The 226,379-nt window shown below is 73.7% G+C and carries 197 protein-coding genes and 9 pseudogenes (1 of these 206 running past the window's edge); 77 read left to right on the forward strand and 129 right to left on the reverse strand.

Annotated features, from left to right (window positions below; genetic code table 11):
• Nucleotides 1–253 precede the first annotated feature (253 nt).
• Entirely contained in the window at nt 254–391 is a 138-nt protein-coding gene (locus AB0C76_RS04690) for a hypothetical protein (RefSeq protein ID WP_359959663.1), read from the reverse strand.
• A 153-nt stretch (nt 392–544) separates the two neighbouring features.
• Here AB0C76_RS04690 and AB0C76_RS04695 point away from each other — a divergent pair, with 153 nt between their 5' ends.
• Entirely contained in the window at nt 545–844 is a 300-nt protein-coding gene (locus AB0C76_RS04695) for a hypothetical protein (protein WP_359959666.1), read from the forward strand.
• 10 nt (nt 845–854) lie between these two features.
• Nucleotides 855–1,664 carry a phytanoyl-CoA dioxygenase family protein gene (locus tag AB0C76_RS04700; protein WP_359959669.1) on the forward strand — a complete coding sequence of 270 codons (810 nt, stop codon included), beginning with the start codon at nt 855–857 and terminating at the stop codon, nt 1,662–1,664.
• Nucleotides 1,665–1,773: 109 nt separating this feature from the next.
• Here the strand turns inward: AB0C76_RS04700 and AB0C76_RS04705 are convergent, their stop codons facing one another.
• Genes AB0C76_RS04705 through AB0C76_RS04715 form a run of 3 tightly spaced genes read right to left on the reverse strand, consistent with a single transcriptional unit; the run spans nt 1,774 to nt 3,776 of the window.
• Nucleotides 1,774–1,950: a hypothetical protein gene (locus AB0C76_RS04705; RefSeq protein WP_359959671.1), complete on the reverse strand. Its 177-nt coding sequence runs from the start codon at nt 1,948–1,950 to the stop codon at nt 1,774–1,776.
• Nucleotides 1,951–1,962: 12 nt separating this feature from the next.
• The gene (locus AB0C76_RS04710; RefSeq protein ID WP_359959674.1) at nt 1,963–2,778 is read right to left on the reverse strand and encodes an ABC transporter permease; all 816 of its coding nucleotides are present in this window, start codon (nt 2,776–2,778) and stop codon (nt 1,963–1,965) included.
• Nucleotides 2,775–3,776, reverse strand: coding sequence for an ABC transporter ATP-binding protein (locus tag AB0C76_RS04715; RefSeq protein WP_359959677.1), 1,002 nt, complete (start codon nt 3,774–3,776; stop codon nt 2,775–2,777). The genes AB0C76_RS04710 and AB0C76_RS04715 overlap by 4 nt, the downstream gene beginning before the upstream one ends.
• A 153-nt stretch (nt 3,777–3,929) precedes the next feature.
• Here AB0C76_RS04715 and helR point away from each other — a divergent pair, with 153 nt between their 5' ends.
• Complete coding sequence (helR, locus tag AB0C76_RS04720; protein ID WP_359959680.1) at nt 3,930–6,149, forward strand: RNA polymerase recycling motor ATPase HelR; 2,220 nt, start codon at nt 3,930–3,932, stop codon at nt 6,147–6,149.
• On the opposite strand, the gene AB0C76_RS04725 is transcribed toward helR, so the two are convergent.
• The 3 genes from AB0C76_RS04725 to AB0C76_RS04735 are packed head-to-tail and all read right to left on the reverse strand — an operon-like array spanning nt 6,136 to nt 8,017.
• Nucleotides 6,136–6,840 carry a TetR/AcrR family transcriptional regulator gene (locus AB0C76_RS04725; protein ID WP_359959683.1) on the reverse strand — a complete coding sequence of 235 codons (705 nt, stop codon included), beginning with the start codon at nt 6,838–6,840 and terminating at the stop codon, nt 6,136–6,138. The genes helR and AB0C76_RS04725 overlap by 14 nt on opposite strands.
• Nucleotides 6,841–6,866: 26 nt before the next feature.
• Nucleotides 6,867–7,475 carry a copper resistance CopC family protein gene (locus AB0C76_RS04730; RefSeq protein WP_359959686.1) on the reverse strand — a complete coding sequence of 203 codons (609 nt, stop codon included), beginning with the start codon at nt 7,473–7,475 and terminating at the stop codon, nt 6,867–6,869.
• A complete protein-coding gene (locus AB0C76_RS04735) occupies nt 7,472–8,017 on the reverse strand; it encodes a hypothetical protein (RefSeq protein WP_359959689.1) in 546 nt (181 codons plus the stop codon). The genes AB0C76_RS04730 and AB0C76_RS04735 overlap by 4 nt, the downstream gene beginning before the upstream one ends.
• A 298-nt stretch (nt 8,018–8,315) precedes the next feature.
• Between AB0C76_RS04735 and AB0C76_RS04740 the strand changes: the two genes are divergently transcribed.
• From AB0C76_RS04740 to AB0C76_RS04750, 3 genes are all read left to right on the forward strand, one after another.
• Nucleotides 8,316–9,113: a TIGR03084 family metal-binding protein gene (locus AB0C76_RS04740; RefSeq protein ID WP_359959692.1), complete on the forward strand. Its 798-nt coding sequence runs from the start codon at nt 8,316–8,318 to the stop codon at nt 9,111–9,113.
• A gap of 30 nt (nt 9,114–9,143) precedes the next feature.
• On the forward strand, nt 9,144–9,551 hold the full coding sequence (locus tag AB0C76_RS04745) for an SgcJ/EcaC family oxidoreductase (protein ID WP_359959695.1): 408 nt from the start codon (nt 9,144–9,146) through the stop codon (nt 9,549–9,551).
• Between the two features lie 63 nt (nt 9,552–9,614).
• Nucleotides 9,615–10,448, forward strand: coding sequence for a helix-turn-helix transcriptional regulator (locus tag AB0C76_RS04750; RefSeq protein WP_359959698.1), 834 nt, complete (start codon nt 9,615–9,617; stop codon nt 10,446–10,448).
• 2 nt (nt 10,449–10,450) lie between these two features.
• Here the strand turns inward: AB0C76_RS04750 and AB0C76_RS04755 are convergent, their stop codons facing one another.
• The 19 genes from AB0C76_RS04755 to AB0C76_RS04845 all read right to left on the reverse strand — a co-directional run bounded on the left by AB0C76_RS04755 (nt 10,451) and on the right by AB0C76_RS04845 (nt 39,453).
• Nucleotides 10,451–11,695, reverse strand: coding sequence for an RNA polymerase sigma factor (locus AB0C76_RS04755; RefSeq protein WP_359959700.1), 1,245 nt, complete (start codon nt 11,693–11,695; stop codon nt 10,451–10,453).
• A gap of 2 nt (nt 11,696–11,697) precedes the next feature.
• The gene (locus tag AB0C76_RS04760; RefSeq protein ID WP_359959702.1) at nt 11,698–12,036 is read right to left on the reverse strand and encodes a YciI family protein; all 339 of its coding nucleotides are present in this window, start codon (nt 12,034–12,036) and stop codon (nt 11,698–11,700) included.
• A 158-nt stretch (nt 12,037–12,194) separates the two neighbouring features.
• Complete coding sequence (locus tag AB0C76_RS04765; protein ID WP_359959705.1) at nt 12,195–13,667, reverse strand: M20/M25/M40 family metallo-hydrolase; 1,473 nt, start codon at nt 13,665–13,667, stop codon at nt 12,195–12,197.
• 64 nt (nt 13,668–13,731) lie between these two features.
• Nucleotides 13,732–15,516, reverse strand: coding sequence for an ABC transporter ATP-binding protein (locus tag AB0C76_RS04770; protein WP_359959708.1), 1,785 nt, complete (start codon nt 15,514–15,516; stop codon nt 13,732–13,734).
• Complete coding sequence (locus AB0C76_RS04775) at nt 15,513–17,465, reverse strand: ABC transporter ATP-binding protein (protein ID WP_359959711.1); 1,953 nt, start codon at nt 17,463–17,465, stop codon at nt 15,513–15,515. Before AB0C76_RS04775 ends, AB0C76_RS04770 begins: the two co-directional genes overlap by 4 nt.
• 164 nt (nt 17,466–17,629) lie before the next feature.
• Entirely contained in the window at nt 17,630–18,604 is a 975-nt protein-coding gene (locus tag AB0C76_RS04780) for an NADP-dependent oxidoreductase (RefSeq protein WP_359959714.1), read from the reverse strand.
• A 40-nt stretch (nt 18,605–18,644) separates the two neighbouring features.
• Nucleotides 18,645–20,003 carry a hypothetical protein gene (locus AB0C76_RS04785; protein WP_359959717.1) on the reverse strand — a complete coding sequence of 453 codons (1,359 nt, stop codon included), beginning with the start codon at nt 20,001–20,003 and terminating at the stop codon, nt 18,645–18,647.
• An 82-nt stretch (nt 20,004–20,085) separates the two neighbouring features.
• Nucleotides 20,086–20,484, reverse strand: a complete 399-nt coding sequence (locus AB0C76_RS04790; protein WP_359959719.1) for a VOC family protein — start codon at nt 20,482–20,484, stop codon at nt 20,086–20,088.
• A gap of 97 nt (nt 20,485–20,581) precedes the next feature.
• Nucleotides 20,582–22,897 (reverse strand): lantibiotic dehydratase, encoded by a 2,316-nt coding sequence (locus AB0C76_RS04795; protein ID WP_359959721.1) that lies wholly within the window; start codon nt 22,895–22,897, stop codon nt 20,582–20,584.
• Nucleotides 22,894–27,063 (reverse strand): SDR family NAD(P)-dependent oxidoreductase, encoded by a 4,170-nt coding sequence (locus AB0C76_RS04800; RefSeq protein WP_359959724.1) that lies wholly within the window; start codon nt 27,061–27,063, stop codon nt 22,894–22,896. Before AB0C76_RS04800 ends, AB0C76_RS04795 begins: the two co-directional genes overlap by 4 nt.
• Entirely contained in the window at nt 27,060–31,961 is a 4,902-nt protein-coding gene (locus AB0C76_RS04805; RefSeq protein WP_359959727.1) for an amino acid adenylation domain-containing protein, read from the reverse strand. Before AB0C76_RS04805 ends, AB0C76_RS04800 begins: the two co-directional genes overlap by 4 nt.
• Nucleotides 31,962–32,038: 77 nt before the next feature.
• A complete protein-coding gene (locus tag AB0C76_RS04810) occupies nt 32,039–32,869 on the reverse strand; it encodes a phytanoyl-CoA dioxygenase family protein (protein ID WP_359959730.1) in 831 nt (276 codons plus the stop codon).
• 80 nt (nt 32,870–32,949) lie between these two features.
• A complete protein-coding gene (locus tag AB0C76_RS04815; RefSeq protein ID WP_329927846.1) occupies nt 32,950–33,285 on the reverse strand; it encodes a YciI family protein in 336 nt (111 codons plus the stop codon).
• A gap of 130 nt (nt 33,286–33,415) precedes the next feature.
• Nucleotides 33,416–34,090: a cyclase family protein gene (locus AB0C76_RS04820; RefSeq protein WP_359959734.1), complete on the reverse strand. Its 675-nt coding sequence runs from the start codon at nt 34,088–34,090 to the stop codon at nt 33,416–33,418.
• Nucleotides 34,087–34,713, reverse strand: coding sequence for a pyridoxamine 5'-phosphate oxidase family protein (locus tag AB0C76_RS04825; RefSeq protein WP_359959737.1), 627 nt, complete (start codon nt 34,711–34,713; stop codon nt 34,087–34,089). Before AB0C76_RS04825 ends, AB0C76_RS04820 begins: the two co-directional genes overlap by 4 nt.
• A 10-nt stretch (nt 34,714–34,723) precedes the next feature.
• Entirely contained in the window at nt 34,724–35,737 is a 1,014-nt protein-coding gene (locus tag AB0C76_RS04830) for an iron-containing redox enzyme family protein (protein WP_359959739.1), read from the reverse strand.
• 154 nt (nt 35,738–35,891) lie between these two features.
• Nucleotides 35,892–36,740, reverse strand: coding sequence for a TauD/TfdA family dioxygenase (locus AB0C76_RS04835; protein WP_359959742.1), 849 nt, complete (start codon nt 36,738–36,740; stop codon nt 35,892–35,894).
• Between the two features lie 44 nt (nt 36,741–36,784).
• On the reverse strand, nt 36,785–38,170 hold the full coding sequence (locus AB0C76_RS04840) for a condensation domain-containing protein (RefSeq protein WP_359959744.1): 1,386 nt from the start codon (nt 38,168–38,170) through the stop codon (nt 36,785–36,787).
• 89 nt (nt 38,171–38,259) lie between these two features.
• Entirely contained in the window at nt 38,260–39,453 is a 1,194-nt protein-coding gene (locus AB0C76_RS04845) for an epoxide hydrolase family protein (protein WP_359959747.1), read from the reverse strand.
• 290 nt (nt 39,454–39,743) lie between these two features.
• Between AB0C76_RS04845 and AB0C76_RS04850 the strand changes: the two genes are divergently transcribed.
• The 3 genes from AB0C76_RS04850 to AB0C76_RS04860 all read left to right on the forward strand — a co-directional run bounded on the left by AB0C76_RS04850 (nt 39,744) and on the right by AB0C76_RS04860 (nt 43,609).
• Nucleotides 39,744–41,072: an FAD-dependent monooxygenase gene (locus AB0C76_RS04850; protein WP_359959750.1), complete on the forward strand. Its 1,329-nt coding sequence runs from the start codon at nt 39,744–39,746 to the stop codon at nt 41,070–41,072.
• A gap of 86 nt (nt 41,073–41,158) precedes the next feature.
• Entirely contained in the window at nt 41,159–42,388 is a 1,230-nt protein-coding gene (locus AB0C76_RS04855; protein ID WP_359959753.1) for a cytochrome P450, read from the forward strand.
• 18 nt (nt 42,389–42,406) lie between these two features.
• The gene (locus AB0C76_RS04860) at nt 42,407–43,609 is read left to right on the forward strand and encodes an acyl-CoA dehydrogenase family protein (protein WP_359959756.1); all 1,203 of its coding nucleotides are present in this window, start codon (nt 42,407–42,409) and stop codon (nt 43,607–43,609) included.
• Between the two features lie 54 nt (nt 43,610–43,663).
• On the opposite strand, the gene AB0C76_RS04865 is transcribed toward AB0C76_RS04860, so the two are convergent.
• A complete protein-coding gene (locus AB0C76_RS04865; protein ID WP_359959759.1) occupies nt 43,664–44,236 on the reverse strand; it encodes a 3'-5' exonuclease in 573 nt (190 codons plus the stop codon).
• Between the two features lie 145 nt (nt 44,237–44,381).
• Between AB0C76_RS04865 and AB0C76_RS04870 the strand changes: the two genes are divergently transcribed.
• Genes AB0C76_RS04870 through AB0C76_RS04880 form a run of 3 tightly spaced genes read left to right on the forward strand, consistent with a single transcriptional unit; the run spans nt 44,382 to nt 46,523 of the window.
• Nucleotides 44,382–44,867, forward strand: a complete 486-nt coding sequence (locus AB0C76_RS04870) for a universal stress protein (protein WP_359959762.1) — start codon at nt 44,382–44,384, stop codon at nt 44,865–44,867.
• 52 nt (nt 44,868–44,919) lie between these two features.
• Nucleotides 44,920–45,810: an RNA polymerase sigma-70 factor gene (locus AB0C76_RS04875; protein WP_359959765.1), complete on the forward strand. Its 891-nt coding sequence runs from the start codon at nt 44,920–44,922 to the stop codon at nt 45,808–45,810.
• Nucleotides 45,807–46,523, forward strand: coding sequence for a leucine-rich repeat domain-containing protein (locus AB0C76_RS04880; protein WP_359959767.1), 717 nt, complete (start codon nt 45,807–45,809; stop codon nt 46,521–46,523). The genes AB0C76_RS04875 and AB0C76_RS04880 overlap by 4 nt, the downstream gene beginning before the upstream one ends.
• Nucleotides 46,524–46,593: 70 nt before the next feature.
• Here the strand turns inward: AB0C76_RS04880 and AB0C76_RS04885 are convergent, their stop codons facing one another.
• Nucleotides 46,594–46,980 carry a VOC family protein gene (locus AB0C76_RS04885; RefSeq protein WP_359959770.1) on the reverse strand — a complete coding sequence of 129 codons (387 nt, stop codon included), beginning with the start codon at nt 46,978–46,980 and terminating at the stop codon, nt 46,594–46,596.
• A gap of 152 nt (nt 46,981–47,132) precedes the next feature.
• Here AB0C76_RS04885 and AB0C76_RS04890 point away from each other — a divergent pair, with 152 nt between their 5' ends.
• Nucleotides 47,133–48,035 carry a LysR family transcriptional regulator gene (locus tag AB0C76_RS04890; protein WP_359959773.1) on the forward strand — a complete coding sequence of 301 codons (903 nt, stop codon included), beginning with the start codon at nt 47,133–47,135 and terminating at the stop codon, nt 48,033–48,035.
• A 3-nt stretch (nt 48,036–48,038) separates the two neighbouring features.
• Here the strand turns inward: AB0C76_RS04890 and AB0C76_RS04895 are convergent, their stop codons facing one another.
• Nucleotides 48,039–48,611, reverse strand: a complete 573-nt coding sequence (locus tag AB0C76_RS04895) for a GNAT family N-acetyltransferase (protein WP_359959776.1) — start codon at nt 48,609–48,611, stop codon at nt 48,039–48,041.
• Nucleotides 48,612–48,825: 214 nt separating this feature from the next.
• Between AB0C76_RS04895 and thrS the strand changes: the two genes are divergently transcribed.
• Together thrS and AB0C76_RS04905 are read left to right on the forward strand one after the other, a co-directional pair.
• Entirely contained in the window at nt 48,826–50,133 is a 1,308-nt protein-coding gene (gene thrS, locus AB0C76_RS04900) for a threonine--tRNA ligase (protein WP_359959779.1), read from the forward strand.
• Between the two features lie 126 nt (nt 50,134–50,259).
• The gene (locus tag AB0C76_RS04905; RefSeq protein ID WP_359959782.1) at nt 50,260–50,811 is read left to right on the forward strand and encodes a hypothetical protein; all 552 of its coding nucleotides are present in this window, start codon (nt 50,260–50,262) and stop codon (nt 50,809–50,811) included.
• Between the two features lie 49 nt (nt 50,812–50,860).
• Here AB0C76_RS04905 and AB0C76_RS04910 read toward each other — a convergent pair whose 3' ends face one another.
• Nucleotides 50,861–51,265 carry a VOC family protein gene (locus AB0C76_RS04910; protein WP_359959785.1) on the reverse strand — a complete coding sequence of 135 codons (405 nt, stop codon included), beginning with the start codon at nt 51,263–51,265 and terminating at the stop codon, nt 50,861–50,863.
• Between the two features lie 74 nt (nt 51,266–51,339).
• Here AB0C76_RS04910 and AB0C76_RS04915 point away from each other — a divergent pair, with 74 nt between their 5' ends.
• Nucleotides 51,340–51,816 carry a MarR family winged helix-turn-helix transcriptional regulator gene (locus AB0C76_RS04915; protein WP_359959788.1) on the forward strand — a complete coding sequence of 159 codons (477 nt, stop codon included), beginning with the start codon at nt 51,340–51,342 and terminating at the stop codon, nt 51,814–51,816.
• Nucleotides 51,817–51,820: 4 nt separating this feature from the next.
• Here the strand turns inward: AB0C76_RS04915 and AB0C76_RS04920 are convergent, their stop codons facing one another.
• Entirely contained in the window at nt 51,821–52,453 is a 633-nt protein-coding gene (locus AB0C76_RS04920; protein WP_359959791.1) for an NlpC/P60 family protein, read from the reverse strand.
• Nucleotides 52,454–52,664: 211 nt separating this feature from the next.
• Here AB0C76_RS04920 and AB0C76_RS04925 point away from each other — a divergent pair, with 211 nt between their 5' ends.
• Nucleotides 52,665–53,069, forward strand: coding sequence for a RidA family protein (locus tag AB0C76_RS04925; protein ID WP_359959794.1), 405 nt, complete (start codon nt 52,665–52,667; stop codon nt 53,067–53,069).
• 21 nt (nt 53,070–53,090) lie between these two features.
• Here the strand turns inward: AB0C76_RS04925 and AB0C76_RS04930 are convergent, their stop codons facing one another.
• Complete coding sequence (locus tag AB0C76_RS04930; protein ID WP_359959797.1) at nt 53,091–53,597, reverse strand: nuclear transport factor 2 family protein; 507 nt, start codon at nt 53,595–53,597, stop codon at nt 53,091–53,093.
• Nucleotides 53,598–53,734: 137 nt separating this feature from the next.
• Between AB0C76_RS04930 and AB0C76_RS04935 the strand changes: the two genes are divergently transcribed.
• On the forward strand, nt 53,735–54,631 hold the full coding sequence (locus AB0C76_RS04935) for a LysR family transcriptional regulator (protein WP_359959800.1): 897 nt from the start codon (nt 53,735–53,737) through the stop codon (nt 54,629–54,631).
• On the opposite strand, the gene AB0C76_RS04940 is transcribed toward AB0C76_RS04935, so the two are convergent.
• On the reverse strand, nt 54,628–54,975 hold the full coding sequence (locus AB0C76_RS04940) for a hypothetical protein (RefSeq protein ID WP_359959803.1): 348 nt from the start codon (nt 54,973–54,975) through the stop codon (nt 54,628–54,630). The genes AB0C76_RS04935 and AB0C76_RS04940 overlap by 4 nt on opposite strands.
• A 263-nt stretch (nt 54,976–55,238) precedes the next feature.
• On the opposite strand from AB0C76_RS04940, the gene AB0C76_RS04945 reads away from it, so the two are divergent.
• The 8 genes from AB0C76_RS04945 to AB0C76_RS04980 all read left to right on the forward strand — a co-directional run bounded on the left by AB0C76_RS04945 (nt 55,239) and on the right by AB0C76_RS04980 (nt 61,786).
• The gene (locus AB0C76_RS04945) at nt 55,239–55,928 is read left to right on the forward strand and encodes a response regulator transcription factor (RefSeq protein WP_359959806.1); all 690 of its coding nucleotides are present in this window, start codon (nt 55,239–55,241) and stop codon (nt 55,926–55,928) included.
• The gene (locus AB0C76_RS04950) at nt 55,925–57,280 is read left to right on the forward strand and encodes a HAMP domain-containing sensor histidine kinase (protein ID WP_359959809.1); all 1,356 of its coding nucleotides are present in this window, start codon (nt 55,925–55,927) and stop codon (nt 57,278–57,280) included. Before AB0C76_RS04945 ends, AB0C76_RS04950 begins: the two co-directional genes overlap by 4 nt.
• A gap of 100 nt (nt 57,281–57,380) precedes the next feature.
• A complete protein-coding gene (locus AB0C76_RS04955; protein WP_359959811.1) occupies nt 57,381–57,818 on the forward strand; it encodes a hypothetical protein in 438 nt (145 codons plus the stop codon).
• A complete protein-coding gene (locus AB0C76_RS04960) occupies nt 57,815–58,756 on the forward strand; it encodes an FAD:protein FMN transferase (RefSeq protein ID WP_359959814.1) in 942 nt (313 codons plus the stop codon). Before AB0C76_RS04955 ends, AB0C76_RS04960 begins: the two co-directional genes overlap by 4 nt.
• Nucleotides 58,753–59,442, forward strand: a complete 690-nt coding sequence (locus AB0C76_RS04965; protein ID WP_359959817.1) for a ferric reductase-like transmembrane domain-containing protein — start codon at nt 58,753–58,755, stop codon at nt 59,440–59,442. The genes AB0C76_RS04960 and AB0C76_RS04965 overlap by 4 nt, the downstream gene beginning before the upstream one ends.
• Nucleotides 59,439–60,728, forward strand: a complete 1,290-nt coding sequence (locus AB0C76_RS04970; RefSeq protein WP_359959820.1) for an NADH-ubiquinone oxidoreductase-F iron-sulfur binding region domain-containing protein — start codon at nt 59,439–59,441, stop codon at nt 60,726–60,728. The genes AB0C76_RS04965 and AB0C76_RS04970 overlap by 4 nt, the downstream gene beginning before the upstream one ends.
• Complete coding sequence (locus AB0C76_RS04975) at nt 60,725–60,937, forward strand: ferredoxin (RefSeq protein WP_359959823.1); 213 nt, start codon at nt 60,725–60,727, stop codon at nt 60,935–60,937. The genes AB0C76_RS04970 and AB0C76_RS04975 overlap by 4 nt, the downstream gene beginning before the upstream one ends.
• 135 nt (nt 60,938–61,072) lie before the next feature.
• Nucleotides 61,073–61,786, forward strand: a complete 714-nt coding sequence (locus AB0C76_RS04980; protein WP_359959826.1) for a VIT1/CCC1 transporter family protein — start codon at nt 61,073–61,075, stop codon at nt 61,784–61,786.
• Between the two features lie 177 nt (nt 61,787–61,963).
• On the opposite strand, the pseudogene AB0C76_RS04985 reads toward AB0C76_RS04980, so the two are convergent.
• From AB0C76_RS04985 to AB0C76_RS04995, 3 genes and pseudogenes are all read right to left on the reverse strand, one after another.
• A pseudogene (locus AB0C76_RS04985) lies at nt 61,964–62,236 on the reverse strand (aldo/keto reductase); the annotation flags it as partial.
• A gap of 180 nt (nt 62,237–62,416) precedes the next feature.
• Nucleotides 62,417–62,866: a heme-binding protein gene (locus tag AB0C76_RS04990; protein ID WP_359959829.1), complete on the reverse strand. Its 450-nt coding sequence runs from the start codon at nt 62,864–62,866 to the stop codon at nt 62,417–62,419.
• Nucleotides 62,867–62,874: 8 nt separating this feature from the next.
• Entirely contained in the window at nt 62,875–64,068 is a 1,194-nt protein-coding gene (locus AB0C76_RS04995) for an MFS transporter (RefSeq protein WP_359959832.1), read from the reverse strand.
• 229 nt (nt 64,069–64,297) lie between these two features.
• Here AB0C76_RS04995 and AB0C76_RS05000 point away from each other — a divergent pair, with 229 nt between their 5' ends.
• The gene (locus AB0C76_RS05000; RefSeq protein WP_359959834.1) at nt 64,298–64,771 is read left to right on the forward strand and encodes a MarR family transcriptional regulator; all 474 of its coding nucleotides are present in this window, start codon (nt 64,298–64,300) and stop codon (nt 64,769–64,771) included.
• Nucleotides 64,772–64,841: 70 nt separating this feature from the next.
• Here AB0C76_RS05000 and AB0C76_RS05005 read toward each other — a convergent pair whose 3' ends face one another.
• Both AB0C76_RS05005 and AB0C76_RS05010 read right to left on the reverse strand, forming a co-directional pair.
• Complete coding sequence (locus tag AB0C76_RS05005) at nt 64,842–65,330, reverse strand: SRPBCC family protein (protein WP_359959837.1); 489 nt, start codon at nt 65,328–65,330, stop codon at nt 64,842–64,844.
• A complete protein-coding gene (locus tag AB0C76_RS05010; RefSeq protein ID WP_359959839.1) occupies nt 65,327–65,758 on the reverse strand; it encodes a metalloregulator ArsR/SmtB family transcription factor in 432 nt (143 codons plus the stop codon). Before AB0C76_RS05010 ends, AB0C76_RS05005 begins: the two co-directional genes overlap by 4 nt.
• 368 nt (nt 65,759–66,126) lie before the next feature.
• Here AB0C76_RS05010 and AB0C76_RS05015 point away from each other — a divergent pair, with 368 nt between their 5' ends.
• The 3 genes from AB0C76_RS05015 (at nt 66,127) to AB0C76_RS05025 (ending at nt 68,906) form a co-directional block, all read left to right on the forward strand.
• Nucleotides 66,127–66,864 (forward strand): ScbR family autoregulator-binding transcription factor, encoded by a 738-nt coding sequence (locus tag AB0C76_RS05015; RefSeq protein WP_359959842.1) that lies wholly within the window; start codon nt 66,127–66,129, stop codon nt 66,862–66,864.
• A gap of 355 nt (nt 66,865–67,219) precedes the next feature.
• Entirely contained in the window at nt 67,220–68,086 is an 867-nt protein-coding gene (locus AB0C76_RS05020) for an AfsR/SARP family transcriptional regulator (protein WP_359959845.1), read from the forward strand.
• Between the two features lie 85 nt (nt 68,087–68,171).
• On the forward strand, nt 68,172–68,906 hold the full coding sequence (locus AB0C76_RS05025) for a TetR/AcrR family transcriptional regulator (protein ID WP_359959848.1): 735 nt from the start codon (nt 68,172–68,174) through the stop codon (nt 68,904–68,906).
• 259 nt (nt 68,907–69,165) lie between these two features.
• Here AB0C76_RS05025 and AB0C76_RS05030 read toward each other — a convergent pair whose 3' ends face one another.
• Both AB0C76_RS05030 and AB0C76_RS05035 read right to left on the reverse strand, forming a co-directional pair.
• Complete coding sequence (locus tag AB0C76_RS05030; protein ID WP_359959850.1) at nt 69,166–70,149, reverse strand: hypothetical protein; 984 nt, start codon at nt 70,147–70,149, stop codon at nt 69,166–69,168.
• A 53-nt stretch (nt 70,150–70,202) separates the two neighbouring features.
• Nucleotides 70,203–70,742, reverse strand: a complete 540-nt coding sequence (locus AB0C76_RS05035) for a carboxymuconolactone decarboxylase family protein (RefSeq protein ID WP_359959853.1) — start codon at nt 70,740–70,742, stop codon at nt 70,203–70,205.
• A 145-nt stretch (nt 70,743–70,887) separates the two neighbouring features.
• On the opposite strand from AB0C76_RS05035, the pseudogene AB0C76_RS05040 reads away from it, so the two are divergent.
• Nucleotides 70,888–71,310: pseudogene (locus AB0C76_RS05040) on the forward strand (MerR family transcriptional regulator); the annotation flags it as partial.
• A gap of 222 nt (nt 71,311–71,532) precedes the next feature.
• Here AB0C76_RS05040 and AB0C76_RS05045 read toward each other — a convergent pair.
• Together AB0C76_RS05045 and AB0C76_RS05050 are read right to left on the reverse strand one after the other, a co-directional pair.
• Nucleotides 71,533–72,315 carry a VOC family protein gene (locus AB0C76_RS05045; protein ID WP_359959856.1) on the reverse strand — a complete coding sequence of 261 codons (783 nt, stop codon included), beginning with the start codon at nt 72,313–72,315 and terminating at the stop codon, nt 71,533–71,535.
• A gap of 140 nt (nt 72,316–72,455) precedes the next feature.
• Entirely contained in the window at nt 72,456–73,175 is a 720-nt protein-coding gene (locus AB0C76_RS05050) for an alpha/beta hydrolase (protein WP_359959859.1), read from the reverse strand.
• 257 nt (nt 73,176–73,432) lie between these two features.
• On the opposite strand from AB0C76_RS05050, the gene ligA reads away from it, so the two are divergent.
• Complete coding sequence (gene ligA, locus AB0C76_RS05055) at nt 73,433–75,481, forward strand: NAD-dependent DNA ligase LigA (RefSeq protein WP_359959861.1); 2,049 nt, start codon at nt 73,433–73,435, stop codon at nt 75,479–75,481.
• Nucleotides 75,482–75,751: 270 nt separating this feature from the next.
• Entirely contained in the window at nt 75,752–76,510 is a 759-nt protein-coding gene (locus AB0C76_RS05060) for a putative protein N(5)-glutamine methyltransferase (protein ID WP_359959863.1), read from the forward strand.
• A gap of 49 nt (nt 76,511–76,559) precedes the next feature.
• Here AB0C76_RS05060 and AB0C76_RS05065 read toward each other — a convergent pair whose 3' ends face one another.
• Nucleotides 76,560–77,582 (reverse strand): polyprenyl synthetase family protein, encoded by a 1,023-nt coding sequence (locus AB0C76_RS05065; protein WP_359959865.1) that lies wholly within the window; start codon nt 77,580–77,582, stop codon nt 76,560–76,562.
• A 232-nt stretch (nt 77,583–77,814) separates the two neighbouring features.
• Between AB0C76_RS05065 and AB0C76_RS05070 the strand changes: the two genes are divergently transcribed.
• Nucleotides 77,815–78,237, forward strand: a complete 423-nt coding sequence (locus AB0C76_RS05070; protein WP_359959867.1) for a DUF3592 domain-containing protein — start codon at nt 77,815–77,817, stop codon at nt 78,235–78,237.
• 99 nt (nt 78,238–78,336) lie between these two features.
• Here AB0C76_RS05070 and AB0C76_RS05075 read toward each other — a convergent pair whose 3' ends face one another.
• Nucleotides 78,337–79,872 carry a DEAD/DEAH box helicase gene (locus AB0C76_RS05075; RefSeq protein WP_359959870.1) on the reverse strand — a complete coding sequence of 512 codons (1,536 nt, stop codon included), beginning with the start codon at nt 79,870–79,872 and terminating at the stop codon, nt 78,337–78,339.
• 368 nt (nt 79,873–80,240) lie between these two features.
• Nucleotides 80,241–80,444 carry a cold-shock protein gene (locus AB0C76_RS05080; protein WP_359959873.1) on the reverse strand — a complete coding sequence of 68 codons (204 nt, stop codon included), beginning with the start codon at nt 80,442–80,444 and terminating at the stop codon, nt 80,241–80,243.
• A gap of 287 nt (nt 80,445–80,731) precedes the next feature.
• Between AB0C76_RS05080 and AB0C76_RS05085 the strand changes: the two genes are divergently transcribed.
• On the forward strand, nt 80,732–80,971 hold the full coding sequence (locus AB0C76_RS05085) for a hypothetical protein (protein ID WP_359959876.1): 240 nt from the start codon (nt 80,732–80,734) through the stop codon (nt 80,969–80,971).
• Between the two features lie 37 nt (nt 80,972–81,008).
• Nucleotides 81,009–82,202 (forward strand): SPFH domain-containing protein, encoded by a 1,194-nt coding sequence (locus AB0C76_RS05090; protein WP_359959879.1) that lies wholly within the window; start codon nt 81,009–81,011, stop codon nt 82,200–82,202.
• Nucleotides 82,203–82,271: 69 nt separating this feature from the next.
• Here the strand turns inward: AB0C76_RS05090 and AB0C76_RS05095 are convergent, their stop codons facing one another.
• The 5 genes from AB0C76_RS05095 to AB0C76_RS05115 all read right to left on the reverse strand — a co-directional run bounded on the left by AB0C76_RS05095 (nt 82,272) and on the right by AB0C76_RS05115 (nt 86,062).
• On the reverse strand, nt 82,272–83,054 hold the full coding sequence (locus AB0C76_RS05095) for a zf-HC2 domain-containing protein (RefSeq protein ID WP_359959882.1): 783 nt from the start codon (nt 83,052–83,054) through the stop codon (nt 82,272–82,274).
• On the reverse strand, nt 83,051–83,611 hold the full coding sequence (locus tag AB0C76_RS05100) for a sigma-70 family RNA polymerase sigma factor (RefSeq protein WP_359959885.1): 561 nt from the start codon (nt 83,609–83,611) through the stop codon (nt 83,051–83,053). Before AB0C76_RS05100 ends, AB0C76_RS05095 begins: the two co-directional genes overlap by 4 nt.
• 57 nt (nt 83,612–83,668) lie before the next feature.
• On the reverse strand, nt 83,669–84,682 hold the full coding sequence (locus AB0C76_RS05105; protein ID WP_359959887.1) for a DUF1996 domain-containing protein: 1,014 nt from the start codon (nt 84,680–84,682) through the stop codon (nt 83,669–83,671).
• 76 nt (nt 84,683–84,758) lie between these two features.
• The gene (locus AB0C76_RS05110; protein ID WP_359959890.1) at nt 84,759–85,373 is read right to left on the reverse strand and encodes a hypothetical protein; all 615 of its coding nucleotides are present in this window, start codon (nt 85,371–85,373) and stop codon (nt 84,759–84,761) included.
• A 215-nt stretch (nt 85,374–85,588) separates the two neighbouring features.
• The gene (locus AB0C76_RS05115) at nt 85,589–86,062 is read right to left on the reverse strand and encodes an ArsI/CadI family heavy metal resistance metalloenzyme (RefSeq protein ID WP_359959893.1); all 474 of its coding nucleotides are present in this window, start codon (nt 86,060–86,062) and stop codon (nt 85,589–85,591) included.
• A 152-nt stretch (nt 86,063–86,214) separates the two neighbouring features.
• On the opposite strand from AB0C76_RS05115, the gene AB0C76_RS05120 reads away from it, so the two are divergent.
• From AB0C76_RS05120 to AB0C76_RS05140, 5 genes and pseudogenes are all read left to right on the forward strand, one after another.
• On the forward strand, nt 86,215–86,532 hold the full coding sequence (locus AB0C76_RS05120; protein WP_359960292.1) for a metalloregulator ArsR/SmtB family transcription factor: 318 nt from the start codon (nt 86,215–86,217) through the stop codon (nt 86,530–86,532).
• Nucleotides 86,529–87,275 carry an aquaporin gene (locus AB0C76_RS05125; RefSeq protein WP_359959896.1) on the forward strand — a complete coding sequence of 249 codons (747 nt, stop codon included), beginning with the start codon at nt 86,529–86,531 and terminating at the stop codon, nt 87,273–87,275. Before AB0C76_RS05120 ends, AB0C76_RS05125 begins: the two co-directional genes overlap by 4 nt.
• 44 nt (nt 87,276–87,319) lie before the next feature.
• Complete coding sequence (locus tag AB0C76_RS05130; RefSeq protein ID WP_359959899.1) at nt 87,320–87,745, forward strand: arsenate reductase ArsC; 426 nt, start codon at nt 87,320–87,322, stop codon at nt 87,743–87,745.
• A gap of 55 nt (nt 87,746–87,800) precedes the next feature.
• Nucleotides 87,801–87,960, forward strand: a pseudogene (locus tag AB0C76_RS05135) (DUF2071 domain-containing protein); the annotation flags it as partial.
• 84 nt (nt 87,961–88,044) lie between these two features.
• On the forward strand, nt 88,045–88,503 hold the full coding sequence (locus AB0C76_RS05140) for a hypothetical protein (RefSeq protein WP_359960306.1): 459 nt from the start codon (nt 88,045–88,047) through the stop codon (nt 88,501–88,503).
• A gap of 21 nt (nt 88,504–88,524) precedes the next feature.
• On the opposite strand, the gene AB0C76_RS05145 is transcribed toward AB0C76_RS05140, so the two are convergent.
• The 16 genes from AB0C76_RS05145 to AB0C76_RS05220 all read right to left on the reverse strand — a co-directional run bounded on the left by AB0C76_RS05145 (nt 88,525) and on the right by AB0C76_RS05220 (nt 121,681).
• Complete coding sequence (locus tag AB0C76_RS05145; protein ID WP_359959902.1) at nt 88,525–89,202, reverse strand: hypothetical protein; 678 nt, start codon at nt 89,200–89,202, stop codon at nt 88,525–88,527.
• 147 nt (nt 89,203–89,349) lie between these two features.
• Nucleotides 89,350–94,095, reverse strand: a complete 4,746-nt coding sequence (locus AB0C76_RS05150; RefSeq protein WP_359959904.1) for a hypothetical protein — start codon at nt 94,093–94,095, stop codon at nt 89,350–89,352.
• Nucleotides 94,092–94,457 (reverse strand): hypothetical protein, encoded by a 366-nt coding sequence (locus AB0C76_RS05155; protein WP_359959906.1) that lies wholly within the window; start codon nt 94,455–94,457, stop codon nt 94,092–94,094. The genes AB0C76_RS05150 and AB0C76_RS05155 overlap by 4 nt, the downstream gene beginning before the upstream one ends.
• A gap of 2 nt (nt 94,458–94,459) precedes the next feature.
• On the reverse strand, nt 94,460–94,921 hold the full coding sequence (locus tag AB0C76_RS05160) for a YbaB/EbfC family nucleoid-associated protein (protein WP_359959909.1): 462 nt from the start codon (nt 94,919–94,921) through the stop codon (nt 94,460–94,462).
• Between the two features lie 68 nt (nt 94,922–94,989).
• Entirely contained in the window at nt 94,990–97,854 is a 2,865-nt protein-coding gene (locus AB0C76_RS05165) for a hypothetical protein (protein WP_359959912.1), read from the reverse strand.
• 150 nt (nt 97,855–98,004) lie between these two features.
• A complete protein-coding gene (locus tag AB0C76_RS05170) occupies nt 98,005–98,613 on the reverse strand; it encodes a hypothetical protein (RefSeq protein ID WP_359959915.1) in 609 nt (202 codons plus the stop codon).
• 4 nt (nt 98,614–98,617) lie between these two features.
• Nucleotides 98,618–98,905 carry a hypothetical protein gene (locus AB0C76_RS05175; protein WP_359959918.1) on the reverse strand — a complete coding sequence of 96 codons (288 nt, stop codon included), beginning with the start codon at nt 98,903–98,905 and terminating at the stop codon, nt 98,618–98,620.
• A 71-nt stretch (nt 98,906–98,976) separates the two neighbouring features.
• Nucleotides 98,977–99,318, reverse strand: coding sequence for a WXG100 family type VII secretion target (locus AB0C76_RS05180; protein ID WP_359959921.1), 342 nt, complete (start codon nt 99,316–99,318; stop codon nt 98,977–98,979).
• A gap of 66 nt (nt 99,319–99,384) precedes the next feature.
• The gene (locus AB0C76_RS05185; protein ID WP_359959924.1) at nt 99,385–102,702 is read right to left on the reverse strand and encodes a right-handed parallel beta-helix repeat-containing protein; all 3,318 of its coding nucleotides are present in this window, start codon (nt 102,700–102,702) and stop codon (nt 99,385–99,387) included.
• The gene (locus tag AB0C76_RS05190; protein ID WP_359959927.1) at nt 102,699–105,284 is read right to left on the reverse strand and encodes a hypothetical protein; all 2,586 of its coding nucleotides are present in this window, start codon (nt 105,282–105,284) and stop codon (nt 102,699–102,701) included. Before AB0C76_RS05190 ends, AB0C76_RS05185 begins: the two co-directional genes overlap by 4 nt.
• Nucleotides 105,285–105,286: 2 nt before the next feature.
• The gene (eccB, locus tag AB0C76_RS05195; protein WP_359959930.1) at nt 105,287–106,624 is read right to left on the reverse strand and encodes a type VII secretion protein EccB; all 1,338 of its coding nucleotides are present in this window, start codon (nt 106,622–106,624) and stop codon (nt 105,287–105,289) included.
• Nucleotides 106,625–106,637: 13 nt separating this feature from the next.
• Nucleotides 106,638–108,035, reverse strand: a complete 1,398-nt coding sequence (gene eccD / locus AB0C76_RS05200; RefSeq protein ID WP_359959933.1) for a type VII secretion integral membrane protein EccD — start codon at nt 108,033–108,035, stop codon at nt 106,638–106,640.
• A 65-nt stretch (nt 108,036–108,100) separates the two neighbouring features.
• On the reverse strand, nt 108,101–112,084 hold the full coding sequence (gene eccCa / locus AB0C76_RS05205) for a type VII secretion protein EccCa (protein ID WP_359959936.1): 3,984 nt from the start codon (nt 112,082–112,084) through the stop codon (nt 108,101–108,103).
• A gap of 332 nt (nt 112,085–112,416) precedes the next feature.
• On the reverse strand, nt 112,417–115,404 hold the full coding sequence (locus AB0C76_RS05210) for a BTAD domain-containing putative transcriptional regulator (RefSeq protein ID WP_359959939.1): 2,988 nt from the start codon (nt 115,402–115,404) through the stop codon (nt 112,417–112,419).
• Between the two features lie 323 nt (nt 115,405–115,727).
• Entirely contained in the window at nt 115,728–118,196 is a 2,469-nt protein-coding gene (locus tag AB0C76_RS05215; RefSeq protein WP_359959942.1) for a SpoIIE family protein phosphatase, read from the reverse strand.
• Between the two features lie 41 nt (nt 118,197–118,237).
• Entirely contained in the window at nt 118,238–121,681 is a 3,444-nt protein-coding gene (locus AB0C76_RS05220; protein ID WP_359959945.1) for a HAMP domain-containing protein, read from the reverse strand.
• 526 nt (nt 121,682–122,207) lie between these two features.
• Here AB0C76_RS05220 and AB0C76_RS05225 point away from each other — a divergent pair.
• Nucleotides 122,208–122,603 carry an STAS domain-containing protein gene (locus AB0C76_RS05225; protein WP_359959948.1) on the forward strand — a complete coding sequence of 132 codons (396 nt, stop codon included), beginning with the start codon at nt 122,208–122,210 and terminating at the stop codon, nt 122,601–122,603.
• A 117-nt stretch (nt 122,604–122,720) separates the two neighbouring features.
• The gene (locus AB0C76_RS05230) at nt 122,721–123,200 is read left to right on the forward strand and encodes an ATP-binding protein (RefSeq protein ID WP_359959951.1); all 480 of its coding nucleotides are present in this window, start codon (nt 122,721–122,723) and stop codon (nt 123,198–123,200) included.
• A gap of 144 nt (nt 123,201–123,344) precedes the next feature.
• Here AB0C76_RS05230 and AB0C76_RS05235 read toward each other — a convergent pair whose 3' ends face one another.
• Entirely contained in the window at nt 123,345–123,515 is a 171-nt protein-coding gene (locus AB0C76_RS05235) for a hydrophobic protein (RefSeq protein WP_359959954.1), read from the reverse strand.
• Between the two features lie 236 nt (nt 123,516–123,751).
• Between AB0C76_RS05235 and AB0C76_RS05240 the strand changes: the two genes are divergently transcribed.
• The 3 genes from AB0C76_RS05240 to AB0C76_RS05250 all read left to right on the forward strand — a co-directional run bounded on the left by AB0C76_RS05240 (nt 123,752) and on the right by AB0C76_RS05250 (nt 126,160).
• Nucleotides 123,752–125,377 carry a threonine/serine exporter family protein gene (locus AB0C76_RS05240; protein ID WP_359959957.1) on the forward strand — a complete coding sequence of 542 codons (1,626 nt, stop codon included), beginning with the start codon at nt 123,752–123,754 and terminating at the stop codon, nt 125,375–125,377.
• A 136-nt stretch (nt 125,378–125,513) separates the two neighbouring features.
• Nucleotides 125,514–125,810, forward strand: a complete 297-nt coding sequence (locus AB0C76_RS05245; RefSeq protein WP_359960295.1) for a WhiB family transcriptional regulator — start codon at nt 125,514–125,516, stop codon at nt 125,808–125,810.
• A 194-nt stretch (nt 125,811–126,004) separates the two neighbouring features.
• On the forward strand, nt 126,005–126,160 hold the full coding sequence (locus AB0C76_RS05250; RefSeq protein WP_359959959.1) for a DUF6131 family protein: 156 nt from the start codon (nt 126,005–126,007) through the stop codon (nt 126,158–126,160).
• A 341-nt stretch (nt 126,161–126,501) separates the two neighbouring features.
• Here the strand turns inward: AB0C76_RS05250 and AB0C76_RS05255 are convergent, their stop codons facing one another.
• The 5 genes from AB0C76_RS05255 to AB0C76_RS05275 form a co-directional block, all read right to left on the reverse strand.
• Nucleotides 126,502–126,903 carry an SsgA family sporulation/cell division regulator gene (locus tag AB0C76_RS05255; RefSeq protein ID WP_359959962.1) on the reverse strand — a complete coding sequence of 134 codons (402 nt, stop codon included), beginning with the start codon at nt 126,901–126,903 and terminating at the stop codon, nt 126,502–126,504.
• Nucleotides 126,904–127,056: 153 nt separating this feature from the next.
• Nucleotides 127,057–127,308 carry a hypothetical protein gene (locus tag AB0C76_RS05260; protein WP_359959965.1) on the reverse strand — a complete coding sequence of 84 codons (252 nt, stop codon included), beginning with the start codon at nt 127,306–127,308 and terminating at the stop codon, nt 127,057–127,059.
• Nucleotides 127,309–127,460: 152 nt separating this feature from the next.
• A complete protein-coding gene (locus AB0C76_RS05265) occupies nt 127,461–127,937 on the reverse strand; it encodes a flavin reductase family protein (protein WP_359959968.1) in 477 nt (158 codons plus the stop codon).
• Between the two features lie 3 nt (nt 127,938–127,940).
• Nucleotides 127,941–128,087, reverse strand: coding sequence for a hypothetical protein (locus AB0C76_RS05270; RefSeq protein WP_359959971.1), 147 nt, complete (start codon nt 128,085–128,087; stop codon nt 127,941–127,943).
• Between the two features lie 186 nt (nt 128,088–128,273).
• Entirely contained in the window at nt 128,274–128,822 is a 549-nt protein-coding gene (locus tag AB0C76_RS05275) for a hypothetical protein (RefSeq protein WP_359959974.1), read from the reverse strand.
• Between the two features lie 247 nt (nt 128,823–129,069).
• Between AB0C76_RS05275 and AB0C76_RS05280 the strand changes: the two genes are divergently transcribed.
• Nucleotides 129,070–130,011 carry a helix-turn-helix transcriptional regulator gene (locus AB0C76_RS05280; protein WP_359959977.1) on the forward strand — a complete coding sequence of 314 codons (942 nt, stop codon included), beginning with the start codon at nt 129,070–129,072 and terminating at the stop codon, nt 130,009–130,011.
• Nucleotides 130,012–130,122: 111 nt separating this feature from the next.
• On the forward strand, nt 130,123–130,839 hold the full coding sequence (locus AB0C76_RS05285; protein WP_359959980.1) for a flavodoxin family protein: 717 nt from the start codon (nt 130,123–130,125) through the stop codon (nt 130,837–130,839).
• 82 nt (nt 130,840–130,921) lie between these two features.
• On the opposite strand, the gene AB0C76_RS05290 is transcribed toward AB0C76_RS05285, so the two are convergent.
• Together AB0C76_RS05290 and AB0C76_RS05295 are read right to left on the reverse strand one after the other, a co-directional pair.
• A complete protein-coding gene (locus AB0C76_RS05290; RefSeq protein WP_359959983.1) occupies nt 130,922–131,050 on the reverse strand; it encodes a hypothetical protein in 129 nt (42 codons plus the stop codon).
• A gap of 121 nt (nt 131,051–131,171) precedes the next feature.
• Nucleotides 131,172–131,534, reverse strand: a complete 363-nt coding sequence (locus AB0C76_RS05295; RefSeq protein WP_359959986.1) for a hypothetical protein — start codon at nt 131,532–131,534, stop codon at nt 131,172–131,174.
• Here AB0C76_RS05295 and AB0C76_RS05300 point away from each other — a divergent pair.
• Nucleotides 131,518–131,781, forward strand: coding sequence for a hypothetical protein (locus AB0C76_RS05300; RefSeq protein ID WP_359960309.1), 264 nt, complete (start codon nt 131,518–131,520; stop codon nt 131,779–131,781). The two genes, AB0C76_RS05295 and AB0C76_RS05300, sit on opposite strands and share 17 nt — an antisense overlap.
• A gap of 144 nt (nt 131,782–131,925) precedes the next feature.
• The gene (locus AB0C76_RS05305) at nt 131,926–135,000 is read left to right on the forward strand and encodes a lantibiotic dehydratase (RefSeq protein WP_359959988.1); all 3,075 of its coding nucleotides are present in this window, start codon (nt 131,926–131,928) and stop codon (nt 134,998–135,000) included.
• Nucleotides 135,001–135,015: 15 nt separating this feature from the next.
• Here AB0C76_RS05305 and AB0C76_RS05310 read toward each other — a convergent pair whose 3' ends face one another.
• The 6 genes from AB0C76_RS05310 to AB0C76_RS05335 all read right to left on the reverse strand — a co-directional run bounded on the left by AB0C76_RS05310 (nt 135,016) and on the right by AB0C76_RS05335 (nt 143,650).
• Nucleotides 135,016–137,778, reverse strand: a complete 2,763-nt coding sequence (locus AB0C76_RS05310; protein ID WP_359959991.1) for an NHLP bacteriocin export ABC transporter permease/ATPase subunit — start codon at nt 137,776–137,778, stop codon at nt 135,016–135,018.
• Nucleotide 137,779: 1 nt separating this feature from the next.
• Nucleotides 137,780–139,975, reverse strand: coding sequence for a cysteine peptidase family C39 domain-containing protein (locus AB0C76_RS05315; RefSeq protein ID WP_359959994.1), 2,196 nt, complete (start codon nt 139,973–139,975; stop codon nt 137,780–137,782).
• A complete protein-coding gene (locus tag AB0C76_RS05320; RefSeq protein ID WP_359959997.1) occupies nt 139,975–140,775 on the reverse strand; it encodes an HlyD family efflux transporter periplasmic adaptor subunit in 801 nt (266 codons plus the stop codon). The genes AB0C76_RS05315 and AB0C76_RS05320 overlap by 1 nt, the downstream gene beginning before the upstream one ends.
• 87 nt (nt 140,776–140,862) lie before the next feature.
• Entirely contained in the window at nt 140,863–140,997 is a 135-nt protein-coding gene (locus tag AB0C76_RS05325) for a hypothetical protein (protein ID WP_279383033.1), read from the reverse strand.
• A gap of 44 nt (nt 140,998–141,041) precedes the next feature.
• Nucleotides 141,042–142,352: a cupin domain-containing protein gene (locus AB0C76_RS05330; RefSeq protein ID WP_359960000.1), complete on the reverse strand. Its 1,311-nt coding sequence runs from the start codon at nt 142,350–142,352 to the stop codon at nt 141,042–141,044.
• A 59-nt stretch (nt 142,353–142,411) separates the two neighbouring features.
• The gene (locus AB0C76_RS05335; protein WP_359960002.1) at nt 142,412–143,650 is read right to left on the reverse strand and encodes a cupin domain-containing protein; all 1,239 of its coding nucleotides are present in this window, start codon (nt 143,648–143,650) and stop codon (nt 142,412–142,414) included.
• 331 nt (nt 143,651–143,981) lie between these two features.
• Between AB0C76_RS05335 and AB0C76_RS05340 the strand changes: the two genes are divergently transcribed.
• From AB0C76_RS05340 to AB0C76_RS05350, 3 genes are read left to right on the forward strand one after another with little or no spacing between them, the layout of a single operon-like run.
• Nucleotides 143,982–145,145 carry a hypothetical protein gene (locus AB0C76_RS05340; protein ID WP_359960005.1) on the forward strand — a complete coding sequence of 388 codons (1,164 nt, stop codon included), beginning with the start codon at nt 143,982–143,984 and terminating at the stop codon, nt 145,143–145,145.
• 27 nt (nt 145,146–145,172) lie between these two features.
• The gene (locus AB0C76_RS05345; protein ID WP_359960008.1) at nt 145,173–146,426 is read left to right on the forward strand and encodes a YcaO-like family protein; all 1,254 of its coding nucleotides are present in this window, start codon (nt 145,173–145,175) and stop codon (nt 146,424–146,426) included.
• Between the two features lie 3 nt (nt 146,427–146,429).
• Nucleotides 146,430–147,608, forward strand: a complete 1,179-nt coding sequence (locus AB0C76_RS05350) for a TfuA-like protein (protein ID WP_359960010.1) — start codon at nt 146,430–146,432, stop codon at nt 147,606–147,608.
• Between the two features lie 36 nt (nt 147,609–147,644).
• On the opposite strand, the gene AB0C76_RS05355 is transcribed toward AB0C76_RS05350, so the two are convergent.
• From AB0C76_RS05355 to AB0C76_RS05370, 4 genes are all read right to left on the reverse strand, one after another.
• On the reverse strand, nt 147,645–148,601 hold the full coding sequence (locus AB0C76_RS05355) for a cupin domain-containing protein (protein ID WP_359960013.1): 957 nt from the start codon (nt 148,599–148,601) through the stop codon (nt 147,645–147,647).
• A gap of 6 nt (nt 148,602–148,607) precedes the next feature.
• Nucleotides 148,608–149,435: a DUF6065 family protein gene (locus AB0C76_RS05360; protein ID WP_359960016.1), complete on the reverse strand. Its 828-nt coding sequence runs from the start codon at nt 149,433–149,435 to the stop codon at nt 148,608–148,610.
• Complete coding sequence (locus AB0C76_RS05365) at nt 149,432–151,003, reverse strand: SagB family peptide dehydrogenase (protein WP_359960019.1); 1,572 nt, start codon at nt 151,001–151,003, stop codon at nt 149,432–149,434. Before AB0C76_RS05365 ends, AB0C76_RS05360 begins: the two co-directional genes overlap by 4 nt.
• Nucleotides 151,004–151,131: 128 nt before the next feature.
• Nucleotides 151,132–153,984, reverse strand: coding sequence for an AAA family ATPase (locus tag AB0C76_RS05370; RefSeq protein WP_359960022.1), 2,853 nt, complete (start codon nt 153,982–153,984; stop codon nt 151,132–151,134).
• A 668-nt stretch (nt 153,985–154,652) separates the two neighbouring features.
• Between AB0C76_RS05370 and AB0C76_RS05375 the strand changes: the two are divergent.
• A pseudogene (locus AB0C76_RS05375) lies at nt 154,653–155,437 on the forward strand (IS5 family transposase).
• Between the two features lie 127 nt (nt 155,438–155,564).
• On the opposite strand, the gene AB0C76_RS05380 reads toward AB0C76_RS05375, so the two are convergent.
• Both AB0C76_RS05380 and AB0C76_RS05385 read right to left on the reverse strand, forming a co-directional pair.
• Nucleotides 155,565–156,686 (reverse strand): DUF2252 domain-containing protein, encoded by a 1,122-nt coding sequence (locus AB0C76_RS05380; protein ID WP_359960025.1) that lies wholly within the window; start codon nt 156,684–156,686, stop codon nt 155,565–155,567.
• 213 nt (nt 156,687–156,899) lie between these two features.
• On the reverse strand, nt 156,900–157,409 hold the full coding sequence (locus AB0C76_RS05385) for a DUF1269 domain-containing protein (protein WP_359960028.1): 510 nt from the start codon (nt 157,407–157,409) through the stop codon (nt 156,900–156,902).
• A gap of 414 nt (nt 157,410–157,823) precedes the next feature.
• Between AB0C76_RS05385 and AB0C76_RS05390 the strand changes: the two genes are divergently transcribed.
• Nucleotides 157,824–158,462 (forward strand): potassium channel family protein, encoded by a 639-nt coding sequence (locus AB0C76_RS05390; RefSeq protein ID WP_359960030.1) that lies wholly within the window; start codon nt 157,824–157,826, stop codon nt 158,460–158,462.
• A 295-nt stretch (nt 158,463–158,757) separates the two neighbouring features.
• Here the strand turns inward: AB0C76_RS05390 and AB0C76_RS05395 are convergent, their stop codons facing one another.
• Complete coding sequence (locus AB0C76_RS05395) at nt 158,758–159,189, reverse strand: hypothetical protein (protein ID WP_359960033.1); 432 nt, start codon at nt 159,187–159,189, stop codon at nt 158,758–158,760.
• Nucleotides 159,190–159,432: 243 nt separating this feature from the next.
• Between AB0C76_RS05395 and AB0C76_RS05400 the strand changes: the two are divergent.
• Together AB0C76_RS05400 and AB0C76_RS05405 are read left to right on the forward strand one after the other, a co-directional pair.
• Nucleotides 159,433–159,573: pseudogene (locus tag AB0C76_RS05400) on the forward strand (transposase); the annotation flags it as partial.
• Nucleotides 159,543–160,064 carry an IS3 family transposase gene (locus AB0C76_RS05405; RefSeq protein ID WP_359960298.1) on the forward strand — a complete coding sequence of 174 codons (522 nt, stop codon included), beginning with the start codon at nt 159,543–159,545 and terminating at the stop codon, nt 160,062–160,064. The pseudogene AB0C76_RS05400 and the gene AB0C76_RS05405, both read left to right, overlap by 31 nt.
• 145 nt (nt 160,065–160,209) lie before the next feature.
• Here the strand turns inward: AB0C76_RS05405 and AB0C76_RS05410 are convergent, their stop codons facing one another.
• Nucleotides 160,210–161,595, reverse strand: a complete 1,386-nt coding sequence (locus AB0C76_RS05410; protein ID WP_359960301.1) for a glutamate decarboxylase — start codon at nt 161,593–161,595, stop codon at nt 160,210–160,212.
• A 173-nt stretch (nt 161,596–161,768) separates the two neighbouring features.
• Here AB0C76_RS05410 and AB0C76_RS05415 point away from each other — a divergent pair.
• Nucleotides 161,769–162,036: pseudogene (locus AB0C76_RS05415) on the forward strand (transposase); the annotation flags it as partial.
• A 275-nt stretch (nt 162,037–162,311) separates the two neighbouring features.
• Here the strand turns inward: AB0C76_RS05415 and AB0C76_RS05420 are convergent.
• The 6 genes from AB0C76_RS05420 to AB0C76_RS05445 all read right to left on the reverse strand — a co-directional run bounded on the left by AB0C76_RS05420 (nt 162,312) and on the right by AB0C76_RS05445 (nt 172,590).
• Nucleotides 162,312–166,361 carry an AAA family ATPase gene (locus tag AB0C76_RS05420; RefSeq protein ID WP_359960036.1) on the reverse strand — a complete coding sequence of 1,350 codons (4,050 nt, stop codon included), beginning with the start codon at nt 166,359–166,361 and terminating at the stop codon, nt 162,312–162,314.
• A 384-nt stretch (nt 166,362–166,745) separates the two neighbouring features.
• Nucleotides 166,746–167,135 (reverse strand): D-ribose pyranase, encoded by a 390-nt coding sequence (gene rbsD / locus AB0C76_RS05425; RefSeq protein WP_359960039.1) that lies wholly within the window; start codon nt 167,133–167,135, stop codon nt 166,746–166,748.
• Nucleotides 167,132–168,037, reverse strand: a complete 906-nt coding sequence (locus AB0C76_RS05430) for a ribokinase (protein WP_359960042.1) — start codon at nt 168,035–168,037, stop codon at nt 167,132–167,134. The genes rbsD and AB0C76_RS05430 overlap by 4 nt, the downstream gene beginning before the upstream one ends.
• Nucleotides 168,038–168,120: 83 nt before the next feature.
• Entirely contained in the window at nt 168,121–170,067 is a 1,947-nt protein-coding gene (locus AB0C76_RS05435; protein ID WP_359960045.1) for a substrate-binding domain-containing protein, read from the reverse strand.
• Nucleotides 170,057–171,577 (reverse strand): sugar ABC transporter ATP-binding protein, encoded by a 1,521-nt coding sequence (locus tag AB0C76_RS05440; RefSeq protein WP_359960048.1) that lies wholly within the window; start codon nt 171,575–171,577, stop codon nt 170,057–170,059. Before AB0C76_RS05440 ends, AB0C76_RS05435 begins: the two co-directional genes overlap by 11 nt.
• Nucleotides 171,574–172,590, reverse strand: a complete 1,017-nt coding sequence (locus tag AB0C76_RS05445; protein ID WP_359960051.1) for a LacI family DNA-binding transcriptional regulator — start codon at nt 172,588–172,590, stop codon at nt 171,574–171,576. The genes AB0C76_RS05440 and AB0C76_RS05445 overlap by 4 nt, the downstream gene beginning before the upstream one ends.
• Before the next feature lie 194 nt (nt 172,591–172,784).
• On the opposite strand from AB0C76_RS05445, the gene AB0C76_RS05450 reads away from it, so the two are divergent.
• From AB0C76_RS05450 to AB0C76_RS05460, 3 genes are all read left to right on the forward strand, one after another.
• Nucleotides 172,785–173,753 (forward strand): TIGR03557 family F420-dependent LLM class oxidoreductase, encoded by a 969-nt coding sequence (locus AB0C76_RS05450; protein ID WP_359960054.1) that lies wholly within the window; start codon nt 172,785–172,787, stop codon nt 173,751–173,753.
• Nucleotides 173,754–173,917: 164 nt separating this feature from the next.
• Nucleotides 173,918–174,262 (forward strand): hypothetical protein, encoded by a 345-nt coding sequence (locus tag AB0C76_RS05455; RefSeq protein ID WP_359960057.1) that lies wholly within the window; start codon nt 173,918–173,920, stop codon nt 174,260–174,262.
• A gap of 176 nt (nt 174,263–174,438) precedes the next feature.
• Complete coding sequence (locus AB0C76_RS05460; protein WP_359960060.1) at nt 174,439–174,981, forward strand: DUF6328 family protein; 543 nt, start codon at nt 174,439–174,441, stop codon at nt 174,979–174,981.
• A gap of 117 nt (nt 174,982–175,098) precedes the next feature.
• Here AB0C76_RS05460 and AB0C76_RS05465 read toward each other — a convergent pair whose 3' ends face one another.
• The 10 genes from AB0C76_RS05465 to AB0C76_RS05510 form a co-directional block, all read right to left on the reverse strand.
• Nucleotides 175,099–175,998 (reverse strand): SDR family oxidoreductase, encoded by a 900-nt coding sequence (locus AB0C76_RS05465; RefSeq protein WP_359960062.1) that lies wholly within the window; start codon nt 175,996–175,998, stop codon nt 175,099–175,101.
• A gap of 216 nt (nt 175,999–176,214) precedes the next feature.
• The gene (locus AB0C76_RS05470) at nt 176,215–176,724 is read right to left on the reverse strand and encodes a hypothetical protein (protein ID WP_359960065.1); all 510 of its coding nucleotides are present in this window, start codon (nt 176,722–176,724) and stop codon (nt 176,215–176,217) included.
• A gap of 207 nt (nt 176,725–176,931) precedes the next feature.
• Nucleotides 176,932–177,492 carry a hemerythrin domain-containing protein gene (locus AB0C76_RS05475; protein WP_359960067.1) on the reverse strand — a complete coding sequence of 187 codons (561 nt, stop codon included), beginning with the start codon at nt 177,490–177,492 and terminating at the stop codon, nt 176,932–176,934.
• A 364-nt stretch (nt 177,493–177,856) separates the two neighbouring features.
• Nucleotides 177,857–178,393, reverse strand: coding sequence for a hypothetical protein (locus AB0C76_RS05480; RefSeq protein ID WP_359960069.1), 537 nt, complete (start codon nt 178,391–178,393; stop codon nt 177,857–177,859).
• Nucleotides 178,394–178,792: 399 nt separating this feature from the next.
• Nucleotides 178,793–179,011 carry a CDGSH iron-sulfur domain-containing protein gene (locus tag AB0C76_RS05485; RefSeq protein ID WP_359960072.1) on the reverse strand — a complete coding sequence of 73 codons (219 nt, stop codon included), beginning with the start codon at nt 179,009–179,011 and terminating at the stop codon, nt 178,793–178,795.
• Nucleotides 178,998–179,624: a HemK2/MTQ2 family protein methyltransferase gene (locus AB0C76_RS05490; RefSeq protein ID WP_359960075.1), complete on the reverse strand. Its 627-nt coding sequence runs from the start codon at nt 179,622–179,624 to the stop codon at nt 178,998–179,000. Before AB0C76_RS05490 ends, AB0C76_RS05485 begins: the two co-directional genes overlap by 14 nt.
• Before the next feature lie 66 nt (nt 179,625–179,690).
• Entirely contained in the window at nt 179,691–180,731 is a 1,041-nt protein-coding gene (locus tag AB0C76_RS05495; protein ID WP_359960078.1) for an iron-containing redox enzyme family protein, read from the reverse strand.
• The gene (ddaH, locus tag AB0C76_RS05500; protein WP_359960080.1) at nt 180,728–181,573 is read right to left on the reverse strand and encodes a dimethylargininase; all 846 of its coding nucleotides are present in this window, start codon (nt 181,571–181,573) and stop codon (nt 180,728–180,730) included. The genes AB0C76_RS05495 and ddaH overlap by 4 nt, the downstream gene beginning before the upstream one ends.
• Before the next feature lie 537 nt (nt 181,574–182,110).
• Nucleotides 182,111–182,293, reverse strand: a complete 183-nt coding sequence (locus AB0C76_RS05505) for a hypothetical protein (protein WP_359960083.1) — start codon at nt 182,291–182,293, stop codon at nt 182,111–182,113.
• An 83-nt stretch (nt 182,294–182,376) separates the two neighbouring features.
• On the reverse strand, nt 182,377–182,550 hold the full coding sequence (locus AB0C76_RS05510) for a CsbD family protein (RefSeq protein ID WP_359960085.1): 174 nt from the start codon (nt 182,548–182,550) through the stop codon (nt 182,377–182,379).
• Between the two features lie 554 nt (nt 182,551–183,104).
• Here AB0C76_RS05510 and AB0C76_RS05515 point away from each other — a divergent pair.
• From AB0C76_RS05515 to AB0C76_RS05530, 4 genes are all read left to right on the forward strand, one after another.
• Nucleotides 183,105–184,046 carry a SigB/SigF/SigG family RNA polymerase sigma factor gene (locus tag AB0C76_RS05515; RefSeq protein WP_359960088.1) on the forward strand — a complete coding sequence of 314 codons (942 nt, stop codon included), beginning with the start codon at nt 183,105–183,107 and terminating at the stop codon, nt 184,044–184,046.
• Nucleotides 184,047–184,775: 729 nt separating this feature from the next.
• Nucleotides 184,776–185,147: an STAS domain-containing protein gene (locus AB0C76_RS05520; RefSeq protein ID WP_359960090.1), complete on the forward strand. Its 372-nt coding sequence runs from the start codon at nt 184,776–184,778 to the stop codon at nt 185,145–185,147.
• A gap of 19 nt (nt 185,148–185,166) precedes the next feature.
• Entirely contained in the window at nt 185,167–185,871 is a 705-nt protein-coding gene (locus AB0C76_RS05525; protein WP_359960092.1) for an HAD family hydrolase, read from the forward strand.
• 167 nt (nt 185,872–186,038) lie between these two features.
• Nucleotides 186,039–186,497, forward strand: coding sequence for a hypothetical protein (locus AB0C76_RS05530; protein ID WP_359960095.1), 459 nt, complete (start codon nt 186,039–186,041; stop codon nt 186,495–186,497).
• 381 nt (nt 186,498–186,878) lie between these two features.
• On the opposite strand, the pseudogene AB0C76_RS05535 reads toward AB0C76_RS05530, so the two are convergent.
• Nucleotides 186,879–186,977 (reverse strand): annotated as a pseudogene (locus tag AB0C76_RS05535) (LLM class F420-dependent oxidoreductase); the annotation flags it as partial.
• Between the two features lie 649 nt (nt 186,978–187,626).
• Between AB0C76_RS05535 and AB0C76_RS05540 the strand changes: the two are divergent.
• From AB0C76_RS05540 to AB0C76_RS05550, 3 genes are all read left to right on the forward strand, one after another.
• Entirely contained in the window at nt 187,627–188,841 is a 1,215-nt protein-coding gene (locus tag AB0C76_RS05540; RefSeq protein WP_359960098.1) for a PP2C family protein-serine/threonine phosphatase, read from the forward strand.
• Between the two features lie 512 nt (nt 188,842–189,353).
• The gene (locus AB0C76_RS05545; protein WP_359960101.1) at nt 189,354–189,773 is read left to right on the forward strand and encodes a hypothetical protein; all 420 of its coding nucleotides are present in this window, start codon (nt 189,354–189,356) and stop codon (nt 189,771–189,773) included.
• Between the two features lie 178 nt (nt 189,774–189,951).
• Complete coding sequence (locus tag AB0C76_RS05550) at nt 189,952–190,524, forward strand: DJ-1/PfpI/YhbO family deglycase/protease (protein WP_359960103.1); 573 nt, start codon at nt 189,952–189,954, stop codon at nt 190,522–190,524.
• Between the two features lie 178 nt (nt 190,525–190,702).
• Here the strand turns inward: AB0C76_RS05550 and AB0C76_RS05555 are convergent, their stop codons facing one another.
• The 10 genes and pseudogenes from AB0C76_RS05555 to AB0C76_RS05600 all read right to left on the reverse strand — a co-directional run bounded on the left by AB0C76_RS05555 (nt 190,703) and on the right by AB0C76_RS05600 (nt 199,519).
• A complete protein-coding gene (locus AB0C76_RS05555; protein WP_359960106.1) occupies nt 190,703–191,347 on the reverse strand; it encodes an HAD-IIIA family hydrolase in 645 nt (214 codons plus the stop codon).
• A 52-nt stretch (nt 191,348–191,399) separates the two neighbouring features.
• The gene (locus tag AB0C76_RS05560; protein ID WP_359960109.1) at nt 191,400–191,960 is read right to left on the reverse strand and encodes a hemerythrin domain-containing protein; all 561 of its coding nucleotides are present in this window, start codon (nt 191,958–191,960) and stop codon (nt 191,400–191,402) included.
• 368 nt (nt 191,961–192,328) lie between these two features.
• Complete coding sequence (locus AB0C76_RS05565; RefSeq protein WP_359960112.1) at nt 192,329–192,682, reverse strand: MarR family transcriptional regulator; 354 nt, start codon at nt 192,680–192,682, stop codon at nt 192,329–192,331.
• A gap of 230 nt (nt 192,683–192,912) precedes the next feature.
• Nucleotides 192,913–193,269, reverse strand: a complete 357-nt coding sequence (locus AB0C76_RS05570) for a PRC-barrel domain-containing protein (protein WP_359960114.1) — start codon at nt 193,267–193,269, stop codon at nt 192,913–192,915.
• A 365-nt stretch (nt 193,270–193,634) separates the two neighbouring features.
• Nucleotides 193,635–193,940, reverse strand: a complete 306-nt coding sequence (locus AB0C76_RS05575) for a hypothetical protein (protein WP_359960117.1) — start codon at nt 193,938–193,940, stop codon at nt 193,635–193,637.
• 193 nt (nt 193,941–194,133) lie between these two features.
• Complete coding sequence (locus AB0C76_RS05580; RefSeq protein ID WP_359960120.1) at nt 194,134–194,637, reverse strand: STAS domain-containing protein; 504 nt, start codon at nt 194,635–194,637, stop codon at nt 194,134–194,136.
• Between the two features lie 117 nt (nt 194,638–194,754).
• Nucleotides 194,755–195,123, reverse strand: coding sequence for a helix-turn-helix domain-containing protein (locus AB0C76_RS05585; RefSeq protein WP_359960123.1), 369 nt, complete (start codon nt 195,121–195,123; stop codon nt 194,755–194,757).
• Nucleotides 195,124–195,545: 422 nt separating this feature from the next.
• On the reverse strand, nt 195,546–196,739 hold the full coding sequence (locus AB0C76_RS05590) for a YbdK family carboxylate-amine ligase (protein WP_359960125.1): 1,194 nt from the start codon (nt 196,737–196,739) through the stop codon (nt 195,546–195,548).
• A 346-nt stretch (nt 196,740–197,085) separates the two neighbouring features.
• Nucleotides 197,086–197,433: pseudogene (locus AB0C76_RS05595) on the reverse strand (PHP domain-containing protein); the annotation flags it as partial.
• Between the two features lie 427 nt (nt 197,434–197,860).
• Nucleotides 197,861–199,519: a beta-1,3-glucanase family protein gene (locus AB0C76_RS05600; protein ID WP_359960128.1), complete on the reverse strand. Its 1,659-nt coding sequence runs from the start codon at nt 199,517–199,519 to the stop codon at nt 197,861–197,863.
• A gap of 719 nt (nt 199,520–200,238) precedes the next feature.
• Here AB0C76_RS05600 and AB0C76_RS05605 point away from each other — a divergent pair.
• Both AB0C76_RS05605 and AB0C76_RS05610 read left to right on the forward strand, forming a co-directional pair.
• On the forward strand, nt 200,239–200,682 hold the full coding sequence (locus tag AB0C76_RS05605) for a hypothetical protein (RefSeq protein ID WP_359960131.1): 444 nt from the start codon (nt 200,239–200,241) through the stop codon (nt 200,680–200,682).
• A 321-nt stretch (nt 200,683–201,003) separates the two neighbouring features.
• Complete coding sequence (locus AB0C76_RS05610; RefSeq protein WP_359960134.1) at nt 201,004–202,632, forward strand: sulfatase-like hydrolase/transferase; 1,629 nt, start codon at nt 201,004–201,006, stop codon at nt 202,630–202,632.
• A 100-nt stretch (nt 202,633–202,732) separates the two neighbouring features.
• Here the strand turns inward: AB0C76_RS05610 and AB0C76_RS05615 are convergent, their stop codons facing one another.
• The 3 genes from AB0C76_RS05615 to AB0C76_RS05625 form a co-directional block, all read right to left on the reverse strand.
• Nucleotides 202,733–203,041: an SHOCT domain-containing protein gene (locus AB0C76_RS05615; RefSeq protein WP_359960137.1), complete on the reverse strand. Its 309-nt coding sequence runs from the start codon at nt 203,039–203,041 to the stop codon at nt 202,733–202,735.
• Between the two features lie 80 nt (nt 203,042–203,121).
• A complete protein-coding gene (locus AB0C76_RS05620) occupies nt 203,122–203,544 on the reverse strand; it encodes a DUF6325 family protein (protein WP_359960140.1) in 423 nt (140 codons plus the stop codon).
• A 56-nt stretch (nt 203,545–203,600) separates the two neighbouring features.
• A complete protein-coding gene (locus AB0C76_RS05625; protein ID WP_359960143.1) occupies nt 203,601–204,008 on the reverse strand; it encodes an SHOCT domain-containing protein in 408 nt (135 codons plus the stop codon).
• 175 nt (nt 204,009–204,183) lie between these two features.
• Between AB0C76_RS05625 and AB0C76_RS05630 the strand changes: the two genes are divergently transcribed.
• The 3 genes from AB0C76_RS05630 (at nt 204,184) to AB0C76_RS05640 (ending at nt 210,090) form a co-directional block, all read left to right on the forward strand.
• On the forward strand, nt 204,184–206,892 hold the full coding sequence (locus AB0C76_RS05630; RefSeq protein WP_359960146.1) for a LuxR C-terminal-related transcriptional regulator: 2,709 nt from the start codon (nt 204,184–204,186) through the stop codon (nt 206,890–206,892).
• 109 nt (nt 206,893–207,001) lie between these two features.
• Complete coding sequence (locus tag AB0C76_RS05635; protein ID WP_359960148.1) at nt 207,002–207,223, forward strand: hypothetical protein; 222 nt, start codon at nt 207,002–207,004, stop codon at nt 207,221–207,223.
• A gap of 482 nt (nt 207,224–207,705) precedes the next feature.
• Nucleotides 207,706–210,090 (forward strand): phosphoketolase family protein, encoded by a 2,385-nt coding sequence (locus AB0C76_RS05640; RefSeq protein ID WP_359960304.1) that lies wholly within the window; start codon nt 207,706–207,708, stop codon nt 210,088–210,090.
• 156 nt (nt 210,091–210,246) lie between these two features.
• Here the strand turns inward: AB0C76_RS05640 and AB0C76_RS05645 are convergent.
• From AB0C76_RS05645 to AB0C76_RS05655, 3 genes and pseudogenes are all read right to left on the reverse strand, one after another.
• Nucleotides 210,247–210,645: pseudogene (locus AB0C76_RS05645) on the reverse strand (oleate hydratase); the annotation flags it as partial.
• A gap of 116 nt (nt 210,646–210,761) precedes the next feature.
• Nucleotides 210,762–211,583 carry an ABC transporter permease subunit gene (locus AB0C76_RS05650; RefSeq protein WP_359960151.1) on the reverse strand — a complete coding sequence of 274 codons (822 nt, stop codon included), beginning with the start codon at nt 211,581–211,583 and terminating at the stop codon, nt 210,762–210,764.
• Nucleotides 211,580–212,524 carry an ABC transporter ATP-binding protein gene (locus tag AB0C76_RS05655; RefSeq protein ID WP_359960154.1) on the reverse strand — a complete coding sequence of 315 codons (945 nt, stop codon included), beginning with the start codon at nt 212,522–212,524 and terminating at the stop codon, nt 211,580–211,582. The genes AB0C76_RS05650 and AB0C76_RS05655 overlap by 4 nt, the downstream gene beginning before the upstream one ends.
• 242 nt (nt 212,525–212,766) lie before the next feature.
• Here AB0C76_RS05655 and AB0C76_RS05660 point away from each other — a divergent pair, with 242 nt between their 5' ends.
• From AB0C76_RS05660 to AB0C76_RS05670, 3 genes are all read left to right on the forward strand, one after another.
• Entirely contained in the window at nt 212,767–213,216 is a 450-nt protein-coding gene (locus tag AB0C76_RS05660; protein ID WP_359960157.1) for a universal stress protein, read from the forward strand.
• Between the two features lie 88 nt (nt 213,217–213,304).
• The gene (locus AB0C76_RS05665) at nt 213,305–213,979 is read left to right on the forward strand and encodes a CBS domain-containing protein (protein WP_359960160.1); all 675 of its coding nucleotides are present in this window, start codon (nt 213,305–213,307) and stop codon (nt 213,977–213,979) included.
• Between the two features lie 216 nt (nt 213,980–214,195).
• Nucleotides 214,196–214,585 carry a response regulator transcription factor gene (locus tag AB0C76_RS05670; RefSeq protein ID WP_359960162.1) on the forward strand — a complete coding sequence of 130 codons (390 nt, stop codon included), beginning with the start codon at nt 214,196–214,198 and terminating at the stop codon, nt 214,583–214,585.
• A 99-nt stretch (nt 214,586–214,684) separates the two neighbouring features.
• Here the strand turns inward: AB0C76_RS05670 and pflA are convergent, their stop codons facing one another.
• From pflA to AB0C76_RS05690, 4 genes are all read right to left on the reverse strand, one after another.
• On the reverse strand, nt 214,685–215,419 hold the full coding sequence (pflA, locus tag AB0C76_RS05675) for a pyruvate formate-lyase-activating protein (RefSeq protein WP_359960165.1): 735 nt from the start codon (nt 215,417–215,419) through the stop codon (nt 214,685–214,687).
• A gap of 76 nt (nt 215,420–215,495) precedes the next feature.
• Nucleotides 215,496–217,760 (reverse strand): formate C-acetyltransferase, encoded by a 2,265-nt coding sequence (gene pflB, locus AB0C76_RS05680; protein ID WP_359960168.1) that lies wholly within the window; start codon nt 217,758–217,760, stop codon nt 215,496–215,498.
• Nucleotides 217,761–217,774: 14 nt separating this feature from the next.
• Nucleotides 217,775–220,405 carry a bifunctional acetaldehyde-CoA/alcohol dehydrogenase gene (adhE, locus tag AB0C76_RS05685; protein WP_359960170.1) on the reverse strand — a complete coding sequence of 877 codons (2,631 nt, stop codon included), beginning with the start codon at nt 220,403–220,405 and terminating at the stop codon, nt 217,775–217,777.
• Between the two features lie 187 nt (nt 220,406–220,592).
• Complete coding sequence (locus tag AB0C76_RS05690; protein ID WP_359960173.1) at nt 220,593–221,453, reverse strand: universal stress protein; 861 nt, start codon at nt 221,451–221,453, stop codon at nt 220,593–220,595.
• A gap of 249 nt (nt 221,454–221,702) precedes the next feature.
• Between AB0C76_RS05690 and AB0C76_RS05695 the strand changes: the two genes are divergently transcribed.
• Nucleotides 221,703–223,388 (forward strand): GAF domain-containing sensor histidine kinase, encoded by a 1,686-nt coding sequence (locus AB0C76_RS05695; protein ID WP_359960176.1) that lies wholly within the window; start codon nt 221,703–221,705, stop codon nt 223,386–223,388.
• 16 nt (nt 223,389–223,404) lie between these two features.
• On the opposite strand, the gene AB0C76_RS05700 is transcribed toward AB0C76_RS05695, so the two are convergent.
• The 4 genes from AB0C76_RS05700 to AB0C76_RS05715 form a co-directional block, all read right to left on the reverse strand.
• Nucleotides 223,405–223,812 carry a pyridoxamine 5'-phosphate oxidase family protein gene (locus tag AB0C76_RS05700; RefSeq protein ID WP_359960179.1) on the reverse strand — a complete coding sequence of 136 codons (408 nt, stop codon included), beginning with the start codon at nt 223,810–223,812 and terminating at the stop codon, nt 223,405–223,407.
• 92 nt (nt 223,813–223,904) lie between these two features.
• A complete protein-coding gene (locus AB0C76_RS05705) occupies nt 223,905–224,582 on the reverse strand; it encodes a response regulator transcription factor (protein ID WP_359960182.1) in 678 nt (225 codons plus the stop codon).
• A gap of 116 nt (nt 224,583–224,698) precedes the next feature.
• Nucleotides 224,699–225,697: a hypothetical protein gene (locus AB0C76_RS05710; protein WP_359960185.1), complete on the reverse strand. Its 999-nt coding sequence runs from the start codon at nt 225,695–225,697 to the stop codon at nt 224,699–224,701.
• Nucleotides 225,698–225,759: 62 nt separating this feature from the next.
• Nucleotides 225,760–226,379, reverse strand: the 3' portion of a protein-coding gene (locus tag AB0C76_RS05715; protein ID WP_359960187.1) for a hypothetical protein. Its footprint extends 13 nt past the window's final position; only the last 620 of its 633 coding nucleotides appear in the window; its start codon lies beyond the right edge, outside the window — the gene reads right to left on this strand; its stop codon occupies nt 225,760–225,762.

Raw genomic sequence — 226,379 nt, forward strand, 5'->3', positions numbered from 1 at the left:
CATCTGCATCTCCACCGGGCGAAGATCCTGCAGGGCGACTTCGGGCTGCCCCACACCGGTGGCATGTACCGCATCGCGATCGAGGACGTCAGCAGCTGGACGGTCGGGGACCTCAGTTACTCCGATTCCTGAGCTCTCGCCGTCTTCGGACGTGCTGGCCGGCGGCTCCGGCCTGGCGGTTCCTCGGGGCGCCCGTGCTGGTCGGGAGCGGGAGTCTGTGGTCCTGCGCTCTGCCGGCGGTCGACTTCGAGGTTCACGGCAGGCCGGGGCCGCGCGCCGTCTCCTCGACGAGTTCGTGCGGGACCGAGTGGCGCACCGAGTCGACCGAGACCGTCGAGTCCCCGCCTTCGCGGCAGCGGCTCGCCGCCGTGGAGCGCCCGGCCTGACACATACCCGTTCCGGCCCCTCCGACCCGACCAGAGCTGTCCTCGAAAGGTCGGGTTGACTGTCCGTCGCCTCTCCTAGCGTTGGCCCTGCGGACCTGCGCCGCCCCGGTGTGTCCGAGGCGCGGGTTCGGTTGGACCAGCCACCCAAGGAGGAAGAGATGACAGCGGGCGACAATGCCGTCGCAGGGTCTGGTGCCGGCCTGCCGCCCCCCGACAGCGCAACGGCCGGTTTCGTCGAGGCCGCCGCGACCAGGTTCGGGATTCCCGGTGTCGCCGTCGGGGTGTGGGCGAACGGTCGGGAGACCTTCGCGTGCTTGGCAGGACGGGTGATCGAGAAGGTCGGCGGGATGCCCTACGAGCGTGCCGTCGTCCGATTCGCGCCGGAGCGCTACCCGGGCCTGGTCGAGGGTGACCCCGAGGAGCCGAAAGCCCCGGCTCCGTCCACCGACTGCGATTGAAAGGACCGACATGCGAGATGTCTTGACACCGAGTCGGATCGACCGATTCATCGCCGACGGCTTCATCCACCTCGAAGAGGCGTTCTCCCGGTCGCTGGCCGATGAGTGCCGGGCGTTCCTGTGGCGCGAGACCGGTCTCGACCCAGACGATCCCGCCACCTGGACCCAGCCGGTCGTCAGGCTGTGGGGCTACGCGGAGGCGCCGTTCCAGCGCGCCGCGACCACCGAGCGCCTGCACGGCGCCTTCGACCAACTGGTGGGGCCGGGAAACTGGTTGCCGCGCACCGGCCTGGGCACGTTTCCGATCCGATTTCCGCATCCCGACGACCCGGGCGACACCGGGTGGCACATGGATGCCAGTTACACGCCAGAGGGGGAGGCCGGCTACTGGCTCAACCTCCGTTCCCGTGAGCGGGCGTTGCTGATGCTGTTCCTGTTCTCGGACGTCGATGCCGACCACGGCCCGACCCAGATCAAGGTCGGTTCGCACCTGGACGTTCCCGCCTTCCTGGAGCCGGCGGGCGAACGCGGTGTCGACGGGATGGAGCTCTGCCGGACCATGGACACCGCGGGCAGGCTCGACGCCCCTGACCGCCCGCTGGCGCTTGCCACCGGGCGGGCCGGAGACGTCTACCTCTGCCACCCGTTCCTGATCCACGCCGCCCAGCCCAACCGCGGCACCCGGCCGAGGTTCCTCGCCCAGCCTCCGCTGCTGTCGTCCGCCCCGCTCGACCTCGATCGCGCCGACGGCGCGTACACGCCGGTCGAGCGCGCGGTCCGACTCGGACTGACCCGGGCCGGCGGCCCAACGGCTCAGTAGGAGCAACCGACACGATGCCCGGACGCGCGGTTCCTCTTGGCGGGCATCGTGGCAACGGGCGCGAGAGGCCGGGGCGACCGCCGTCGCGGGGCACGGTGACGTACGGCGACTACGGCACCTGGACGGTGGTGCCGCACTCGGGGCAGCGGAACGGGTGGCGTTCGGCGAGGGTGCGGCGGATCCAGTTGACGACCCACGGGAAGGTGATCCTGGGCAGGTCCCTGGTGGCCTCCACCGTTCCGTGGGTCGGGCAACGGCCCCTCCGGGTCTGGGTTTCGGTCGGCATGGGCGGTACTCCTCACGCGCCGCGCGGCAGCCAGCTGAATCGGCGCAGCGCCACTACGAGGCCGGCGGCTCCCCACGCGGCGACGATCAGCAGGTCGGTGCCGGCGAAGCCCGCGCCGGTGGTGTGCGGGTTGTAGGCGGTGAGCAGTGCCTCGACGAGGTGGCGGACGGGGAAGACGTCGCCGACGACGGTCAGCCAGTGGGGGAGGATCGAGGTCGCGATGAAGACGCCGGAGATGAAGTACAGCGGCAGCATGATGGCCTGGGTGATGGGCTGGGCGGCGTCCTCGTTGCGGATGACGGACGTCAGCGCGTAGCCGAGGCAGCAGAACGAGACGGTGCCGACGATGACGGCCACCGCGAGGGCGGGCGCGGTGCGGGCGGGCACGTGGGCGCCGTACGCGGCCCAGCCGATCACCAGCAGCAGGACGGTGATGCCGATCGACACGACGACGGCGGTGAGCGTGCGGCCGGCGATGACGGCGGCGGCCGGGACGGGCGTGGCGCGGCGGCGTTTGAGGACGCCCGACTCGCGTTGGGCGGTCACCGAGATGACCAGGTTGACGAAGGACGCGGCGATGATCCCGAGGGTGATGATGCCCGGGACGTAGTACACGGAGGTGTCGATGGTGCCGCCGGAGACCTTGACGGTGTTGTTCTGGTGGCCGAACACCGACGCGAAGATGATCAGGAAGAGCACCGGGAGCGCGAGCGTGAAGAACCGCGACTGCGGGTTGCGGAGGAACGCGCGCAGGTCGTAGGGGAATTGGTGCAGGGCGAGGCATAAGACGTCGCGCGCCGAGCTGCGGGCGTGGGTGGCAGTCATCATGCGGCCTCCGGATGCCGTGGCGCCTCCGGGGGCTCCAGGGGCGGCGCGTCCGCTCCCGGCTCGGTGAGCGCCAGGTAGACGTCTTCGAGGCTCGGGCGGCGGACCTCCAGGTCCGGCAGGTCGTGGCCGGCGTCCTCGGCCCAGGCGATGAGCGGCCCGAGGACGGCGAGCGGTCGGGCGGAGCGCAGCAGCACGTGGTCGGTGCCGTTGGTGCCGGCCGTGCCGTACGAGACGGCGTCCCGCACGGGGCCCGGCAGCGCGGCCAGCGAGGCCCCCGGCGGCAGGGTGAAGGTGATCTCGGCGGCGGCCCGCTGGCGTCCGCCGAGGGTGCCGGGCGGGCCCGCGGCGACGATCCGGCCCTCGGAGATCACCATGACGTGGTCGGCGAGGTGCTCGGCCTCGTCCATGAAGTGGGTGGTGAGGAAGACGGTCACGCCCAGTGAGCGGAGTCCGGCGATCATGTCCCAGGCGGCGCGGCGGGCGGACGGGTCGAAGCCGGTGGTGGGCTCGTCCAGGAACAGCAGTTCCGGGTCGCCGATGAGCGAGAGCGCCACGTCCAGTCGGCGTCGCTGGCCGCCGGACAGGCGGGTGGCGGTGGCGTCGGCCTGGCCGACGAGGCCGACCAACTCCATCGTCTCGTCGATCCCGCGCGGCGACGGGTAGTAGCCGGCGTAGAGCCGGAGGCACTCGGCGACGGTGAGGTCCCGTTCGGGGCGCGACTCCTGGAGGACGACGCCGATCCTCGCGCGCCACGACGGCCCGGCGTGCGCCGGGTCCTCGCCGAGGACGGTGACGTCGCCGGCGGTGCGGCGGCGGTAGCCTTCGAGGATCTCGACGGTCGTGGTCTTCCCGGCGCCGTTCGGGCCGAGGAACGCGAACACCTCGCCGCGTCGGACCTCAAGGTCGATGCCACGCACGGCCTCGAAGGAGTCGTCGTAGCGCATGCGGAGCCCGGAGACGGTGATGACGGACTCGCCGGTGCCGGTCGGAGTACCCATGCTCAACCAAAGCGGTTACGGGCGGGCGGGCAGAACACCCACCTCTTGCCACTCTCAACGTATAGCGCAAGGGGGGCCTTGCGGCAAGGCCCCCCTCGTCCCGCAGACTTACCGCCTCAACGCCGAGAACTGCGGAAACGGGAGATTCACGACGTGCGTGAGCGTTTGTCCTCCACCGATGCCACCTACCCCCTGTCCGGCGGCGTTTTCGACCTTCCCGAGCGTCTCGCCGCCAAGGCCGACCCGGCGCTGATCGCCCGCGACGAGGCGCACTTCGCCGCCGTCGCGGAGAGCCTGGAACAGACGGTCGCCGAGCTCTCCGAGCGCCTCGAAACCGTGCGCCGTGCGCCCGGCGGCCTCGGCCGGGGCGCGCTGGACCGGGACACCGAGGTGCACCGGCTCACCGGCCGGCTCCGCGCCCTGCGCCGCTTCGGCGCGGACCTGTGCCTCGGGCACGTCGTCGGCGCCGACGACGGCGAGCCCGTGTACATCGGGCGCCTCGGCCTGACCGACAACACCGGCCGCCGCCTGTTGCTGGACTGGCGCGCCCCGGCGGCCGAACCGTTCTTCGCGGCCACCCACGCCAACCCGATGGGCCTCGCCAGCCGCCGCCGCTACCGCTGGACGCGCGGGCGGATCGGCGACTACTGGGACGAGGTGTTCACCGCGGACGGCCTCGAAGGACGCGCCGCACTGGACGACCAGTCCGCCTTCATCGCGAGCCTCGCCACCAACCGCTCGGAACGCATGCGCGACGTCCTCGCCACCATCCAGGCCGACCAGGACGCCATCATCCGCGCCGGATCGCGCGGCGCCCTCGTCGTCGACGGCGGTCCGGGCACCGGCAAGACCGTCGTCGCCCTGCACCGCTCCGCCTACCTGCTGTACTCGGACCCGCGCCTCGGGCACCGGCGCGGCGGCGTGCTGTTCGTCGGCCCGCACCAGCCGTACCTGGCGTACGTCTCCGACGTGCTCCCGAGCCTCGGCGAGGAGGGCGTGCGGACGTGCACCCTGCGCGACCTCGTGCCCGAGGGCGCCGCGGCCGGGACCGAGCCGGACCCGGAGGTCGCCCGCCTCAAGTCCTCGGCGGACCTGGTCAGGTCCGTCGAGAAGGCCGTCGCGATCTACGAGGAGCCGCCCACCGAGGGCATGACGGTCGAGACCTACTGGGACGACCTCTGGCTGAGCGCCGACGACTGGGCCGAGGCCTTCGCCGCGCCCGAGCCCGGAACCCCGCACAACGAGGCGCGCGAGCAGGTCTGGGAGGAGCTCGTGACGATCCTCCTCGACAAGATGGACGCGACGGGCGAGGACGACGAGGACGACGACGAGGGCTACGGCGGCTTCTCCCCGGCGGTTTTCCGCCGCTCGCTGCGCCAGAACAAGGAACTGGTCACCGCCCTCAACCGGGCGTGGCCCATGCTCGACGCCACCGACGTCGTCGGCGACCTCTGGACCGTCCCCGCCTACCTGCGCCTGTGCGCACCCTGGCTCGCCCCGGAGGACGTGAAGCGGCTCCAGCGCGCCGACGCCCAGGCCTGGACGGTCTCCGACCTCCCGCTCCTCGACGCCGCCCGCCGGCGCCTCGGCGACCGCGAGGCCGCCGGCCGCAAGCGCCGTCACGAGGCCGCGCTCGCCGCCGAACGTGCGCGCATGGCCGACGTCATCGACCACATCCTCGAAGCCGACGAGGACGGCGAGGGCGCCGTCACCATGCTGCGCGGGCAGGACCTGCGCGACAGCCTCGTCGACGTCGACGCGGCCGGGCCCGTCGCCGACCCGGAGCCCTACGCCGGCCCGTTCGCGCACATCGTCGTCGACGAGGCGCAGGAACTCACCGACGCCGAGTGGCAGATGCTGCTCCTGCGCTGCCCGTCCCGCAGCTTCACCGTCGTCGGCGACCGGGCCCAGGCACGGCACGGCTTCACCGAGCCGTGGCGCGAGCGGCTGGAGCGCGCCGGGCTCGACCGGGTCGAGGTGGCCTCGCTCGGAGTCAACTACCGGACGCCGGAGGAGGTCATGGCCGAGGCCGAGCCGGTGATCCGGGCGGTGCTGCCGGACGCCAACGTGCCGACGTCCATCCGCAGCAGCGGGATTCCCGTCGTGCACGGGGGAGTCGGGGAGCTGGAGTCCGTCCTGGACGGCTGGCTGGCCGAGCACGCCGAGGGCGTCGCGTGCGTCATCGGGGATCCGTCGTTCGAGGAGCGGCCGCGGGTGCGGTCGTTGACGCCGGAGCTGTCGAAGGGGCTGGAATTCGACCTGGTCGTCCTCGTCGACCCGCAGGCCTTCGGGGACGGGATCGAGGGCGCCGTCGACCGCTACGTCGCGATGACGCGGGCCACCCAGCGGCTGGTGGTGCTCACGAGCTCCTGAGGTCGGCCGGATCGGCCGTGGGCCGGTTGTCGTCGTGCGCCGCGACCTCGGTCGGCATCCGCAGGAGCGCGGAGGCCATCGAGGCCGCGGCGTCCGACGGGCTGTCGCCGACGCCGACCATCAGCGCCGTCAGCTGGGCGAGCAGGCAGCTCTCGGCGTTCCACGGGGAGAGGAGGTAGCCGCCCAGTTCGAGGGTGACCAGGCCGTGCACGGCGGACCACATCTGGTGGGCGACGAGCCCGGGGTCCGTCGCCCGGAAGCGGCCCGCCTCGATGCAGCGGGCGGCGCTCTCCACCACGCCCGTCAGCGTGTAGCGGCCGTGCCGGCGGTCCTCCTCGCCGACCGAGAAGCCCCCCAGCAGCGCCCCGCCGAACATCACCCCGTACAGGTGCGGGTTGTCGAGTGCGTTGCAGCGGTAGGCGAAGCCGAGGACGGCGAGGTCGGCGACCGGGTCCGCCGTGCGGTGGACCCGGTCGAAGTGCCGCTGCAGCCGGGCGAACCCCTCGTGGACGGTCGCGCGCACCAGGCCGTTCATCCCGCCGAAGTGCGTGTAGAGGGCCATCGTCGAGCTCCCCGCCTCGGCGGCGATCCGGCGGGCCGACAGCGCCTTCGGACCCTCCTCGGTGAGGAGCCGGGCGGCGATGTCGAGCAGGGCCGGGCGGGCGGCGGGATCGCGGCGGCGGGGGCTCATCGGCGTGTGGTCTCCAGGGGTCGTCCTCAGGGCTCTGAGGTGGGGTCCGGGCGGGCGCGGCGGCGCACCCGGGGCCGGCGGATCATCAGCAGGACGGCGGCCGGCAGCAGCACGGCGTCGACGACGAGCAGCGCGGCGTTCCCGATGCCGTCGATGTCGTGCGAGTGGCCGGACGCGGTCCCGGTGTCGCCCTGCGGCCCGGCGGCGGGGGCGCCGACGGAGAAGCCGGTGACTCCCGAGGTCTCCTTGCCCGTGGTCAGGGCGAGCCGGTAGGTGACGACGTAGGCGCCCGGCCGGGAGATCGTGACGGGCGTGACCACTCGATGCCCGTCCAGCCTCGGCGTGCCGCTGTCGACGGCGGTGCCGTCGGCGCCGGTCACCCTCACGAAGACGGACCTCGTGCGGAGCTCGTCGCTGAACGCCAGCACCACCTCGGCGGGCGGGGAGTCCACGGTGCCGCCGTCGGCGGGCGTGGCCTCGGTGAGTCGGAACGGCTTCGAGGAGCTCAGCCAGGCGACGGCCAGGAGCAGCAGCACCAGGACGGCGAGGCCGGCCGCCATCCGCCGCTGGAACGCGCGGGTGGCGGGCGGCTTGCGCGGCTCGGCCGTCTTCCGCAGGGGGTGGGCGAGCGTCATGCGCCCGTCGCGGCCAGCGGCCGGTGCTCGACGGCGTGGCAGCTGCACGTCATCTCGTGCGCCTCTTCCGGGCTGGGCCGAAGGTGGAGGTACATCGCCACGACCATCGGGATGAACACGATCGTGTTGTAGAAGAGGTGCAACTCGACGCGGGGGAAGACGAGTTGCAGGATGCTCGTCGGTGCGGCGCGGCCGAAGAGGAAGTGGCCGGTCTGGGCCTGGAGCAGCAGGAGCAGGTGCTCGATGTGGTGCCAGAACTGGATGCCCAGGGAGATGTTCCACCACGTCCGCGCCCGCCCGACGAACCCGGGACGCAGCACGAACAGGCCGATCAGCATGACGATCGCGTAGCCGTAGTGCAGCCACTCCGAGGTGATCAGCCACGGGTAGAACTCCCCGAGGACCCCTCGGGCCTTCGGGACGGGCCGGCCGAGGCCCCAGATCTGGTAGGCCTGGACGAGGTGTTCCATCCAGTGGCCGATGACGACGACCAGGAAGAGGTTGAGCAAGGCCCGGTGGTGTTGGACGACTTTGTCCCTCATGGGGTCCTCCTGGTGGGGCGGATGCGTAGGGGCGGGGTCTCCGGCGCAGGCGGGGCCTGCGCCACGCTGGGGGCACCACCCTGCCAAATGCCGGGATTCACGACCGTCTTCGAGCTTGCGCACTTGGCGCGCGGGGGCTCCCCGGGGCGCGCCCGGGGCACCGCACGATCGGAGAAGGCGGGGCAACTCGGTGGGGACATACTGAAGTTCGTTGATCGCACGGTCGGTGCGGCGCGGCTCCGGCGGTTCGTCGGATGGCCGGCGCCCCGGTGACGAGACCAGGACGGACGGACACAGGATGGCGGACCCGCAGGACGTGATCGCGGCGCTGGGCGCCGAGGGCGGCGAGATCGACCGACTCGTCGCGGACCTGGACGAGGAGCAGTGGGGGCTGCCGACGCCGGCGCCCGGGTGGACGATCGCCCACCAGGTGGCCCACCTGGCGGCGACCTTCAAGATGGCCGGGACCGCGGCCGCGGCGCCGGACGCGTTCCGGGCGATCGTGTCGCGGATCGGCGGGGACTTCGACGGGGCCGTGCAGACCGCGCTGCTGCCCTACCTGGCGGAGCCGCCGGAGCGGCTGTTCGCGCTGTGGCAGGCCGAACGGGCGGCGGCGGAGAAGGCGTTGGCGGAGGTTCCGGCCGGGGAACTGGTGCCGTGGCTGGTGCGGCCGATCCCGGCTCCGGTGCTGGCGGCGGCGGGGATGATGGAGCTGTTCGGGCACGGGCAGGACATCGCGGACGCGCTCGGGGTGGACCGGCCGCGCACGGACCGGCTCCGGCCGCTGGTCGAATTCGCCGTCCGGGTATGGGACTTCGGTTACCAGGCGCGGAAGCTGCCGACGCCGGAGAAGGAGTTCCGCTTCGAGATCACGGCGCCCTCCGGCGCGCTCTGGGCGTACGGCCCGGTCGACGCGACGGACCGGGTGAGCGGGCCCGCCGAGGACTTCTGCCTGCTGGTCACCCGCCGCCGGCACCCCGACGACCTGGCGGTGACCGCCACCGGCGCCGACGCGCAGGCGTGGCTGGAGATCGCGCAGGCCTACCGCGGCCCGGCCGGGGCCGGCCGCACCCCCGGGCAGTTCGCCAAGCGGTAGCGCCCCACACTCACGACGAGGAGAACCGACATGCCCGAACTCACCTCCGACCAGGCCGCCGCCGTCGAGGTCCCGCAGCGCATCGTCTCCGCGTGGGCCGGACACGACCACGACGCCTTCGCCGACCTCTTCACCGAGGACGCCCACCTGATCCTCGCGGGGGACGTCTTCCTGCAGGGCCGCGAGGCCATCCGCACGTTCATGGCCCAGGCCTACGCCGGCCCGTTCAAGGGCACCCGGGTGACCGGTGACCCGCTGGCCGCCAAGTTCCACGGACCCGACTTCGCCCTCGTCGTCACCCAGGGCGGCGTCCTCGCGCCGGGTGAGACCGAGGTCGCCCGCGAGCGCGCGATCCGCGCGACCTGGATGCTGTCCCGCCGGCCCGGGGGCGAGTGGCGCATCGCCGGGTACCAGAACACCCCGATCCACGTGGGATAGCGCCCATCGGCACACCCGGGACGGTCCGTCGGCTTCTCGTCGGCGGGCCGTCCTGCGTCGGCGGTGAGGACGGCAAGGGGCCTGCTCCACCATCGCGGTGGCGATGCGACGGATCATCTCGCGGCGCTGCTCGCGGCCGGCCACGTCGACGACCGTGCGCCTTGTTGCTCCGCGCCACCGGGGTCGAGGCGGAGGCCGAACTGCCGTACGCGGGACTGCACCAGCTGCTCTACCCGCTGCGTCCCGACCCGGGGCGGCCGAACGGCGCACGGCCGGAGGACCCTGCTCGACCTCGTCGAGGCGGCCCTGCACACCGGGCGCGCCGAGCAGGCCCGCGACCACGCCCTCGCCGCGCGTGACGCCGGGCTGCCCGGGATCTCGCCGCGCCTGGCGCTGATCACCTACGGCGCCCTGGCGATGACGGCCGACGACGACGGGGAGGCGGCCGCGATGTACGCGCGCGCCGCCGCCCACCCGGCCGCCGACCGGTTCCCGTTCGAGCTGGCCCGGATCCGGCTGGCCCACGGGATCCGGGTGCGCCGCGCCCAGGGCGGCGCGGCGGCCCGCGAGTTCCTCGCTCCGGCGGCCGACGTGCTCGACCGCCTCGGTGCCGCCGGCTGGGCCGCGCGGGCCCAGGCCGAGCTGCGGGCGGCCGGGCTCGTCCCCCGGACGCCGACCGCGCCCGCCACGACGGTGGCGCTCACCTGGCAGGAGCGCCGGGTCGCGGACCTGGCCGCCGGGGGTCTGACGAACAAGGAGATCGGCGAGCAGATGCGGCTGTCACCCCGCACCGTCAGTGCCCACCTCTACGGTGTGTTCCCCAAGCTGGGCATCACCACGAGGGCGGCGCTGCGCGACGCGCCGACCAGGCTGGACGGTCACCTCGCCGCACCGTGACGTCAGCCCGCGCAGGCGGCGACCTCCTCGATCCGGCGGGCCAGGTACTTGCGTTCGGTGTCGGTGGTGGCCAGGTCGAGGGCGAGGCGGTAGGCGTGGGCGGCCTCGTCCCAGCGTTCGAGGCGGCGCAGGAGGTCGGCGCGGACGGCCGGCAGGAGGTGGTAGCCGCTGAGCTCGCGGCCGGCGGCGAGCTCGTCGACCAGGGCCAGGCCGACCGCCGGGCCCTCGGCCATCGCGACGGCCACCGCGCGGTTGAGCTCGACGACGGGGGACGCGGCGAGGCCCGCGAGGCGGGCGTAGAGGTGGGCGATCGCGGACCAGTCGGTGTCCGCCTCGGAGGGGGCGGTGGCGTGGCAGGCGGCGATGGTGGCCTGGAGCTGGTAGTGGCCGACCTCGCCGAGGTCCAGGGCCGACTCCAGCAGGGCGACGCCCTCGTCGATCTCCTCGCGGTGCCAGCGCGAGCGGTCCTGGTCGGCGAGGGGCACGAGTTCGCCGTCGGGGTTCACCCGGGCGTCCCGGCGGGCGTGGTGGAGCAGCATGAGGGCGCCCAGGCCGAGCACCTCGGGCTGGGCGGGCATCAGGCGGGCGAGGAGGCGGACGAGCCGGATCGCCTCGCCGCACAGGTCGGGGCGCAGCAGGTCGGCGCCGGTGGAGGCGGCGTAGCCCTCGTTGAAGAGCAGGTAGAGCACGGCGAGGACGCCGGGCAGCCGCTGCGGGAGGAGCTCCTTGCCGGGCACCTGGTAGGGGATGCCGGAGTGGCGGATCTTCTCCTTGCCGCGTACGAGGCGCTTGGCCATGGTCTGTTCGGAGACCAGGCAGGCGCGGGCGATCTCGGCGGTGGTGAGGCCGGCGAGGGTGCGCAGGGTGAGGGCGACGCGGGAGACGAGCGGCAGCGCCGGGTGGCAGCAGGTGAACATGAGCCGCAGGCGGTCGTCGGTGATGTCGTCGGGTTCGGTGGGGGCCCGTTCCTCGTCGTGGCGCAGGTCGACGGCGATCTGCTGGAGCTTGACGGCCTCGACCTTGCGGCGGCGCAGGCGGTCGATGGCGCGGTTGCGCGCGGTGGTGACGATCCAGGCGCCGGGCCGGGCCGGCACGCCGTCCTGCGGCCAGCGGGCGAGCGCCTGGGCGAAGGCCTCCTGGGCGCACTCCTCCGCGAGGTCCCAGTCGCCGGTGGTGCGGATCAGTGTCGCGACCACCCGGGCCCATTCGGCCCGGAAGGTGGCCGCGACGGCGGACTCGACGTTCACGCTCAGCCGCGGAAGGGGCGGATCTCGATCACGCCGTACTCGGCCACGGGATGGCGGGCGGCGATCTTGACGGCCTCTTCGAGGTCGGCGCAGTCGATGATGTCGTAGCCCGCGATGACCTCCTTGGTCTCCGCGAACGGGCCGTCGCCGAGCACGACCTCGCCGCCGCGCAGGCGGACGGTGGTGGCGGCGTGGTAGGGGCTCAGCTCGTCGCCGTGCAGGCGGATGCCGGCCGCGTCGAGCTCGTCGGCCCAGGGCATCGGCTCGTCAGGTTCGACCGGCTTCTGCGGCTCGCCCTCGTAGGCGGCCTTGTCGACGCAGACGAAGAGCATGAACTTCATGGCTCCAACTCCCAGTTGACGGATGCGCGGCAAACCGATTCTAGGGTGGAACCGGCACCGGCCGCCCGGTGATCGCACCGGGCGGCCGGAACGGACCGTCCGTCACCGCACTCCCACGACGAACAGGGAGCACGGTTCTGGACGGTGCGGGAGGCCGGTCAGCTCAGGCCCTCGGTGGCGAGCCGGCGCACCACCGTCCAGGCGGCGGCGCCGAAGTCGCCGACCGCGGTGCGGTTGACGTTCTTGATCGTGTCGCAGGCCTGGTGGAAACACGGGTCGTTCTCCTGGCCCGCGGTGCCGCCGTACTTCTTGGCCTGGTCCGGGGTCTTGACCTCGGCCGCGCCGCCGAACAGGCCGCTGGTCGGGACGCCCGCGTTCATCAGCGGCCCGTAGTCGGAGTCGCCGTCGAACGTGGTGGGCGGGTGCGGATCGGTGGCCATGCCGCGCGCGGCGAACGCGTCGGTGAACAGCTTCGTGATCTTGTCCGACCCGGCCGGGCCGCTGCCGTCGAAGACGTAGCGGGTGTAGTTGGGCGAGCCGATCGAGTCCAGGTGGACGGCGGCGAAGATCTTGGCCACCCCGGCCGGGCCGATCGTGTCGACGTAGTGGAGCGAGCCCTGGAGCCCGACCGCGCCGGTGGCGTCGCGGAAGGCGCGGGTCTCCTCGGCGCCGAAGAACGCGAAGCGGACCTTGTAGTGCGGCGGCACGTGCAGGCGCGCGAGCTGCCGCGCGATCTCCAGGGCCGTCGCCACGCCGGTGCCGTTCTCGTTGATCCCGGGGCCGCTGGGCAGGGCGTCGAGCTCGGCGTGCACGAGCACGACCTGGTTCGGGTCGCCGCCGCGCGTCTCCGCGATGATGTTGCGGGTCTGCGCGTCGGGGTTCTGCTCGGTCCTGGTGACGAGGTGGACGGTCGCGCCGGTGCTCGACGTGGCCGCCTGGTAGAGGGCGAGGCCGTCGGCGTAGTCGAGGCCCACCACCGGGATGCCCGTGGGCCCGCCGATCGTTCCGGTGAGCGCTCCGTCACGGCCCGGCTGGCCCTCGTTGAACATCATCACGGCCTTGTACCCGGCCGCCTGCGCGTTGGCCGTCTTCGGTGCGAAGCCGCAGCCGCCGCGCTGGATCAGCGCGATCCGGACGGCCCCGGCCGGCACCGGGGGGAAGTCCCCGGGGGCGCAGCCGGAGGCCGAACTCGGCTGGGGCGTCGGCGGGACGACCACGTTGTTCGTCGGCACCACGGTGCCCGTCACGTCCGCGCTGCCCGAGTAGACGAACGTGTCGGCCTTGATGGTGACGGCGTGGGGGGAGACCTCGGTGAGTGCGGCGGGGCCCACTTCCCGGTAGTACGGGATGGTGAACTGCTGCTCCTGGACGTCGTAGCCGGAGTGGCGCAGGGTGCGCTCCACGTAGTCGGCCGCGGCGTCGTACCCGTCGGTGCCGGAGGCACGCAGGCCGTCGTTGTGGTCGGCGATGCGCTGGAGGGCACGGACGTGGGCCATGATGCCGTTCGTCGTGACGCCCCTCGTGAGGGCGAGGTCGGGAGAGTTGTCGTCGTCGGCGCTCGCGGGCGTGGCCGCGCCCGCGAGCGCCATCGCCGTCAACAGGGTGGTGAGCAGGGCGGTCCATCTTCGCAAGGGGTTCCTCCTGGGAACGGGTGTGTGGGAGAGGCGCCAGGCGCGCCGGCTCGTTCGCGATCGGCTACTTGTAGGCGAGCGCCTGGAGTTCGAAGAGCTCCGCGTACAGGCCGTCGGCCTTCATGAGGGTGGCGTGGTCGCCGGTCTCGACGACGCGGCCGTCGCGGACGACGATGATCAGGTCCGCCATGCGCACGGTGGAGAACCGGTGCGAGACGAGCAGCGTGATCGCGCCGGTGGACGCGCCGAGGGTGCGGGCCTGCGTCGCGTAGCGCTCGAAGAGGTGGTGCTCGGCCTCGGGGTCGAGCGCGGAGGTGGGTTCGTCCAGGACGAGGAGCAGCGGGGCCTCGCGCATCAGGGCCCGGCCGAGGGCGAGCTTCTGCCACTGGCCGCCGGAGAGTTCGGCCCCCTCGGTCCAGCTGGTGCCGAGCTGGGTGTCGAGGCCGTCGGACAGCTGGCCGACGACGTCGGTGGCGTGGGCCTTTTCGAGGGCCGCGCGGACGGCCGCGTCGTCGTCGAGCCGGGGCAGGTCGCCGACGCCGACGGTGTGGCGGGCGGGCAGCTCGAAGCGGACGAAGTCCTGGAAGCCGGCGGCGATCCGCTCGCGCCACTCCTCGGTGGGCAGTTCGCGCAGGTCGGTGCCGTCGAGCAGGATGCGGCCGCGGGTGGGGCGGTAGAGGCCGCACAGGAGCTTGACGAGGGTGCTCTTGCCGGCGCCGTTCTCGCCGATGACGGCGACGGTGGAGCCGGCCGGCAGGGCGAGCGAGACGCCGGACAGGGCCGGGGCGTCCGTGCCGGGGTAGGCGAAGCCGACGTCGTCCAGCCGGATGCCGCGGGTGAAGCGCTCCGGGGGAGTCTGCCGTGCGGCGGGGACGTCGGCCCGGGCGACGACGTCGCGCATGGTGTCCATGCGGCGCAGCGTGCCGGTCATCCGCTGGAGGTCGCCGAGGAGGTTGACGGCCGAGGCGACCTGCCGGTTGACCTGGGTGGCGAGCGAGATGACGAGGACGACGTCGCCGACGCCGTGGCGCCCGGAGATCGCCTCGCGGATCACCAGGATCATGGCGCCCATGTAGGCGAGGCCGAAGACGGTCTGCCCGCCGGCGCGGACGGCGGCGGCGCGGGTGTTGGCGCGCCACAGGCCGCGGCTGGTGGTGTCCCACAGTTCGGCGTGGCGGCGGCGCAGTTCGTCGCTCATCCGGAAGACCCGCAGCTCGCCGGCGAAGCGGGCGTTGGCGGAGAGCCGGAAGAGGTTGAGCGCGATGCGGGTGGGCTCGGCGGTGGCGGTCCTGGCGCGGTCGGTGACGGCCTCGGCCTTGCGGCCGGCGATCAGCGGCGGGACGGCGGCCAGCGGCAGCAGCAGGAGCAGCGGGTTGAGCCGGGCGAGCAGGACGGCGGTGAAGACCACGGCGAGGATCAGCCCGAACAGGCTGAACAGGGCCTGGAAGGCGTTCGGGAAGCGTCGGCTCTCGGGCTGGAGGACGGTCACGAGGTCGGCGTAGTCGGAGCGTTCGTGGTGCTCGATGCCCTCGGAGCCGTTGGAGAGGGTGATCAGGTCCTCGACGAAGTGCTGTTCGGCGAGTTCGGCGAGTTCGAAGTAGGCGACGTGGGCGAAGTTGCCGAAGGACAGCGTGACGACGGCGAGGACCGCGACGACGATCCCGTAGCCGCCCGCGGCGCCGCCGTGGCCGTCGACGACGGCGTCGGTCATGAGGCCGAGGAAGGCGGCGAGCAGGGGCGCGGCGACGGCGCCGGCCGTCATCAGCACGGCCGCGGTGACGGTCTTGCGCCAGTCGACCTTCCAGGCGATCGAGAGCAGCCGCCAGGTGCCGGACAGGGTCTCCTTCATCGTGCGCTCCCGGCTGCCTCGGTGGTGTCGGTGTTCTCGGTGTTCTCGGTGGTGTCGGCGGTGTCGGCGGTGTCGTCGGTGGCGCCGTCGTCCGTGAAGCGGTCGGCCTGGAGGCGGAAGAGGCGGGCGTAGCGGCCCTCGGCGGCGAGGAGTTCGTCGTGGCTTCCCTGCTCGGCGACCCGGCCGCCCTCCAGTACGACGATGTGATCGGCCTGGCGGACAGTGGAGAAGCGGTGCGAGATCAGCAGCGTGGTGGCCCCGCGAGAGAGTTCGGTGAACTCCCGGAAGAACCCGGCCTCGGCGCGGACGTCCAGGCTCGCGGTGGGCTCGTCGAGGACGAGGACCGGCGAGCCGTGCCGCAGCGCGAACAGGGCGCGGGCGAGGGCGACGCGCTGCCACTGCCCGCCGGAGAGGTCGCCGCCGCCGTCGAGGTGGCGGGCGAGCGGGGTGTCGAGGCCGCGCGGCAGCCCGTCGAGGGCCTCGCGCAGGCCGACGGCCTCGATGACGGCCTCCACACCGGCGCGGTCGTCGCGGTGCGCGACGGACCCGAAGGCGACGTTGTCGGCGGCGGAGACCTCGTAGCGCGCGAAGTCCTGGAAGATGACGCCGAGTTTGGCCCGCCAGGCCTCGACGGGGTAGCTGCGGATGTCGACGCCGTCCAGCCTGATGGTGCCGGACGTGGGCTCGTAGAGCCGGGCGAGGAGCTTGACCAGCGTCGTCTTGCCGGCACCGTTCAGGCCGACGAGCGCGGTGCACCGCCCGACGGTGAGCGTGAGGTCCAGGCCGTCGAGGATCACCCGGTCCTCGCCGGGGTAGTGGAAGGAGACGTTCTCGAAGGTGATGGTGTGCGCGGGCTCCGGCACCTCGACGGCCGCGGCCCGGGCGGGCTCCTCCGCGGCGAGGCGGCCCAGGAAGCTCTTGGTGGCACCGTAGGCGTGCATGCCGACGGCCGTCGGCAGGTCGGACTCGCGGTAGAACTCGCCGAGGTTGAGCGCGCTGAGCGCCGCCGTGACGACCAGGGCGAAGTCGGTGAGGGTGAGGTCGGCGCCGGGACCGGCCGCGCCGCGCCCCACGAGGGCCATCACGGTCGCGGTCACCGCCATGCCCCAGGCGGTGAACCACACGAACGGCCACAGGTAGATGCGGCGCCGGGCCGCCCACAGCGGCACCAGCCACTCCCGGTAGGAGGAGCCCCAGAAGCCGCGCAGCCAGCCGTTCAGGCCGAAGACGCGGATCTCCTTGGCGGCGCCCGAGGCGATCGCGAGCTCGCGCAGGTAGTCGTTCTTCAGCTCGGCGCCGTCGAGTTCGAAGCGGACGTCGGCGTACTTGCGCAGCCCGCCGCGCAGCCCGTAGCGGAACAGCAGCACGGCGACGACCAGCCCGGCCGCGGCGAGCCAGGAGAAGACGGCGCCCACCACCCCGGCGTAGCCCGCGAGTTGGGTGTAGCGGCCGATCAGCGCGAGCTGGCCGGCGCAGGCCTGGCCCGGGCTCTGCACCCAGGTCTCCAGCTCGCGGGCGGCGGTGCGCAGGTCCTCCACGACCTGCGGGTCCTCCAGCGGGCCCACGCTCGTCGTGCCGGTGGCGGCGGCGATCACGTCGTCGATCACCTCGCCGTCGATCCGCCGGGCCACCAACTCGCCGACCGACTCGCGGACGGGCGCGACGACCTGCTGCCCGATGAAGGCCGCCGCGGCCACGAAGAACGCGCCGAGCAGCGAGTCCCACGCGGGGGAGTCCAGGCCGCCGGCCATCGCCGCGGGCACCTTGCCGAGCAGCACCGCCGTCGCGACCACGAACACCACCGGCAGCGCGCCCAGCAGCACGTTGACGAGCACGTCGAGGGCGATCAGCCCGGCGCCCGCTCGGCGGGTCAGCGCCGAGATCTCCAGCCGCTCGCGCACCAGGCGGGCCGCCGTGCTCTCCGTGCCCCCCGGCTGCGCGGCGCTCACCGCGCACGCTCCCCGGCGCCGCGTTCCAGAACCTTCGCCATCGCTCCTCCGTGTCTCCGGTGGGGTGTCTCGGCCGCCACCCCCTGGCCGTTGCTGCCACTGCGACGAACCGGGCCCCGCCGGATGGACAGACCGCGTCCGTCCGGCGGGGCCCGCCCGTCCCGTCAGATGCGGAGCACGACCTTCCCGACGTACGCGCCGTGCATCAGGTTGACGGCGGCGCCCACGCCGTTCTCCAGGCCGTCCACGATCGTCTCGGCGACGACGATCTCCCCCGAGCGCACCCACTTCGGGAACCGCTCGTCGAAGACCGGGAACAGCTCGGGGTGGTCGAAGGTGTAGTAGCCGAGGAGTTCGAGCCGCTTGCCGATCACGGCCATCATGTTGCGTGGGCCCTCGGCGGATCCGGTGCGGATCTCCTCGTTGCGCCCGCCCATGACGATCCGCCCGCGCGGGCGCATCGCGTCGATCGCCGCCTCCAGGTGGGCGCCGCCGACGTTGTCGTAGTACACGTCCAGCTCCGGCAGCCGCGGCCGCACCCCCTCGTGGTAGTCGAAGGCGTCGTCGAAGCCGAGGCTCTCCCTGAGGTAGCGGACCTTCTCCGGCGTTCCCGCCGAGCCGATCACCCGGGTCGCCCCCCGCAGGCGGGCCAGTTGGCCCGCCATGCTGCCCACCGCGCCGGCCGCGCTGGACACGAAGAACGTGTCGCCCGGCCGGATCTGCGCCACCTCGGTGCCGACGTAGGCCGTCAGCCCGAAGCACAGGTGGTGGGTGAGCGAGGGGTACGCGTCCGGGTCGACCCGGCGGAACTCGCCGGCCTCCGCGACGGCGTAGTCGCGGAAGCCGAACCGGTGCCAGACGATGTCCCCGGGGCTCAGCCGTTCGTCGGCGGTGTCGACGACCTCACCGATCGCGTCGCTCCACATCGGCGCCCCGACCGCGAAGTCGGGGATGTCGAGCTTGCTCAGGTCGTTCATCCGCAGGACCAGCCCGGGATCGATCGACATGAACAGGTTGCGGACGACGACCTGGCCGGGGCCCGGTTCGGGGACCGGGACCTCGACCACCCTGGTGTCCCCCGCCTGCGGGAACCGGCCCGAGGGCCGGGACACCAGGTGCACCTCACGACCGAGCCTCACGAGATCCTCCCCCTGTACGGCGGGCGACCCGCCCGCGGTCTCACGCTCTGCCCGGCCCGTAGGCGGAGTCGGCGGCGGCGGTCAGGCCGGCCGCGGCCGTCCGCGCGTCGATCCCCTCCTTGATCCCGGCGACGATCGCCCGGGCCTCCGCGGCCGTCGGCGCCGCCGCGATGACCGCGACGATCGGGTCCGGCCAGGGCAGCGCGCGCACGCTCGTCGGGTACGCCCGCACCCCGTCCGCCCAGAGCTTCTCGAACACCGGCCGGATGTGCTCCTCGTAGGTCGTGCCCTCGGCGACCTGCAGCATGAAGTGCGCGGAGAGCGTCAGCTCCTTCTCCGCGCCCCACAGCCGCAGCAGGCCGCCCGCGTGCAGGGAGCCGCTGCGCCGCGCGTTGATCTCGGTGATGTACAGCCGGTCGTCGTCCCCGGCCACGCAGTCGATGCACATCCAGCCGCGGTAGCCCAGCTTGTGCGCCGCCGCGCCGACCTCGTGCGCGGCCTGCGTGAGCCGCTCGCCCCACTCCGGCGGCAGCGCGCCGACGCCGACGTCCACGCTGCGGAAGGAGTAGCCGTGCTCGACGGTCAGCGCGCACCACACGACGTCCTCGACGCCGTCCTCGCCGATCAGGATGTCCGCGGCCGGGCAGCCGACGCCCTCGGCGTGCTCCTGGAAACGCTGGATCAGGATCGGGAACGCGAAGAACGAGTCCCGGCCCGCGTTGTCCAGGAACTCGTCGACGGCGCCCGGCTCGTCGCGGACGACGCCCGAGCCGTCGCCGGCCACACCGAAGAGCGTCCGGGCGATCACCTTGCCGTAACGGGCCGTCATCGCCTTCAGGCCGCCGCGCAGCTCCACCCAGTTGCCCGCGACCATGCCCGGGGCGACGTTGATGCCGGGCAGCTCGCGGGCCAGGTCCAGCGGGCTGATCTTGGAGTCCAGGTAGAGGCTCGCCCAGTAGGCGTCCTCGTCGACGTGGTCCAGCTCCACCGCCTTCCCCCAGCCGCGCACCAGCGCCGCCAGCAGGTACGTCTCGTCGGTCGGACCGACGATCTGGAGCTTCACCACCCCGTACGGCTCCAGCAGTTCGCGCAGCCGCGCCTGCGCGTCGCCGTCCTTGAGGAAGTCCTCCACCAGCAGGCCGGTGCGCCGGGCCGGCGACACCACCGGCGCCGGGTCCAGGCCCAGCGTCCGGTGGATGTCGTCGAACCACTGCCGGTTCCAGCCGAGCGGGAGCACCAGGACCCGGGGGTTGGGGCTCCAGAACACCGAGTGTTCGCACTCGTAGGTGCCGCTGAACCGCACCACCCGCTCGCGCTCCTCACCGGTGAGGTTCAGGGCGGGGTTTCGCAGGTGGTACTCGGCACTGTTGGGGACGATGAGCTCGACGACTTGCGACATCTGCGGGGTCCTCTCTGGGAATCTGAGAAGTCGGCTGCTGGAGACCGGCGTCGGGGGCTGATCGGGGGGCTGCCGTGCCGGTTTACGACTCGGTCAGCTCCTGGGCGATCTCCCAGACGTTCCCGGCCGGGTCGGCGAAGGTCGCCGTCCGCCGGCCCCACGGCTGGTCCACCGGCCCGTTGAGGAGGTCCACGCCGTGCTCGGCCAGCTCGGCGCAGACGGCTCCGGCGTCGGCGACGTTGATCGTGAGCAGCGCGCGGGCGCCGGTCTCCGGGCCGCCGACCGGGGCCGGCGCGACCAGGCCGTGCGCCTCGCCGACCTCCAGCAGGTTGATCATCAGGTTGCGCATCTTCAGGGCGGCGGACTCGCCGTCCTCGTAGACCACCTCCAGGCCGAAGACGTCGAGGTAGAACTTCTTCGTGGCGGCGAGGTCCTCCACGAAGAGGGTGATGACCTCGATCTCGTTCAGGGCCTTGATCATGTGGTGCTCCTCAGGTCTCTCGTGCGTGGTACGGGTGCCCGTCCGGGCGGGCCACCCCCACGACGAACGGGGGCGGCCCGGATGGACACCCCGCCGGTCACCGATCGCGCGCGGATCCGTCGACGGCGAGGATGCGGAACTCCGAGGTGTACCTCGCCCCCTCCGCGTCCTGGAGCCACAGCCCGTCCGCGTCCGGCAGCATCTCGGTGAGCGTGACGGAGCCGTTCTCCTCCTCCACGGACCGGCGCACCGCCTTGGCCAGGATGTTGACCAGCACCAGGCTGGTGAAGTCGACGAACGCGGGCTTGTCCTCCACCGGGACCTTGTAGAACGCCCGCTCGGGCAGACCCTGTTCGAGCCGCCAGCGGCGGGCGGCCCGGAAGCGTTCGGGCTCGGACTTCACCGCGGCCCAGGTGAGTTCGCGCGCCGGGAAGCTCCACGACTCGCGGGCCACCACCAGGCGGTCGACGGTGATGCGCGGGTTGTGGCGGGCCCTGGCGACCGGCTTGAACGCGTTGATCGCCGCCGCGGCGAGCGGCTCGCCCACCACGTGCGCCAGCGGCGCCGCGAACGACCCGGCGCGCGAGCGGACGATCAGCCGCTCGCCCTCCCGGCGCACGAACAGCGCGGCGGCCGGCATGATCGGGCCCGGCGGGGTCACGGCCTCGGGGTGCATCGTCCAGTACGTGTACTCGGGCGACAGCAGCGCCGACGGCGGCGACACCCGCGAACTCACGCCCGGCACGTCCCGGTTCATGATCCCGTAGATCCGGCTCCCGCGCATGTCCGCCTCGGCCGCCGCCAGCATCGACGGCGGGTCGTCGTGCTGCTCGACGAAGACCCGGCTCTCCATCGTGTTGAACGACAGGTGCAGTTCGCCGAGCACGAGCAGGAACTCCCCGCGCCCGACCGCCTCCTCGTCCGCCGCGGCGAGCATGAAGTCCGGAGAGTGGTGCACCGCCGTCGGCCACGGCAGCGGGCGTGCGGGGAACAGCTCGGCCACCCGCCCGGCGATGTCCTCGCTGCGCAGGTCGACGCGCTGGGCGTCCGGGGGCAGCCGCAGCACGTCCGCCCAGCGGCGCTGGAACTCGTCGACCGCGCGGCGGGCCGGCTTCGACAGGCCGCGGATGTTGAAGTACAGCTGCGGCGTCGCGAGGCTCAGGATCGCCGCCAGCGGCACCTCCGGATCGCCGTGCTGCGCGACCCTGCGCTCGTAGATGTCGCTCAGGTAGCGGTCGAACTCCTGGCCCACCTCCGCGACCAGCCACCGCCCGCTGTCCAGGAGCAGCGCGAGCGGCCCGGCGAGGGCGTCGCGCAGGGCCGGGCCGAGGTCGACCCGGACGTCGCGGACGGTGTCCTCGTAGACGAGTGTCCGCCCGGCGTACGTCTGGCCCGCGCGGCGCTCGCCGGCGACGCCCGTGATCTCCTCGAAGCACGCGCCGAGGGCGGCCATCGCGGCCTCCAGCGCGGTGTCGTCGCCCGCCGCGGCCGAGACCGCGTCCCGGGCGGCGGTGAACCGGGCCGCGACGCCCAGCGCGTACGCCCTGGCAGCCGGGTCGGCGATCCGCTCCAGGCGGGCGACGAGCGAGCGCTCGGGGTGGGCCTCGATCGTGCCGACGACGTCGTGGCGGATCAGCTGGCGGGCGACGAGGTCCTCGACGACGGCCAGGAGGGCGGCCGGATCGCCGAGTTCGGGGAACTCGGACCACGCGAGCTCCTCCGCGAGCTCGGGAAGCGAGCGGACCCCGTCGACGAGTGCGAGCAACTCCGCCTCGGCGTCCGTGAGTTGCACGGGCGGACGGCCGGGCGCGAGCAGCGTCGAGCCCGCGAGGTGGTGCGCGGCGAACCGGCGCGGCGCCAGCCACGGGCGCACGCGTGGGTCGTCCGAGAGGGCCCGGGCGACGGCGTCGACCGCCCAGATCTCGAAGTAGACCGTGCGCCGGGACAGGAAGTCCGGGCCGACGCGCGACGCGAGCGGCGCGCCGTCGTCCGTCCACCGGCCCCAGCCGACCGGGCCGACGAAGCCGATGGTGTCGTTCTTCAGCGCGTACCGCTGGAGGTAGCCCGCCACCGCCAGCTCGTGGTTGCGCCCCCGGACGTTGCGCGGCTCGCCGGCCGCGAGCTTGTCCAGGCACAGCTTCAGCAGCTTCGGGTTCTGCCAGGCGACGGCCTCCCGGAAGCGCGGCGTCGTCGACGCCCCGCGCACGGCGGCGGACAGCCGATCGGAGGCCAGCGCGTACTCGGCGCGGTAGGCGTCCGCGTCGTCGGCGTCCGCCGCGGCCGCGAGCGCCGGGTCCGTGAGCGGCAGTACGGTGTCGGCCGGGAATCCGGTGCTGCGCAGGACGACGTCGCGCCACACGGACCATCCGGTGGCTCTCAGCGGGACGAGGTGGTGCCCGTCGGATCCGGTCATGACGCCTTCTTCCGCTCGATCTGGGCCGCGAGGGCGTCCAGGGTGGGGTAGTCGAAGAGGGCGGCGATGCCGAGGTCCACGCCGAACTCGTCGTGGATGTGGGAGACCAGCTCGACCGCGGTGAGGGAGTTGCCGCCGATGTCGAAGAAGTCCGCGCCGTCGGCGATCTCGGGCCAGCCCAGCAGGCCCGTCCACAGCGCGCGCAGACGGGCGGTGGTGGCGTCCCGTTCGGTCGGGGAGACCACGGGGGGTGCGGGGGCCTGCTCGGCTTCCTGGTCCATCGCGTGACGGATCGTCACCTGAGCCGGAGTGTGCGCCCGCAGCAGCTCCAGCAGGAGGGTGGTGTCCATGGGCCTGGGCGTGGAGACGACGAGCGTGCGGGCCGCGGGCGGGGCGCCGGCGGCCGCGAGGGCGGTGAGGACGGCGTCGGCGGCGTCGGGGCGGCTCCGCGTGACGGTCGCGAACAGGTCGAGCGCCGGGCGGCCGGCGAAGGCGCGGGCGAGGGCCGCGAGGCCGAACGCCCGGGGGCCGAAGGCGTCCGCCTCGGCCGTGTCGGGGGCCGGGCCGGCCAGGTGGAGGACGCCGTGGACGGGACCGTGGCGGCCGGTGACGTCGTCGAGGAGGGCGGTGAGCGCCGCGTGGTCGGTGACGTCGCACGCGGCCGACTCGACGGTCGCGCCCAGGGACCCCAACTCCGCTACCAGATCCGGCCGTTCGGTGGCCTTAAGGCCGACGAGGACGAGCGTCGGGCGCAGTCCGGTCGCGGCCAGCCCGCGTGCCACCCGGACGCCGAGGCGGCCGGTGCCGCCGGTGATCAGATAGGTGCCGGCGGGCCGGAGGGCCGGCCCCTCGGCCGGGGCGACGGCGAGCGGGAGCTCGGTGGGGACCCAGCGGCGGGTGCCGCGGAGTGCCACCACGCCTTCGCCGCCCGTGCGGAGTTCGGCGGCGACGTCCCGGTCGGGGACGGACCCGCCGAGGTCGATCAGGCGGACCCCGGTCTCCCCGGCGAGCGCGGTGAGCGCGGCGTGGCCCGGGCGCAGCCGGTCGTGGCCGCTGACGTCCACGGCGTGTTCGGTGAGGACGACGAGTCCGGGCGCCCCGCCCTCGGCGGCCTGGCGCAACAGTTCGGTGGCGGCGGTGTGTCCGGCCGCCAACTGCTCGGTCAAATCGGAGCCTTCGGGCCGTCCGAGGCTTCCGGCATGGACCAGCAGGCCGGTTGTCACGCCGCGCTCGCGCAGGGTGCGGAAGGCGCGGGCGAGGTCCTGGGGTTCGCCCTCACGGATGACGAAGCCGACTTCGCGGTCCTCGTACGCGGTGCCCGGTGTGAGCGGGACGACCCGCATCCCGGCCTCGCGCAGTGCGGCGGCGACCCGGCGGGCCGCCGCCTCGTCCTCGGGGAGGGCGGCGACCACCGTGCGGGCGACCGGCTCGAGCCGGTGTGCGGGGCGGGGCTGCTCGCGCCAACTGGGCAGCGTGAAGGGGGAGTCGGCCGAAGTCTGCTGAGCTTCGTCCTCGCCCGCCACGTCGGCCCAGTACCGCTGCCGTTCGTACGGGTACCCGGGCACGGGCACGCGGCCCGCGTCCGAAAGGTCCTCGACGGCCGTCCAGTCGATCGCGTGCCCCTCCGTCCACACGGCGGCGACCGCGGTGAGCGCCGACTGCAGGTCGGCGAGCGGCTCGGTCCTGCGCTGGGCGAGGGTCGGCAGCACCCGGTGGCGCGCGGCGTCCACGGCGGGGTGCTGGCGCAGGGCCGAGGTGAGCGCGCGGCCGGGGCCGCACTCGATCAGCAGCTGCCGCCCGTCGGTGCCGGCGAGCGCCGCCACCGCGTCCGCGAACCGCACCGGCCGCACCAACTGCCCGGCCCAGAAGGCGGGATCGGTGGCCTCGGCGTCGCTCACGAGCCCGCCGGTCGCCGAGGAGTACAGGTCGAGGGCAGGCGCGGAGAACCGCAGCCCCCGCAGGGACTCCTCGAAGGCCTTCGCCGCGGGGGCCGCCAGCGGTACGTGCGAGGCGCGGCTGAACGGGACCGGGCGGACGTTCAGCCCGGCCCCCCGCAGCTCGGCGCCCGCCTGCGCCACGGCGTCCGCCGGGCCGGCGACCACCACCATGCGCGGGCTGTTGACGACCGCCACGTGGACGTCGTCCGGCAGCAGCCGCGCGACGTCGGCCTCCCCCGCGGCGACGGCGAGCATGGCGCCGGGTGGCGTGGCGGCGAGCGCCCGCGAGCGCGCGACGACGGCCCGCACGGCGTCCTCGGCGGTCAGCACCCCGGCGGCCGCGGCCGCCGCGAGTTCGCCGAGGCTGTGCCCCAGGACGGCGCCTGGCCGCACACCCCACGCGTGCCAGGCCTGCGCCAGCGCGTGCTCGACGGCGAACAGCAGCGGCTGGGCGACGTCCGGATCGGCGATCCGCCCGGCGTCGGCGTCCCGCCACAGGCCGCGCAGCGGCACGCCCTGGGCCTCGAAGAGGTCCAGGCAGGCGTCGAAGGCGCGGGCGTAGGCGGGGGAGCGGCCGTGGAGGTCGAGGGCCATGCCCGGGTGCTGGGTGCCCATGCCCGGGAAGAGCAGCGCGATGCGGCTGCCCGAGGGGCCGGCGGCGGGGCCGCTCGCCGCCATCAGCAGGTCGGCCGCCTCGCGCGCGTCCGTGGCGACCACCGCGCCGCGGTACGGGTGCGTCGTGCGGCCCTGCTGGAGGGTCGCGACGCTCGCGGCGAAGTCCGGTGCGGCGGAGGTGAAATGACCGGCGAGCCGGGTCCGGTAGCGCTCCGCCGCCTCGGGCGTGCGCGCCGACCAGACGACGATCCGCGGGCGGTCCGTCGTGGCGGCGGGCCCGGAACGCACCGGTGCCTCCTCCAGCACGACGTGCGCGTTGGTGCCGCCCACGCCGTAGGTGTTGACGGCCGCCACCCGGGGCCGCTCCGCCCGGCGCTCCCACGGCACGGCGGTGGTCGGCAGCTCGAACGGCGACTCCTCGATGCCGAGTTCGGGGTTCGCGGTGCGGAAGCCGAGGGTGCGCGGCACGGTCCCGTGCTCCAGCGTCAGCACGACCTTGATCAGCGAGGCGATCCCCGACGCGTGGCCGAGGTGCCCGATGTTGCCCTTGACGGAGGTGAGGACCGTGGCGCCGCTGCCCGTGGCGCCGAGGTACCGGTAGGCCGAGGTGAGTGCGGCGACCTCGATCGGGTCGCCGAGGACGGTGCCCGAGGCGTGCGCCTCCACCAGGCCGACGTCGCCGGGCTCGACCTCGGCCGTCAGCATCGCCTCGGCGATCGCGGCCGACTGGCCGGAGACGCTCGGCGCGGCGAACCCGGCCTTGGCGGAGCCGTCGTTGTTGACGGCCGAGCCGCGGATCACGGCGCGGATGTGGTCCCGGTCGGCGATCGCGTCGGAGAGCCGCTTGAGCGCGACCACCCCGGCGCCCGAGCCGAAGACCGTGCCGGTTGCCCCGGCGTCGAAGGGCCGGCAGCGCCCGTCACGGCTGATCTTGCCGCCGGGCTCCCACCAGTAGCCGTGCTCCAGCGGCAGTTCGACCTCCGCCCCGCCGACGAGCGCCAGCTCGCACTCGCCCGCGCGCAGCGACGCGGCGGCCAGGTGCAGGGCCACCAGAGGGCTCGCGCAGGCCGTCGCGATGCCGAGGCTCGGGCCGTTGAGGCCGAGCTTGTAGGAGACCAGCGGGGCGAGGGAGTCCGTCGAGTTCCAGGTGCTCAGCGACAGGCCGATGCCGTCGCCCCCGCTGCCGCCGTTGCCGGCGCGGCCCTCGCTGCGGCGCACCAGGTCGAGGTAGCGGCCTCGCCCGGCGGAGCCGAACACGCCGACGTCGGCGAGCCGTTCGGGGTCGTAGCCGGCGTCCTCCAGGGCGGCGTGGGCGCACTCCAGGAAGAGCCGGATCTGCGGGTCGCAGATGCGGGCCTCGCGCGGGGTGAGCCCGAAGAACCCGGCGTCGAAGCCGTCGATCTCGGGCACCGTCGCGACGGCCCTGACGTACTGCGGGTCGGCGAGCACGCGGGCCGGCACGCCGGCCGCCGCGAGCTCCTCGTCGGAGGCGAGGCGGATGGAGCCGACGCCGTCGCGGAGGTTGGCCCAGAACGCGCCGAGGTCGACGGCCCCGGGGAAGCGGCCGGCCATTCCGACGACGGCGACGGGTTCGTACCTGCTCTGGTCGTTCATGCGTTTCCCTGGAGGTCGTGTCGGATGCGTCGGCGCAACTGCCGCCGCTGCTCGGCCGGTGGGGCCGACCGGGGCGCGGGGGGACCGTCCCGGAGCGGCGCGGCCGGAGCGCGGCCGGAGAGGAAGCGGGCCAGCGCGAGGAGGTTCGGGTGCTCGAACATCGCCGTCACCGGGAACGCGGTGGCCAGCCGCTCGCCCAGCAGGGCGTGCAGGCGCACGACGGCCATCGAGTTGAGCCCGGCGTCGAAGAAGTTGTCGGCGGGCGGGAGGTCGATCCCGATGACCTCCCGGACCAGGGCGGCCAGTTCGGCGGCGGCGCGGTCGTCCTGGGCGGGGCCCTCGGTGACCGGCGCCCCGGCGGACTTGGCGGCGCGCTCGCGCGGGCCGTCGGCGAAGAGGATCTCGGCGGGCACCGCGTAGCGCGGCAGGCGCCGGCGCAGGTGCGAGCGGAGGTCGGCCGGGTCCGGGGCGGCGGCGCCGGGCGCGGTGCGGACGGTGAGCGACAGCACGGGCCCGGCGGCGGTCGTGGTCAGGCCGGCGACGGCGTGCCGGACGGCGGGGTGGTCGAGGGCGGCGCGCTCGACCTGTTCGGGGTCCAGGCGGTAGCCGTCGACGGAGAGCTGGCGGTCGAGCCGGCCGTGCAGGACGACCGTGCCGGAGGGGTGGCGGCGGCCGCGGTCGCCCGTGCGGTAGGTACCGGCGGCGGTGTCGAAGCGATCGCCCCGGCCGGTGCCGTCCAGGTAGCCCGCCGCCAGGTGCGGGGAGCGGACGACGACCTCTCCCACGTGGCCGACCGGGGCGGGTGTGCCGTCGGGGCGCAGCACGAGGAGCTCGGCGGCCCCCGCGCCGGTGCCGACCGGTAGTTCGGCCGTGTCCGGCAGCCCGGCGAGCGGGTCCTGTCCGGCGTCGAGCTGCCAGACGGAGGCGAGTTGGGGCGTCTCGGTGGCGCCGTACGCGTTCACGACGGCCGCGCCGGTGACGGCCCGCAGTGCGCGGACCATGCCCGCGGTCAGCGGCGCGCCGCCGCTGACCACCAGGCGCAGGTGCGGGAGGCGGGCGGTGTCGTGGGGGCGTCCGGAGAGGAGCAGTTCGAGGAGGGCCGGGGTGGCGTGCAGGACGGTGACGCGCTCGTCGTCCAGCAGCGCGAAGAGCCGGTCGGGGGCGGTGAACACGGACTCGGGCGGGACGACGACGGTGCCGCCCGCGAGCAGCGGCACGAGGAGGTCGCGCAGCAGGGGGTCGTGGCCGAGGGCGCCCAGCAGGGCGATCCGGTCCTCGGGGCCGAGGTCGAAGGAGCGCCGGTACCAGTCGAGCGTGCCGGCCAGCGCGGCCGGGGACACGGCGACGGCGGCCGGGCGCCCGGAGGTGCCGGACGTGAAGAGGACGTGGCTGACGCCGGGCAGGCGGCGCGGCTCGCGGGTGCCGGGCCGGAGGGTGCCGTCGGCGGTCAGGACGGCCTTGGGGCGCAGGAGGTCCTGGCGTTCGGCGAGTGCGGCGGCGGGCAGGTGCGCGTCCGTGACGGCGACGGCCGCGCCCGCCTGCCGGGTGCCGAGGAAGGCGGCGGCGAGGTCCGGGGTGCGGTCGGCGCGCAGCTCCAGGACGTCCCCGGGGAGGACGCCGGCGGCGGTGACGGCGGCGGCCACCTCGTCGCAGCGGTGCAGCAACTCGGCGTAGGCCAGGTCCAGTCGGGGCGAGTGGACCGCGACGGCGTCGGGGTGCCGCAGGGCGACGTCCCGGATCCGTGCGAGGACGTCGGGTGCATGCGGCTGCGGCGCGTGCACCGGCACCGCAGGAGGACCGTCGAACGGCGCCCGGTCCGTCGCGAACGCGGCCGCGACCCCGGCCACCTGCCGCAGCAGCTCGTCGACCACCGCGTCCTCGAACAGTGCCTCCCGCCCGACGAGTTCGAGCCGAAGCCCGTCGTCCGGGTCGTGCCGGAGGTAGAAGTTGAGGTCGAACAGCGCGTACGGCGGCGCCGCGTCCACCCACCGCGCGGGCGTGTCGGCGAAGGCGGGTGCGGGCCCGATCCGGCTGAGGTCGTTGACCCACACCTGGAACAGCGGGTTGTCCCGTGGCGAGGGCGGCAGCCCCAGCCGGTGCACGACGGCCTGGAACGTGGGCACGAGGTGGTCGAGTGCCTCCAGCGACCGCTCGCGCACGTGGGCGAGCAGGTCGTCGCGCCCGGCCCGGCCCTCGACGTCGAGCCACAGCGGCACGGTGCTGAGCACGGGCCCGACGAGTTCCTGCTCCCCCGGGCCCAGCCGTCGGCTGACCGGCACGCCCACGGCGACGGACCGCTCGCCCGCCCAGGCGGCGAGGACCGTCGCGACGCACGCGACGACGTACGTGGCCCGGGTGTGCCCGGTGCGGGCGAGGAGGGCGTCGACGGAGGCGGTGAGCTCCGGGCCGAGCGCGGCCACCGTGCGGCGGCCGTCGAGCGTCGGGCCGGTCGGGCCGGTGAGGCGGAACGGGAGCGGCGTGCGCGCGGGGGCGTCCGGCAGGAGCGCCGCCCAGTACGCGAGGTCCTCGTGCCAGCGGTCCGAGCCGACGGCGGCGGCCCGCCGGTGGGCGAAGGCGGCGAAGCCGGGTGCGGGCGGCCACTGCGGTGCGAGCCCGAGCGCGCGGGCGGTGTAGGCGGTGGCGAGGTCCCGGGCGACGAGTTCGAGGGCGTGCTGGTCGGCCACCAGGTGATGCAGGGAGAGCACGAGGAGCGCCTCGTCCGTGCCGCGCAGCAGGCCGACGGTGAGCAACGGCGGCCGGTCCAGCGGGATCGCCGTCCGCGCGATCCCGGCGACGAACGCGCGCGCCGCCGGATCGTCGAGCGGGCCGGCGGTCTCCCGGACGGTGAACCGCGGTTCGGCGTTGGGTGCGTACGTCCAACGCGGGACTCCGTCGGCGACGTCGACGGCCGCGCGCAGGAGGTCGTGGCGCCCGAGCACGTCCCGGGCGGCGGCGCGCAGGGCGTCGTCGTCGACGGCGGCGGGGATCCGCAGGGCGCCGACGACGTTGTTGCCGGAGTCGTCGACGAGGGCGCGGTTGAGGAGCCAGAGCGGTTCCTGCACGGGGGTGAGCGGACTGTGGTCGGCCGGGCCCTCGGTGGCCTGCGGGCGCTCGGTGCGGGGCGCGGTGGCCAGGGCGTCGCGGAGGCCGGCCAGGGTGAGGCCGTCCCGCAGGAGCAGCGGCAACGGCAGTTCGACGCCGCGCAGTTCGGCCAGCCGGGCGATCAGCGCGAGGGCGGTGAGGGAGTGCCCGCCGAGGCTCAGGAAGCCGAGGTCCTCGCGCTGCTGGTCGGCCGGGACGGCGAGCAACTCCCACCAGACGGCGGCGAGTTCGTCCCTCTCCGGAGTTTCGACGGGAGCTTTGGACGTCCACCAGCGTTCTGTCTCCTCGGTGATGCGCCGGCGGTCGGCCTTGCCGGAGGAGGTGAGGGGCAGGCGGTCGACCCAGCGCAGCGCGTGCGGCACGAAGGCCCGGGGGAGCCGGTCGGCGACGTGGGCGAGGATCGCGTGGTCGGCGTCCGGGTGGCCCTCGGCCCGTACGGCGACGGCGACGAGTTCGGAGGCGGCGCCGTCCGGGGGCCGGACGGCGACGACGGTGGTGGCGGCGACCGCGGGGTGCGCGGTGATCGCGGCCTCGACCTCGGCCGGCTCGATCCGGACGCCGCGGATCTTGAGCTGCGCGTCGATCCGGCCGTGGTAGCGCACCAGGCCGTCCTCCGAGGACGCCAAGTCGCCGGTTCGGTACCACCGTTGGCCGTCCACGACAGGGAACGCCGGCTCCGTGAGGTCGGGCCGGCCCACGTAGCCGAGCGCCACCTGGACGCCGCCGATCCACAGCTCGCCCGGCTCGCCCTCGCGGACGGGGGAGCCGTCCGTCCGGGCGATCCGCAGGTCGACGTTGTCGATCGGCGCCCCGATGAACACGTCCCCGTCCGGAGCGAGCCCGCGCGGCACGGGCCAGTGCGTCACGTCGATCGCGGCCTCGGTCGGCCCGTACAGGTTGTGCAGTTCGGCGCGCGACCACTGCGCGAACCGCGCGGCGAGCGCGGGCGGGAGTGCCTCGCCGCTGCAGAACACCAGTCTCAGCGAAGGGAGTTCGACGTTCGCCAGGCGCAGCTGGGCCTCCAGCATCGTCGGCACGAAGTGGCACACGGTGATGCCCTCGTCGGCCAGGGCGCGCGCGAGGAGCCGTGGGTCGTAGTGGGCGTCGGCGGGCGGGAAGACGCAGCGGGCGCCCGTGACGACGGGCAGGAAGAACTCCCACCCGGCGACGTCGAAGGTGCTCGGCGTCTTCTGGAGGACGCGGTCGCGGGCGTCGAGGCCGAACCGCCCGGCCATCCAGAGGATCCGGTTGGCGAGGGCGGCGGCGCCGACCAGGACGGCCTTGGGGGTGCCCGTCGAGCCGGACGTGAACAACGCGTAGACCGGGTCCTCCGGCCCGGCCTCGCGCAGCGGCGCGTACCCGGCGGGCGCGGTGCGGGGCACGGTGACGGCCGGCACCCCGCCCGGGGCCAGACCCTCGTGCCCGGCCGCCACCACCGTGCACAGCGGCCGGACGGCGCCGAGCATGGCCGCGACCCGCCCGGCGGGTTCGTCGGCCGCGATCGGCACGTAGTGGCAGCCGGCCTTGAGCACCCCGAGCAGCGCGACCAGCAGGTCGGCCTGCCGGGGCATCCGCACGGCCACCGGGCCCCTGCGCCCGCCGGTGGCGCCCAGCACGGCGGCCGCGCACGCGTCGCTGAGCAGGTCCAGCTCGGCGTAGGTGAGGGTGCGCCCGGGATCGGAGCAGGCGACGGCGTCCGGGGTGCGCGTCCGCTGGTCGCGGACCAGCCCCGGGAGCCCGTACGGTGCCCGGTGGGGCACCCGTGGTCCGCGGAGCACCGAGGCCCCGTTCGTCATGCCGCCACCTGCTCGTCCGCGTCCCGCATGGTTCCCCCCACTGCGCCGTGACTCGAAGGACCTCTTCCGACGGATCGTCAGATCGGCTGGAGCGCGACCGGCTCCGGGTCGGCGAGGAAGTCCGGCCGCAGGCCGGTGACCTCGGGACGGTTGGCGACGCTGTTGTAGACGAACATCAGCATCGCGCGGCGCAACGGCGAGATGTTCGCCGCCGAGCAGTGCAGGATGTTCGGGTGGAACACCAGCACCGACCCGGCGGGCCCCTTGGGGCTCACCAGCCCGTTGGCGCGGGCGAGTTCCTCGATGACGCAGTGGCGCACCCGGAACTTCTCGTCGGCGGTGAGCGTCGCCACCCAGGCCGGCGCGTCCTCGTAGCCGAGCGGCATGCCGTCCGCGTCGGTGCTGGCGAGCAGCCCGGCGGTGTGCGAGCCGGGCACGAAGGTGAGCGGCCCGTTGAACTCGGTCACCTCGTCCAGGAACACGGCGACGTTGACCAGGTCGGGCCGCCGGATGCCGTCGCCGGTGAGCCAGTAGACGTAGTCCTGGTGCCACTCCCACTGGTCGCCGGCGAACGGCGCCTTGATGTTCACCTTCGACTGGTGCACGTACACGTCGTCGTCGAGCAGGCCGCGGACGGCGCCGAGCAGCGCCGGCCGGCGGGTGAGCGCGGCGATCGCGGGGTTCGTGCGGTGCAGGCCGTAGACGGAGCGGACGGTCCGCCCGTCGCGCTCCAGGACCCGCCCGGGGTCGTCCGCGGCGAGGATCGAGGGGAGCTCGTCGAGCGCCACGTCGAGCAGGTCCCCGGCCAGTGAGCCGGGCGGCAGGAGCACGTAGCCGTCCCGGTGGTACCGCGCGACGAGTTCGGGGGCGAGCGGTGCGGCGGCGGTGCCGGCCGTGTCGTGCGTCATTGCTCAGGCCTTTCTCGTTCGGTTCGGATGCGTGCCGCGGCCGTGCCGCCGGGCCGGGCCGGTCCGGACGGTGCGGCGTGCTACCAGACCGGGCGGACGTCGATGGTGCCGAAGCGGGCCACCGGGTGCTTGCCGGCCACCTCGATCGCCTCGTCCAGGTCGGCGCACTCGATGACGTCGTAGCCGGCGATCCGGCCCTCGGCGTCGGCGAACGGGCCGTCGTCGACGACGACCTCGCCGCCGCGCACGCGCACCGAGGTGGCGTCCCCGGCCGGGCGCAGCCGGTTGCCGTCCAGCCGCACGCCGCGCCCGTCCATCTCGGTCACCCAGTCGGCGGTGCCGACCGCCATGCCCGCGTCGTCCTCGGGGGTGACCTCGGCGTCCTGGTCGGCGCAGATCAGCAGCAGGTACTTCATGGTCCGTCTCCTCGCTCGGGGTCGTCCGCCGCCGCCGGTGTCCGTGAGCGGCGCGGTGTCCGGGACCCGGTTTCGGGCCCCTCCGGGAACCCGACGAACGGGCCGGCGGCGGATGGACAACCCGCGGGGGTCAGTCGAGGACGGCGTAGGCGCGGATCGGGAAGCTGCCCATGCCGACCACCGGCGGCGGGGCGCAGTGGAGGCGGAAGCCGCTCGCCGGGAGCCGGTCCAGGCCGCCGAGGTGTTCGACGATCGGGATCCCGGCGCCGAGCAGGCCGGTGTGGGCGGGGCGGTCGAGGTCCGCCATGTCGTCGATGTTGACCGAGTCGATGCCGACCAGGGAGGCGCCCTCGGCGATCAGCCAGTGCACGGCGTCGACGGTGAGGAAGGGGTGTTCGGGGTCGCCGTACTTCTCCGTCCCCCAGTGCCGGTCCCAGCCGGTGCGCACCAGCACGGCCCGCCCGGCGACCTCGTGACGCTCCAGCAGCTCGGGGCCGACGGCCCGGCCCGCGCCGGTGGCGTCGATCAGGACGCCCGGGACGTCGGCGAGCAGCGCGAGGTCCAGTCCGGAGAGGTCGGCGCCGTCCGGGTAGCGGTGGAACGGGGTGTCCAGGTAGGTGCCGGTGTTGGCGACCATCTCGATCCGCCCGATCTGGAACTCGGTGCCCGGGGTGTAGCGGGGCCGGGAGTCGGCGCGGGACATGTGGTCGGAGATGACCGGCCCGGGCAGGCCGGGGTAGGTGGTCATGCCGGCTTCGATCGGGTGGGAGAGGTCGACGACGGTGCGTCGGCTCGGTCGGTTCATCGGTTCGACTCCTGGATCCGGTCTTGGACCTGTTCTTCGCGGGGCGCCGGCAGCAGCCCGTCGTACTCGGGTTTGAGCTTCCAGTCGGGGTCGGGCGGGCGGTGGCCGGGGCGCGGGCAGTGCGTGGAGTGCTCGCCGGTCACCGGATCGTGCAGGTAGCGCGGACAGTTCTCGAACACCGCGGTGACGCCGACCCGCAGCACGGCCTCGGCGCCGTGGTGCGGGTGCAGCGCGTCGCGGTCGGTCAGCACCTCGCAGGTGCCGTTGACCCGCAACTTGGCCCGCAGGGACGGGAAGAGGAACAGCAGACCCACGCGCCGCACGGCGGCGGCGTTGCCGAGTGTGCGGTACATGCCGTTGCCGTCGTAGCTGGGGATCTCCAGCGTCCGAAGGTCCGGCACGCGGACGAAGCCCGGCAGGCCGCCCTTGTAGGAGCACTCGGGGAAGCCGTCGGGGTCGATCGTCGCGACGTACACGGCGTCGGCCCCGCGGATCCACTCGGCGTGCTCCTCCTCCAGTTCGTCCAGCACGTACCGGTGGGCCAGGTGGTCGGCCAACTGCTCGCTGCCGAAGAGGCGTTGGAGGTCGCGGCTGCCGTCGTGGTAGAACTCCTCGGGCTTCACGGGGCCACCCTCACCGCAGCGCCCGCATCTGCTGCCAGACCCGGGTGTAGTACGCGTTGGCGACCCGCTCGCGGGTGAGCGCGCCCATGCCGATCTCGCGCAGCACCTCGGGGGAGTGGTGGGCCAGTGGGGCGAGCACGTTCTCCAGCCACTCGGCGCCGTGGTCGGCGTCCACGTGGACGTGGATGCGCTGGTAGAGGATGACGTCGTCCGGCACGCCGAGGCGCGCGCAGCCGTCGACCATCGCCTGGAAGCGCACCGGTGCGGTGTACTCCATGAGCCCCATCGCGGCGAGCAGGCGGGGCGTCAGGTGCCGGTGGACGCCGTACATGAGCACGAGGTTGGCGTTCTCGAACACCTCCATGCCGCCGAGGCCGGAGACGTCCACGCCGCTGAGTTCGAGCCGGCCGCGCATGTACCGGGCCGAGTGCTCGAACAGCCGGGTGTGCATCTGCTCCAGCTTGCCCTCGCCCATCTCGTCCCAGTAGTTCTCGGCCATGGTGAGCTTGCTGGTGCCGGTCGCGCCGAGCTGGGCGAGGGCGACGAGGTCGTCGAAGCGGCTGTCGACCAGTTCCTCGGCGAGGAAGAACAGCGCGATCTCCTCGATCGTGGCCTCGTCGGCGAGGTAGCGGCAGAAGGCGGGCTGGACGTGCCGGGAGCGCAGGTCGGCGAACCAGTCGGCGAGGCCCTCGGCGGTGCGCGGCAGCAGCGCCTCGTCCACCCGCCCGTCCTCCCAGCGCAGCCAGGCGTCCTCGGTGGCGGCGATGACGGGGTCGGCGTTGAGGCGCGGCATCGACAGGAACGTTTCGGCGCCGCCGAGGTAGCCGGTGTAGTGACGGTGCAGCCGCTCCATCAGCGCGAGGCGGACGGCGGCGTCCGGCTCGGTGCCGGCCGCCGGAAAGGCGGCGGCGATTTCCGCGCCGGCGTGGTCCCCCGCGCCGGACGGGCTTTCCGCACCGGACCGGTCTTTCGTGCCGGTCCCGGCGCGCGGCGGCGCGATGCTCTCAGAAATGGCCCCGGACATGCATTCCTCCTGGGTTTTCCCTCCCCGGGAATTATCCCGGGGCAGGTCGGCCTGACCGCATCTTCCAGAATGCGGTTGCGGTTCGTTCACGCAGGGTTTTGTCCGCACGGATCGGGCGGAACGGGCGTGCGGCTTTTCGACGGCGGACGGGCCGTCACATCACCGTGGTGCGGTAGAGCAGCCGGTGGTGGTAGCGGCTGTCGCACGGGGTGCGGGTGTGCATGGTCGCGTCGTTGTCCCAGATGACCAGGTCGCCGACGTTCCAGCGGTGGCGGTAGAGGTAGCGCTCCTTGGTGGCGTGCGCGTGCAGGTCGTCCAGCAGCTCGGCGCCCTCCTTCTCGTCCAGCCCCACGACCCCGCTGATGATCATGCTCCCGAGCAGGAGCGAGCTGCGGCCGGTCACCGGGTGGCGGCGCACGATCGGCTGCGCCACGTCCGGGGTGCGCTCGCGCTCCTCGGCGGAGAGCGGCTTCTTGTGCGGGTTGGTGAGGAGCTCCTGGTCCACGAGGTACGTCATGGAGTGGACGGCCTTCAGGCCGTCGATCCGCTCCCGGACCTCCTCGGGCAGCTCGTCGTAGGCCGTGGTGCTGTCCGCGAAGACCGTGTCGCCGCCCTCCTCGGGGGCGATCGCCGAGTACAGCAGCGACGCGCGGCTCATGACCTCGCGCCACGAGTAGTCGGTGTGCCACTCCTCCTGGTCGTCCCCGTCGTAGAGGCCGATCGGCTCGCCGTCCTCGAAGATGTTGCTGATCTTCAGCACCTCGGGGTGGTCCGGCACGACGTACCGGGCGACGGGGTAGACGTCCAGCGGGCCGAACAGCCGGCTGAAGCGGACGTGGTCGGCGTGGCTCAGGTCCTGGCCCGGCAGGACCAGGACGCGGTGGCGGACGAGGTCGTCGAGGATCCGGTCGGCGGTCTCCCGGTCGACCTCCTCGCGCAGGTCGATGCCGGTGATGCGGGCGCCGAAGACGGGGCCCAGCGGTTCGAGCGTGTAGGACGTCATGGGAAACACCTCTCGTGTGAGGTACCTCGGTCTGCGGCCGTCGGTCAGAGGGTGCGCCAGTCGCGCTCGGGATCCGCGAGGACGGCGAGCACGATCCGCCGGTACGCCGCCACCCAGCCGGCCACCGTCTCCTCGTCGAACTCCTCGGGGTTGTACTGGACCATCCCGCTGATCTCCCCCGACGGCGAGACGCCCATGTTCCAGGCGGCGCCGCCCGGGATCTGCTCGCTCGCGCTCTCGCCCTTGGCGACCGGCGCGGTCCCCTCGGAGATCAGGAACGGGTCCGCGCCCCCGGCCGGCGCGGCCAGCGTCTCGGAGAAGCCGAAGATGAAGTCGCAGTTGCGCGGATCGGCCATCGGCGCCATCAGCGACGGCACGGCCTGCTCGACCCAGTGGATCGGCACCTCGTGCCGGTACGCCTCCAGGCAGGTGGTGCGCACGGCCAGGAGGAGCTCGCGGAACGTGCCCGCGGCCGCGAGGTCGGTGCGCAGCGCCAGGAAGTTGAGGAACGGGCCCACGGTGTCCTGGTACTCGGGCCGGCCCCGCCCGTGCACGATCGTGTTGACGACCGGGTCGTCCGCCCCGGAGATCCGGCTCGCCAGTACGGCGAACGCCCCCAGCATCACCATGAAGCGCGAGCAGCGGGCGGCCTTGGCCAGCGCCGCCACCGCGTCCGTCGTCGCCGCGTCGAAGCGGAAGGGGTGCGCGACGTACAGCTCGGTGTGCTCGGGCGGGATCGGGCGGTCGGTCGGCAGGGTGAAGAACGGCGCGCCGTCCAGCCGCTTGCGCCAGTACGCGAGGTTCTCGGCCGCCGCGTCGCCGGACTGGTTCTCCGCCTGCCACCGCGTGTACTCGCCGTACTGGCGCAGCGCCGGCAGGCCCGGCTCGCGGCCCGCCGTCCGGGCGGCGTAGCACGCGGCGAGGTCGCGGTGGATCAGCTGGAGCGCCCAGCCGTCGCAGGCCGTGTGGTGGCTGACCAGGCCGAGCACCGCGTCCCGTGCGTCGAAGCGGGTGAGGAACGCCCGCAGCAGCGGCAGCCGTTCGACGGGCAGTGCTGTCGACTCGGCCTCGGCGAGCAGCTGCTGCGCCGCCGCGTCGCGCCGCGCCCAGGCCACCGGCAGGTCCCGCACGTGCAGCGGCACCCGGGTGGCCGGGCGCACCTGCTGGTACGGCGGCTCGGCGTCGCGCACGATCACCGTGCGCAGCACCTCGTGCCGTGCCACCACGTCGTCCAGTGCGCCCTGGAGCGCGGCCACGTCGACGGGCCCGGTGATGCGCAGCGCCTTGGACACCGTGAACCGGGGCCCGAACGAGCCGGAGCCCGCGTTGGCGCACCAGTGCTCCTGCTGGCTGGAGAGGGGGTGGCGGCCGGTCCCGTCCCCGGCGTTCCCGGCGGGCGGGACCGGCGCTGCGTCCTCGGTGTGCGGCACGTCGTCTCCTCGGCTCGGCGGTCGGAGTGCGGTTCGACACTCCGACGAACGGGAGGACGGCGGTTTGGACGGCGGCGGCGAAAAAACTTTCAGCGGATTTCTTCGGGCTCCTGCTTGGGCTGCTCGGCGGCGGCCTCGTGGGCCCGGACGGCGCGGGCGAAGGAGCGCAGGTCGCCCGCGAGGAGCTCGGGCACCTCCAGGGCGGGGAAGTGCCCGCCCTCGGCGAACTCGCTCCACTGGACGATGTTCGGGAAGCGCCGTTCGGCGATCCGCCGCACCGGCAGGCTCCCGTCGTGCGCGAAGGCGGCGACGGCGAGCGGCACCGGGTGCGGCGGCTCGGCGACGGGCCGGCGGGCGGCGTCGGGGAGCATGTCGGCCATCTCGTAGTACAGCTGTGCGGACGAACCGGCCGTCGCTGTCAGCCAGTAGAGCGAGACGTTGGTCAGGAGCTGGTCCCGGCTGATCGAGTCGCCGCTCGTCCAGTCCTGGAACTTCTCGGCGATCCACGCCAGTTGGCCGACCGGGGAGTCGGTGAGGCCGTAGGCGAGGGTCTGCGGGCGGGTGCTCTGGATCTTCATGTAGCCGGCCCGGCCGGTGGTCTCGAACGCGGCCAGGTGGGCGAGCCGCTCCCGGTCCGCCTCGTCGAGGCCCTCCAGGTCCTCCGGACCGGTGGGCGGGGTGAGCAGGAACGTCACGTGGGCGCCCGCGAGGTGCTCGGGGTCGAGCGCGGCGGCGGTCAGCGAGATCCACACGCCGAGGTCGCCGCCGTGGGCCAGGTAGCGGCCGTAGCCGAGCCGGCGCATCAGCTCCGTCCAGGCCCGCGCGATCCGCGGGACGCCCCAGCCGGCCTCGGGCGCGGGGCCGGAGAATCCGAAGCCGGGCGGGGCCGGTATGACGACGTGGAACGCGTCCGCAGCGTCGCCGCCGTGGCCGCGCGGGTCCGTCAGCAGCTCGATGACGTCCAGGTACTCGGCGACCGAGCCCGGCCACCCGTGGGTGAGGATCAGCGGCGTGGCGTCCGGCTCGGGGGAGCGCACGTGCAGGAAGTGCACGGTGGCGCCGTCGATCTCGGTGCGGAACTGCGGGAAGCGGTTCAGCCGCTCCTCCGCGGCCCGCCAGTCGAACTCCGTGCGCCAGTACTCCGTGAGTTCCTTCAGGTACTCCAGCGGCACCCCGCGGGCCCAGCCCGCCCCGGGGACCTCGGCCGGCCAGCGCACCGCGGCCAGGCGGCGGTTGAGGTCGTCCAGGTCCTCCTGCGGAACGGCGATTCGGAACGGCTGCATTTCCGGGCCTCCTCAATTCGACGGGCGGCACGCCGCCCCTTCGTCCCTGCCGCCCGGGGACGCTACCAGCGCGCTCCGGCGCTCAACAGGGATCACCGGGGCACCGCCGGGCGACAGAGCAATCTGGAAGTAGAGGCGAATTCGCGGGCCGTCAATGATGGTGCCGTCGGCCGAGCGTGCCGCTTCGGCCCGCGCCGCACATTCCCGTTTCTCCGAATGTGCGCTCTCGTTCGCATTCTTCCGCTCCTTCCGTTCCTTCCGCCGTCGGACGTTCCAAAGAGGGGAGCACGGTGGCTACTCGAATCGGCGACCGGGCCGTGGTGCTGGGCGCCAGCGTGGCCGGGCTGCTCGCCGCCCGCCTGCTGGCCGACGCCTACCGCAGCGTCACGGTGGTGGACCGGGACGCGCTCACCTCCTCCGCCGCCCCGCGCCGCAGCGCGCCACAGGGCCGGCACGTCCACGGCCTGCTCGCCCGCGGCCAGCAGGTGCTGGAGGAACTGTTCCCCGGCCTCACCAAGGAGCTCGCCGAACTCGGCGTCCCCGTCTGCGACTTCGGCACCGGACTCACCTGGTACTTCGCCGGCCGCCCGATCCGCAAGGCGGAGACCGGGCTGATCTGCGTCTCCGCCGAGCGCCCGCTGCTGGAGGCCCGGGTGCGCGAGCGCGTCCTCGCCCTGTCCAACGTCCGCCTCCTCGACCGCTGCGACATCAACGGCCTCGACTCCTCGCCGGACCGCGGCCGCGTCACCGGCGTGCGCGTCCAGCCCCTCGACGGCGCCGAGGAGGTCCTCGCCGCCGACCTCGTCGTCGACGCCACCGGCCGCGGCTCGCGCACCCCGCGCTGGCTCCGCGAACTCGGCTACCCGCAGGTGCCGCAGGAGCGCGTCAAGATCGACCTCACCTACACCACCGCCGAGTTCGCCGCCCCGCTGCCCGTCGACCCGATCGGCGACGGCGCCGGCCTGGTCTGCGTCGCCGGCCCCGGCCGGCCGCGCGGCGCCACGCTGGTGCGCCTGCACGACCGCTACGCCCTCGCCCTCTACGGCCTGCTCGGCGAGCGCCCGCCCACCGACCCGGAGGGCTTCCTCGCCTTCGCGAAGAAGATGCCCGTCCCCGAGATCCACGCGGCCGTCGAACACGCCCGGATGGTCACCGAGCCGGTCTCCATGCACTTCCCCGCCAACGTGCGCCACCGCTACGAGCGCGTCGAGCGCCTGCCCGACGGCCTGCTCGCGATCGGCGACGCCGCCTGCGTGTTCAACCCCGTCTACGCCCAGGGCATGACCGTCGCAGCGATCGGCGCCACCGTGCTCCGCAGCCACCTGGAGCGCGGCGTCCCGCCCCGCCCGCGCGACTACTTCCGCGACCTCGCGGCCGTCATCGACGCGCCCTGGGACATGGCCGTCGGCGGCGACCTCGGCTTCCCCGGGGTCCGGGGCCGGCGCACGCTCGCCGTGCGGATGGCCAACCTCTACATGCCGCGCCTGCAGGCCGCCGCCGCCCACGACGGCACCCTCTCCACCGCGTTCCTGCGCGCGGCCGGCCTGGTCGACCCGCCCCAGGCGCTCATGCGGCCCTCGGTGGTCGCCCGGGTGTTCCGCCCCCGGCCCAAGCCCTGACGCGCCTCCCGACCAGGCCTTCCGACGCGCGTTCTGCCGCGTGTTCTGACGGACCCACCCGCACACGGAACTACCGGAGGTTCCCCGTGACAGCCCACCCCGAGCCCATCGTGCTCGACCCCACCGGCCGGGACGTCCACGCCGAGGCCGAACGCCTGCGCGCGCAGGGCCCGGTGGCGCAGGTCACCCTGCCCGGCGACGTCCGCGCCTGGTCGGTCGTCGGCTACGACACCGTCCGCCAGGTGCTCAACGACGAACGCTTCGCCAAGAACGCCCACGAGCACTGGCCGGCCTTCGTCAACGGCGAGATCAGCGAGGACTTCCCGCTGATCGGCTGGGTGCTCATGGACAACATGACCACCAGCGACGGCGCCGCCCACGCCCGGCTGCGAAACCTCACCGCCAAGGCCTTCACCATGCGCCGCACCGAGGCCATGCGCCCGCGCGTCGAGCGCATCGTCCGCGAGCTCCTCGACGACCTCGCCACCGCCGCGCCCGGCGAGGTCGTCGACCTCAAGGACCGCTACGCCTACCCGCTGCCCACCAAGGTGATCTGCGAACTCTTCGGCGTCCCCGAGCACATGCGCCGCGACGTGATGCGCGGCGGCGAGGTCAACACGGAGACGACGATCAACCACGAGGAGGCCGTCGCCAACGTCGAGTCCTGGCACAACGCGATGTACGAGCTCATCGAGATGAAGCGCAGGGAGCCGGACGACGACCTCCTGAGCATGCTGATCGAGGCCCGGGACAACGGCTCCCGGCTCAACCAGTCCGAACTCGCCGGCACCCTGCACCTGATGCTCGGCGCCGGTTCCGAGACGACCACCAACCTGCTCAGCAAGGCCGTCGTCGCGCTGCTCACCCATCCCGAGCAGTTCGCGCTGGTCCGCGAGGGGAAGGTGCCGTGGCGGGACGTCATCGAGGAGACCCTGCGGGTCGAGTCCCCGATCGCCCAGCTGCCTTTCCGCTTCACCACCGAGGAGGTGGAGATCGCGGGCGTGCGGATCCCCAAGGGCGACCCGGTGCTGATCGGCTTCGCCGCCTCCGGGCGCGACCGCGGCCGGCACGGCGAGGACGCCGACCGCTTCGACATCACCCGCCCCGACAAGGAGCACCTGTCCTTCGGCTACGGCGTCCACCACTGCCTCGGCGCGCCGCTGGCCCGCATGGAGGCCGCGATCGGGCTGCCCGCGCTGTTCGAGCGCTTCCCCGACCTGGCCCTCGCCGTCCCGGCCGAGGAGGTCCAGCCGCAGGGCACCTTCCTGCTCAACGGCACCGCCACGCTGCCCATCCGCCTGACGCCCGCTTCCTGACCACCCCGGAGGAGCCCCATGAACGCGAACGCACCGGTGAACGCGAACGCACCGGCCCGCGCGGAGCTGGTCCGCCGCGCGGCCGAAGTCGCCCCCGTCCTGCGCGCCAACGCCCCGTGGGGGGACGAGCACCGGCGGCTGCACGAGGAGTCCCTGGCGGCGCTGACCGACGCCGGCCTGTTCAGGATGCGGGTGCCGGCCCGCTACGGCGGCTACGAGACCGACGCCGCGACCTTCGTCGAGGTGATGACCGAACTCGCCCGGGGCGACGGCTCCGCGGCGTGGAACGTCTCCGCGTGGTCCGTCTCGGCCTGGATGGCCTGCCAGTTCCCCGACCACGTCCAGGACGAGGTGTTCGGCTCGTCCGCCGGGGACGTCCGGGTGTGCGGCGTGCTCAGCCCGAGCGCCACCGCCGTCCCGGCCGCCGACGGCGCCGTGGTGAACGGCGCCTGGCAGTTCATCAGCGGCGCGCACCACAGCGGGTGGCAGGTCGCCCTCGCGATGGGACCGACGCCGGACGGGCAGTCGCAGTGGCCGCTGATGGCACTGGTCCCGCTCTCCGATCTGACGATCGTCGACGACTGGGACACCACCGGCCTGCGGGGCACCGGCAGCGTCACCACCGTCGCCGAGGACGTGTTCGTGCCGCAGGACCGCCTGCTGCCGCTCGCCCTCGTGCTCCAGGAGCAGTCCGCCTCCAAGCTCAACCCGGAGTCGGCGCTCTACCGCGCCCCGCTCATCGCCACCGGCTGCACGACCTTCACCGGCACCGCGATCGGCCTCGCCAGGTCGGCGCTCGCGACGTACCTGGAGCAGCTCGACAAGAAGATCACCTACACCGAGTACGCGTCGCGGCGCGAGGCCCCCGTCACCCACCTCCAGGTCGCCGAGGCGGCGCTGCGGATCGAGGAGGCCGAGGGCCACGCCGCGCGGCTGGCCGCCCTGGTGGACGCCAAGGGCGCGGCCGGCGAGCCGTGGACGGTCGAGGAGCGGGTGCACGCCCGCGCCTACCTCGGCCGCGTCTTCGACCGCGCCACCCGCACGGCCCGCAGCCTCGGCGACGCGAGCGGCGGCGGCTCCCTCTACCTCACCGGCCCGCTCCAGCGCACTGTGCGGGACCTCCACGCGCTGAGCCTGCACGCCCTGATGCATCCGGCGACCAACACCGAGCTCTACGGCCGCGTGCTGTGCGGCCTGGCGCCCAACACGATGTACCTGTAGCCCGGTTCCGCCGCCCTCGGGAAAGCACCCGGGGGCGGCGGACCTTCTCTGACCTCAGGCCCCGGCGTCCTGCGCCCAGTGGCCCGCCCGGACCAGGCCGAGGACCAGCGCCGCGATGTTCCACGCGTCGTCCTCGCCCCGGTGGTGACGCCCCTCCAGGGGCAGCCCGGCCAGCTCCAGGGCCTGCGCCATGCCGGGGCGCTTGCGCAGCCCGTGCGCCTGCGCGAAGACCGCCTTGGCGTTGGTGTGCCGCTCGCCGGAGCCGAAGGGGTACACCACCCCGTTGTCGCGGCACTGGCGGGTGAACTGCTTGCGGTCGTAGTCGCCCCAGCTGGCCCAGGCCCGCTCGCCCGCGCCGTGCTCGGCGGCCAGCAGCGCGCAGGCGTCGGCGAACGGCAGGCCGGTGTCGACCTCCCGCTGGGTGAGCCCGGTCAGTTCGGTGCAGAACGCGCTGACGGCCGAGCGCTTCGGCCGCACCAGGATCCGGTGGCGCCCGACGCGCTCGCGGGCTTCGAGGTCGACCACGGTCAGTCCGATCTCGATGATCTCGTTGACCTCGCCGCGCGGCACCGGGCCGTCCCAGCAGGTGGCCTCGACGTCCACCACGTTGAGCAATCGTGCGTCCATGCGGGGATCATGGGCGGCGGTCGTCGGCGCGGTCAATCGGTTATCGGCCGCGCCCGGTGGGCATGGTGGGTGTCGAGGCCGGGTGGATCGACGCGGCTGCGGCGTATCGCCCCGCGATCCGGCAGGACACCGTCGAAGGGCAGGAATGGCAGGGAACGGCTGGGACGAAGGGCCGGGACGCGGCCGTCTCGTCGTGGGCGTGAACGGATCACCGGGGAGTCTCGCGGCCCTGCGGTGGGCGATCGCCCGGGCCCGGCGCACCGGTGTCGGCCGGCTCGTCGTGCACGCCTGGACGTCGCCGGTCGGCGCGCGGCGCACCCTGCGCCACCCGGACTGGCCCCCGGTCGTCGAGGCCCGGGAGGCCGCCGCCGACGTGCTGGCCGCGGCGGTGGAACAGGCCTTCGCCGCCGGGGTCGTCGCCGACGGCGCACTGGTGCGCGGCGCACCGGCCGCCGCCCTGGTCCGGATCGCGGACCGGGAGGGCGGCCTGCTGGTCCTGGGCACGGGCACCGGCCGCTTCCGTGTCCGGGGTCGCGTGGCCGCCCACTGCCTGAAGCACGCGTGCTGCCCGGTGCTCACCGTGCCGCCGACCGCGAAGCGCAGCGCGGCCACCCCTGCCGTGAGGCTGTGACGCGGCCGCTGGGCACTTGCGGCGGCGGGTGCACCGCTGGCAGCCTGACCGTGTGATCGACACACCTGCGGCACCCGACGCGCTGGACGACTTCACCGAGCACCGCCGACTCCTCTTCGGCACCGCCTACCGCCTGCTCGGCAGCGTCGCCGACACCGAGGACGTGCTGCAGGACGCCTGGCTCGCCTGGTCCCGCGTCGACCGGGAGACGGTCGCCAACCCCCGGGCCTACCTGGTGCGCACGGTCACCAACCTCTCGCTGACCCGGCTCACCTCGGCCCGGGCCAAGCGCGAGGCCTACGTCGGCCCCTGGCTGCCCGAACCCCTGCTCACCGCCCCGGACATCGCGGACGGCGCCGAGCTCGCGGACTCCGTCTCCACCGCGATGCTCGTGGTCCTGGAGAGCCTCGGCCCCGTCGAGCGGGCGGTGTTCGTGCTGCGCGAGGCCTTCGGCTTCTCGCACGCGGAGATCGCCGGGTTCCTCGACCGGAGCGAGGCGACGGTCCGCCAGACCGCCCACCGCGCCCGCGAACACGTCCGCGCCCGCCGCCCGCGCTTCGACAGCGACCCGGAACAGCGCCGCGAGATCACCGACCGCTTCCTCGCGGCCTGCACGGGCGGCGACCTGAACGCGGTGATGGAGCTCCTCGCCCCGGACGTGACCGCGTGGTCCGACGGCGGCGGCAAGGTCACCGCGGCCCGCCGCCCGCTGCACGGCACCGACGGCGTCGCCCGCTGGATCCTCGGCGTCCTCGCCAAGCCCGAACTCCGGGGCATGGCCTGGCGGTCGGCCGTCATCAACGGCGAGCAGAGCGTCCTTTTCACCATGGCCGGCCACCCGGTGGGCGCGCTCACCTACGACATCGCCGACGGCCGCCTGCAGAACCTGCGCTTCCAGGTCAACCCCGACAAGCTGACCGGCCTGGCCGGGGAGACGGCGTGACGACCCTGAACCTCTGGCGCCGGCCCCTCGCCGAGGTGCCGGCCGACGTCTGGGACCGCACCGACGTGACGGTCCTGATCCTGGCCGAGACCGGCCTGACCGAAGTGCCGCCCGCCGTCGCCGCGTTGCAGCGCCTGCGCACCCTCGACCTCGGCCACAACGAACTCGCGGCCCTCCCCGCCGAACTGGGCGACCTGACGGGCCTGCGCGACTTCCTCTACCTGCACGACAACGGGCTGTTCACCCTGCCCGAAACCCTCGGCCGCCTCACCGCGCTGCGCTACCTCAACGTCGGCGAGAACCGGCTCCGCGAACTCCCCTCCACGATCGGCGACATGGCGTCGCTGGTGGAGCTCCGCGCCCAGTACAACCGGCTCGCCGCGCTCCCGGAGTCGATCGGCCGCCTCGGCGCCCTGCGCGAACTCTGGCTGCGCGAGAACCGGTTGAGCAGCCTGCCCGAGTCGGTCCGGGACCTGGCCGACCTGCGCGAGCTGGACCTGCGCGACAACCACCTCACCGAGATCCCTCCGCCCCTCGCCGGTCTCCCCCTGCTGCGCCGCCTCGACCTGCGGAGCAACCGGATTACCACCCTGCCACCGTGGCTCACCGAACTCCCCGCCCTGGAGAAGCTCGACCTCCGCTGGAACCCGGTGAGCCCTGCCCCCGCCCTGCTCGACGCCCTCGCGGCCCGGGGCTGCGAGGTCCTCTGCTGAGCTCTTCGCACCGGTCCCGAAGGGGGCCGCCCCGGTCCACCCCCGTGGGTCCGGGGCGGCCCCCTCTGCTTCAGGCGGTGGTGTCCTGCGGGTACCACCGCAGCTCGACGGTGTTGCCGTCCGGGTCCTGGACGTAGACGGAGGTGGCGGTGCCGCGGGCGCCGTAGCGGGGGACGGGGCCCTCCAGGACGGTGAAGACGCCCGAGTCGATGACCTCCTGCCAGTCGAGGGGCTCGACGGTGAGGCAGATGTGGTCGACGTTGGACTCGTGCCGGGGGCGGTGGACCAGGTCGATGATGGTCCCGGCGGTGACCCGGACGGACGGGAAGGACACCTTGCCGGCCCGCCACTCGTCGACCCGGACGGGCTCCAGGCCGAGGAGGCCGGAGTAGAAGGCGAGGGAGCGCTCGATGTCGGCGACGTTGAGGACGAGGTGGTCGAAGGCGATGACGCGCATGGTGGCCTGCTCCGGGGGTGTGGGTTCCGCTGGTGACGTGTTCCACGATCCTCCGCCAGGAAGTGATCATCAATGCCGGATGGTCGTATGATCGTTGAGCTGGACTAAACGATGCCGGAGCGAACGGTGCCGGGAGCGGGCGAGGGGGCGGCATGCTGGAGCGGCTGGAGATCGAGGTCTTCCTCGCGCTCGCCGGGGAACTGCACTTCGGCCGGACCGCCGAGCTGCTGAACCTCACCACCGGGCGGGTCAGCCAGGTGGTCAGGAAGCTGGAACGCCGGATCGGCGCGCCGCTGTTCGACCGCACCAGCCGGTCCGTCCGGCTGACCCCGGTCGGGCGGCAGCTGGCCGAGGACCTCGCTCCGGTGGTGGCCGCGATGGAGGAGGCCCTGCGCCGCGCGGTGGACGCCGGCCGGGGGGTGACGGGCGAGCTGCGGGTCGCGTTCATGGGCGAGTGGACGGCACCGGTGCTGCTCCGGGCGGTCGCGCTGTTCGGCGAGCGGCACCCCGACTGCCGGGTGGACGTCCGGGAGGCGCAGCTCTCCAACTCGCGGTCCGGTCTGGAGGACGGCTCGGTCGACGTCCTGGTCGCCTCCTACCCCTTCGACGGCATGGCCACCGGGCCGGTCCTGCTGACCGAGCGCCGCGCCCTGGCGGTGCCGGCCGGGCACCCGCTGGCGGGGGAGGAGTCGGTGTCGCTCGAAGTGCTCGCGGACCACCCGGTGGTGCAGTACCCGGCGGTGACGTCGGTCGGGTTCAAGCGCGACCGCACCCCCGACCGCACCCCCTCCGGTCGGCCCGTGCCCAAGGGGCCCTCCGGCGGGACGTTCTCCGAGATGCTCAGCCTGGTCGCGCTGGGCCGGGGCGTCCTGCCGGTCGGCGAGCACTGCCGCCAGTACTACCCGCGCCCCGACCTCGCCTACGTCCCGATCCACGACGCCCCGCCGATCGAGCGCGGCCCGGTCTGGCTGCCGGGCAACACGACGGAGCGGGTCCGCGAGTTCGTCCGGGCGGCGGCCGACGTGGCCGCCGCCGGTGCGGCCGTGGCGCGGTAGCGATCAGCCCGCCGGAGTCGCCGCCGGCTGGTCGCAGAAGGTGCCCGACGCGAAGCTGAACACCGTGTACGTGCGGTCCGCCACGGTGAACTCCGCGGCCTCGCGCATGCCCAGGTGCCGGTGGACCGCGAGCGACTTGTGGTTGGACCGCTCGACGAACAGGACGCCGTGGTCGAAGCGGTCGCGGAGGTTCGCGTCGACCGCCCGCAACAGGCTCCGCACCACCCCGCGCCCGCGGAAGGCCGGATCGACGACCACCGGCCCGTACAGGTAGAAGCGGTCCGGCGCGAGCCCGGCGCGCAGGGCGGCCTCCCAGGTCTGCCGCGGCGGCCCTTCGTCGAGCGCCGGCGAGGCGGGGGCGGTGAGGGCGGCGCCCGCGATCCGCCCGTCCTCCTCGGCGACGTAGACGCCGGTGGTGGCCTCCATCGAGGCGAGCTTGTCCCCGTCGAAGCGGCCCTGCACGAAACCCCGCTCCGCGCGCTCCTCCGGGGACAGCCCCTCGCCCCGGGCGCCGTCGATCAGGGCGAGCACCGTGGCACGGTCGGCGGCGACTGCTGTACGTGTCGACAAGGTCATGCCGACAACCTAGCCGTGCGTCGGAAAAAGATCACCACCGGCTTCATCCGCCTGCTACGGTGGATCACATGAAGCGCGCTGCACTCGCCACGACGACGCCGGAGAGAGTCCCGGTGCGCTGACTGCCGACCTAGTCCGAAGCCCCGGGGCGAGTGCCCCGGGGCTTCGCCGTTTCCGGATCCACTCGTCCCGCCCTCCGAGTGGAGACCACCCCATGAACGTTCACGTCCCCGCCGACGTCCACGCCGACTGCGCCGACGCCCACGAGCACGTCGCCGCCGCGCACGTCGCCGCGCACGACCACCGCAAGCTCGGCCGCGAGCTGGACCTCTTCGACACCGACCCCCTGATGGGCTCCGGCCTGCCCTACTGGCTGCCCGACGGCGCCGCCGTCCGGCACGCCCTGGAGGAGTACGTCCGCGGCCGCGAGCGCCGCGCCGGCTACCGCCACGTCTACTCGCCCGTCCTCGGCAAGCGCGAGCTGTACGAGATCTCCGGCCACTGGGCGCACTACCGCGACGACATGTATCCGCCGATGCAAGTCGGCTCGGAGGAGATGGTGCTGCGCCCCAGCCTCTGTCCCCACCACGCGCTGATGTACCGCTCCCGCCCGCACAGCTACCGTGAACTGCCCCTTCGGATGGCCGAGTTGGGCGGCATGTACCGCTCGGAGCTGTCCGGCGTGCTCGGCGGCCTCACCCGCGTCCGGGCGATCCAGCTGAACGACGCCCACGTCTTCTGCACCCCCGCGCAGGCCGCCGACGAGGCCGTCGCCGCGCTGGAGCTGATCCGCGAGGCGCACCGCGCGCTCGGCATCGTGCCCGTCCGCTACCGCCTCTCGCTGCCCGGCGCGGGCGGCAAGTACGTGGCCGACCCGGCCCTTTGGGAACGGGCGGTCGCGCTGCTCACCGACGTGCTGGAGCGCTCCGGCGTGCCGTTCGAGGCGGCGGAGGGCGAGGCCGCGTTCTACGGGCCCAAGATCGACGTCCAGATCGCCGACGGCGCCGGGCGCGAGTTCACCCTCTCCACCGTCCAGATCGACTTCCACCAGCCCGAGCGGTTCGACCTGCACTACATCGGGCCGGACGGCGCCAAACACCGCCCCGTGATGGTCCACCGGAGCGTGATCGGCAGCGTCGAGCGGGTGGTCGCCCACCTGATCGAGCTCCACGGCGGCGCGTTCCCCGCGTGGCTCGCGCCGGCCCAGATCGTGCTGGTGCCGATCTCGGAGGCGGAGGTCCCGCAGGCCGAGCGGCTGCGCGAACGCTGCCTCGACCTCGGGCTGCGCGCCGAGATCGCCGGTCCCGAGCACGGGAGCCTCGGAGCGCGGATCCGGGGGGCGCGTCTGGTGCCGTACCAGGCGGTGATCGGCGCGCGGGAGGCGGCGGACGGGCGCGTCGCGCTGCGCCTTCGGGACGGGCGCCGGCTCGACCCGATGCCGGCCGAGGAGGCGCTCGCCCGGATCGGCGCGCTGGTGGCGGCGTGCAGCGGCGAGTTGTGGGAGGAGGAGCCCGCCCGCTGATCCGGTGGCATACGTACGACTAGTGCGGCAAACGGTGTGTCGGATCGTCAAGAGGACTCGGCCGCCCGTCGAATGGGCGCGGCGGTCGAGTCCCCGGCCGCCGTCCCCCTCGTTCCGGAGGTACCCATGCGCATCCCGCGCAGGATCGTCGGGCCCGCCCTCGTCGCGTGCCTGGCCCTCGCCGCGTCGGCCGCCGTCGCACCCGCCGCCCCGGCCTCGTCCTTCCCGTCCCGACCGCTCCCGATCCCGGCGGTGCAGTACTGCGCCGCCGTCCTCGGCCACGTGCCCGGCGCGGACGGCCGGTCCCCGGTGCTCGGGCGAGCCTGTTCGTCGGACTCCCGCGAGGACGCCCTCGCCAAGGCCGACGGCGTGGACCGGTCGGCCGAGCGGCCCATGGACCGGACGCTGCTGCTGGAGGAGTTCAAGGACGCCGACTACGGCGGCGGCGTCATCTACGCCTTCTACGGCGACGCCGGCGGTTGCGACGGCAACGGCTACCACCTCGTCAACTACATCGACGTGGCGCTCAGCGTCTCGTCGATGAAGGGCTACAACAACTGCAACGCCGTCCACCTGTGGTCCACGCTCAGCGTGGAGAAGACGATGGACCTTCCGGCCTCCTACCTGGGGGCGAACTTCAACGACGCCGTCCGCGAACTCCAGGTCTTCCACCGCTGAGCGTCCGTTCCGGCGGCTCCGCCCGCTCGGTCGGGGCCGCCGGTGCGCGTCAGTAGGACTGCAGCTCGATCAGGTGCCCGTCCGGGTCCCGCAGGTGGGCGCTGCGCAGGTTCGGGCCCCACTCCGGACGGTCGGTGGCGGGCGCGGCGAGGGTGGCGCCATGGGCGAGGCAGAGGGCGAGCGCCTTGTCGACGTCGTCGACGCGGAAGACCAGCATCGCGCAGTCCTGAGCGGAGGTCCGGGCGGGCAGGTCCGTGGTGCCGAGGGTGGCGGCCATGGCGGCGCGGTCGTAGAGGACGAGGACGGCCTGGCCGTCGACGTCCCAGTTGGCGTACGGGCCCTCGGGGGTGCCCTTGACCAGGACGGCGCCGGTGAGGGGCGGGAGGACGGCGCGGTAGAAGCCGAAGCACTCGGCGAAGCGCGTGACGAGCAGGCGGGGGTACAGGGCGTCCATGGACAGGGCTCCTGGGCGTGACTCGAATATTAGTAGGTGTGAACCCACTATAGGAAGAAGCCTAGAATTCAGCCATGACCTCTCCCGCCGCCCCGTCCCCGGACGGCATGCCGCCGACCCTGCTCGACCTCAGCACCTACCTCCTCTCCCGGATCGGCCGCACCGCGCGGGCCCGCCTCGGCGAACGGCTGGCCGCGCGCGGGCTGCGACTGTGGGACATGGCCGTGCTGGCCGCCCTCGCCGACTTCGGGCCGCACGCCCAGCGCGAGCTCTGCGAGCGGCTCGCCCTGGACCCGAGCGACCTCGCCAAGGTCGCCGACCGGCTGGCCGCGGGCGGCCACGTGGAGCGGGCCCGCGACGGCGCCGACCGGCGACGCGTGTCGGTGTCCGTGACGGACGCGGGGCGGGCGCTGCTCGCCGAACTCGACGCCGAGGCGCGGTCGGTGCAGGACGAGGTGCTCGCGCCGCTGGACGCGCCGCAGCGGGAGGTGCTCCAGGAGCTGCTGCTGCGCGTCCACGCCGGCCTGACGGCGGGGCGGCTCGGCCTGTGAGGCGCTAGGAGGCGGGGTGCGGGCGCCGGGCGCCCGCGAACTCGTCGGCCCAGCGCGGAACGGCGAGCACGTTCTCGACGCGGGCGACGCGCGTGCCCGTCCGTTCGGCGTGGATCATCGCGCCGTCGCCCGCGTGGATCCCGACGTGGTGCAGGATCGCGTCCGGGCGGGAGAAGAAGATCAGGTCTCCCGGGAGCATGGCGTCGCGCGGCACCTCGGCGCTGCGGTTGAACTGCGCGACGGTGTAGTGGGCGAGCTCGACCTTCCCCTGGCTCGCGAGGTACCAGCAGTAGAGGGACAGGCCGCTGCAGTCGTAGCCGACGGTGTTCTCGCCGAGGCAGACCCCGTCGAGGTAGCCGTTCTCGCCGTCGCAGAAGCCGTAGCTCGCCCCGAGCCGGTCGCCGCCGCCCCACGCGTACGGCACGCCGATCTGCGCGGCGGCCACCTCGGCGACGCGTCGTCCGAGTGCGGCGGCCGCCACGGGCTCGGTCGGGGCGGGGCCGCTCGGCGCGGGTCCGGCGCTCGCGGCGGCCGACGCCCCCAGGGCGGGGACGAGTCCGGCCCCGAGCGCGATCCCCAGCATCCGGCGCCGGCCGACGCCCGAACCGTCCTCGTGGTGCGGCAGTTGGGACTCCATCGCTCACTCTCCCGGTGTTGTCGGCGTCTCGTCAGGCCTCGGGACACCAGGATCCCGGCCGGAGCCGTCGGGCCGCCATCACCCGGAACGGTGAATCGCGAACCGCATCGGCCTCGGAACGGCGGGAAATTCGCCCGCAAATCGTTTGACGCCCCCTCAGGTGCGGCCAACGATGGGCGCAAAGGTTCGACCGCGACCTCCGGAGGCCACCGTGACCAGTCCCGTCAAGCTCATCCGCAGCACTCGTCTGGCCCCGGCCGTCGACTACGCCTACGCGGCGGCCGTCGACGCGCCGGTCCGTACGCTCTGGCTCGCCGGCGCCTGTCCGCTGGACGAGAAGGGCCGGACGGTCGCCGTCGGCGACTACGAGGGGCAGGCGCACCAGGTCATGCGGAACCTCATAACCGCCCTGGACGAGGCGGGCGCGGCACGGACCGACATCGCCCGGACGACGGTCTACGTAGCGTCCTCCCGTCAGGCCGACCTCGTGAAGGTGTGGAACGTGTACCGCTCGTACATGGCGGAGCACGACGCCCCCAGCACGCTGCTCGGCGTCGCCGTGCTGGGCTACGCGGACCAGTTGGTGGAAGTGGAGGCGGTGGCCGTGCTGCCCTGACGCGCAGGTCCTGCGGGGCGCTCAGCCGAAGATGGCGCGCGGCTCGCCGGTGAGCCACACGTTGTCGATCCGCACCCGGTGCATCAGCCAGCGGTCGCCGTCGCGGTGCAGTTCGACGTCGTAGCGGTTCTTCAGCAGGGCGTGGGTGGCGGGGTCGGCCGTCAGCACGTGCTGCGCCTCGACGAGGGAGGTGAGCCGGGCCCGGTCGCCGTCCACGGTGATGCGGGGGTTGGTGATCTGGTGGGTGGTGGTCACCCGGCCGGCGAACATGCCGAGGATCGTGGTCACGATGTGGTCCCGGCCGGCCATCACGGGCGGTTCGGCGCCCCACGCGGCGGCCGCCGGGCGGAAGTCCAGTTCGGCGTCCGGGGTGAAGGAGGAGGCGAACAACCCGCGGTCGTGGAGGTCCTGGCCGAGGCCGAAGCGGAGGAGGGCGTCCAGGATCTCGGTCCGGTCGCGCAGTTCGGCGGCGACTGCCTCCGGGTCGGCGGCGGGGGCGGCGAGGGCGCGGTCGGTGGTGACGTACATGGTGCAACTCCTGTGGAGGTGGGGGATCTTCGGCGATGGCTCCACCCTCCCGCCAGAGCGGTCGGACGATCAATGGGAGGCTGTGCAACGATCGTGAAGCGAGGGTTAACGATGTAGTGGGGGAGAGGCGGTACCGCGTGCTGGAGCGGCACGAGATCGAGGCGTTCCTGGCGCTCGCCGAGGAACTGCACTTCGGGCGGACGGCCGAGCGGCTGCACGTCTCCACCGCGCGGATCAGCCAGACCGTGCGGAAGCTGGAACGCCGGGTCGGCGCGCCGCTGTTCGTCCGGACGAGCCGCCGGGTGGAGCCGACCGCGCTGGGGGCGCAGCTGGCGGAGGAGCTGCGGCCCGCGTGGGAGGCGGTGGGCGCCGCCGTCAGGCGGGTCGCCGACGCCGGGCACGGCCGCACCGGAACGCTGCGGGTGGCGTTCGCGGGCCCGGCGGCGGGGCAGCTGCTCGTCGGCGTCGCGGAGCGGTTCAGGGGACGGCTGCCCGGCTGGGAGGCGGCCCTCCGGGAGGCCGAACTCGTCGATCGCCTGGCCTTGTTGCGGGCGGGCGAGGTGGACCTGGTGTTCGCGGAGTACCCGCTGAGCGAGCCCGACCTGGTGCCGGGCCCGGTCCTGGTGAGCGAGCCCCGGATGCTCGCCCTGCCCGCCGGCCATCCGCTCGCGCTGCAGGACGATGTCACGCCGGAGCAGCTGGCCGACCTCCCGCTCGTCCACCTTCCCTCCGCCGTACCGGAGTCCTTCCGCGCCGACCGCACCCCGACGCGGACGCCGGCCGGACGGCCGATCTCACCCGGACCGGAGGGTGGCACGCTGAACGAGATCCTGACCCTCGTCGGTGCCGGCCGGGGTGCCTTCCCGCTCGGCGCCCAGGCCCGCCGCTACCACCCCCGTCCCGACGTCGCCTACCGCCCGCTGGCCGACGCACCCCCGGTGCAGTGGGGCCTGATCCACCACCGCGACCGTCCGACCCCAGCCACCGAGGCGTTCAACCGCGCAGCCCAGGACCTCCTGGGGGTGGATGGCTAGAGCCGTGTCCCGGCCTCACCCGTCGAGCGCGATCCCGAAAGGCCGAGGCGGCGACCGGCCTCGGCGAGGACCAGTGGACGGGCCGCCAGGCCCCCGCCTTCACGGCGATCACCGGAGCGGCCGGGTACCCGGTGTTCGGCCTCAAGCCGCTGCTGGACGGCATCGCCGTCATGATCGAGGCCCTCGCTCCCCGGCGCCCGGCCGGTGTCGTGTGATCGAACGAATCGGGCGAGGGCCTGCTGGAACGCTCGGGCGCGCTCGGCGTCGGTGGCGCGGGTGCCGGCCAGGGCGGGGACGGCGAGCAGGTCGACGCCGGTCCAGCCCCTGCACAGGGTGCCGATCACCCGTGCGAGGGCCGTGGCTCCCTCGTGTCGTCGTGCGGCTCGCTCATGCCGGACCTCCGTTCCTCCGACCCACGAGACCCCGCGAGCCGCTACAAGTGCCAGGGGCCTTCGGCCCGGTCGGCTGGGCCGGGCGGGCCGGGCGGGTCCGGAAGGCGCTCGAAATCCGGTGACCGAGTCGGGCTGTTCGGCCCAAGCGGTCTTTCCCCGGGTGGGCACACGATGGCGGTGACCGCCGAACCGGCCGGACCATGGAACGGTGCGAAATGAGTGCAGCGATGGACACCGGGACCTTCCGGGTACTGGTGGTGGAGGATGATCCGGTGATCGCGGACTCCCTCGTGCGGGGCCTGCGACAGGCCGGCTACAGCGCCGCCGGCGTCGCCACCGGCAGGGCGGCGCTGGCGGAGCCGGCGCCGGACGCGGTGCTGCTCGACCTCGGCCTGCCGGACATCGACGGGGTGGAGGTGTGTCGGCGCCTGCGACAGCGGTCGGACGCGGCGATCATCGCGGTCACGGCGCGCGGTGAGGAGGCCGACCGGGTCCTGGCTCTGGACGAGGGCGCCGACGACTACCTGGTCAAGCCGTTCGGGCTGGCCGAGCTGCTGGCCCGGCTGCGCGCGGTGCTACGCCGTACCCGGCCCTCCGAGCAGGAGCCGGTGCGCCACGGCCCGCTCACGGTCGACCGCCGCACCCGCCGGGTGACCGTGAACGGGGCGGAGGTGGCTCTCACCCCCAAGGAGTTCGACATCCTCGCATGCCTGGTGACCGATCCGGGCCGGGTGGTGACCCGCCAGGAGATCCTGGAGAGCGCCTGGGACGCACACTGGTACGGGCCGACGAAAGTGGTCGACGTCCACGTCGCCGCCCTGCGCCGCAAGCTCGGCGTCCCGGGGCTGATCGAGACCGCCTACGGTCGGGGATTCCGCCTCGGTGAGGTCGCGGAGACGCCGTGACCCGCCGGATCGTGCTCGCGTTGCTGGCACTGACGGTCGTCCTGGTGGCCGCCGCGGCGGTACCGCTCGGCCTGTCGATCACGCAGCGCGAGCATCTGGCCTTCCGGGACAAGACCCAGGCCGCCGCCCGGGTCGTCGCCGCCTCCGCCGAGGAGTACCTGTCCGACCGGGCGCCGGCGGACGCCATGAACGCGGATCTCGCCGACGCGCAGAAGGCGGGCGACTGCGTGGTGGTCTCCGACACGAACGGCCGGCTGATCGCCGCGACGCCGTGCCAGGCCGCTCAGGTGCCCGAGGCCCGCGAGCTGGTGGCGCGGACCCTCGCCGGCAGGGAACCGGAACCGCCCGAGAGCGAAGGGCGGCTGCTGGCCGCCGAGCCGGTCGGCACCTTCCGGCAGCCGGACGGCGTGGTGGTCCTGGCCCGGTCGGCCACCCCGCTGGACACCCGCATCGCGGTCACCTGGACCTGGATCGGCCTGGTCGCCCTCGCCGGGATCGCCGCCTCCGCCCTGGTCTCGGTCGGCATCGCCCGCTGGGTCAACCGTCCGCTGGCCACCCTGGACACCGCGGCCCGCAAGCTCGGCGAGGGCAGGCTCGACGAGCGCGCCGCCGTGAACAGCGGCCCGCCCGAAGTCCACCGGCTTGCCGCGACGTTCAACGCCATGGCCGCCCGCACCGAGAACCTGGTCCACGGCCACCAGGCCGTCATCGCCGACGTCTCGCACCAGCTGCGCACCCCGCTCGCGGCGATCCGGCTGCGCCTGGACCTGCTCGCCACCGCCCCGCCGGAGACCGCGCCCGAGCTGCTGGCCTCCGCGCAGGACGAGCTCGCGCGGCTTTCCCGCCTGGTGGACGGGCTGCTGGCGGTGGCCCGGGCCGAGCAGACCGTGCCGAAACCCGTGCCGGTCCGGGTCGACGAAGTCGTGGCCGACCGGGTGGCGGCCTGGGAACCGGTGGCGCAGGAGCGCGGTGTCCGCATCACCAACCACTGCCGGGCCGGCCATCCCGCCAGTCTGGGGTCCGGTCATCTGGAGCAGGTCCTCGACAACCTGCTCGCCAACGCCCTCGACGCCGTTCCCGAGAACGGCACGGTCACGATCGACAGCACGCCGGGAACGGAGACCCTCCGGGTGAGGGTCGTGGACGACGGCCCCGGCATGACGCCCGAGGCACGCGCGGTCGCCTTCCACCGTTTCGGCAACCCCCGAGCCCGCGGCAGCGGGCTCGGACTGGCCATCGTCCACCGGCTGGTCACGACCAACGGCGGCGCCGTCACTCTGGAGGAGACACCGGGTGGCGGCCTCACCGTCGTCCTGGACCTGCCGCTGGGGCACGAGCGGCGAGCACCCTGACTTTTACCGGTTCCAGGAAGGTTGTGAGCAAGTCCGAGCAACAACCCGGCGCACCGTGGTCAGTGGAAGCACCCGAGCCGGACCACGAGGAGTGCCCGCCATGGCCGACCTCCACAGCCAGCCCCAGCCGGAAGGCCCCGCGCGTCGCGAGCACGGGATGCGACGGGTGTCCACCACCACGCGCTGGACCGTCGTCGCCGCTGCCGCCGGCTCCGCGGCCCTCGGCCTCACGTACACCACCCTCGCACCCGGCGCTTCCGGGACGCCCACGCCGGCACAGGGGACACTGCCCGCGGGCGTCACCTGCACCCGGCAGCCCGCCGCGCCCGCCGCGCCCGCCGCGCCCGCCGCGACCAACACGCCGTCGCGCGGCGACAAGGCGCCGGACGGCGAGGGTGACGAGGCGGAGGAAGTCGCAGCCCCGGCGCCGACCGCGCCCACGCCGCAGAGCACGGTCACCTGCACCGGTCTCACCCCGCCGGCGCACTCGCCGCTCCCCACCCAGCAGGCGCCGCAGACCAGGACCGGCGCGTCGTGAACGGCCACCACCTCCCCGGCGCGGCCACCAGCTTCCCCGCCCTCGGTACCACCGCCACCCTCTTGACCACCGATCACCGGACGCTCACCGAGGCCGAGCGGATCCTGATGGACGAGCTGGCCGCCATCGACAGCACGTGCAGCCGCTTCCGCCCGGACTCCGAACTCAGCCGCCTCAACTCCGCCGCCGGCACCGCCACGACCGTCAGCGAACTCTTCGCCGAGGCCCTGAACGCCGCACTGCGCGCGGCCGAACTGACCGGTGGAGCCGTCGACCCGACCGTGGGCCGGGCCGTCCGCGCCCTCGGCTACGACCGAACCTTCGCCTCGCTGCGCCCCCAGGACGCCGTGCCGCTGCCCACCGCGCGGCCCGCCACCGGCTGGCGGGCCGTCGACTGGGAGCCGGGCACCCGTCGCCTGGTCCTGCCGCGCGGCACCGTCCTCGATCTCGGCGCGACCGCCAAGGCCCTCGCGGCCGACCGCGCCGCCCGCCGGATCGCCGAAGCCGTCGGCGCCGGGGTCCTGGTCAACCTCGGCGGGGATCTCGCCACCGCCGGCCGAGCCCCGCACGGTGGTTGGCGGGTCGGCCTGGCCGACGATCACGCGGCCACCGGCCCCGGACCCGTCGTCGCCGTCACCTCCGGAGCCCTGGCCACGTCGGGCGTGAGCGTGCGTGCGTGGCGCCGCGGCGGCCAGGTCGTCCACCACATCGTCGACCCCGCCACCGGACGCTCCACCGAGGCCTACTGGCGCACCGTCACCGTCGCCGCCGACACGTGCCTGGACGCCAACACCGCCACGACCGCCGCGGTCGTGCTCGGCCCGGCCGCCCAGGAATGGCTGGAGCGGACCGCACTGCCCGCGCGCCTGGTCCGCCTCGACGGCACCGCCATCCGGATCGGCGGCTGGCCCGACGACCCTGCCGGAGGCCCGAGATGACCACGGCGACCGCCCTCGCCGCCAACCCACTGTGGTACGCGAGCCGCGCCGGCGGCACCGTCGCCCTCCTGCTGCTGACCGCGACCGTCGCCCTCGGCATCGCGGTCGGCGGCCGAGCCCGACCGCGCCGGATCGGCCGTTTCGAGATCGGGCTCCTGCACCGCAACCTGGCCGTCCTCACCCTCGCCTTCCTCGGCCTCCACATCGGCACCGCGATCATCGACCCCTACGTCAGCCTCTCCTGGGCCACGGCCGTCGTGCCGTTCGGCGCCGCCTACCGGCCCCTGTGGCTCGGCCTGGGCACGGTCGCCTTCGACCTGCTGCTCGCTGTGGCGATCACCAGTGCGCTGCGCCTGCGCATCGGCCGGGCCAGCTGGAAGGCCGTGCACTGGCTCGCGTACGCGGCCTGGCCGGTCGGCCTCCTCCACGCGGTCGGTACCGGTACCGACACCCGCCTGCCGCTGCAACTGTGGCTCTACGCCTTCTGCCTGGTGACCGTGACCGCGGCCGCCGGATGGCGTCTGCACCGGGCCGGGCCCGCCCGACGCGCCCTCCGCGTGTCCGCCGGCCTCCTCGTCGCAGCCGTCCCGGTACTGACCACCACCTTCCTGGCCGCCGGACCGCTGCAACCGGGCTGGTCCCACCGCGCCGCCCTCTCGCTCACCGCCCTCGGAGGCATCCGATGAACCTCGCGCCCCTCGGCCGAACCGCCGGGCCGAGCACGACCCTCCGGCTGCTGGACCGCGGTTGCGCCACCGGCACACCCGTGGGTCTGGCCGAGCACCTCCTGCGCCACGGCCCTGCGCCCCGGCCGGGGACCCGGCTGGTGGAAACCGTCGAAGAGGCCGGGCTGACGGGCCGCGGCGGAGCCGGGTTCCCCACCGCGCGCAAGCTGCGCGCCGTCGCAGCCGGGCGCCGCCGCGCCGTCGTGGTCGCCAACGGGATGGAGAGCGAGCCGCTCAGCCAGAAGGACCGGACCCTCCTCGCCACGGTCCCGCACCTCGTCCTGGACGGCGCCGTCCTGGCCGCGGAGGCCGTCGGAGCGGATCGCATCCACCTGTGCCTGCCGCGCTCCCGACCCGTGCTGCTACGCGCCCTGGCCGACGCCGTCGAAGAGCGCCGGCGCGCCGGTGTCGACTCCGTGCCGATCCGGGTGGAGGCGCTGCCGCACGGCTACGTCACCAGCGAATCCACTGCCCTGGTCCACTGGCTGGACGGGGGCCCCGCCCGCCCGACAGGTGCCCGGCCCCGCACCCACGAGAAGGGCGTCCACGGACGGCCCACCCTCGTCCAGAACGTGGAGACCCTCGCCCACCTCGCGCTGATCGCCCGCTACGGTGCCGACCGGTTCCGCCGGGCCGGGACCACGGCCTCGCCGGGAAGCATGCTGGTGACGGTCGCCGGAGCCGTCCGCGAACCCGGCGTCCTCGAAATCGAACCCGGAACTCCGATCGGCACCGTCCTCGCGCAGGCCGGCGGCCCTGACCAGCCGCTCCAGGCCGTTCTCCTCGGTGGGTTCGCCGGCACCTGGCTGACCACCCCGGACGCTCTCCGGCTGCCGTTCAGCCGCGAGGGCCTCGCCCCGTGTGCGGCGCCCGGGGCCGGTGTCATCGCCGCGCTGCCGCACGACGCCTGCCCCCTCGCCGAGACCGCCCGCATCCTCGCCTACCTCGCCGCCAACGGCGCGCGGCAGTGCGGGCCCTGCACCTTCGGCCTGCCCGCCGTCGCCGACGACTTCACCGCCCTCGCCGACGGTCGGCCCACTCCCGGCCTCGTCGACCGCCTGCACCGACGCGTCGGCCTGCTGCCCGGTCGCGGAGCCTGCCACCACCCGGACGGTGCCGCCCGCCTCGCCGCCGGCGCCCTCACCGCCTTCCCCACCGACGTCGACCACCACCTCCACCAGGGCCACTGCCGCCGACCCGCCGTCCTGCCGGTCCCACCCGCAACCCCGACGGAGTGCTGGACATGACCACCGCCGACCGCGAAACCCTGCGCATCGACCGGACCGCGTGCACCGGTCACGGCCAGTGCGCCGAGCTGCTCCCCGAACTCCTCACCCTCGACGAATGGGGCTACCCCGTCCAGCACGCCACCTCCGTCCCGCCCGACCTGCGCGAGCACGCCCGCCGCGCCGTCCGTGCCTGCCCCCGCCTCGCCCTCCACTCCGACCGCAGGTGACCGACCTGGGGTGACCGACCTGGGGTGACCGGCCGGGGGTGACCGGCCGCCCGGCGCCCCTGCGGGCGGCTTCCGCAGGCGCGCCGACCTGTTCCAGCCGACACTGATCCCGACGACCGACAGGAACACCGCCCGATGACCTTCTTCGACAAGCTCGTCCCGCACCCGGAAAGCCATGCGGCCGGCCGGGCCGGGTGGCTGCGCGCCGCCGTCCTGGGCGCGAACGACGGCCTGGTCTCCGTCGCCAGCCTCATGGTCGGCCTGGCCGCCAGCGGGGCCGGCACCTCCACCGTCGTCACCGGCGGCCTCGCGGGCCTGTCCGCGGGCGCGATGGCGATGGCCGCCGGCGAGTACGTCTCCGTCAGCTCACAGGTCGACGTCGAGACCGCCGACCGGGCCAAGGAGGCCCGCGAACTCGCCGAAGCCCCGGAAGCCGAACTCGACGAGCTCACCGCCATCTACGAAGGGCGCGGAGTCCCGCTCGAGCTCGCCCGGCAGGTCGCCGAGGCCCTGCACGAGGCCGACCCGCTCCAGGCCCACCTGCGCGACGAACTCGGTCACAGCGAACACACCGCCGCCAACCCCCTCCAAGCCGCCCTCGCCTCCGCCGCCAGCTTTCTCGGCGGCGGACTCGTGCCCTTCCTCGGCCTCCTGGCCGGTTCGACCGGCGCCCGCCTGTGGCTGATCGTCGCCGTCACCCTCTGCGGCCTCGCCCTGGCAGGCGTCCTCGCCGCCCGCGCCGCCGGCACGACGGTCCTCCGCCCCACCCTGCGCGTCGTCGTCGGCGGCGGACTCGCCATGGCCATCACCGCGGCCGTCGGGCAACTCGCCCACGTCTCCGGGGTCTGAGCCGAAACCGGAGGCGTCCGGCCCGCAGCGCTGTCCACCGACCGCACGTTCCGGGCCGGCCGACCGGCCCGGAACGGGTTTCACGGGTGACGTCGGTCGGGTGAACCGGTCCGGGTGCGGGCCGCGGTCGGTGGCGGCGGTCGGCGCCGTCTCCCCGTCGGCCAGCCGGAGGCCTCAGATGTCGAGGTTCTGCCGGATCCGGGCCGGGGTGACGGACTCGGGGATGACGACGTCGCCGAGCTGGAGGTGCCGGCGCAGCACCACCTCGGCCGGGGACGTGCCGGTGCGGGCGGCGATCGCGGTGATCGCGGTGATCGCCGGGTCGTCCGGGACGGCGCCCTGGGCGAGCGGGCTCCACGCCTCGCTGGAGACGGGGTGCCCGGCGTGGAAGGCGCGCAGCTCGGCCTGCTGGAGGCCGGGGTGCAGCTCGACCTGGTTGACGGCGGGCACGGGCGGCCGCCGTCCAGCAGGCCGCTGGCGGCGGGCGGGCCGGAAGTCGGACCCGCCGCCCGGATGCGGCCGTCAGCGGGCCGCCCAAGCCGAGCCGGGGGATCTCGACGCCGTCGTCGAGATCCCCCGTTCGGTTCGTTCCGGTCGGTGGGCGCGATGTGGCCGGCGGAGTGCCGCTGGTCAGCCGACGAGCTCCGCCAGTGCGGCGGTGGCGAAGGAGTGGTCCTGCTCGGGGGCGCCGCCCCCGATGCCGAGGGCGCCGACGAGGCGGCCGTCGCGGTGGACCGGGATGCCGCCGGCGATGAAGAGCAGCGGACGGTCCAGCGCGGTGGGCAGGGAGTGGAACGGCCCGTCGGGCTTGACGAGGTCGACCAGGTCGGCGGTCGGGGCGTCGAGCTGGAGGGCGGTGTAGGCCTTGCGGGTGCTGGTCTCACCGGAGATCAGGACGGCGCGGTCGTCGCGGCGGAAGGCGAGCAGGTGCCCGCCCGCGTCCAGCACGGTGATGCTGACGGCGACCCCGGCCGCCTCGGCGGCGGTGCGGGCGGCGGCGACGAGCGTCTCCGCGTCGGCGGTGGTGAGCGGAGTGACGGTGGTGGTGCTCGTGGTGCTCACGGTGGCGCTTCTCCTCATGGAACGGTTCAGTGGTGGACGGGGATCGAGACGGCTGGAACGGCGGTCGAACGGGCCGGGGCGCGGCGCTCCAGGGCGGCGGACCAGACGGCGAGGACGAGGGCTGCGGCGGCGAGCAGCGCGCCGACCCAGTTCGGGGCCGTGTAGCCGAGGCCGGCCGAGATCACCAGGCCGCCGAGCCAGGCGGAGAGGGCGTTGCCGAGGTTGAACGCCCCGATGTTGACGGCGGAGGCCAGGGTGGGCGCGCCGTGCGCCTGGTCGAGGACGCGCTTCTGCAGCGGCGGGACGGTGGCGAAGCCGAGCGCGCCGACCAGCAGGATCGTGACGGCGGCGAGGACCTTGTCGTGCGCGGTGAAGGTGAACAGGGCCAGCACGACGGCGAGTCCGCCGAGCGAGGCGTACAGCATCGGCATCAGCCTGCGGTCGGCGAACCTGCCGCCGAGGAGGTTGCCGAGGAACATCCCGATGCCGAACAGCACCAGCAGCCAGGTGACGGCGCCGTCGGAGTAGCCGGCGACGTGGGTCATCATCGGGGCGATGTAGGTGATCGCGGCGAAGACTCCGCCGAAGCCGAGCACGGTCATCGCCATCGCGAGCAGCACCTGCGGGTTGCGGAACGCGGTCAGCTCGCCGCGCAGGTGGGCGCCCTCGGGGCGGGGCAGGGCGGGGACGAGCTTGGCGATGCCGAGCAGGCCGACCACGCCGAGCGCGGCGACGCCGACGAAGGTGGCGCGCCAGCCGACGGCCTGGCCGACGAAGGTGCCCAGCGGGACGCCGACGATGTTGGCGACGGTGAGCCCGGTGAACATGGTGGCGATGGCGCCGGCCTTCTTGTCGGGGGCGACGAGGTCGGCGGCGACCACCGAGCCGATCCCGAAGAACGCGCCGTGGGCGAGCGAGGCCACGATGCGGCCGGCGAGCATGACGCCCATGTTCGGGGCGGCGGCGGACAGCAGGTTGCCGGCGACGAAGAGGCCCATGAGGAGCATCAGCATCGTCTTGCGGCCGATCCGGGTGCCGAGCACCGTCATCAGCGGCGCGCCGATGACGACGCCGATCGCGTACCCGGTGACCAGGAGCCCGGCGGTGGGGATGGACGCACCGTAGTCGCCGGCGATCTCGGGCAGCAGACCCATGATGACGAACTCGGTGGTCCCGATCCCGAAGGCCCCGATGGCCAGGGCGAGGAGTGCGAGAGGCATGGCGCGTCCTCCAGACGAGATTGCTACTGCGCCTTACGAGCCTCGACAATAGTTGCAGACGCGGGATAGATGCAAATGCGGGATTTTGCTCGTGGTGGCACTCTGGTCGTCCGTCGCTCCGCCTCCGGCCGGTGGGCAGATGCTTGTATAAGCGGGATACATGCCCAGGCCGAAATTTTTGCGGAAGGCTTATCCTGGACAGCGTCGAACCCGGAAGGAGACCCGCGCCATGACCGCCACGGATCCCGCGCTGACCGCCCTCGCCAACGGCTGGGCCGCCCTCTACCTCCTGGCCGGCCGGATCGAGGCGCACATCGAGCGCAGCCTGCAGGCCGGGCACGACCTGAGCGTGCGCGAGTACTCGCTGCTCGACGTGCTCAGCCGCCAGCACGACGACGAGGGCGGCCACCTGCAGATGAAGCAGGTCGCCGACGCGGTCGTCCTCAGCCAGAGCGCCACGACGCGCCTGGTCACCCGCCTTGAGGACCGCGGCCTGCTCTCGCGCTACTTGTGCCCGACCGACCGTCGAGGCATCTACACGAACGTCACCGAGGACGGCCTGAAACTGCTGGAGGCTGCTCGTCCCACGAACGACGCCGCGCTCCGAGAGGCCCTCGACGAGGCCGCGAAGAACCCCGAACTCGCCCCCCTCGTCAGGGCCGTGGAGGGCGTGAACCCGCTGTCGGCGCTCGGACGGCGCTGAACGACCCGGTACGACGAAGCGCCCACCGCCGCGCAGGCGGTGGGCGCTTCGTCGTACCGGGCTCCGGGGGTCACTCCGAGGCGAGCAGGGCGTCCAGCTTCGCGTAGCCCTCGGTGACGCCCTTCTCCATGCCGCTCGCGAGGATCGCGTCCCGGGCGGCGAAGCTGTCGACCACGGACAGGATCGTGACGCGGGTGCGGCCCTCGCCGGCCGGCTCGAACGCGGCGGTGTCCAGCGAGACGCCGTCCGGCACGCCCGTGTAGGTGAACGTCTGGACGAGCCGGGTGTCCGGCCGGACCTCGTGGAACGAGCCGTAGAAGGCGGCGATCTCCCGGCCGTCCTGGTGCATGGAGTAGCGGTAGCTCCCGCCGGTGCGCCCGTCCCAGAAGTCGATCTTCGTCTCGTGGTTGTCCGGGCCGAGCCACCGGGCGACCAGCTCGGGTTCGGTCCAGGCCCGGAAGACCCGCGCCGGCGGGGCGTCGAACTCGCGGACGATCCGGATGGTGGGCAGCGCCGGGTCCGCCTCGACCCGGGTCTCGCGGCCGGTGGTGGAGGTCATGGCTTCTCTCCTTCGTGTCCTGGGCCTGCTTCGGTCTCCGTGTTGTGCGCGGGGCGTCCGCCTTCGGACCCGCCTTCGGACCCGTCGTGGTCGGCCTCGTCGGCCTCGTCGGCCATGGCCGCGAGGACGGCGTCCAGGCGGCGGAACCGTTCCTCCGCCTGTCGGCGGTAGCGCTCGATCCAGCTCGTCATCAAGTCGAACACCTGCGGTTCGAGGTGGCACGGCCGTCGCTGCGCGTCCCGGCTGCGGCTGACGAGCCCGGCCTCCTCCAGCACCTTGAGGTGCTTGGAGACGGCCTGCATCGACATCGCGTACGACTCCGCCAGCTCGCCGACGGTCGCGTCGCGGACCGAGAGGCGGGCGACGATGTCGCGCCGGGTCGGATCGGCCAGGGCGACGAACGCCCGGGACAGTTGGTCGACGGCCACCGGATACCCCTGCTCCTTCTCAACCAATTGGTTGAGGACAACGCTACGCCGGTCCGCCGCCTCGTTCAACCGATCGGTTGAGAAGGGTGTCGAGGGGTGCCGAGGAGCTTGATCGAACTTCCGGGGCCGGGTATGCCGCTACACATACCGATCGTTCGGTTTTGTGTGCGACTGCACGTGAGGAGTGCCCTTGAGGTGCCGGCAGGCGGCCGGTCGTCCCGAATTCTCCGAAGGAAGCGGGTGGGTAGGGGGGAGGTGCGACTGGGGCGACTCCCGGGCGGTGTCCTGTCGCCTTCGGGTCACCCGTCGCTAAGATACGGCGTGTTTGGTTTTGTTTTTCGCGAGAACGTCAGGACGGGGTGGTTCCGGTGGTACGGCAGGAGCGCGCGCTCCGGACGCGTCGGCTGATCCTGGAGGCCGCGGCTTCTGTCTTCGACGAGTTCGGCTACGAGGGAGCGACCATCGGCGAGGTGGTCTCCAGGGCCGGTGTGACGCGCGGCGCGGTCTATTTCCATTTCGCGTCCAAGCGCGATCTCGCACAGGGCGTGGTCGAGGAGCAGTTCGCCCAGGACGGCGTACCCGAACGCTCCTGCAAACTCCAGGAGTTCGTGGACACCGGGATGGTGGTCGCCCACCTGCTGCCGCGCGACCCGCTGTTGAGCGCCGCCGCTCGGCTCTCCCTCGGCCAGGACGTGTTCGACGAGTTCGGCGGCGGCGCGATCCTCGGGTGGATCTCCCGCTTCGAGGCGATCCTGGTCGCGGCCGGCGAGCGCGGCGAGCTGCTGCCGCACGTCACTCCGGCGGACGCGGCCTGGCTGTTGACGGCGGCGTGGACGGGCGTGCAGATCCAGTCCCAGAAGCTGAGCGGCCGGGCGGATCTGGAGCGCCGGGTGGCCGGGCTGTTCCAGCACGTGATGCCGAGCATCGCGGTGCCGGGTGTGCTCGGCGCGCTGCAGATGGGGCCGGACCGCGGTGCCCGGGTGGTCGCCGAGGTGGCGGCGGCCCGTGCGGCGTCGGAAGGCGGCGCCGGCGCCTCTGGCCGTAGTGGCGGAAGCGGCGCCGAGGTCGAGGCGCACGCGGTCGGCGGCGCGGTCGCGGTGTCCTGACGCGGCGCTCCGCTCGCGCAGCAGGGAGTCGATCGACGGTGGCGCGGGGACCCCAATGCGGCCCCCGCGCCACTGTCCGCTTGTGCCCGGTCCGTCCGGTCCGCCCGGTCTGTCCCGTGGGCCCAGGCGCGCGCTCTCGTGCGCACGCAGGCGGACAAACGGTCCGTTCGCGCCCCCTCATCGAGCATGCGTACCCCGATTCACGTAAACAAACAGCTCGTTCGGTTTTGTATTGACAAACCGCTCGTCCTGTTTTTGACTGGTCATCGTGGCTCCGGGGTGTCGACCCAGGGGGAGTCGGGTGCCGACCGCGGCGGATCCGCCGGGGGCGTTCCGTGGGATTGGGGTGGCCGTCATGGAGATCCGCGTGCTGGGGGCGTTGGACGTCCGGATGTGCGGAGTGTCGGTGGTGCCGTCGGCGCCGAAGCCGCGGCAGGTGCTCGGGTTACTGGCCCTGCGTGCCGACCAGGTCGTCCCGGCCGGCACGCTGGCCGACGAGCTCTGGTCCGGCCGCCCGCCGCGCAGCGCCCGCACCACGGTGCAGACGTACGTCCTGCAGCTGCGCGAGCTCATCGACCGTGCGATCGCCACGACCGGCGCGGCCGCCGCCGGGTTCGCCTGCGCGAAGGACGTCCTCGTGACCTCCCCCGGCGGCTACATGCTCAACAGTGGCGGCGGTCTCACGGACGCCCGCGAGTTCGACCGCCTGGCCGGCCTGGGCTACCGCGCGATGGACGGCGACGACCACAGGCTCGCCGCGAGGATGCTCGACGAGGCGCTCCGCCTCTGGCGCGGCCCGGCCCTCGCGGACGTCCCGGTCGGCGGCCAGCTCGCCGTCGAGGCCAAGCGCCTGGAGGAGACCCGCCTCTGTGCCCTGGACCAGCGCATCGACGCGGACCTGCGGCTCGGCCGTCACCGGGTCCTGCTCGCCGAACTGACCGTCCTGGTCGACCGCTACCGCACCCACGAGAGCCTGCACGGCCAGTACATGCTCGCGCTGCACCGTTCCGGTCGGAGGGGGGAGGCGCTGGAGGTGTACCAACGGCTCCGTGCAACTCTGGTACGGGAATTGGGCATGGAACCGTCGGCGGCGCTGCGGCGCCTTCAGCGCTCGATCCTGGTCGCCGCCCCCGAACGGGCGGAGGCCGGCGGCGAACCGGCCGCCGCGGTCCGCCCGGCCGAACGGCCGGGCGCCGCGGCCCGGTTCTCCCGGGTGGGCTGAGGGCCACGGGGGCGGCCCGGGCGGGACTGTTCGGTGCGGTGCGCGTAGGCGGAACTGGTCTGCAGCAGTGAGGGGTTGAGGGCACGTGGCGCAGGAGAGGTCGGAGCGGACGCGTGGGCGGCTGGTGGAGGCGGGGGCGGTGCTGTTCGACCGCAGCGGGTACGCGGGTGCCACGCTCGGCGAGATCGCCAGCACGGCCGGGGTGACGAAGGGGGCTCTGTACTTCCACTTCGCGTCGAAGGAGGACCTGGCGCGTGCGGTGCTGGACCAGGCCGAGGGCTCGCTGCGCAACGCGTGCGCGACGCTGCGCACGGCCTCGTCGCCGCTCCAGGCGCTGATCGACTCGGGGTACTGGCTGGTCGCCGCGCTCGGTTCGGACGCGGTGATCCGCGCCGCGTTCCGGCTCGGTCGGGAGGGCGGCGCGTGGCTGGGGGAGGCCGCGGCCCAGGGCCCGGCGGCCGAAGTCCCGAAGCAACCCGGCCGCACGCAGTCCGGCCCGACGCGGCCCGGCCCAGTGGTGGCAGGCGTGTGCGCGGCCGGGACGCAGGGTTTCCACGGCGTGTGGGCGGGCGTGGTAGGGGAGTTGCTGTCCGGCGCGCGCCGCGCGGGCGAACTGCGCGACCGCCCGGGCGGCACCGGCCCGGAGTCGCTCGTGGTGACGGCCGCGTGCGGCCTGGAGGTCACCTTCGGAGAGGACTGCTCGCCCGAGGAGCGCGCCCGCCGGGTCGCCGCGTTGTGGGAGTGGCTGCTGCCCTGCCTCGTCCCGCCGGGCGCCTCGGCCCTCTACCGCACGAGGCCGCTGACGGGCGTGCCCGTGTAGGCCGTCGGACCTGCCGGGCAGGAGCGTGCGATGTGATCCGGTGGCGCTTCGTGCGGAGGCGGGTGAGCACGCGACGCATGACCGACGGTCCTCCGCCCCGCCGACGGCGCGACGATTCAACCCCGGGGCGCGAGTTCGTCCAGCCACCGCCCGACCAGCTCGCGGACGGCGCCCGCGCCCTCGTCCTGCCGGCGCCCGCCCTGCTCATCGCGAGCGCGACGCGCGCCTTCGGTGCCCCGGTCGGACGTCGGCCGGGGGGTCAGCCCCAGGGGGACGGCGGGAACCAGAGGTAGCCGAGCCTGGCCAGCATCCGCACGTCCCAGTACACGACGGTGAAGACCCCGGCGACCAGGAAGGCCGCCGCGGTCACCACGCTGATCCGGGCGGGCCTGGACGCCAGCACCCGCTGCAGCCGGCCGCCCGTTCCGTGGGCGAGTGCCACGAACAGCACCGCCATGACGGCGATGTTGCCGATCGACTGCAGGAGGAACGCTCCCGCGCCGTAGAGCGGGTTGTGGGTGGTGGCGGCGTGCCGGAACAGGTCGCGGAAGAGCGGGTACGGGCGGCCCACCAGGAAGCCGCCGATCATCGCGCCGACGAGCACCAGCGGCGCGTTCGGGAAACGGCGGGACAGCCCGGCCAGCGGGTCCCGGACCAGGCCGACGGCGGCCAGGCCGAGCACGATCATCACCAGCCCGATCAGGCCGAAGGCCGTCATCGACTGGAGCGCCCGGGGCGTCAGGCCCTTGCTCGTGGCCGTCGAGAACTGCGGCATGTGCGTGCCGGCGAGGCCGACCAGCGCGCCGTAGGCGGCGGAGACCGGTGCCATGCCCGCGAAGACCCAGCCCAGCGGCCTGGCGACGTGCCGGAGCCTGTGGCGCAGCGACGGTGACTGGCCGACCAGCGGGCCGACGGCGCCGAAGGCCGCGATGTTGCACGCGGTGAAGGAGCCGGCCAGCCCGGAGACGAAGGCGAACAGGACTCCGGAGGCCACCCCGGTGATCGGTGTGCCGTGGGCGTCGTGACCGAGCAGGGCGTCGGCGGTGCCGAAGCCGATCTGGTCGTCGACCAGGTTCGCGTTCCAGGCGTACGCCAGCACGAGGCCGCCGAGCGTGCTGAGCAGGACGGTCGGCCAGCGCCGCCCGGGGAAGTCGCCGGTGACGAACAGCGACGTGCGGATGGGGAGTTGACGTGGGACGTGGCCGGCCGTGGTGTCCGGCTGACCCGATGCGTACGTGCTCATGGCGGCGTCTCCTCGGCAGGGGTCCGGTGCTCGCGTGGTCCGGCGCGCGATGCTCAGTTCCCCCGGCCGTAGCCGGAGTCGACGATCCGCTTCGCCCCCTCGGCGTAGTAGCCCGGGTCCTCGGGGAGGTCGGTGGCCAGGCCGTCGACGTACCGGTTGTACATGCAGAACGCGGCGGCGATCAGCACGGTGTCGTGGATCTCGGTGTCCCCTGCGCCGGCCGCGCGGGCGGCCGCCACCGCCTCGTGCGAGACCGGCCCGACCCGCTCCTGCACCTCGGCCGCGATCCGCAGGAGAGCCCGCATCCGGTCGGTGAGCGGCGCGGTGGCGGGATCGGCCAGGACCGCCTTCACCACGTCCTCGCCCTCCTCCAACTGCGCTGCGGCGAAGGCACCGTGGGCTCCGGTGCAGAAGCGGGTGCCGTTGAGGTTCGAGACGTAGGCGGCGACGAGCTCGCGCTCGCCCCGGCTCATCGGGGCCGGAGCCCGCAGCAGTGCGTCGGCGAGCAGCCCCAGCGGGGCCGCGGTGTCCGGGCGCAGCGCCAGAAGGCCACTGATCCCCGGTAGTCCGTTGTCGATGGCGATGTGCGGCACGGGTGGACTCCCTCGGTCGGGAAGGACGGACGGCGCTCCATCGTCACGATCGCCGCGCCGGTCCGCCAACTCCCAGATTGCCCTGGCAGCGGAAGGAGGCGGGCGGACGGTCGGCCTTGAGTCTCCAGTGACTGGAGACAGCAGAGTGAGGGCCACGGACGCGACGACCCTCCGCTCGATCGGGGAGCTCTCCCGGCGGACCGGCCTGTCCGTGCGGACGATCCGGTTCTGCTCCGACTCGGGGGTCGCGGAGCCGATCGCCCGAAGCCCCGCCGGCTACCGGCGCCACGACCTCGACGCGCTGCTCCGCCTGGAACTCGTCCGCACGCTGCGCGCGTCGGGCGTCGACCTGCCTGCGATCCGGCGGGTCGTGGACCGCGGGCTCCCGAAGGCCGATGTCGCCGCCGCGCACACCGACGCCGACCTGCGGATCCGGGAGCTTCGGCTGCGCCGGAGCGTGCTGCGCGTCGTGACCGGGCACGGTTCCGATCCCGAGGAGACCGGACTCGTGCACAGGCTCACGCAGTCGTCCGCCGACGAACGGCGGCGGCTGACCGAAGACTTCGTCGCCGGCACCTGCCGCCCCGGCGGAAGGCGCCCCGGCCACGGCGGCCACGGGGCCGGATCGTCAACGGCTGGCAGGCGGTGCCCGGTCCGATCCCGGCGTACTCCTGGCTCTCTCGGGCCCTGCGGACCGGAGGCGTCGCGTGGTCCGGCCGGCGTCCGCCCGCCCGGGAAGGCCCGGGCGGGCGGACGAGCTCCGGTGGGCGCGGCCCTACCGCACGCGGCCCTACTGCATCGGGGTCGGCGTGATCATCGCGAACGGGGCGCCCTGCGGGTCGGCGACCACCGTCATCCGGCCGGCCATCATGTCGAAGGGCGGGGCCAGGACGGTGCCGCCCCTCTTGACCAGGGCGTCGACCGTCGAGTCCACGTCGTCGACGGCGAAGTACGTCAGCCAGTGTGCCGGGGTGCCGGGCGGGTCGTTGGCGAGCAGCGTGGCCCCGCCGACCGCCCGGCCGCCCACCCGCACCTCCCAGTACGCGTCCGCGCCGTCCAGCGGCTCGATCTCGATGCCGAAGGCCTCGCCGTAGAAGGCTGTCGCGGCCTGGATGTCGCTGGTGTGCAGCTCGTTCCAGGTGAGCGCGCCGGCCTCGTTGACGACCTGCGCGCCGAAGAACCCGCCCGCTTGCCAGACGCCGAACACCGCGCCCTGGGGGTCGGCGGCGATGAGCATCCGCCCGAGGTCGCCGACGTCCATCACCGGTACCAGCAGCGTGCCGCCGGCCGCGACGATCGCGTCCTGGGTGGCCTGGGCGTCCGTGGAGGCCAGGTAGCTGGTCCACACGGTCGGCGGCTCCGGCATGCCCTCCGGGGCCATCGCCGGCCCGATCCCGGCCGCGGCCTTCCCGTTGAGCTCGCAGACCGCGTACCCGCCGAACTCGGCCGGGCCGGGCTGCCCCTGCCAGCCGAGGACGTCGCGGTAGAAGTCGAGCGCGGCCCGCTGGTCCTTCGCCATGAGATCGACCCAGCACGGGGTGCCGGTCGCGTACGGGGTGGTGACTTCAGGCATGATCGCCCTTTCTCCCGGGGATTACCGCCAGCCACCCTTCCGCCGCCGCCCGCCCGCCGCCACCTGACACGCCGCCCCGCGCGGCGAGCGGGTGACGGCGGCGGCCCGGCCGGCCAGGCCGCCGCCGACGTCTCTCGGCGCTACTTCAGGTGCCGGGCGTAGAACCGGTTCCCGTTCTCCAGCTCGAACCACGGGGTGCCGACGTGCCCGCCCATGTTGGCGTGCATCGTCTTCTCGGTGCTGCCGAAGGCGTCGAACAGCTCCAGCGCGCGCTGCCGGGGGTTCCCTTCGTCGTCCCACTGGAGCAGGAACAGCAGCGGGATGGTGATCCGCCGCGCCTCCTCGCGCTGGGCGAGGGGCACGTAGCCCCCGGCGAAGAAGCCGGCGGCCGCGATGCGGGGCTCGGTCACCGCGAGGCGGATGCCGACGGCGGTCCAGCCCGAGTAGCCGACCGGGCCGTCGGTCTCGGGCAGGGAGAGGAGGGCGTCCAGGGTGGTCCGCCATTCCGGGACCGCGTTCTCGACCAGCGGGCCGATGAAGGACTCGAGGATCTCGTCGACCGGCTCACCGGCCTGCACGGCCCGGCGCAGGTCGGCGCGGGCGCGGTCGTCGGCGGCGGAACGGGGGCGGCCGCCGCAGCCGGCCGCGTCGATGGTGGCCACCGCGTAGCCCTGCGCCGCGCAGTACCGGGCCCGGGCCACCAGCCGGGGCTCGTCCTTGGGCAGGGCGTTGTTGTGGGCCATGAGGATCAGCGGAACGGGCGCGGATCCGGGCGTCCACAGGGTGCCGGGGATCTCGCCGAGGGTGAATTCGCGTTCGAGGACGCCGTTGTCGAGGCGCTGCTCGGAGGTGAACTGCATGGTCGTGCCTTTCGGGAGTGCACTGGAACGGCGCTCCCGGACGACCTATCGCCCGACCGTGACCCCGGAGGAGAGCACCCATGTCGAAACTGTGTTCACGGGTACCACCTCCTCGTTCTCTCGCACGGCCTCCGGCAGGCTAGCAGCGGTCGCAGCGGCCCGCCAAAGCGTTTTCGCGCGGGCCCCGCGCCCCGCCGCAGGGGGGCGTGCTCGGCCTCGGCCGGTCGAATGTCAGTCCCACTCGCCATGATGGCGCCATGAAGGACATCGCCTCCACGGCCTCCCCTGTCGCCCTGACCTCGACGGACGCGTACGCCGACGCCGTCGCCACCGCCGTGCGGGCCGCCGCCGCGTACTACGCCGACGGCGGCACGCCGCTCGGGGACGACGAGTACGACGCGCTCGTCCGCGCTATCGAGGCGTACGAGCTGGCGCACCCCGACGAGGTGCTGCCCGAGACGCCGACCGGGAAGGTCGCGGGCGGGGCGGCGGTCGGGGACGTGCCGCACAGCGTGCCGATGCTGTCGCTGGACAACGTGTTCTCGGCCGAGGAGCTGGAGTCCTGGGCGGCCGGTCTGGAACGCCGCCTGGGCCGGCCCGTCGCGGCCTGGTGCGTGGAGCCGAAGCTGGACGGCCTCGCCGTGGCCGCCCGGTACCGGGCCGGGCGGCTCGCCCAGGTGCTCACCCGGGGCGACGGCCTCGCGGGCGAGGACATCACGCACGCCGCCGACGCCGTCCTCGGCCTGCCGGCCCGGCTCGCCGAGCCGCTGGACGTCGAGCTGCGCGGTGAAGTCCTGCTCACCCACGAGCAGTTCGAGAAGGCCAACGCCGTCCGCACGGCCCACGGCGCCACGCCCTTCGCCCACCCGCGCAGCGGCGCCGCCGGCACCCTGCGGGCCAAGGACCGCCCGTACCGCGTCGAGCTGACGTTCTTCGCCTACGACGCCCTCGGCCTGCCGGGCCTCGACCACGCCGCCCTCCTCGCCCGGCTCGCCGAGCTCGGCGCGAACACCGCCGCCACCACGGACGCGGCGCCCCGCCGCTGCGCGAGCCTGGCCGAGGCGCAGCAGCGCATCGACGAGATCGCCGCCCTGCGCGCCGCGCTGCCGTTCGGCATCGACGGCGTCGTCGTGAAGGCGGACGCGGTGGCGGACCAGGAGGAGGCCGGCTCGGGTTCGCGCGCGCCGCGCTGGGCGGTGGCCCGCAAGCTCCAGGCGCAGCACAAGGTCACCCGGCTGCTCGCGGTCGAGTGGAACGTCGGCCGCACCGGGATCATCGCGCCGCGCGCCGTCCTCGAACCGGTCGTGATCGACGGCGTCACCGTCACGTACGCGACGCTGCACAACCCGGCGGACATCGGGCGCCGCGGTCTGATGCTCGGCGACCAGGTGTTCGTATACCGCGCGGGGGACGTGATCCCGCGCGTGGAGGCGCCGCTGGTGGACGAGCGCACCGGTGCCGAGCAGCCGATCGCGTTCCCCGAGGTGTGCCCGCGCTGCGGCGACGCGATCGACACGTCCGAGCAGCGCTGGCGCTGCGTGCGGGGGAGGGGCTGCCAGGCCGTCGCCTCGGTGATCTACGCGGCCGGGCGCGACCAGCTCGACATCGAGGGCCTCGGCGGCACGCGCGCGGTGCAGCTGGTGGAGAGCGGCCTCGTCAACGACATCGCCGATCTGTTCACCCTCACGAAGGAGCAGCTGCTCACGCTCGACCGGATGGGCGAGACGAGTGCCGACAACCTGCTCGCCGCCCTGGAGACGGCCCGCGTCCGCCCGCTGAACCGGGTGTTCTGCGCGCTCGGCATCCGCGGCACCGGCCGCACGATGTCCCGCCGCCTCGCCGCCCACTTCGGCAGCATGGCCGCGATCCGGGCAGCCGACGCGCAGGCGCTCGCGGGCGTGGACGGCATCGGCGTGGAGAAGGCCGCCGTCATCGTGGCCGAACTCGCCGACGTCGCACCGCTGCTGGACAAGCTCGCCGCTCAGGGCGTGGGCCTGGAGGTCACCGAGCCGACGGCGCCGGCCGCCGCCGCCGGCGGGGACGGGGCACCGGCGGGCCCGCTCGCCGGCGAGGCCGTCGTCGTCACCGGCGCCATGACCGGCGCCCTCGCCGACCTCTCCCGCAACGCGATGAACGAGCTCGTCGAGCGCGCCGGCGGCAAGGCCTCGGGCTCGGTGTCCAAGCGCACCACGCTCGTCGTCGCGGGCGAGAAGGCCGGCTCCAAGCGCGCCAAGGCCGAGGAGCTCGGCATCAGGATCCTCACCCCGGAGGAGTTCGCGGCCGTGGTCGCCGAGTTCCTGGAGTGACCGAACCGGACACCGTTACGCAGAGGTGCGGTAGGGTGACCGACGTCGAACAGGACCGCGATCCAGGGAGGTGAGACCCATTACCGGTACGTCCGAGCGGGTGCTCCCCGGGTCCGGTCGCAGAGACGGCGCGTCGCGCGCGTAAGGCGCGGGCGTGTCCCGTCCCACGGCGACAGCCCCGAGGGGCCCTGACGGAGTCGTTCAGCTGTTCTCGATTCCCTCAAGAGGTTCTCCTTGTCGGTCTTCCCCTCCGCAACCCTCCGTTCCTCCGTGGTCTCGCGCCTGCGCACCGCAGGCTGCGTCTTCGCGGAGGACGAGGCGCGGATCCTCCTCAGCGCCGCCGCCACCCCGGCCGAGCTCGCCGTGATGGTGCGGGCCCGGGCCGAGGGGCGTCCGCTGGAACACGTCGTCGGCTGGGCCGAGTTCGCGGGCCTGCGGATCGCCGTCGACCCCGGCGTCTTCGTGCCCCGCCGCCGCAGCGAGCACCTCGTCGCCACGGCCACCGCTCTCACCGGCCCGGGCGCCGTCGTCGTCGACCTGTGCTGCGGCAGCGGGGCCCTCGGCGCCGGGCTCGCGGCCACCGCCGGTGGTGGCGTCGAACTCCACGCCGCCGACGTCGACCCGGCCGCCGTCCGCTGCGCCCGGCGCAACCTCGCCCCGTACGGCGGTCACGTCCACCAGGGCGACCTCTTCGCCGCTCTGCCCGCCGGACTGCGCGGCCGCGTCGACGTCCTGCTCGCCAACGTCCCGTACGTCCCCACCGCAGACATCGGCCTCCTGCCGCCCGAGGCCCGCTTCCACGAGGCCCTCCCCGCCCTCGACGGCGGCACCGACGGCCTCGACGTGCTGCGCCGCGTCGCCGCCGACGCCCCGCAGTGGCTCGCCCCCGGCGGCTCGCTCCTCTTCGAGACCAGCGAACGCCAGACCCTGGCCGCCCTCGCCGTCGCCGGGGACGCCGGGCTGCGCGCCACCGCCTCCCATCACGAGGACCTGGACGCCACCGTCATCACGGCAACTCGGCGCTGCTGACGCAGCCCTCCACCGCCCTCGCCGGCGGCCGGCCCGCCGGGTGCGCCCGTCAGGGCAGCTCGTCGGCGATGGCGGCGACGAACGCGGCGAGCTCGGCCCGCGCGACGGGGTCCGGTACGGCCTGCGGCAGGACGGCGTGGGCGAGCCGGATGTGCTCCCGGATCCGCTCCTCCACCCAGGCGCGGCCCCGGCACTCCTCGATGAGGTCGGCGACGTGCCGGAGCTGGTCGAGGGTGGGCTCGGCGGTGTCGTCGTAGAAGGCGGCGAGCTGGTCGCGGGCCGGCCCGTCGGACTGGAGGGCGACCGCGGCGAAGGCCCGGGACTTGCGTCGCCGCAGGTCGGCCAGCGGGTCCTCGAGGGCGTCGCGGGAGGTGCCCCAGACGCCCTCCCAGTCGTCGAAGAAGGCCATGGCCATGCCGGCGTGGTAGCCGAACCGTTCGGCGGCGACGAGCTCCTCCTCACCGGCGCCGCGTACCAGGGCGCCGGCGAGGCACACCCCGGCGGTGGGGAGGGCGATGGTGCTCTCCAGCAGTTCCAGCGAGAGCTCCAGGCTCATCCGCGACGTGCCCTCCGACTCCAGGTCGCGGATCTGTCCCGAGCAGCACTCCCGGATGGCGCGGGCGGCCCGCCGGATCAGCTCGGTGGAGACCCGGTCGCCCTCCTCGGCGAGGAGCTCGAACGCGAGGCAGTGCAGGGCCACCCCGACCTGGATCGCGGCCGGTACGCCGAAGGCCGTCCAGAGGGTCGGCCGGCCCTTGCGGACCATCTCCCGGTCGATGACGTCGTCGTGGACGGTCCCGGCGGCCGACATCAGGGTGCCGGCGACGGCGGCCGTCCGGACCGCCTCCCACGCCTGCGGGCTGCTGCCCGCGCACAGCAGGGCGACCAGCGCGGGCCGCCGCCGGAAGCCGACCGGTGTCGTCGGGCGGCCCTCGGCGTCGACCCACCCGAAGTGGTACTCCGTCATCCGCCGGACGGGTTCGTCGAGCCGGGCCGTGGCCGCGCGCAGCGCCGGCTCCATGAAGGCGATGACGTCCCGGGTGATCTGCGGTGAGGTGCGAACGGTCTGCACGGAGGTCTCCGACATTCTCTAGTGGCCGGGGAACGGCGCAGCGCCGATTCCTGGGGCGGGCAGGCGCGGTCCCTCCTGTCATGACGCCCCGTCCCGGTGGCCTCCGCAACCCGACGTGGACGGGAGGGGGACGGGCTCGTGCCCCTGTGGTCGGGCCCGGCCCCGGGCGGGGGACCGGAGGTCGCGTGGCCTGGGCGGCCTCGTTCCTGCTACGGACGACGGTGGGCGCGCCGTGCACGGCGACGGCGGGTTGCGGTTCGCTGTGGTGATGGGCGTCGGCGTGTGGGGCTTCTCGCTCCTGAGCGCCGTCCGGCAGGTGCGCGCCCAGAGGGGGACCCGGGTCGTCGGCACGCTCCTCCGGTGCTTCCGCGTGCGCACGAGCAGGGGAGGGCCGCGCTGGAAGGGCGTCGTCCGGTTCCGGGCGCCGGAGGGCGGCGTGCACCGGGTGGAGGTGTACCTGTCGTGGCCCGGGGCACCGGGAGGCGAGGTGATCGTCTGCTACCCGCCCGGCTGTCCGCAGCTGGTCCGGGAAGCCGGTGGCCGACTCGGCCGGCAGTTCCCGGTCATGGGGTTCCTGGTGGGTGCCTTCTTCGTCGCAGGAGCTCTGCTCATCCTCTCCGGCGCGGTCCCCACTTCTCCGGTGCCCCCGCGCTGACGCGACGCCGGGCCGGGTGGCGACGGTGCCCGCGAGACCGCGTTCGACCGCCGCCCCGGCCCGGTCCGTACGGCGGATCGGGCCGGGCCTGGTGGGGTGCTACGCGGCGCGCGCGGCGCTCCTGGGCAGCCGGCGGGTGCCGGCGGGGCCCTGGTCGTCGCGGCCGGCGGCGGACCGGACACCCGCGGCGGCGGGGGCGGGGCGGCCGCGGCGGCCACGACTCGTCGAAGCGCTGCGACGCGGCCGTTCGACGACGGGGTCGGCGACGACGACGGGTACGCCGGTGGGGACGCGGGCGCCGGTGATGCGGGCCAGGTCCTCGTCGCCGGCACTGACCCTGGTGGTGACGGGGGTGATGCCGGCGGCGGTCATCAGGCGGGCCGTCGCGCGGCGCTGGCTGGGCAGGACGAGGGTGACGACGGTGCCGGACTCGCCGGCCCGGGCCGTGCGCCCGCCCCGGTGCAGGTAGTCCTTGTGGTCTGTCGGCGGGTCCAGGTTGACGACGAGGTCGAGCCCGTCGACGTGGATGCCCCGGGCCGCCACGTTGGTCGCGATCAGCGCGGTCACCTCGCCGGTGCGGAACTGGTCCAGGGTGCGGGTGCGCTGCGGCTGGGACTTGCCTCCGTGCAGGGCCGCGGCCTTCACGCCGTTCGCGAGCAGATCCGACACGAGGCGGTCCGCGCTGTCCCTGGTGTCGGCGAACATGATCAGTCCGCCGTCGCGGGAGGCGATGTGGGCGATCGTGGCGTTCTTGTCGAAGTTCTGCACGTGCAGCACGTGGTGCTCCATGGTGCTGACCGCCGCCGCGGACGGGTCCACCGAGTGGGTGACCGGGTCCTTGAGGAAGTGCCGCACGAGGCGGTCGACGTTGCGGTCCAGGGTGGCGGAGAACAGCATCGTCTGGCCGCCTTCGGCGACCTGTTCCAGGAGCTCGGTGACCTGCGGCAGGAAGCCCATGTCGGCCATCTGGTCGGCCTCGTCGAGGACGGTGATGCCCACCCGGTCCAGCCGGCAGTCGCCGCGCTGGATCAGGTCCTTGAGCCGGCCCGGGGTGGCCACCACGACCTCGGCGCCGCGGTTCAGCAGCCAGGCCTGGCGGCTCATCGACGTCCCGCCGACCACGGTCGCCATCCGCAGGTGCACGGCGCGGGCGTAGGGGGCGAGGGCTTCGGTGACCTGCTGCGCGAGCTCGCGGGTGGGGACCAGGACCAGGGCCAGCGGGAGGCGCGGCTCGGCCCGCTGCCCGGCCGTGCGGGCCAGCACGGGGAGGCCGAACGCGATGGTCTTGCCGGAGCCGGTCCTGCCCCGTCCGAGGAGGTCGCGGCCGGCCAGCGAGTTCGGCAGCGTCGCGGCCTGGATCGGGAACGGCGCGGTGACGCCCTCGCGGGCCAGCACGGACAGCAGCGCCTTCGGCATGTCCAGCTCGTCGAAGGACTCGACGGCCGGCAGTGCCGGGGTGGTGCTCACCGGCATCGCGAACTCGCCCCGGGCGGCCGGGCCCTGAGGGGCGCTCCGGCCGGAGGGGCGCCGGCCTCCGGACGGCCGGTCACCGTAGAAGGAGCCGCCATCGGAGCGGGAGCCCCGGGTGGAGCGGGAGTTGGCGTTCTGGTACGAAGAGCGACTGGAGCGGGTCATGCGGAGAACCTTCCTCGGGGCGGCACGTCACGAGGAAGGCTCCGGGGCGCGGGGCGCGGGCGGAGACCGCAAGGGAACGGGCCGAGAATGTGACGGGCGGAGCGTGGACGGTGGAACCGTGCGGCACGTCACCTACGGTCGGCGCTCACCGCGGAGGCGGGAGCGGAGAACCTCGAACCGTGAGCTGTCACGGCAGGGCGCCGATCCCGACGCGGCGCTGTGCGTCTCGCGTGGGGATGGCCGCCGGTGGCGGAGCCAGGGCCTTGAACGGCCGGGGGAATGCGTCCTGGCGCGATGCCGAGGGGCCCGCACCGGGCATGTGCGCGGTGCGGGCCCCTCGCTACCAGGCGGGTGCCGTGGCAGTAGAACTACAGCGGGCGGATGTTCTCGGCCTGCGGGCCCTTCTGGCCCTGCGCGACGTCGAACTCGACCTTCTGGCCCTCGAGCAGCTCACGGAAGCCGTTGGCGTTGATGTTCGAGTAGTGGGCGAAGACGTCGGGGCCGCCACCCTCCTGCTCGATGAAGCCGAAGCCCTTCTCCGAGTTGAACCACTTCACGGTGCCATTAGCCATAAAAATTACTCCTTCAAGGGGCTGTCCGAAGCCCGCACGGTGCGGGTTCCGAGTCGCCGCATGGAGCGCCCACCCGGGGAAGAGCCGGGAAAACAAAAATGCGCCTGCAAAACATCGGCAGGCGCACACAAAGTTCTTGGGAACCACTACTGCAACTGGAGCGACTCTAGCAGGCTTGGCCCTGCAACGGGTCGGTTTCCACTCCCGGTTCCGGAAACAGGTCCGGAGCAAGTCCGGAGCAGGTCCGGAACAGGTTCCCGTACTGCGGCCGGAGTACCGTGGAACTCGTGGCGCACGAGCGCATGCGCGCGGCAGCCGACGACTCCTCGCAGAGCCCGGTCGGGGCTGTCGGCAGGGTGACGGTGCCCATTCCGCCGGGCGGTCCGGGCGAGGTCCTGGTTGCCCTGCGGGGCGGGTCGGAGGCGTTCGCGGCCTGGTGCTCGGAACCGGTCGGCCGGGACGCCCGGGTGGTCGTGGTGGACGCGATCTCGGCCCGCTCGGTGATCGTCGAGCTCCTGCCGCCCTAGGCGCGTGTCGGAATTCCCGCAGGTCAGGTGGTCGGTCATGTTCTTCTGGCACGTCCCCGCACCCAACGAGGCGATGCTCATTTCCGGGTCCAAGCGCCAGACGCAGGACACCCAGTTCCGCATCGTCACCGGCCACGGCAGCCTGGTCCTGCCGGTCAAGCAGAAGGTCCGGATGCTCTCCCTGGCACTCCGGGAGGCGACGATCGTCGAGGACTGCGTCACCCAGCAGGGGATCCGGCTCACCGTGCGCGCGGTCTGCGTGTTCAAGGTCGGCGACGACGCGGTGTCGATCGCCAACGCCGCCCGCCGCTTCCTCTCGGAGCAGGAGCAGATGGAGGAGCTCGTCGGCCGGATCTTCGCCGGCCACCTGCGGTCGATCATCGGCGGGCTGACCGTGGAGCAGATCATCCGGGAGCGCAGCAGGGTCGCCCAGGAGGTGATGGCGGGCAGCCACGGCGAGATGGAGAAGCTCGGCATCGTGGTCGACGCACTGCAGATCCAGGAGATCGAGGACTCGACCGGCTACATCGACAACCTCGCCGCGCCGCACGTGGCGGCGGTCGCCAGTCAGGCCCGGATCGCCCAGGCCAAGGCCGACCAGGAGGCCACCGAACGGGAGCAGCAGGCGGCCGCGCTGAAGGCCGAGTACGAGCGGGACACCGCGATCAAGCGGGCCGGCTTCCTCGCCGAGACGGAACAGTCCAGGGCCCGCGCCGCCCAGGCCGGCCCGCTCGCCGAGGCCCGCGCCTCCCAGGACGTCATCGAGGAGCAGACCGCGCTCGCCCAGCGCCGGGCCGCGCTGGCGGCACAGCAACTGGAGGCGGAGGTGCGGCGCCCGGCGGACGCGGAGGCGTACCGGCAGCGGACGCTGGCCGAAGCCGCCCGTGACCGCGTGAAGTTCGAGGCGGACGGCAGCGCCTACGGCGAACGGACCCTCGCCCAGGCCCAGGCGGACGCCAACACGGCCCGGGCCGACTCGCTGCGCGGCGGGAACCAGGAACTCATCGCCGCCAACCGGATCGTGGAGAACCTCCCGACCCTCGCCGACGCGGCCGCCCGCGGCATGTCCGGGGCCGACCTCACCGTCCTCAACGGCAGCGACGGCGTCAACCAGATGGCGGCCGGCATCGTCAGCCAGGGCCTCGCGATCCTGCACTCCCTCCAGCACTCGACGGGCCCGCACGGCGACGGCGAGGCCACCCCCGCCCCCCGCTTCCCGGAGCGCACCTGAACCCCGGCGGGAGCTCACGGTGCCGGTGCGTCCGCCGCTCCACGGCGGACGCACCGGGCCGGCCGCTGCCTAGACGGGGACCGTCACGAAGGTCTGGCCGGACTCGTTCACGACCGACACCGAGACCACGTCCTCCGGGGTGACGATGGCCGAACCGTCCAGAGTGGTGCCGGACTTGGCACCGACGGTGGAGACCAGCCAGCTGCCCGCGTCCGCCTTGGTCCCGCCCCTGCCGTTGACCACCAGGTGGCAGCGCTGGCCGGCCGGGACGCCGGTGACGGCCGCGTTGACCCGGACCCAGCCCATCGCCGGGGTCACCGTCAGCGTCATCCGGGCGCCGGTGGCCGGGTCCGTCGCGGAGCCGGTCCTGGTGCCGGCCGGGGGCGGGGTGGCGGTGGCGGTGCTCGGGGCCGGGCCGACGGCCACGGGAGGTGCGGCGTCGGTGCCGCGGCCCAGCACGATCCCGACGACCAGCGCCGCTGCCGCCGCGACGGCGGCGGCAGCGCCGATCCGGGCCCGGCGCCGGCGCAGCGCCGAGCCGCGTTCCGCCCGGGCCTGGCGCAGGGTGCGCTGCAGCAGCAGGTCGCCGCCCTCGGGCGGGCCGTCCAGGAGCAGTTCGGGCGGCACCTCGCCCAGGGCGGTCTCCAGCTCCCGCAACTCGGTCACCTCCTGACGGCAGGCCGGGCAGTCGGCCAGGTGCCGTTCGACCGACGCCGCCTCGGCCGGATCGAGCGCACCCAGCACGTAGGCGCCGACGAGCTCTGCGCTCCACTCGTGCGGCGTGGTGCCGGTGCCGTTCGTGCTCGTTCCGTTCGCGCCCGAGCCGTCCCTGTTCGCGTCGTCCCTGGTCACACCGACACCTCCTGCCATGTCCCCGTCCTGCCGGTGTACGAGCGTTTGAGTGCCCGGAGCGCGTAGTGCGCGCGGGACTTGACCGTTCCGGCCGGCACCCCCAGCTGCTCCGCGGCCTCGGTGACCGACAGCCGCTGGAAGTAGATCGAGCGCAGCACCTCGCGGTGCTCGGGCGAGAGCCGCTCCAGCGCCTGAGACATCACCAGCGCCTCCACCACGCCCTCGGCGTGGTCGTGCTCGACCGGCACGGTGGCCGTCGCCTCGGAGACCTCCGCCACCTCGGCCGGCCGGGCGGCCCGGGCCCGGAACCGGTCGGTGATCAGGTTGCGCTCCACGGTCAGCAGCCAGCCGCGCACCGACCCGCGGGCCTCGGTCAGCGCCTCGGGGTTGCGCCAGGCCCGGATCAGCGTCTCCTGGACGGCGTCCTCGGCCGCCGCGCGGTCGCCGGTGAGCCGGACGGCGTAGGCGAGCAGCGCGCCGCCGTGCTGCTCGTAGAGCGTCCGGATCAGTGCCTCGTCGGCGGCGTCCTGCCGCCCGCCTGATCGTGTCCTCGCCATCCGCCATTCCTCCGTCGTCGGGTGCCACGTCCAGCACGTACGCGGGGGCCGTCCGGTTCAACCGGATTCCCGGCAGGTCCGGTTCTGGTTCAGGCAGGCCACCACGCCGGCCATCTGCCGGTCGGTCATCAGGCCGATGAACACCCCGTGGTCGGTGAGCGGACTGTGGTGCTGCTCGGGGAAGGCGTCCAGGGCGAACGCCCGGGGCGGCGGCGGGCGGTAGCCGACGGTCACCCGCAGGTGCGGGATCGGGAAGGTGTCGTGCGGGCAGACGCCGGCGGCGGACGGGAACCGCACGTGCGAGCGGTGGCCGGAACTGTCCGTGCCGCGCCCGTCCCAGCAGCTGGGGAAGTCCAGGGTGCGGGTGAGGAGGGTCCCGGCGGGGCAGAGCGGGTAGCGGTCGGTGGTCGTGCGGTCGGCGAAGCCCGTGCAGCCCCAGCGGGCGCCGGCGTCCGCGCCGCCGTCGGTGGCGGCGGTCGGGTCGCCCTCCAGGAGCCGGAGGAAGCGCGGCATCGGCACGACCTTGCCCCACGGGTTGCCGAGGTACTCGACGGTGACCGTGTCGGGCGTGAGGATCTCGCCGGTGTTGCCGTGCGGGTCGTCGGACGCCCCGGCGACGGTCTGCGGCGCGGCGCCGTCGTGGTCGGTGCGGCGGAGCACCGGCCAGTAGTACGTCGAGCGGTCGCCGTTCGTGCAGGTGGTCGGTGCGGCGGCGAGGCTGTCGTCGGTGGAGTCCGCGCCCGTGGAGAGGTTGCCGACGTAGTCGTGCACGTGGTGGGCGCCGCCCACGGTGCCGGGTGAGATCACCACGTTGTCCGCGTTGCGGTGCCCCTCCAGGTTGCGCCCGCAGTCCTGCGCGTACGAGCCGCTGGAGGCGTCCGGGCCGGTGGCGCTCGGAGGAGCGGGCGCGGCGACGGCCACGGCGGCGATGTCGACGAACCCGGCCGCCGATTCCGGTCCGGCCGGCCAGTACCCGACCGCCAGCAGCGACAGTCCCAGGGCGAGGCAGAGCAGGACGCCGACCGGGAGCGCGACGCCCCCCAGCCGGTGGTGATCACGTTCCCGGTGCACCGCGACAGTCTGGGTGACGGGCCGCCGCAGGGGCAAGGCGGCCCGTCACCCGGAGCACCGGGCGCGGCGGGGTGGGTCAGTAGCCCCCGGAGTAGCCGCCGCCCTGCGACGGGGCGGCCGACGGGGTCTGGGCGGGGGCCTGGCCGGGCATGCCCGCAGCCTTCTTCCCCTCGGGCGTGCTCGCGAACCAGGTGCCGCCGACGCCCTGCCCGCTGGTCTGCCCCGCCGCGGTGTCGCCGGCGAAGCGGTAGAGCGGCCAGCCGTTGAGGGTCACCTGCTTCGTCCCGTCCGGCCGGGTCACGCTGCCGACCAGGGCGGAGTCGACCCCGGTGACCTTCACCGGGTCCTGGGCGGTGAGCGGCGGCCACTTCGCCGCGCAGGCGTCGGTGCAGGTGCTCGCGGACGGCTTGGCGGTGTCCTTGTCGAAGCGGTACAGGGTCCGTCCGGTGGAGTCGGTGACGATCGGCCCCAGCGCGGCCGAGTTCGCGGCGACGATCCGGACCCCGGAGGAGTCGCCGGGCGAGGCGGCGGACGGTGCGGCCGCCGGGGCAGCGGCACTGCTGGAGCTCTTCGCGCCGTACCCGCTGGTCGTGTCGGGCCCGCACGCGGTGGCGGCGAGCGCGAGCAGGGCGACGCCGGAGACGGCGACCAGGCGGCGGGCGGCGAGGGCCGGAACGGTGAACGCGGGCATGGCGAACTCCCCCTGGAGAAGGTGTGGTTGCGGATCGGGGCGGTGCTGCCCCGTGCACCCTCCACACGGATCCGCGGCCGGAACGGTTCAACGTCGTCGGAAATTTCCTGCGATGCGACGCTCGGGTACGGCCGGGGCCGTACCCGAGCCGTACGGACTGCCGTCCGCTGACCGGTGGCCCGCCCCTGCCGGTACCGGGCGTCATCGGAGCGGGCTCAGCTTCCGCAGGCGCAGCCCGCGGCGCTGCCCGTCGGCTCGACGCCCTGTTCGATGGTGGTGCAGCAGGCGTCGCCCGCCGCGGTGGTGCCCCTGCCGAGGGTGTCGGCGTCGGCCTTGACGACGTAGACCTCCCAGGGTTCCTTGCCGGGGCCGTGTACCCAGACCTTGTCCTGGAGGGCGTAACAGCAGGAGGTGTGGTTCTCCTCGAAGGTGGCGAGGCCGGCCTCCTTGAGCCGGGTGGTGGCGGCGGCGACCTGTTCGGTGGATCCGACCTCGACGCCGAGGTGGTCCAGGCGGGTCTCCTCGTCGGCTTCGCCTTCGACGAGGACGAGTTTGAGCGGGGGCTCGGTGATGGCGAAGTTGGCGTAGCCGGGGCGGCGCTTGGCGGGTTCGGTGCCGAAGAGCTTGGAGTAGAAGGCGATGGAGCCTTCGAGGTCGGCAACGCGCAGGGCGAGCTGGACGCGGGACACGGCGATCCTCCCTGATCCGGATTCTTGCTTCGACAGATATCGATACAGGCGAGCTTGCCACCGGGTTAGATGAGCGTCAACATAGACGCATGTCGAATCTGGAGCTGAAGGTGATCGACCAGGACGGGGCGGCGGCCGCGTGCTGCTCGCCGATGGTGCGCGAGCCGCTGGACGAAGAGGCCGCCGTCGACCTGGCGAAGATGTTCAAGGCCCTGTCCGACCCGGTGCGGCTGCGGCTGCTGTCGCTGATCGCCTCCCACGAGGGCGGTGAGGCGTGCGTCTGTGACCTGACCGGCCCCTTCGACGTGTCCCAGCCGACCATCTCCCACCACCTCAAGGTCCTGCGCGAGGCCGGCCTGGTCGGCTCCGAGCGCCGCGGGACCTGGGTCTACTACTGGGTGCTGCCCGCCGCGCTGGCCAGGCTGTCCGCGCTGCTCCAGGCCCCGGCCGCCGCCGGAGGGTCCAGATGACCGCGATGGCTCCGCTGGGCCGCCGGGCGGCCGTCGAGTTCACCGGAACCTGCGCGCTGGTCGCCGTCGTGGTCGGATCCGGCATCCAGGCCACCGAGCTCTCCCGGGACGTCGGCGTCCAACTGCTGGCCAACTCGCTCGCGACCGTGTTCGGCCTCGGCGTGCTGATCCTGCTCCTCGGCCCGGTCTCCGGCGCCCACTTCAACCCCGTGGTCACGCTGGCCGCCTGGTGGACCGGCCGCCGCGACGGGGACGGACCCGCGCTGCGGGAGGCAGCGGCCTACGTTCCGGCCCAGGTCGCCGGGGCGATCGGCGGCGCGGTGCTGGCGGACGCGATGTTCGCCGAGCCGCTCGTGCGCTGGTCGACGCACGACCGGTCGGCGCCGCACCTCTGGCTGGGCGAGGTCGTCGCCACCGCCGGTCTCATCCTGTCGGTCTTCGGACTGGCCCGCATCGGCCGCGCGCACCTCGCCCCGGCCGCGGTCGCCTCCTACATCGGCGCCGCCTACTGGTTCACCTCCTCCACCAGCTTCGCGAACCCCGCCGTGACGATCGGCCGCGCGTTCACCGACACCTTCGCCGGCATCGCCCCCGCCGCCGTGCTGCCGTTCATCGCCGCCCAGCTCGTCGGTGCGGCCGTCGGCGTCGTCCTGGTCGCGGTGCTGTTCGGCCGCCCGAGCCCGACCGCCGAGGACATCGTCGTCCCGCACAGCGACCACCACCCGGCTCCGGCCGCCCGCTGACCCCGCCTTCTCCTGCCCGCCCCGAAGCCCTGAGGACCCCGTTCGTGAGCACTCCCGCCGTCCCGTCCGTCCCGTCCGTGCTGTTCGTCTGCGTGCACAACGCCGGCCGCTCCCAGATGGCCGCCGCCTTCCTCACCCGCCTCGGCGGGGACCGGGTCGAGGTCCGCTCGGCCGGTTCCGCCCCGGCCGAGGCCGTGAACCCGGCCGTGGTCGAGGCCCTGGCCGAGGTCGGGATCGACATCTCCGCCGAGACCCCGAAGGTGCTCACCACCGAAGCCGTCCGGGCGTCCGACGTCGTGATCACCATGGGCTGCGGCGACGCCTGCCCCTACTTCCCCGGCAAGCGCTACCTGGACTGGAAGCTCGACGACCCGGCCGGGCAGGGCGTCGGCGCGGTCCGCCCGATCCGCGACGAGATCGAACGGCGGATCCGAGGCCTGCTCGCCGACCTCGGCATCGAGCCCCGCTGACGGCGGCGACGAACGGGCGGCCCCGGGTGTGCTGCGGCCCGGTGCGGCGGGCAGCTGGCCGCCGCACCGGGCCGAACTCGTGGAGTGTGAAGACGAGTTGGTGGCCGCGGCCGGCCTGCCGGCGCCGGCCGGGCCGCCGGTGAGCGTGCTCTGCTCCCCCGGGAGCGCCCGCTCGCCCGGGACCTCCCAACCGCCCGGGCGGCCTGCCCACTCCCCGAGCCTTCTCCACACCGACCCCTTGCCAGGCGCGCCCGACGCCCGCTTCGATGCACGTAGGCGAGGGATGGGAGGGGCTTCCCGTGCAAGAAGTCTGGTTCGCGGACGTCCTGCGGCACCTGCGCGTGCTGCTCGCAGCGTTACCGCCCCTGATCGAGGAGTACCGCGAGCGGCGCATCGCCGGCGGGATCGAAGGCCTGCTGGAGTGGACGCTCCCGTGGGGCATGGACGACGGCGTGGGGAACGTCCGGCTCACGGTGGTCGAGGTCCCCTCGGGCTGGGGCGAGCGGAAGCGCGTACGGGTCGTCGTGGCGGCGGACGCGAAGGCGTTCCACGAACGGAAGGGCTCGGACGACCTGCCCCTGCCCCGTTACGACGAGAAGGCCCGCCGCCCCCTCTGGTTCCCCCGGAGCGCGAGCCTGTCCCGTGACATGGCCGAGTACCTGTTGGACCACGCCGACGGCGACGCGGGCTCGCTCCGCGCCGAGGCCGGGAACGCGGCGAGCTTCACCGTGGTGATCATGGCGGCGGAGACCGGGTGAACTCGACCCGGCCGCCCGCCATCACGGCCCGTCGGGGCAGAGGTGGGTGTATTCGTGTGCGTGGGCGCTGTACAGCGTCGGCCGGTCCGGGTCCTCGTCGGTGACGAAGACGAAGTCCACCGTGACGTCCGGGAGATCGGCGACGGTGGTCCGCATGGTGAACTGCGGGAGGGAGTGGGCCTCGGGGACGCGTTCCCAGGCCACGCCGGCGGCGGCGAAGGCGTCCGAGAGCTCCCGGAAGCCGGGCGGGCCGGGGAAGGAACCGTACTCGTCCGGCCCGCCGACCGGAAGGACGACGTCGTCGTACCACGTCCGGACGGAGACCGTGTTGACGATCCCGCACCGACACACGTCGACCGACATGCACCCGTACCGGAACCACTGCGGCCACGGCAACGCGTCGGCGACGCGCCCCGAATCCTCGGCCTCACCCCGCCCGGCCACCGGGTACGGCCCGAGCGGCCGCAGTCCGGCGAAGTCCCCGGTGGAGCCGTACCGCGTCAGGAGGTCCACGAGCGCTGCTGTCGTCATGCGTTCATGATCGCACCGGGTGGCCGGGTGGCCGGGTGGCCGGGTGGCCGGGTGGCGGTGCCGGGGGCACTGGGCGGAGCCCAGGACGTCGAGGAACGCGGAGTCGCCCTGGCGCATCGTGTGGACCACCAGCGAGGCACGGCGGCCGTTGGGGGCGAGGACGGTCATCGTCGTGCAGCCGGGAACCCCGCCGTTGTGGTCCCAGCTGGCGGCGCCGCTGCGCAGCGGGAAGGTCGGCAGACCGAGGCCGTAGCCCGTGACGCCTGTGGCGGGAACCGGCCCGAGGCGGAATGCCTCGGGCCGGTCCGGCGTCGCTCACTTGAGGCCCAGCATCTTCTGGATTTTCGGGGGGATCGAGATGTACCACGTGCCGTCCGGCCGTCGTTGTTTCCCGAGGAGCCGCTGGGCCTTGACGCTCTCGTGTTCCAGCACCCTGGCCCAGGCGCTCCCTTCAGGGGTGTCTCGGCCGAGCGAGTCGGGATCACCGGGAACCTGGATCATGAAACCGGGGGCCTTCGCGAGCCGGCGCACCAGGTCCAGCACCCCCGCCTCGTTCTCCCACTTCTGCGGGATGTTGAGCTCGGGCTCCGCCTGCGCGTGCCCCTGTGCCGGCGCGGCCGCCGCGGCGGACGAGGAGGCTTCCGCCGGGGCGCTCTCGGTGACGACCGGCGGGGGATCCGTCGGGACGTAGGACTGCCGGAGGTCCTCGGTGGTGGCACTGTGGCGTTCCAGGGCGCGGTTGATCAGGTCGCCGTAGACGTCCCCGCCGTGGACCGGGTGGACGGGACGCGAGAACGGGTCGTAGTCGACGCCGAAGTTCGCGGCCATGTCCATCACGAAGTGGTAGCGGTGGATGTCGGTGAGGTCGCGGCGGTAGTCGGTGTACCAGAGGCTGAGGAGGGAGAAGGCGAGGGCCTTCTTCTCCGCCGGGGTCGCTCCCGCCTCGTGGGCGAGCCGGATCAGCTTGCCGGTGGTGCGCGACGGGCCGAGCGAGACCGGGTAGCCCAGCCGGCCTGCGGTCGAGACCTGAGGGTTGTACTGGTTGGGGGTGGCCGCGGTGCCGCGGAAGGTCTTGTCGACCGGGATCCGGTCCAGCGTGGGGTCGGGGGTCGGGTCGGCCGTCGGGTGGGTCCACTTGGGATAGGTCTGTTCCGCCGCCGGGTTCGGGGCGTCGCCGAGCACGTAGCCCTTGAACTCGCCCTCGGGCCCCTCCGTGACGGTGACGTGCTTCGCCAGGTCGTCCGGGTGCATGTACATGAGCTCCGCCACGTCGTGGATGGCCGAGATCAGCGTGGAGAACGACTGCCCGCGGGGATCGCCGAGGATCTGGTCGATCGTCTTCGGGCCGTGTTCGACGAAGGGGAGGTAGAGGCGCTTCAGGGCGGCCAGGTCCGAACTGCTGCTTCCGAGCTGTTCGGTGAACTTCGCGTTGTGACTTGTCTCCTTCTCGAGCCACGGGATCAGTTTCTCGGTCACGAACTTCGCGTTGGAGTCGTGGACCTCGGGGTCCTGGCGGATGGACAGCGCGAGGTCGCGCTCGATCTCGGCCATCGGCAGGGACTTGACCCGGTCGAGGACCGCCGAGGCCGCCTGGTCCTTCGTCCGGTAGACGCGGGAGAGCGCGTCCGGGGAACCCGGGACCCGGGGCGAGCCGTCGGCCGTCGGCATGGACGGCGGTGCGGGGGCGTCGACCCACTCCCGGAGGACCTTGACGATCGAGGGCCTCTGGGTTGGGTCGTACCACCGCTGCTGGAGGTCCGGGTGGCCCTCCAGGCCTGCGCCGATGGCGTGGTAGCTGCGCTCGGCGTCGCCCGCGACCGTACCCTCGACGGTCAGGACGTGCGGCGCGTCCCAGCGGGCCAGGTCGTCGGCGTCCATGTGCGGAAGGTCGGAGCGGGTGGCGGTCTCCGGGGCGTCGGGGGCGCCGTGCGGGTGGTCCTTGACGACGGCGGTGTGGTCCACCGTGTCCTCGATCGTCTCCAGGTAGCGCCGGGGCACCTCGGCGGAGCCGCTGACGTCGTGGCCCATCAGGCCCTCGTGGCGGACCGACGGGCTGTCGCCGGAGCGGCGGAACAGGCTCGTGTCGTCCTCGTACTCGTCCTTGAGGCCCAGGTAGTGCAGGACCTCGTGGACCACGCGGGGCATGTGGGTGTCGTCGTGGGCCGGATCGACGGGCACGTTCCAGGAGCGCTGGTCGAGCGGCACCTGGTGGTCGTTCCGGCCGATGGTGATGGCCTCGGGGTGGTCGTCGCCCGCGACGAGCTTCAGGTCGAGGTGGAACTGGTCGCCGGAGCGCGGGAGTTCCAGGCCGCCGTTGAGGTGCCGGTCGATGGCGTGCTGGATCCGCTCGTGCACGCCCTTCAGCTCGCCCGCCGACATGCCGCTGTGCCCGAGGTGCACCGGCAGCTCGACGGTGTGGTGGCGGACCCAGGCACCGTTCTCGGCCTGGACGCGGCGCACCACGGAGCGGACAAGGGTCTGCGAACCGGCCAGCGAGTGAGGGGCGTTGCCCTTGAGCGGGTCGCGCGCGGGGTCGAAGCGCTCGGTGTGCACGCGGGCGGTCGGCGCGCCCTCGAGGCGGGATCGCCAGTCGGGCGAGGCCGGCTGCCGCACCGGGCGGGCGACGGGTTCGGGGGTGGGCTCGGTGACGTGGACCTGCGGGACGACGGCGGAGGCGGGCTGTTCGTGGGTCTCGTGCGGGGTGCCGGGGTCGCTTTCGAGACGCGGAGGCGGCGGCAGTTCGACGTGCACCGCGACGTGGTCGCCGGTGTGATCGGGCGAGACCGGTTCGAAGTCCTGGTTGCCGCGCGAGCGCGGGACGACGGTGACGTCCTCGCCCCGCAGCACCACCGGGCCGTCGCTCTGGAGGCTCTCCAGCCGGTCCTTCAGCTCGCTGCGCAGGGCGGTGGCGACCGCCTCGGCGCGTTCCTGCCCGAGCTTGAGGGACTTCCCGAAGTGGGGGAGGCCCTGGTCGAGGACGTTCGCGCGCCCCTCGACGGTCACCACCGGCGGCCCGCCGCCGTCACGGGCGTTGCGCACCCCGAGGTCGGCGACCTGGCGGGCGGTGGTGTTCAGGGCCTGCTGCCGGGGGGCGGTCAGGTCGGCCGAGCCGCCGTCGAAGGCGATGGGGCCGAGGTCGACCCGCACCGGCTCGTGCGGTGCGGCGGGCAGCGGGGGTTCGGGCGGTGACGCGTGGGGCGGGAGCGGCGGTCGGACGTCGGGGGCCGCCGGGGCGGGGGTGTGGTCGGTGCCCGGGTGGTGGACCTCGACCGGGCCGGTGCCGACGTGCTCGGCCGGGGTGTGGACGGCCTGGGACTGGTCGGCCGGGGCCGGAGCGGTGGGGTGGCTCTCCGTCTGGGTGACGGGCGGGGCGCCGTGAGTGGCCGGCTCGCCGGTGGTGCGTACGGGGGCGCCCGTCCGTCCGTCCGTCGAGGTGCCGGTGCCGCCGGTCTCGGTGGTGACCCGGGGGGCCTGTGCCGGTGCCTGTGTCGGGGCCTGCGCCGGTGCCTGTCCCTGGGCGGGACGGGTCTGGGAAGCCGCGGCCGTGTTGCTGTCACCGTTCGTGGCGGGGGAGTTGGCGGCGCGGGTGGTGTCGGCGGTGGTCGGGCGGTCGGCCACGGCCGGCCCGGTCACGCCGCTCGTGCCGGGCGTCTCCGCGGGGCGGGTTTCGCCGACGGTCGTGTCGGTCGGCCTGGTCTCGAAGCCCGGGAGGCCCAACTCCTGATGGGCCGCCGCGGTCGAGGAGGTCGAGGAGGTCGAGGAGGTCGAGGAGGTCGAGGGGCTCGACGAGGTGGTCTCGCCGCCGTGGAGCCCGGATCCCGCCGTGCTGCCGGTTTCGCCTCGCGACGCCGACGTCCGAGCGGGCGACTCGACGGTGGTGTCCGTGGTGCGGGGGCTGGTCCGCTCCTGCGTGCCGACGGAGGTGGAGACCTGCCCGGGGGTGGCCTCGCTCGACGCGGGGCCCTCCGAGACGGACGGCGTGCCGACGGTGCGCACCTCCGGTGCGCCGGCGGTGTGGGTGTCGGTGTCACCCGGGACCGTCACGGGTCGGGTGTCGGACGTCGTCGTTTCCTTGACCCCGGCGGTGTCGCCGCCCGAGCCGGACCGGGCCGGGGCCGGGGCCGGGGTAGTGTCGGCCGGGTGGACGTTCGGCGTGTGCACATCCGGCGCGTGGACGTCCGCCGGGTGGATGTCCGGCAGGTGGAGGTCGGGAGCCTTGATCTCCTTGAGGTTGACGGGGTCGATCTTGGCCTTCCCCTCCTCCCCGCCGCGCCCGTGCTTCCCGCCGCCCATGGCGCCGATCAGGCCGGAGGTGAGGGCCGAGGTGTAGTCCGCGTCTCCGCCGAACGCGGCGGTCATGGTGGCGGTGGTGATCACGCCGGTGGCTCCGCCGACGGCGAGCTTGCCGACCAGCGAGCCGGCGAACTTCGGTGCGAACGCGCCGAGTCCGCCGCCGAGGATGCCGCCGATGGCGCCACCGATCGCGCCGCCCTCGACGGCCTGGATGGTGCTGTCGGTGTCCCACTTGGTGCGGTCGTGCAGGAGCAGGATCTGGATGCTCTGGATCAGCGCGTCCATCCCGACCATGAACCCGACGCCGGAGATCACGGACACCAGAAGCCGGCGCAGGATCATCTGGACGATCAGGCGCGCGGAGGTGATCGCGGCCGGGATCGCCTCCGGTGCGGCGAATGAGAGCGTGCTCAACTCATACGCGAGCCAGATGAGTTGGGCGAGGACCATGAGCTTGGCGTATTCGACCTGCACCCCGGTGTTGTCGCCCAGGTCGCCGATCTGGTTGGCGGCCTCGGCCATCTGCGGCAGGTTGGTCTGCAGCTGCTGGGTGAACGCGTTGAACTGCTCGGCGACCGGGCCGCTGATGCTGTTCCGCACGCCGAGGGTCGCCGGACCGATCTCCTTGGTGATCGAGTCGAGCTGCTGGGCGGTGTCGTACCAGGCGGCGCCCAGCGCCCGCAGCTTGTCCTCGTCGCCCTTGGGCCAGGACTGGCCGACGGCCAGCCGGGCGACCCAGGCGAGCTCCGGGGGCATGTCGATGCTCATCCGTGCACGGGCCTCTCGGGGGCGGGCCGGTGCTCGCCGGCGCCGGTGTTGATCCGGCGGACGGACTCGATGTTGGTGTCCTCCAGGCGTTCGAAGTTGACGGCCATGGTGCGGATGCCCTCGGCGGTGCTGTGCACCACCTGGCCGATGCCGCCGATGCCCTTGTGGATCTCCTGGTGCGGGGCGTCGTACTGCTTGAGGAACTCCTCGCCGGTGGCGTCGTCGCCCCAGCACGGGCCGAGGTCGGACAGCCGGCCCTCCAGCCCGCTGGCGATCCCCTTGAAGCGGGCCGCGAGCTGCTGGACGTAGGGCAGTTGGAGGTGCAGTCCGTCGGTGTCGACCGAGAACGACTCGTTCGCCATCGTCAGCCCTCCGTCCCGGTCCGCCGGGCGCTGCCGCGGGTCGTCGCCGGGCCTCCCGCGGCGAGGTAGTCCCGCACCGAGTCGGGCATCGTCGGGTCCTCGGCGAGCAGTGCCGTCGGATCGGCCTTGCCCTGGAGCAGGTCGGCGACCGAGACACCGGGCGGCAGACCGAGCGACGTCAGCTCGGCGACCTGCTGGAGCGCCTGGGCGCGGGCCTGCCGGATGGTGGTCAGCAGGAGCTCGGACAGTTCCTTGGGCGCCATCCGGCGGAAGGCACCGGTGGGGAAGTCGATGGCGGTGACCTCGCCCTGCGCGGTGACGGTCACCTCGACGCTCTGGCGGGGGGCGGTGGCGGTCGAGGTGACCTCGTTGATCCTGCGGCGGGTCTCGACGGCCTCCTCGCGCTGCCGGTGGTACAGCGCCAGCAGGTCCTCGATGCCCTGGTCGTACGGCGTGGTGCTCATGTGCCCCTCCTCGGGGGTGTCGTGCGGTCTCGCGGGCCCGGCGGGGGCCTGGTGGGTCGGGTGCTCCGTCAGCCGAGGGCCGAGAAGCCCTCCTTGGGCGCGCTGCCCCAGGCGTCGCTCTCCTGGACCAGCAGGTCGGCGATGCCGCGGGGAGCCTCCGGTTCGGTCTCCGGCTCCTCGGTCGACTCGTCCTCCATGAGGAGCGGCTCGTCCCCGGCGGCGCCGGCCCCGCACGAGACGGTGGCGGGGTCGAAGGCGGACGCCGACTGCCCCGGGGCGGCGGCCGGTGCGGAACGGTCCGGCCGCCAGACCGCGAACTGCGGCTCCTCCGGCTCGGGTCGTCCCGCTTCCCCGCTCCAGGTGGCCGTTGCCTCCGTGGTGTAGCCGGGGGCCATGACCTCCTCCTCGTCCTCGGTCGGCACCGTCCACAGCAGCGGGACGAAGGCCGAGCCGGCCGCCTCCCACGCTTCGTGCTCCTCGTGGTCGCCGCTCTCGGTCGGCAGCGGCAGCGGCGCGGACAGCGGGTCGGAAGGCGAGGCCGCCGGGCGCACCTCTTCGAGCTCGAGGGCGGGCTCGGGCTCGGGCTCGGGCACGACCGCGGCGGTCTCCTCCGCCTCCGCCTCCGCCGAGCGCTTCTTCCTTTCCTCGCCCGTGGTCGCGGCGACCGCGACAGCGGCGACAGCAGCCGCCGCGACGACGACCGGCGCGACCGGGGTCGCGGGCTCCTCCCACTCCGGCACGACGACCGGCGCGGCAGGTGCGGCCGGAGCGGTCGGCGCCACCGGCAGCGGCAGCCCGTCCGAGCCGAGGACGACCTGCTCGGCCGCAGCCTCCTGCCCGGCGGTCTCGGTGCCGAGGGGAGCGTCGCCGGAAACGGTGACCGGGCTCCCGCCCGCCGTGGTGAGCCCGGGACCGCCCGCGAGCGCGCCGGCGGTGAGCTCCTCCTCGGCCGCGCCGAGTTCGTCCGCCCACGGCTCGATGTCGCCGTCCAGCAGGCCGGAGGCGTCGCTGCGTTCGCCCGGCGCGTTCTGCCCGGCCGCCGCGCCGCCCATGCCGGGCATCATCGGCATCCCCATTCCGGGTGCCTCTGCCGAGCCCGCAGCGCCCCCGGCCTCGCCGAAGCCCGGCAGGACGGTCGCGCCGGGCGCGGCCTGGGCGTCGGGCAGGCCGAGCCCCGGGCCGTCCAGGTCGGCGGTCCTGACCGGTGGGAGGTCCAGGGCCGCGCCACCGGCGGCGGTGCCGAGCGGGGAGCCGACCTCCTCGTCGGTGAGCGGGCTGCCGGCCCACGGCTCGCCGTTCGCGTCCAGCAGGCCGGAGGCGTCGCTGCGTTCGCCGGGTGCGTTCTGTCCGGCCGCCGCGCCGCCCATGCCCGGCATCATCGGCATGCCGGCGCCGCCCAGGCCGGCGCCGGCGCCGGCGCCGGGGCCCTCGGAGACCAGGCCGGTGCCGCCGGCCGGCGAGAAGGCACCGGGGAGGCCGGACTCCGTCGTGGTCTGGCCGGGGAAGGCGGTGCCGGTGCCGAGGCCGTCGGTCAGACCGGGGAAGGCAGCCGGGGAGCCGGTGTCGATGCCGCTGCCCAGCCCGTCGCCCAGGCCGCTGCCGAGTCCGCCGCCCAGGCCGTGCGAGCCGGTCCCGGAGCCGACGCCGGTGGCTCCGGGGAAGGCCACCGGCTTGCCGGTGCCGAACGTGCCGTGCGGGGAGGAGAGTTCGCCGGCGCCGCTGCCGGTGCCGGTCTGACCGGGGAACCGGGCGCCCCGGGCGTTGGTGGTCGTCCCCGGCAGGCCGACCGGCGCGACGCCCGGCAGGTTGCCGAACTCGCCCACGCCGGTGCCTCCGGGGAAGCGGACCCCGCTGCCGGTGCCCGGGTTGATCGCGTGGTCGAAGGCGAGCGGATCGAGGCCGGCCGTCTCCGGCGCGCCGGTGCCGGGCCCGCCCGTGCCGAGCTTGCCGGGGAACGGCAGTCCGCCGACCGGCAGGCCGGTGCCGGGGCCGCCCGTGCCCAGGCCGCCGGGGAAGTGCAGGCCGCCGACGCCCGGCCCGTCGCCCAGCCCGGTGAAGTTCTTGAGGCCGCCCGCGCCGGGGCCGTGGCCGGTCCCCAGATCACCGGGGAAGGGCTGCGGCGACGAGCTGAACTTCTTCAGGTCCGGCATGTTGAAGCCCTTGCCGTTGCCCGGCGCGTTCGGGCCGCCCTTCTCGAAGTCCTTCAGGTCCGGCAGCTTGGTGTCCGGCCCGCTGGTGTCCGGGGCTTTGGGCTGGTTGATCGGCGGGGTGATCGGGGCCGGCGCGCGGACGGAGTCGATGGTGACCTGGTACTCGCCGGCCAGGCTCTTGAGCACCTTGCGCATGTCGGCGGTCATCATCTTGACCAGCTCGGGCTTCTGGCTGATCGGGATGAGGCCGTTGTCCATCGCGTGCACGCCCTGGGCGATGGCCTGGTTGGCGTACCAGGTGTCGATCTGGGAGATGAGGTTCCGGGCGTTGGTGAGGTTGACCGCGTTGTCCGCGAGCTGCTGGGGGACGGAGTAGGTGCCGGTCGAACCGCCGGACAGGACGTCGGCGGTGGCCTGCACCTGCTTGGAGAAGGTGGTCAGCATGGTCGTGAAGGCGTCGGCCGCGTCGCCCTTCCACGGGCCGTGCTCGCCGGCGAGCGCCTTGCCCTGGTCGACGAGGCTCTTGGCGACCCCGGCGAGGAGCAGTTGGACCTGGTAGAAGGTGTCGGCCGCGTTCTGCAGCGACTGCGGGTCGGAGACCGACTTGCCGTGGCCGCTGTCGTCGTTGGTGCCGGCGGCCATGCCGTTGATGGCGGCCTCGATCTGCTTCCAGTCCCAGGTGTCGTAGTCGCCCGTCGAGCCGGGGTCGGATCCGGGCGCGCCGTAGACCGCGCCGTCGCTGCCCAGGTTGAAGCCGTTGCCGTTGTAGTTCGGGTCGCCCATCGCGCCCTCTCCCTCCTGTCGTTCCGCTGTCCGTCGGCCGTCCCGCCCGGTGTGGTGTCCGGTGTGTCGCCCGGTGTCCGGGCCCGGCAGTCCCGCCGGGTCCCCCGCGTGTGGTGCGGGGGACCCGGACGGGGTTCCTGCGCGGGGTCGTCAGGTGTTGCCGTTGCCCGGCTTGCCGCCGCCCCCGCCACCGCCACCACCGCCGCCTCCGCCACCGGGGGCCGGGCTGCCCCCGGCGTCGGTGACCAGGCCGCCGAAGTCGGCCGACGAGTTGCCCATGAAGGTCTGCAACTCGGTGGACGCCATGTGGTTGGCGTCCTCGATGGTCTTGTACTTCTTCGCCAGGTCGAGGACCCCCTGGTGCAGGTCGGTGAGACCCTTGGCCAGGTCGTCCAGCACCTTCTCGAACTGCTTCTTCAGCCCGTCGTCCCCGTTGGGGCCGTTGACCGCGATGCGCATCTTGTTCGCGTGGTAGAAGGCGCCCGGCGCCACGTTGACCGCGTCCAGCAGCTTCCGCGCGTCCTTGGTCGGCTGGATGAGCAGCTGGATGTTCTTCGCGAAGGTCTCCATCGAGGGCGTGTCCACGGAGGTCCCGCTGTGCTGGCCGTCCGAGGACGGCACCGGCGGCGCGGTGAACGTGGTGTGCGCCGTCGCCGTCCCCGTGCCCGTGGCGTCGGGAACGCTGGTGCTCCCGTGGTACGGGTCGATCGGGGGCTTGGGCTTCGGCTTGTAGTGGTTCGGAGGGATGTAGCCCGGCATGCCGTCAGCCCCAGAGCTGAACGCCCTGGCGCTCACCGTGGGAGTAGTACTCGTTGATGGTGCCCAGCATCTGCACGGCGGTGGCGGCCTTGGCCGTCATGTCGGCGGCGGCCTGGTCCCACTGCGCCTTGACCTGGGTGTAGGTCGCCTGGGCGTCGCTGGTCCACGCCTGGAGGTTGATCTTGGCCTGGCTGTCCAGCTCGGCCAGGGTCTGGTTGAGCTTCTGGGTGATGGCGTTCATCTCGCCGACGATGTAGTCGACTTGCTCCATCTGGACGGTGTACGTGCTCATGCTGCGTTCTCCTCGACTGGGACGGGGTGCCGGGGCGGTGCGGACCGCCGCCGGCGGTGGAAGGGGGTGGCTCAGACCGGGAAGCCGGGCAGGCCGGTGACGCCGGAGGCCATGGCGGAGGCCACCTGGCCGGCGATCTGCTGGGTGTTCTCGTGGGTGTTGGCGTACACGTTGGTGTTGGCCGCGAGCTTCTCCAGCATCGTGGTCAGCGCCTGGTTGACCTTCTGGAAGTCGGTCAGCCAGTCCTGCATCGCCTGGTGGTAGATCTGCGCGGCCTCGCCGCTCCAGCTGCCGCGCAGGCCGTCGATCTGGCCCTCCATCTGCGCGTACGAGCCGCTGGCCTCGTCCAGGGCGGTCTGGAAGGTGCCCTGGGCGGCCGTCATGCCCTGGATTTCCACGGAGGTCAGTGCCATGGGTACGTCCTTTCATTTCGGGGGTCGCACGGCGCTCGCGCACCGTGCGGGGTCACGGAGCCGGGGTCAGGAGTGCACCAGGGGTGCGGTGCCCGGCGTCCGGGGCTCTTGGGGGGCCGGGACGGCCTGCGGCGGCGGGGCCGGTGCGGCAGGCGGAACCGGTGCCGGGGGTACGGGCGGCAGGTCCTCGACGGTGACGGTGCGCGCGCGGGCCGAGCGGGCCAGCGCGTCGCCCAGCCGGTGCGCCGCGAACGCGCCGCCCTGCGGCGGCTGCGCGGCGTACCGCGCGACCAGCTCCGTACCCGCCGCCTCGCCCAGTTGGAAGCCGAGCGAGCGCAGGCGGCGGTCGGTGAGCGTCACGAGCTCCTCCGCGCGGTACGCGGCGAGTTCGACGTTCTCGGCGAAGGCCTCCATCAGGTCGGTGTGCTCGCTCAGCACCTCCATGACGTGCGGCGCGCTGCCGCTCAGGGCCAGGACCACGCCCGGCCCCGAGGCGGCCAGTCGGGTCAGCGACGTCAGCACGGCGGTGCGGGCGGCGGGCGCGCGCTCGGCGAAAGCGGGGTCGAGGTCCAGCAGGAGGAGTCCGCCTTCCGCCTCGGCGCAGGCGGCGGCGAACCGGAACCCGGGCTGCTCGGCCCACCGGGCCGGGACGGTGGAGAGCGCCAGCCGGTGGGTCACACCGGTGGGCAGCAGGCCGAGTTCGGCCAGGCCGCGCCCGTACAGTCCGGCGAGCGCGCGACGGCCGCCGCCGGGCGGGCCCTGGAGGATGATGTTGCCCAGGCCGGCCAGCGGTTCGCCGGCGTCGCGCAGGCGGGCCAGCTGTGTCAGGCGGGAGCGCAGGGTCCGCCGGGCGCCGTCCAGGCCGACGAGGGCGTCGATGCGGCGCAGCGCGGGTGTGTCGAGCGGGAGAGCGCCCTCGCTCACGGGGACCGGCACGGCGGGTGCGGTGGGCTCGGCGGCCTGGGTGGCCGGCTGGGTGGCCGGCTGGAGGCCCGCCTGGTCGCCGGGGACGGTGATGACGTCCTCGCCGCTCAGCCGGCTCAGTTCGCTGTCGTCGGTGGGCGGGTGGACGGCCAGCCGGGACGCCTGCCGGCTGATCATCTCCTCGAAGACCTGCCGGGCGACGCGGCCGTTGCCGAACGTGGCGCCCTTCGGCACGTCCTCGAAGTAGCGGTTGAGGGCCTCCAGGGCGCCGGCGTCGAGTTCGTAGAAGTGCTTGGCGCACAGGCCGCGCACGATCGTGACCAGTTCGGCGGGGCTGTAGTTGGGGAACTCGACGGTCCGGGCGAAGCGGGAGGCCATGCCCGGGTTGGAGGCGAGGAACTGGTCCATCTGCGCCGAGTAGCCGGCCACGATGACCACGATCTCGTCGCGGTGGTCCTCCATGAGCTTCATCAGGGTCTCGACGGCCTCCTGCCCGAAGTCCGGGCCGCTGCCCCGGGACTGGTTGGTCAGGGTGTACGCCTCGTCGATGAAGAGGACGCCGCCGAGCGCCTTGGTGAAGACCTCGGTGGTCTTGATCGCGGTGCCGCCGATGATCTGGGCGACCAGGTCGGCGCGGGCGACCTCGACGATGTGGCCCTGGCTGAGGATGCCGAGCTCGGCGAGGACGGCGCCGTACAGCCGGGCGACGGTCGTCTTGCCGGTGCCGGGCGGTCCGGCGAAGACGAGGTGGCGGCTCATCGGCGGCATCGGCAGGCCCATCTCCTGGCGCCGCTGGGCCATCTTGTTGACGTTGATCAGGCCGGTGACCTCGTGCTTGACGCTCTCCAGGCCGACCAGGGCCTCCAGTTCGGCGAGCGGTCCGGTGCCCAGGTGGCGCGGCGCGCCCGCCGGGTCCGCCGGTCCGTGCCCGTCGCCCGCCGCGGGCGCGGTCCGCTCGTCGCCGCCGGTGTCGAGGCGCTCGACGGAGACCCTTCCGCCGGACTTGAGCTGGTGGACCGCCGTGCCGCCGTTGTCGCGGATCTCGCAGTCGTGCACGCGCACCGGCTCGTCGGTGTTGCAGCGCACGCCGTCACCGGAGTTGTCGAAGACGGCGCAGTTGTCCAGTTCCGCGCGGGAGGACGCCTGGACGTTCAGGCCATGGCCGCGCGCGCCGCTGATCCGGCAGCCGACGGCCGTCACCGCGCCGCCGCCCGAGACCTTGATGCCGTCGGCGTCCGAACCGGCGAACCCGCTGTCGCGGGCGGTGAGTTCGCAGTCGGGGCCGACCACGGTCCGGCAGCCCTCGAGGAGGCCGGCGGTCAGCTCGGCGCGGGCGCCGCCGGCCATCGCCAGGCCGGTGCCCGCGGTGGCGCGCAGGCGCAGGCCGGTGAGCGACGCCTGCGCGCGGTCGGCGAGGTCCAGGCCGATGCCGCCCGGACCGCCGTCCATCGTGAACTCGGCCTGCCGCAGCGCCAGTTTGGCCTCGCCGGTGGCCCTGGCGGCGACGCCCGCGCCCGTCACCGTGAGGTCGGCGCAGTCCGCCTCGCCGCCAGCCTCGACCAGCAGGCCCACCGGCGTGCCGGCGATCCGGCAGTGCTCCAGCTGCGCCCGCGAGCCCGCGGCGACCTGCACGCCGCCGCTCGCGGCGCCCTCGATGACGCAGTTGCGCAGGACCGGGGCCGCGCCGCCGCTGACGTGGACGGCCTGGCCGCCCGAGCCGGTGAACGTGCAGTCGGTCAACAGGGTCTGGACGGCGCTGGTGAGGTAGGCGTCCAGGGCGGCGCTGCCGGTGACGGCCAGTTTGCGCAGGTCCGCGCGGCCGTTCTGCTCGACGGCGATCGCGGGCTTGCCACTGCCGTCGATGCGACAGGACTCGACCAGCGCGGTGCCGTGGCCGTTGACGCAGATCCCGTTGCCCCGGGCGCCCTGGACGGAGCACTCGCGCACGGTCAGCCGCCCGTGCTCGGCGACCACGACGGCCGACGAGCCGACGTCGGTGATCTCGCAGCGCTCCACGACGTTGCCGCCGCCGGAGGTCACGACGATCCCGGCGCCCTGGGTGTTGGTCACCGTGCAGTCGCGCAGCCCGAGCACGCCTTCGTGCCAGGCCAGGACCGCCGCCCAGGCCTCGCCCTCGACCCGGCAGCCGTCCAGCGCGGCCTGCCCGCGCCGCACGTCCAGGACCGGTGCCTCGCGGTCCGCGCCGCTCAGGTGCAGGCCGGACAGCTGGACGGCCTCCGCGTCGAGCACCACCGTGCTGCCGGCCGCGGAGCGGATCTGCACGGTGCCGGCCGGGCCCTCGGCGGCCAGCGTCACCGCCTTGGTGACCGTCAGTGCCTCGTCGTAGCGGCCCGGTGCGACGGTGATCAGTGCGCCGTCCACGGCGTCGGCCAGGGCAGCGGCGATGGAGCGGTGGGCACCGGGCCGGTCGGCGGCCACCAGGAGGACTTGCCTGGTCACTTGTCTGCTCCCTCGATAGGTGCACGGGTGCCCTGGGCGGCGCGGGCCGACAGCTCGGGCGGGGTGGTGATCAGTCCGGGCGGGGCGGCGAGCGGCGGGCCGCCGTGCCCCGGGCCTCCGTGGGCGGGCAGTTGCTCGGCGGCCTGGGTGAGGCCCTCCAGGGCGATCTCGTCCAGCGGCAGCCGGGGGGCGTCCGGGTCGGCGTCCTCGTCGCCCTCGGACGGCAGCAGCTCCCGCAGCAGCACGGGTTCCGTGGCGGATCCCGCGCGCAGCACCTTGAAGGCCGTCCCGGGCGGGAAGAGCACGCGGTCGGGGTCGGAGGGGTCGAGCAGGCTCGTCCGGCGTGCGGTCATCGACCAGATCAGGAAGTCGGTGGTGCCGTCGCCGGGCGTCTCGGGCACGGTGATCCGCGCGGTGCAGAACGCCCATTCGGTGGCGGCCCTGCCCTCCTCGTACCAGTCGAGCTCCGGGCCGGTGACCGCGGCCCGCAGGAGGGCCACACCCCGGTACGAGGGCAGGCGGTTCAGCCCGGACGCCACGCAGCGGGCCAGCGGCACGTGCGGGCCGGCCGTTCCGGCGCGCACGGCGGCGTCGACGGCGGCGCTGTCGCCGGAGAGGTAGAGGCGTACGGCGACGAGGTCGGTGAGGGCGTCGCCGTCCAGTGCGCGCGAGGAACTGCGCAGGCCCGGCGACTCGGACATCACCCGGGCCACCGTGCCCGCGACGGCGTGGTACTGGGCGCTGAACTTGCGGCGCACCCAGTCGCGTTCGCGCTCCAGCCCGCGCTCGGGCGGCAGCGCGAGGGCGGCGGCCGACGGGACGGGCTGCACGCGTACGGCGGTCGCGCGGGTCGCGGCCGGGGGAGCGGCCGACGGGGTGGGCGCCGCGGGCGCGGGTGCCGGGGCGTCGATCGCAGGCGTGGGATCTACGGGCGGCGCGCTGGGGGCGCCGGACTCCAGGCGGATGCGGGGCATCGCCGGGACGGGCGCAGGGGTGGGTGCGGGCGTCGCCGGCCGGATGTCGCCGGCGTCGGGCGCCACCGGCGGTTCTGCGGGCGGGAGTTGCGGAGCGGCAGGCGCCGGCGTGACCGGCGGCGCCGCCTCGGGCGCCGGGGCGGGCGTCGACGGCTCAGGGCGGGCGGCAGGGGCGTTCGACGGCTCGATGGACGGCAGCTGCGGTGCGACGGGCGGGAGCGGCGCGACCGGCGCCGCGGGCTCCGGCGGGGAGACGGGGGCCGGCGGAGAGCCGGGGGCCGGCGGAGCCGACTCCAGCAGGGACGTGAGGACCGGGGGACCCGTCGGGGCGGGCAGGGGCACGGGGACGGGGACGGGGACGGGGACGGGGACGGGGACGGGGACGGCCTCCGACTCCGTCTCCAGGCCGGGGACCTTCGGTTCGAAGGCCGGAGCAGGCCAGTCGGCGACCGGGCCCGGAGAGGACGTCACCAGCGACGTCGGCAGCGGCAGCGGCGCGGAGACGGGCTCCGCCACAGGCTCCGGGCCGCTCACCGGCACCGGATCCGGCTCGATGACCGTCCCGGCGGCGGGCGCGGGTGCACTCACCGGCACCGGGCCCGGCTCGACGACCCTCTCCGCAGCGGCCGTCGACACGGGCGCCGACGCTTCGGGTGACGCGACCGGCGGCTCCACCACCCGCACCGCGGGGGCGTCCGCATCCGCGTTCCACGCCGGCGGCTCCGCCAGGTACCCGGGCGCCGGCGAGTAGACCACCTCGCCCTGGAGGGCCGGCGCGCTGCCGGCGGCATCGGCTGCCGCCGGCCCCGGCGACAGCACGACGCGCTGGCGCAGCGCGTCCGCCAGCACCTGTCCGAGCGCGCCGCTGCCCTCCGGCAGCGCGACCGGCCCGAAGTGGACGAACCGCACCCCGGTGCGGGCCGAGGGCAGCACGGTGCCCCAGAAGCGGGTCACGTCGGCCAGCGGCACGGCCGGTCCGCCGGGGTTGCCCAGGACCACGGTGAGCGCGTTCGGGTGGCCGGGCAGGGCGGCGATCAGCCGGTGCCGTCCGGCCGTGGGTTCGGCGGGTCGGGCGCTGCGCACCCACACGCCGCCGGGCACGGGCTCGACGACGCCGAGCGGGCTGGTCTGCCAGATGCGGTCGTAGGTGGCGAACTCCCACAGCGGCTTGGGGTAGCGGTGCGAGTCGCGTTCGGCCGCGCGGCCGGGCCGCAGGCGCAGCCAGCCGGTGCCGCTGTCGGCGGGGACGAACAGGCCGCCGCCGGCGGTGGGCAGAGCCTCGCCGTCGGGGGTGAGGACCGTGCGCCGCAGCTGGTCGGCGATCCGCTGGCCGACCGGCGGGCCCTCGACCGAGGGGTGGAAGACCAGGCGGAGGCTGCCGGGGCGGCGGGCGAGCAGGTCGGCCAGCGACGGCCAGGCGGCGTCGAGGTCGGCGGGCAGCAGGTCCACCACGACCAGCGTGTGCTCGGGGTCGGGCGTGAGCGCCCCGGCGAAGGCCAGCGCGCTGGGCTCCGGCGGTCCCTTGGGGTGGACCAGCAGCGCGTGGCCGGCGGTCCGGATCCGCAGGGCGGGGCCGGCGGCGCGGGCGGGCTTCATCGCGAGGCGCACGGCTAGCCTCCCTGCACGGTGTCGGCGGCGGCCCGGGCGGTGAGGGTCGGGCCGTGGCCGAGGAGCTTGAGGAGGTCCTCCGGCAGCGCGGTGGCGGGCGCGCCGGTGATGCCGAGAGCCGTGCCGGCGCGGCTGTCGCCGAGCGGGTAGGCGATGCCCTGATCGGTCACCAGGAACGTCTGGGCGTTGCCGTTCTGGCGGGCGAGCTGCTCCAGGTCGACGGCGAGCATGCCGCGGGTCGGCGGGACGAGCACGGTCCGGGTGCCGGTGGCGGCCTGGCCGCTCTCGACGACCAGCTGGCTGGTCAGCCTGGTGCCGTCCGCGCGCTGGCGCAGGCACGCGGTCTGGGCCCCGGCGTCCAGGCCGGGGGCGCCGAGGACGTCGGGCAGCGCGGTGAGCAGCGACTGGTCGGGGGAGACGGGGGCGGCGGCGATGTCGGTGGCGCCGACGGTCAGGACGGCCGGGGCGCCGGGGCGGGCGGCCAGCAGGGCCGCCGCGGTGGCGCTGGCCGGGGCGACGCCGGCGTCGGTCATCACGTAGGAGTGCTGGACGCCGCCGGTGGCCGTGCGGAAGAGCTGGCCGACGGTGACCTCGTGCCCGGCGACCCGGCCGGCCGGCTTCCCGGCGTCCGGGACGGCCGCGGCGAGCGGGGCGCCGGTGGGCAGCGCGCCGAGCCAGTTCTGCGGGGCGGGCACCGGGCGGTCGCCGTCCAGGCCGAGCGCGATGAGCGCGGCGTCGGAGGGCACGGGGTAGCGGACGCCGCGCCACAGCAGCCAGTGCGAGCCGTCGGGGGCGGCGAGCAGCACCTGCCGGTCCTCGGGGAACGCGGCGGTCTGGCCGTCCGGGGCGAGGTCGAGCAGCTGGCCGTTGACGAGGTCGGGCCGCAGGCACCAGGTCCAGGGCCCGGGCAGCAGGCCCGCGGGCGCGGGCAGCGAGTCGGGGGCGCCGGGGATGCCGACGGGGGCGCCGTGCGGAGTGGTGCCGAGCTCGGCGCCGGAGACGGTGTGGACGGCGTTGCTCCTGCCGCCGAGCAGGAGGGCGGAGGCGTAGTTGCGCACCGGCCGGAGCTGTCCGTCGAGGAGCAGGTACCGGTTGCCGGTCTGCTGCTCCACGATGATCGACCCGGGGTTGCGCCAGCGGGTGTCCGCCACCGGCGCGATGAGCCCGTAGACGGCGAAGCCGACGCAGAGCAGCACCACGACGCCGGCGCCGAGCACGGTGGCGAGCGTGGCCCGCCCGGTCGGTCCCTCGCCGCGGCCGACGTCGCCCCGGACGAGGGCGGTGGCCAGGCGGGCCATGGCGAAGCGGTAGGCCTGGAGGTGGTCGCGTCGTGTCTGCATGCCCGGCCCCCGCTCAGCTCGCCAGCACGCGCAGCGCGCTGTAGACGTGCAGGGCCTGGAGGACCAGCGGCAGCAGGGCGATCACGGTGGCCGTCTCGAGGATGTCCCCGGCGTGCCCCCAGATCGGCAGCAGCCGGTCCGTCAGCCGGGGAGCGCGGACCAGCAGGAGGACGGCCGCGGCGAGCAGCACGGCGGGCACCAGGATCCGGGCGGCGGTGCCGTGCGAGGCGGCGTGCGCCAGCAGGAGCAGCGCCAGGCCGAGCGTGCCGGCGAGCACGGCGGAGACCCGCTGCAGGACGCCGGTGAGCCCGCGCGAGCGCAGCAGCACCGCGCCGGCGAGGACCAGCGGCAGTGCCCAGTTGATCCAGCCGGGCTCGCGCACCAGGAACCAGAAGGCCACCGCGTACAGCACCGCCGAGGCCAGCGCCAGCGCGTCCAGGTAGTCGTTGGCCGCCCCGGCGGCGCGCTCCAGGCGGGCCTGGGGTTCGGGGGTGATGTCCTGCTGGAGCTCCTCGGCGTCGTGCGGCAGGGCGGGCACCCGCACCCCGGCCAGCCGCAGCGCCAGCCGGGGGCCGAGCTGCCCGAGCACGAACAGGGCCACCGCGACCACCGCGAGGGCCTGCGCGGCGTCCCAGTGCGCGACGTGGACCAGGCCCGCACCGGCCGCCGCCGCGACCGCGGTGAGCAGCGCGGTGCCCGGCAGCAGGAACGGCAGCGGACGGACGATCAGCAGGACGGCGCAGACGACGGCCGTGGCGAGGGCGCCCGTGAGGACCCCGGCCGGGCCGAGCAGGAACGCGTGGCCCGGCCCGCCGCGGAGGGTGAGCCCGGCGAGGGCGGCCAGGGCCATGGCGCCGACGGCGGCGGTCAGCACGGTGCCGCGCCGCGCGCCGGGCCGGGTGCCCACCAGGCAGGCGGCCGCCAGCAGCGCGGCGGCGCTCACGCCGGTGGTGGCGGCGGTGAGCGGTCCGGGGCCGCCGCTCAGCAGGGCGGCGACGAGGACGGCCAGCAGCAGGGCCCCGGCCGCCAGCGCGAGACGGACGGTGGCCACCGGCTGCCAGCGGTCCGTCCGGCCGCCGATCACCTGGGCCACGCCGTCGGCGACGTCGTCGAAGTGCAGCGCGGGCAGCGCCGCCTCGGCGGGCCGCAGGTGGAGCACGTCGCCGTGCTTCAGCCCGAGGCTCTCGGGGGTGCCGTCGGGGTCGAGGGGGTCCTCGCCGAGCCGCTGGAGCACCTGCACGGTGCCGCGCTCCTGCGGGCTCAGCGTCAGCCGCCCGAGGAGCACGGGGAGCAGGGCCGAGACGGGGGTGGAGACGGGGACGGACACGTCGAAGCGGCCGTCGGTGTGGACGACGGTCAGCCGGCACACCTCGGTGACCGGCGGGGCACCGGCGGGCGCGGGGGTCGACATGCTGCTCCTGGACGGCGAAGGGGCGGACGGGACGGCGGACGGGGTGCCGGGCGGGAGGACGGTGGTCACGCGGGCGTCACCAGCCCGGTCTGGACGAGGCGCACCGCCCGGCGGGTGACGAGCTGGGCGCGCCCGGCGGGCAGCGTGCGCGGCTTGGCCTCGCCGAGGAACTTGCCCTCCTCCTTGGGGTAGGAGAAGAGCAGCGCCGGGTTGCCGAGCTCCCACATCCGCCGCAGGACGGGGTCGGTCATCGACCGCATCGCCCCCGAGGTGCTGCGGGCGATGACCACGTGCATCCCGATGTGCTGCCCCTGCGCGAGCAGTGGGACGAGCGGCGCCAGCGGGGTGGGTGCGCCGGGCGCCCCCGCGAGGAGGTCGTAGTCGTCGACGACGACGAACAGCCGCGGGCCCTCCCACCAGTCGCGCTGCGCCAGTTGCTCCGGGGTGATGTCCGGTCCCGGCACCCGCTTGCCCACCGAGTGGGCGGCGTTCGCGGCGAGCTGGGCGAGCGAGTCGCGGTCGACGACGTAGCCCGCCCGGTACTCCTCGGGGACGGAGGAGAGCAGGCCGCGCTCGGGGTCGGCGACGACGATCCGGGCCTCGTCGGTGCTGAAGCGCGAGGTGATCGCGCGGACCGCCAGGCGCAGCGCGTTGGTCTTGCCGGTCTCGCCGTCGCCGAACACCATGAGGTGCGGGCTGGTCGAGAAGTCGTGCCAGGTGGGCTCCAGGCGCTGCTCGTCCCAGCCGAGGCAGAGCCGCAGGTCGCCCTCGGAGGGCGGCAGTTGGTCGGCCGGCAGCCGGGTGGGCAGCAGGCGTACGCCGGGGGCGGGGGAGCCGGTCCAGAAGGCGTCGATCTCGGCGACGGCCGCCTTGGTGGCCGGGGTGAGGTCGGCGGTCCCGCCGGAGCTGTCCAGGCGCGGCAGCGCGGACAGGAAGTGGTGCCCGCCGGCGGTCAGGCCGCGGCCGGGCTGGTGCGGGACGGCGCCTGCGATCCGCGAGCCGACCTCGGACTCCAGCGCGTCGCCGAGGCGCAGTTCGAACTTGGTGCCGAGCAGGTCGCGCAGACGCGGCCGCAGCTCGGACCAGCGCACCGCGGAGGCCAGCAGGTGCAGGCCGAAGGACAGCCCGCGGGCGGCCAGGTCGATGACCCTGGCCTCCAGGTCCTCGAAGTCCTGGCGCAGCGTCGACCAGCCGTCCACCACGAGGAAGACGTCGCCGTACGGGTCGTCGATCTCGCCGGCCGCCCGCAGCGCGCGGTAGGCGGCCATCGACTCCAGGCCGCGCGAGGTGAACTCGCGTTCGCGGCGCTCCAGCAGCTGTGTCAGCTCCTCCACCGTGCGCAGCACCCGGTCGCGCTCCAGGCGGGTGGCGACCGAGCCGACGTGCGGCAGGCCGGCGGTGGAGACGAGGCCGCCGCCGCCGAAGTCGAGGCAGTAGAACTGGATCTCGCCCGGGGTGTGGGTGAGTGCCAGCGACAGGATGAGGGTGCGCAGCATGGTCGACTTGCCGGTCTGCGGGGCGCCGGCGAGCCCGACGTGGCCGTCGGCCCCGGACAGGTCGGCGACCAGCAGCTCGCGCAGCTGCTCGTAGGGGCGGTCGACGACGCCGAGCGGGACGCGCAGCGTGCCGAGCGACGGGTGGCCGGCGGCGCTCATGCCGCGGACCGGGTCCGGCACGATGCCGGGCAGCAGCTCGTCCAGGCTGGGGGAGGCGGCCAGCGGCGGCAGCCAGACCTGCCGGGCCGGCGGCCCGGTCTCCTCCAGTCGGCCGACCAGCACCTCCAGGAGGCTCTCGGCGTTCGCCTGTTCGTCGGGCGCGGCGGCGGCCGGCTCGGGGCGCCCGGACGGGGCGAGCGCGGCCAGCGAGTCGTCGGCGTTCTCGGAACGCAACGCGCCCTGCCGCTCCAGGCCGAAGTCGGTCAGCACGCCGGACGCGCCGGCCTCCTGGGCGGGCTGCTCGTCGGCGGCGAGCGGCTCGGGCGCCGGGCCGGAGACGTAGGCGGCCTTGAACCGCACCAGGTTGGTGGTGTCGATCTTCAGGTAGCCGTTGCCCGGCGAGGACGGCAGCTCGTAGGCGCTGGAGACGCCGATCACGCTGCGCGACTCCATCGCGGAGAAGGTCCGCAGGGCGATCCGGTAGGAGAGGTGGCCCTCCACCTTGTGGATGCGGCTCTCGTCGAGGCGCTGCGAGGCGAGCAGCAGGTGCACGCCGAGGCTGCGCCCGAGCCGGCCGATGGAGACGAAGAGGTCCACGAACTCGGGCTTGCTGGCGAGCAGTTCGGAGAACTCGTCGACCACGATCAGCAGCGAGGGCAGCGGGGCGAGACCGGCGCCGGCGGCCCGCGCCTTCTCGTAGTCGAAGAGCGAGGAGTACCCGGCCTCGCGCAGCAGCTCCTGGCGGCGGATCATCTCGCCGTTGATGGAGTCGCGCATGCGGTCGACGAGGTGGATCTCGTCGGCCAGGTTGGTGATGACCGCGGAGGTGTGCGGCAGGCGGTCCATGTGCAGGAAGGTCGCGCCGCCCTTGAAGTCGACCAGGACGAGGTTGAGCACCTCGGAGGAGTGGGTGGCGGCCAGGCCCATCACGAGGGTGCGCAGCAGCTCGCTCTTGCCGGAGCCGGTCGCGCCGATCAGCAGGCCGTGCGGGCCCATGCCGCCCTGCGCGGACTCCTTGAGGTCCAGCTCCACGACCTCGCCGTCGTCGGTGACGCCGAGCGGCACGGTCAGGCGGGCGGACTGCACCTGCCGGGGGCGCCACTTGGCGGCGACGTCGAAGGTGTGCGGGTCCCGCAGGCCGAGCAGGGTGACGAGGTCGAGGTCCGATTCGAGCGGCCGGTCGGCCAGGTCCACGCTGCCGCTCGTGCGCATCGGCGCCAGCGAGCGGGCCAGTGCCTCGGCGGCGGTGGCGCTGAGCGCGTCGGCGTCGGCCGAGTCGGTGTCCTCGCCGGAGGCGAACTCGACCTTGCCGTCGTGCACGGTCAGCCGCAGCACCTTGGGGCCGCCGGGCATGGTGCCGGTGACGTCGAGCAGCACGACGTTGCGCAGGCCGCCGCCGGACAGGCGGGAGTTGGCGGGGATCCGCACGCCCTGGGCGACGACCACGACGAACGGCTCCGCGATGCTGGGCGAGGCCGCCGGGTCGTGCTCGGGGCGGTCGCGGACCTCCTGGCCGAGCAGGTCCAGCAGGGTCTCGGGGTCCTCGGCGGCCAGGCGCGCCGGACCGGCGGCGTCCTCCTCGCCGGGGTGGGCGTTGTGCGGCAGCCACTTCAGCCAGTCCCACTGGGCGCGGGCGCCCTCGTCGCCGAGGAACACCACCCGCAGCTCGTCGGGGGAGTGCAGCACCGCCAGCTGACCGACGATCGCCCGCGCGAGGCCCAGCGCGTCCTCGGCCCTGCCGGCGAACTCGACGCTGCTGAAACGGCGCAGACCCACCGGGACGGGCAGACCGGGGACGCTCTGGTGGGCGTGCGTGAAGCGGCGCAGCGACACCGCGCACAGCGGTTCCAGGTCCTCGACCGGCTTGGTGCGCGGCGGCAGGAACTCCAGGGCGGCGCGGCGCGCGCCCAGCCCGATCCGCACCCGCGCGAAGTCCTCGTGCCCGGGGCGCCGCTCCCACAGCCGGGTGCCCCGGGCCAGCGCCCACAGCTGCGACGGGTCCGGGTGGTCCCAGAGCAGGGCGGCGCGCTGCTCGGCGGCGGCCTGCCGGGCCTGGACGCGCTTCTGCGCCAGGTAGCGGAGGTAGTCGCGGCGTTCGGCGCGCATCCGGCGCCGGCGCTCGGCGCCCGGGCGGCCGATCTGGGTCAGCGTCATGCTGACCATCGCGACGCCCATCATCCCGGACATCATGTACGTCGACGCACCGCCGCCGCGCATGGAGAACATCAGCACCATCGCGCCGGCGCCCAGGCCCATCGGCAGGTACATCAGTGCGGAGCCGAGGTCGGGGGTGGCGGGCTCGCCCAGCACCGGGGGCTCGGCCAGTTCGATCTGCCCCTCGGGGAGCGGGGGGCCGTCGGCGCGGGGCGGGCGCTTGACGAGGACCGTGCTCAAATCCCGTACTCCGTTTCCTCTTCTCCGCGGAGGAACGAGCTTGCCCCCGGTCGATCACCGTGGGATACGCGCGCGGTCTACGCGGCCCGGAGCCGCCTCGGCAGAGGGCCGCGGTGCGGCGAATAGCGCCGGATATCGGGCGGATATCGGGGGCTGGGAGGCTGTGGCCGCAAGCGGTGCCGTGCACGCGGCCACTGCGAGGGGAACCCGTGCGCACGAAGGTGCGCTCGGGAGCAGCGAGGAGGGCCGGCGACATGAAGGTCTGGAACAACACCGGGTCCTGACCCCGGCGGGTCACTGCCCGCCGGGGTCGCCGTTCCGGCTCCGGCGGGCTACGCGACGCCCACGACGTAACCGGTCTTCGCGGGTGAGTCGGGTGCGTCGGCCGAGCCGTCCAGCCGGGCCAGCACCTGCCGCACGTCCTCGGCGTCGGGCAGTCCGAGCCCGTCGAACAGCTCCTCCGCCTCGCGCAGCCGGTCGAGGGCCTCCTCGGTGCGGCCGAGGCCGTCGAGCGTCCTCGCGACGATCACCAGGGCGTGGCCGCGGTCCCGCTCGGCGGCGAGCTCCCGGCAGTCGGCCAGCGCCCGCAGCGCCTGGTCGAGGGCTTCCTCGTGACGGTCCAGCAGGCGCAGCGTGTCGGCCAGGCGGTAGCGGGCCTGTGCCTCGCGCAGCGGGATCCCGGCGGCCCGGCAGATGCGCAGGCACTCCTCCAGCGCGGTGACGGCCTGCTGGTGCTCGCCGAGCTCGTGCGAGGCCAGGCCGAGCACGTAGAGGGCGTAGGACAGGCCCGTCCACTCCTCCGCGTCGGTCAGGCCCGGCAGCAGCCGGCGGCAGGCGGCGGCGGCCTCGGCGGGCCGGCCGTCGCGCACCTGGGCGAGCGCGGAGTTGAGCGCGGTCGCGGTCTGCCCGGCGCGGTGGCCGAGCGCGCGGGCGAGTGAGTTCGCCTCGTCGTAGAGGCGTACCGCCTCCTGGTAGCGGTGCTGGAACTGGGCGAGCACGCCGAGGTCGTTCAGCGCCTGCTGCAGCACCACGACGTCGCCGCCGGCCCGGCAGGCGTCGGCCGCGCGGCGGCTGTGCTCGGCGGCCTCGTCCAGCCGGGCCGCCTGGACGGCGAGGTTGCCGCGGATGAACTCGGCGCGGCCCAGCGAGCGCTGGTCGCCGAGTGCGTCGGCCGCCTGCGCGACGGCCGCCGCCGCGCCGGTGAGGCGCTCGTAGCGCGGGTCGGCGTCGAACGGGCTGAGCGCGACGAGCAGGTCAGCGGCGGCCCGGACGTCCTCGACCGGTGCCGCCCGGTCGGCCGTCGCGAGGACGGTGGTGATGGCCGCCTCGAACTCCTCGGCCACCCAGTCGGCCGCCGCCTGGGCGTCCTCGAAGGCGGGGCCCGGGGTGAGCGCGGGGGTGAGCGCGGTGCCGATCGGATCGCCGGGCACCAGCTGCTGGAAGGCGGCCGTGGCGTTCGCCAGCAGGAAGTGCAGGTGGTGGCGCCGGGCCGTGGCCTGCTCCTCGGCGCCGTCGGGGCCGGTGATCTGGAGGGCGTAGACGCGCAGCAGGTCGTGGTAGCGGTAGCGGCCGGGCCGCGGGGCGGTGAGCATGCCGGCGTCGACCAGCGACTCCAGCAGGTCCTCGGCACGGCGCGGCCCGGTCCCGAGGACGGCCGCCGCGGCCTGCACGCCGATGTCCGGCCGGCACACCGTGGCGACCACCCGGAACGCGTCGGCCTGCTCCGCCGTCAACTGGCGGTAGCCCCACTCGAAGGCGCCCGCCACGGCCAGGTCGCCCAGACGCAGCTCGGCCATCCGGTCCTGCTCGGCGGCCAGCCGGTCGGCCAGCCGGGCCACCGTCCAGGCCGGGCGCGAGGCCAGCCGGGCCGCCACGATCCGCACCGCCAGCGGGAGCCGCCCGCAGTGGCGGATCAGCTCGCCGACGGCCGCCGGGTCGGCGGCGACCCGCTCGGCGCCGGCCGTGCGGGCCAGTAGCCTGCGCGCCTCGGCGACGCTGAACACGTCCAGGTCGACCTGGACGGCGGTGGCCAGGCCGAACAGCCGGGCGCGGCCGGTCACCAGGACGGCGCAGCGGGCCGAGCCGGGCAGCAGCGGGCGGACCTGGGCGGCGTCCCGGGCGTTGTCGAGCACGACCAGCACCCGGCGGACGTCCAGCAGCGAGCGGAAGAGCCGGGCCCGGTCCTCCAGCGCCTCCGGGACGGCGCCCGGTGCGATGCCGAGGGCGGTCAGGAAGCTGGCCAGCAGCACGTTCGGGTCGGCCGGTGCGTCCTGGTCGCCGCGCAGGTCCGCGTACAGCTGGCCGTCGGGGAAGTCGGCGCGCAGCCGGTGCGCGACCCGCAGGGCCAGCGCCGTCTTGCCCACCCCGCCCATCCCGGAGACCGCCGCGATGGGCAGCGCGGTGTCCCCGGCCGGTTCGCGCACGGCCGCGGCGAGCGCGCTGTGCAGCGCCTCCAGTTCGGCCTCCCGGCCGGTGAAGTCGGCGGTGTCGGCCGGGAGTTGGGCCGGCACCGGGCCGGGCTGCACGGCCGGTGCCGGACGCGTGGCGGCCGTGCCGAGGAGGGCGGGGTCGTTGCGCAGGATCCGCTGGTGGATCTCGCGCAGCTCCGGGCCCGGGTCGACGCCCAGCTCCGCGGCGAGCAGCCGGCGGGCCCGGTCGAAGAGCGCCAGCGCGTCGGCCTGGCAGCCGCTCTGGTAGAGCGCCCGCATCAGGAGCGCGTACGGCCGCTCGCGCAGCGGGTGTTCGGCGGTGAGGCCGCGCAGCACCGGGATGGCGAGGGCGGTGTCGCCCAGCTCCAGGTCCAGGCCGCAGCGCTCCTCCAGCAGGCTGGTCCGCAGCTCGCCGAGGCGGGTGCGCTGCTGTTCGGCGAACGGTCCGGGCACCCCGGTGAGCGGCTCGCCGCCCCACAGCTCCAGCGCCTCCGCGAACAGCCGCCGCACCTGCGCGGGCTCCTCGCCGCCGCGCGCCGCGCCGATCGCGGCGGCGGCCAGCTTCTCCATGTGCAGCGCGTCCACGGCCCCGGTCGGCACGACGGTGCGGTAGCCGTCGCCCACCGAGGTGAGGATCACCGGGGCGTCGCTGTCGTGCTCCAGGACCTTGCGCCACCGCCAGGCGTAGGTGCGCAACATGGCGGACGCGCTGGCCGGCGCCTCGTCGCCCCACAGCGCCTCGATGAGTTCCCCGGCGCCGGCCGCCCGGCCGTCGCGCAACAACAGTGCGGCCAGCATCGCCTGCTGCAGCGGCGATCCGACCGGTAGCCCCTCGTCCCCGTACTGTGCCCGCATCGTGCCCAGCAGGAAGAACCGGACGGGATGGATCATGGACTGCGGTCCCCTCGTGCGTGACGCCCAGGCGTCCCGGTGAGGGCCCGAGGCCGCCATGTCCGATGTGTGGTCCCGGGTTCCCCGCCTCCCCGAGGGGCGTCATTATTCGTATTACTAGCACATCCTTGTCATGGCACCGCATCCCGGCGATCGTGACCCTTGACGCAGCGTCAGCGTTCGTCCACGATCGACGGCTGCCCGGTCGCTGTCCTGGCGAAACGAGCTCCGGTCGGGGCGGGAATGGGCGGTCGGAAAAGCAGACGGTTCCACTCCGCCGAAGATTTGACCAAGGTTTTGGGGATCGTCGCCGACCCCGCGCCCTAACGGACCGCCACGCCGACCAGGCAGGTGTCGTCGTCCGTGTCGGCACTGCTGTACTGCAGCAGGTGGTCCAGGTGGCCTTCGAGGCCGTCCGGGCTCGTCAGCGACTCGCGGTGGGCGCGTTCGGCGAGGGCGGTGAGGTTGGCCAGGGATGCCTGGAGGGACTCGTCGCGGCGCTCGATCAGGCCGTCGGTGTACATCACCAGGGTGTCGCCGGCCCGGAGGACGAACTCGTCCTCCTCGTAGTCGGCCTGGTCGAGGGCGCCGAGCAGGATGCCGCCGACCTGCGGGAGGGTCCGTGCCCGGCCCTCCCGCAGCAGGACGGGCGGGGGGTGGCCCGCGCGGGCCCAGCGCAGGCGGCGGATGGCGGGTTCGTAGAGGCCGCAGACCGCGGTGGCGGTGACGTTGTCGGTGAGGTGGTGCGTCACGCTGTTGAGCCAGCTCAGGAGTTGGGCCGGCCCCGCCCCGGTGGCGGCCAGGCCGCGCAGGGCGTTGCGCAGCGCGACCATGCCGGTGGCGGCCTCGATGCCGTGCCCGGCGACGTCGCCGACGCACAGCAGGACGTCGCCGGTCGGCAGCGCGAGGGCGTCGTACCAGTCGCCGCCGACCAGGTGGTCCTTCTCGGCGGGCCGGTAGCGGACGGCGACGCGCAGGTCGTGCAGGTCCAGGGGGCCGCGGGCGGGAGGCATGATGGCGTGCTGGAGCTGGAGGGCGAGACGGCTGCGCTCGGCGGCCTGCTGTTCGCTCTGGGCGAGCTGGTCCCGGGTGGCGGCGAGGGCGACCTCCGTCCAGTGCTGGGCGGAGATGTCCTGGTAGGCACCGCGGACGGTGCGCAGCCCGCTGCCGGGATCGCGCACCGGCTCGGCGACGACCCGGATGTGCCGGGTGACGCCGTCGGGGCGCTGGAGGCGGAAGGCGGTGGACGCGGGCCTCCGGTGGTGCAGGAGGGTGCGCAGGAACCGGCCGATGGTGTGCCGGTCATCGGGGTGGGCGTGCTCCGCCAGCTGGTCGAGGGCGATCGGCGGCGCGCCGGGTGCCAGGCCGTGCAGCTCGAACAGGGTGTCGCTCCAGGCGATCTGACGGGTGCGCAGGTTCTCCTCGAAGCCGCCGATCCGGCCCAGGCGCTGGGCGTGCTGGAGCAGCCGGGCGACCCGCGGGGTGCCGTCGTCCAGCCGCCAGACGACCACCAGGTGGGTGCCGTGCCGGCTGATGCTCACCTGGGCGCGGGTGGCCAGCGGCACTCCGTCGACGAGGGCGGCCAGACGCATGTCCTGGGTGCGGAAGGGTTCACCGGTGGCGAAGACGTGCTCGATCTTCTCGGCCAGGCCGCCCGGCTCGGCGGCCAGCGGGTACGCCTCCAGGAAGCGGGTGCCGACGATGGCGCCGTTGGGGCGGCCGGCGAAGTCGACGAAGGCCGGGTTGACGTGCCGGACGACGAACCGCGGCGGCAACTCGTCGTCCGGCGCGAGGCGCAGCACGAGGCAGGGGTCGAGGAGGCCGTCCGTCAGCTGGCGCAGCTCGTCGAACCGCGCGTCGGCGGGATCGGCGGCCGGGAACTCCTGTCCGTCCCAGGACTCCAGCGTGGCGGCGGCCACCTCGGCGAGCGCCTCGAACTGCCGCTGGAGCGGCTGGGACTGCCGGGGCAACGCCTCGCGCCAGCAGATCTCCAGCACGCCGATCAGCCGGCCGCCGAGGCCGGCCGGCACGGCCAGCCGCCCACCGCGGATCTCGTGCTGGCCGATCGAGGGGAGCGAGGCGTCGGCGAGCGTGTGGTAACCGACGGCCGAGCGCTCGTCCAGCGCCCGGCGGGCCGGCGTCGGCACGCCCGGCGGGACGTGGCGCCAGCGCCGGGCCTCCTCCTGCGGGAAACCGGCGCTGCCCGCGAGGGACAGCGACAGGTCCGGGTGGGCCGCCCACACGGCCACGGCGGCCACACCGAGCGGACGCAGGGCGTGCTCCAGCATCGAGCGCGCCGCCGTCGCCGCGTCGCCGCCCGCGATCGTGTCCGCCTCCGTGCTCCGCAGCGCCACCGGATCCGCGCTCGGCGCCGCAGCCCCGGCGACGAAGTCCCTGGCCAGTGCCGAGATCCGGTCCGCCGCGGCCTGGTTGACCAGGTCGGCGGCCAGCGCCAGCGTCGTCACCCCCGCCTGCTCGGCGAGGCCCTCCAGCTGCCGGGCCGCCTCGGTGGGGGCACAGCGCAGACGCTCCACCAGCACGCCGACGGCCATCTCGACCACGGCCCGCCCCGCCGAACCGGCCTGTGCCCGGTCCAGCTCCTCGCGCAGCCGCTCCACCGTGCTCGCGAGCAGTCCCACCGCCGTCACCGTGCGGTGGGGCTCCTGCTCCGGCGGGGTGCCCGCGCCGCTGTCGCCGCCGGACGCGCCGCGCTGCGCCCCGATCTGGGCGCCGGCCCCCGGCTCGGCCGCCGGGGCGCGGCCGGCGGTGAGGGGTTCGTGGGGCTGCTGCACGTGGTGGCTCCTGGGGTCTGGACCGCTGCTCCGGTGGGCGTCTACTGCGTCAGGTGGTGGGTGATGCGGCTGATCACCTCGTCCGCGTCGACCGGCTTGGTGATGTAGTCGCTCGCGCCCGCCGCCAGGCTCTTCTCGCGGTCGCCGATCATGGCCTTGGCGGTCACGGCGATGATCGGCAGGCCCTCGTGCTCGGGCATCGCGCGGATCGCCGCAGTGGCCGTGTACCCGTCCATCTCGGGCATCATCACGTCCATCAGGATGACGTCGATCCCGGGGTGGGCCGTGAGGGACTCCAACGCGGCGCGGCCGTTCTCGGCCTGGAGCACCCGCATGCCGTGCAGTTCCAGGATGCTGGTGATCGCGTACAGGTTGCGGTCGTCGTCGTCGACGACGAGCGCGGTCCGGCCGGAGAGCGCGGCCTGGCCGCCGGGACTCCAGGGGGCCACCCGCTCCTGACCGCGCTTCGACGGCAGGGCGCCGCCGGGGCGGTCGGCGCTCATGTGCAGGGCGATGCGCTCGCGCAGCTCGTCGAGGCTCGAGATGAGCTCCAGCGGCCGGTCGCCCTGCCGCCGGACGGCGTCGGCGTGCTCGGCGGTGACGCCCCGGTTGTTGTGCGTCAGCACCGGAACGGTGTGCAGGGCCGGGTCGCCCTCCAGCTCGGCGAGGAGGGTGGAGGCCGTCCCGTCCGGCAGGTCCAGCTCCAGGACGACGCAGTGGCACGGTGCGGTGGCGAGGGCGCTCGCCGCCTCCTGGGCCCCGACGGCGGTGACGATCTCGACCTGCCGGTGCCCGGCGGAGTAGCGGGCCAGGTCGGCGACGGCGTTCTCCGCGACCAGGGTCAGCAGGCCGTTGGGGCGGCCCTCCACCACGAGGAGGCGCCGCGGCCGCCCCGGGTGGGCGTGGTCGGCGGCGTCGTGGTCCTTCTCCGCGGACGGCCCCGGCACGAAGCCGCTCGCTGTCCCGGACGCTGCCGCGGGTTCGGCACCGGCGCACTCGGAGTGCTCGACGGGGAGGTAGAGGGTGAAGACGGTGCCCCGGCCCAGGGTGCTCTCGACGGTGATCGCGCCGCCGAGCAGGTAGGCGATCTCGCGGCTGATGGACAGTCCGAGGCCGGTGCCGCCGTACTTGCGGCTGGTGGTGCCGTCGGCCTGCTGGAAGGCGCCGAAGACGGTCTCCAGGTGCTGGGGCGCGATGCCGATGCCGGTGTCGGTGACGCGGAACGCGAGCACCGGGCCGCCGCGCCGGACGCCGTCGGGCAGTTCGGCCTCGGCGGCCGGCTCGATGCGCAGCTCGACCCGGCCGTGTTCGGTGAACTTGACGGCGTTGGACAGCAGGTTGCGCAGCACCTGGCGCAGCCGGTAGTCGTCGGTGCGCAGCCCGCCGGGCACGCCGGGCGCCGTCCGCACGGCGAAGGCGAGGTTCTTCTGCCCGGTCATCGGGCGGAAGGTGGCCTCCACGTAGTCGAGCAGCGAGTGCAGCGGCACCGCGTCGACGCTCAGGTCCATCTTCCCGGCCTCGATCTTGGACAGGTCGAGGATGTCGTTGATGAGCTGGAGCAGGTCGGAGCCGGCGGAGTGGATGATGCCGGCGTACTCGACCTGCTTGGCGGTCAGGTTCCGGGTGGGGTTCTGGGCGAGCAGCTGGGCGAGGATCAGCAGGCTGTTGAGCGGGGTGCGCAGCTCGTGGCTCATGTTGGCCAGGAACTCCGACTTGTACTTCGAGGCGAGGGACAGCTGGTGGGCGCGCTCCTCAAGCTCCTGGCGGGCCTGCTCGATCTCCAGGTTCTTCGTCTCGATGTCGCGGTTCTGTGCGGCCAGGAGCTCGGCCTTGTCGCCCAGTTCGGCGTTGGAGAACTGGAGTTCCTCCTGGCGGGCCTGCAACTCCGCCGAGCGAGCCTGGAGTTCGGCGGTGAGCCGCTGGGACTCGCCGAGCAGCTCGTCGGTCCTGGCGTTGGCCATGATGGCGTTGACGTTGACGCCGATCGTCTCCATGAGCTGGTCCAGGAAGTCCCGGTGGACCTGGGTGAACGGCTGCACGGAGGCAAGTTCGATCACGCCGAGGACCTGCTCCTCGACGACGATCGGCAGCACCACCAGGGACAGCGCCTCGCTGCGGCCGAGACCGGAGGAGACCGTCAGGTACCCGGGCGGGAGGGCGTCCACGGCGATGGTCCGGCGGCTGCGCGCGGCCTGTCCGACGAAGGACTCGCCGAGGCGGAAGCGGGTGGGGCGCTCGCCGTCGGGGAACGCGTAGGAGCCGACGAGCTGGAGCGTCGTGCCCTCGGGGCCGTCCTCGGCGAGGTAGAAGGCGCCGCACTGCGCGTCGACCAGCGGGGCGAGTTCGTCCATGACGGACTCGGCGACCACGCCGAGGTCGCGGCGGCCCTGCATCAGGGCGGAGAAGCGGGCGAGGTTGGTCTTGAGCCAGTCCTGCTCCTCGTTGGCGCGGGTGGTCTGGCGCAGGGACTCCACCATGAAGTTGACGTTGTCCTTGAGGTCGGCGACCTCGCCGGAGGCGTCCACCGTGATCGAGCGGGTGAGGTCGCCCGCCGCGACGGCGCTGGTGACCTCGGCGATCGCGCGGACCTGCCGGGTGAGGTTGCCCGCCAGCTCGTTGACGTTCTCGGTGAGGCGCTTCCACGTGCCGGAGACGCCGCCGACCTTGGCCTGTCCGCCCAGTCGCCCCTCGGTGCCGACTTCGCGGGCCACGCGCGTCACCTCGTCGGCGAACGAGGAGAGCTGGTCGACCATCGTGTTGATGGTCTCCTTCAACTCCAGGATCTCGCCCCGGGCGGTGACGGTGATCTTCTGCGACAGGTCGCCCTCGGCGACCGCCGTCGCCACCTGCGCGATCGCGCGGACCTGGCCGGTGAGGTTGCCCGCCATCGAGTTCACCGAGTCGGTGAGGTCGCGCCAGGTGCCCGAGACGCCCTCGACACGGGCCTGGCCGCCGAGCCGGCCGTCGGTGCCGACTTCGCGGGCCACGCGCGTCACCTCCCCCGCGAAGGAGGACAGTTGGTCGACCATCGTGTTGACGGTGTTCTTCAGCTCCAGGATCTCGCCCCGGGCGTCGACCTCGATCTTCTGGGTGAGGTCCCCGCGGGCCACCGCCGTGGTCACCTGCGCGATGCCTCGCACCTGCCAGGTGAGGTTGCCGGCCATCGCGTTGACGGAGTCGGTCAGGTCCGCCCAGGTGCCCGACACCCCCGGCACCTGCGCCTGGCCGCCGAGCCGGCCGTCGGTGCCGACCTCCCGCGCCACCCGGGTGACCTCGGAGGTGAAGTGCGACAGCTGGTCGACCATCCCGTTGAACACCGAGGCGATCTCGCCCAGTAGCCCGTGCGCGTCACCGGGCAGCTTGGTGCTGAAGTCGCCGTCCCGGACGGCGGTGAGGCCCGCGAGCAGTTGCCGGAGCTCGGGCTCGTTCACCAGTGCGGCATCCGGCCCGTTTCGCGAGCCGTTGGACGTGGTGGGGCCAGCCATCGAACGTCGCCTCCGTAGAACGCCGGGCCGGGGCCCGCCTCCGGTCGTGCGCACCACCGGGGCGGGCCGGGCGGCGCCGGTCGCTGCTCCAGGGGGCGGTGGGTACCGCCACGGAGGCTACCTCAGTGCCGGCACGACCGGGAAACGGCTGTCACCTGGGCGGGAGCGGTTTCGCGCCGCATCCTGCACGGGCGTGGTCTGCACGGAATCTTCACGCCGGACGGCCGCATTGACCGCCCGATCCGGGGTACCTGGGCCGCAGTCGTGCCGTCACGCGAGAGGACTCGGATGCCCACGCCCACCCCGGTGCGTTTCCGTGAGGACCTGACGCTGTCCCGGACCGGCGCCCGCCGCGGGCTGTGCCCGTTGCGTGTCCCCGGGCCGCCGAGCCGCACGCCGCGGCAGCTTCGCGGCGGACTCGGCGGCGGCTGAAATCGATTCGGGGAGCCGGCGGTTCGACCCGTCGTCCGGCCGCGGGGCCCCGCCTTCGCATGGTCGGAGGCCACGGACAAGGAGGGGAACGACGATGACGCCGTCCGACAACGACCGGGCGGTCACCGGCCAGGTGGCCGCCGCGCCCAGGCCCGGCCTGGAGGTGCGCAGTCGGGTCACGGAGACCGGCGCGGTGGTGTGCGCGCTCGCCGGAGACCTCGACGTCGAGACGCTGGCCCCGGCCTCCGGGGCCCTCGCCGAACTCGTCGCGCGGCGGCCGACCGCCGTGGTCGTCGATTTGCGCGACATCGCGTTCTGTGACTCCTCCGGGCTGAACCTCCTGCTCAGGACCCGCCTCGCGGCCGAGCGGGAAGGGCTGGACCTGCGGCTGGCAGCGGTCGCGCCGACCGTCATGCGCGTGCTCGAACTCACCGGCGCGCGCACCGTGTTCTCCGTCCACGACTCGGTCGAGGCTGCTCTGGCCACCTGAGTGACGCGGCGTCGGGGACGCCTCCTCCTGGGGGCCGGACGGGTCGGGAACGCATGATCCGGCAGCCGCCGGGAAACCGAGCCGCGAAAGCGTCGTCGATCCGAAGGGTGCCCGCACATGTCGATGAGCCGGGGAGCGCTGGAGGGTGGCCCGCTCCGGGCGGGGCCGGTCCTGCCCGCCGGCGGGCAGCGGAGGCGGTTGCACCTCGCCGGGCTCCCCAAGCCCGTCGCCCCGGCCAGGGCCCACACGGTTCAGGCGCTCGGCGAGTGGTGCGCGCTCTCCCGTGGGCCGGGGACCGGTGCTTCGGCCGTCGAGGACGTCGTCCTGGTGGTCGCCGAACTCGTCGGCAACGCCGTGCTGCACGGCGGAGGCCCGCTGGAGCTCGTCCTCGACCTGACCCCGGCCCGGCTGCGGATCGAAGTCAGCGACCGCGGCACCGACCTGCCCGCCCCGCGCGAACCCCACCACCCCGCGCAGCCCGGTGGCCACGGTCTGTTCATCGTGCGGCGCGTCGCCGACCGCTGGGGCGCCCTACCGCACACCCTCGGCAAGACGATCTGGGCCGAGTTCGACGCCGCGCGGCTCCCGGCCGGGTAGTCCGGCCTTCCGCCGGCATGCCCTGGCAACCCCCTTCGACGCGCACACGAACACGGCGCGCACGCGAACACGCTGCGGGGCCGCCCGATCAGGGCGGCCCCGCAGCGCTGAGCGGCCGGTGCGGCCGACTGGTCGTCAGAGTCGCTACCACCGGTACCAGCGGCTCCGGCCGCCGGCCGCCGACGTGCCCCGCGCGATGAATCCGAGCAGCCACACGATCAGCACGAAGACGGCTGCCCACCAGAGCACCTTCAGCGCGAATCCGGCGCCGAACAGGATCAGGGCGAGCAGAAGGACCAGCAGGAGCGGGACCATGGTTCGACCTCCTCGTCAGTAGGCGGTGTGCCGGCCCTTGTGCCCCGGAATCGCGGAGGTATGTCCGCGATCCCGCCGAGTGGGGCGGGATGGGGTCCGGACGGAACGGGCGGTTGCACGAATGCCGGGCGCGAACGGTCGGCCCGCACTCCGGGTGTGGCGTTCACGAAGTGATCGCTCCGGGTAATCAGACGATGGCGGATCGTAGTCACGTGGGGGTGGTGCAGGGAGCGACCATGCCGGAACACGAGCAGTCCGGTACGCCGGCCGGGGCGGAAGGCCCGGCCGGCCGGGAAGACCGGGAACACAGCGCAGGAACGGGGAAGGGGCGCGTACCGGCCCAGGGCCGGTACGGCGGCGTCCCGGAGGCGGATCCCGCCGCAACACCGGCGGCGCTCGGGCCGGACACCGGCCCCGCCGGGGCGGAGAACGGCGGCACGGACCCCTGCGGCGTGGTGCCCTGGCCCGACCGGATGCTGCCACTGCTGCGCACCCCGACCACGGCCCGTCCGCTGGTCGGCGACTGCGGCGGCGACCGCGACGGCGTCCGCGCGGACGGGCCGGAGCCCGCCGTGGTGGCGGCCGCCCTGGACCTCGCGCTGCTGGTGGGGGAGCTGATGCTGGCCTGCGGCGAGGCCGCGGAGGACGTCGAGGCGGCCATGTTCGCCGTCGCCTGGACGTACCGGGTCCGCCCCTGCGACCCCCAGGTCACCTTCACCCGGGTCGCGATCTCGCACCAGCCGGGCCCCGGCGAGCCGCCGGTGACGGCCGAGCGGTCGGTGCGCCACCCCACCGGGGACTGCGCCCGGCTCGCGGCGCTCTTCCGGCTGGTCACCGACATCACCGCCGGCGGACTCGGCGTCGACGCCGCCCACCGCCGGCTGCGGGCCGTGCACCGGGACTGCCGCCGCTACCCCGCCTGGCTCCTCGTCCTGTCCTCGGGCCTGCTGGCCGGCACCGCGACACTGCTGGTCGGCGGCCGGGCCGACGCCAGGGCCTGGCTGGTGTTCGTCAGCGCCGTCGTCGCGGCCGTGACGGGCGACCGGCTCGCGGCCCTGGTCGGGCGCCACGACCTGCCGGAGTTCTACCGGGTCGCCTCGGCCGCGACACCGGCGGCGGCCGTCGGCATCCTGCTGTCCTTCAACCAGCTGCACCTGCGCGGCTCGGTGGTGGTCACCGGAGGGCTGTACGCGTTCCTGCCCGGCTGGCCCATGGTCGCGGCGGTGCAGGACGGCCTCGCGGGCTTCTACCTCACCGCCGCCGCACGGCTGCTGGAAGCGCTGTACCTGGTGGCGGGCGTGGTCGTCGGGGTGATGAGCGTCCTGTACGTCGGCGTCAACAACGGTGCCGACCTGGCGGCCCAGAGCGTGCCGTCCTCGTCGAACCCGCCGCTCCAGCTGGCCGCGGCGCTCCTGCTCGCGCTGTCGTTCGCGGTGCTGCTCAACACCGAGCCGGGCGCGCTGCCGGGCGTCGTGCTGAACAGCGGCGCGGGCTGGGCGACCTACGGCGTGCTGGTGCACGCCGGCGGGGAGCCCGTCATGGCCACCGGCCTCGCCGCGGTGCTGGTGGGCCTGTCCGGCCGGCTCATGGCCAGGTACCGGGGGACCTCCGCGCTGCCGTTCGTCACCGCCGCCCTGGGGCCGTTGCTGCCCGGGTCGGTCCTGTACTTCGGACTGATCGCCTTCGTCCGGGGCGAACCCGAGGCTGGAGTGCGCGGCATCGGCCACGCCGCGGCCATGGCGATGGCCCTCGCCATCGGCGTGAACCTGGGCCGTGAGGTGGCCCGGCTCTCCCTGCCGGTGCCCGGAGCCGGCCGGTTCGCCCCGGCCGCCCGGCGGAGCGCCGGCCGGCACCGCCGCTGAGGAGGAGGCCGAGGAGGAGAGCAGGGAGGCGGGCGCAGTGGCCGCACGTCGGCCGGCATGAACACGCGGAACGGGGTTAGACGAGTGGGACAGACCACCTCGACCGGACGGAGCCCCCGTGGCCGACACCGACCGCCTGCCCGAAGCAGCCGAGACTCCCGGGACGCGCGAGCACACCTGGAGCCGTGAGCCGGAGGGAGCCTGCCGCACCGCCGACAGCGGCATGCTCTTCCGGCCCGCCCCCGAGGAGGAGGGTGCCGCAGCGAAGGAGCGCGAGGAGGCGGCGAAGGCCGTCTGCGCCGGGTGCGGCGTCCGGGTGGAGTGCCGGCGCCACGCGCTCGCCGAGCGCGAGCCGGTCGGCGTCTGGGGCGGGCTGACCGAGGAGGAGCGCCGGGCCCTGTTCACCAGCGATCCGGTCCCGTCGGCGGCATGACGGCGTGAGTTTCCCGTGCGGCCTCCGGCGACGCCGGAGGCCGCACGCGTGTTTGCACGGCCGGGAATGCGGTATGCGCGGCTCATGGGCACGGCGGAGAAGCGACGGCTCCACCACCCGGGGGTGGTCGCGGGCGTCGAGTGCGCCGCGGCAGCCCTCCCGACAACCCGTCCTGTCATCTGAGGGAGGACCTCGTGATCGTCCTCGGCGTCATCCTGCTCATCATCGGCTTCGTCTTCGGGATCCCGATCCTGTGGACCATCGGCGGCATCCTGCTCGTCATCGGCCTCATCCTGCTGGTCGCAGGGGCTCTCGGACACGCCGTCGGTGGACGTCGCCACTACTACTGACCGTGCCGCTCCTTCGACGTGCGTCAGCACCAGGCCCGCGTGCCACTCGCGGGCGAGGGCCCCGCGCCGCTCCGCCCGGAGCGGGGCCCTCGGCTGCCGTCGGGGGTGCGTCGGCGGCAGCCCGCGGCGGCTCCCCCGGAGGGGCGTCGCGGCCCCCGCCGCACCACGCGGTGGCGGCCCCAGGCGAACGCGCCGATCAGCAGTGCGGCCGATCAGCAGTGCGGCGACGACCGGCGCGGGCACGGCGACGGCCCCGGCCGCGGGGGGAGGGGTGGGACCGGGACCGCCGTGCGCGGCCGTCTACCCCGCCGGGCCGGGCCCATGCATCCGTGGGGCGAGGGTCAGCGGAGCAACCGGTCGAGGACGGCGTCGATGTCGAGGTGGCCGGTTTCGCTCCCCGCCGGTACAAGGTTGAAGGAGTCCAGGAGGAACGCGGTCACCGTGTCCGAGGGGATGCTGATCACCGCCCGCCCGTCCTGCGCGCTCAAGGTCACCAGGACCCGTCCCTCCGGTCCGGGGGCGACCGTCACGTCCCCGTGGCCTGTGGGCGCGTGGCGGCCCTCGTTCAGCAGGTCGCGGGCGAAGAACCACTGGACCTCGTCCCCGTAGCCGACCGGTGGGAAGGCCAGGCACACCGCGTACGGCAGCGATGCGTCGAACCGCAGCCGCGCCTCCAGGGAGACGTGGGGGAACGGGCCCTCGGGCAGCGTGACGGTGGTGGACCAGCAGGTGGCTGCGGTCATGCGGGGATTCTCCATTCTCCGAACGGGGGGAAATCGAGGGGCACCGGGGAATCGATGCCCAAGGCCGACGGGTGCACCGCGCCCGCCCGGCGACGGGCGCCGGGCGGGCGCGACACGGGCGCGTGCAGCGGGCCCGCCGCGGAGCAGGACTCCTCAGGGCGCCACGGTGTCCGCCGCGGGCGGCTCCGGGTCCTCCTCGTCGTCCGTGCCGGCCTTCCGTCGGACGTCCGCCGGGGTGGGCGCCGTGATGGACCGCTCCTCGGCGGAGCGGGCCCGGGCGCCGACCTTCCCGTCGGCCTTGCGCCGGACGTCGGCCGGGGTGGGCGCCGTGATCGAACGTTCCTCGGCGGACCGCTCCTGCGTCGGTTCGTCCGGCTGGGTCCCGTTGGCGTCGTGCGTGGTCATGTCTCGTCCCCTCGCCTTCCCGAATCGTCGGCCCCCCGGACACCGGGCGGCTGCCCCGAACGCCCGGAACCGAACCAGGCGGGCCCAACCGGTTTCGCGCGGACCGCGCCCGGGCACCGGCTCCGGGCACTCCGCCGGGCCCGCACGCCGCCTCACGCCGGATGTCCGGGCTCGATGCCGGCCACGTCGCGGAACGAGAGCACCGGTGCTTCGGGCGAGGGCGCGTGGACGTGGAGGGGGTCCAGGAGGAAGCCGGTGTGGTCGCCCCCTTCGATCCGGGCGAGCACACCGCCCACGAACCAGGCCGGTGCGTCGTCGAGCAGCGGCACGCCGTACGGGCCGCGGTGCCACGCCGTGTCGGCGAACTTGTCGGTGTCGTCGCCCGTCCGGCCGCCGAACAGCTCGGCCAGCCCCTGGCCGGCCGGCAGCAGGTGGACGCCGAGCACCCCCGCGCCGAGGGCGACGTCGTGCGTGTGGTTCGCCTTGGACAGCCACACCATGAAGCGCACCGGCGCGATCGAGCACTGCCCGGCGAACCCGACCAGACAGCCGGCCGGCTCCGGACCGGCCACGGTGACGACGTACACCGGATAGTCCAGCTTGTCCGTGAAGGCGTCGAAGCCGCTCATTCCTCAAACCTCCGTCCGAACGGCACTGATCAGCGCGGCCAGGGACCCCGGGCTGCGCCGTTCCGCCCGCTCCGGACCGATCACGATCCGCCGGTTCCACCGCGGCCAGGGCAGCCGTTCGAGCCGGGCGGGGACGTCGGTGGTGATCACTCCGGGTTCCGCCGCTGTCGGTCGCCCCGAAGGTTTCGCGTGCGCCGGATCGGCCATGACGGACCTCCTCGTCCTCGGCTCGGCGATCGTCACGCGTCTGCCCGATCCCGCGCAGCCCAAGCGGGTTCCGGACGAGGCTGCGCCCACGGTGGTGCGCACGATGGCCGAGCCGCTCGGCGGACCGGTTCAGGCAGCGGACTCCGGGACGGTAGCCGGTCGCCCGTCCGCGCTCGCCGCCTGCCCGGACCCGGGACCGGCGGCGGAGGAGCCGGTCCCGGCGTCGGTGTGAGTGAGCGCGGAGCGCAGGCGGCGCACGGCGTCCTCGGCGTCGGTGAGGTCGTCGGGCGTCGGCAGCACGAGGGCGCCGAAGGCCCGCGGCTGTTCCGCGCCCGGTGAGCTCCACTGCAGGACGGGTGAGAGGACCATGGCGACCCGGGCCAGGAACCAGGCCAGGTGGCCGTGCGAGCGCGCGATGCCGAGGGCGAGGACGGCGAGGGCCTCGCGCAGGCGCTCCAGACGTTCGACCACCGTCAGCTGCTCCTGGCCGGTACCCGGGCCCACCGCCTCCGCGAGGTCCTCGGCGATCCTCCGGGCCAGTGCCGCGTCCACCGGAGCCAACTCCGACACCCCGTCCCGGGACTGCCGTTCGGCCTCCTCGGCGAGCTCCGCGACCTGCGCCCAGAGCCCGGTGCCGGAACGCGGGGGACGATCCGGCGGGGCTGCGTGCGCGGTCAAAGCGGGCCCTCTCCACGGAGCAACGTGCACCCCGGGACGGGTGCACGTCCAACGCTGGTACACCACGGTGGCCGCTCACAGCTCCCGGAACGAAGTACCCCGCGCCCGCGCAGCCGCCGGAACGAAACAGACCTTGCCGGGACCGGCCCGGTTTTCCGTAACACCCCCGCACGCGTAGCCTCGGCGCCGGGGTGCGGGGACGAGGCCGCCGCACCGACGGGGGCGGATGGTGATGATGGTCGAGACGTTGTCCTTCGAGAGCGCGAGCGTGGAGGCCACGCAGGAGTTCCTCTCCACGGCCTACACGCCGATGCGCATCGCCAAGTCGGTGGAGGACGCCAGGGCGAGCATCAGCCGCCGGGCGGTGAGCGGGCTCACCGTGGACCGCATCTCCTTCGACTACGACCTCACCTACGACGCCGACAGCCTCGGGCGGGTGTGCCTGATCAGCATGCACACCGGCACGCTCGCCGACCGGACGGGCGGCCGCGAGACCGTGTTCGGCCCCGGCGAGACGTTCCTCGTCGCCCCGCCGGACGCCCCCTACCGGGGAGAGGTCCACGCGGCCGGCTACACGATCGCCATGTTCGACGGCAGCCTGCTGGACGCCTTCGCCCCCACCGGTGCCAACGGGCGCGGCCCGGTGCGCCTCACCGGTCTCCGTGCCGTCGACGAGGCGGCCGACCGGCAATTGGGCGCCGCCGTCGCCTACGTCCGCGACCACGTCCTCGACAACCCGGCCGCCTGCGCCAACGACCTGCTCGTCGCCACCGCGGCCCAGCACCTGGCGGCCGCGACCCTGGCCGCCCTGCCCCACACCGCCCGCACCGACGCGGCCCCCGCCGACCGGACCGACGCCACGTCCACCACGCTGCGCAAGGCGATCGCGTACATCGAGACGAACGCCGAGCGGGAGATCACCCTCGCCGACATCGCCGCGGCCGCCTTCGTCACCCCGAGGGCCCTGCAGTACGCCTTCCGCCGCCACCTGGACACCACCCCGCTCGCCTACCTGCGCCGCGTCCGCCTCGACGCGGCCCACCGCGACCTCCTGGCCGCCGACCCGGGCACCACGACGGTGACCGAGATCGCGATGCGCTGGGGCTTCGCCCACCCCGGCCACTTCGCCGGCCTCTACCGCGACGCCTACCGGCGCACCCCGAGCGACACCCTGCGCCTGCACGTGTGAGCCTTCGGTCAACCGGCCCAGCCCCGCGCGCGGTCGTGCACCCGGCCTGGTGAGCTGTGCGGGGAGTCCGACATCCGAGCCGGTCTCCCCGCCACCCCGAGGGAGGACCCCGTGCCGGACCCGACGACGTCCTACGCCGACCTGCGCGCCCTGGTGATCAACTGCACGCTCAAGCGCTCCCCGGAGCGCAGCCACACCCAGGGCCTGATCGACGTCAGCACCGGCATCCTGGAACGCCAGGGCGTCGAGGTCGACGTCCTGCGGGCGGTCGACATCGACATCGCGACGGGCGTCTGGCCGGACATGACCGAACACGGCTGGGAGACGGACGAGTGGCCGGTGATCTACTCGAAGGTGATGTCCGCCGACATCCTCACGCTGGCCGGACCTGTGTGGCTAGGAGATAACTCTTCCGTGATGAAGAAGGTCATCGAGCGTCTGTACGCCTGCTCGTCGATCCTCAACTCCGAAGGTCAGTACGCCTACTACGGCCGGGTCGGCGGCTGCCTGATCACCGGGAACGAGGACGGCGCGAAGCACTGCGCGATGAACGTGCTCTACAGCCTCCAGCACCTCGGCTACGTCATCCCGCCGCAGGCCGACGCGGGTTGGGTCGGAGAGGCCGGCCCGGGCCCGTCCTACCTGGACCCGGGCTCGGGTGGCCCGGAGAACGACTTCACCAACCGCAACGCGACCTTCATGACGTGGAATCAGCTCCACCTGGCGAGGATGCTCAAGGACGCCGGCGGCATCCCGGCCCACGGCAACCAGCGCTCCGAGTGGGACGCCGGCTGCCGCTTCGACTTCGAGAACCCCGAGCACCGCTGAGCCGCCGCTCGGGCGTGGAGCCCTGGCCGCACGCGTGTGTTGGCGGGCGGGGCCGGATGCGGCGCTGGGCTCTTCAGGATGGTCAGACGGCGCGAGACCTGCCCAGGAGCAGGTCGGTAAGCGCCTTGATGTCGTCGGTGTCGTGGCCCAACCGCCTGAGGCGGTCGACGGCCAGGAGCAGGGCCTGGGCGGCGGTGTCGGCCGCGTACATCCCGGCCGGCGTTCCGGCTGATGGTCAACCTGACCGAGCCCAACTCCAGGGACGCCCTCGACCGGCTGTTGCACGTGATCGGCAAGATCGCGCTCAGCAACCGGTGATGACGATCTGCCCTTCAGAGCGTGAACCACTCCTTGCCCTCGGGGGAGCTGTACGCCAGGACGATGATGCCCGGGATCGCGATGCTGGCCAGCGAGATGATGGAGCCGGAGAAGAGCTGGATCACGCCGGTTCCGATCGTGAGCCACTCGATCACCAGCACGGTCCTCCGGGTCCACCGGGCCCCGCCCGGCGCCAGGGCCGCGCAGGTGCCGAGCAGGACGCCGATCAGGATCGAGAGGAGGGCGACGAACGTCACCAGGGCGACACCGTCACGGTGCTGGCCGTGAATCAGTGAGAGTAGGAAGATCCCAGCGGCGCCGTTGAGGACGGCGTGCAGCCAGACCCCCGCTACCACCCACTTGAGTGATGTCGGCATCCGCTCGTCCGCCAACTGGTTCGTCATCGGTGGCCACCCCCGGATCGTCGGTGCGGCCGGGGCCGATGGCCGGGCCGTAGGGGAGAGGATCCGGGTGGCCGGGTCTGCCGTCAATGGCCACGTGATCGCCCAACTCGTGCAGGCCGACGAGGACACGGTGAGGGACGTGATCCACAAGTTCAACGAGAGCCTCCACCTCCGCGCCTCGATGATTTTGATAGACGACCTCGTGCAACCACTCAACTGATCACAACATCACACAGGGTCTAGGAGAAGCCCCCACGACCGATCCCGGAGCCGTGCGGCTGTCCAGGCCGCGGGACCGAGGAATATGCCGAGATCCCTGGTACGGGTCATTGTCACCGTACTGTCGCCACCGTTGAGTGGGGGCATGACCACCCCTGGGTACGCGGCCGCCGAGCGGGTCGTCCTGCGGATCGCCATCCTCCCCGTCGGCGCTCTCGACCCACTGGGTCCGCGGGCCGCCCGGTGCGACCCGGACGGGACCGACGAGGAGCTGGCCGTGTACGTGACGGCCCTGGCCTCCCACCCGGTGCTGCGCGAGGCGGTGGAGCTGGCGAGCGACTCGCTCGCGTCGGCGCTGCGGCAGATCGAGCAGGGCCGGGTGCCGCGGCGCGGGCGGCTGGTCGCGGTGGCCGTGGCCCTGACGAAATACGCCCTGCGGATCACCCGGCGCCCGACCCCCTTCGGAACCTTCGCCGGGGTCGCCTTCGCGGAGCTGACGCCCGCGCCCTACGCGCGGGTCGGCGAAGCGCACCGCAAGTCGGTGCGCCCGGACGCCGAGTGGTTCGCGGGGGTCGTCGACGCGTGCGTGGCGGCGGGCGGGCCGGTCGGCGACGCGCAGGTCGTCGTCAACGACCTGTGCCGGATCCGCGGCGACCGGCTGCACCTGCCGTGGGCGGCACCGGCGGACGGCGCCACGGCGGGGCGGGAGCGATCGGTCCGGCTGGGCCCTGCGGTCCGGTTCGTGTTCGAGCGCGCGGCGCTGCCCGTGCGGTTCTCCACCCTGGCTGGGGAACTGGTGGAGCGCGGGCTGGCACCTGCACCGCAGTGGGCCGACCTGCTGCTGCGCCGACTGGTCGCGGCGCGGTTCCTGCTCACCTCCCTGACGGCCGAGGTGATCGGCGCTACCGCGCTGGACGAACTGCGGCTGCGCGCCGTCCCGGGGACGCGGGCCGTGCCGGCCGGGGCGCGGGAAGCGCTGGAGGCCTACGCCCGCACGCCGCCGGGTGACGGGCGCGAGGAGCTGCGCCGGGCGCAAGCGGTGCTGCGCGGGGTCCGCGAGTCGGGGCCTCCGCCGCTCCAGGTCGACGTGCGGGCGGACGCCGCGGTGGGCCTGCCGCCCGCTGTCGGCCGCGAACTGGAGCACCTGGCGGCCTCGCTGTGGCGGATGTCGCCGCACCACGGAATCCTGCCGCACCTGGACGCCTATGCCGCGGCTTTCACCGAGCGGTACGGCGACGGGTTGTCGGTGCCGTTGCCCGAACTGACCGACCCCCACCGGGGCCTGGGGCTGCCGGGTACCGCCCGGCCGGCGGCGCACCGTCGGCCGCTGCCGGGCGGGGAGCGGGACGCGGCACTGGCCCGGCTGGTGCACGACGCGGTGCGCGACGGCGGCCGGGAGGTCCTGCTGGGGGAGGAGACGCTGCGGCGGCTGGAGGTCGCGCACGACGGCGAACCGGGCCCCGCGTCGCTCGAACTGTTCGTCCAGGTCCTCGCGCGGAGCGTGCCGGAACTGGCGGCGGGTGACTTCACGTTGCTGCTGTCGCCGTCCGGCGGCTCGGAGAGCGCGGGCGCCTCGGCGGGACGCTTCGCCGGCCTCCTCGGGACCCGCGAGGTCGCGGCCCTGGTGGCGGAACCCGCACCGCCCGGGGCACTCCGCGCCCAGGTGATGTTCGAACCGGCCGGCGCACGGCACCGCAACATCAGCCAGGTGCCCCGGCTGCTGGACCAGGTCCTGCCGGTCGGGGTCTTCGCCGACCGGTCGGCCCCCGGCACGCTGGACTGGCGGCGGCTGGCCGTCGTCGCCGACCGGGGTCGGCTGCGGCTGGTGGAACCGGAGCGCGGCCGGGAGATCGTCGTGCGCAAACCGCACCTGCTGAGCACGACCGCGGCGCCGCCGCTCGTGCGGTTCCTGCTGGAGCTGTCCACGGTGCGTCAGGCGACCTGGTCGCCGTGGCGCTGGGGGGCGATGGACGCCCACCCGTTCCTGCCGCGGGTGCGGCACGGGCGCGTGGTGGTCACCCCGGCCCGGTGGCGGCCGGCACCGGGCATGCTCGGCCCGGACGTCCCGGCGGCACGGTGGCGGGCGGCCTTCGAGGAGTGGCGGTCGTCGCTGGGCGTGGCCCGGCACGTGCTCGCGGCGGCCGGGGACCGGGTCTGCGCGCTCGACCTGGACGAACCGCTGCACCGCGAGGCGCTCCGGCAGGAGCTGCGCGACGGCAGCGTGGAGGTGCAGGAGGACCTGGCGTCGGCCCCCGATGCCTTCGGCTGGCTCGGTGGGCACGCCCACGAGATCGCGGTGTCACTGACCCGGCTGCCCGATCCCGCGGCGCAGCCGGCCCGGCCCGCCCCGGTGCCGCCGGTCTCGCCCGTGCCCCTCCACAGCCCCGGCGGGGAGTGGCTGTACGTCAAGCTGTACGCGGCCGCGCAGGAGCACGATCGGCTCCTGGCCGGACCGTTGGGGCGCCTCCTGGAGGCGGTGCGGGAGTCGGGGCACACCGACCGCTGGTTCTTCACCCGGTACCAGGATCCGGCCCCGCACCTGCGACTGCGGCTGCACGGCGATCCGGCGGTGCTGCTGCGCGAGGTGCTGCCGACGCTGCACGCGGGCCTGACGCGGCTGCGGGAGGCAGGGCTGGTCGGCGACTGGGTGCTCGACGGCTACCGCCCGGAGCAGCAGCGCTATGGCGGCCCGGCGGCCCTGGCACTGGCGGAGGAGGTCTTCGCCCTCGACAGCCGGGCGGCGCTCGGCCTGATTCCGGTGTGCGCCGCGGGCGGCGGCGGCCTGCCGTCGGAGATCGTGGCGGCGGCGCAGCACGGCGTCCTGCTCGACGCGCTGGGTGATTGGCCGTGGTGGGAGTGGGTGGACCGCCAGTACCCCAACACCGAGGAAGGCCGGCAGTTCTACCGGCGCCACCGGGCGGCGGCGCTCACCCGGATCGTTCCGGGCCGCTGCCTGCAGGCGTTCGGCGGGCTGCCGGGAGCCGGGGCGGTGGCGAGGCTGTGGGCGCGGAGCGGTGCGCCGCGCCGTTTCGGCGAGGCCGTGATCGGCGCGCCGCTCGACGAGCGGACCTCGGTGGCCGTCGACGGGCTGCTGCACATGCAGCACAACCGGCTGATCGGCCCGGATCGTGGGCACGAGACCCGCACGCTCGCGGTGCTGCGGGGCGTGGCACGCGACCACCTCGGCAGCCTGCGCCACCGGAACGCCGGCCCCGGTTGACCGGCGGGGTGGGGGTCAGTGAAGCTGGTGCCGCACCAGCCGGGCGAACGGGCCGTCGGCGTCGGCCATCAGCGCGGCAGGCGCGCCCTGTTGGACCACTCGGCCGGCGTCGAGCACGATGACGTGGTCGGCGTTCACGACGGTGGAGAGCCGATGGGCGATGACGATCCTGGTCGCCCGCTGCCGCAGCGTACTGTCGGCGACGACCGCCTGGGTCACGTTGTCGAGCGCGCTGGTGGCCTCGTCGAAGAACAGGATGCGGGGCTGCCTGATCAGGGCCTGGGCGATGGCGAGGCGTTGCCGCTGTCCCCCCGACAGGGCGCCGCCGTCGCTCAGCAGCGTCTGCATGCCCATCGGCATGGCGGCGATGTCCTCGTCGAGTCCGGCGAGCCGGGCGGCCTGCCACGCCTCCTCCAGGGTGTGACCGCGTTCGGCGGTGATGGCCTGCAGGATGGTGCCGTCGAGCGGCCGTGCGTGCTGGGTGACCACGCCGCACTGCCGCCGGACGGCGGTGCCGTCCAGGGCCGCCAGGTCGCGGCCGTCGTAGCGGATCACGCCCGAGGACGGCTGCTCGAAGCCGAGCAGCAGGCGCAGCAGGGTCGACTTGCCGCAGCCGCTGGGGCCCACCACGGCGAGCATCTCCCCGGGACCCACCCGCAGGCAGACGTCCCGCAGCACCGGTACACCGGGTTCGTAGCCGAAGGACAGGTGCTCCACGGTGATGTCACCGGCGAGCTGTCCGGGCGCTTCCGCGTCCGGGCCGATCTCCAGCGGGTGCGCGAGCAGCGGGCGCAGCCGGGTGAACAGCGGGACGGCGGCCAGGGCCGAGTTCAGCGCGACGGCGACCTGCACGGCGCTGCTGACGGCCACCGAGAGCGAGGCGTAGAACGACAGGAACCGTGCCTCGGAGACCCCGGCGCCGACGGAACCGGACGCCAGGAAGACGACGGTCGCACACAGCGGCGGGTAGCAGGCGGCCAGCACGGCCACGGTGTTCTGCAGGCGCACCGCCCGGCGGGTCGCCCACTGCTGGTCGCGGTAGCGTTCCGCCCAGTCGGCGACGACGCGGTCCTCCGCGCCGGCCACCCGGATCTTGGTGTGCGCGCGCAGCAGGTGGAAGACCCGGTCGGTCACGGCACTGCTGCGGGCCAGCAGTTCCTCCTGGGCCCGGGCCTGCAGGAGACCGAGCCGGCCGAGCACGGCGACGGCGGCGAGGATCGGCCCGGTCGCGACCAGGGCGAGTGGCAGGCTGATCCAGTACATCAGCGCCAGGCCGACCACGACGGCCACGGCCGAGTGCAGCATCAGGGAGGTCAGGCCCGCCAGCGCGGTGCGCCCGGCCAGGACGCCGAGGACGGTCTGGGCGAGCTCGCCGGTGGAGCGGCGGCTGAAGAAGCGCACTGGCAGCCGCAGCAGCCGGTCCCACAGCGCCGCTTGGGCGGTGGCCTCCAGCCGTCCCTCCAACCGCAGCAGGGCGGCGTTCTCGACCACCCCGAAGACCGCCGACGCCAGGCCGGCCGCGACCAGCGCCAGGCACAGCTGCGTGATGCTGCCGGTGCGCCCGGCGGGCACGTAGGAGCCCAGGACGGTGCCGGTGGCCAGCGGTACGAGGGAGGCCAGGAGCACGGCGGCGAGCGCGCCTGCGACCATGCGGGCGGTGTCGGCCCGCGAACCGCGCATCGCGTGCCGCAGCAGGTCGCGCAGCCGCAACGGCCCGGCGGGCAGCGGGCGGTGGAAGGTGACAGCGGTCCGCTCCAGGGTCGCGGCGGTGCGCGCGGTGACGGGCGAACTGCCCCCGTCGGGGTCCAGCAGTTGGTAGCGGCCCCACCGCCGCAGCAGGGCGACGGGGGTGCCGTCGGCCGTGCGGTGGCCCAGCAGCGGGCCGTGGTCGAAGCGCCACCAGGGCCCGGTCAGGGCGATCCGGCGGGCCCGGGTGCCGGTGCGGCGTTCCAGGTCCGCGACGGGGTCGCCCTCGTCTCCGGGCCCGGCCAAGGGTCCGGCGGGGGCCAGAGCGGGGGCACGCTCGGGGGCGAGGGGCAGGCCGAGGGCGAGGGCGACGGCGGCGTAGCGGTCGGCCGCGTCCGTACCCTCCCCGGGGACGACGGCCGCGACACGCCCGGGAGCGACCGCGGCCCGCAGGGCGTCCGACGCACGCCGCCGGGCGTCCCGGTCGGCCTGCCCGGAGGCGGCCGCCTGACGGTCCCGGCGCCGTTCCCGGGTGTCGATGGCCGCCTCGGCGGCGCGCAGGGCGTCGGCGAGGTGTGCTGCGGCGCGGTCGTGCACGGCAGTGCCGGTGCGGTCCTGCCCACTGTGTGCGGCGTGTACGGCGCCGGTCGGTGGTGCGGCGCAGAGGCTGGGGCCCGGTGCGGACGCGGCGGTGAAGTCGGCCAGCACGCCCAGGACTGTGTCGACGCCGAGGTCGAGGGCGGTGAGCTCGGGGCCGGTCAGGGGGTCGGCGGGGTCCTCGGGCAGGTCGATGGCGCGCAGCCGGGCGTCGGCCAGAGGACGCAGCACGAGCTGGTGGCGGGGTCCGGCGGCGGGGGCGGCCAGGACGGCACCGGGCCCCAGCCGGGCGAGGTGGTGCCAGGGGCCTCCCGTCCCCGCCGGGTCGGCTGCGAACAGGTCGGCGGATCCGGCCGCGACCAGCCACAGCACGCCGGTGGAGGTGAGGGTGAGGGGCCGCTGACCGGCGGGTTCGCCGCGGCGGGCGAGGGAGGCCGCGGGGTCGGGGGATGCCGCGGGGTCGGGGGATGCCGGTGCGGCGGTCCGGGATTCCATGTCAGCCCTCCTTGACCAGCCAGCTGTACAGCCCGCCGGCGGCGAGCAGTTCGTCGTGCGTGCCGCGTTCGCGCACCCGTCCGTCGTCGAAGACGATGATCTCGGCGCTGTCACGCACCGTGCTCAGCCGGTGGGCGATGACGACGACGGCGCAGCCGCGGCGGCGCAGCCGGTCGGTGACGACGGCTTCGGTCTCGGCGTCCAGGGCGCTGGTGGCCTCGTCCAGGACGAGCAGGCGGGGGTTGCGCACCAGCGCGCGGGCGATCTCCAGGCGCTGGCGTTCACCGCCGGAGAAGTTGCGGCCGTCCTCGGCCACCTGGCAGTGGATGCCGCCGGGGCGCGCGAGGACCGCGTCGAGGACGGCGGCGTCCCGCAGGGCGGCGACGACGTCCTCGTCCGGCACGGAGGGGTCCCACAAGGTGATGTTGTCCCGCAGGCTCGCCTCGAACAGCACGACGTCCTGCTCGACGGAGGCCACGCAGGAGGTCAGGGCCTGGTGCGGCACGTCGTCCAACGGGCGTCCGTCGAGGGTGACGGTGCCGCTCCAGGGCCGGTGCAGGCCCAGCGCGAGGCGGGCGACGCTGGACTTGCCGCTGCCGGAGGCACCGACGAGCGCGACCTGCCGGCCGGGCCGCACGGTCAGCGACACGTCGTGCAGCAGTGGGGGCCGGGTCGGGTTGTAGCCGAAGCTGACACGGTCCAGGACCAGGTGACCGGTCAGCCGGTGCGGTGTGCCCTGCCCGTCGGACAGCGGGTCGGGCTCCGTGGGGGTGTCCCCCGCGTCCTCTGCGTCCTGCGGGGGAACGTCCTCCACGTCCCGGAGGCGAGCGACGAGGACGCCGAAGTCCTGGAGGCGGCCGACGGAGGCGGTCAGCTGGGCCAGTGGGACGCTGAAGCCGGTGACGAACACCTGGAAGGCCGCCAGCGCCCCGATGCTCAGCCGCCCGTGGGCCGCCTGCACCCCGCCGATCAGGAGCAGCAGGGCTCCGTTGACGGCGGCCACCGTCGGGGCGACCGCCATCAGCAGCGAGCCGACGGCGTCGACGCGCTGGCGCCTCGTCACCACCGTGGCCAGGGCGCTCGTCCAGCGCCGGAAGTTCTCGGCCTCGCCGCCGGTCGCCTTGAGCATCTCGATGAGCTGGAGGCTGTTGACGGTGGTCGTGAAGAGCCGGGTCTCGTCGGCCGCCAGCCGGGTGGCGCTGTCGGCACGGGCCCTGGCCGCCTGGCGAGCGGCGGCCAGGTTCACCAGGGACAGGGCCACGGTCACGCCGGTGAGCCAGGTGTCGTACGTCGCCAGCAGGGCGAGGTAGACCGCCGCCGTCAGGGCGTTGACGGCGAGGTTGGTGACGTCGGTGGACAGCACGGTGGCCACGTCGTCGTGGGAGGTCATGCGGCGGGTGAGGTCGGCGGTGCTGCGCCGGCCGTGGAAGGCGGTGGGCAACCGCAGCAGGTGCCGCAGGAAGTGCACCGAGGAACGGGTGGCGGCGACGAGGCGGACGCGCAGCACGAATCCCTGGCGCAGCGCGGTCACCCCCGCGGTGAGCACCACCGTGGCGGCCATGAGGGCGAGGAAGAGGGCCTGGGGCTGGTCGCCGTGCGGCAGGACCAGGTCGACGAACCACCGGGTGAGCGCGGGCAGGGCGATGCCCGTGAGGGTGGTCAGCACACCGCAGAGCAGGATGAGCCACAGCAGGGGAGCGGTGCCGGCGAGTCGTCCGCGTAGTCCGGCGAGCGGGCCTGGCCGGCGTCCGGCCCGCACGAAATCGCCGCCGGGGTTCATGGTCAGGGCGAGGCCGGTGAAGCTCTCGTCGAACTCCTCGGCCGAGACGCTGCGGCGGCCGAAGGCCGGGTCGTTCAGGTGGACCAGGTGCCTGCCGAAACGGCGGCTGAAGCCCTCGACGACGAGGAAGTGGTTGAACTGCCAGTACACGACGGTGGGTTGGCGCAGGGTGGCCAGCTGCCCGGGCTCCAGACGCCGTCCCTGGGCGTTCATGCCGTAGCTCCGGGCGGCCCTGACCAGGGCCGCGGCGGTGGCGCCGTCCCGCGAGACCCCGCACGCGATCCGCAGTTCCTCCAGTGGCACGTGGCGTCCGTGGTGTCCCAGCACGATGGCCAGGCTCGCGGCGCCGCACTCCGCGGCCTCCATCTGCTGGACGCGCGGGGTGCGCACCCGGCGGTGCCGCACGGCCGTCGGCATCAGGACACCACCAGGCTGACCGGCCTGACCGGCGGCAGGTCGATGGCGGCACTGACCAGGGTACGGGTGTCGATCGGGTAGGGCGGCCCCTGCGGCGTGGACCAGCGGTAGCCGCTGACTGTGTTGCCGGGCAGGAGACGCACGATGACCCGGACCGGCTCGCCCCGGGCCACGAAGTCGCCGGCGAGTTCGGGGTCGGCCAGGAAGGCCGCGAGCTGTCCGCGGCTCTGGGGGCGAGCCCCGACCTCCTGCACGGTGCCGCGCACCACGCCGTACTTCTGGTCGGGGACCGACAGCACCGCGAGGTCCACGTGCTGGCCGGGCCGGACGCGGGCGGCGTCGGCGGGCGGTAGGTAGAGGGCGGCTTCGAGCGGGGAACCGGCCGGACCCGGTTCGATCACGGCCAGGGTGTCGCGGACGGTCACCTCCCCGCCGACCACGGCCAGCACGGAGGCCATCCGGCCGGCCGAGGCCGCCCGCACCACGTGCGGCCCGTCGGCGCCCGCGACGGTGAAGAGCACGGTGCTGGGCGTGAACTCGGCGCCCTCGGGTACGGGGGCATCGACGATCTGGCCGGCCACCGGGCTGCGCAGGGTCGTGCTGCCGGCCGCGCGGGTCAGGACTCCGGGGGCGTGCACGGTCTGCGGCAGCGATCCGGCGCAGGCCCACACGGCGCCGCCCGCCACGAGGACGGTGGCCAGCGCGAGCAGCAGCACGCTGCGGGTGCCCGCGAGCACGACCGGGACATCCGACTCCTCGGCCCGGCCGAGTCTGGCCAGGGCGCGGCGACGGAACTCCATACGGGTGTGCACCTTTCGCTTGGCGGGTGCCCGGGCCGGCCGCGATCCGGCGGGAACCGGCCGTCGCCGGCCCGGGCACCTGGTCGATCAGGTGTTCAGCAGGCGCGGGATCGGCAGGGAGGCGCCGGAGACGTCCTCCAGCTCCTCCTCGGTGATGATGATCTCGGTCGCCGCGAGTTCGGCGTCCACGTCCTGGGCGGCATCGATGTCGTTCGCAGCCATGCCCTTTCCTTTCTCTCGAGACAGGAATGTCCTGGTCGGACGCCTCAAGGTTCGGACCGGCCTGATTCCGGGTCAACGGATTCCGGGAGATGTGACGGTAGGTCCCTCGGTGACCCGCGGCGTTCCGGTGCCGGCCGGCGGACGATGCCCGCGCGGTGGAGGGTGCGGATGAGCGTCACGGCCGCCTCCTCGGTGACGCCGGGGATGTCGCGGGCGCACCACGGGACTTGACCGCCCTGGCCCCACCGGGCCGCCAGGAAGCGGGCGGCGGGGCCCTGGAGCGTCAGGGACCGGTCGGCGAGGTCCAGTCGCAGCCGCCCACCGTCGCCGTGGACCATGTCGAACAGGCTCTCGGGGACCAGGACGACGAGGGCGTCGGCGTCGACGGCGGGGCCCAGGGCCGCGGCGACGGGAGCGACATGCGGTTCGTGGTAGCCACCGCGCACCAGCCTGGCGACGCCGTCGGCGAAGGCGGCGCTGTCCACCCGGGCCAGCGCCTCGGTCAGTTCCCGCCGCACCTCGTCGGTCACTTCGGTCAGCCGACCGGTGTCGCGGGCCAGGCCCCACGGCAGTTCGGCGCGCAGTCCGGTGAACTCGCCCTTGCGGCTGCCCAGGTGGCGTACCAGCTGCTCGGCGAGCCAGTGCCGGGTGAGCATCGGCACGAACCCGATGGTGACGTGCACCGAGGGCTCGTCGGTGGCGGTGCCGCTGTGCAGCCAGCCGCGGGGGATCCACAGCACGTCGCCGGGGTGCAGGGTCACCTCCAGAGCGGCGGGCTCGTGCGCGAACCGCTCCAGTTGCGCGGCGGTGGGGCCGTTGTCGTGGTTGGTCTCGTGCGGTAGCGGGTCCGGGAAGGGCTGCTCGCGCACTCGCCAGGTCTTGCTGCCGACGGTCTGGACCAGCACGTTGCCGCGCTCGTCGAAGTGGTACGGGAAGCCGGTGTTGTCAGGCGGAGTCAGGAAGGCCGTGGCGGTGGTGGCCGTGCCGACTTCGTGGGCGAGGCCGCGGCAGAAGTCACCGACGGGCCGCCAGTACCTGTGGATGTTGTCCAGCACCAGGGTGGCGCCCCGGTCGAGCAGCCCGGTCACCGCCCCGGGGCGCACGTGCCCGGCGAAGGACGGCTCCAGGGACCGCTCGCCCCAGGTGTAGTCGGCCGGCGGCACCTCCCGGCCATCGAGCACGATGCGCACGTCGGCCGCCGACACCCCGTCGCGCAGCAGCTCGTCGGTGCCCTCGAGGTCGAGCAGCCCGGCCAGTTCGCCTGCCGGCATCGACCACACCTGCGGAGTGGTGGGCGGGTCCGACAGGAACTCCTCGGGTGACGGCACGAGCTTCGCGAGTGCTCGGTAGCGCATGGTCCGGTCTCTCCGTTCCGGCGGGGAAGGCTGCGGTGGGTTGCTCGGGCAGTGCCGGGTCAGCCGGCGTCGGCGCGGCGCGCGACACCCAGCCGCAGCAGGGTCCGCACGAGGTCGAGGGCGGCGGCCTCGCCGGCGAGCGGCGCGATGTCGTGGGCGCACCACCGCTCCCCGCCGTCGGCGGACCACAGGTCTTCGATGCGGTCGGCGACGGCCCCGCGCAACGTGAGGGTGGTGCTGCCCAGGTGGAGGCGGAGCCGGCCGGCGTCAGCGCGCTCGACACCGGCGACCGCTTCGGGGACCAGGACGACGGGTGTCGTCGGGCCGGTGGGGTCCGCGGTCGCGGAGACCGTCGGTGTGCCGGGCGGCTCCAGGAAGTTCTTGCGGATGTCGCGCACCAGGGAGTCGGCCAGGCCCGCCGCGTCGACCAGGGGCAGGGCCTCGGCGAGTTCCTTGGCCACCTCGGCGAGGACGGCGGCCAGTTCGCCGGGGCTTCGCGTGATGCCCCAGGGCAGTTCCCGGCGGAAGCCGGCGAACTCCGGGCGCCGCTCGTCCAGTCGCTCGGCCAGCTTCCCGGCCAGCCAGTAGCGGGTGAGCATGGGGACGAAGCCGACGGCGACGTGCACGGAGGGTTCCCCGGTCGCGATCCCACTGTGCAGCCAGCCCCGCGGGATCCACAGCACGTCGCCCGGGCGCAGCGTGGTTTCCAGGGCGGGCGGCCGCTGCGCCAGGCGGGCGGATTCGGCCTCGTCGGGCCTGTTGCGGCGCAGCGTCTCGTGCGGCAGCGGGTCGGGGGCCGTCGCCTCGTGCACCCGCCACGTCTTGCTGCCCGAGGTCTGGATGAGCAGGTTGCCGCCCTCGTCGTGGTGGTAGGGGAAACCGGGCTGGTCGGCCGGGGTGATGAAGCCGGTGGCGGAGGCGGGCAGGCCCACCTCGTGGCCGAGCCGGCGGCAGAAGTCACCGACCGGTTCCCAGAAGCGGTGCAGTACGTCGAGGACGATCGTGGAGCCCTCACGCAGCAGCGTGCCGACGGCGCCGGGCCGGACCGTGTCGGCGAACGGCCGCTCGATGGGACGCTCCCCCCAGACGTACTCGGCCGGATCCACGCCCCTGCCGTCGCGCACGGCGCGGAAGGCGGCGGCCGGGACACCGGTGTGCAGCATCCGGTCGACACCGGCGTGGTCCAGCAGCCGGCGCAGGGGTTCCGGCGGCATCGACCAGACCTGGGGGCGCGTCGGCGGGTTCGCCACGAAGTCCTCGGGCGACGGGACGATCTGTGACAGGGCGGTGAACCGCACGGCATCCTCCTCGGGGTCGGTGGCCTGGGCCGGCAGCGGTTCCCCAGGCGCCGGGCGGCGGACCCCGCCGGGGCAGGCGGCCCGCTCCACAGCCCACACGCACCGGCACGATTCGACAACCGTCCCGGGGCACATCCTGTGGTGAAGTTCTCGGGTCCGGCGCGGACCGAGAAGTCACCGAAATCCCTGGGGCTGCGCCTTGCAGGGACACCGGTGCCTCTGGTCGACTCGGCGAGGTTCCCCCCATCGCAGTCGCAGTTCGCAGTTCGTCGCAGTTCACAGGACAGGACGTCGCAGGACCGGATACGGAAGGGCAGGGCCTGGCGCGCTCATGAACGACGACCTGGTCGCCAACCCGCAGGTGACCCTGGAGGTGTTCCTCTCCGTTCGCAGACGCGGGCGGCCGGTGGAGCGCGTCAGGTTGACTGCCCCCGCCGAACTGGCCCTGCTGCCCGCGCTGTTGGCCGGGCAGCAGGCGACGCCGCAGGAGAAGCGCCAGGCGGCGGTGCGCCTGGGCCTGCTGTTGCCGCCGGACGAGGCCCCGGCCCGACTGGAGGAACTGCGGCTGCGCTGCGATGTCGACGAGGAGCTGCTCGTCCTGCTGCCGCCGCGGGCTGCCGGCCTTCCGGTGCCGGACGCCGCCGAGTTGCGGGTCAACCCCGGTCTCCACGTCCAGTACGGCCCGGAGCTGCCGCAGGCCGTCGCCGCGGACGCACCCGAGGGCCACGCGGTCGTCTCGGGCCCGCGGGACTTCGCCGCCGAACGGCCCGTCGTCTGGGTGCGCGACGCCCGGTCGGGCACCGTGGTGCCCTGGTGGTGCGACGGCACCTGGGGCCCGGACCTGCGGCGGGTCGCCCTGGAGGGCGCGCCCCCCGCAGGGCTCTCCCGGGAGGCGCTGCGGGCCCTGTGGCTGGCGGGCGTGCTCGTGCCCCGCACCCCGCTGGGGCCGCCGGCGGCCCCAGCGGAGGAGAGCGGGGACGGGGTACTGGTCCTGCGCGGGGTGTTCCCTCCGCTGTTCGTGGCGGCGCTGCGGCGGCACTTCCGGCGGATGCGCCGGGAGGGCTGCTTCAGTACGGACCGCCAGCAGGTCCGCGACGGCCTGCGGGACGGCATGTACTGCGACGCCGTCACCCTGTTCGTGCAGCGGCAGCTCGCGCGGGCCGTCAGCGCGTGGGCCGACGAGCCGGTGCGGCCCTCGTACACCTGGGCGGTCACCTACCGGCCCGGGGCCGCCCTCGCGCCCCACCGGGACCGCCCGCAGTGCCGGTGGAACGTCTCGCTGTGCGTGGACGACGACCCGGCCGGCGCGGAGCCGTGGCCGTTCCGCATCCGGACCGCCGACCGCCTGCACGAGGTCGCGCTCGGCACGGGCGACGCGGTCGTCTACAGCGGCACCGACGACGAGCACTGGCGCGACCCACTGCCCGCCGGCCGTCACGTCACGATGTGCCTGCTGCACTACGTCGCCCCGGACTTCACCGGTCCACTGAACTGACCCCCGACCGCAGAACAGGAAGCCGACGTGCGCCAGGTAGCACCGGAAAGTCTCACGTCTCTCGGCCCCTCGTCGTTCGAGCACGGCACCGTGAGGACGGAGGCGGGGCATGTGAGGGACTTCGCCGAAACGTGGGAGTGGCTCGCGCCCTTGCTGCCCCGGGTTCCCATCACGCGGGTGTACGACCTGGCGCCCATCGACTTCATCGGCGTTCCGGTGTGGTCGGCCGTCACACCCTTGGCCAAGGACCTGGCCGTGAGCATGGGCAAGGGCGCCACGGCCCTCGCGGCGAAACTGAGCGCCGTCATGGAGGCGATTGAGCGGGTATCGGCCGAGGCTCTGCCGCCCGACCGGGTCGTCAGCGGGTCCTATCAGGATCTGGCCGCCTCCGGAGCGGTGGACCCGACGGCGTTCAACCTCCCGTCCGACACGTCGTACCGGCCCGATGCGGTGTTCTCGTGGACGGGAGCGTACGACCTGATGGGGAAGGACCACAGGCTGGTGCCGACCGACCTCGTGCTGAATCCGGCGAGCGAGGGAGTCACCGCCCGGATCGAGACGAACGGGCTGGCGTCGGGGAACTCCTATGCGGAATCCGTGCTCCACGCGCTGTACGAACTCATCGAGCGGGACGCCGTGTCCGAGGAGGACTTCTACACCGCCCATCACGACCCGGGGTTCTCTCCGCCCCGCCCGCTGAGGACCGTGGATCCGGCGACCGTGCCACCGGGAACCGCGCGGGACTTCATCGAGAAGCTGGGCGATCAGCGGCTGGTCGTGCGCATTCAGGAGATACCGAGCGCCATCGGTGTGCCGGTGTTCGGCGTGGTTCTCATCGACGACGATTTCTTCGGCTCCGCGGGCGAGTCGGTGACCTTCGGCGGGTACGGCGCCGACCTCGACCCCCAGCGCGCACTGGTCCGTGCCATCACTGAAGCCTGCCAAGCGCACAGCGGTGTCGCCGGCGGCGCTCGTGACGTGTTCGAGAGCATCCACTCGAAGCGGAGGCCCGCCGAGCAGAAGAGGCGGTCGGAGCTCTACTACGGCTCTCCGACCCTGGCGTTCCCCCAGGAGAGGAGCGGCTGCGACGACGTCCTGCAGGGCATCGAGGAGGTCGTCGGCAGGCTGCGCGCCGCGGGAACGGAGCACTGCCTGGTGACGGAAGTGACGCGCCCGGATCTCGGCGTACCCGTCGTCCGCGTTCTCGTGCCGGGTCTTGCCTGCTCCTACGGTGAGACCTCGCGAACCCCGACTCTCCGCATGCTTGGATCGGTGGTCTGAGTGATGAAAACGACTGTTTTCACCGGTCCTTCCCTGGCACCCGGCCAGGCCAGGGAGCTCCTGCCCGCCGCCGAGGTCCTGCCGCCCGCGAAGCGCGGAGACGTGTACCGGGCCAGGGAAGGAGGCAGCACCCGCATCCTCGTCATCGACGGCACCTTCGCGCACGAACTCCCCGTCTCGACGCGTGAGGTCGTGGACGTCGCCCAGGACGGTGCGCAGATCTTCGGCGCGTCCAGCATGGGGGCCATCCGGGCGGCGGAATGCTGGCCGGCGGGCGTGCGGGGCGTGGGTGCGGTCTACCGGATGTACCGGATGGGGCTGCTGGATTCGGACGACCCGGTGGCGGTCGCGACCGATCCCGACCGGGACTACTCGGCGGTCAGCGTCGCCCTGATCAACATCCGCGCGGCCGTTCGGAGGCTGCGCGGACTCCGCCTGATCACGTCGTCCCAGCAGGACGCGCTGATCCACGCCGCGACGGCGTTGTACTACCCCGACAGAACGTGGCGAATGATCCTCAAGAAAGCAGGAGTGGGAGATCCGGACGGGGCGATACGAGAAGCCTGTGCGGCCGTCGACATCAAGCGGGCCGATGCGCTGAGCGCTGTTCGCCTGCTGGCTGTTACGCCTGACCATGGCGAATTCGACGGCGTGGCCCGGACGCTCGACCGGGGGCCGCGGTACTTCTCTCACGATCCGCTGCTCGGCTACGACCGGCCACGGCTCGACACCGAGCTGCCCTGTTTCCTGGCCGGTAGCGGGCGGTATCGGAAGTACCTGCGGTGGCTGGTGGCCGACGAGCCGGAATTCGACGGCATCGCCGCGAAGGACTGCCCGAGGTCGCCGCGGAACCCGCTGGCCGAGAAAGCCCTCGCCCGCGTCTTTCAGGACCGGCGGGAGATTCCCCGTCTCCTCATGGCGAAGGTCGCCTCATTCGGGCAGTTCGAGACCGAGGTGATGCTGTGGCACGCGGTCCTTCGGCTGGAGGCTCACAAGCTCGGCCACGGCGCCGAGGTGACCCCTGATCACGAACAGCAGGTCCGGGGGAGTGTCGCGCGACTCCATGGGTACCAGACGTGGGAGTCGCTCGCAGCGGACCTGCGGGACGGGAACCTCCCCAGTGGCATCCCCTTCGCGTGGGTCGAAGAAGCCTGTGTCCGTCTGATCCACGCGAGGGCGTGACCCGCACCGGCGGGATCCCGGGCCGGGCTCCCGCCGTCATTCCTCGCAGTCGGGGCCGGAGTCGGCGCCGGGGTCAGAACCGGGGGCAGGGTCGGCCGCGGCGATGGCGGTGAGGCGGCCGCGTGCGCCGGGGGTCTGGAGTCCGGCGGCGGTGCGCTGCGCCTGCGCGACCAGCTCCCGCGGCGAGAGGCGTTCCCACAGCAGGCGAAGCAGTTCGGCCATGGTCTCCTCGGTCCGCGGCCGGGTGGCGAACCCGGGCGGCATCGAGCGGCGGAAGGCGACATCCTGCTCGAAGACCCTGCGGATCCCGTCCTGGATGGCGGTGGACCACAGCACCGGCTCGACGGCGATGGTGAGGTGCAGGGAGGTGACGTCCTCGGTGGCCGCCGCGTGGATGGTGCCGCGCGGCAGGTAGAGCAGATCGCCGGCCCGCAGGAGGAGGTGCCGGTCGTACCGGGCGGCCCCCGGGCTGCTCTCCCGGAACATCCGGCCTTCGAAGGGCAGCGGGGTGCGCACGCCGTAGAGGCGCCAGCGTTTGGTGCCGTGGATCTGCGCGACCAGGACGTCGTGCCCGTCGTGGTGCGGGACGAAGCCCTGGGCGTTGCCGCCGGGCGTGAGGTAGGCGTTGGCCCAGACCTTGGCGCCGGCCCACTGGCCGAGGGCCCGGGTGAGCGGCTGCAGGGGCTCCCAGCGGGAGTCGACGTGCTGCACCTGGAGGGTGGCGCCCGCCTCGAAGGCGTCGTAGACGGTGCCCAGGCGGGTACCCGGCTCGACGGGATCCTTGCGTCCGGCGTGGACCACCCGGAGCTGGTGGAAGTCGGGGCCGGACAGCGCGAGCAGCCTGTCGAAGTCGTCGAGAGTGAGCAGCTCCCGGTAGTGGCCGGGCCGTTCGCGCGCCACGTGCAGGGGCTGCTGCTCGCGGAAGTCGCGTTCGAATTCCTCGACGGTGACCGGCGCGAGCAGCCGTGCCAGGTCGAATTCCGGCAGGGGCATGGCTACTTACTCCTTCTCCTCGGCGTTCAGGGCGCGGTCGGTGAACGGTTGGAGGTCCACCTTGCGCCGGTGCTCCGGGAACCGCTCGCCGTGGTGGTTCTCGCCGCGCAGGTAGTGGCGCTGGAACTGCTGTTGGTGCGCCCGGGTGCCCGGGATGAGGCGTTCCTCGCTGAACCGGTCCCGGCTGGCGCTGAAGGCGCGGTAGCCCGCTTCCTCGGGCGATCCGGCCAGCGGAGTGGTCTCGGGCCGGAAACGGGTGAGCTCGTCGCGCCGTTGCGGCACCAAGGCGCACACCGGCTCCCCGGCGCGGAACTCGATCGGGTGGTGCGGCCGGGTGACCTGCCAGTTCATGGTGAAGAACGCGCTGGTCCAGTCGGTCTCGATGAGTCCCGACAGGGCCGTGATCCCGTCCTTGGGCAGATTCGCCGGGCCGCGCACGAGCAGGTTCCAGCCCGGCGGGGTGCGGAAGAGGTAGGGCAGGTGGAAGGTGAGCACGCCGTGCCCGAAGTTGCTGAACGCCGCCCGTCGGGCGCTCTCGTCGGCGTAGCGCACCCGCAGGGCGGGGGCGTGCCGGTTGCCCTCCCATTCGACGGTGAACGTGCTGTTGTTGAGGATCCACCACTCCGACTGGTTGGCCATCATCAGCGGCAGGCAGCGGCGGGCGAAGCCCTCGTCGGTCGCCGCGATCCACTCGCGGTGGACGGGGGCGGGCACCAGGGGCAGGTCGGGGCCGCCGTCGACGGTGTAGGCGGTCAGCGGCAGGGGACCGGCCCCGCCGTCGGCGGGTGCGGTGGAGCGGGGAGCCCGGCCGGGGGTGCGCGGTGGCGTCGTCATCGTTCCTGTCCCATGGCGGTTTCGGGTCCGCCGGGGGTGGCGGCCCGGTGGCCCCAGTCGGCGGAGTTGACGGGTTCCCAGCCGTCCGCGTCCGGCACGCCCGAGGGGGCCGGGGCGTCGTGGGGGCGGGTTCCGAGCAGGAACTCGCCGAGGACGACCTCGCGCGTGCCGTCCAGCCCGAGGGCCGCGGTGACGGTGTCCGGATCAGCGACGCCACGCAGCGCGCAGGGTGCCAGTCCCATGGCGGTGGCCACCAGGTACATCGTCTGGTGCAGGACGCCGAGATGCTGGAGGGTCAGGGCGTAGGCGATCGCACCGTAGTTCCACGACAGGCGCTGGACGCGTGAGGTGACGGTGATCAACAGGTCGGGGGTGGCCCGGTGCCACGTGCTGATGCGACGGGTCATCACCTCGCCGACCCGCTCGCAGCGTTCGACCGGGACGAGCGCGTGATCGAGCGGATCGTAGTGGTAGGTACCGGCGGGCAGTCCGTCGCAGCGGCTGACGGTGACGTACAACTCGAGTTCGTGGATGCCGTCGGTGCCGGGGTAGGGCCGGGAGGTGCGTTCGAACAGCGGGCGGGTGTCCCACGCGTAGTACGGTCCGGGGCGATCGCCGAGGCGGCTGCGGACGCGGGCCGTGCGGTAGAGGAACTCGCCCAGCGCACGGGTGGTGACGGACTCGTCCCCGTAGTGCTTCCAGGAACGGCGGGACTCCAGCACGACGGTCAGCGGGGGGTCGTCGCGCAGCAGGTCGGCCAGCCGGGGCCGGGGCAGCGGGACGCGGGCGGCACCGGGCGGGTGCGGGCGCACCGCGGGCTGGGGCGGCAGGACGTTGAGGAAGCGCGGCAGGGTGTCGCGCGACGGGGTGCTGCGGGCGGCGAAGAGCAGGTCGTGGAAGTCCCACTGGCGCAGTGCCGGGTCGTCGTCCTCGCCGCCGCGGCCCGGGGTCTCGGCGAGGTCGAGACCGATGAGCAGTCCGGTGAGCCGGGCCATGACCCCAGTGGTCAGACCGGGGTCGCCGGGCCCGGCAACCGACAGCAGGTCCTCGGCGGTGCGGGGTTCGGCCAACTGCAGGACCGCGGCGCGGGCAATGTCGTCGGTGAGCCGCAGGCGAGCCGGTGAACGGGGGGATTCCAGGACGATGGCGCCGCCGTCGGCGCGCAGCAGGGCGAACCGGGAGAGCCGGATCGGGGTGTCGGCCGCCACCGGGGGCGGCAGGGTCAGCGACAGCGCCCGCAGGGGTTCGACGCGCAGCAGGGTGCGGCCGCCGGAAGCGCGCAGGTCGCGCACCAGCAGGTGGCTGAGGCGTTCGAGTACCCGCATGAGGGCGGCGTGGTGGGCCGCCCGGCCCGGCGCCGGTGGCGCCGCCGCCGGGTCGCCCGGCAGCGGCAGGGGGTCGCGGGCGAGGCCGCGCAGGACGTCGCGGAGCTCGGGCGGCAGGCCGCGCAGCACGTAGGACCGCGGTGCGCGGTGAACGACGAGCCGGTCGTCGTCGAGGTGGAGGCGCACGTCGGCGGCGAAGGAGACCTGCTGGTCCCCGCCGCCGGCGCCCGGCTCGTTCTGCACTGCTCGGTCCCTTCGTCGTGCGGCCCCGGGGCTCCCACTCGGCATCGTGCGGAGGTCCGCCGGGCGGGGTCAAGGACCGGGGGAACTGTCTTCGGTCCGCTCCTCGGTGGCTCTGGTCTCCGGGGAGGTCAGGTGGCACCGGGCAGGACGTGCCGCAGCTGGTGACGGCTCTCGATCCCCAACTTGCGGTAGGTGTTGGTCAGGTGGATCTCGACGGTCCGCAGCTGTACGAACAGGGACTTGGAGATCTCCCGGTTCGTGTGGCCGGTGGCCGCGAGCGTGGCGACCTTGCGTTCGGTGGCGGTCAGGCTGTCGACGCCCTTCCGGCGCGAGCGGGGCATGCGGCCCCCGGCCGCGGTGAGTTCGGCGGCGGCGTGCTCCAGCACGCCGGTGGTGCCGATGTCCTGGGCGAGTTGGACGGCCTCGCGCAGTGCGGTGCGGGCGGCGCCGGTGCGTCCGGTCCGGTGCAGCAGCGCGCCCTGGTCGGTGAGGGCCCGGGCCAGGTCGTGCGGCGCTCCGTGGGCCCGAAGCAGTTCCACCGCCTCGGCCATGACGTCCGGCGCCGCACCGCCAGCCGTCCAGGCCGCGACGGACAGCGCGAGGCCGAGGACCCCGGGGGCGTGCCGGGTGCGCGCCCACTGTGCTTGTCCGAGGGCGAGTTCGCGGGCCTGCCCGTCCCGGCCGACCGACAGGAGAGCGCGGGCAGCCGAGGAGCGCCAGGGCAGCGGCGCATCGGCGATGCCGAACTCCCGCATGCGCCGGCCGCATTCCAGGAGGTCCCGGGCACCGTCCTCGGTGTAGCCGAGCGCGGCCTTCAGCTCGCCGCGCGCGAAGAGGTGGGTGGCGCCGGCGAGTCCGCCGGGCAGGGCCTCCGGGACGCCGGCGCGTTCGAGTTCCGTGGCGGCCTCCTCGTGACGTCCGGTCAGCGTCAGCAGGTGGACCAGGCGGGCCCGGACCAGGGTGGCGAGCGGTCCCGAGGGGGCGGCGGCGCAGGCGTGCAGCGTCGCGGCGGCGGCGTGGGCGTCCTCCAGGGCGGCGGCCGGTCCCTTGGTCGCCAGGAGCAGCAGGGAGCGCAGGGACCGGGTGAGAGCCTCCAGGGGCTGGTGCCGCCCTCGGCGGGTGCGGATGAGCGCGGCCTCCAGCAGCGTGCCGGCCGACTCCGGCTGCCCAGTGTGGATCATCACGTCGGCCGCCCACAGGTGGGCCATGACGTGGGCGGGGGTGACGGGGAAATCGGACCGCGCGGCCTGCTGCGCGTCCGCGGACGCGGTGGCGTTCCCCGCCTGCCGGTGCAGCCTCGTCAGGGCGGCCAGCGCCTGGGCGAACGCGCCGCCGCTGCCCGTGCTCCCGCCGACCGTCGGGGACCCGGGCAGCGGCGGGAGCGGTCCCCGCACCCCGCAGTGGGACAGCCGCAGGGCGAGGGCCGGGTCGGCGTCGCGCTGGTGTGGGCCGACGAGGACGAGGGCGATCCGTTCGGCCTGGTCGGGCGGTGCGCCCAGCAGCACCAGGTCGAGCAGGCCGGGGGTCCGGCACACGGTGCGGCCGGCGTCGGGTGAGAGCCGGATCGCCTCGTCGAGGCTGGCGGCGGCCTCGGCCAGGTCGGTGCGGGTGGCGGCCTCGGCCAGTTCCAGCAGGAGCGCGGAACGGGGCTCGGGGGCGAGCGGCTCGGCCAGACCACGACGCAGATAGCAGCACGCGGTGCCGGGGTCCCCGGCGGCCAGGCGGTCGGCGGCACCGGCCCGCAGGGCGTCCAGGACCCAGGGTTCTCCGCTGGGCAGGGCGTGCACGAGGTGCCGGGCGACGGCGTCGGGCGCGGCGCCGCTCTGGTGCAGGAGGCGGGCGGTCCTGCCGTGCAGCGCCTCGGCCTCGCTGGGGGCCAGGGCCGCTCTGACGGCCGTGGTCAGCATCGGGTGGCGCATGGTCACACCGGACGGGCCGGCGGCCAGCACACCGAGGCGCACCAGCCGCTCGACCACCTGGGTGACGACCGGCCGACCGAGTCCGGTCAGCTCGGCGATCCGGGCCGGCGTGGCGGGGGACGCGAGGACGACGACGGCGCGGACGACGTCCGGCGCGTAGGGGGACAGCCGGCGCAGTCGGCCGCCCACGGACCGGGCCACGGAGTCGACCACGATGTCGGGCAGAGCGGTGGCGGCCCGGGCGTCGCAGCCGTGCCCGAGCTGTGCCAGGCGGGCGGCCAGTGCGGTGACCAGGTGGGGGTTGCCGCGGGTGGCGGCCAGGCACGCGTCGGTGAATTCCTCGTCGGGGCCGGCCCCGAGGTGGTGTTCGAGGACCGCGGCCACCGAGGGCCGTCCGAGCTCGCGCAGCGACACCTCCCGTGTCTGGGTGAGCGTCAGCTCGGCCAACAGGTCGGTGCCGTGCGCCTCGGCGCCGGGGCAGTAGCTGAGGACGACGGTCACGGGAACGTCCCTGCAGCGTTCGGCCAGGCCCACCAGCCACCGCAGGGAATCCTCGTCGGCCCAGTGCACGTCGTCGACGGCCACCAGCAGCGGTCCTGCGGCCTCCGGCATGGCCAACCGGCCGAGGACGTCGTACAGACCGCGCAGCGCGGCGGTGCGGAGGGCGTCCTCAGCGGGCAGGCCGACCAGCATCGCCGCGGCCTGCCGCGCGATCGGGAGCCAGCGGCGCTGGTCGCCCGCCTGGCAGGCGGACCGCGTGAGCCGGCGCAGGAGTTCCAGTGGCGCGTCGCGGTCGGCGTAGCTGCACCGGGCGTGCAGGGCGGTGAACCCGCGCTGCCGGGCCGCCGCGGCGGCGTCGTCGAGCAGGGCCGTGCGTCCGGTGCCGGCCGGCCCCGTGATCAGGAGGGATCCGCCGGTGCCGCGGGCGCCCTGCACGAGGGCCCGGTCGAGGGCGGCCCGAGCGTGGTCGTATTCGCGCAGGTGCGGAACGGTGGGAGCAGTGGGCGCCGCGGCCGGTGGGTCACATGCGGCGCGGGAGGCCAGGGAACCGAGGGGCAACACCGCAACTTCCTCCCCAGGAGTGTCTTCGTGCCCGTGCCGCTCGCGTCCGCCCGGCGCGGGCCTGTTCGTTCGCCCTGCCGGGCTGCCGTCTTCCGATGCCCTCCTTGCACAGAGGAATACGTGACAGGAGATGGGGCGCGTTCACCTGGACGGTCGAGAGACAGCTGTGGCATTCCTCACAGACGCAGGGCGGTGCCACCGGAGATGTCCGGTACGGCGCCGTCTCTCCGGCCGAGGTGTACCGCTTCATACCGGCGGCCAGGTGCGTGTTCAGGTTGTCCCACACCAGGACGACCGGGCCGCCGAGCTGGATGTGCGCGCGGACTCCTCGCCCTGGCCATGACTGTCCCCGCGCGGGGCGAGGAAGCCGACGACTGGCGTACCCGCAACCTAGCGAGGAGTAGGCCCATTGATTCCGGTTCTTGGGCAGGTCTGCAAGCCCGCCCTGCGCGGCTCCCGAGGCCGAGGGTGGCTGGAGTGCCGCTGGTGCAGGATGGCCCGCCCGAACCATGCGGCTCGTCCGGTCCCGTCCCAGAAGGCCGGGCCCGACGGCACTCGCCCCTCAACTGCCGCGGCCTCTGGCCAGAGCGGCGATCCCGTAGTATGCCGTCATCATGACGGCCCGTCGACCGCATCCGAGCGGCCTGTCCGACGCCCGCTGAGCCCTCGTGGAACCCGCCGTCACCGCATGGCGACAGGCCCGCACCGAACGCGCCCTCGCATTCGGCCGGCCACCCGAGCACGAGGTGCGGGACCTGCTGGACGCGATCCTCTGTGTCGACCGCACCGGCATCCCCTGGCGCTACCTCCCGCGCGACTGCCCGCCACACCAAACCGTCTACGCCTGCTTCGCCCGCCGGCAGAAGGAAGGGGTGTTCGAGCAGCTCAACGGCCTGCTGCGACGTCTCGTCCGCACCGCCGAGGGCCGCGACCCGGCCCCGACGGCCTGCATCCTCGACTCCCGGAGCGTGAAGACGTCCACCAACGTCCCCACTGCGACCAAGGGCGTCGACGTCGGGAAGAAGATCGTCGGCAGGAAGCGGAACATCGTCACCGACACCATCGGCCTCCTGCTCGCGGTCCTCGTCACCGCTGCGAGCGCGCACGACGGCACCGCCGGCCGGCACCTGCTGACCACCGTCGCGGCCGAGCACCCCACCATCCGCGAGGTCTGGACCGACATGGCTACGAGAACGCCGTGATCGAACACGGCGCCACCCTCGGCATCGACGTCGAGATCGCCCTACGCAACCCCGCAACCAGGGGATTCGCGGTCCAGCCCCGCCACTGGATCGTCGAGCGCACCCTGGGCTGGCTGATGAACCACCGCCGCCTCGCCCGAGACCACGAAGCCCTCCCGGCCCGATCCGAAGCCGTGATCCACGTCGCGATGATCAGTCTCGTGACCCGCCGCCTCACCGGCGAATCCACCCCGACCTGGCGCGGAACCTGACCTCGGCAGTCAGGAACGAAACACCCACTTGATGGACCTCGTGGCCCGCCGGTTCACCGGCAGACCAGCCCGAGCCAGCGCGGAACCTGCCCCGGGATCGGACGGAAGCCACAGGGCGAAACACACGTCAGATCCCGGTGGTGGCTTCAGCTCTGCCCTCCTTCACGGCAACCTGCAGGGCAGCGAAGTCGTCCTCGTTCTGGTCGGCGTAGGCTTCCGCGAAGTCCGCGATTGCTTGGTCGAACCGGTCGGAGCCGCCGAGGTAGGCAGCCAGCGCGACCCGGTCGCCGGAGCGGGCGTGCGCTCGGGCCAGGGTCCAACCGCACAGCCGGCCGTACACCGTCATACCCGATGGGAGCATCGCCTCGATCGGTGCGGAGAACTTCCAGTCTCGCAACTGGCGCACGTAGAAGTCGCGGTCCACCCCGCCCTCGCCGGTGACGCGGGTCCAGCCGAGGAAGATGTCGCTCTGGGCCTGCATGAGGTGCTGCCCGGCCACGACTCGCTCGCCCTGGTTGTCGTACTGGCTGCGCCCGGCATAGTCCACCAGCACGGAGGGCTGGGCCTCCTTGGCTTGCAGGAACAGCGGTTCGACGCCGTCCCCGGAGTCCATCAGCGCGATCCAGGCGCGGGTGCCGACGCTGCCAACCCCGACGACCTTGCGGGCCATCTGGACGAGCGTGAACTGATCGAGCAGGTGTCGCCGGTCGGACTGCAGGGTGCGCCGGTATTTGCCCAGCACGGTGCGGATCAGCTCGTTGATCGCGTCGGCCTGCACATCGCTGAAAAGCTCTTCGACGGGGACGATCGCCGGGGGGTCGCTGACGATCTGCCGCCGACCGTCGACCATGGTGGTGAGCTTGCCCAGCGCCTGTGTGCTGTCGCGGGTATGGGCCTTGGCCAGCAGTTCCTCGGCCGCCTTGAACCTCTTCGCCTTCAACTTGGACCTGAACTGCCCGATGGCCTCCTCGATGTCGAGGTGCGCGTACCAGACGTCCAGGAAGGGCTGCTTCGCGAAGCTGCGCATCGCCTGGCGGTAGCCCTTGGCTGCCGCCAGGACGATCTTGCGGCGGGCCTTGTCGGAGAACTCGTTGTCGCGCCCCGCCACCGCCAGGCTCGCGGCCAGCCGCTTGACGTCCCACATTGCCTTCATGACGGTGGCGAATCTGCTCGCTGCCGCCCACCTGATGGCCGACATCCTGGCGACCCGCAGAGCAGGAGCGCAGCACACCGCGATGCCATCGGTCACCTCCGCCTGCCGGCTCCAACAGCTCAATCGCAGCCGGGAGCAGGTCGGCGAAGCGGCCCGAAGCCGGGGCCGGGACGTCCACGGAATCCCTTCACCCCGGCACCGGGCCATTCGCGGGTCTGCGCGTTCCTGGCCGATCCGCGGGATCCCAGGACATCCGGCCTCCCGGTGTACAGGACCGCGCGAAGCGTCCCGGAAACGGGAACCGGCAGATCAACCGACTTCGGTCGCGGCTTCCCGGACCGCCTGGTCGATGTCCTTCGAGCTGACGTCGATTTCCTTGGCGACCTGCTTCTCGGCCTTCAGTCCGGCCTTGTGCACGGCTTGCGAGAGTGTGCTCTCGCCTACGATGACCAGAGCGGCCTGGCCGGCGTCGATGAGCTCCCCGAACTCCTTGACGTCCGCACGTGACATGCCGCGCCAAAGGTGACCGCTCACCCCGCCCACGGCCGCGCCGACGACTGCGGTGCCGATGATCGCTGGCGGGAACAGCAGACCGACGAGGGCGCCGGCGGCTGCGCCGCCCCACGCCCCGTGCCGAGTGGCAGTCTCGTCCTTGTTGACGTGCACCTTGCCGTAGTCGTCCTTGGTGACCACGGAGGCGTCGTAGGTGCCGACGGCACCGACCGCGTGGAGATCCTTGACGATGTCGTAGTCGGCCCGCGCCACAGCCTCGCTGGGGTAGGTGCCGATGTAGATGAACACTGCGTCGGGCTTCGCCACTCTTGTCCGTCCTGTCTGTCTTCACCGCATCTGGAGAGTCGCGGCGGGGGGTCCGAAGCCGCATCACGAAGCCCGTGGGCGGCAGCAGGTACCTGCTGCGGTCGGGGGCGTGCGGGCTTCGCCGGCAGTGCCAGGATGCGTGCCACCGGCCGATCTGGCACCTGGAGACCGGGGGAGCGGTGTTCCGTCGCCTGCCGAGCGTGCGGCGATCGCCGGAGAAGTTCGGGGAGCGAAGCCGCATCCGCGCGCCGGCAGCTCACCGGCCGTTACGGACGGGGATGCGGTCGGCAGAGGTTGATGGGGCGGGCCGGGGGATCCGTACCCCGCAAGGTGGCCTCGGGGAGCCGAAGCCGCGCGCATCCTGCATCGTGACCTGTATGGCGATTCACCGGTTGTCGTTGAGGTCCTGAGCTGATGGGCAGCGGGCAGCGGATGGTGCAGCTGGAATTCGATAACCTCCCCCGGCGGAAGCGGCGCAGGCTCCTGGCGCGCGCACTACTACGACCGCTGCTCACCGCCACAGGCCTGGTGACGGCCTACTACCTGATCCCGATGGACAAGCCCTACAGCGTCACAACGGTGGTCGCACTTGTCCTCGGCCTGCTCGCAGTGTCCGCCCTCCTTGCCTGGCAGACGCGCTCGGTCAGCCGTTCCCCTTACCCGAGGCTGCGGGCCGTCGCGGCACTCGCGACCATCCTCCCTTTGCTCATTCTGCTCTTCGCGACGAGCTATTTTCTCCTGGAGAGGAGCCAACCGGGATCCTTCACCGAGCCCCTGTCCCGCACGGATGCCGTGTACTTCACGGTCACGGTCTTCTCCACCGTGGGCTTCGGTGACATCGCCCCCAAGACGGGAGCTGCCAGAAGCACCGCGGTGCTGCAGATGCTCGCGGACGTGTTCTTGGTCGGCGTCGTGGCACACGTCATGCTGGAGGCCGTGCGCAGGGGCCTCGACCGGCGTGTGAAGTTCGAGGGGCAGCAGCAGAACGCCGGCCCGGCCCCACCGGACCGACCAAATGGGCCGGCGGGCGATGACCTAGGACCGGTCGGATGAGCATCGTGTCACCACCGCGCCGTCGTAGTGAGCTGAGCTGCGTGACGAGACCTTAGGAATGCCAGAGCCAAGGCATTCACACCGCGACCTGGTTCGCCCTGTTCGCCTTCTGTCTTCGCGCCGGACTCCGCCGCGGTCAGAATCGAGCCGCTGCGTCAGTGGATCGTCGACAACTCTTGACGTAGAGGCCGTGCCCGCCGGCGATGCCGCCGCAACGGGCCGGGCCTCCTGACCGAGGCAATCTCTCGGTCATCGCAGCGCCGCCGGTCCCGCACAGCGGGCTGGCGGCGGCGAATCAATCCCACCACGATGTTCTGGTCGTTCCGGCGCAGAGGGCCCAGATCACGAAGATGTCGATAGCGATCAGCACGATGGCCCAGAACGGGTAGTAGGGAAGCCACAGGAAGTTCGCGATCATCCCCAACCCGACGACGACGACACCGACGACCCGCGCCCAGACGGCACCACTGAAGAGGGCCACACCAGCCAAGACGATGATTATGCCAAGGATGAGGTGGATCCACCCCCAGCCGGTGGTGTTTATCCTGTAGGCATAGTTGCGGGTGACGACGATCAGGTCGTCCTTGGCAATGGCGGCGATCCCCTCGAATATCGCCATCGCGCCGCCGAAGATCATCAGAATTGCGGCGAAGAAGGTCCAGCCGGTTGCGAACGGCCTTCGGGAAGCCTGGGCATCCGTCGGCGTTCCGCTGACATTGCTGGCCATGTTCGGGCTCCTTCGAGAACAACCTCGTCGCCGAATCGGGCGACCTGCTCGGAGACTCCATATCCAGGCTGCCATGGCGGCAGCCAGGCAGCACCTCCGGCGCTGCCCAACGCTCTTTCTCGGCGGCAGGTCACCGTGGGCTCGACCCGCTTTGACGGACACTCCTGATCAGGGGCTTCGGCCCCGGAAGGATGATGTCCATCATGGAGAGCATGGGGAAGAAGAAGGCCGCGTCCTCGCCGCTCTTTCACACCGGAGTTCAAGACCGAGATCGTCGAGCTGTGCCGCCGCGGCGACCGCTCGGTCGGTCAGGCCGCCAAGGACTTCGACCTGACCGAGACCGCGGTGCGTGACTGGATCAGAGAGACTTCCGGCCCGACCCGACCGCCCTCGACGCGCGCTGGTGCGGCGACATCACCTACATCCCGACCGGCGAGGGCCGGCTCTACCTGGCCACCGTCATCGACATCGCCTCCCGCCGCGTCGTCGGCTGGGCCACCGCCGACCACCTGTGGACCGAGCTCGTCGCCGACGCCCTGCGAGTCGCCTGCCGCAGTCGACGTCCCGACAGTCCGGTGATCTTCCACTCGGACCGCGGCTGTCAGTGCACCAGCCATGAATTCACCGAACCGGCCCGCGAGTTCGGAGTCCGTCTGTCAGTCGGTCGCACCGGCCGGTGTTGGGACCATGCCCTCGCAGAGTCGTTCTTCGCCACGCTCAAGCGGGAACTGATCGGGGACCAGCCGCGGCCCAGCCGGGCGGCTGCCCGCTCGGCGATCTTCGAGTGGGTCGAGGGCCGGTACAACATACGCAGGCTGCACAGCAGCCTCGCTACCGCAGTCCCGCCGACTACGAGAACGCCCCTGGTGGCCTGACCACCACACCAACGGTGTCCGTCAAAGCGGAGCAAGCCCAGTTCGATCCGTAACACGCTCCGGCCGACCGCAGGCTCGGTGCCGCTGCGGGGCGTGCCCGGCAATCCGATCGTGACGTCCGGTGGTTGACTTCGGGGGCCTGGCCTCAGTGGTGGAAGCCGACGCGGTCCGCATCGTGAGGGCGGCCTTCAGTGAGGTGCTTGATCGCTCTGCGCATGTCGTCGGCGAGGAGCTCGATCTCGTCCCGGTCTACGCCGTGCCGGACCAGGACGCGCTGGATGACGGTCTCCTGGCGGTCCGGCGGCAGCGGGTACGAGGGCACCTGCCAGCCCCGCATCCGCAGCAGGTCGGAGAGGTCGTACAGGCTCCAGCCGGTCGACGCCGGGTCGGTCAGCGTGTACGAGACGGCAGGCAGCGCGCCGGCGCCGTCGTACAACAGGGTGAAGGGGCCCATCTCGGCGACCTGCCGGGCGAGGTGCTGCGCGGTGTCCGCGCAGGCCTGGTAGACCCGTCGGTACCCTTCGCGGCCCAGACGCAGGAACATGAAGTACTGGGTGACGACCTGCCCGCCGGGGCGGGAGAAGTTCAGGGCGAGGGTCGGCATGTCGCCGCCGAGGTAGTCGACGTGGAAGACCAGGTCGTCCGGCAGGGCGTCCCGGTCGCGCCACAGTGCCCAGCCGACGCCGAGCGGGGCCATGCCGTACTTGTGGCCGGAGGCGTTGATCGAGGCGACCCGCGGCAGCCGGAAGTCCCAGACCAGGTCGCGGTGGAGGAACGGCGCGATGAAGCCCCCCGACGCCGCGTCCACGTGCAGCGGCACGTCGAGGCCGCTCTCCGCCTGCATGCGGTCCAGCTCGGCCGCGATCTCCGCGACCGGCTCGTACGTGCAGGTGTACGTCACTCCGAGGATCGCGACCACGCCGATGGTGTTCTCGTCGACGTAGTCACGCAGTTGGTGCCGCTGCAGTCCGGTCGCGCCGGGTTCGACCGGCACCTGGCGCAGCTCCACGTCGAAGTACCGGGCGAACTTCTCCCAGCACACCTGGACCGGGCCGCACACCAGGTTCGGCCGCTCCGTGGACTGGCCCGCGGCCTTCCGGCGGTCCCGCCAGCGCCACTTCAGGGCGAGGCCGCAGAGCATCGCCGCCTCGCTGGAGCCGGTGGTGGAGCAGCCCACCGCGTTGCCACCCCCGTCGGCACGGGCGGGCGCGTGCCAGAGGTCGGCGAGGATGTTGACGCAGCGCGACTCGATCTCCGCGGTCTGCGGGTATTCGTCCTTGTCGACGATGTTCTTGTCCAGGCACAGGTCCATCAGCCTGCGGACCTCGTCGTCTGCCCAGGTCGTACAGAAGGTGGCCAGGTTCTGCGCAGCGTTGCCGTCCAACATCAACTCGTTGCGCAGCAGCTGGAAGACCACCGGCGCCGGGGCGGGGAACTCCGGCATGGTCCGCTTGGGCAGCGGGCGCTCGCTCAACGGCGAGGCGAAGATGTCGACGGCCGGGTCGGCCGCCGGTTCCTGAGCGTTGTGCAGAGCCACCAGTCACCTCACGTATGAGTTCTCAGATCCGAATCAGACGCTACGGACTCGGCCCGGGGCTCGCCATGAGGACATGCGCCATCCGGGCACGAACGGCGAGCCCTGATCCGGATACCGGAAACGGGTCATGCGGCTACAACGACCTGCTTGAGCCGGGCGTTTTTCCACCTCAGGGCGGCGGCCGGCGGCGGGCCGGTGACCGTGAAAGTGCTGGCCGCGATCGTCTTCGTGGCGACCTCGGACTGCACCTGGCGCCAGCTCCCGCCGGCTTTCGGAGCCTGCTGGCAGACGGTGTACCGGCGTTTCGCGAAGTGGAGCCGCGAGCGGGTCTGGGCCCGGCTGTACCGGGTCATCCTGGACGAATTCGGCGCCCAGGGTGAGCTGGACTGGTCGCGGTGTGCCATCCACTCGGTGAGCATCCGCGCCCTCAAAGGGGCCACCACGTCGTCCCGCAGCCGGGCTGCCTTGGGTCGGGTGCTGGTCCGCCCGTCGGCCCGTGGCGCCGCCAGCTGCCGGAGACGCGCTGCGCTCGGCGCCGGCCCGGCGCTCGGCGGAGGACACCTGAACGTGTGCCCCCGCCTCGCGCGACTCGGTGCCCCCGGACAAGCGCACGAGGGGGCTCCGCCGCCGGTAGAGGTCGCGAACGGATCATCCGAGGAGGACGAGTGCCCGACGGCGGAACCCCGCCGTCGGGCACTCGTGCCGGTCGCTCAGTCGCTCGGTCGCTCGGTGCCGGTCGCGGACGAGCTCCCCGGGCCCTGCCAGCCGGTGGCCGAGGGCCAGACGACGGAGACGTCGAGGACCCGTTCGACGAGGTCGGGGATCCACGGCTCGTCGGGCGCCGAGGTGAGGACGACGTGGAGCCGCTCGGGAGTCCCGCCCGCCACCTGTCCGATCTCCCGCACGCGGACGGCGCCGGCCCGCACGGCGTGGTACGAGGTGTGGCCGGCCGGAAGGACCTCGCAGACGATCGGACCCCGCTCTCCGGGCCGGACGACGTCGACGATCGACGAGTCCTGAGGCTTGTGGCCCGCCCCGAAGAGGGTCGCCATGAGCTGGTGGCGCACCGCCTCGTGCCGGAGGCACGTCCGGTCGGCCTCGGCCGCGGCCGCGAGCTCGGCCGTCAGGACGTCGGCCGGCGCGGCCGCGGCGGACACCTCGGAGGACTCCTCGCCCGTGAGCTTCGCCAGGGCGGCGACCGCCCGGTCCCGCCAGCCGCTGCTCTGGAGGACCTCGCCGATCCGCTCCAACTCGGCTGCGTCCACTGACCGTACGGCCTCCGGAAGGCTGCGGGAGAGGTCCCGCAGCACCGTCAGGTCGGCGGAGGACGGGGACCCCAGGAGTCGCCAGACGGAGAGCCAGTCGGCCTGGTCGCGGCGGAGGCAGCCGCCGACCAGGGCGTCGAGTTCCAGGAGACCGGTCTCGGACAGTTCGGCCGGACCGTCGTCACCGATGGCGGTCAGGACCGCCAGCGCGCTCCTGTAGCGCTCGGTCGAGCGCTCGGAGATCCCGTGGCGCCCGAAGTCGTTCGCCGACACGACGTACACGCCGGAGCGGCGTTGCACGACCCAGACGTCCAGTTCCTGCCCGGCCTCGGGCGCCCGGTCAGTGGGCCTCAGCTTCAGGAGGTACCGCCGCTGCCGGTCCTCCGGCACCGGGGTGACCCTCCAGTGGAGCTGGTCCCCGTGGGCGAGGGCGCGTACCCGCAGTTCGGTACCGGGTGTGAGTTCGTCCGCCGCTCCCAGGCCGGCGGCCGCCAGGATCTCCGTGTCCAACGGGGTGGGCCTGCGGACGAAGAGCACCGAACCGCCGTCCGGCGAGAGGTTCCAGGTGCGCGATGGACCGAGGACGAGGTGATTGCCCCGCGGCTGGGTCTCGATGTGGCCGCCGGACAGGTCCGCCGCCAGCGCGTTGCGGAGCCGGCTCAGGAAGGCGTCCGACTGATCCGACCGGTCCGAGGCGAGGTCGGCGTACGCGGTCCGGGCCTCGGCGCTCACCTGGATCTGCTCGACCGTCAGGGCGCGTACCGCAGCCGTGTCCTGGAGAGCCGGGCCGCGGTCGGCGGCGAGCCCGGAGACCCGGTACCGGGACGGGATCCCGGCCAGGTACTGCGCAGGACTCCGTTCGCCGTGCACGCTCCGGTAGCCGGTCAGCGCCGTCCCGTCGTGGCTCAGGACGAACCGGTAGCCGCTGAGGTCGACGAGGCGGTAGCCGTCCGTCTGCTGCGCCTGGCGCCCGTTGGTGAGGAACGTGGCGATCACGCCACGGATCTCGGCTTCGGCCTCCTGGTCGCTGCCGCCGTGCGCGGTCACGAAGGCCCGGACGGCGGCCCTGGTCACCCGGAGCCTGCCGAGGAACGCTTCCGACGCCTCCAACCCGGTCCCGAGGTCGGCGTCGGCGGGCACCCTGGGCAGGTTGCGAGGTGTCGGCCGCTCCGGCACCGAGCTCGTCCGGAAGCCGCCGCAGGAGCTGTCACGGCACCAGCCGTCGGCGTTCTGCGTGGGCAGCTCGCAGCGCTGCCCGTCCAGGTGGAAGCGTGAGCAGACGCGACCCTGCGCCGGGCCGGACGCAGGCTCCGGTGCGGGATCGTCCGGTCCGGCGGAGAACGACGGGCCGGCGGCGGGCAGCATGACCGCAGGCAGGGGTGAGGTGTGCAGCACCGTCAGCGTCTGGGTGCTCCGGGTCAGGGCCACGTACAGCTGCCGCGGGCCCTCGGCACCGCGGGCGGTGATGGTCGCGGGCTCCAGGACGAGGACGTGATCGAACTCCATGCCCTTCGCCTCGCCGGCGGTCAGGACGGTCACCGCCTCCCGGACCTCGTCGGTCATCGCCTCCGCGGCGTCGACCAGGAGCCGGACCTGCTGGAGCCAGTCCGAATCGTCGGGGACGACCAGGGCGATCGAGCGCTGGGTTCGACCGTCCGATCCGGCCAGCCGTGCCGCGTGCCCGACCGCCTCGGCGAGGAGCTGCCAAGGCGTCGTCTCCACGATCCGCACCGGCTCCCCGTCCGCCTCCTTCACCGCGGCCGGGAAGGGAACGGACGGGGCCACCGCCCGGGCGAGCGGAGCGACGAACTCCATGATCTGCGCCGGCACCCGGTAGCTGGTGGTGAGCTCCTCGAGGTGCCAGCCGCCCTCGCCCGCCAGGATCCGGCCGATCCGCTCCCAACTCGGGTAGTCGTGCGGTCCGGTGGCCTGCGCGAGGTCGCCGAGCACGGTCATCGACCCCCTCGGATTGCGCCGCCGTAGTGACCGGGCCTGCATGGGAGTCAGGTCCTGCGCCTCGTCCACGACGATGTGCGGGTAACGCTGCGGCATCTCACCCGAGATGAGGGTCCGTAGCTCTTCGAGGCACACCAGGTCGTCCAGGGTCCACGGCTCGTCCTCGGCACGCTCGGCGGCCGGGCGCGACAGCAGCGCCTGCTCGGCCGCGTCGAACACCTCGGCGGCGCACTCGGCCAGCCTGCCCGGCGAGTTCAGCAGGCTCCGCAGGGCCTCCTCGGGGCTGAGGGGAGGCCACGCCCGTTCGACGAGCGCGGCCACCTGGCGATGACGCTCGATGCTCTGCCGGACGGCCCGGTCACGAGCGCGCTGCGGGAAGCCCTGCCGCAGCGCGGCCAGCAGGAGGTCGACCAGCACGTCGCGGAAGCGGTCCCGGCGGGCCCGGTAGTGGCCCGGCCCGGTGCGGGCGGCCTCGAAGACGCGGCGGACCTCGGACGCCGGAACCCGCAGGGGCGCGCTGCCCAGGACGATGGTGAACATCGGCTCGCCGTGCTCGTCCGTGGGGGCGGTGACGGCGGCATCGACGGCGGCCGGTCGGCAGTTGCCCTCGACCCGGCGCCGCAGCACTTCGGCCATGCGCTCGTCCGACTTGATCCGGCGCACGGACGGGGCGTCCTCGGCTCGCAGGCTCCCCGTCCAGAGGAAGGGGAGCTCGACGGCGGTGACGTTGCGCGTGCCCAGGGTGGGCAGGACCCGGCCGACGTACTCCAGGAACCTCCGGTGCGGGCCGACCACGAGGATGTCCTGAGCCTGGAAGCGCTTGTTGTCGACGAGCCAGGTCACCCGGTGGAGGCCGACGGCCGACTTCCCGGTGCCCGGACCGCCCTGGACGACCAGGACACCCGTGGACGGGCCGGCCACCAGCGCCATCTGGTCGGGCTGGATCGTTTCGACGATGTCGCGCATGCGGCTGCGGCGGGCGCGGTCGAGGTCCCGGAGGAGCAGGTCGTCCACCGCCGGTTGCCGGGCCCCGGAGCCGGGGCCGAAGACGTCCCCGGGGGACGGCACACCCGCCCCCTCTCCGGTGGCGGCCGGGACCGGCGGGGCTATCTCGTCGCGGTAGTCCCGGACCGTCCGTTGGTCGCAGTCCAGACGTCGCCGCAACCGGACCTCACCCGGGGCGTCCGGCGTGGCCAGGCGCCACGCGGTGGCGAGCTCGTTCGTCCAGGAGATGACGACGGTGTCGCGGGTCTCGGCGTCGTGCACCGTCCGCCGCCCGACGTAGAAGACCTCCGGCTCGCCCGTCTCGTCCGACCGGGTGTCCACCCGCATCGTGACGAGGTTCTCGCCCTCCAGACGGAACACCTCCGCCCTGGCCGCGGACTCCGCCCGGGCCGCGATGCCGTCCTTCCCGCTGGCTGCCGCCTGGGCCGACGCGTCGCCGGACAGTTCGGCGAGCTTGGCTTCGTAACAGGCGTACGCGCGGTCGACCGCCCGCTGTTCGGTGGCGATGACGGCCGACCTCGATGACGTGCTCATGTGCTTCCCCTCCCGCGGGCGCCGCACTGCGCGGCCGCCCGCCTACAGCCGCCACTTGCGTACCAGAGCGTGCGCGTACGTCGGGTGCGGAATGCCACATTCGTTGCGGAAGCGTAGGGTTCCGGCCGCGCGGGAGATGCCTTGGGCGGGACGTCGGCGTGCTGCTCGTCCTTCGTCTCCGGTGCGCAGAACCGATGTGCATGAGCCTGCCCGTCGACTCAGCTGGAAGACTGCGGCACCAGGGGCCTCCTGTCGCTCGGTTGGATTCGACACCCACGAGCTGTGCGGGAGGCCCCACTTCCGTGCTCGGCCAGTCTGAAGATCACCTGACCGAGTCGACGACCTCGAACTCACGTGCACCGGGATCGACAGAGCAACGCCCGGTCAGAAGAACACTCCGCATCGCAGCATCACGTTGGCGTACGGCCGGGCTTCCCCGGTCCGCACCACCAAGCGCACCCCCGCGCTCAGCTCCTTCAGCGTTTCGTGCGGCACGTACTCCAGGTTGGCGAAGGAGCGGGTCAGCAACCCATCCGCGGCGGGGTTCGCCTCCCGTACCTCCTGCGCCGCGAGCGCCCCCTCGATCACCAACTCGTCGAGGAGCCCGGCCAGTACGTCCTCGAACGACGGAATCCCCGCCCGGAAAGCGAGGTCGACCACCCGGGGCCCGTCCGGAACCGGCAGCCCCGCGTCACACACGAGCACCCGGTCGCCGTGCCCCAACTCGGCGATGGCTCCGGCGAGATGGCGATTCAGAATCCCGCCCTTCTTCACAGCGCCTCGACCTCCTCGGCGGTGGGGAACGACTCCTGGGCCCCCCGCCGCGTCACGGCGACGGCGCCCACCCGAGCGGCGTACGCGGCTGCCTCCACGAGCGAGGCCCCCGCACCCAACTTCCAGGCCAGTGCGGCCGTGAAGGAATCACCGGCACCCGTCGTGTCGACGGCGTCGACCTTCACCGACGCGACCCGCACGACCTTCCGCTCGGCGGACGCGACCAACGCACCGCCCGAACCGAGAGTCACCACGACCGATTTGGGCCCGCTCGCGAGCAACTCCCTTACCCAGTCGGCGGGATCGTCGCCGATGGTCCCGCTTCCCAGGATCACCCGGGCCTCGTGCTCGTTGACGATCAGCGGGTCGCAGGCCGCCAGGACCTCGACCGGCAGCGCCTGCGGCGGCGAGGGGTTCAACACGAACCTCGTGCCGGCCGGCAGTTGCCGCACGACCTCCACGACCGACTCCAACGGGATCTCCAACTGCGCCGAGACCACCCGCGAGGCGTGGAACAGGGGCCCGGCGGCCCGGACGTCCTCCGGCGTGAGCCGCCCGTTCGCGCCGGGCGACACCACGATGCTGTTGTCCCCCGACGGGTCGACGGTGATCAGCGCGACGCCGGTCGGGGCCCCGCCCACCAGGACGCCCTGCGTGTCGACCCCCGCGTTCTGCTGTGACTCCAGCAGCAGCCGCCCGTTCGCATCGTCCCCGACCCGCGCGAGCAGCGCTGTGCGCGCCCCGAGCCGCGCGGCGGCGACCGCCTGGTTGGCCCCCTTGCCGCCGGGATGGACGGCGAGGTCCGACCCGAGCACCGTCTCCCCGGCCCCGGGCCTGCGCTCGACACCGATCACGAGATCGACGTTGGCCGACCCGACGACCAGCACGTCGTAGTCGTACATGAAACTCCCCAATCAGGAAATCCGAAACAGGGCAGCCGGAGCCCCGCTTCCGCGGGCACCCCGGCCACCCCTCTTCTTCCGTCTCAGCCGCTGAACCCGGCCACGGTCTCCTTCGTGACCACCTTCACCGGCACCTTGACGGTCTCCTCGACCTTCTCTCCCTTGATCGCCTTGACCGCGTTGTCCACGGCGATCTTCCCGAGCTGCGACGGTTGCTGGGCCACGGACGCGTACAGCGTCCCCTGCTCGACCGCCTTCAGTCCGTCAGGCGTTCCGTCGAAGCCGACGACCTGCACGGATTCGCCGGCCCTGGACCCGAGCGCCTTCACCGCGCCGAGCGCCATCTCGTCGTTCGCGGCGATGACACCCTGGACGTCCGGGTGCGCCTGGAGCAGGTTCGACATGACGTCGAGCCCCTTGGTCCGGTCGAAGTCGGCCGGCTGCTGGGCGACGACCTCGATCCCCGGGTACGCCTCGAGTCCCTTGGCGAAGCCCTCGGCCCGCTCGCGCGCGGCGGAGGTACCGGCAAGCCCCTGGAGGATCACGATCTTCCCGCTGCCACCGAGCTTCTCGGCGACGGTCTTCGCCGCCTGCTCACCGCCGGCGACGTTGTCGGAGGCGACCAGCGCGTTCACGTCGGCGTTGTTGACTCCGCGGTCGACGGCGATGACCGGGATCCTCGCCCTGCCCGCGGCTGCCACGGGGTTGCTCGCCGCGTCGGAGTCCACCGGATTGACGACGATCGCCCCGAGCTTCGAACTGGTGAAGTTCTGCAGCTGGTTGGCCTGCTGCGAGGCGTCGTTCTGCGCGTCGGTGACCGTCAGGTCCACCCCCAGCCGCTTCGCCTCGGCCTGCGCACCCGACCGGATCTGCACGAAGAACGGGTTGTTGAGCGTGGAGAGCGAGAGGCCGATCTTCTGGGTGCCGGACTTCGCGTCGTTGTGCAGGAACGACGTCGCACCCACGATCGCCACCGCTACGACGGCCGCGAGCCCGTACGTGGCGACCTGCTTGCCCCTTCCGCCGCCGGGCGACCCGACCACCGTGGGAGCGGCCCCGGCCTTGCGCCGCACCGTGTCGAGCAGCACCGCCAGCGCGATGACGACACCGATGACGACCTGCTGCCAGAACGCGGAGACGTTCAGCAGGTTCAGCCCGTTGCGCAGCACCGCGAGGATGAGCGCGCCGATCAGCGTCCCCGACGCCTTGCCCGTACCCCCGGCGAGGGAGGCACCGCCGATGACGACGGAGGCGATGGCGTCCAGCTCGTACCCGGTGGCGGCCTGCGGCTGCGCGGAGGAGAGCCGGGAGGCCAGGACGACACCGGCGACCGCGGCGAACACACCGGACAGCGCGTAGATCGCGAGCTTCTGCCGGGGCACCCGCAGACCCGAGAGCCGGGCCGCTTCCTCGTTGCCGCCGATGGCGTACATCGAGCGGCCGATGTACGTACGGCCGAGGACGAACGCCGCGATGAGTCCCATGGCCGCCATGACGAGCACCGGCACCGGCAGCCACCCGCCGAGCGTGTCACCCAGGTGGGAGATCGAGCCCGGGAACGCGATCGGCGATCCGTCCGAGATCACCAGTGCCAGACCACGCCCCACCGACAGCATCGCGAGCGTCGCGATGAACGGCGGCAGCTTGCCGTACGAGATCAGGAAGCCGTTCACCAGGCCGGCGGCCACACCCGTCGCCAGCGCCAGCAGCACCGCGACGACCACCGGCACGCCGTGCGCCGTGGCGCTCCACGCCAGCACGGTCGCCGACAGCGCGGCCACCGAGCCGACCGACAGATCGATGCCCGCCGAGACGATCACGAAGGTGACGCCGAAGGCGAGGACGGCGGTCACGGCCGCCTGGACGCCGACGTTGAGCAGGTTGTCGGTGGTGAGGAAGTCGCCCGACAGCGCCGACATGGCGACGATGAGGAAGATCAGCGCGGTCAGCGCGCCGTTGTCGAGCAGCAGACGGCGCAACGCCGCGGCGCCACCGGCGCCCGTACCGCTCGTGAGCGTTTCAGCGGCCACGGGGGGCCTCCAGTTCGGTAGTGGGATTGCTCACGGCCAGCGACATGACCGCGTCCTGCGTGGCCTCGTCGGCGGACAACTCGCCCGCGATCCGGCCCTGGGCCATCACCAGCACCCGGTCGCTCATCCCGAGCACCTCGGGCAGATCGCTGGAGATCATGAGTACGGCGGCCCCGGCCGCCGTCAGTTCGTTGATGAGCTGGTAGATCTCGACCTTGGCGCCGACGTCGATGCCGCGGGTGGGCTCGTCGAGGATCAGTACCTTGGTGTCGGCCAGGAGCCACTTGCCGATGACGACCTTCTGCTGGTTGCCGCCGGACAGCGTGCGCACCCGCTGACCGAGCCCGGCCATCCGTACGCCGAGCTGCCCGGCGATCCGCGCGGCGGCGTGGTGCTGACCCCTGAGGTCGACGATTCCGGCCCTGGTGGCGGACTTGAGGGTGACGAGTCCGAGGTTCTCCTCGACCGACTGGTCGAGCACGAGCCCCTGACCCTTGCGGTCCTCGGGCACCAGCCCGATTCCCGCGGTCATGGCGGCGCCGATGTCGTGCCCCTTCAGTGGAGCCCCGCAGACGCGGACCGCACCGCGGTCGTACGGGTCGGCCCCGAAGACGGCCCGGACCACCTCGGTACGACCCGCCCCGACCAGCCCCGCGACGCCGACGACCTCGCCGGCCCGCACCTCGAAGCTGACGTCGTGGAAGACCCCGTCCCGGGACAGTCCCTCCACGGACAGCAGCGCGGTGCCCGTGACAGCCCGCTCGCGCGGGTACTGCTGCTCGATGGACCGGCCCACCATCAGCCGTACGAGCTCCTCCTCCGGCGTGGAGGCGGGCACCTGTCCGACCGACTTGCCGTCCCGGATGACCGTGACCCGGTCCCCGAGGGCGGCGATCTCCTCCAGGTGGTGCGTGATGAAGACGATCCCGACGCCGTCCTCGCGCAGCTTGCGCACGATCACGAACAGCTTCTCGACCTCCTCGGAGGTCAGCACGGCCGTCGGCTCGTCCATGATCAGAACCCGCGCGTCCAGGCTCAGCGCCTTCGCGATCTCGACCATCTGCAGGCGCGCGATGCCGAGTTCGCGCACCCGCGCGCGGGGCGACACGCTGACCCCGACGCGCTCCAGGAGTTCCGAGGCGCCCGCCTCCATCTTCTTCCGGTCGATCATCCCGAACCGGCGCGGCTGGCGCCCCAGGAAGATGTTCTCGGCGACCGTCAGATCGGGGACGAGGTTGAACTCCTGGTAGATGGTGGCGATCCCGAGTCGCTCGGAGTCCTGCGCACCGTGGATGCGGACCTCCTCGCCACCGACCAGGATGCGGCCCTCGTCGGGTGTGTGGGCACCGGAGAGCATCTTGATCAGGGTGCTCTTCCCCGCGCCGTTCTCACCGAGCAGCACATGGACCTCGCCCCGCCGCAGGTCGAAGTCGACGCGGTCCAGCGCGACCACCCCGGGGAAGGCCTTCCGTACGGCCTCGATGCGCAGCAACTCGTCCGCGTTGCTCACGACTGGCTCCTGTTCGTTGCGGGGTTCTCGCCGCACGAGCGGCGAACGACGAGACGGGCGGGGAGCGTCACGGATCGCGGCGCCCGCCCCTCGATGCGGTCCACGAGCGCGCGCACGGCGGCCCGGCCCAGCTCGCCCGTGGGCTGGGCGATCGCGGTGATCGGCGGGTCCGTGTGCACGAACCAGCGGATGTCGTCGAAGGCGGCGAGCGCGATGTCGTCCGGCACCCGCAGACCACGGGCGCGTACGGCGTCCAGGGCACCCAGCGCCATCAGGTTGTCCGCCGCGAACACGACCTGCGGGGGCTCGGCGAGGTCGAGGAACCGCTCGGTCGCCCGCCGACCGCTGGCGGCCTGGAAGTCACCCTGGCCGATGTACTGGTCCGGCAGGTCGAGGCCGCACTCCTCCAGCGCCTCGCGGAACGCCTCGACACGCTCCTGCCCGGTCGTGGTGGCCGCCGGCCCGGCGATGATCGCCAGCCGCCGGTGCCCCAGCCGATACAGGTGCACGACGAGATCCCGTACGGCACCCCGCCCGTCCGCCCGCACCACCGGCACGTCGACGCCGGGGATCCACCGGTCCACGAACACCATCGGTGTCCCGGCCCGGGCGGCGTCCAGCATGAGCGGGGACCCGCCGTCGGTGGGCGAGACCAGCAGCCCGTCGATGCGGCGGTCCAGAAGCGTCCGTACGTGGTGGTCCTGCAGTTCCGGCCGCTCGTCGGCGTTCCCGATGATCACGCTGTACCCCAGCGCCCGCGCCTCTTCCTCCACGGAGCGTGCGAGCTCGGTGAAGTACGGATTCAGCACGTCGCTGATCACGAGGCCCAGGGTGTGGGTCTGATCGGTACGCAGCGACCGCGCCACGGCGTTGGGCCGGTACCCGAGCGACGCAACGGCGGCGAGGACCCGCGCCCGCGCGTCCTCGCTCACCGAAGGGTGCTCATTCAGGACACGCGAGACAGTGGCGACGGACACGCCTGCCTCGGCGGCGACGTCCTTGATGCTCGTCACAGCCGTCCCACCTCCTCGTGGAATCGATTACATCAACGCGTTCCCATGATTGGAATCGATTACATGCCCGCAGGGCAAGCCTTGAGCCGGTGGCTGAAACCTGATCGTGATGAACGCCGCACCGATGTCTTCGCCGTCGGCGTGCGGGAGCCGCTCGGTGTGAGGGACGCGGAAAACGGGGCAGGCGCGGGGGCATGGTGAGAATCGGATACACGATGATGACCGAGCAGCGCGGCCCGAGTGACCTGGTCGCGGACGTCGTGCGTGCCGAGCGGGCGGGCTTCGACTTCTCGGTGATCTCGGACCACTACTTCCCCTGGCTCGACGAGCAGGGCCATGCGCCCTACGCGTGGGCGGTGCTCGCCGCCGCCGCGCAGGCGACCTCCCGGATCCCGTTGATGACCTACGTGACCTGTCCGACGTTCCGCTACCACCCTGTGGTGGTGGCGCAGAAGGCCGCGACGCTGCAGTTGCTGTCCCAGGGCCGCTTCCGGCTCGGCCTGGGCAGCGGCGAGAACCTCAACGAGCACGTCGTCGGCCGGGGCTGGCCCGCGGTGGCGGTGCGCCAGGCGATGCTCGACGAGGCGGTGCAGATCATCCGTGCGCTGTTCGACGGCGGGTACGTGACCCGGCACGGCCGGTACTTCGACGTCGACGGTGCCCGGCTGTGGGACCTGCCCGACCGGCCGCCGCCGATCGGGGTCGCGGTGTCCGGGCGGGACTCCTGCGAACTGGCGGGCCGGCTGGCCGACCTCGTGGTCGCCGTCGAGCCGGACCCGGAACTGATCGCCCGTTTCGCGGAGCACGGTGGCGCCGGTAAACCTGCGGTGGGCCAGCTGCCGGTCTGCTGGGACCCCGACCGGGCCGCCGCCGTACGACGGGCCCACGAGCAGTTCCGCTGGTTCGGCGGCGGCTGGAAGGTCAACGCCGACCTGCCCGGGACGGGCGGCTTCGCCGCAGCGAGCCGCTTCGTCCGCCCCGACGACGTCGCCCGGGCCATCCCCTGCGGCGACCGGGTCGAGGACTTCGTCGAGGCGGTGCGGCCGTTCGTCGACGCGGGATTCGGCGAGATCGCCCTCGTCCAGGTCGGCGGCGACAGCCAGCCGGCCTTCCTCGACTGGGCCCAGGACACCGTGCTGCCGGCGCTACGCGCGGCGTTCTGAACCCGGCCGGCCCGGCCCGGCCCGGCCCGGCGTCCGGTGGCGGTCGCCACCGGACGGGGTGGTTCACCCGATTGCCCGGCACCGGCCGGGCGGGCCCCTGCCGACGAGCTGTCCGGCTGCCCGGCCGAGCGGCGGGTGGCGGCGAGTCGTCGTAGGTTGCGGGCATGACCAGTGACGAGACGACGATCCCGGCGGTGGGGGTCCGTGTGCTGGACGAGGTCTTCGACGCGATCGAGACCGCCAACCGGCGCCCGCAGCCCTGGACCGGATTCGACCACGGGGTCCTGGCGGCCTACCGGTGGGCCGCCGGCGCCCAGATCGCGGCACCGGTCACCGCCGCTGCCGCGCTCGGGACCACCGGGCCGTGCCGGGCGCAGCTGCTGGCCGAATGCCAGGCCGCCGCGGTGCGCCTGCGCGACGCGCTGGAGGAACGTACGGACGCCGGGTACGCCCTGGGCACCTACCAGGCGCTGGCCTGGCTGTGCGGCCACCACGAGGACCGTCCCTGACCGGTCACGACGACCAGCGCCCCCACCGCGTCACCCGAGGTGACGGCCCGGGCTCGGCCTGAACGGCTCGCTCCGGTGGACGGACTGCCGTTCCACCGCGACGTGTCGGCGGCACTCTCCACGCCGGGTCCTGGGTGGGCCGCTGCGAGAACCGCCTGGAACGCGGGGAGGATTCGTTGACGGAGAACGACGGAGCACCGGGCCGGAACGAGACGCCCGAGGAACGGGCCGACCGCCTCTGGAACGAGATGCTCCAGGAAGTCCGCGTGTGCCAGACCGGCGCGCAGATCCTCTTCGGATTCCTCATCGGCGTGGCCTTCACCCCGCGCTTCGTCGCCCTGCCCGACTTCGACAAGAACCTCTACGTCGCCACGGTCATCCTCGGCGCCGTCGCCACCGGCGCACTGATCGCACCCGTGGCCTTCCACCGCTTCCTCACCGGCCACGGCATGAAACCCGAACTCATCCACGTCGCCAGCCGCCTCATCGCCACCGGACTCACCACCCTGGCCCTGACCATCGCCGCCGCCCTGCTGCTCCTGCTGCGCACCGCCACCGGCAACCCGGCCGCCGCATGGGGCCTCAGCACCGCCTGCCTGCTCTGGTTCACCGCCACATGGCTCGTCCTGCCCCGCGTGGTGCTGCGCCGCACCGCCGCCCGCCAGGCGGCCGCGCGCGAGCACGGCGACACCGGCGGCGGAGGCGGGCCCCTGCGATGACGGCCCGGCGGTCTGGCCCGCGCACCGCTTCGGCCGGCTGACTTCCCGGCGTCGGCCGGGGCTCGCCCGGGCGAAGCGGCATCGCCGCGCCGCGCGTCCGGGGCAGCCGGGCGGCCGCTACGGCAGCGGGGTGCCACCGGTGGCGTTGAGGATCTCGCCGGTGATGTAGGACGCTGCGGGGGAGGCGAGGAACACGTAGGCGGGGGCCATCTCGGCGGGCTGGGCCGGGCGGCCGATCGGTGACTGCTCGCCGAAGTGGGCGACCTTCTCCTCGTCCATGGTCGCGGGGATCAGCGGTGTCCACACGGGCCCGGGGGCCACCGCGTTGACCCTGATTCCGTCGGGCGCGAGCTGTTGGGCGAGGCCGTGGGTGAACGCGACGACCGCGGCCTTCGTCATCGCGTAGTCCAGCAGGTGGGGGCTGGGCTGGTACGCCTGGACCGAGGCGCTGTTGATCACCGACGCGCCCGGGTTCAGATGCGGCAGGGCGGCCTTGGTCAGCCAGAACATCCCGTACAGGTTGGTGCGCATCACCCGGTCGAACTGGTCGGTGCTGATCGCGGTGAGCCCGTCGGGCTGGGACATCTGGTAGGCGGCGTTGTTGACGAGAATGTCCAGGCCGCCGAGCCGGGTGATGCACCGCCCGGGCAGGCCGGCGCAGAAGTCCTCGTCCCGCAGGTCGCCCGGCACGGCCAGGGCACGCCGGCCGGCCTGCTCGACCAGGCCGCTGGTGATCCCGGCGTCGGCCTGTTCCTCGGGAAGGTGGCAGAACGCGACGTCCGCGCCTTCACGGGCGAACGCGAGGGCGACGGCCCGTCCGATCCCGGAGTCCGCGCCGGTGATCAGCGCGACCTTGCCCGTCAGGAGGCCCGAGCCCAGGTAGGAGGTCTCGCCGTGGTCCGGCTGGGGCCGCATCCGCTCCCCGCTGCCGGGATGCGGCTGGCTCTGTTCGGGCAGCGGCGGGCGCGGGTACTGCTGGGCCGGGTTCCGAGGGGCGTCCTGGTCGCTCTTCACCACCGCGGTCCTCCTCGTCAGTAGCGGCGTGGCGCTGGCGGCGCACGATGGTGCCGACCACGCGTGCCGAGTCTGCCCGTCCAGGCCTTCCGCCGTCGTGTGCACCGCGGGCGGGGGTGGTCGGCTCACCCGGTCGGCGGCCGGCGCGGGCCCGCGCGCGAGCGGATCCGCGCCCCGGTGGCGTTTCCCCTGCCTCTGGTTCCCGCCCGGCCGGCGGTATCAGGCCAGTTCCGCGCCCTCCACGTTCAGCCGCTCCACGAGCTGGCTCCGGTGCAGGGCGGCGACGGATTCGAGGAGGTCGGGATGGCGCAGCAGGGCGGCGGCCTCGGCGTCGTGGGTGCCGGGGTCGGTGAGGCGTCGCAGGGCGCCGACCCCGGTGTGGTGCTCGGTCCCGGCGAGTGCGTGGTGGGCGTGCGCGGCGAGGGTGGGGTCGGCGAGCAGGCAGGCGGCCCAGCTGACGACGGTCTCGTCGACCCAGGTCCGCCAGGCGGTGTCGTCGGGCCGGGCGTCACTGCCGGTGAGCCAGTCGAGGCGGTCGGCTCCGCCGGGGCCGAGCAGGCCCAGGAGCTGGACGTCCATGGTGGTGGGGTAGCGCAGGGCGGCGGCGAGGGAGACGGCCTGCCGGGCCTGCGTCTCGGCGAGGGCGCGGCTGAAGGCACCGGCGGGGGGCGGGTAGGCGTTCAGGAGCCAGCGGGTGCAGGCGGCTATGACGGGGGTCAGGTCGGGCACGGCGATCGGTCCCTCGGGAAGGTGCTCGCCGGTGTCCGGTGTTCGGTGGTGCGAGCCGTCGGGTGCGGAGCCGCGCTGCCCCGCTCGTGGCCGACCAGTGTAGGCGGCCGGCCCGCCCGACCGGCATGACCCGCGTCACGCCGCTGATCGGGTGCCGGGGCCGGACCCGGCCGTGCGCGGTCCGGCCCCAGGGCTGTGAGCCGGGGTTCAGGACTTTCCGCGGCCGGTGGCGAAGTCGCGGGCCCGGTCGACCAGGCCGACACCGGGGGCGAGCAGCTTGCTGGCCGTCGGGGTGTCGGGTGCGGCGGGGTGCGGGCGGGTCGGCGCCATGGACTTGGCCCGGCGGATCTTGTCACCGAGGTCGTTCAACTGCTCCGGGGTACAGGCTCGGCGCAGCATCGGGAAGAGGTTGTTCTCCTCGTCCTGGACGTGGTCGGCGACCTCGTTCATGAGCTGCTGCAGCACCGTGTTCATCTGCGCGTCGCCGGTGTCCATCTGCTCCAGCCGCTTGAGGAGCTCCTCGACCCTGCCGTGGTCGGCGATCTCCTTGTCCGCGAGGCGGTCGCCGCCCTGGATGTGCTCGCGCACCGCCGGGTAGAGGTACTGCTCCTCGGCGACGGAGTGGCGCACCAGCTCGATGGTGACCTCGTCGACCGCGTCGCGCAGTTGCTGTCCGCCGCCGGTCATGGCCTGGATCCGGGCGAACATCCCTTCCACCTCCCGGTGGTCGGTCATCAGTTCGTCGATCGCGTTTCCGCCGTGTCCCATGACACGTCCTTTCACTGGGTCGCTTCGGGCCGGGGCCGTCCCGCCCGTCGGGAAGTGATCCCCCGAACAAGCCGGCGGCGGGAGCACGGCGAAGGCACCTCACCCGATCGGAGCGGCGTTCATGGCGCCGTGTCGCTCCGGCGGCGCACGCTCGACACCCGGATCGCGGTGCTTGGCAGCGTCGGTGTGCCGTGACCGAGCCGACGAACACCTCGCTCGGGCCGGGAGTGTCGGAAAGGACCAGGGCCAGCAGGTCAGCGGTCAGGGAATCCGCCGCCACCGTGCTCCCGGCCCGCCCGAAGTGCCGTGCGGAGCTCGCGCACCACCCGTCCTCGGCCCGGCTCGCCCCACCGGTCCGGGCCGCTCACAACACGCTGCCCGGACCGGTGCCCGGCCCCGGTCCGGGCCGGTGCGCAAGCACCGCGGCGCTGACCGCGTGATGCCAGCCGTTCAGGGTGCGGGCCTGCTCGGCGGCCCGCTCGGCCAGGCGGTCCAGCTCCACCCGGTCCAGGCGCTCATCGGTGTCGGCGATGGCCCGCAGCGCCCGCCACAGCGCGGCCTTGCCCTCGACGCCGGTGCGCAGCATCTCCAGCTCGATCAGATCGCTGAGCGGAGAGCGGTGCACGACGGTCCCGTTGGGCTTGAGGCGGCTGAGGCGCTCACCGGCGAGGCCGAGCCAGGTCCGGTAGCGCTGCACGGGCACGCCGAGCCGGTTCATGATCCTCACCAGAGCGTCACGGTCGTGCTCGATGTCGCGGGCCAGCCGCCGCAGGTCATCCGCGCGGGGGCCGCCGGGGTGAGTACGGGCCATGCGATCGGCAAGTGCAGCGCCTCCGAAGGCGCCGGTCAGGTGATCGTTCAGATAGACGTGCAGGGGCTCGGTCAGGTGCTGGGGTGACACTTCGGCTCCTCCCGATGAGACCGGTCACGTCGCCGCCGAACTGGTGACGGCGGCGGCTCCGGGCCGGTGGCGGCAGCGGAACGGTCCGGCCACTTCATCCTGCCGCGCACTGCGGGCAGCCGCTCGCTGCAGGGCGGCCGCGTCCGGCGCAGCCACCCGGTCCGCTCCTCGTGGGAGCCGAGGATCCCCGGGGCAGCAGCGCGGTGGTGGTGTCCGGAGGGCGGCGGCCGGGACGGCGGGACGCCGCTTTCGCATCGCTGTCAGGACCGGACGGCGGCCGGTGCATCACCCCTGGCGGGTGACGCCGATGCCGGCCCCGAACGGTCGCAGGGCATCTGTCTTCGTCCGCCGGTATGGGGCCCCGCACCCGGGCCGGGCCGCTCTGGGGGGTGGGCGCGCTCAGGTGGTCGCCTGTCGGTTCTCGTCGCGGTTGCGGTGACTGGTGTCGCAGAACGGGTAGCGGCGACTGCGGCGGCAGGTGCACAGCGCGATCACCGGGCGGTCGGCCCGGATGCTCCGGCCGTCGGGGAGCACGATCTCCACCGGGCCGTCGACCAGCACCGGACCGCTGCCGGTGAGCCGCAGCCGGGGGACGGGCCGTTCGTCACGGTCGGACACCGCGCACCACCACCAACGTCTCCGTCCGCTCGCCGGGGGCGATGAGCCCGCGTTCTTCGAACCAGCCGGCCCGTTCCGACATGACCGGCCCGAACGGCTGGGTCGCGGTCGCCACCACGCCGGCCCGCAGCCCGGCCCGGTGCAGGGCGACGACGGTGGAGGCCGGGTCCGCCAGGGAGGACTGCACGATCAGGAGGACACCACCGGTGGTCAGCAGCCGAGGCGCCTGCCGGCAGATCCGGTCGAGCAGCAGTCGCCCGGTCGGTCCGGCGTCCCAGGCCCGCGCGACGCCGTGCCGTGGTGGCCGGTCGAGGGCCGAGGGCACGTAGGGCGGGTTGGAGACGATGAACTCGAAGCTGTGGCGGGCGACCGGAGAGGTCAGGTCGCCGTGTCGGAGCGTGAGGTGCAGGCGGTGCAGCCGGGCGTTCGCCCAGGCGGTGGCCAGGGCGAGCCGGGACAGATCCACACCGGTCACCTCCGCGCCGAGTTCTGCCGCGGCCAGCGCGACGGCGCCGCTGCCGGTGCCGAGGTCGAGCAGCCTGGATCCGGGGTCCGGTTGCTCACGGCGCAGTGCCTCGATGAGGAGGGAGGTGTCGCCCTGGGTGGGATACACACCAGGAGGTCGGAGAAGAAGCATGGTGTGGCGGGTGCCCACTTCGGCCGCTTTGATCCATGGGACTCAGGAATTCGCCCCCGGGGCGGGAATTCCTGTCACGGGCCCGCGAAGGGAGCTTCGGCCGTGACGCCAGCAGCCGAGCACATGGGCGCCGAACCGCTCCTCCACGGTGGTGGTGGCGGCCATGCCGAAGGCGATGTCCGGGCCGAGCGACGGCTCGCCCTCGACCAGCGGCACGATGACCGTACGGCGTACGAGCTGCTCGTGGACGGCGTCGGCCAGTACGTGTTCGCGGTAGAACAAGGTGCCCGCGGAAGAAGCACCCAGGCGCTCCAGCGCTGCGGCGAGGCGGGCCGCGCCGGGCGGCGAGGTGATCTCCACCGCCGCGAACTGGCCGACCAGCGCGCCGCGCAGCGAGCGGTGCAGGCCGAACAGCGACATCAGGTTGACCACCGCCAGGGCCGGAGCGGGGACGGCGTCGAGATAGCGTCCGTAGCCCGGGTCCAGACCGAAGTCCGCCATCATCTCGGCGAACAGTTGCGCGTGGGCCCGGTCGGGGCGGCCGGCGCCGTACTCGTCGTACTGCACCGTGACCAGCGCGGCCTTGGCCGGGTTCGGCAGACGCGGCACCACCCACATCTGCGGGTCCGCCTCCTTCAGGTGGTAGAGCGAGCGGTGCGCCAGGTACTCGCACACCTGCCAGCGCTCCCCGTGGTCGAGCAGGTGGTGGGACGGGCCGGTGCCGCCCGCGTCGTCGGCCAGCAGGCCGGCCAGGGCCCGGGCCAACGGCGGCGGGTCGCCGGCTTCCTGCCGCACGGCGGCGAGGAACGCGTGCTCCAGCGCGGACCGCACGGTCAGCAGTGAGGGATGCCACTCCCATTCGGGGTCGACCTCGGCGAAGCCCTGGTAGTGCAGTTCGTAGCAGGTGTAGAGGGCCAGTTGCAGGTCCTCGCCCCAGGGGTCGCCGAGCGGTGGCCGCGCGATCCGGGCGGCCGGGTCGGGGGCGGCGCACAGAGCGTGGAGGAGCGCGGCGCTGACCGGTCCGCGTGGGCGCGGCAAGGCCGGCGCCGGGCGGGTGGCGGTGGTGCGGCTGGGCAGGGTCACGGCCGCTCCCGGGGTGCCTGGTGCAGTTCCAGGGCGCAGCACTTCGGGCCGCCCCCGGCCTTCAGCAGCTCGGGCAGCCGCACGCCGATGGGGACGAACCCCTCCGCGTGCAGCCGTGCCGCGAGACCGTGGGCGGCCTCGGTCAGCAGGACGTGGCGGCCGTCGCTGATCGCGTTCAGCCCGAGCACGGCGGCATCCTGGTCGGTGGCCAGGATCGCCCGGGGGAAGAGCGCGTGCAGGGTGCGGTTGCTCTCGGGGGTGAAGGCCGCCGGGTAGTACATGACCTGGTCCTCGCTCAGTACGGCCAGCGCCGTGTCCAGGTGGTAGTAGCGCGGGTCGGTCAGCCGCAGGCTGACGACCCGTCGGCCCAACGCCGCTTCCGCCTCGCGGTGGGCGGCCGCGCTGGTGCGCGGCCCCGAGCCGGCCAGGACCCGGCCGCCGACCGGCAGGAAGTCGCCCTGGCCTTCGTTCGGCAGCTGAGCGGCCATCGGCCGGTATCCCGCCCGGCGGAACCAGGTCCGGTGGGCCGCCGCCTCCGGCGCCCGTTCGGGGTGACGGAACCTGGCGACCAGGACCCGGCCGTCCACCACCGAGGCCCCGTTGGCGGCGAACACCATGTCGGGCAGGCGTGGCCGGGGCGGAAGCGTCTCGACCTGGTGCCCCAGCTCGCGCAGCGTGTCGCGGAGCGTCTGCCACTGCCGCAGAGCCGCGCCGGTGTCCACCGGGCCGCTGGGGTCCATCCAGGGGTTGATCGCGTACTCGACCGCGAAGTAGGTCGGTGGGCACAACAGGTAGCTCCGGCGAACCGCGTCACGGCACGGGACTGCGGTGGTGGTGGTCATCGGCTCCTCCTGGGCTGTCCGGGGTGAGGCCGGGGCCGCCGGGCAGTCCGGCGACAGGGTCTGGTCACGGCGTCGGTCCGGCACACTGGCGCAGGACCCGGGATCTCCACGCTCACCTCCGCTCTCGTCACGGTCACACCCGCGGCTACCCGGCGCGCGGGCCCCTAGACGCGGCGAGGGCGGACAATCGGCCGACCGCGCGGGTGAGCCTCCTGCTCGCCGTCAACGCCGACCTCGGAGGTGCGGCCGCGCACACATGAACGCCCCCGGCCGGCCGCGCCCGCGCCGTCGTGGCGTCCGTCCGCCCGTCCGGGCCGTCGCCGCCGTTCTCGTGAGGAGCAGGGTGTTCAGAAGCAGCAACAGGCCTCACCGGAGCACGAATGCGAAATGCGGAGCACTCCGCACCCCCCTGGTGTCGTCCGCGGGGTTTGTCACCGTGGTCCGGTCGGGCAGGGCGCCGCCGCGCGGGGGATCGCCCTGCCCGACTACCGATCCGCCGCGGTGGGGGAACGGGTCCTGTGCTGATCGGTCAGCCCGTCAGCCCCGATCGGGCGGAGCGGACTCGTGGGCGGGCTCGGTGACTTGGTACTCCGGACCGTCCTGCGGCCCCTTCTCCTCCTCGTGCTCGGGCGGTGGTCCGCCCTCGCCGGTCAACCGCGCCTCCGGTGTCTCGACCGGGAGCGTCGGGTCCACCGGTGCGTGCTCCTTCCGGTCGCTCATCCTGCTCACCTCCTCGCAGATCCCCCAAAGGCCTGGCGGGGGACATCAGGCCTGGAACAGCCGCCGCGGCCGCCGGCCCCGGTTCAGTGCTTGCCCGCGTCCTTGATCTTCTCGGCGGCCTGCTTCAGGTCGCCCTTCGCCTGCTCGGCCCTGCCCTTGGCCTCCATCGAGCGGTCACCCGTGGACCGTCCGGCGGTCTCCTTGACCTTGCCGCGGGCCTTCTCGGCCACGTTGCGCATCTTGTCGGAGGTACCCATGGCGTGTGCTCCTTTCGCCGGTGGGGCGGGGCCCGCCCCTGCGCGGCGCCTGCCCGGGAAGCGCGGTTCCATGCGCCGTCGCCCGGATGTGGGCGGGTTTGGGGCGAGGGGGTCGGTACGGTGGTACGGATGCGAGGGTGTCGGGGCCGTCATCGTGGCCCTGGCGACCGTCCGGGCGCCGATCTCCTTCGCCCGGTTCCCCGCTCTCCCCGCGGTCGAGGACGTCTCCTCGGTGTGCTCCTGCCGGCTCTCGCGCTTGCGACCGGATCCTCGCGGAGTGGCCGTCGCTCCGCTCGGTGCGGAGTCGTGGCTCGCTCGCGTGCATCCGGAGAAACAGCAACAAATCGGTCAAAACATGAATTAGTTGTCGTACGTCGGGTAGGAAGACGGTTGTGCGGCCGCACCCCGGTGTCGGTCGCGTCGGCACCCACCGGGTGCCACCGGGACCTCCGCTTGAAGTAGCCGGGCACAGGTCCTGGGGGAGGGATCCCGTGGCACGCGAGCGAGTTCTCGTCCGCGGCGCGGGGCGTTCACCCGATGCCCAGGAGATGCAAGTGTCCATCCCCGTTGAGACAACGCAGCATGCCGACCGGACGACCGCCGCGGCCCCGTCCGGCCCGTCGCCGTCCGACCTGCCGCCCCACTACACCGAGGCGGAACTGCGGGCGATGGGGAAGTCCGAGGCCCGCGAGCTGAGCGACGCGCTGTTCGAGCGCCTGGCCGGGCTCGCCCGCGAGACGCACGCGTACAGCTACGTCCGCGGCACGATCATCGAGCTCAACATGCCGCTGGTGCGCTTCATCGCGGCCCGGTTCCGCCACCGCGCGGAGGACATGGACGACATCCTCCAGGTCGGCACGATCGGCCTGATCAAGGCGGTCGACGGCTACGACCCGCACCGCGGCGTCGAGTTCCTCACCTACGCCATCCCGACCATCGCCGGCGAGATCAAGCGGTTCTTCCGTGACACCTCGTGGCCGGTCCGCGTGCCCCGCAGCATGCAGGAGCTGTACCTGAGCGTCGCGCGGGGATCCGATCGCCTGGAACAGGAACTCGGCCGCCTCCCGCGCCCCGAGGAGATCGCCGAGAACCTCGACCTCACCGTCGAGGAGGCCACCGAGGGACTCGTCGCCGGCCGCGTCTACCGGCCCAACTCCCTGGACGCGCTGCGCGACCAGGACACCGACGAGAGCGGCAGCTCGATGCTGGACCGCCTCGGCTCCTGCGACCCCGGCATCGATCTCGCCGACTTCCGCATCGCCGTGCGCCCGTTGCTCGCCCACCTCCCGAAGCGTGAGCAGGCCGTGCTCAAGCTCCGATTCTGGGACGGCTGGACCCAGTCCCAGATCGCCGAGCGCATCGGCGTCTCCCAGATGCACGTCTCCCGGCTGCTGAGCGCCACGCTGTGCCGACTGCGCGAGCAGTTGGACGACCTGGACGCCCCCGGCTGGTCGGACGAGCCGCCGGACGGTCGCCCGGGCGTCCCGGCGCACTGATCCGCCGGTCAGGCCGGCCGCAGTTCGAGCGCGCAGTGCATCGGCCCGCCGCCGCCCTTGAGGAGTTCGGGCCATCCGGGGGGCCGGTACGGGAACGCAGACCTCGGCCTGGAGACGGGCCGCACGTGAGCGCGCTGCGGAGGGGAGGACGATCTGCGGCCGTCGCTCACCGCGTTGCGTGCGAACACCGCCGCGTCCGCAGCCGAGGCCGCATCGCGTGCCGGCAGAGGGTCCGCAGGAGGTGCCTGCTGGCGGACGACGCGGCGGGCAGTGGGTGATCCGCCGGTCGTCGAGGACGACCAGCGCCGAGTCGAGTGGGGTGGGAGAAACACCGGTCGGCCCGGGCCGGGTCCGTCCACGGGTCGATCGCGTGGTCCCCGTCGAAGTGGGCAGACGGGTACCGCACGTAGCGGGCGGTGCCGCGCCGTCCGCGCGGGGTCGGGGCCACTGCGTGTGCGGTTCGATGCGCCGTGCGTGGCCGGGCCGGCGCTGGAAAGCCAGCCGTTTGACCGGGTGCGCACGGGGCACGCGCCCGGGCAGGCGCAGGAACCGGAAGGAGGCCGTGCGGAGGCCGGCGCAGGAGGTGTGGGAAGAGGGTTGCATGATCCTCCAACACTCGACGGCGTTCGCGGCGCTGTTCCTCACCCCTGGCCGCGGACTTCGCCTCGCCCTCCGCGCGGGCCGCGGAGTACCGGACCACGTACGGTCCGAGCGAAAGGGGCCGACGCCATGACCCACCATCCGAGGAGAAGCCGGACCGGCACCGTCGAACAGGTCTGGGGCTTCAGCGTGCAGGCCGAACCCTGGGCCGAGGGCACCGTGCTCGCGCTGCACGGCGAGCTCGACCTCGACACCGTTGCCGACCTGTACACAACCCTGGACGCGGCGCTCGCCGCGCCGGGCAGCGTGATCGTGATCGACTGCGCCGGGCTGGAGTTCTGCGACTCCACCGGACTGAACGCACTCCTCCGCGCCCAGGCCGAGGCGGCGGCTGACGACAGCCGGATCGAACTGGCCCGCCCGGGGCCGCTGCTCCTGCGGATGCTCGATCTCGCCGGCGCCACCGACGCCTTCCGCATCCGGGGGACCGTGCCCGGCTGACCGGAAGGAAGGTACGACCATGAGGACCGCAGTGGCACTCTTCGACGTCGACGGCACCCTGCTCGACACCACCTACCTGCACGCACTGAGCTGGTGGGAGGCCCTGCGCCAGTACGACCGGACGGTCCCCGCCGCCCGCGTCCACCGCGCCGTCGGCATGGGCGGGGACCAACTGCTCGACCACCTCCTCGGGGAGCACCGCGACCATGGAGACGACGAGGCGATCACCGCCGCCCACGACGCCCTCTACGCCAGTCACTGGCCCGTCGTCACCCCGCTGCCCGGCGCCCGCGAACTCCTGCGCGCCTGCGCCGCCCGAGGCTGGCGGATCGTCCTGGCCAGCTCGGCCTCCGAACGCGAACTCGCCGTGCTGCGCCGCGCTCTGGACGCCGACGACGTGATCACGGCGGCCACCTCCGCCGACGACGTGGCCGCGACCAAGCCCGCGCCGGACCTCGTCCACGCGGCGCTGGACCGCGTGGGAGGCGACCCCGCGGACGCGGTGTTCGTCGGCGACACGGTGTGGGACGTCGTCGCAGCGGGCCGTGCCAAGGTGCCGTGCATCGCCGTCGAGAGCGGCGGCTTCGCCGCACAGGAGCTCCTCGGCTGCGGCGCCGCCGAGGTCCACCGTGACACCGCCGAACTGCTCGCCGAGCTGGACGGCAGCCTCCTCGCCCGGGTGCCGGCCGAACGGCCGGGAGCCACCGGGCCCCGCGCGGCGTGACCACGTGCGGACGGTTGCCCGCCGGAGCGTGTCGCTCGCGCGCGCAACGCGGCGCAGCCGGTCATGCACGGCGACGGGGACCGGCCTCCGTAGCGGAACGTTAGGGACGCGGCGGCCCGGGTAGGCGCGACCCGACGCAGACCGACCCGGCACGGAAAGGGATTGTCATGTTGCTGCTAGGACTTCTGCTGATGTCGGTGTCCGGTGCCTTCATCGGGCTGCTGATCGCGGACAACATCGCCGGCGGGCCCGAGTACCAGGCGACGATCCTGGGCAACGACCTGGTGACACTCAACAGCTTGGGTGTCTTCCTGGCCGGGGTGGCGCTCGGCCTGATCTTCTGCCTGGGACTGGCGCTGATCGGGCTCGCCCGGCGGACCCGGCGGCCGGTCCCACCCGCAGCGGGCGACGTGGTCTACCGCGAGGCCCGTCCGACCCGGCCGGCACGCCGGGTGGAACGCGTCGCGCCCGTGGCCGACGACCGGTCGGCGGTCGAGGACGCACCGGTGGCCGGTGAGGTGTCGACCCGGCCGGAGGAACGGGTCGCGGAGCAGGGCGACCGGGACACCGGGATGCCGACCGCGCCGCCGAGGGGCGGCCGGATCCGGCACCTGTTCGGCCATTGAAGGGACGGACGGGGCCTGTGAAAGGGACCGGGGCCTGAGGGACGCGATCCGCACGGAGGACGAGATCTGAGCGGCGGCGCTGGGCGCTGGGACCGGCGGAGGTCGTGGTGCTTCCCGCCGCCGGTTCCGAGGGTCGGACGATGCCGCGAGTCCTCGCCGCGACTCCGGCGGGTAGGCGGGGACGTGCAGGGCGAGACGACGCCCCCGCGCCGCCGAGGAGCGCACCGCGTTGGTCGTCGGAGGACCGGGGGTAGTCCCGCCGGTCGTTCAGGGCGCCGGCGGTCGTTCAGGGCGGTGGCGGTGTCGTCGCACATGCTCAACGGCTCGCCTCCCGAGGGGCGTTGACGATCGTGTGGCATTCCGCATTCCGCATTCCGCCGGTCATTCCAGCCGGGGCAGGACCTGTTCGCGGTAGAAGTCGAAGAACCCTTCCTGCTCCTGGCCGATCTGGCCGACGTACACCTCGTCGAACCCGGCGTCGACGTGGCCGCGCAGCCGGTCGGCGTGCTCCCGTCCGTCGGCTGCACCGGACGACGAGAGCGGGGAGCGGGGCGATGCGGAGACCTACGCCGTCCTCGGCGAGGACTGCGAGGACCGAGCCGGGGAGGGGAAGATGGCCGCGGACCCCGTGGCGGCCACGCGGTTACCGCGCGCTGCCCGGCGGCCGGCGCACCACCGCCCCGGCCGCCGCTCGGCGGGCGTCGGCCACGGCGCCCGATACCGGGCCGGGTACGCGGCCCGAAGAGGCGGCCCGATGGACGACACGCCCCAGGGCGGTGCCGGAGGTGTACCGCTGCACCATGAGGGCGCCGGGCATCAGGAGCGCCCTGCCGACCCCGTCAGGACGGTCCGGACGGGGAGGCCCCTCGCGGAGCAGAAGGCCGAGCCCGAGGAGCCCCAGGAGGCAGAGGAGGCAGAGGAGGCCGGGGAGGAATCGCGCGACTGACCGACCGGGTGCGTCCCACCGCCGCGAGTAGGGTGGACGCACCGGCGAGATGGACGCGCCGCGCTTCGGCCCCGGCTGCCCGCAGCCGTTGCGGGACCGCGGACCCCGCCCACCGACGGACGCTCCGCCGGCGCCCCACCCCGTCGGTGGCCGACGCGCCGGGGCCGACAGGAGGTGCCAGCGGTGACCTGCGACGAAACGGTGCTGGGTGGGACGCTGGCCCGGCTCCTGATGCGCTCGCGCGCCAGCCGGCCGCAGGACCTGCCCGGTCTCGTCGACGCCGCCGCCCGGGACCTGGGTGCGGCCGCGGCCCGGGTCTACCTGGTCGACGTCCAGCAGCGGCACCTGGTGCCCCTGCCCGGCCAGGACGGCCAGGACGGCCAGGACGGCGAGGACGGCGAGGACGTCGAGGACGTCGAAGCCACGCTCGCCGGGCGGGCCTACCGGCTGCAACGCACCCAGGTCTCCGCCGGACCGCCCCCGGTCGGCTGGTTCCCGCTGGTCGACGGGGTCGAGCGGATCGGCGTCCTGCGCGTGGTCGGGATGCCCGAGCCGGGCACGGTCGGCTGCTGGGAGGCCCTGGCGGCCCTCGCCGCCCTGCTGGTGGTCTCCAAGAGCGCGTTCAGCGACGTACTCGTCCGAACGACGCGCGACCGGCCGATGAGCTTGCAGGCGGAACTCCTGTGGGCGTTCCTGCCGCCGCGCACCATCGGTACCCGCGACGTCACCTCCAGCGCCGTCCTCGAACCGGCCTACGACGTCGGCGGGGACGCCTTCGACCACTCCGTGGCGGGCGGGCGCCTGCACCTGTCCGTCTTCGACGCGATGGGCCACGACCTCGCCTCCGGCGGGGCCAGCTCGGTCGCGCTGGCGGCCTGCCGCAGTACCCGCAGGGCCGGCGGCGATCTGGCGGCGATCGCCCAGGCCATCGACCGCACGCTGGGCCGCTGGATCCCCGACCGGCTGCTGACCGCCGTCGTGGCCGACCTCGACGCGGCCACCGGCGAACTCGCCTGGATCAACTGCGGCCACCCGACACCGTTGCTCATCCGCGGCCGGCACGTCGTCGCCGGTGCCATGCAACGGCGGGCCGAACTGCCCCTGGGACTCGGCTTCCACGACCGCGGCCCGCAGCCCGTCCACCACATCCGGCTCCAGCCCGGCGACCGGGTCCTGGTCTACACCGACGGCGTGACCGACGCCCGCTCGGCGACGGGCGAGACCTTCGGCGAGGAGCGCCTGACCGACACCCTGGTCCGGCACATGGCGAGCGGCGAACCCGCCCCGGAGGCCCTGCGCCGCCTGATCCACGCCCTGCTCGCCCACCAGGACCACCGCCTGCGCGACGACGCCACGATCGTCCTCGCCGAGTGGCACCCCGACGGCCGGGGCGAGTGAGCGTTCCCGGCTTGGTGTGGCCGGCGTGCCGTGAGTGCCGCGGGGCCGTGCTTCCGCGCACACCTGCGCCTCGCCGCCGGTGTGATCCCTCGGCGGGCCGGGCCGCTGCCATGGCGGGAGGTCGGTGGTCGACGGCCGCCATCGCCTCGCGGACGGTTCCCAGGCAGCGCTCGCAGCACCGGCCCGGCGTCGCCTGACCGGCTTCGTCCGTCGGCGGGGCCACGCGCTGGGACGGACGGTCGACGTCGACGTGTCGCTGCGCACCGCCTGCAACCAATGGACGCTGTTGGGCGGACTCGGTGACCCAGCTGGACGACCGTGACGACCACGGGCGCGTCAGCACCGGCGGCGTCACCCGGGAGTTCGACACCGAGACCGTCGACCGGCTGCCCGACGAGTGCACCGGGTCGAGGCGGACCTTCGGCGTTTCGAGGACTCCGTCGAGGAACGCGGCCGGGCGGAGGGCCCCTGCGCGGGCGGTTGGGGCCGGACCCAGCGGGTAGGCGGTCGGCATGGAGGACATCGGCCCCCCGGCGGACGACCGGTCCGACGGTACCCCCGAAACGCTCGACCTGTGCGACCTCTGCGGCCAGGCCGTCCCCGCCGACGACCTGCTCTGCGCGCTCGTGCCGGACTCGTCCGCGCTGCACGTCCGCGACCCCGACCTGGACGGCAAGCGGGCCCTGACCGCCTGCACCGTCGACCACCTGGCCGACCTGATCGAGCAGTACCGCCGCCGCCCGTTCGTCCTGGAGGAGCAGTGGGCCGGCAAGGTCTGCCGGGCGCTCGCCGAGTACGACGAACCCGTTCCCCTCCGCACGGTCGCGGCGCTCAGCGGCCTCTCCGAGGAACAGGCGGAGCAGGGCGTCGAATGGCACAACGCCAGGGCGCGCGAGTGGCGGGCGCGGTACGGCGATCCGGGTGACGGCTGACAGCGAGGGACCGACCATGAAGAGGGCCGGGCACCACCGCCTGGCCGCGACGGATTCGCCGTGAGATCGTGCGCACCGCGACCGGCGCGACGGGCCGACGACGGCACCCAGGCGTTCGTCGACGGCACGGCCGACGACGGCCCGGCCCGCACGCGATTCCCGTCCGGAGGAGGAAGCCGTGAACCACCACACCAAGGTCCTCGCGATCGTGACCAATTACGGCGTCGAGCAGGACGAACTCCTCGTTCCCGTTCGGCACCTGCGCGACGACGGCGTGCACGTCGACATCGCTGCGCCCACCCGGGACGCCATCCGCACCCTCGTCCGGGACAAGGAACCCGGCGAGACGGTGAGCCCGACCCACATCCTCGGCGAGGTGGACGCGACCGGATACGACCTGCTGCTCATCCCGGGCGGCACGCTCAACGCCGACAGCCTGCGGATGCGCCAGGAGGCCGTCGACCTCGTCCTCGCCTTCACCACCTCCGGCCGCCCCGTCGCCGCCATCTGCCACGGCCCGTGGCTGCTCGCCGAGGCCGGCGTGGCGTACGGCAAGGAGCTCACCTCCTTCCCGTCACTGCGCACCGATCTCGCCAACGCCGGCGCTTCCTGGACGGATGCCGCGCTCGTCACGGACGATGCGAACGGCTGGCGCCTCGTGACCTCTCGCAAGCCGGAGGATCTCGGCCAGTTCCTTCGGGGGATCGACGCCGCGCTGCGGCTGCGGGCCTCGGCGGCAGCCCCGAACTGAACGGCCGCACCGGTGGCCGGGCCCCGGCCACCGGATCGGTGGGCGGGGTGGCGGTGGCGTTCCACCAGGCGGGCGACCCTCCCGGAACGCCGGGCCGGCCGCTTGGTCCGGGCCGCCGACCGCGCGCCTTCTCCGCCCTGAGGTGGCGGGAGAGGTGCGTGGTGGGGGCACGCCGGGGTCAGTGCCGCAGCAGGAGATCGGCGGCCTGGGCCGGCCCGGCAGCGGCCCGGCAGGTGGTCAGCAGGCAGGGCGGGCACGGCACGCCCGCCCGGGACGATCCCTCGGGCACGCGGATCGCGTGCGCCCCGGCGGCCAGGGCCGCGGCGAGGACGGCGTCGCCGGAGCCGATCACCGTGACCCGGGCGGGTGGCAGGCCGAGAGCCCGGCCGGCAGCGGTCACCAGCGCGGGGGCGGGCATGTGGCACGAGCAGCCGTCGTGCGAGCCGTGCGGGCAGACCGCCCACACGTCGAACGGGCCCAGCAGCCCCTCGGCGCGGGCCTGGACGGCCTCGACCTGGCGGCGCCCGATCAGGCCCCGCGCCACACCCGGCTGATTGCTCAGGACGCCGATCGCGAGGCCCGCACCGCGCAGTGCCGTGAGGGCGGCCCGGATTCCGGCCGTCGGAAGGACGAGTGCGGGATCGCCGTTGCAGGAGACGTCCTGGAGGAGCGTGCCGTCGCGCGCGAACAGCACGGCGTCCGTCGGTCCGTCGGTCGCCGTGCGCCCGGGGCGGGTGAACAGCCACGGGCCGGTCCGGTCCTGGCGGTCGCCGCCCGGGCGGGGCTGCGGGGCGGTCGGTACGGGTTCTCCTAGGTAGGCCATGCTCCTGCGGGTTGCCGCTGTGCGCGGTGTCAAACGGCCGCGGGCTCTCCGGTCAGGGCGAGTGCCGCTGCTCCGACGAGCCGTGGCCGGTGAGGTGGTCCCGGACGGTGGCGGTGGCGACGGCGCCGGGCGGAATTCCCCACACGGGTCGGGGCGGTGTCGTCGGAGGGGCCTCGCGCACGCGCCGCGAGCAGCGCCGCAGCTCCTCGGCCGGGACGCGCAGCCGCAGGGCGGGGAAGAGTCGGTCCTCCTCGCCGCTCAGGTGTGCGCGGACCACGACGAGCAGGGTGTCGGTGGCGTGGTGGCGCTCGGCGACCGGCAGGTGTTCGTCGAGCGCGCGGTCGATCAAGAGGCGGATCGTCGTGTGGGTGTGGACGGCTGCGTCCGCGAGCGCGCCTCCGGCCGGGAGGTACCGGCGGACCAGCGGGTGCACGTGGTCCTCCTCGACGGCGAGGTGCCGGTCGAGGAGCTCCCGGAGCGCGTGCAGCAACCGGGTGTCGTCGTCCGGAACGGGCCCGCCGTCGGTGCGGGTGCCGTCGAGTCTGCGGAGCACGGTCTCCACGGCCCGGTGTTCGGCGCACAGTTCGCTCGGGAACGCTTCGGGGCCGTTCATGGCTGCTCCGTCCGGCTGGCTCGGGATGGACCGGTGAACAGGAGCGCCTGCCCCGTTCGCGCCGCTGTACTCCTCCACCGCGTCGAAACCGCGCCCGGGCGGGGCAGGCGGTCGTGACGGGCAGGGTCGCCGGCGAGCCGTCCACGGGGTCCGGTACGGGCCATTCCCGCCACGACCCCCGAGCGCAGGAACAGGGCATCTTCGGGGCGGGGAGCGGCAGCGGATCGGCGATCAGCGGCTCGTGGCCGGGGCCGATCACCCGGCAGGTCAGCGGTCAGTGCCGTCGCTCGGGACAAATCGCGACCAGGTCGGCGTACTGCACGACCCGGCGGGCCACCCGGTCGGCTTCCGGCCGGGGCCGGTCGCGGTCATTGCGCGGAGAGTTCCGGCTCGGCGGGGTTCGGGGCCTCGTTGTCCGTCTTCGGCTGCTGGCGCAGGAGCGCGGCGAGGAGTTCGGCGACGGTGGGGCCGGCGTCGGCGGGGTGGCGCAGCTGTTTGCCGACGACGACGCTGTAGTGGTTGGTGCGGCCGCGGCGTTCGTGGCTGAGGTATCCGGCCTGTTCCAGGTCGGTGATGATGCGCTGGACGGCGCGTTCGGTGAGCAGGCAGCGGGAGGCGATGTCGCGCACGCGGATGCCGGGGTCGCGGGCGATCTGGACCAGGACACGGGCGTGGTTGGTCAGGAAGGTCCAGTGCCGCTCGGCCGCCGTGCCAGTGTCCATGACTCCACGATAGGGCTCCCGTTTCACGGCTGCCGAGACATGACAGCGAATTCGTGCATGCCCGCCGACCGCCACCGGCTCCTGTCCTTCGCCGCCCCGACCGGCGCCGGCAGGACCGTGTCGGCCGGCCTTGGTGCCGCCCGCATCCGCGTGACGAAAGGCTGAACGCTGTGGGCAGCACGGCCGGACGCGCTTCGCGAGCGGGCCTCCTCGGCGTGGGTGCCGGGTGTTCAGGGGCGTGCGAGGCGGCGTTCGCCGCCGGCGCCCGGCGTGTAGGTCAGGCCGTAATGCGCGAAGACCGCGGCCTCGTCGTCGGCGGGCAGGACGTCGTCGGTGCCGATCGCGGGGCAGTCCTTCACCAGCGACTTCTCGTAGTTGACCTTCAGGTATCCGGGGCCCACGGTCGCGTGGTCGAGGGGAACGAAGACCAGGCGGTGGCGGGTGGGCAGGCCGATCTGGACGGTGGCCATCGATGGCGCGTCGGTGGCGGTGTCGACGTAGATCGCCTCCAGCGTGCCGATCTTGTGGCCGTCGGCGTCGACGACGTCATGGGTGCGCCACTCGCGGATGTCGCCTACCTGGATCACGGGGACTCCTTCACGTCAGCGGGCGCTCACCTGCGCGCGTCTCGACGGTGTTTCTACAGCGTGCCCCCGTCCTCGGGCGGACACCAGCGCGGAATCCCACGCGATGCTCGGCGGGAGGTCGGGGTGCAACCGGTGGTGGGGTCGCACAGGCAGCGGGGGCAGGGGAGGGATGGTGGAGATGCCGGTCGTCGGCCCGGGCCAGGCCGGCAGGCCCGGGCACGGCGCGTGGCCTTCGATGAAGCGGCCCACGGGGCCCAGGCTCCTGGGACCCAGGGGGCCGTGGCCCCCGGCCGCTGTCACCGTCTTCACACCCGCGCCCCGTCCGTTCGTCGTGCGAGCCCTTCGGCAGCCCGGTACGCCTTCGGTCAGCGCGCCTGGCCACCCGGGGCGGGCGCCTCTGCGCTCGGGCCGGACGGGGTGGCCGTGTCCGCCGCGGTGGTCTGGCACGTGCTGCAGGTGTGCCAACGCGGCCGGGTGGACCGGTGCGGAGCGAGGATCATGCCGGCGGTGTCCAGGCCGCACATGGTGAGGGGGCCGCAGGCGCCCGAGGGCTCGGCGGGGGCGGTGTGCGCGCGGCGCACCGGCTGCTCGGGGTCTGCCGGGGCGTGGTCGGATTGAAGGACCCGGACGTTGCTCGGTGTGTCCGGTTCCAGTACGACGACGATGTCCATCCCCCCACGGTGGCCGCTGGTTGGGTGGGCCGCACGCGCGCGGTGGCATTCGGACCAGTCGACTTCGGGTGTCGCCCAGGGCGCGGGAAGCTGCACTGGTCCGGGAGGGTCCTCACGTCTTCGGTGTCCTCGCCGACGGCGTGCACGACGACCACTTCCCGCTGACCGTGCCCTCCGGGCACGCCGGAGAAGGTCACCGCAGTGCGAGGGGTTCCGGGGTGACCGCTAACCCGGTCGGTCCGTCGGCGCCGCCGTCGAGCGCGGCGCGGACGCTGTCGTGGAGGGTGAAGAGCTGGTCCGTTTCGGTGAGTTTCAGCACCCGCAGGGCCTGCGACGTCGGGGAGGCCAGCACCATCCTCACCCCGACGGCGTTCGCGTCGAGGCGGGCGGCGACCAGGGCGTTGAGGCAGACCGAGTAGCAGAAGCCGAGGCCTGCGAGGTCGACCACCACCACGGGAGGGCGGGCGGCGATCGCTTCGGCCAGAGCGAGGTCCAAGGTGGGGCGGGTGTCCTGGTCGACGTCCCCTTCGACGTGAATGATCACTGCTCTGCCGGTGATCGTCGTGTTGGTGACCCGCAGCGGTGGCGGACGGAGAGGAACGGACGGATTGCTCACGGGACTCACCGCCTTCACGCGGAGGCGGGGACGGTCCGGTCGTCGCGGACTGCGGGCGAGGTGCAGCCCGGAGCTGAGCACGCGGCCGGGTGCCGGATGCCCGTACCGGGTCCGGCCAGGATCTCGAAGTGCCCCCGCGGGCTCCCGCAGCGGGTGCTTGCCGCGGCGGGGGAGATCACCGGGCGGCCGGGCCGGGAGTCAGTCGTTGTCCTGTACATCGTGATCACCGGGATGGGTGCCGGGGGCGGGGTCGAAGCCGTGACCGGGGTGGAGGTCCGCGAAGAGGTCCAGGAAACGGGCGACCTCGAAGCCGGCCTCGGCGGGGTGGCGGAAGGACGTGTCGCGCACGACGTGGTAGTGGTTGCGGCGGCCGCGGCGGGCGCGGGTCAGGTAGCCGGCGCTCTCCAGATCGGTGACGATCGCCTGCACGGCCCGCTCCGTCACCCCGCACATCGCTGCGAGGTCCCGCAGGCGCACCTCCGTGTTGCGCGAGATCAGCAACAGGACACGGGCATGCTGGGTCAGGAACGTCCAGCTCGTGCGAGGCTCCCGCTCGTCGCTCGACATATCACAAGTATGCACCCGGATTCCGGTTTCGGCATGCGTGTTTCGCGATGCGTGACTACCGGATCCGGCCACAGCCCCTGGCGGCCCGCAGCTCGGCCGGCAGCGGGTGCGTGGACCCGCCGGGCCCGAAAGCGCCCTTGCGGTCACCGCCGTCCCCGTTCCAGGGCGAGCGTGGCCGACTGCTCGTCCCGGTGGGCATCCGTGAGCTGTCCGAGCAGGAGCGAACGCAACTGCGGGCACCGCTCCCCGAACGCGTCCGCCCGCCGCAGTCCGGCGCACGCTCGGACGGTGCGCCGGCTGCACCCGGTGCCGGCCGTCGACATCGGGCCCGACGGTGGCGGGGTGTGCCTCATCGCGTTGTCCGGAGTGCAGGACTGGGCGACCCACCGCAAGGGTCGTGTGGTCGCGCTGCGAAGCGCCGATCAGGACGAGAGGGCGGTGCTGTCGAGCCGGTGGAAGAGGCTGCTGGTACCGGGGGAGAGAACGGGAGCCGCAACGGTCCCGGGGCCGGCGGTGAGGTGGGCGAGGTCGTCGACGACGTCGGTCAGCGAGTGGCGGCGGGCGAACACGGCGCGTTGCCGGTCGGCGCCCGTGCCGCAGCTGAGCAGGCGGTGGAGGAGCAGGCGCGCAGTCTCCAGGTCGCCTGTCCTCGCCAGAGCGGGAGCGGCCAGTTCGGCCAGGTCCGCGACGAGGCGGGGCATCGGCAGGCGGCGTCCGGTGAACGGGTCCGTGCCGATGCCGGCGAGGCCGCCGATCGCCGCTTGGCGGTGGGCTTCGCGCAGGAGGACCGCCGAGGGCGCGCGCGGTGGCGGGGTGCCGTTGCGGTGGGCGGCGAGGAAGGTGTGCGCGAGGCCGCGGAGCAGGACGGCCAGCAGGAGCGGGGTGTCGGCGTCCGCGTTGGTGTCGGCGATCCTCACCTCCAGGGTGGGCAGGTGTTCGGAAGGCCGCGCATACCAGTACAGCATCTTCCGGTCGAGGATCACTCGGTGGGCGATCAGTCGGCGTACCGTCCGCTCGTACTCTTGAACGCCCAGGGCCGGGGCCGGCCCGCAGGTGGGCCAGGTCAGGTAGCGGCCGGCGCGGGTGCTCGCCGCGCCGCGGTCCCGGCCCTCGCAGAACGGCGAGTTGACGCACAGCGCCTGCAGGACGGGCAGCCAGGGCCGCAGATGCGCGCTGACCGCGAGGGCGTCGGCCCGGCTGAGGTCACCCAGGTGGACGTGGCAACCGCAGATCTCGCCACCGGTTTGGTCGGCGACGGGGCCCACGTGGTCGGCCAGACGCCGGTAGCGGTCGGTCGGGGTGAGCGGCAGCGGGTGGCGGCTGGGCAGGACCGCGGTGCCGGTGGCCACCAGCAGGCACCCGGCGTTCTCGGCCGCTGCGGCCATGGCCCGGCGCGTGCAGGCCAGTTCCGCGCGAAGCGCGGCAGCCGTCGTGACGGGGCGGGTGCACGCCTCGACCTGGGTGGCCAGGAACTCGTGCTGGGCCTGCGGGCCGAGACTCCGGGCGGCACGCGGAACCACGAGGTGGGCACGCGGGACGGTGGAGCGCGTGGCCCGGTCCACCAGCAGGAACTCCTCCTCGACGCCGAACCTGAGGGCGCCACCGCGGCCGGTCATCGCGGTGCTTCCGTGGCGGCCGTCGGCCACCGGACGGGCAGCCCGGGCCAGCAGGTGCCGGTCCGGGAGGCGCTGCGTGCGGATGACTCTTGGATCATGAAGCTGCGCTCCGGAGTAGGGGGTCGTCGCTCCTGCGTATGTCCCGCGCGAGCGGTCGGAAACGGTGTCGGCTCCTGGTGCTGCGAGCGGCGTTCCGCCCCTGTCCCGGTCCCGGGTCACCGGCCGGCCGGGGCTCGGTGGTCGCCGAGCGAACGACCTGGCTACCGGCGGCGCCGGGGAACCCGGTCCGGGCGGGCGAGCGCGTTGCCCGGGGCCGGGACGGGTGGCCGTCGTGCGGGGCTGGTCGTCACCCGTGTGGTCGTTCCCCGCGCGTCCACGAGAGGAGGCGGTCGCGCGGCCAGGTGGTGACGAGGCGGTCCGCCGTGAGGCCGAGGCGGGCGGCGCGGGCGTATCCGGTGGTGTGCCAGTGGAGTTGGTCGGGGGCGTGGGCGTCGGTGTCGACGGCGAACAGGCAGCCCGTCTCGGTGGCCAGGCGCAGCAGGTCGTCGGGCGGGTCGCGGCGCTCGGGGCGGCAGTTGATCTCCACGGCGGTCCCGGTGTCGGCGCAGGCGGCGAAGACGGCGTCGGCGTCGAAGCGGGATCGCGGTCGGCCGCGTCCGGTGACGATCCGGCCGGTGCAGTGCCCGAGGACGTTTCGTACCGGATCCGCGCCTTCCACACGGCCGCCGAGGCCGTCCACGGCCTGGCACCCGGGCCGGTGGACGCCGCGGACGGGGAACGTGCCGGACCCTCGCCGACCGGCGACTCGATGGCGCACCCGACCACTTCGCTCGCCGCCGCGAGCAGCCCGAGGCGTACGTCGGTGTGCGTGTGCCTCGATCGGCGTGACGTCGCCGGTCCACACCGTGCCCTCGATCTCGACGTCGGTCATCCCGTGCACGCGATGGCAGGTCGCTCCGTCGGGCACCGTGGCCGGCCAGGAATCGAGGGCGTCGATGACGTCCTGCGAGCGTCGGAGGCCACGGGCGGCGTGACCGGGACGGCCCGGGCCGAACCCGTCGTCAAGGCGCTCGCGAGCAGGCCGCGCACGAACACTCGGCTGGTGGCCCGGGCGGAACCGGCTAGCCGAACGTGAACCAGTTGACGTTGACGAAGTCGGCGCCCTGCCCGCTGGAGAAGGTGAGGTAGACGGTGTGCGTGCCGGTGGTCCGGGTGATGTCGGCGGGTACCGTCCGCCAGGCCTGCCAGCCGCCGGTGTCGGCGACGGCGAAGCTGCCGACCGGGGCGGCGCTCGGGCTGTCCAGCCGGACCTGGACCAGCCCGCTGACGCCGGGCGCGGCACCGGAGGCGACCCGGGCCTGGAAGCGGGTCGCGCCGGTGCCGCCGAAGTCGACGCCGGCGTAGGCGAGCCAGTCGCCGTTCGCGATCCAGCCGACGTCGTGGCCGCCGCCGATGTCGGTGCAGGGCTCCAACGCGGTGCCGGACTGAGCGCTGGAGGACTCGGCCCGGATGGTGCCGAACGCGCTGGTCCCGCCGCCGGGTTGCGGCGACGGCGCGGGGCCGGGCGCGCCTTGGGCTCCGCCGACGGTGACGGACAGCAGAGTGGGGTTCGCCGACTGCACCTTGCCCTCGAAGTCCACGCCGGCCGGGTGGACGTCGTCGTAGGGGAAGGCGTAGCCGAGGTGGTCGGGGTTGGTCGCGTGCAGGATGCGGGCGTAGTGGTTGGTGCGTGCGGCGGTGTAGAAGGCGGCCGGGTTCTCGCCGTCCGGCTGGTGCGGATCGTCCAGGAGGGTGGTGCGGTTGAGTGCGGCGGCGAGCCGTGCGCTCAGGTTGCCCATGAGGTCGTTGCCGGTCGTGAACGGCGCCGAGCTGCAGTTGAAGACGGCGGCCGTGGAGGGCCTGGTGAAGCCGCCGGCACCGGGGAAGGTGAGGACGCCGTCGCGGACCCGGCCGGTGACGGTGCCCCAGCCGGACTGGGTGTCGATCACGAGGTCGGTGCTCTGGTACTTCTGCCATGCGGCGGCCAGGTAGTCGTCCAGGTAGCCGTTGAACAGCGACGGGTCGTTGCTGATCGCGGTGTTGGGGCTGAGGATGCGCAGGGTCCGGCCGGCGGGGTCCGGGACGATCAGCCGGGCCCAGTCGCCGCCGTCGGCGGCGGCCTGCGTGCGCAGGGCGTCCGCGGCGGACTCCAGGCCGCCGACGGGCAGGCCGCTCACCTTCTGCCGCCCGTCGCCGGCGGTCAGGTCGAACGCGATGGGGACGGCGGCGAAGTCGACGTAGCTGATGTTGGCGTACAACTGGTCGGGCCCGTAGGTGAATTCGCAGAAGCCGTAGGCGGTGGCGATGTTGGGGTCGGTGGGGTTGCTCACCGAGGGCAGTGCGATGCCGGGGCCGGGGTTGATCAGGAAGGTGAGCTCGCGGCCGATGGAGAAGTAGATCCGACCGCTGGAGAGGTACGGCAGGCCGATCCGCCGCGGGATGGCGCCGGGGGCGCTCAGGGCGATGGCGCAGTCGGCGCCGAGCGGCGCGCCCGGGGCGGAGGGGGAGGGCGGGTGGTAGAGCGTGCTGCCGTCGGAGCGCAGGAAGGCCCAGCTGTTGCCCTGGGCGGGGTCGAGGCCGAGGACGTAGGCGTAAACCGGCTGGGACGGAACGGTGTTGACCAGATCGACGTCGAGCCGCTGCGGGGTGGTGGTCCCGTCGGCGCGCTGCGGCAGGGCGAGGAGCGCGGGCGCGGCCAGGGCCGCGACGGAGGCGCCGAGCATGGTCCGGCGAGTGATCACGGGGACTCCGGGGGGTGGGGGAGGGGCGGCGACCCGGACGGCACCGCCTGTCCGCCACCCTCCCGCTGGGGCGCGAACACGTCAATATCCGTAACCATAAGTGGCTCTTAAGCCCTGCTTCGGTTGATTTCCTGAAGGTGGCGGCGTCCACGTCGGAATCGGGGGAGGCCTGCCGCGCGGTGGGATGCTGCTGCAACGACCGGACAGGCCAGGGGCGTCGGCAGGTGCGACGGTCCGTCAGGCTCGCGATCACGTTGGTCGTCCTCGCCGCCGCAGTGGCGGCGTGTACCGGCGACGGGGGACCCCGGGGGGAAGGGCCACCTCCTCCCTGGCTCCTGGACGGATTGGCCGCGACCCCGTTGACGCGGCCGTCCGGGCCGGCATCGACGTCCTGCCGGGCGAAGCCCCGGCGAAGGCCCTGCGGACAACCAGCCGGCGGGTTCTCGTGATTGTTGCAACACGTGGTCGGGCGGGCGGGCCGCCGGGTGGAAGTCGGGGTCATGCGGCCGACATGACCGTAGTGCGGGATGGCGGCGCTCGGCGTGGAGTCGCGCCGCAGGCGGGCGAAGAGCGCCGCGTCTGTGGGCTGTTGGTCATCGCGCGGGGAACGACGGTCCCGCGGTGAGGGACCGTCGGCCCATCCACGGAGGTGGCCGTTCCGGGGGATGGTGGTCGGGTGAACCGGTGATCCGGGCGATGAGATCGGCCGGAGCCATATCTTGACATGGGCATGCCTTTATGCCTCGAACGCAGCAGAGGAGAGCACCATGCTTACCCGAACCACCCGAATCGCAGGTCTGGTCCTCGCCGCAGCCGGTGTGGTCGGCGGCACCGCCGCGCCCGCCTCGGCGAACGCGAAGCCGGTGTGCCTCACCGCGGTGAACCAGCCGTGTGCCTGGCAACTCGCGACACCGGACGGCATCGTCGGCGGTGGCCTGATCGACGCCGCCGACCCGGGCCAACTCACGGTGCTTCGCGTGGAGGTGAAGATCGAGCGGGCCTGGGGCAGTCCCTGGGAGACCGTGGCGGCCGTCACCGGCGTGCAAACCGGATCCATCCGGCTGACCACGCCCGCGGTGGCGACCCGCTACCGCACCCTGGTGTGCGCCACCGGCGGGCCGGCCGACCAAGCCGATGCGCAGACCACCGTTTGCAGGCTCTGAGGGACCGGTTCGGCCGGAGAGCCGCCGGCGGTGGCGCCTGGGAAGCCACCGCCGGCACCCCTCGGCTTCGCGTCCGGTGACCCTTCCGGCAGCGCGAGCGGACGCGGTCCTGCGCCGGGCCGGATGGCGGCTCCGGTGCGGGACCGTCCGGTCCGGCGGAGGGCGACGGCCCGGGTCCGGCCACTCGGACGGCGGCCGTCGGCTCGCGCCGGCGGGCCACCCGCCGGTGGCCCGCCTAGGTTCGTAGCACAGAGACCGCCCGCGCGTGACCGAGCGGGTCGGCTGGCCCCGGTGTCGGGCTCGGCGAGAGAAGGACGGGTCATGACAGGTCGCCCCAACATTCTGCTGATCGTCACCGACGAGGAACGCGTCTCCCTCCCGCGTCCGGAAGGGTTCTCCCTGCCCGCGCGGGAACGGGTCGCCGCAAGGGGCACGACGTTCGACCGCTACTACGCAGCCTCGGCGATGTGCAGTTCCTCGCGGTCGGTGATCTACACCGGGCAGCATCTGCCCTTCACCGAGATCTACGACAACGACAACATGCCGTACATCCGGCCCCTCGACCCCGACCTGGGCACGCTCGGCACGATGCTCCGCTCCGCCGGCTACTACTGCACCTACCAGGGCAAGTGGCACCTGTCGAACGCCTACGTGACACCGGAGAACCCCGGGCCGACCACCGACGCCCTGGAGCCGTACGGATTCAGCGAGTTCAACGACTGGGGCGACATCGACGGCGGCGCCTGGGCCGGGCTCAAGCTGGACCCGGTCATCGCCGGCCAGGCCGCTCGCTGGCTGCGCGACCGGGCGCCCTCGGTCATCGAGGACAAGCCCTGGTTCATGGCCGTGAACTTCGTCAACCCGCACGACATCATGAGCTTCGACTACGGTGGCAAGCCGCTCGTCCGACTGCCGTTCGGCCTGGCACACGCCGTGGTCGCCCGGGCCGCCGCGAACATCCCCGTGTACCAGCGGCGGTGGGACTTCGACCTGCCGGCCAGCCTGCACGACGACCTCGCCGGCGCCGCGCCCGCCGTGGCGGAGTACGCCCGGATGCTGGACACGGTCTTCGGCCCCGTCGTCGATGACGAGCACTGGTACGCGGGCCTGAACTTCTACCTCAACGCCCTGCGCGACGTGGACCGCAGCGTGGAGGTGGTCCTCGACGCACTGGAGGCGTCCGGGCAGGCGGACCGCACCGTCGTCGTCCTCACCTCCGACCACGGGGAGATGGCGGGCTCGCACGGGCTGCGGCAGAAGGGGAACCTGGTCTACGACGAGAACTTCCACGTGCCGCTCGTCATCTCCCACCCCGGCGTCAAGGGAGGTGCCCGCACCGACGCGCTCGCGTCCGCGGTGGACCTCGCCCCCACGCTGCTCTCCTTCGCCGGCCTCGACCCGGCCGAGACGGCCACTCGCCACCCGGCGCTCAAGGGTCGTTCCCTGCTACCGGCCCTGCACGGGCAGTCCGTGCGAGAAGGGGTCCTGACGGCCGTCGAGTCGATCGTGACCCTGGACGCCTCCTTCTGGTTCGAGTTCGCCGACCCTGAGGCGCCCGAGCGCATCGCGGCCGGCGAGCTACGACCGGACTGGAACAACCGCGGCTTCCTGCGCGGCTACACCGACGGCCGCTACACGTTCGGCCGCTACTTCTCCCCGCTCCGGCCGAACCGCCCGACCGGCCTGGACGCCCTCTTCGACGACAACGACGTCGTGCTGTACGACCGTGAGCAGGACCCGGCCGAGCTGCGGAACCTGGCGGCCGACCCGGCCCACCGCGACCTCGTGGAGCACTACCGCGCGCTGCTGGAGAGCCTGATCGACGCCGAGATCGGTGGCGACGACCGCGCCTGGGTCACCGAACGTCCCCGCCTGCTCGGCTGGCCCACGTGGCACGGCGACACCGACCGACCCGCCACCCTCGCCGGAGCCGCCGGAACCGGACCCTGAGCGGCCGATACGAGCGCGGTCGGAACCGCCGGAGCGCACGGGGAGGGCGAGCGGGTCGTCCGGTGCCCGAGGCACGCCGCCAGGGTCGCGGACGCTTCCGTCAGGTCCCGAGGATGCGGGCCTTCGCGACGGCGAGTTCCTGGTCGGAGAGCACTCCCTGTTCGTGGAGACGGGCCAGGCGTTCGAGGTTGCTGATGTCGGCCTCGGTCAGATCCGCCGCGTCTCGTGCGGGAGGTGACGGAGTAGCAGCGGGAGCCGGGGCGGCCTGCTGGGCGGCTGTCTGCTCGGCCTGGTGCTTGGCAACGCGGCCCGATGCCGCGGTCGCCGTTCCCGCGACCACGGCGGAGCGCGCTGCCGGACCGATGATGCCGGGGCGGCCGGCGCGGGCGAGGGGACGACGACGCAACATGACGAACTTCCTCCCTGTCGGGATTCCCGGGATGCCGCGACTCGTCGCGGGGAGCGCACGGCGCGGGACTGCCCGCGATGTCACAGCTCGGCGGCTTCCAGCGCCTGCGCGACGACCGGGGCGGGTATCCGCTCGTGCTGAACCAGCAGTCCGCCCGCGCGCCGAATGGCGCCGACCATCGCGGCTGCCCAGGTGTTCTCCCAGACCAGCAGGGCGGCCGACGAGTCGGGGACGAGGTTCTCGGCGATCAGGGCGAGGTCCTCCTCGCTGAGCAGGCCACCGATCTCGCCCTCGACGGTGTCGAACGGCGAGGCCTCCTCGGGGTCGAGCGCATCCAGTTCGAAGTGACTGACGGTGCCGTCCGCGTCCTTCTTGATGAAGGTCAGGTCGATGATCCGGACGATGCCGCTCTCCACGAGTCGTCTCACCTCCGGGACGATCTCGCCGTTGAAGTGGTTTCCGGGGAAGGCGATGACGACGTACTCAACCGGGCCCACGTCCATGCCCGCGCTCCTTCCGGTGGTCCGGTCCTGCGGTGATCCGGCTCGGCATCTTCCGGTCAGGCCAGGATCCGGGCCTTGGCCGACTGGTACTCCTCGTCGCTGATGTCGCCGTGGTTCTTCAGCTCGGCGAGCTTGGCCAGCTCGTCGGTGCTGCTGGTCGGCCCGGCGGCGGTACGCACGTAACTGCGGAACGCCTCCTCGCTCTGCCGGGCCCGATACAGCTCGCGCTCGTGCATGCCCTTGCCCCGGGCGAGCAGGTAGACGAAGACGCCGAGGAAGGGCAGGACGACCACGAGGATCGTCCAGAGGGTCTTCCCGCCACCGCCGAGCTCGTGGTCGCGGAAGATGTCGCCGATCACGCGGAAGAGCAGCATGAACCACAGCAGCCACAGGAAGATCATGGCGATGGTCCAGAACAGATTGAGCAGCGGGTAGTCCGAAGCCAGGTACAACGCGTCGTTCATGGTCTCGCTCCTGTCGGTGCACATCGTCGGGGCGCCTGGTTCAACCGTGCGCGGGTCCCCGGCCGGCCGCCTCACCCGTGGAAGGTGACCCCGACTGGTGCCCGGCGGACGGAAGGGGTTCAGTGGAACGTGCCGACCCGTGCGGCACTCGCTCTCCCGACCCCCCTGTGGTTCCATGCAGCCCCTCGAAGCACCCGACCCTCCCGGCCCCCCGCAGTCGCGGCGGGTCGCGCCCTCCGGTGACCCGGTGCTCGCGGCCAGGTTCACCGTCCCGGGGGCCCCGAAGATCCTGGTCCGTCGCCCGGAGCTGCTGAACCGGCTGACCGCCGGGGTGCGCGCACCCCTCAGCCTGGTCAACGGCCCGGCCGGCGCGGGGAAGACCACGCTCGTCGCCGGATGGATCCACGACGGCCTCGCGCCCCACCCGACCGTGTGGCTCACCGTCGAACCGGGCGACGCACCCGGCACCTTCTGGGCCTACCTGCTGGAGGCCTTCCACCACCACGGCGAGCCGCTGGCGGCCGGGGTGGGCCGGCCCACCCGCGCCGAAGGCATCGACAGCTCCCTCCTCGTGCGCCTCGCCCACGAGCTGGCCGAACGGCCGGATCCGGTCGTCCTCGTCCTCGACCAGTTCGACCTCGCCGACGACCCGGAGATCACCGACGGCCTGCACTTCGTGCTCCGCCATGCCGCTCAGGGCCTGCGCCTCGTCCTGACCAGCCGGACCGACCCCCTGTTTCCCCTGCACCGCTACCGGGCCGCCGGCGACATCACCGAGATCCGCAACGCGGACCTCAAGCTCGGCCCCGCCGAGGCGGCGGTGCTGCTGCGCGAGCACGGGCTGGACCTCTCCGACGCGGGCATCCGCCTGCTGGCCGACCGTACCGACGGCTGGGCGGCCGGGCTGCGCCTCTGTGCCGTGGCCATGCAGCGCAGTGCGGACCCCGAGGCCTTCGTCCGCGACTTCGCCGCCCACCGCTCCACGATCGCCGACTACCTGCTCACCGAGGCCCTGGAGACGCAGCCGCCACCCGTCCAGGACCTGTTGCTCCGCGCCAGCATCAGCGACCACGTCCACCCCGCCCTCGCGGACACCCTGACCGGCCGCGATGACGGGGCCTGGACGCTCGCCCGGCTCGCCCGTGCCAACGCCTTCCTGGAACCGATCGACGAATCGGGCTGGTACCGCCTGCATCCGCTCTTCGCCGAGGTCCTGCGCGCACATCTCCGGCATCGCTGCCCAGGACTCGAACCCGAACTGCGCGCACGGGCCGCCCGCTGGCTCGCGGGCACCGGGCGGCTCACCGAGGCCGTCACGCAGGCCGCCACGTCCGGCGACTGGCACTTCGCCGCCGACCGGCTGATCGACGACCTCGCGATCGGCCGGCTCTTCACCGGCCTGGACACCGTGCGGCTGCGCCGCGCCCTGGCCCCCGTCCCACCGGACCTGACGGGTGCGGCTCCCGCCCTGGTGGACGCCGCCTGCCGACTGACCGACCAGGACCTCGCCGGATGCGCCGCGGCGCTGCGGCGCGCCGACGAGCACCTGGCCGTCGGGCGGGCGACCGACCAGCGCCCGACCGATGCCGCAGGTCCGGCGGCGCGGCTCACCCGTGCGTTCCTGGGCGTCCTGGCCGGGCGGCTGACCGGCGACCTCGCCGCCACCCGCCGGTCGGCGACGGACACCGAGCGGCTGTTCGGCGAGGTGCCGGCACCGTTGATCGCGAAGCACCCCGAGATCCGCGCGATGGTACTGGCGGCCCTGGGCGCGGCGGAGCTCGATGCCGGGAACCTCGACCGTGCCCGGAGCGGGCTCGCCGCCGCCATCGCCGCGAGCGGTCACCCGGGGACGGAGCACCCGCGCTGCGACGCCTTGGCATCGCTGGCCCTGGTCGACCTCTGGCAGGGCCGTCTGCGGTCGGCGGAGGAACACGCGCTCGCCTCGCTGGCCCTCGCCGAGCAGTCCGCCCTTCCGGCCCGGCACCGGTCGGGCCTCGATCACCTCGTCCTGGCGGACGTCGCGGTCGAACACGATGACCTCGCCGGTGCCCGCGCCCACCTCGAACTGGCGGATGTGAACGGTGAGGTGCGGGCCGAACCCCTCACCGTGGTGGAAGCCGCCGTCATCGGCGCCCGGCTGGCGACGGCCGCGGGCGACTGGGAGGGAGCACTCGCGACGATCCACGCGCTCCCCCCGATCGCGGGGCGACGGCACCTGCCTCCGTGGACGACGGACCGGCTGGCCATCGCCGAATCCCACGCGCACCTCGCCCACGGCGATGCCGGCGCGGCCCTCGCCGTCCTCGACGCCACTGCCTCCGACCGCCCGGAACGCACCGTCGCACGGGCCCGCGCACTGCTCGCCGCCGGCCAGCCCGACCGCGTGACGGAGCTGCTGGACGGCCTCCCGGCAGACGGCCGTGTCCCGGCCCCGAGCCGCACGCAGGCCTGCCTCCTGCTGGCCCAGGCCGCCACGGCGAAAGGATCGACCGAGGAGGCGCGCGCCTTACTGCGAACCGCCCTGCTCCTGGCCCGTCCGGACGAACTGCGCCGGGCCTTCGTCGAGTGCGGCTCCTGGGTCCACCGACTGCTGCGCCAGGACCCGCAACTGGCACGGGCACACGACTGGCTGCCCAGCCAGGTACGGGGATCCGGGCACGTACAGGGTGCACCCGGCCGGACGCCCGTCGTGGAACCGCTCTCCGAGCGCGAGATCACGGTACTGCGCCAGGCCGCGCGGATGCTCTCCACCGAGGAGATCGCGACCGAGCTCTACGTGTCGGCCAACACGGTCAAGACGCACTTGAGGAACATCTACCGCAAGCTCTGCGTCACGCGCCGTAGCGAAGCCGTCCACCGTGCCCAGGACCTCGGCATGCTGTGAACCCCCGCTCGGTTGTTCCCCCGAACCGGGCGATGACGCGACCGGTCACCGCGTCCGACAGTGGAGGGACAAGGCCGAAGCCATTCCAGGCTCCTAGGGAAGTCCCCGCATGCGCTACGAATTCCGCGTCGCCGACTCCGTGTCGCAAGCGCTCGCCGAAGCTTTCCCGGAACTCGACCGCATGCCGGTCGCCGAACAGACCGTGTTCGTGGGACCGGTGATCGACGAGGCACACCTGTTCGGGCTCCTCGCCCGCTTCCGGTCCCTGGGACTCAGCGTGCTCGAAATGCGGCAACTGCCGGGCGACTCGACCGACGCCCCCGGCGGATGAGTTCGCCGTGCGCCCATGACCAGTGCACCGGCTCATCCGCAAGGGCCGGGCCCGCGGAGCGGCAGGAGCTCTGCACGGCGAAGGCCACCGCCACGGTCGTCGGCACGGTCACGGTCGCCCTGTCGACCAACGGGGTCCTCCGGACACCCGGGTGGACCGAGTGGCGGTGCGGGGGATCGCCACCCCGTGCGGACGGCCTCGATCGGCGGACGGACCGACGACCTGCTCGACACCCTCGAAAGGGAGTTGCTCGGCGACTTCCCCCGGCCACGCCGGGCCGCGGCGCGTACGCGCCGTCACCAGCACCGGGTCGCCGGGCAGGAGGTCGGGCGGGGTGTCCCGACGCGGGACCACCGGCCCCGGCCGTTCGGCGGACTGTGGCCTGTTCGGCCCTGCGGCTGCGACGACCGCGAGGTGACGATGTAGGCCGGGCCGCCCGACGGCGGCCGGTGATGCCCACCGACTCCGAGGAGACCGCACCGATGTCCGTCACCCCCAGCCCGGCTCCCGGCGCACCGTCCGAGGAGGAGGTCCGCGCACTCGACGCCCACTGGCGGGCCGCCAACTACCTGGCGGTCGGCCAGATCTACCTGATGGCCAATCCGCTGCTCCGGGAGCCGCTGCGCCCCGAGCACATCAAGCCCCGCCTGCTCGGCCACTGGGGCACCTCGCCCGGGCTGAACCTGGTGCACACCCACCTCAACCGGGTGGTGAAGGCCCGGGACCTGGACGCGATCTGCGTGTGGGGACCGGGGCACGGCGGCCCGGCCGTGCTGGCGAACTCCTGGCTGGAGGGCAGCTACACCGACACCTACCCGAGCGTCACCCGCGACGAGGCCGGCATGACCCGGCTGTTCCGCCAGTTCTCGTTCCCCGGCGGCGTGCCCAGCCACGTCGCGCCGGAGACCCCGGGCTCGATCCACGAGGGCGGCGAACTCGGCTACGCGCTCTCGCACGCCTACGGCGCCGCCTTCGACAACCCGGGCCTGCTGGTGGCCTGCGTGATCGGCGACGGCGAGGCCGAGACCGGCCCGCTGGCGGCCTCCTGGCACGGCAACAAGTTCCTCGACCCCGTCCACGACGGTGCGGTGCTGCCGGTCCTCCACCTCAACGGCTACAAGATCGCCAACCCGACCGTGCTCGCCCGCCTCCCCGAGGCCGAGCTCGACGCCCTGCTGCGCGGGTACGGCCACCTCCCGCTGTACGTCGGCGGCGACGACCCGCTGACGGTCCACCGGGCCATGGCCGAGGCCATGGACACCGCCCTGGACCGGATCGCGGCCCTCCAGCACGAGGCCCGCACCGGGGGCGGCACCGGCCGGCCGCACTGGCCGCTGATCGTGCTGCGCACGCCCAAGGGCTGGACCGGCCCGGCCGAGGTCGACGGACTGCCCGTGGAGGGCACATGGCGCGCCCACCAGGTGCCGCTGGACCGCGTCCGCGACGACCCCGCGCACCTGCGGCAGCTGGAGGACTGGCTGCGGTCCTACCGGCCGGAGGAGCTCTTCGACGAGCACGGGCGCCCGGCGCCCCTGGTCCTCGGACACGTCCCCGAGGGCCCGCGCCGGCTCGGTGCGAACCCGCACGCCAACGGCGGCCTGCTCCTGCGCGACCTGCCGCTCCCCCCGCTGGAACGGTACGCCGTACCCGTGGACAAGCCCGGTGCGACGCTGCACGAGCCCACCAGGGTCCTGGGCGACCTGCTCGCCGACCTGACGGCCGCCACCGCCGAGCGCCGCGACTTCCGCCTGGTGGGCCCGGACGAGACCGCCTCCAACCGCCTCCAGGCCGTCTTCCGGGCGACCGGCAAGGCGTGGCAGGCCGGGACCCTGCCGGTCGACGAACACCTCGCCCACGACGGCCGGGTGATGGAGATCCTCTCCGAACACACCTGCCAGGGCTGGCTGGAGGGCTACCTGCTGACCGGTCGCCACGGCCTGTTCTCCTGCTACGAGGCCTTCGTCCACATCGTCGACTCGATGGTCAACCAGCACATCAAGTGGCTGCGCACCACCCGCGCGCTCCCCTGGCGCGCACCGATCGCCTCGCTCAACTACCTGCTCACGTCGCACGTCTGGCGCCAGGACCACAACGGCTTCTCGCACCAGGACCCCGGCTTCGTCGACCACGTCCTCAACAAGAGCCCGGAGGCCGTCCGCGTGTACTTCCCGCCGGACGCCAACACCCTGCTCGCCACCGCCGACCACGTGTTGCGCAGCCGCGACTACGTCAACGTCGTCGTGGCCGGCAAACAGCCCTGCTTCGACTGGCTCACCCTGGAGGAGGCCCGCGCCCACTGCGCCCGCGGCGCCGGGATCTGGGACTGGGCCGGTACCGAGGACGGCACCCGCGAGCCCGACGTCGTCCTCGCCTGTGCGGGCGACGTGCCGACGCAAGAGGTGCTGGCCGCCGCCGGGCTGCTGCGCCGGCACCTGCCGGACCTGCGCGTCCGGGTGGTCAACGTGGTGGACCTGGCCCGGCTGATGCCCGCCGAGGAGCACCCGCACGGCATGCCGGACGCCGAGTTCGACGCCCTGTTCACCCGCGACCGGCCGGTGATCTTCGCCTACCACGGCTACCCGTGGCTGATCCACCGGCTGGCCTACCGCCGGGCCGTCCACCCGAACGTGCACGTGCGCGGCTACAAGGAGTCCGGCACGACCACGACCCCGTTCGACATGGTGGTGCGCAACGACGTCGACCGCTACCGCCTGGTGATGGACGTCATCGACCGCGTCCCCGGCCTCGCGGTGCGTGCCGCGGCCGTCCGCCAGGAGATGGCCGACCGGCGCCTGCGCCACCACGACTGGATCCGCGAGCACGGCACCGACCTGCCCGAGGTCACCGACTGGACCTGGGGCGACTGACCGGCAGGCGGCGGCCCGTCGGTCGGACCGGTACGAGGCTCCCCACCCGGGGAGCCTCGTACCGCGTCGTCCCGACCGACCGGGGCCCGGCCGAAACGCCCGGCGGGGACCGGTGCTTCCGGTCCCCGCCGGGCGATCAGGCGGAGCGCGGGCAGGTCACCTACGGTGCATCGCGTGCAGCGCCTCGGCCAGGACGTGCGGGTCGTGGTGGCCCTTGTGGACGGCCGGGGGCTGCCGGTCGAGTCCGAGGAGCCGGGACACCGCGGTCCAGGCGGTGCGCACGGAGTACTCGACGGTGAAGACCACGTCCTCGGGGACCTCGGCGTACTGGCCGATGAAGGTGAGGTCGGCGGATCCCTTCGGGACCACCTCGGGCCGGTCGCCGTGGCGGCGCACCAGGAACTGGCCGGTGATGTACGGCATCAGGCAGGGGATGACGGTCGAGGCCGCGGTGAGCCGTTCGGCGGTCACGGGGGCGACGGCCAGGGAGCGGAGGACCTCGTCGAGGATCTCCGCCCCGTTGCACTCCCGCATCGGCTTCTCGACGAAGGCACCGGGCTGCGGCCGCGGGCGAGCCGGTGCCACAGGAGGAAGGCGTCGGGGCTGCGGGAGGTGTTCGGTTCCTCCGGCGGGGCGGTGTGTCGGCCGGGGACCTTCGGGCCCGAGGAGGGTCAGGGTGCGAGGTCCCGCCGGCGCAGGAGCGGAAGCGCGGCGCACACCCCGGCGACGCCGACGGCGGCCAGGACGGCCGACTGCCCCCAGCCGAGGGTGCCGTGGGCGAGGGCGTCGCCCGGCGTGTAGTAGTGGAAGGGACTCAGGTAGCGCAACGGTGCGGCCGGGTGCCAGGCCATCGCCACGAAGTTGGCGGCGAATCCGACGGCACCCAGCGCGATCGTGGCACCGACGACCGGGGCCCGGCGCCGCGCCGCGGCCGAGACGGCGAGTGCCGGCCCGGTGAGGCACAGCGTGAAGGCGCATCCCTGGAGCCCGGCCGCGAGGACGCCGTCGAGCGGCACCGCACGGTGCAGGGCGGGGGAGAGGGCCACGCCGGCCGTGAGCGTCAGGGTGGCGGCCGCGTTGAGCAGGAACGAGGCCGCGACGACGGCTCCGGCGCGTTCGGCCAGCAGACGCGTGCGCGAGACCGGACGGACCATCAGCAGCTCGACGGTGCCCGCCTCGACGTCGGCCGCGACGGCCGCCGCTGCCAGGGAGCCGATCGCCGTCAGCTGCATCGCGATCCAGAACGGGTGCACCAGACCGGCCCCGAGCAGGCCCGCGTAACTCGCGATGGACACGTCCCCGGTCGAGCCGGAGAACGCCCTGAACGTGTCCGGCACGCCGTGCCCGGCGCCGGAGAACAACTGCTCGGGCGGCACCGCGCGGACGACGGCGACCATCAGGACCTCGAAGAGGACCATGCCCGCGGCCAGGAACGCCAGCATCCTCCGCCGGCGGTGCAGGGCCAGCCGGAACAGCGGGAACCGCGCCCTCATGACCGCACCTCCACCGCTCCGGCATCCTGCCGGTACAGGTCCAGGAACGCCTCGTCCAGTCCGGCCTCCTCCACCGACAGGTCGGCCACCGGCAGGCCGGCCAGCAGCTCGCCGACGCCCGCGACCAACTCGTCCGGCGGGACGAGCAGTCTGACCTCGTTGCCGTGCCACTGCGGGGACCACCGCTGCGCCCGCCCCAGGTCACGGGCGCCCAGGCCGTCGGCCAGCACCAGCCGCACCCGCCGGGCGCGCTCCTCGCGCAGCGCCGACACGGCCCGCACGGAGACCAGTCGACCGGCCCGCACGAGCGCCACCCGGCCGCACGAGCGCTGCACCTCCGGCAGCACGTGGCTGGAGAGCAGGACCGTGCGGCCGGCCCGCGAGGCCTCGTCGAGCAGGTGGAAGAAGACCTCCTGGACCAGCGGGTCCAGACCCTCGGTGGGTTCGTCCAGGACCACCAGCTCGGGATCGTGCTGGAGCGCCTGGACCAGGCCCAGCTTCTGCTTCATCCCGCGCGAGTACTCGCGAACCGGCCGTGCCAGGTCGGCGGCCGTCAGCCCGAGCCGCTCGCACAACTCGCCGCGCCGGCGGGTCGGGGCGCCCTGGAGGTCCCCGAGCAGCCGCAGCGTCTGCGCGCCGGTGAGCTCCGGGTAGAGCCGCAGCTCGCCCGGCAGGTAGCCCAGTCGCGGGGCGAGCCGCCGGTGGTCGGCCACCGGGTCGAGGCCCAGCAGCCGGATCCGCCCGGCGCTCGGGCGCAACAGGCCCACCAGGCAGCGGATCGTGGTGGTCTTCCCGGCGCCGTTGGGGCCGAGGAACCCGAACACCTCACCCCGCTGGACGGTCAGGTCCAGGTGCTCGATGCCGGCCTTGCGGCCGTAGTACTTGCTCAGCGCGGCCAGCTCGATCGCCGGCCCGTCGCCGTCCCCGCCCGTACCGCCCATGTCCGCCTCCGTGATCGTGTGCCCGCGGTTCCCGCCGGCACCACGACTGCACCGCACCCCGGACCCGGGTTCCAGGGGCGTACGGCCCTGTCTGCCGGGCCGGTCGGGCCGGCCCGGCAGACAGGGCCGCGGTGGTCCCGCCCGCCGGGCTGAAGGTCCCGGACGGGCGGTCCCGTTCGGTCCTTCGCAACGGCTCCGGCGACGCGGATGGTTGGGGAAACGAGAACGCCAAGGAGGAACCCGTGAGTGAGCAGACCGGATCGAGGCAGCGGCGGATCGTGGTCGGCGTCGACGGATCACCGGCGTCGGTCGACGCACTGCGGTGGGCCGTCCGCCAGGCCCGCATGCAGGAGGCCGTCGTGGAGGCCCTGACGGTTTGGCAGCACCCGGTGGCCACCGGGTGGACGGTGCCGGTCACCGCCTACGAGCAACTGCCCGGCATCGCGCGCAAGATCCTCGACGACAGCGTCAGGGAGGCCGTCGTCGACGGCGGTCCCGTGGAGGTCCTGACGCGCGTGCAGGAGGGCGGCGCCGCGCAGTGCCTGCTCGACGCGGCCCGCGGCGCGGAACTCCTGGTCGTCGGCAGCCGCGGCCACGGCGGTTTCACCGGTGCGCTGCTCGGGTCGGTGAGCCAGCACTGCGTCCAGCACGCGCCCTGCCCGGTCGTCGTCATCCGCCACCCCGGAGCCTGACCCCGTACACCCGTCCCCGTACACCCGTCCCCGTACACCCGTCCCCGCCGCGCGGCCGTGCCGCCGACCGGAAAGGAACGAACCGACCATGCGACACCGGATCGTGGGAGAACTGATGACCCCGGCCGTCGTGCACGTACGGCCCGACACCGGATTCAAGGAGATCGCCCGGCTGCTCGCCGAGCACGACATCACCGCCGTCCCCGTCCTCGACGACGAGGACCGGCCGCTCGGCCTGGTCTCCGAGGCCGACCTGCTGACCAACGAGGCGGCGCAGGAGGACCCGGCCGGACTGATGCTCACCCCGGACCTCCCGCCCCGTGAGCGCGCCCGCAGCCGGGCGACCACCGCGGTGGGCCTGATGACCCGCCCGGCCGTGTGCGCCCGTCCGGAGTGGACGGTCGTCGAGGCGGCCCGGGTGATGCAGGGCGAACACGTCAAGCGGTTGCCCGTCGTCGACGAGGCCGGGCGCCTGGTGGGCATCGTCAGCCGGGGCGACCTGCTCCGCGTGTTCCTCCGCCACGACTCGGCCATCCGCGAGGAGATCCGGGCCGAGGTCCTGCGCCGCGTCCTGGGCATCGATCCGGACACCGTGGACGTCACGGTGCACGACGGCCGCGTGACCCTCGCCGGCACGCTCGACCGCGGAGGCCCGGCGGAGGTGGTCGAGCGCCTGTGCCGCAGCGTGGACGGCGTCGTCGACGTCACCTCCCACCTCGGCCACCACACCGTTCCGACCGCGGCCCGCCACCGCTCCGGCTGACCCGGAGCGGCTCCGTCGGCGTGCCGGCCGGCCCTGCCGGAAAGGCAGTTGCCGGCTCCTTCGAGAGGGCGGACCGGGCCCGCGGGGCCGTGTACGGAAAGGAGACCGCGGGCGCCCCGGCCGGTACCCGCAGCCCGTCCGCCTCCCTCTTCAGCCGTCCTGCGGGGCCCGCGACTTCTCGCGGGCCCCGCCTCCGCGTTCCAGCCGTCGGAACAGGTGCAACGCGGCGCGGTCGTCATCCTGACCGGCCACGGCCGTCCCGGTCACCTCCGGCGCGCCCTGGGCCTCGGCGTCCGGGGCTTCGCCACCAAGGACACCCCCGCCGCCCGGCTCGCCGAAGTGGTCCGTACCGTTCACGGCGGCGGGCGGTACATCGACCCGGACATCGCCGCCGACGCGCTCACCCTCGGGGCCAATCCCCCCACCGCCCGCGAGCGCCAAGTCCTCGCCCTGACCGGCGAAGGGCTGTCCAGCGCCGGCATCGCCGCCCGCATGCACCTCGCCGACGGTACCGTCCGCAACCACACGTCCTCGGCGCTCGCGAGACTCGGTGCCGACAACAGGCTCGCCGCCCACCGGCGGTCCATGGACACGGGATGGCTGTGACCCGGCCGCCGGCACCGTCGTACCCACCGGCCTCGTTCCCGCCTGCGGACACGACTCCCGCTCCGGCGGTGCCGCCCCCAGGGCGAGGAACGACCGGGATCAGACGGCGTACAGGCCGTGGGCCGTGAAGACCGCGCGAGCCTCGGCGGTCTGCTCGGGAGTGGGTACCGGAGTGCCGGCGAGGGGGAAGTCCAGGTCCAGGGCACGCCACTTAGGGGCGCCGAGCCTGTGGAAGGGGAGGACGTCGACGCGGGTGACGTTGCCGAGCGAGGCGGCGAAGGCGGCGACGCCCTCGACGTTCTCGGCGGGGTCGGTCAGGTGCGGGACGAGGACGAAGCGGACCCAGACCTCGGTTCCGAGGTCGGCCAGACGGCGGGCGAAGGCCAGGGTGGGAGCGAGCTCACGGCCGGTCAGGTGCCGGTAGAGGGTGCGGTCCCAGGACTTGACGTCGAGGAGCACGAGGTCGGCGTCGGCGAGCAGGGCGTCGGAGGCGCGGGCGCCGAGGTATCCGGAGGTGTCCAGGGCGGTGTGGAGGCCGAGCTCCTGCTTGAACCGATGCAGCAACTCACCGGTGAGGGCGGGCTGGAGGAGCGGTTCTCCGCCGCTGATGGTCGCGCCGCCGCCGGCGGCCCGGATGAACCCGGTGCACTTGCCGGCCTCCCGCACGATCTCGTCCGCCGAGCACGGCCGACCGTGGCGCATGGACCAGGTGTCGGGGTTGTGGCAGTAGAGGCACCGCAGCGGGCACCCGGCCAGGAAGGCGACGAAGCGGGTGCCGGGGCCGTCGACGCCGGTGGACAGGTCCCAGGAGTGCAGCATGCCGGTGGTGGTCATCGGGTGTCCCTCGGAGTGTGGCGCGGTGCCGGCGTCCTCGGTCGGGGAGACGCCGGCACCGCGAGCGGGGGCGGGGCTACAGCGCGTCGTGGAAGGTGCGGCCGATCACGTCGAGCTGCTGCTCGCGGGTCAGCCGGACGAAGTTGACGGCGTAGCCGCTGACCCGGATGGTCAGCTGCGGATACTTCTCCGGGTGGTCCATCGCGTCGAGCAGGGTGTCCCGGTCGAGGACGTTGACGTTCATGTGGAAGCCGCGGCACGCGGTGTAGCCGTCCAGAACGCCGACCAGGTTGCGCACGCGGTCACCGGGGGTGCGGCCGAGCGCGTCGGGGGTGACGGTGTTGGTGAGCGAGATGCCGTCCTCGGCGTGCTCGTAGGGCAGTTTGGCGACGGACAGCGCGCTGGCGACGTAGCCGTGGGCGTCGCGCCCGTTCATCGGGTTGGCGCCGGGGGAGAAGGGCGCACCCGCCCGGCGGCCGTCCGGGGTGTTGCCGGTCTTCTTGCCGTAGACGACGTTGGAGGTGATGGTGAGCACCGACTGGGTGTGCTCGGCTCCCCGGTAGGTGGGGTGCTTGCGCACCTTGTGCATGAACTCCTCGACGAGCCGTACGGCGATCCGGTCCGCCCGGTCGTCGTTGTTGCCGTACGCGGGGTACTCGCCCTCCACCAGGTAGTCGGTGACCAGCCCGGTCCCGTCGCGCACGGGCCTGACCCGCGCGTACTTGATCGCGGACAGGGAATCGGCGGCGACCGCCAGACCGGCGATGCCGCAGGCCATGGTGCGCCGGACGTCCCGGTCGTGCAGGGCCATTTCGAGGCGTTCGTAGGCGTACCTGTCGTGCATGTAGTGGATGACGTTCAGCGCGTGGACGTACGTCCCGGCGAGCCACTCCAACTGCTCGTCGAAGCGGGCGAGCACCTCCTCGTAGTCGAGCACGTCCCCGTGGACCGGGGCGGTGGCGGGGCCGACCTGCTCACCGGACAACTCGTCGCGGCCGCCGTTGACCGCGTAGAGCAGCGTCTTGGCGAGGTTGACCCGGGCGCCGAAGAACTGCATCTGCCGGCCGACCTCCATCGCGGACACGCAGCAGGCGATCGCGGTGTCGTCGCCGAAGCGCGGTCGCATCAGCTCGTCCGACTCGTACTGCACCGAGGACGTGTCGATGGAGACCCGGGCGCAGAACTCCTTGAACCCCTGCGGGAGCCGTGGCGACCAGAGGACGGTCATGTTCGGCTCGGGCGCCGGGCCGAGGTTGTAGAGGGTCTGCAGGTAGCGGAAGGAGGTGCGGGTGACGAGGGTGCGGCCGTCCACGCCCATGCCGCCGATCGACTCGGTGACCCAGGTCGGGTCGCCGGAGAACAGTTCGTCGTACTCGGGGGTGCGCAGGAAGCGGACGATCCGGAGCTTGACGACGAAGTCGTCCACCAGTTCCTGGGCCCGGGTCTCCGTCAGCGCTCCGGCGTCCAGGTCGCGCTGGAGGTAGACGTCCAGGAACGTCGAGGTGCGGCCGAGCGACATCGCGGCGCCGTTCTGCTCCTTGACGGCGGCCAGGTAGGCGAAGTACAGCCACTGGATCGCCTCCCGGGCGGTGCGGGCCGGCCCGGAGAGGTCGTACCCGTACGCCGCGGCCATCTCCTTGAGCTCGCCCAGGGCCCTGATCTGCTCGGCGAGCTCCTCGCGTTCGCGGATGGTCTCCTCGATCCGCGCGGGGTCGGTGGGCGCCGCGTCCAGGCCGGCCTTCTCGGCGAGCTTGGCCGTGACCAGCCGGTCCACGCCGTAGAGGGCGACGCGGCGGTAGTCGCCGATGATCCGGCCGCGCCCGTAGGCGTCCGGCAGGCCGGTGATGACGCCGGCCTTGCGGGCGGCCCGGATCTCGGGGGTGTAGGCGTCGAACACGCCGTCGTTGTGGGTCTTCCGGTACCGGGTGAAGATCTTCTCCAGCTCCGGGTCGACCGGGTAGCCGTAGGTCCGCAGTGCTCCGGCGACCATCCGCCAGCCGCCGTTGGGCATGATCGCGCGCTTCAGCGGGGCGTCGGTCTGCAGCCCGACGATCAACTCCCGCTCCCGGTCGATGTAGCCGGGCGCGTGCGCGGTGATGGTCGACGGGATGTCGAACGCGACGTCGTACACGCCCTTGGCCCGCTCCTCGGGGAAGCGGTCGGTGATCTGCCGCCACACGGCGAGGGTGCGGTCGGTGGGGCCTGCCAGGAAGGAGGCGTCGCCGTCGTAGGGGGTGTAGTTGTGCTGGACGAAGTCGCGGACGTCGATGGTGTCCCGCCAGAGCCCGCCCTTGAACCCGTCCCAGGCGCTCGTGGTGTGTTCCTGCTGCGAGGTGGTCATCTCGGTGTCCTCTCTCAGGCCTGGTCGCCGTAGTAGGCCTGGCGCATCAGCCGCTGCATGTCGGCGAGCATCGGCATCCGGGGGTTGGCGGGCGCGCACTGGTCCTCGTAGGCGTTCATCGCCTGCTGCGGCAGGGCCGCCAGGAACGCCGCCTCGTCCACGCCGGCCGCCTTGAAGGACCGCGGGATGCCGACCCGGTCCCGCAGGTCCTCGACGGCCGCCGCGAGGGACTCGACGCCCTGCTCCGGGGTCGCGGCCGGCAGGCCGAGCATCCGCGCCACGGCCTGGTAGCGCTCGGGGGCGACGTAGCTGCGGTACTTCGGCCAGCCGGTCACCTTGGCCGGGGCCGAGCCGTTCCAGCGGATGACGTGCGGGAGCAGGAGGGCGTTGGTGCGGCCGTGGGCGATGTGGAACGTCGCGCCGAGCGTGTGCGCCATGGCGTGCACGGCGCCGAGGAAGGCCGATCCGAAGGCCATGCCGGCGATCGTGCCCGCGTTGTGCATCTTCTCCCGGGCAACCGGGTCGTCCGGGCCGTTGGTCACGGCACGTTCCAGGTTCTCGAAGACGAGCCGGACGCCCTGGAGGGCGAGCCCGTCCGTGAAGTCGTTGGCGTAGACGGAGACGTAGGTCTCGATGCAGTGGGTGAGGGCGTCGAAGCCGGTGTCCGCGGTGACGTGCTTCGGCAGGCCGGTGGTCAGTGCCGGGTCCACGATGGCCACACTCGGGGTGAGCGCGTAGTCGGCGAGCGGGTACTTCTGGCCGGTGGCGGTGTCGGTGATGACCGCGAAGGGGGTGACCTCGCTGCCGGTGCCCGAGGTGGTCGGGATGCACACGAGCTTGGCCTTCTCGCCGAGGTCGGGGAAGGTGAAGGCGCGCTTGCGGATGTCGAAGAACTTCTCCTTCAGGTCCGCGAACTCGACCTCAGGGTGCTCGTACATCAGCCACATCACCTTGGCGGCGTCCATCGGCGAACCGCCGCCGAGCGCCACGATGGTGTCCGGCTCGAACTCCCGCATCAGGGCGGCGCCCTTGCGGACGGTGTCGATGCTCGGATTGGGCTCGACGTCGTCGACCACCCGCACTTCGACGGGATCGCGGCGGCGGCCGAGGACGTCCCGGATCCGCTCCAGGTGGCCGATCTCCACCATGGTCCGGTCCGTGACGACCACGATCCGGTGCGCGTTCGGCATGCTCGCCAGGTACTTGACGGAGTTGCGTTCGAAGTAGATCTTCGGCGGGACCTTGAACCACTGCATGTTGGTGTTGCGCCGCCCGATCCGCTTGATGTTGACGAGGTTCAGCGCCGAGACGTTCCCGGAGACCGAGTTGTGCCCGTAGCTGCCGCAGCCGAGGGTCAGCGAGGGCGTGAAGGCGTTGTAGACGTCGCCGATGCCGCCCTGCGAGCTGGGCGCGTTCCAGATGATCCGGCAGGCCTTGACCGCGTGCCCGAACTCCTCGGCGAACGCCGCGTCCTCGGTGTGGACGGCCGCCGAGTGCCCGAGCCCGTCGAACTCCACCATCGCGGCGGCCAGTTCGACGCCCTCGTGGCGCGAGTGCGCGGTGAGGACGGCGAGTACCGGGCAGAGCTTCTCCCGGGTCAGCGGCTCGGCCGGCCCGACCCGGTCGCAGTCGGCCAGGATCACCGAGGTGTCGGCCGGCACGTGGAACCCCGCCGCCTCGGCGACCTGCGCGGCCGAGCGGCCCACCACCGAGGCGTTCAGCCGGCCGCCCGCGCAGGCCGTCCCGTCGCCGGCCCCGAACAGGTGCCGTTCGAGCAGGGCCTTCTCCTCGGCGCTCGCGTGGTGCGCCTTGAGCTTGCGGAACTCGCCGAGCGCGGCGTCGCGGATCTCCGCGTCCAGCACGACGGCCTGCTCGGAGGCGCAGATCATGCCGTTGTCGAAGGACTTCGACAGGACGACGTCGTTGACCGCCCGTTCCAGGTCCGCGCTCTTCTCGATGTACGCGGGGACGTTGCCCGCGCCCACGCCCAGGGCGGGCTTGCCGCAGGAGTAGGCGGCCCGGACCATCGCGTTGCCGCCGGTGGCGAGGATCGTCGCGACGTCCGGGTGGTTCATCAGTGCGCCGGTGGCCGCCATCGACGGCTCCTCGATCCACTGGATGCAGTGCTCCGGGGCCCCGGCCGCCACGGCCGCGTCCCGGACGGTCCGGGCGGCCTCGGCGGAGCAGCGCTGGGCCGAGGGGTGGAAGGCGAAGACGACCGGGTTGCGGGTCTTGAGCGCCAGCAGGCACTTGAAGATCGTCGTCGACGTGGGGTTGGTCACCGGAGTGATGCCGGCGACGACGCCGACCGGCTCGGCGATCTCCACGATCCCGTCGATCTCGTCGCGGTGCACCACCCCGACGGTCCTGGTCCGGGCCATCACGTGGGTGACGTTCTCGCAGGCGAAGACGTTCTTCACCGCCTTGTCCTCGAAGACCCCGCGACCGGTCTCCTCGACGGCCAGCACCGCGAGGGAGGTGTGCCGCTCCAGGGCGGCCAGCGAGGCCTTCTTGACGATGTGGTCGACCTGTTCCTGGGTGAAGTCGGTGTACTCCTGAAGGGCGGTCAGGGCGGCGGTGACCAGGCGGTCGACGGTGGTCGGCTCCTCGTCGCGAGGGCCCTCGTTCTGCGGGTGGCGTGGCATAGCCGGTCTGCCTTTCCGGGGCATCGTCGTGGATCGGGGGCGTCGGCGGGTCTCGGATGCGCCGTCACCTCAAGGCTCCCTGCCGGGAGGAGCCCGGGGAGCGGCCCATCGGGGCACGTCCGGCGGTTCGAAGGTCCCGGGGAGGGGCGCGATTGGTCCCTGCCCCGGGACCGGGGACGACGGCGGTTCAGGAGTGCGGCACGATCGCGACCGGGCTGTGCGCGTGGTGGAGGACCGCGTGGGCCACCGGTCCGAGCCGGGGCACGGTGAGCGGGTGCCGGGGAGCGCGACGTCCGAGCACCACCAGCGACGCGCTGCGGGAGGCCTCCACCAGCGTCCGGCCCGCGTTCCAGGTGCACACGTCCACCCGGGTGGGGACCTCGGGGTACTTGTCCCGCCAGCGCGCCAGCGCGTCCCGGAGCCGTACCTCCGCTGCCGTCCGGAGCGATTCCGTGATCTCCCGGTCGTCCAGCGGGGCGTCCGTCACGTACGGGCCCTGGGACGGGCGGCGGCTCTCCACCGCCCGCAGCGCGGCGCCGCTGTCGGCCGCGTACCGGAAGGCGAAGCCGAGCACGGCGTCGCACGGCCGGTCGCCCTCCACACCCACGACCACGTCGCCGGGCGATCCGCCGCGTCCGTCCGCGCCGGCGCGGACCAGGACCACGGGGCATTCGGCGTGGGCGGCGGTGCGCAGTCCGACCGAGCCGACCAGCAGGCCGGCGAATCCGCCGAGTCCACGGGACCCGAGGACCAGCAGCGGGGCCCGCCGGCCGGCGGCGGTGAGTGCGGGCGCGGGGTGCCCGGGCAGGACCTCGCAGGTGACCTCCAGGCCCGGCAGCGCGGCGGCGATCCGGTCGCGGATCGCGGCCACGGGCTCCGGCACGCCGCCCACGCCGTCGAGCTCGCGGGCGAGGGCGTCGGCCTCGGTGCCCGCGACGTGGACCAACCGCAGCCCGTGGCCGCTGCGGCGGGCCTCGGCGGCGGCCCACTCGGCCGCCGCCGCGCTCGCCGTCGAGCCGTCGATCCCGACCACCACGTTGTGCGACATCTCCCTGACCTCCCTGGTCGTGGGCCGTCCGCGGCACCGTTGTGCGCGGTCCGGCCGGTGACCAGCGTCCCGCTGCGCTCCGGGCCCGCCACAGGGGTCGAGCAGCCCCGCTTCGGCACCGAAGGTCCCGGTGCGGCCGGGGCGGGATGCGGCGGAGGCCACCCGGTCGGTCGCCGTCGTCTGCGAGAATCTGGCCCGTTGGCCGAGGCGAGGAGGGTGTCGGTGGGTGGCGAAATGGGGAGGTCCCGCATGCCCCAGTTGCGTCTGGACGAGCTGTTGGAGGAGCTCCAGGCACGGATCGATGCCGCGCGGGGCACCCGGGACCGGGTGCACAGTCTGCTGGAGGCGGTGCTGTCGGTCGGCCGCGAGCTCGACCTGACCCAGGTGCTGCGGCGGATCGTCGAGGCCGCCGCCGTCCTGGTGGACGCGCGGTACGCGGCGCTCGGGGTGATCGGGCCGGACGGGGAGACGCTGTCTCAGTTCCTCACGGTGGGCCTGACGGAGGAGGACATCGCCCGGATCGGTCCGTACCCGACCGGGCGGGGCCTGCTGGGCGAGCTGATCCGCCATCCCGAGCCGCTGCGGCTGGAGGACCTGTCCGCGCACCCCTCGTCGTTCGGCTGCCCGGCGCACCACCCCGTGATGAGGAGCTTCCTGGGCGTTCCGGTGCGCGTGCGCGAAGAGGTCTTCGGGAACCTCTACCTGACCGACAAGCAGGGCGGCGAGGAGTTCGACGCGGACGACGAGGCGGTGATCTCCACGCTCGCGGTGGCCGCCGGGGTGGCGATCGACAACGCCCGGCTGTACGAGGAGGCCCAGCGCCAGCAGCGCTGGCTGAGCGCGAGCGGGGAGATCACCCGGACCCTGCTGTCCGGGGGCTCGCGCTCGGAGGTGCTGGAGCTGATCGCGCAGCGGGCGCGGGAGATCACCGGCGCCGATCTGGCCGACGTGTCCGTGCCGGTGGCCGGGACGGACACGGTGCGCGTGGAGCTGGCCCTGGGCGGGGACACGGCGGGCCGGGCGGGCCTGGCGGTGCCGCTGGACGGGTCCCTCCCGGGCGAGGCCTGCGCCTCGGGGGTGCCGGTGACGACGGCGGACCTGGCCGGCGATCCGCGCTCGTCCGCAGAAGCGAGTCGTTTCGACGGGCTCGGTCCTGCGGTGGCGGTACCGCTGGGCCGGGCCGAGGGGCAGATCGACGGTGTGCTGCTACTGGCCAGGAAGGCCGGCGGGTCCGAGTTCACCGACCGGGAGATCGGCCCGCTGCTGGGCTTCGCCGACCAGGCCGCGCTCGCGCTGGAGCTGGCGGAGCGGCGCCGCGACGCCGAGCAGCTGGCGATGCTGGAGGACCGCGACCGGATCGCCCGGGACCTGCACGACCTGGCCATCCAGCGGCTGTTCGCCACGGGGATGACGCTGCAGAGCGCGGCGCGGTTCATCGATCACACCGGCGCGTCGGACCGGGTCCTGCGCGCCGTGGGGGACCTGGACGAGACCATCAAGATCATCAGGTCGACGATCTTCGGCCTCCGGGCCCGGGAGGAGGCCACCGGCCGCGGGCTGCGGGCCCGGGCCGTCCGCGCGGTGGAGCAGGCGCAGGCGGTGCTCGGCTTCGCGCCGCGGCTGAGCATGGAGGGCCTGCTGGACACCGACGTCCCGGCGGAGGTGGCCGAGCACGTCCTCGCCGTGCTGGCCGAGGCGTTGAGCAACGCCGCCCGCCACGCGCGGGCGGGCCGGGTCGAGGTCGCGCTCCAGGCGGCCGGCGGGCGGGTGGCGCTGTCCGTGCAGGACGACGGGGTCGGCATTCCCGAACAGGGGAGGCGCAGCGGTCTGCGGAACCTGGCGGAGCGGGCCGAGACGCTGGGCGGGTCGTTCGAGGTCGAGAGCCTCGCGCAGGGAGGCACCCGGCTGGTGTGGTCCGCGCCGCTCGCCGTCTGACCGGGCCCGCGTCCGGTCAGGGCGGGGTGCCCGGCAGGAGCCGGCCGGTGACGAGTTCCGGTCGGATCCGGATCGCCACCCGGTGCGGTGGGCGGACGGCCCCGGTCTCCTCAGGGGCGGGGTCCTCCGACACGTCCGCCCGTCCGAGCACGGTCACGCTCCATCCGGTTCCGTCCGTCTCGTCGACCTGACCGGCCTCGAACGCCACCAGCGCGCCGGACACCGCTCGCACCAGTTCGGAGTGCGCGGCGGCGTGCAGCAGCACGCTGCCGTCCACTCCGAGCCGGTAGCGGATCGGGAGCACGGCCGGGAGGGCACCGACCGTGTAGACCACGCGGCCGACCGAGGCGCCCGCCAGGAGCCGGAGGCAGTGCCGCTCGTCCAGCGGGGCGGCGTTCGCGGTGGGGGTGTGGGCGGCTTCCATGGAATCGATTGTTCGCGTGGTCCCTGTCGAGGGCGAGGGCCGTTCGGTCCTCGTCCTCGCGCCGACCGGGCCCCGGCCGGGGCCCGGTCGGTCTACCGGGTGGTCGGGGTGAGGGTCCGGTTGGCGATGAGCGCGGCCTGGACGCGCCGCTCGACGCCGAGCTTGGCGAGCAGCCTGGAGATGTGGTTCTTGACCGTCTTCTCCGCGAGGTACAGCCGTTCGCCGATCTGCCGGTTCGTCAGCCCCTCGCCGACCAGGGCGAGGATCTCCCGCTCCCGCTCGGTGAGTTCGGGCAGTCCGGGTTCCTGTGGAGCGCGCTCGCAGCGCAGTCGGGCCATGACGCGGCTGGTGGCGCCGGGGTCGAGCATGGACTGGCCGGAGGCGACGGTCCGGATCGCGGCGATCAGGTCGGTGCCGCTGATCTGCTTCAGTGCGTAGCCGGCGGCACCGGCCATGATCGAGTCGAGGAGGGCGTCCTCGTCGTCGAAGGACGTGAGCATCAGGCAGGCCAACTCCGGCATACGCGAACGCAGTTCGCGGCAGACGGTGACACCGTCCCCGTCGGTCAGACGCATGTCGAGCACGGCGACGTCGGGGCGCAGCGCGGGCACCCGGGCCAGCGCCTGCTCGGCGGTCGCGGCCTCGCCGATCACCGTCAGGTCCGGTTCGGTCTCGATGAGCTCGAGCACGCCCCGGCGGACCACCTCGTGGTCGTCGAGCAGGAACACGCGAATGGGGAGGGCCGGCCGGGCCGTCGCGGTGTCCGTCATGACTTCTCCGGGGTCCTGGGTCCGCCGGGTCGGCGGGATGGATGGGCCGTAGGACAGCCTGCACCGCGGCACCGGCTTCCGATAGGGCCGAACGGCCCGGTGTCCCGGACGGGGGGTCAGCGGGAGGAGGCCAGGACCTCGGGCTGCCGGAGGAGGGCGGTCGTGAGGTGCCGAGGGGTGGGGAAGCCGGCCGGGCCGTATCCGATCCGCAGCAGCATGTGCGGGGCGCCGCGTTCGGGGCCGGGACCGGTCATGCGGTCGCGAAGGTCCGGCCATTCCAGTGCCTGGTGCAGGAACGACGCGCGCAGGCCGTGGAGGGTGAGCAGGAGGAGGACGTGCTGCAGGGCCTGGCCGGCGCGCAGCCGGTCGGCCGGTCCGTCGTGGCGCGTGGTGAGCAGGAGCAGCTGGGGGTCCGGTTCGAAGGCGACGCGCTCCCCGGGCACCCCGTCCGCGGGGCCGGCGAAGGCGCGCATCGGCAGGCGTCCGTTGCTGTCCTGCGCGCCGAGGGCGTAGACGGGCAGGCCCTCGGCTGCGCCGGGGGCGGCGAGGCAGGCGCTGCTCTCGGCCCGGCGCTCCGGGTCGGCGGCGGAGCGCTGCTCGGCCTCGGCGGTGAGGGCGAGCAGCCGGGCGCGTTCGGCCGCGTCCGGGTGGCGCAGCCGGGCGCCGTCCGACCGGGCGGCCTCGGCGAGTTCGGCGAGGACGGGGCCGGGCACCGGGTCGGGGAGGAACGGCAGCCGGCTGGAGCGGCGACGCCAGATGGCGCGGTAGAGGTCGGGGCGGCGCAGTAGCGCGGCGCGGGGGGCGCCGGCGAGCCGGACGGTGGCCAGCGGGCCGGGGAGGTCCGGTTGCGGCAGCAGGCGCACGACGGGTTCCCAGCCCAGGTGGACGGCCGCCGCCGCGAGGTTGCACAGGGCGGTGCCGATCGAGAGGTGGACGGCCCGGCCGTCCGGGTCGGTGTGCGGCAGGGGGTGCCGCCGCGAGGCGTGCACCTCGAAGGTCCGGCGGGCGGTGTCGAGGCGGAACCGCCAGGGCTGGGTGTTGTGGATGGACGGGGCGGCGGCGGCCGCGGCGACGAGGGCGTGCGCGGTGCCGTCGTCGAGGGGCTGACCCGGCATGGCGGGATCCTTCCGTGGGCTGGTCGGGGTGAGGGTGGCGGTGCTGCCCGGCCGGTGCGCGGTCACTGTGCGGTGCGGCCGCTCCAGACGGGTTCGAACCGGGCCCAGGAGAGCTGCCAGCGCCGGTCGGCCCGGTGATCGAGCCGGCGGAGCCGTATGCACAGACCCGTCCCGATCAGGACCGCCAGGGCGGCGAGCACGGCCAGCCCGAGGAACACGGAGTCCATGACGACGTCGGCGGCGGTCGGCGGGACGGGGGTCGGTCGGCCGTCGTCGTCCACCCAGACGCGGCTGACGGCGCCGGAGGGCATCGGGCGGTCGACGTCGACCTGCCCGGTCGCGGTTCGGCCGGACGGCGCGGCCCAGGTGGCGGCGGCCTGGAACCGGACCCGGCTGTAGCCCGACAGCCCGGCCACCTGCCGGGACGGGGAGAGCAGGGTGGCGTCCACCCGGTGCCGGTGGGCCGCCGTCAGGGCGGCGGTGTGCTGCCCGGAGGCGAGGCCGGCGAGCGAGACGCCGGCGCCCGCGACCGCGGCCAGCGCCAGGCCGAGGACGGCGAGCAGGAGCGCGCGGCTGCGCGCCCGGTCGAGCGGCCGGACCAGCGGGTTGTGTTCGGTGCCGACGGCGCGGTGGAGGTGGTGCCGAAGCGGCCGTGCGGTCGCGGTGGACCGTGCGGATGCGG

It is taken from the genome of Kitasatospora sp. NPDC048722, assembly GCF_040650235.1.
Taxonomy (GTDB): Bacteria; Actinomycetota; Actinomycetes; order Streptomycetales; family Streptomycetaceae; genus Kitasatospora.

What these genes read in the sequence shown, in the direction of transcription:
- AB0C76_RS04690 (WP_359959663.1), bottom strand. Translation starts at nt 391, where the DNA reads ATGTGTCAGGCCGGGCGCTCCACGGCGGCGAGCCGCTGCCGCGAAGGC.
- AB0C76_RS04695 (WP_359959666.1), top strand. Translation starts at nt 545, where the DNA reads ATGACAGCGGGCGACAATGCCGTCGCAGGGTCTGGTGCCGGCCTGCCG.
- AB0C76_RS04700 (WP_359959669.1), top strand. Translation starts at nt 855, where the DNA reads ATGCGAGATGTCTTGACACCGAGTCGGATCGACCGATTCATCGCCGAC.
- AB0C76_RS04705 (WP_359959671.1), bottom strand. Translation starts at nt 1,950, where the DNA reads ATGCCGACCGAAACCCAGACCCGGAGGGGCCGTTGCCCGACCCACGGA.
- AB0C76_RS04710 (WP_359959674.1), bottom strand. Translation starts at nt 2,778, where the DNA reads ATGATGACTGCCACCCACGCCCGCAGCTCGGCGCGCGACGTCTTATGC.
- AB0C76_RS04715 (WP_359959677.1), bottom strand. Translation starts at nt 3,776, where the DNA reads ATGGGTACTCCGACCGGCACCGGCGAGTCCGTCATCACCGTCTCCGGG.
- AB0C76_RS04725 (WP_359959683.1), bottom strand. Translation starts at nt 6,840, where the DNA reads ATGAGCCCCCGCCGCCGCGATCCCGCCGCCCGCCCGGCCCTGCTCGAC.
- AB0C76_RS04730 (WP_359959686.1), bottom strand. Translation starts at nt 7,475, where the DNA reads ATGACGCTCGCCCACCCCCTGCGGAAGACGGCCGAGCCGCGCAAGCCG.
- AB0C76_RS04735 (WP_359959689.1), bottom strand. Translation starts at nt 8,017, where the DNA reads ATGAGGGACAAAGTCGTCCAACACCACCGGGCCTTGCTCAACCTCTTC.
- AB0C76_RS04740 (WP_359959692.1), top strand. Translation starts at nt 8,316, where the DNA reads ATGGCGGACCCGCAGGACGTGATCGCGGCGCTGGGCGCCGAGGGCGGC.
- AB0C76_RS04745 (WP_359959695.1), top strand. Translation starts at nt 9,144, where the DNA reads ATGCCCGAACTCACCTCCGACCAGGCCGCCGCCGTCGAGGTCCCGCAG.
- AB0C76_RS04760 (WP_359959702.1), bottom strand. Translation starts at nt 12,036, where the DNA reads ATGAAGTTCATGCTCTTCGTCTGCGTCGACAAGGCCGCCTACGAGGGC.
- AB0C76_RS04770 (WP_359959708.1), bottom strand. Translation starts at nt 15,516, where the DNA reads ATGAAGGAGACCCTGTCCGGCACCTGGCGGCTGCTCTCGATCGCCTGG.
- AB0C76_RS04785 (WP_359959717.1), bottom strand. Translation starts at nt 20,003, where the DNA reads ATGTCGCAAGTCGTCGAGCTCATCGTCCCCAACAGTGCCGAGTACCAC.
- AB0C76_RS04790 (WP_359959719.1), bottom strand. Translation starts at nt 20,484, where the DNA reads ATGATCAAGGCCCTGAACGAGATCGAGGTCATCACCCTCTTCGTGGAG.
- AB0C76_RS04795 (WP_359959721.1), bottom strand. Translation starts at nt 22,897, where the DNA reads ATGACCGGATCCGACGGGCACCACCTCGTCCCGCTGAGAGCCACCGGA.
- AB0C76_RS04800 (WP_359959724.1), bottom strand. Translation starts at nt 27,063, where the DNA reads ATGAACGACCAGAGCAGGTACGAACCCGTCGCCGTCGTCGGAATGGCC.
- AB0C76_RS04805 (WP_359959727.1), bottom strand. Translation starts at nt 31,961, where the DNA reads ATGACGAACGGGGCCTCGGTGCTCCGCGGACCACGGGTGCCCCACCGG.
- AB0C76_RS04810 (WP_359959730.1), bottom strand. Translation starts at nt 32,869, where the DNA reads ATGACGCACGACACGGCCGGCACCGCCGCCGCACCGCTCGCCCCCGAA.
- AB0C76_RS04815 (WP_329927846.1), bottom strand. Translation starts at nt 33,285, where the DNA reads ATGAAGTACCTGCTGCTGATCTGCGCCGACCAGGACGCCGAGGTCACC.
- AB0C76_RS04820 (WP_359959734.1), bottom strand. Translation starts at nt 34,090, where the DNA reads ATGAACCGACCGAGCCGACGCACCGTCGTCGACCTCTCCCACCCGATC.
- AB0C76_RS04830 (WP_359959739.1), bottom strand. Translation starts at nt 35,737, where the DNA reads ATGTCCGGGGCCATTTCTGAGAGCATCGCGCCGCCGCGCGCCGGGACC.
- AB0C76_RS04835 (WP_359959742.1), bottom strand. Translation starts at nt 36,740, where the DNA reads ATGACGTCCTACACGCTCGAACCGCTGGGCCCCGTCTTCGGCGCCCGC.
- AB0C76_RS04845 (WP_359959747.1), bottom strand. Translation starts at nt 39,453, where the DNA reads ATGCAGCCGTTCCGAATCGCCGTTCCGCAGGAGGACCTGGACGACCTC.
- AB0C76_RS04860 (WP_359959756.1), top strand. Translation starts at nt 42,407, where the DNA reads ATGAACGCGAACGCACCGGTGAACGCGAACGCACCGGCCCGCGCGGAG.
- AB0C76_RS04865 (WP_359959759.1), bottom strand. Translation starts at nt 44,236, where the DNA reads ATGGACGCACGATTGCTCAACGTGGTGGACGTCGAGGCCACCTGCTGG.
- AB0C76_RS04870 (WP_359959762.1), top strand. Translation starts at nt 44,382, where the DNA reads ATGGCAGGGAACGGCTGGGACGAAGGGCCGGGACGCGGCCGTCTCGTC.
- AB0C76_RS04885 (WP_359959770.1), bottom strand. Translation starts at nt 46,980, where the DNA reads ATGCGCGTCATCGCCTTCGACCACCTCGTCCTCAACGTCGCCGACATC.
- AB0C76_RS04890 (WP_359959773.1), top strand. Translation starts at nt 47,133, where the DNA reads ATGCTGGAGCGGCTGGAGATCGAGGTCTTCCTCGCGCTCGCCGGGGAA.
- AB0C76_RS04895 (WP_359959776.1), bottom strand. Translation starts at nt 48,611, where the DNA reads ATGACCTTGTCGACACGTACAGCAGTCGCCGCCGACCGTGCCACGGTG.
- thrS (WP_359959779.1), top strand. Translation starts at nt 48,826, where the DNA reads ATGAACGTTCACGTCCCCGCCGACGTCCACGCCGACTGCGCCGACGCC.
- AB0C76_RS04905 (WP_359959782.1), top strand. Translation starts at nt 50,260, where the DNA reads ATGCGCATCCCGCGCAGGATCGTCGGGCCCGCCCTCGTCGCGTGCCTG.
- AB0C76_RS04910 (WP_359959785.1), bottom strand. Translation starts at nt 51,265, where the DNA reads ATGGACGCCCTGTACCCCCGCCTGCTCGTCACGCGCTTCGCCGAGTGC.
- AB0C76_RS04915 (WP_359959788.1), top strand. Translation starts at nt 51,340, where the DNA reads ATGACCTCTCCCGCCGCCCCGTCCCCGGACGGCATGCCGCCGACCCTG.
- AB0C76_RS04920 (WP_359959791.1), bottom strand. Translation starts at nt 52,453, where the DNA reads ATGGAGTCCCAACTGCCGCACCACGAGGACGGTTCGGGCGTCGGCCGG.
- AB0C76_RS04930 (WP_359959797.1), bottom strand. Translation starts at nt 53,597, where the DNA reads ATGTACGTCACCACCGACCGCGCCCTCGCCGCCCCCGCCGCCGACCCG.
- AB0C76_RS04945 (WP_359959806.1), top strand. Translation starts at nt 55,239, where the DNA reads ATGAGTGCAGCGATGGACACCGGGACCTTCCGGGTACTGGTGGTGGAG.
- AB0C76_RS04955 (WP_359959811.1), top strand. Translation starts at nt 57,381, where the DNA reads ATGGCCGACCTCCACAGCCAGCCCCAGCCGGAAGGCCCCGCGCGTCGC.
- AB0C76_RS04965 (WP_359959817.1), top strand. Translation starts at nt 58,753, where the DNA reads ATGACCACGGCGACCGCCCTCGCCGCCAACCCACTGTGGTACGCGAGC.
- AB0C76_RS04970 (WP_359959820.1), top strand. Translation starts at nt 59,439, where the DNA reads ATGAACCTCGCGCCCCTCGGCCGAACCGCCGGGCCGAGCACGACCCTC.
- AB0C76_RS04975 (WP_359959823.1), top strand. Translation starts at nt 60,725, where the DNA reads ATGACCACCGCCGACCGCGAAACCCTGCGCATCGACCGGACCGCGTGC.
- AB0C76_RS04980 (WP_359959826.1), top strand. Translation starts at nt 61,073, where the DNA reads ATGACCTTCTTCGACAAGCTCGTCCCGCACCCGGAAAGCCATGCGGCC.
- AB0C76_RS04990 (WP_359959829.1), bottom strand. Translation starts at nt 62,866, where the DNA reads ATGAGGAGAAGCGCCACCGTGAGCACCACGAGCACCACCACCGTCACT.
- AB0C76_RS04995 (WP_359959832.1), bottom strand. Translation starts at nt 64,068, where the DNA reads ATGCCTCTCGCACTCCTCGCCCTGGCCATCGGGGCCTTCGGGATCGGG.
- AB0C76_RS05000 (WP_359959834.1), top strand. Translation starts at nt 64,298, where the DNA reads ATGACCGCCACGGATCCCGCGCTGACCGCCCTCGCCAACGGCTGGGCC.
- AB0C76_RS05005 (WP_359959837.1), bottom strand. Translation starts at nt 65,330, where the DNA reads ATGACCTCCACCACCGGCCGCGAGACCCGGGTCGAGGCGGACCCGGCG.
- AB0C76_RS05020 (WP_359959845.1), top strand. Translation starts at nt 67,220, where the DNA reads ATGGAGATCCGCGTGCTGGGGGCGTTGGACGTCCGGATGTGCGGAGTG.
- AB0C76_RS05030 (WP_359959850.1), bottom strand. Translation starts at nt 70,149, where the DNA reads ATGAGCACGTACGCATCGGGTCAGCCGGACACCACGGCCGGCCACGTC.
- AB0C76_RS05045 (WP_359959856.1), bottom strand. Translation starts at nt 72,315, where the DNA reads ATGCCTGAAGTCACCACCCCGTACGCGACCGGCACCCCGTGCTGGGTC.
- AB0C76_RS05050 (WP_359959859.1), bottom strand. Translation starts at nt 73,175, where the DNA reads ATGCAGTTCACCTCCGAGCAGCGCCTCGACAACGGCGTCCTCGAACGC.
- ligA (WP_359959861.1), top strand. Translation starts at nt 73,433, where the DNA reads ATGAAGGACATCGCCTCCACGGCCTCCCCTGTCGCCCTGACCTCGACG.
- AB0C76_RS05075 (WP_359959870.1), bottom strand. Translation starts at nt 79,872, where the DNA reads ATGACCCGCTCCAGTCGCTCTTCGTACCAGAACGCCAACTCCCGCTCC.
- AB0C76_RS05080 (WP_359959873.1), bottom strand. Translation starts at nt 80,444, where the DNA reads ATGGCTAATGGCACCGTGAAGTGGTTCAACTCGGAGAAGGGCTTCGGC.
- AB0C76_RS05090 (WP_359959879.1), top strand. Translation starts at nt 81,009, where the DNA reads ATGTTCTTCTGGCACGTCCCCGCACCCAACGAGGCGATGCTCATTTCC.
- AB0C76_RS05100 (WP_359959885.1), bottom strand. Translation starts at nt 83,611, where the DNA reads ATGGCGAGGACACGATCAGGCGGGCGGCAGGACGCCGCCGACGAGGCA.
- AB0C76_RS05110 (WP_359959890.1), bottom strand. Translation starts at nt 85,373, where the DNA reads ATGCCCGCGTTCACCGTTCCGGCCCTCGCCGCCCGCCGCCTGGTCGCC.
- AB0C76_RS05120 (WP_359960292.1), top strand. Translation starts at nt 86,215, where the DNA reads ATGGTGCGCGAGCCGCTGGACGAAGAGGCCGCCGTCGACCTGGCGAAG.
- AB0C76_RS05125 (WP_359959896.1), top strand. Translation starts at nt 86,529, where the DNA reads ATGACCGCGATGGCTCCGCTGGGCCGCCGGGCGGCCGTCGAGTTCACC.
- AB0C76_RS05145 (WP_359959902.1), bottom strand. Translation starts at nt 89,202, where the DNA reads ATGACCGTCCTCGCCCCCAACGGCCGCCGTGCCTCGCTGGTGGTCCAC.
- AB0C76_RS05150 (WP_359959904.1), bottom strand. Translation starts at nt 94,095, where the DNA reads ATGAGCATCGACATGCCCCCGGAGCTCGCCTGGGTCGCCCGGCTGGCC.
- AB0C76_RS05155 (WP_359959906.1), bottom strand. Translation starts at nt 94,457, where the DNA reads ATGGCGAACGAGTCGTTCTCGGTCGACACCGACGGACTGCACCTCCAA.
- AB0C76_RS05160 (WP_359959909.1), bottom strand. Translation starts at nt 94,921, where the DNA reads ATGAGCACCACGCCGTACGACCAGGGCATCGAGGACCTGCTGGCGCTG.
- AB0C76_RS05165 (WP_359959912.1), bottom strand. Translation starts at nt 97,854, where the DNA reads ATGGGCGACCCGAACTACAACGGCAACGGCTTCAACCTGGGCAGCGAC.
- AB0C76_RS05170 (WP_359959915.1), bottom strand. Translation starts at nt 98,613, where the DNA reads ATGCCGGGCTACATCCCTCCGAACCACTACAAGCCGAAGCCCAAGCCC.
- AB0C76_RS05175 (WP_359959918.1), bottom strand. Translation starts at nt 98,905, where the DNA reads ATGAGCACGTACACCGTCCAGATGGAGCAAGTCGACTACATCGTCGGC.
- AB0C76_RS05180 (WP_359959921.1), bottom strand. Translation starts at nt 99,318, where the DNA reads ATGGCACTGACCTCCGTGGAAATCCAGGGCATGACGGCCGCCCAGGGC.
- eccB (WP_359959930.1), bottom strand. Translation starts at nt 106,624, where the DNA reads ATGCAGACACGACGCGACCACCTCCAGGCCTACCGCTTCGCCATGGCC.
- eccD (WP_359959933.1), bottom strand. Translation starts at nt 108,035, where the DNA reads ATGTCGACCCCCGCGCCCGCCGGTGCCCCGCCGGTCACCGAGGTGTGC.
- AB0C76_RS05210 (WP_359959939.1), bottom strand. Translation starts at nt 115,404, where the DNA reads ATGATCCATCCCGTCCGGTTCTTCCTGCTGGGCACGATGCGGGCACAG.
- AB0C76_RS05220 (WP_359959945.1), bottom strand. Translation starts at nt 121,681, where the DNA reads ATGGCTGGCCCCACCACGTCCAACGGCTCGCGAAACGGGCCGGATGCC.
- AB0C76_RS05225 (WP_359959948.1), top strand. Translation starts at nt 122,208, where the DNA reads ATGACGCCGTCCGACAACGACCGGGCGGTCACCGGCCAGGTGGCCGCC.
- AB0C76_RS05230 (WP_359959951.1), top strand. Translation starts at nt 122,721, where the DNA reads ATGTCGATGAGCCGGGGAGCGCTGGAGGGTGGCCCGCTCCGGGCGGGG.
- AB0C76_RS05235 (WP_359959954.1), bottom strand. Translation starts at nt 123,515, where the DNA reads ATGGTCCCGCTCCTGCTGGTCCTTCTGCTCGCCCTGATCCTGTTCGGC.
- AB0C76_RS05240 (WP_359959957.1), top strand. Translation starts at nt 123,752, where the DNA reads ATGCCGGAACACGAGCAGTCCGGTACGCCGGCCGGGGCGGAAGGCCCG.
- AB0C76_RS05255 (WP_359959962.1), bottom strand. Translation starts at nt 126,903, where the DNA reads ATGACCGCAGCCACCTGCTGGTCCACCACCGTCACGCTGCCCGAGGGC.
- AB0C76_RS05260 (WP_359959965.1), bottom strand. Translation starts at nt 127,308, where the DNA reads ATGACCACGCACGACGCCAACGGGACCCAGCCGGACGAACCGACGCAG.
- AB0C76_RS05265 (WP_359959968.1), bottom strand. Translation starts at nt 127,937, where the DNA reads ATGAGCGGCTTCGACGCCTTCACGGACAAGCTGGACTATCCGGTGTAC.
- AB0C76_RS05290 (WP_359959983.1), bottom strand. Translation starts at nt 131,050, where the DNA reads ATGTACGCGGCCGACACCGCCGCCCAGGCCCTGCTCCTGGCCGTCGAC.
- AB0C76_RS05295 (WP_359959986.1), bottom strand. Translation starts at nt 131,534, where the DNA reads ATGCCGACATCACTCAAGTGGGTGGTAGCGGGGGTCTGGCTGCACGCC.
- AB0C76_RS05305 (WP_359959988.1), top strand. Translation starts at nt 131,926, where the DNA reads ATGACCACCCCTGGGTACGCGGCCGCCGAGCGGGTCGTCCTGCGGATC.
- AB0C76_RS05310 (WP_359959991.1), bottom strand. Translation starts at nt 137,778, where the DNA reads ATGGAATCCCGGACCGCCGCACCGGCATCCCCCGACCCCGCGGCATCC.
- AB0C76_RS05315 (WP_359959994.1), bottom strand. Translation starts at nt 139,975, where the DNA reads ATGCCGACGGCCGTGCGGCACCGCCGGGTGCGCACCCCGCGCGTCCAG.
- AB0C76_RS05320 (WP_359959997.1), bottom strand. Translation starts at nt 140,775, where the DNA reads ATGGAGTTCCGTCGCCGCGCCCTGGCCAGACTCGGCCGGGCCGAGGAG.
- AB0C76_RS05325 (WP_279383033.1), bottom strand. Translation starts at nt 140,997, where the DNA reads ATGGCTGCGAACGACATCGATGCCGCCCAGGACGTGGACGCCGAACTC.
- AB0C76_RS05330 (WP_359960000.1), bottom strand. Translation starts at nt 142,352, where the DNA reads ATGCGCTACCGAGCACTCGCGAAGCTCGTGCCGTCACCCGAGGAGTTC.
- AB0C76_RS05340 (WP_359960005.1), top strand. Translation starts at nt 143,982, where the DNA reads ATGAACGACGACCTGGTCGCCAACCCGCAGGTGACCCTGGAGGTGTTC.
- AB0C76_RS05350 (WP_359960010.1), top strand. Translation starts at nt 146,430, where the DNA reads ATGAAAACGACTGTTTTCACCGGTCCTTCCCTGGCACCCGGCCAGGCC.
- AB0C76_RS05355 (WP_359960013.1), bottom strand. Translation starts at nt 148,601, where the DNA reads ATGCCCCTGCCGGAATTCGACCTGGCACGGCTGCTCGCGCCGGTCACC.
- AB0C76_RS05360 (WP_359960016.1), bottom strand. Translation starts at nt 149,435, where the DNA reads ATGACGACGCCACCGCGCACCCCCGGCCGGGCTCCCCGCTCCACCGCA.
- AB0C76_RS05390 (WP_359960030.1), top strand. Translation starts at nt 157,824, where the DNA reads ATGGGCAGCGGGCAGCGGATGGTGCAGCTGGAATTCGATAACCTCCCC.
- AB0C76_RS05395 (WP_359960033.1), bottom strand. Translation starts at nt 159,189, where the DNA reads ATGGCCAGCAATGTCAGCGGAACGCCGACGGATGCCCAGGCTTCCCGA.
- AB0C76_RS05420 (WP_359960036.1), bottom strand. Translation starts at nt 166,361, where the DNA reads ATGAGCACGTCATCGAGGTCGGCCGTCATCGCCACCGAACAGCGGGCG.
- AB0C76_RS05430 (WP_359960042.1), bottom strand. Translation starts at nt 168,037, where the DNA reads ATGTACGACTACGACGTGCTGGTCGTCGGGTCGGCCAACGTCGATCTC.
- AB0C76_RS05450 (WP_359960054.1), top strand. Translation starts at nt 172,785, where the DNA reads ATGGTGAGAATCGGATACACGATGATGACCGAGCAGCGCGGCCCGAGT.
- AB0C76_RS05455 (WP_359960057.1), top strand. Translation starts at nt 173,918, where the DNA reads ATGACCAGTGACGAGACGACGATCCCGGCGGTGGGGGTCCGTGTGCTG.
- AB0C76_RS05475 (WP_359960067.1), bottom strand. Translation starts at nt 177,492, where the DNA reads ATGGGACACGGCGGAAACGCGATCGACGAACTGATGACCGACCACCGG.
- ddaH (WP_359960080.1), bottom strand. Translation starts at nt 181,573, where the DNA reads ATGACCACCACCACCGCAGTCCCGTGCCGTGACGCGGTTCGCCGGAGC.
- AB0C76_RS05505 (WP_359960083.1), bottom strand. Translation starts at nt 182,293, where the DNA reads ATGAGCGACCGGAAGGAGCACGCACCGGTGGACCCGACGCTCCCGGTC.
- AB0C76_RS05510 (WP_359960085.1), bottom strand. Translation starts at nt 182,550, where the DNA reads ATGGGTACCTCCGACAAGATGCGCAACGTGGCCGAGAAGGCCCGCGGC.
- AB0C76_RS05520 (WP_359960090.1), top strand. Translation starts at nt 184,776, where the DNA reads ATGACCCACCATCCGAGGAGAAGCCGGACCGGCACCGTCGAACAGGTC.
- AB0C76_RS05525 (WP_359960092.1), top strand. Translation starts at nt 185,167, where the DNA reads ATGAGGACCGCAGTGGCACTCTTCGACGTCGACGGCACCCTGCTCGAC.
- AB0C76_RS05530 (WP_359960095.1), top strand. Translation starts at nt 186,039, where the DNA reads ATGTTGCTGCTAGGACTTCTGCTGATGTCGGTGTCCGGTGCCTTCATC.
- AB0C76_RS05545 (WP_359960101.1), top strand. Translation starts at nt 189,354, where the DNA reads ATGGAGGACATCGGCCCCCCGGCGGACGACCGGTCCGACGGTACCCCC.
- AB0C76_RS05555 (WP_359960106.1), bottom strand. Translation starts at nt 191,347, where the DNA reads ATGGCCTACCTAGGAGAACCCGTACCGACCGCCCCGCAGCCCCGCCCG.
- AB0C76_RS05560 (WP_359960109.1), bottom strand. Translation starts at nt 191,960, where the DNA reads ATGAACGGCCCCGAAGCGTTCCCGAGCGAACTGTGCGCCGAACACCGG.
- AB0C76_RS05565 (WP_359960112.1), bottom strand. Translation starts at nt 192,682, where the DNA reads ATGGACACTGGCACGGCGGCCGAGCGGCACTGGACCTTCCTGACCAAC.
- AB0C76_RS05575 (WP_359960117.1), bottom strand. Translation starts at nt 193,940, where the DNA reads ATGGACATCGTCGTCGTACTGGAACCGGACACACCGAGCAACGTCCGG.
- AB0C76_RS05585 (WP_359960123.1), bottom strand. Translation starts at nt 195,123, where the DNA reads ATGTCGAGCGACGAGCGGGAGCCTCGCACGAGCTGGACGTTCCTGACC.
- AB0C76_RS05590 (WP_359960125.1), bottom strand. Translation starts at nt 196,739, where the DNA reads ATGACCGGCCGCGGTGGCGCCCTCAGGTTCGGCGTCGAGGAGGAGTTC.
- AB0C76_RS05610 (WP_359960134.1), top strand. Translation starts at nt 201,004, where the DNA reads ATGACAGGTCGCCCCAACATTCTGCTGATCGTCACCGACGAGGAACGC.
- AB0C76_RS05615 (WP_359960137.1), bottom strand. Translation starts at nt 203,041, where the DNA reads ATGTTGCGTCGTCGTCCCCTCGCCCGCGCCGGCCGCCCCGGCATCATC.
- AB0C76_RS05620 (WP_359960140.1), bottom strand. Translation starts at nt 203,544, where the DNA reads ATGGACGTGGGCCCGGTTGAGTACGTCGTCATCGCCTTCCCCGGAAAC.
- AB0C76_RS05625 (WP_359960143.1), bottom strand. Translation starts at nt 204,008, where the DNA reads ATGAACGACGCGTTGTACCTGGCTTCGGACTACCCGCTGCTCAATCTG.
- AB0C76_RS05630 (WP_359960146.1), top strand. Translation starts at nt 204,184, where the DNA reads ATGCAGCCCCTCGAAGCACCCGACCCTCCCGGCCCCCCGCAGTCGCGG.
- AB0C76_RS05635 (WP_359960148.1), top strand. Translation starts at nt 207,002, where the DNA reads ATGCGCTACGAATTCCGCGTCGCCGACTCCGTGTCGCAAGCGCTCGCC.
- AB0C76_RS05640 (WP_359960304.1), top strand. Translation starts at nt 207,706, where the DNA reads ATGTCCGTCACCCCCAGCCCGGCTCCCGGCGCACCGTCCGAGGAGGAG.
- AB0C76_RS05650 (WP_359960151.1), bottom strand. Translation starts at nt 211,583, where the DNA reads ATGAGGGCGCGGTTCCCGCTGTTCCGGCTGGCCCTGCACCGCCGGCGG.
- AB0C76_RS05655 (WP_359960154.1), bottom strand. Translation starts at nt 212,524, where the DNA reads ATGGGCGGTACGGGCGGGGACGGCGACGGGCCGGCGATCGAGCTGGCC.
- AB0C76_RS05665 (WP_359960160.1), top strand. Translation starts at nt 213,305, where the DNA reads ATGCGACACCGGATCGTGGGAGAACTGATGACCCCGGCCGTCGTGCAC.
- pflA (WP_359960165.1), bottom strand. Translation starts at nt 215,419, where the DNA reads ATGACCACCACCGGCATGCTGCACTCCTGGGACCTGTCCACCGGCGTC.
- pflB (WP_359960168.1), bottom strand. Translation starts at nt 217,760, where the DNA reads ATGACCACCTCGCAGCAGGAACACACCACGAGCGCCTGGGACGGGTTC.
- adhE (WP_359960170.1), bottom strand. Translation starts at nt 220,405, where the DNA reads ATGCCACGCCACCCGCAGAACGAGGGCCCTCGCGACGAGGAGCCGACC.
- AB0C76_RS05690 (WP_359960173.1), bottom strand. Translation starts at nt 221,453, where the DNA reads ATGTCGCACAACGTGGTGGTCGGGATCGACGGCTCGACGGCGAGCGCG.
- AB0C76_RS05695 (WP_359960176.1), top strand. Translation starts at nt 221,703, where the DNA reads ATGCCCCAGTTGCGTCTGGACGAGCTGTTGGAGGAGCTCCAGGCACGG.
- AB0C76_RS05700 (WP_359960179.1), bottom strand. Translation starts at nt 223,812, where the DNA reads ATGGAAGCCGCCCACACCCCCACCGCGAACGCCGCCCCGCTGGACGAG.
- AB0C76_RS05705 (WP_359960182.1), bottom strand. Translation starts at nt 224,582, where the DNA reads ATGACGGACACCGCGACGGCCCGGCCGGCCCTCCCCATTCGCGTGTTC.
- AB0C76_RS05710 (WP_359960185.1), bottom strand. Translation starts at nt 225,697, where the DNA reads ATGCCGGGTCAGCCCCTCGACGACGGCACCGCGCACGCCCTCGTCGCC.